The sequence below is a fragment of the Achromobacter sp. SX5 genome, assembly GCF_056711425.1.
In genome coordinates this window covers 4,381,728-4,606,342 of record NZ_CM160041.1, presented here as the reverse complement: position 1 = coordinate 4,606,342, position 224,615 = coordinate 4,381,728, and the positions used below count along the sequence as shown (strand labels likewise).

Genomic DNA, 224,615 nt, shown 5'->3' with positions numbered 1-224,615 from the left:
GAAGATGGTTTTTCCATATTCTAAAGATGGGTGACGATAATTGTTGTTTTCTTTGGCCACGGCAAGAATACGTGCAGGGCGTCGCGCTGGCGGCGCCAGCCGAACCTCTCAGCCCCCCAAAGGAGCCTGTTGTGCCCATCATCGAATCCATAGACGTCTGCGCCGCCGCGGTGCCCCTGGACAAAGTCACCTCGTTTTCCAACCGCACCGTGTCGTCGCGGCACTATGGCCTGGTGAAGGTCCGCTCTTCCGACGGCGTCGAAGGCATAGGCTTCTGCTACGTGGGCAGCGCCGGCGGCGCCATTTTCGAGGCGGCGGTGCAGAGCCTGCTCGCGCCGGTGCTGCTGGGCAAGGATTCCCATGCCGTCGAGGGGCTGTGGCAGGCCATGTACCAGGAGGCGCTGCTGCAGGGGCGCCAGGGCACGGTGATGCGCGCGCTCAGCGCGCTGGACATCGCGCTGTGGGACCTCAACGCCAAGGCCGCCGGCCTGCCGCTGCACCGCTACCTGGGCGCGGTCGAGCTGGAGTCGGTGCCGGCATACGCCAGCGGCGGCTACTACCTCGACGGCAAGACGCCGCAGCACCTGGGCGAGGAAATGGCCAGCTACGTGGACAAGGGATTCCGCGCGGTCAAGATGAAGACCGGCCGCCTGTCGCCGGCCGAGGAAGAGGCGCGCCTGAAGGCCGCGCGCGAAGCCGTGGGGCCGGACGTCGAACTGATGATGGACTGCAACAACGCCTGGCAGGACGTGACCCAGGCCATGCAGTACATCCGCCGCTTCGAGCAATACGATCCCTACTTCATCGAGGAGCCGTTCGGCCCCGATGACATCGATAGCCACTCCAAGCTGGCGCGGCTGACGCGCCTGCCCATCGCCACCGCCGAAATCGGCTACGGCCGCTGGTATCACAAGGAGCTGCTGGACAAGGGCGCGGCGGGCATCCTCCAGACCGACGCCGCCGTGTGCGGCGGCATCACCGAATGGAAGCGCATCGCCGCCACCGCCGCCAGCTACGGCGTGGTGGTCTGCCCGCACTGGTTCCACGACGTGCACGCGCCGCTGGTGGCTGCCACGCCGAACGCGCGCTACGTCGAATTCTTCTGGGACGACCAGGTGCTGAACTTCCGCAAGCTGGTCGACCGCCAATTGAGCCACAAGAACGGCCGCGTGATCCTGCACCAGGAACCCGGCCTGGGCTTCGGCTTCGATGAGCGCATGGTGGAGCGCTACGGCAAGTGGACCCGCGTCGGCCGCTGAGCGCCGCGGGCGGCGTCGCGACCCGCGGCGCCGCATGACTATCAGTCGCCGGCGGCAAGACCGGCGCGCGAGGAGACAGCAATGCAACGTAGGCAATTCATGAGCGGCGCCGTGGCGCTGGGCGCGGCGCTGATGCTGCCGGCGATGGCGCGGGCGCAGGACATGCCGTCGGGGCCGGTGAAAATCGTGGTGGGGTTTCCCGCCGGCGGCGGCACCGACGTGCTGGCGCGCCTGCTGGGCCAGAAGCTGGGCGTGCTGTGGAACCTGCCCGTCATCGTCGAAAACCGCGCGGGCGCGGCCGGCGTAATCGCCGCCGAGCAGGTGGCCCGCCAGCCCAATGACGGCAATACGCTGATGATGGCGCACGTCAACAGCCACGGCATCGCGCCCGGGCTGCAGCCCAAGCTGGCCTATTCGGTCGAGCGCGATTTCTCGCCTATCGCGCTGGTGGGCAAGACGCCCACCATCCTGATCGGCGGCGCCTCGCAGCCGGCCAGGACGCTGCCCGAACTGGTCGCGCTGTGCCGCGCCCAGCCGGGCAAGATCGTGTTCGGTTCGGCCGGCAGCGGCTCGGCCCAGCACCTGGCGCTGGAGATCTTCAAGGCGCGCGCCGGCATCGACGTGCTGCACGTGCCCTACAAGGGCTCCGCGCCGCTGATGAACGACCTGATGGGCGGCCACGTGCAGTACTGCTTCGAAGGCATGACCACCGCGACGCCGCTGCTGCAGTCCGGCAAGGTGATCGGCCTGGCGCAGACGCTGCAGCGCCGCTCCAAGAGCCATCCGGACGTGCCCACCGTGGCCGAGCAGGGCTATCCCGGATTCGAGGCCAGCATCTGGTTCGGCATGGTGGGCCCGGGCAATATGCCGGGCCCCATGGTCCAGCGCATGAACCAGGACATCGACCGCGTGCTGGCCATGCCCGACGTGCAGGAAAAGCTGGCGCAGATCGGCGCGGAAGAAGGCGGCGGCAGCGCGCAGCGCTTCGCCGATTTCATGCGGCAGGAACAGCAGAAATACGCCAGGACCATCAAGGACGCCAAGCTCGTCGCCGAGGGCTGAGCGGCCGCGGGCGGGCCGCTCAGCCCCCGGCGGGGGCCGCCCAGCCGGCCGAGGCCGAGATCGAGCGCGCCTTCTCGCCGAGCAGGCGCGCGGTCTCGGACTGCAGATCGTCGTCGATGGAGCCGACCGGCCCCATCAGCGTGATGGCGGCCTTCATTTCGCCCAGCATGTCGAAAATGGGCGCCGACAGCGACGTGAAATGCGGCAGCAGCGCGTCGCGGCAGCGGCTCAGGCCGTGCTTGAGCACCTCGTCGCGGATGGCCTGCACGTCCTGCAGCGTGTACGAGTTGCCCGCCGCGCCGCCGGCGCCCTCGGGCACCGGCGAGGCCATTTCCTGCTCCAGCAGCTCGCGCGTGCTGGCTTGCGGCAGATGCGCCAGGAAGTTGCGGCCCAGCGCCGACGACAGCAGCGGCAGCACGCTGCCCACGCGCAATTCCAGCAGCGGCCGGCTGCGGCTGCCCTCGACCCGGTAGACGATGGTCGGACCCTTGTTGCCCCAGACTCCCAGGAACACCGTCTGGCCGGTGATCGCGGCCACCTCGGCCATGACCGGCCGGGCCGTGGTGAAGACGTCGAACTGCTCCAGCGCCGCCAGTCCCAGCCGCAAGGCATAAGGGCCCAGGCCGTAATGGCCGGTGTCCGCGTGCTGCTGCACCACGCCCACCTTCTGGAAACTCACCAGGTAGTAATGGACGTTGGGCACCGTCAGTTCACAGGCCTGCGCGATTTCCTTCAACGGGATCGGGCGGCCGGCCTTGCGGATCAGGTCCAGGATGCGGAACCCCACTTCGATCGACTGGATGCCTCTGCGCGCGGCGGCTGGCGCTTTTTCTGCGTTTTCATCGACCTTGCCGGCGGGCCTAGCCATGACTGCCTCCTCTGTTTCTGGCGGGAGTGTAGCAGCGGCGCCGGGGGCCTTCCGGGGCCGCGTGCCGGGTTTTCCCCAGCTTTTTCAGCCCCGGCTTTAGATTTGATAATAGTTAATGACTACAGCAGTATCAATCTAAGTGATCGGGAAAGCAGGCATGGACGCAAATATTGCAATGCAGCATCCGGGTGGCGCGCAGACGCTCAGCCGCAAAGAGGAACGCCAGGTCGTGGTGGCATCGACCCTCGGCACCTTGTTCGAGTGGTACGACTTTTTCATCTATGGAACCCTGGCCGTCTTCATGAGCCAGGTGCTGTTTCCGCAGGACAATCCGACCGTGGCGCTGCTGGCGGCGCTGGGCGCGCTGGCGGTGGGCTTCATCATCCGGCCGCTGGGCGCGGTGCTGTTTGGCTATCTCGGCGACAGGCTCGGGCGCAAGTACACCTTCCTGATCACGGTGGTGATGATGGGCGGGGCGACCGTGCTGATCGGCTGCCTGCCCACCTATGAATCGGCGGGCCACCTGTCGTGGATACTGCTGCTGACCCTGCGCGTGGTGCAGGGCCTGGCCGTGGGCGGCGAATACGGCGGCGCGGTGATCTATGTGGCCGAGCATTGCGAGCCGCGGCGCCGCGGCCTGTTGACCGGCTGGATCCAGATCACCTCGTCGGCCGGGCTGATCCTGTCGCTGGTCGTGATCCTGTGCACCCAGGCCGCGATGAGCGCCGAGGACTTCCGCCAATGGGGCTGGCGCCTGCCGTTCATCCTGTCGATCGTGATGCTGGCGATTTCCATCTATGTGCGCGCCAGGCTGCACGAGTCGCCCGTGTTCACGCGCATGAAGCAGCAGAACCGCCTGTCGAAGAATCCGGTCAAGGAGACCTTCGGCCAATGGTCCAGCCTGCGCCTGGTGCTGCTGGCGCTGGTCGGCGTCACCGCCGGCCAGGGCGCGACCTATTTCACCGGCCAGTTCTACGTCATGATCTTCCTGCAGCAGGCGGTGCAGCTGGACCAGACCAGCGTGTACACGCTGATTCTGATCGGCTTCATCATCGGCGCGCCGACCTTCGTGCTGTTCGGCTGGCTGTCCGACCGCATCGGCCGCAAGTGGATCATGATGGCCGGCCTGTTCATCGCCGCCATCGGCTACCATGCCATGTTCGACGTGCTGCTCAAGGCCGGCAATCCCGCCCTGGCGCAGGCCATGCAGACCACGCCGGTGCGCGTGCATGCCGATGTCGGCGGCGGCGCCTGCGACTTCGGATTGCAGGCGGCGATGGTGGGCAGCCATGCCGACCACAAGAAAGTCTGCGTGCAGGCCAAGAAATTCCTGGTCGCCAAGGGCATCAACTTCGAGTATGCCGAGCCGCTGCCGGGCCAGGAGATCGCCATGAGCGTGGGCGGCCAGACCGTCAACGGCTTCGACCGGGCCGGCTACGCCGCCGCGCTGGCCGCCGCCGGCTACCCCGAGCGCGCCGATCCGGCGCGAGTCGACAACACCGTCATCGTGCTGATCCTGGTGCTGATGACCGCCGTGGTCGCCATGGTCTATGGCCCGGTCGCGGCCTACCTGGTGGAGCTGTTTCCGGCCCGCATCCGCTATACGGCGCTATCCTTCCCGTACCACATCGGCGCCGGCATCTTCGGCGGCATCGTGCCCTTTACCGCGACCTACCTGGCCCAGGCCAGCGGCAATATCTTCGGCGGCCTGATGTACCCGGTCGCCGTGACGGCGGTGGTCGGCGTCATCGGCAGCCTGTTGCTGCCCAACACCCGCGCCACGGCCATCGACGACGACCCGACGCACTGAGAGAGAGGAGAGACATGTCCGTGCAACCCAGATTCAAGGCCGCCGTCATTCAGGCGGCGTCCATCCCCACCGACAGCCTCGCCTGCGCCCGCAAGGCGGCGGCGCTGATCCGCCAGGCGTCCGAGCAGGGCGCGCGGGTGCAGGTGTTCCCCGAAGCGTTCCTGGGCGGCTATCCCAAGGGCAACTCCTTCGGCGCGCCGATAGGCATGCGCAAGCCCGAAGGCCGCGACGCCTACGCCAGCTACCACCGCCAGGCCGTGCGCCTGGACGGCGAGGAAGTCGCGCTGATCGCGCAGGCCGCGGCCGATACCGACAGCTTCGTGGTCATGGGCTGCATCGAAGCCGACGGCGGCACGCTGTACTGCACCGTGCTGTACTTCAACGGCCAGCAGGGCCTGGCGGGCAAGCACCGCAAACTCATGCCCACGGCCGGCGAGCGCCTGGTGTGGGGATTCGGCGACGGCTCGACCCTGCCGGTGTTCGACACGCCCTACGGCAAGATCGGCGCGGTCATCTGCTGGGAAAACTACATGCCCATGCTGCGCATGTACATGTACGGCCAGGGCGTGGCGCTGTATTGCGCGCCCACCGCCGACGACCGCGACTCCTGGATTCCCAGCATGCGCCACATCGCGCTGGAAGGGCGCTGCTACGTGCTGACCTCGTGCCAGCACCTGCGCCGCGACGCCTATCCCGACGACTTCGAATGCGCGCTGGGCGACAAGCCGGACACGGTGCTGATGCGCGGCGGCAGCGCCATCATCGACCCGCTGGGCGAAGTGCTGGCCGGGCCGGACTACTCGGGCGAGACGATTCTGTACGCGGACATCGACCCCAACCAGATCCTGCGCGGCAAGTTCGATTTCGACGTCGCCGGCCACTACGCGCGGCCCGACGTCTTCCAGCTGCAGGTCGACACCCGCGCCAAGCGTCCGGTGTCGGCGCTGGACGACGGCCGGCAGGAGGCCTGACCCATGCATTTCGATTTCAGCGCCTTGCCGGCGCAGACGGTCTACAACGTGCTGACCTCGACCGTCACCCCGCGTCCGATCGCGTGGCTCACCACCATCTCCGGCAAGGGCGTGGTGAACGCGGCGCCCTTCAGCTTTTTCAACGTCATGGGGCACCAGCCGCCCACGGTGGCCATCGGGCTGATGCGCCATGCCAACGGCGAGTTCAAGGACTCCGGCGCCAACATCATCGAGAACTGCGAGTTCGTCGTGAACCTGGTGCCCGAGTCCCTGGTCCGGCAGATGAACCAGACCTGCGCCGACTATCCGCCCGAGGTGGACGAACTGGCGGCGGCCGGCCTGACCGCCAGGCCGGCCATCCACGTGCGTCCGCCCCTGATCGAAGGCAGCCCGGTGTCGTTGGAATGCGTCAGCCAGGCCACGGTCGTGACCGGCCCGCGCCAGATCGTGGTGATCGGCCGCGTGCTGGGGGCGCACGTCGACGACGCGTACGTGCGCGACGCCGCCCGCGGCCACGTGGATACGCCGGCCCTGGGGCTGATCGCGCGCATGCACGGGGGCGGCTGGTATGCTCGCTCCTCGGACCTGTTCCAACTGGCCCGGCCCACGGCGCCGGTCTGAGGAAACGCGGGTCTTCAACCCAGGATTTCGGCGCAAGGAGGCCCGGCCCCGATGGCATGTGTTGCAAGTAGCGTTCGTTGCGCCCTGCTGGGCGCGGCACTGATGGCGGCGGCGCTGCCGGGCCATGCGGCAGACGTGGCGGGCTCCAGGGACCACCCGCTGGTGGGGCGTTTCTCGGGCGCGCAGATCAACGCCTACAAACAGCTGGATTACGACGAAGCGCTGGCGCCCGACCAGGCCATCCCCAAGGAGTCCGAGGCCAAGGCCCTGGCGCTCGAAGGCAAGGTCACGCGCATCGGCTATCGCATCGACGGCGGCAAGTCGGCGCTCGAGGTCTACCGCAATTACCAGGACACCTTGCAGGCGGGCGGCTTCAAGACCGTCTTCGAGTGCAAGGGCGACGAGCAGTGCGGCGGGGATTTCCAGTCCTACGTCTTCAACAGCGGCAAAGTCAGCCCGCTCGGCCACGGCGACGCCGTCTTTGGCGGCAAGTACTACGCCATGCTTGCCAGGAAGCAGGCGCCGTCGGGCGACGTCTATGCGTTCCTGGACGTCATGCAGGACGAAGCCAACAAACGCACGCCGGTGTTCCTGCAGGTGGTCGAACTCAAGGCCATGCAGACGGGCCAGGTCGAATTGCCCGACGCGACGGCCATGCAGAAAGCGCTGACCGAGTCCGGCAGGGTCGCCGTCTATGGCGTGTATTTCGATACCGACAAGGCCGAGGTCAAGGCCGATTCCAAGGCCGCGCTGGACGAAATGGGCAAGCTGCTGCAGGCCAATCCCGCGCTCAAGGTCTACATCGTCGGCCATACCGACAACCAGGGCAGCCTGGCGCGCAATATGGACCTGTCGCAAAAGCGCGCGGACGCCGTGGCCAAGGCATTGGCCGAGTCCTACCGCATTCCCGCCGGCCGGCTGTCGGCCAGGGGCGTGGCATCGCTCGCGCCCGTGGCGTCCAACGACGCCGAGGAAGGCCGCGCCAGGAACCGGCGCGTGGAGCTGGTGAAGCAATAGGGAGAGGTGCCCGGGTCACCGACAGAAAAAAGGCCAATCCCGAGGGATTGGCCTTTTTGAATACTGGCGGAGAGGGTGGGATTCGAACCCACGGTACGGGGATACCGTACGCCTGATTTCGAGTCAGGTACATTCGACCACTCTGCCACCTCTCCTTTTCGCTATTGATGTTCCGATGACGGCGAAAGCCGGATCTTGCGATCCGCTTTTAGCGAAAGATCCCTGGTCGGAAGAATCTTCGTCGTCGAACTAGCGAAGCCCGCAATTCTACAGGATTTTTTTCGTTTGTGTAAAGGGGCCTGAAAAAAGCCCGCCACGGGGGTTTTAACTAACTACCGGCGCCGCCGTTCTTTGCCCAGAATCCCGGCAACGCCGGCGCGCCGCGCCGGTCTTTCCGCTCCCTTGCGCCCATGGATCTGATCCTCATCCTCCTGCTTGCGGCCGTGCTGTGCGTGCCCATCACCCAGCAGCTGGGGCTGGGCGCCATTCCGGGTTACCTGATCGCCGGCATCCTGGTGGGGCCGTCCTGCCTGAAGCTGGTGACCAACGTGGACACCATGATCGGGGTGTCGCAGTGGGGCGTGGTGATGATGCTGTTCATCATCGGGCTGGAACTGTCGCCCAGGCGGCTGTGGGCCATGCGCAACGAGGTGTTCGTCCTGGGCTCGCTGCAGATGCTGGTCTGCGGGCTGCTGCTGGGCGTGGTGTTCGGCGCGGCGCTGCGGCACCTGGCCGGGATGAGCTGGCAGGCGGCGGTGCTTTGCGGCCTGTCGCTGGCGCTGTCGTCCACGGCGGTGGCCCTGCGCCTGCTGGAGGAACGCGGCCTGACGCGGATGCCGCTGGGGCGGTCGGCGCTGGGGGTGCTGCTGTTCCAGGACATGGCGGCGATACCGATGCTGGTGGCGGCCGGCCTGATGGGATCGGACGGAAGCTCGGCGCCGTCGTTCAAGGAGGCGTTGATCGCCGTGGCCGTGGTCGCCGCGGCTCACCACTTGCGTCTGCTGGGCTGGGCCGCGCGCGCCCAGTTGAACGAGCTGTTCACCGCCGCGGCGCTGCTGATGGTGGTGGGCGCCGCCCAGCTGTTCGACTATGCCGGGCTGTCGGCCGGCCTGGGCGGGTTCCTGGCGGGGGTGCTGATGGCCGAGTCGCGCTACCGCGAGGAACTGGAAAAGGCCATCGACCCGTTCAAGGGCTTGCTGCTGGGCCTGTTTTTCGTGGCCATCGGCATGTCGGTGAACCTGAAAGTGGTGCAGCATCATTGGCTGTTCATCGTCGTCGGGGTCACCGCGCTGCTGCTGGTCAAGGGCGCGGTGCTGTACGGCTTCGCGCGCTTTTTGGGGCTGCCGCGCTACCACCGGCTGCTGTTCGCCGTGGCGCTGGCGCAGGGCGGCGAATTCAGCTTCGCCATCTTCAACGAAGCCTGGGACAACCATCTGGTGGACCTGGAACAGCGCGACGTGCTTTCCGTGGTGGTCGCCATCTCCATGGGCGTGGTGCCGGTGCTGATCAAGCTGCTCGAGCGCATCCCGGAAAACCGCGGCGGCATGGCCGAGCTGCCGGCCGTCCAGCCGCCCGCCGACGAGGCCGGCACGCCGCGCGATCCGCCTTCCGCGGCTTGACCCTGACGGTCTTGCGGGCATGGCATGATGGCCGACATGCGGGGCAGCTACACTTGACGCCTGCTTCGCTTTCCGCCCCATGCGAGATCACAGGAGAACGTCCATGTTCAAAGGAAAAGTCGCCCTCGTCACCGGTTCCACCAGCGGTATCGGCCTGGGCATCGCCACGGCCTTCGCCGCGCAAGGCGCCGATATCGTCCTGAATGGTTTCGGCGACGCGGCCGAGATCGAAAAAGTCCGCGCCGGCCTGGCCGAAAAACATGGCGTGAAGGTGATCTACGACGGCGCCGACCTGTCCAGGGGCGAGGCCGTGCGCGGCCTGATCGAGAACGCCGTGCGCCAGCTGGGCCGCATCGACATCCTGGTCAACAACGCCGGCATCCAGCACACCGCGCCGATCGAGGAATTCCCGGTCGAGAAATGGGACGCCATCCTGGCGCTGAACCTGTCGGCCGTGTTCCACGGCACCGCCGCCGCGCTGCCGCACATGAAGAAGCAGGGCTTCGGCCGCATCATCAACATTGCTTCGGCGCACGGCCTGGTGGCCTCGGCCTACAAGTCGGCCTACGTGGCCGCCAAGCATGGCGTGGTGGGCTTCACCAAGGTCACGGCGCTGGAGACGGCCGGCCAGGGCATTACCGCCAACGCCATCTGCCCGGGCTGGGTCCGCACCCCGCTGGTGGAAAAGCAGATCACCGCGCTGGCCGAAAAGAACGGCATCGACCAGGAAGCCGCCGCGCGCGAACTGCTGGGCGAAAAGCAGCCGTCGCTGCAATTCGTGACGCCGGAACAACTGGGCGGCACCGCCGTGTTCCTGGCCTCCGACGCCGCGGCCCAAATCACTGGAACGTCCGTCTCGGTCGATGGCGGCTGGACGGCGCGCTGAACAAAGGAAACCCGCAATGCTGTTTTTGCTTTCCCCCGCCAAGAAGCTGGACTACGACTCGCCGCTGCACATCGAGACGCATACCCAGCCGCTGTTCGTGGACCAGGCCGCCGGCCTGATCAAGGTGCTGAAGACCAAGTCGGCCGAGGACATCGCCGAGCTCATGAGCCTGAGCCCGGCGCTGTCGGAGCTGAACGTGCAGCGCTACGCCCACTGGAAGCGCAGCTTCACCCAGGCCAATTCGCGCCAGGCGGTGCTGGCCTTCAACGGCGACGTGTACGAAGGGCTGGAAGCCTCGACCCTCTCGGCCAAGCAGCTGGACTGGGCGCAGGAGCACGTCGCCATCCTGAGCGGCCTGTATGGCGTGCTGCGTCCGCTGGACCTGATGCAGCCGTACCGGCTGGAAATGGGCACGCGCCTGCAGACGCCCAAGGGCAAGAACCTGTACGAATACTGGGGCAGCGCCATCGCCGATTACCTCAACGAACGCCAGGCCGGCCAGAAGGCGCCGGTGGTGGTCAACCTGGCGTCCGAGGAATACTTCAAGTCGGTCGACCTGAAGACCCTGAAGGCGCGCGTGGTGCAGTGCGTGTTCCAGGACTGGAAAAACGGCGCCTGGAAGGTCATCAGCTTCCATGCCAAGCGCGCGCGCGGCCTGATGGCGCGCTACGCCATCCTGCACAAGGTCTCCAAGCCGGAAGGCCTGCAGGGTTTCGACCTGGAAGGCTATGCGTATGACGCCTCCGCGTCGTCGGCGGACAAGCTGCTGTTCCGGCGCAAGGCGTAATACGGGGGGCGGCGCTCAGGCCGCCACCGCCATCTGCGGCGCGTGGGCGGGATCTTCCAGCGCCTGCAGTTCCTGGCGGATCATGTGGGCGGCCTTCAGTATCTGCTTGATGGGATAGACCAGCGCGGCCTGTTCGCCTTCGGTGTCGAACTGGGTGGGCAGGTCGGCGGGCGGCTGGGCGCGGCTCTGGTCCAGCAGCCCGGCCACGCCGTTCAAGGCCCGCTGCACGGCCTCGGGCGTGGCGGGCAGGGCGGCCAGGATGGGAATGGCCGCCGTGATCTGCGAGGCCAGCACGTGGTTCTGGATCAGCAGGTTGTTCAGCTCCGGCACGTTCACCTGGTGCGACTTGGGCTCGCTCATCATCCGGTAGAAGGCTTCGGCGAAATTGCTGAACGCGATGTGCACGTTCTTGCGTCCCAGCCGCCACGCCAGGTCGGCGTCGGTCACGGCGGGCGTGTCGCCGGCGGCCGCGCCCACGGGGGCGCCGTGGGCCTGCATCGCCTCGACGTAGCGCAGGCCCGCCAGCAGGTATTCGCGGTTGGCGCGTGTGGCCGCCGTGGCCAGCGGGCGCAGGTAGCGCGCTTCCCACCAGGGCAGGATATAGCTGCAGACCAGCGCCAGCGCGCAGCCCAGCAGCGTGTCCAGCGCGCGTTCGCCGATCACCGCCATGGACACCGTGCCCGGCGAGACGAAGTGGAACACCAGCACCACGAACAGCGTATTGAAGATGGCGCTGGCCATGTAGTTGAGCTGCACCAGGCTGTTGCCCATGATGCATGCGCCCAGCAGCACGGCGAACAGGATTTCGGGCTGGTCGGTCAGGTGGAACAGCAGCAGGGCGCCCAGGCAGCCTATCAGCGTGCCCATCAGCCGCCAGCCGTTGCGCTGGCGCGTGAGCGCGAAGCCCGGCTTCATGATGATGACGATGGTCAGCATGATCCAGTAGCTGTGCGAGGAGAACGCCGGCGACAGCCAGCGGCTGGCCAGCGTCATGGCGATCGCGGCCGCCGCCGTGACCCGCAGCGCGTAGCGGAAGTGCGGCGAGTCCAGCCGCAGGTTGCTGGTCAGCAGCCCCAGGCGGAATTCCTGGCGCGAAATGAAGCGCGTGAGCGACTTGTTGATGCGCAGCACGTCGGTGGGCTTGGCGTCCGGCGAGGCGGCGGTGTGGTCGGCGAGCCGGTCGACGATGCGCGCCGAATTGCGCAGGCGGCGCAGCACCTGGATGATGAGCGCCAGCATCTCGGGCTCGCGCTCGCCCAGGCCCTGCTGCTTGAGCTGTTCGATCTCGTACTCGATGGCGCGCAGCTCGGCCTTGGCGCTGCTGCGGTACTGCACCTTGCGTCCGCGCGACACGTCCAGCGCGATGCGGTTGAGCTCCAGCGACATCTTCACCAGCGCGTCGCGCATGAACATCAGGCAGTCGTTGCCGGCCAGCGCGCGGCGCAGCGCCGCGTAGTCGGTGTGCGTGGCCACCAGCGTGTCCAGGAGCAGCAGCATGTCGACGAACATGTTCCAGATCATCACGCGCTGGCGGTCGCCCAGGCCCTTGCCGCGGGGCAGGGCGCGCAGCACCATGTCGCGCGCGGCCTGGTGCTTGTCGGTCATGACGGACTGGCGCTGGATCAGGTCGCGGTAGGCCTCGTCCAGGTCCGACGTGGTGTCGTAGAAGGCGGCGCGGGCGGCGACGTAGTCGGCGGTGGCGAACAGCGCCACCGACATGGCCTGCTGCTCTTCGCGCAGCCAGAACAGGCGCGAAAAGCCCAGGCTGAACACCAGGTAGAACAGCGCGCCGCCCAGCGTGGCCGTGGCGTGCGCCAGCACCTCGTGCGGCTGCAGCGGCGTATGCATGGTCAGCGTCATCAGCAGCAGGCCGGCGAAGCCGATCAGCCCGCCGCGCTTGCCGAACACGCTGAACATGGAATAGACGAAGCACTGCGCGATGACCGCCAGCCAGATCAGCACCGGATAGCTGGACGCCAGCCCCGTGATGACCACGGTCAGGGTGCCCAGCGCTGCGCCGCCCAGCATTTCGTTGGTGCGGTGGCGCTGCGGGCCGCCGGGCTGGTCGATGATGGCCAGGCACTGCGCGCCGAAGGTCGCCACCAGGCCCGTCGTGTAATTGCCGAACAGGCCGCCCACCACCAGCACGGGCAACAGCATCCCCACCCCCTGGCGCACCCCGCCGAAGAAGTAGTGGCTGTAGAGGAAGCGGCGGATGCTGGCGATGCGCAAATCCATGGGCGGGCTCGATTCTGGGCGACGGGATAAGTATAGAGAGACTGTGGATTTTTTCGGGGTCGGATGGTTACCGAAACTTCCACGCAACGCCGATTTGCCACCTTTGACGCAACGCGGTAAATTCCCCCACTTGCGCCGGCCCGCTATCCGAAGCCGGCGCGTTGAGGCGGATGGCCAGGGTCACCTCCCAGCCCTCCCGCAGCAGTTACACCTGCCGTTGGCCGCGCCACAAGCGTGTGTTGCCAAGGCTTCCATTTCGACCTCCAGCGTCCCCCAGGGGCGTTTGCACTGCGTTCTGTCGAGCGTGTGCCGGGTCGGCAGGGTGTCCGGGTGGCGTGGCTCCGTGAGCCGCTAAGCGCCGGATCATGTTGCCGCAGCCGGTATGGGTTCAGTTGCCGTCGTATCCGGGCGGGCAGCAGACAGGGTTTGCAGGGCCGGTTTTGAAAGGAATGACAACATGGAACTGAATGGCGCCGATATCGTCGTGCGCTGCCTGGCCGAAGAAGGCGTGGAACACGTTTTCGGCTACCCCGGCGGCGCGGTGCTCTACATCTACGACGCGATTTTCAAGCAAGACAAATTCCAGCATATTCTGGTGCGCCACGAGCAGGCTGCCGTGCACGCCGCCGATGCCTATTCGCGTTCGTCGCAAAAGGTCGGCGTCTGCATCGTGACCAGCGGCCCCGGCGTGACCAATGCCGTCACCGGCATCGCCACCGCCTACATGGACTCCATCCCGATGGTCATCATCAGCGGGCAGGTGCCCACTGCGGCCATCGGCGAAGACGCCTTCCAGGAATGCGACACCGTCGGCATCACGCGCCCCTGCGTCAAGCACAACTTCCTGGTGCGCGACGTCAAGGACCTGGCCGAGACCATGCGCCGCGCGTTCTACATCGCGCGCACCGGCCGTCCCGGCCCGGTGCTGGTGGACATCCCCAAGGACATCACCGTCGCGCAGTGCAAGTACGCGCCGCCCAAGGGCGAAATCTCGATGCGCTCCTACGCGCCCGTCAACAAGGGCCACCAGGGGCAGATCAAGAAAGCCGTGCAGATGCTGCTGTCGGCCGAGCGCCCGATGATCTACACGGGCGGCGGCGTGATCCTGTCGGACGCCGCTCCCGAACTGAACAAGCTCGTCACGCAGCTGGGCGCGCCGTGCACCAGCACCCTGATGGGGCTGGGCGGCTATCCCGCCAGCAGCGGCCAGTTCGTGGGCATGCCCGGCATGCACGGCACCTACGAAGCCAATATGGCGATGCAGCACTGCGACGTGCTGCTGGCCATCGGCGCGCGCTTCGACGACCGCGTGATCGGCAATCCCAAGCACTTCGCGCAGAACGCCCGCAAGATCATCCACATCGACATCGACCCCTCGTCGATCTCCAAGCGCGTGCGCGTGGACGTGCCGATCGTGGGCAACGTGAAGGACGTGCTGGCCGATCTCAGCACCCAGTACGACATTGCCGCGGCCGAACACAAGCCCGCCTCCATCGCCAAGTGGTGGGAGCAGGTCGAGGCCTGGCGCGGCAAGGAATGCCTGAAGTACGCCAACTCGGACGAGGTCATCAAGCCGCAGTTCGTGGTGGAAAAGCTCTGGGAAGTGACCGGCGGCGACGCCTTCGTCACCTCCGACGTGGGCCAGCACCAGATGTGGGCGGCCCAGTACTACAAGTTCGACAAGCCGCGCCGCTGGATCAATTCCGGCGGCCTGGGCACCATGGGCGTGGGCCTGCCCTACGCCATGGGCGTGCAGATGGCCAATCCGGGCAGCGACGTGGCCGTGATCACCGGCGAGGCGTCCATCCAGATGAACATCCAGGAGCTGTCGACCTGCCACCAGTACCGCCTGACGCCGAAGATCGTCTGCCTGAACAACCGCTTCCTGGGCATGGTCCGGCAGTGGCAGCAGATCGACTACGGTTCGCGCTATTCCGAGTCCTACATGGATTCGCTGCCCGATTTCGTCAAGGTGGCCGAGGCCTATGGCCACGTGGGCCTGCGCATCGAGCGCCCGGCCGACGTCGAGCCGGCGCTGCGCGAAGCGTTCAAGAAGCACAAGGACCGCCTGGTCTTCCTGGACTTCATCACCGACCGCACCGAAAACGTGTGGCCGATGGTCAAGGCCGGCCGCGGGCTGACCGAAATGCTGCTCGGCTCTGAAGACCTGTAAGGAGGCCACCCATGAAGCATGTGATTTCCGTCCTCCTCGAAAACGAACCCGGCGCGCTGTCGCGCGTGGTGGGCCTGTTTTCCGCGCGGGGCTACAACATCGAGACCCTGACCGTGGCGCCCACCGAGGACGCCACCCTGTCGCGCATGACCATCGTGACCACCGGGTCCGACGAGATCATCGAGCAGATCACCAAGCACCTGAACCGCCTGGTGGACGTGGTCAAGGTCGTCGACCTGACCGAGGGCGCGCACATCGAACGCGAGCTGATGCTGGTGAAAGTGCGGGCCGTCGGCAAGGAGCGCGAGGAAATGAAGCGCATGGCGGACATCTTCCGCGGCCGCATCATCGACGTGACCGACAAGTCCTACACCATCGAACTGACGGGGGTGCAGGAAAAAGTACAGGCCTTCCTGGAGGCCCTGGACCGCAGTGCCATCCTGGAAACCGTGCGCACCGGCGTGTCCGGCATCGGACGCGGCGAACGGATTCTGAAGCTTTGACCGCCGCACCCTACATCTGAACTGAAAAAATCCAAAATACTGGAATCTGGAGCACAACCATGAAAGTTTTCTACGACAAAGACTGCGATCTCTCCCTCATCAAAGGCAAGACCGTCGCCATCATCGGCTACGGTTCGCAAGGCCATGCGCACGCGCAGAACCTGCATGACTCGGGCGTGAAGGTCGTGGTCGGCCTGCGCAAGGGCGGCGCCTCGTGGAACAAGGCCGCCAACGCCGGCCTGGAAGTCAAGGAAGTCGCCGAAGCCGTCAAGTCGGCCGACATCGTCATGATGCTGCTGCCCGACGAGAACATCGCCGCCGTCTACAACAAGGAAGTGCACGCCAACATCAAGGCCGGCGCCGCGCTGGCCTTCGCCCACGGCTTCAACGTGCACTATGGCCAGGTCGTGCCGCGCGAAGACATCGACGTCATCATGATCGCGCCGAAGGCGCCGGGCCACACCGTGCGCAACACCTACAAGCAGGGCGGCGGCGTGCCGCACCTGGTGGCCGTGTACCAGGACAAGTCGGGCGCCGCGCGCGACGTGGCCCTGTCGTACGCCAGCGCCAACGGCGGCGGCCGCGCCGGCATCATCGAAACCAACTTCCGCGAAGAAACCGAAACCGACCTGTTCGGCGAACAGGCCGTGCTGTGCGGCGGCACCGTCGAACTGATCAAGGCCGGTTTCGACACGCTGGTGGAAGCCGGCTACGCGCCCGAAATGGCCTACTTCGAGTGCCTGCACGAGCTGAAGCTGATCGTCGACCTGATCTACGAAGGCGGCATCGCCAACATGAACTACTCGATCTCGAACAACGCCGAATTCGGCGAATACGAGACCGGCCCGAAGATCGTCACCGACGAGACCCGCAAGGCCATGCGCCAGTGCCTGACGGACATCCAGACCGGCGAATACGCCAAGAAGTTCATCCTGGAAAACGCCGCCGGCGCCCCGACGCTGACCTCGCGCCGCCGCATCAACGCGGAATCGCAGATCGAAGTGGTGGGCGGCAAGCTGCGCGCCATGATGCCCTGGATCGCCGCCAACAAGCTGGTGGACAAGTCCAAGAACTGATCCCTTTGCGGCGCGGGGCCCGTTCCCCGCGCAATCAGGGTCAAAACGGCATGCCCGCAGGGGCATGCCTTTTTTTTCGGGTATTCGACTGGCTAATGCCGGGCACGCCGCTTGCGGCGGCCCGCAAGCGGGGCCAGATGGGTTAACCTTTGAAAGTCCGTTGTAAGTTATTGAGACCATGCCCAATTTTTCCATGCGCGATTCCGAGAATCGCCACCGAAGCATCTACCTGCTGCCCAACGCGTTCACCACCGCGGCGTTGTTCGCGGGGTTCTACGCCGTCGTGCAGGCCATGAACGATCGCTTCGAAGTCGCCGCCATCGCCATTTTCGTCGCCATGGTGCTGGACGGCATGGACGGCCGCGTGGCGCGGCTGACCAACACGCAGTCGGCCTTCGGCGAGCAATACGACTCGCTGTCCGACATGACCTCGTTCGGCGTGGCCCCGGCGCTGGTGATGTACGAATGGATCCTGAACGACCTGGGCCGCTGGGGCTGGCTGGCCGCCTTCGTCTACGTGTCGGGCGCGGCGCTGCGCCTGGCGCGCTTCAACACCAATATCGCCGTGGTCGACAAACGCTATTTCCAGGGCCTGCCCAGCCCGGCCGCGGCCGCGCTGGTGGCCGGCTTCGTCTGGCTGGCGGTGGACAACAAGCTGCCCATCCACGACAGCCTGATGGCCTGGGTGGCGTTCACGCTGACCATGTACGCCGGCATCACCATGGTGTCGAACGCGCCGTTCTTCAGCGGCAAGAGCTTCGCGCTGGGCCGCAGCGTGCCGTTCTGGGGCATCCTGCTGGTGGTGGCGGTCTTCGTGTTCGTCTCCAGCGATCCCCCGGTCGTGCTGTTCGGCCTGTTCGTGCTCTACGGCCTGTCGGGCTGGATCACCTGGGCCTGGCGCTGGAACCGGGCGCGGCGCCTGACGCAGGAACGCCGCAACCATACTTCCTGACCGCCGCCCGCCCGTAAACACAAAACCCGCCGACGAACCGGCGGGTTTTGTTTTGGGCCGGGCCCGGCGCTACCACCACATGAAGCGGTCTTCGTCGTACATGGGGTCGGGGCCGGGGTGGAAATGCGTGACCTTATTGCCGTCGCGGCCCATGTATACGTACATGAGCGAGTTCCACACGCCGTTCTCCTTGTAGCGGTACGACCACACCACCTCGCGTTTTTCGCCCAGGCCGGTTTCCTCGATGCGGGCCGGCGGGCCGAATTCGCAGCGCACCCGGTCGGGGCTCCAGTCGCCCTGTTCCAGCACCTTGAAGTGCGCGTCCGTCAGCAGCGGCAGCACGCGGTCCACGCGGCCGTCGGCGCCCACGTTGGTGCCCCAGGCGTACTGGCCCATGGGCTGCTGCGTCCAGATGACGCGGCGCCCGCCGTTGGCCTGCGGGCATTCGAAATTCGGGTTGCCGAACTGGGTCAGGACCTCGCCGTAAGGGGTGCCCGGCTGTATCTGGGCCATGTTGGCGCAGGCCGACAGGCCGGCCAGCGCGGCGGCGGCCAGCGCGCCGCGGGCGATCTTGTAGTATTTGGACATATTCATCTCCTGCGAAGCTCGGTTCGCGGCCGTCCAGCCGGGCCCGAAAGGGAGAGGCGGGCGGTGCATTGGGGTAATTCTAGCGAATCGGCTATAATCATCGAGCTTTATCAAGTGTATTGATTTGAGCAAGGTATTTAAGCAAGTACTTTGTGCCGGCCACAGCAACCGGAAAGTGCATCGAAAGTCGGGCGTCGAAGCTCGCCTGAGCACGTTTCAGGGCGCTGTTTGAGTCATCATTGGCAGCAGTGAGAAAGCGAATACAGCCAGGCTCGCACAAATTTTTTCCAAACCACGTCAGGGCGCCTCGGCCCTGTCGCATGTCCGAAGAGGTCATTAATGTCTGTTGCTGACATCAAGAAATCCGATATCGTTGCGCAATTCCAACGCGCTCAAGGCGATACCGGCTCCCCCGAAGTCCAGGTGGCTCTGCTCACCGCCCGTATCAACGAGCTGACCGGTCACTTCAAAGAACACATGAAGGATCACCACTCGCGCCGCGGTCTGCTGCGCATGGTCAGCCGTCGCCGCAAGCTGCTCGACTACCTCAAGGGCCGCAATCCCGATTCGTACCGCGCACTGATCGAAAAACTCGGTCTGCGCAAGTGATCGACGGGGCTGGCTCCCCATGACGCAACCGTGGTCGGTGCGACGCATGTCGCGGCGGCCACGGTTTTTCATTTGTAAGGAATAATCGTCATGTTCAATAAAGTGACAAAATCGTTCCAGTACGGCCAGCACACGGTCGTCCTGGAAACCGGCGAGATCGCCCGCCAGGCTTCCGGCGCCGTGATGGTGTCGATCGAGGACACCGTCGTCCTGGCCACTGTCGTGGCTTCCAAGAAGGCCAAGCCGGGCCAGACGTTCTTCCCGCTGACCGTCGACTACATCGAAAAGACCTACGCCGCCGGCCGCATTCCCGGCGGCTTCTTCAAGCGCGAAGGCAAGCCGTCCGAGAAGGAAACGCTGACCTCGCGCCTGATCGACCGTCCCCTGCGTCCGCTGTTCCCCGAAGACTTCTACAACGAAGTCCAGGTGGTCATCCACACGCTGTCGGTCAACCCCGAAATCGATCCGGACATCGCCGCCATGATCGGCGCCTCGGCCGCGCTGGCCATTTCGGGCATCCCGTTCAACGGCCCGATCGGCGCCGCCCGCGTGGGCTACATTGATGGCCAGTACGCCATCAACCCGACCGCCTCGCAGCTGAAGTCGTCGCAGCTGGACCTGGTCGTCGCCGGCACCGAGAACGCCGTGCTGATGGTGGAATCGGAAGCCCGCGAGCTGTCCGAAGAAATCATGCTGGGCGGCGTGGTCTACGGCCACGAGCAGATGCAGGCCGTCATCAACGCCATCCACGAACTGGTCAAGGAAGCCGGCAAGCCCGATTGGGACTGGCAGCCGCCGGCCAAGGACGAGGCCCTGATCGCCGCCGTCACCGCCGCCGCCCAGGAAGGCCTGAGCGCCGCCTACCAGATCCGCGAAAAGCAGGCCCGCACCACGCAGCTGCGCGAAGTCTACGCCAGCGTGTCGGAGAAGCTGAACGCCGCCGCCGCCGAGAAGGCCGAGCCGGCCCCGGACGCCGTGACCGTCGACAACATCCTGTTCTCGCTGGAATCGGCCATCGTCCGCGGCCAGATCCTCAACGGCGAGCCGCGCATCGACGGCCGCGACACCCGCACCGTGCGTCCGATCAGCGTGCGCCTGGGCGTGCTGCCCCGCGCGCACGGCAGCGCGCTGTTCACCCGCGGCGAAACCCAGGCGCTGGTCGTCGCCACGCTGGGCACCAAGCAGGATGAGCAGATCATCGACGCGCTCATGGGCGAGTACCGCGACCGCTTCATGCTGCACTACAACATGCCTCCGTTCGCCACCGGCGAAACGGGCCGCATCGGCGTGCCCAAGCGCCGCGAAATCGGCCACGGCCGCCTGGCCAAGCGCGCGCTGATCCCGCTGCTGCCGGCGCCCGAGGACTTCCAGTACACCATCCGCATCGTGTCGGAAATCACCGAGTCCAACGGCTCCTCGTCGATGGCTTCGGTCTGCGGCGGCTCGCTGGCCATGATGGACGCCGGCGTGCCGGTCAAGGATCACGTGGCCGGCGTGGCCATGGGCCTGATCCTGGACGGCGGCAAGTTCGCCGTGCTGACCGACATCCTGGGCGACGAAGATCACCTGGGCGACATGGACTTCAAGGTCGCGGGCACCGAGAACGGCGTCACCGCGCTCCAGATGGACATCAAGATCCAGGGCATCACCAAGGAAATCATGCAGGTGGCGCTGGCCCAGGCCCGCGAAGGCCGCCTGCACATCCTGGGCAAGATGAAGGAAGCCCTGGACGGTTCGCGCGGCGAGCTGTCGGCTTTCGCCCCGCGCATGCTGACCATCAAGATCAACCCCGAGAAGATCCGCGACGTGATCGGCAAGGGCGGCGCCACCATCCGCGCGCTGACCGAAGAAACCGGCACGCAGATCGACATCTCCGACGACGGCACGATCGTGATCGCCAGCGTCGACGAAGCGCAGGCCAAGGAAGCCCAGCGCCGCATCGTCGAGCTGACCGCCGACGTCGAAGTGGGCCAGATCTACGAAGGCTCGGTGCTGCGCCTGCTGGACTTCGGCGCCATCGTGCAGGTGCTGCCGGGCCGCGACGGCCTGCTGCACATCTCGGAGATCGCCAACTACCGCATCGCCAACATCAACGATGTGCTGAAGGTCGGCCAGCAGGTCCGCGTCAAGGTCATCGAGGCCGACGACAAGGGCCGCCTGCGCCTGTCGATCAAGGCCATCGGCGGCATCGAGCAGCAGCAGGCCGCTGCCGCTCCGGAAGCCGCCCCGCAATCGGAACCGCAAGCCGAATAAGCCTGCGCGACCGGTAGCCAGGAACGGCGCCCCTCGGGGCGCCGTTTTTCATTCTGTAGCCGGCCGCGGCCGACGACGCGCCGATTTCCTGTAAAGTCTTGCGCGAAGAGCCGGACCGGGCCGATGCCGCCGGCGGCCGGTAGAGCGCATGGGGGAAACGGATGGGCAAGGCATGACCGTATGGCTGAGATCCGCTGGCGCGGCGGGGCTGATCGCGGCGCTGCTGGCCGGCTGTATGAACCCCGCGCCCGGCCAGCGCGGGCCCAAGAGCGAGGACATGTCCGCCGACCAGTTCGGCCAGACCGACTTCAACCGCACCGTCACGCTGGAGGTGCGCGACAACCTCGCCAGCCTCTACGTGCTGCTGGACAAGCTGTATCGCCGCAACCCGCGCGAATGGCGCAAGACCGGGGCCCCGGACCAGGCCAAGGCGGTGGCGCTGGTCAAGCACGCGATCGAAGTCCGCATCCCGCCCCGCGACCTGCAGGGCCTGCGCGACATCCAGATCCTGGCGGTGTCGCTGGACCCCAACTACACCGGCGACCGCGTCGGCGCATTCATCTACGGCCTGGCCGACACCATCATCGCGGCCCATAATGGGAAAACCCGCTTGTACGCCATGGACGCGCTGGACGGGCAGCGGGTCTACAATGCCGCACGGAACGTCGAAGCGGCCGCCTGGCTGCTGGCGTCGCGCCGCGACAACCAGGGCGAACCGCTGCTGCTGGCCAACGAAATGTCCCAGAACGCCACGAACCTCAGCTTTGAGCGCGAATTCGGCGCCATCATCGGCCGGTTGGACCTGATCGCCAACCTGCTGGGCGAGAACGCGCGGCGCATCGGGATCAACTATGCGCAGGGGCTCTTGCTCTTCAATTTCCTTCCGGTGCGCTAAGGATTTCCCATCGTGATCGATATCGCTTCCATTCAGACCGCCCGCGAGAACCTGCGCGGCCAGGTGCTGAAGACCCCGTTTACCCTTTCCCGCACGCTGTCCGATATTTTCGGCGCCGAGATCTGGCTGAAGTTCGAGAACCTGCAGTTCACGGCTTCCTTCAAGGAGCGCGGCGCGCTGAACCGCATGCTGACCCTGTCGGACGCCGAGCGCGCCGCCGGCGTGATCGCCGTGTCCGCCGGCAACCACGCCCAGGGCGTGGCCTACCACGCGCAGCGCATGGGCGTGCCGGCGGTGATCGTGATGCCGCGCTTCACGCCCACCGTGAAAATCGCCAACACGCGCCGCTTCGGCGCCGAGGTGGTGCTGGCGGGAGACACCTTCGACGACGCCAAGGCGCGCGGCTACGAGCTGGCCCGGGAGCGCGGGCTGACCATGATCCATCCGTACGACGACGAGGCCGTCATCTCGGGGCAGGGCACCGTGGCGCTGGAAATGCTGGAAGACCAGCCGCAGCTCGACATGCTGGTCATCGCCATCGGCGGCGGCGGCCTGATATCCGGGGTCGCCACCGCGGCCAAGGCGCTCAAGCCCGGCATCGAGATCGTCGGCGTGCAGACCGAACGCTTCCCGTCCATGTACGCCGCGGTCACCGGCGTCTCCATGCCGCAGGGGCAGTACACCATCGCCGAAGGCATCGCCGTCAAATCGCCCGGCGCGCTGACCCAGCCCATCGTCAGCAAACTGGTCGACCGCATCGAACTGGTGTCCGAAAGCGATATCGAACACGCCATCGTGGTGCTGCTGGAGATCGAAAAATCCGTGGTCGAAGGCGCCGGCGCGGCCGGCCTGGCCGCGCTGCTGCACGCGCAGGAAGCGGGCAGCGACCGCTACAAGGGCAAGCGCATCGGCCTGGTGCTGACCGGCGGCAACATCGACCCGCTGATGCTGGGCGAACTGATCGAGCGCGGCATGGTGCGCGCCGGACGCCTGGCGCGCATCCGCGTGGACCTGCGCGACCTGCCGGGCGCGCTGGCCCACGCCACCAAGCTCATCGCGGACGCCCAGGCCAACATCACCGAGGTCCACCACCAGCGCGCCTTCACCTCGCTGCCGGTGCGCAACGTCGAAGTCGACTTCGTGCTGCAGACCCGCGGCCCGGACCACATCCAGGAAGTGATCGACGTCCTGAACGCGGCGGGATTCGCCGCCAGCAACCACGACCACTGAGCGCGGCCGCGTGGCGGCTCAGCCCGCCTCGCGCGCCAGCAGATTCCTCAGGCCGTACAGCCGCTCGCGATGCAGGGTGGCCGCCAGCGGCTCGGGTTCGCGCCCCAGCGCGACGTAGTCGGCCGGCACCTGCGCCACCGCTTCGCGGATACGGTCGGCGCCGGTCTGCCACCATTGCACCAGCATGCGGTCCGGGTTATAGACGTCCAGCCCCTGGCGCCGCAGTTCGGAACGGTTGAAATCCTTCAGGTTCCAGGTCAGCACCTGCACCACCGGCGGCTGCTGCAGGCCGCAGCGGGCGCGCCGCGCCAGCCCGGCCGCGATCACGTGGAAATCCTTGGGATCGCTGTAGCGCAGCGACGCCTCGTAGACCGCTGTGTCCAGCTCCCGGGCGGCCGGGAAACGCGCATTCATCTCGTCCCACATCTCGCTCATGACCTCGGGCGGGATCTCCCAGATACGCGAGGCGTTGCGGCGCCATTCCTCGCCGATGCGGTCGGTCCAGACCGGCACGAACACCCCCGCCTCGGCCAGCCGCAGCAGCAGGCGGCGCAGAATGCCGGACATGAGAACGCAGGCGTCCAGGACGATGAAGGGCGGAGAGACGGCAGGGACGGTCAAGATGCGGCCGGACAGGGTGGAAAGGCGAGGCGCAAGAATAATGGACTCTTCGGCAGCGCTGCGCGACTGGCGCAGGCGATGCGCGGGGAATGGGTGGTGCCCGAGACCGGAATCGAACCGGTACGGCCGCGAGGCCGAGGGATTTTCTTACCACTTCGGCTTTCGCCGCCAGCGCGGGCGCTGTTCGTGGTCTGGAGCACGCCTTCACCTTAGCCTTGCGGCCTTAGGTGCCCGCCGTCTGCTCTCTACACCTTCCCCGGCGATACGGCCTGGGCTTGGCTCGGCGTTGGCTCGGAACGGGTCCAGGGCATTCGCCGAGTTTGACGGGCTACACCTTTGGAGTTTCCTCCAAAGGGCTCAAATTGATTCAAGTCCCTTGTGTCTACCAATTTCACCACTCGGGCGTTGCCGGCCCGGTGAGGGCCGGCAGCGGGCGTGACTATACCATCCCGCGCATGGGGATATTGGCGGCGGCGTCCATCACTCGGTGAAACGCACGGACGTGCGCGGCCGTTCGTCCACGGTCAGGGAAAACACGTCGGGACGCGCATAATGCCCCACCACGTCGAAATCGTAGCGGGCCCGCACCAGCTCTTCGGTATCGACCTCCGCGGTCAGCAGCCCCGTCCCGCCGTGCATCGGCCCGGCCAGCACCTGGCCCAGCGGGCCGACGATGACCGAGCCGCCGTTGATCAGCGGCCTGGTGGCTTCCCAGCCCGGCACGTCCTGGCCGAGTTCGGCGGGCGAGGGCTGCACCTGGCAGGCGCTGACCACGAAGCAGCGGCCTTCGTGGGCGATGTGGCGCATCGAGCATTGCCAGATGTCGCGTTCGTCCACCGTGGGCGCGCACCAGATTTCGACGCCCTTGGCGTACATGGCGGTGCGCAGCAGCGGCATGTGGTTTTCCCAGCAGATGGCGCCGCCGATGCGGCCGGCGGCCGTGTCGACCACGGGCAGGGTGGAGCCGTCGCCCTGGCCCCAGATCAGCCGCTCGGTGCCCGTTGGCATGAGCTTGCGGTGCTTGGCGGCCAGGCCCGCGCCGGGCTCGAAGAAGAGCGCGGTGCAGTACAGCGTGCTGCCGCCGCGTTCGATCACGCCCACGACCAGGCTGGCGCCGGTGCGCTGCGACAGGGCGGCCAGCGCGTCGGTTTCCGGGCCGGGCACGTCGATGGCGTTCTCGTAATAGCGGGCATAGGCCTCGCGGCCTTCCGGCAGGCGGTAGCCCAGGCGGGTGCCGAAGATTTCGCCCTTGGGGTAGCCGCCCAGCAGCGCTTCGGGCATGACGACCAGCGCGGCGCCGCTGGCGGCGATGTCGGTTTCGAAGGCCAGGATGTGTTCCAGCGTGCGGGCCTTGCCTTCGGGGGAAGCGCCGATCTGCAGCGCGGCGACGGTTTTCGCGGTCATGGGGGTCTCGCGGGTGGATGGAGGGTCGGCACAGTGTCCGGCCCGCCCTAAAATCAATCAATCCCGCCCGGAGATAAATGATATGAACAGAATTGATATCGAATCGACGGACCTCAACCTGCTGAAGGTCTTCGAGGCGATCTACGACGAGGGCGGGGCCGGCCGCGCGGCCTTGCGCCTGGGCGTGACGCAGTCGGCAGTCAGCGCCGCGCTGGGACGCCTGCGCACGCTGTATGCGGACCCGCTGTTCGTGCGCACCGGCCGGGGCCTGGCGCCCAGCCTGCGGGCGCGCGAGCTGCGGCCGGTCATCGGCGAGGCGCTGGACAAGTGCCGCCAGAGCCTGGCGCTGGCGCGCCCGGAGGCGGCGGATTTCGCCGGGCGGTCGGTGACGCTGGGCCTGTCCGACGACTTCGAGATCGCGCTGGGGCGGCAGGCGATCGGCGCGCTGGCCGCCAGCGCGCCGGGCCTGCGCCTCATCTTCCGGCAGACCCACAGCCGGCTGGCCGCCGACATGCTGATGGCGCGCGAGGCCGATCTGGTCATTGCTTCGGGCGGCCTGGCTTCTCATGCCCTGCAGCGGGTGACGGTCGGGCAGGGCGGCTACGCCTGTCTGCTGGACCCGGCGAGCCTGACGCCGGGACAGGCGGCGCTGACCGTGGACGAGTTCATCCGCCGCCGGCACGTGCTGGTGTCCTCGGGCGGCTTCATCGGCGTGGTGGACGAGGTGCTGCACGGCCTGGGGCTGGCGCGGCGGGTGCTGGCGTCGACCACGCATTTCGCCGCGTTGGCCTTTCTGTTGCGCGGCAGCGATTCCATTTCGACCCTGCCCGCGCATGCCGCGCGCGGACTGGCCGCGGCCACGGGGCTGCGCATGCTGCCCTGTCCGCTGGCCATGCCGGGCTACGCCATCGAAATGGGATGGCGGACTGACGCATTGCGCGACGCGGCGGTGGCGGCGGTGAGGCGCAGCGTGCTGGGCCTGCTGGAGGCGTTCGACTGGATGCCTTCGGGCACGGCTATCGGGGAAACCCCCGTGACCGCTGCGGCGGACAACGCGGGACACTTGCGCCCATGAAACCCGCCGCACCCCTCATCCCGCCGCCGCGCGACATCGACCTGGTGTCGCTGCGCCTGTTCCTGTCCGCCCTGCAGGAAGGCAGCCTGGCGCGCGCCGCCGCCCGCGAGAACATCGTGCCTTCGGCGGTCAGCAAGCGCATGTCGGAAATGGAAGAGGCGTTCGGCGTGCTGTTGCTGGAACGCGGCGTCAAGGGCGTGCAGCCCACGCCGGCCGGCGATGCGCTGGCCGCGCACGTGCGGCGCCTGCTGCAGGACATGGAGCGCATGCACCGCGAAATGGCGGGATTCGCGACCGGCGTGCGCGGGCGCGTCAGGCTGGCGGTCAGCGTGGCGGCGCTGTCCGGCGAGCTGCCGGAGCAGATCCAGTCGTTTCGCCGCGCGCATCCGCAGATCGACATCCTGCTGCAGGAGGACACCACGCAGGCCGCGTTTCGCGCCGTGCTGGAAGGGCAGGCCGACGTGGCGGCGGGCTCGGACTTCGGCCACGAGGGCCTGCAGGTCTATTCCTGCGGCCATTGCGAGCTGGCGGCGGTGGTGCCGGGGCAGCATCTGCTGGCCGAACGCGAAACGCTGGACTATGCGCAGCTGCTGCCCTATGAGCAGATCGAGCTGAACCGCGACAACGGCATCAGCAGCGTATTCGAGCAGGCCGCCCGCGAGGCCGGCGTGACGCGGCGCATCAGCGCCCGCGTCAGCGCGCACGAGACCATCTGCACGCTGGTTGCCCGCGGCATGGGCGTGGCGGTGGTGCCGCTGTACCTGAAGGCGCGCCACGCGCACCTGGACATCCGTTTCATCCGCCTGACCGGTCCCTGGTCCAGCACGCCCTTGTGCATCGCCGTGCGCGACCCGGACGCGCTGGCGCCGGCGGCGCGCACGCTGCTGGCGCACCTGGGCGTGCTGCCCGCCGCCGGCGCATGACGCCTCACTGGGGCTAACCCGGACGTTCCGAAACGAGAATGCCCCGGTGCTGAAAGACCGCTACCCGCGACGCGCCCGCGGCGGCGATCATGGATGCATTGCGGCGGCGGCCGGCCCGGTTTCCGGAGCGGGCCGCGCCGGTTCATCCAACGCGGGCCAGAGGAAACATCGATGAGCGCAGCACCGGCTTCACCCTTCATGGACAACGACGAATTACCCTTGCGCGGCATCAAGGTGCTGGAGCTGTCCCACATGATCATGGGGCCGGCGGCCGGCCTGGCGCTGGCCGACCTGGGCGCCGAAGTCATCAAGGTCGAGCCCATCGAAGGCGACCGCACGCGCCGCCTCAAGGGTTCGGGCAGCGGCTATTTCCCGGTGTTCAACCGCAACAAGCAAAGCCTGGCCATCGACCTGAAGGCGCCGCAGGGGCAGGCGGTGGTGCGCGAGCTGGCGCTGCAGGCCGACATGCTGGTGGAGAACTTCCGCGACGGCAGCCTGGCCCAGTACGGGCTGGACTACGAATCGCTGTCGGCCGCGAACCCGAGGCTGATCTACGTATCGCTCAAGGGCTTTCTGTCCGGCCCCTACAAGCACCGCACCGCGCTCGACGAAGTGGTGCAGATGATGGGCGGGCTGGCCTATATCAACGGGGGCGCCGATACGCCGCAGCGCGTGGCGGCGTCGGTCAACGACATCCTGGGCGGAACGTTCGGCGTGGTGGGCGCGCTGGCGGCCCTGCACGACCGCCATCTGACGGGGCGCGGCCGGCACGTGCGCTCGGGCCTGTTCGAGAACAACCTGCTGCTGGTGGCGCAGTTCATCGCCCAGTACCAGTTGACCGGATCGGCGCCCAGGCCCATGGGCGCCGAGCGGCGGCCGCCCTGGGGGGTATACGACATCTTCGATACGGCCGACGGCCGGGTGTTCGTGGCGGTGGTCGGCGATGCGCAATGGCGCAACTTCGCGCAGACCTTCCTGCCGCCGGAATGGGCCGCCGATCCGCGGCTGGCCACCGCCGTCGATCGCGAAGCCGCGCGGCCGTGGCTGGTGCCGGGCGTGGCCGAGATCCTGAAGACCTGGAAGACGGATGCGCTGTGCGCCGCGCTGGAGGCGGCCAACCTGTCCTACGGTCCGATCCGCCAGCCGCACGACCTGCTGCAGGACGCGCACCTCAACGCCGGCGGCGCGCTGCTGAAGACGCGGCTGCCGGACGGCGGCGAGATCGACGCGGCGGCCCTGCCGATCGAATTCGACGGCCGCAAGGCCGGCAAGCGCTGCGACCCGCCCCACCGGGGCGGCGACACGCAAGCCATCCTGCGGGGCCTGGGCTGGGATGCCGAGCGTATCGACGCCTTGCGCTCGGCCGGCGTCATCGCCTGAGGGGACGCAGGCGCCCGAACCCCGTCGAGGCGGCGACAGACCGCCAAGACTTCCATCGAAGAGGAGACACCCGAGATGATCCGCAAACTTCTGGCGGTGGCCGCCCTGGCCGCCGCGTGCACGGCGCACGCGCAGGACTACCCCAACAAGCCCATCCGCATCATTATTCCGTCCACGCCCGGCGGCGGCACCGACTATATCGGCCGCCTGATGAGCACCAAGCTGCATGAACTCAACGGCTGGGCCGTCATCCCGGAAAACAAGCCGGGCGCGGGCACGGCGCTGGGCCTGGCCGAGGCGGCGCGCTCGCCCGCCCAGGGCTACGACCTGGTGATAGGCCAGTCCGACAACGTCACGCTGATACCGCTGCTGATGAAGGTGTCGTACGACCCGGTCAAGGACCTGGCCCCGGTGGCGCTGGTGGCCACCACGCCCATGGTGCTGCTGGTGGCCGACGGCTCGCCGTACAAGACCCTGCCCGAAGTGATCGAGGCCGCCAAGAAAGAGCCCAACAAGATCTCGTACGGCACCTCCGGCACGGGCGGCGGCGTGCACATCGCCATGGAGATGCTGCAGCACGAGGCCGGCTTCAAGATGCAGCACGTGCCATACAAGGGTTCGGCGCCCGCGCTGGCGGACCTGATGGGCGGCCACCTGCAGTTCGCGGGCTCCTCGATCTCGTCGGCCGCGACGCTGATCAAGTCCGGCAAGGTGCGCGCGCTGGCCGTGACCTCGCCCAAGCGCAATCCCGCGCTGCCGGACGTGCCCACCGTCGCCGAGCTGGGCTACAAGGACTTCAGCGTGGTCACCTACTACGGCGTGCTGGCTCCGGCCAAGACGCCCAAGGCCGTGGTGTCCCGCCTGAACAGCGATTTCAACAAGCTGCTGGCGCGCAAGGACGTGCAGGAGGCGCTGGCCTCGCAGGGGCTGGAGACCGATCCGGTTTCCACCGAGCAGTTCGCCGCGCTGATCCAGTCGGACATCGGCAAGGCGCGCGAGACCATCAAGAGCGCGGGCATCGTGGTGCAGCAATAAGCCCGCTTCAGACCACAGGACGCCGCATATGAACCAGGAAGTCAGGCTTTGCGAAGTGGGCCCGCGCGACGGGCTGCAGATGGCCAGGGGCATGATGTCCGCCGCCGACAAGCTGCGCTGGATAAGGCAGTTGGCCGAGGCCGGGCTGCGCGAGATCGAGGTGGGCAGTTTCGTGTCGCCGCGGCTGGTGCCGCAGATGGCCGACACCGGCGCCATCCTGCCCGAAGCGCTCAAGGTGGAGGGGCTGACGGTCTGTGCGCTGGCCTGCAACCTCAAGGGCGCCATCGCCGCCTACGAGGCCGGCGCGCACGTGCTGTCGTTTCCCGTCTCGGTCAGCGACACGCACAGCCGCGCCAACGTGGGCAAGAGCACGGACGCGCAGCTGGAGGCGCTGGCGGCCATCGTCGACTGGGTCCGCGCCCAGGGCCGGCCCATGCGCATCGACGCGGCCGTGGCCACCGCCTTCGGCTGCTCGCTGGAGGGCGCGGTGCCGCTGCCGCGGGTGGCCCGGGTGGCGGCGGCCGCGGCCCGCGCCGGCGCCGACGAGATCGCCTTGGCCGACACGGTGGGCTACGCTCATCCCGCCCAGGTCCGCGACGCGGTGCGCGCCGCCCAGGACGCCGTGGGCGCGCGCCTGACCAAGCTGCACCTGCACGACACGATGGGGCTGGGGCTGGCCAATGCGCTGGCCGGCCTGAATGAAGGCATCCGCAGCTTCGACGCCTGCCTGGGCGGGCTGGGCGGCTGCCCGTTCGCGCCCGGCGCGTCAGGCAACATCGTCACCGAGGACCTGGTGTTCATGCTGGAAAGCATGGGCTATGGCACCGGCATCGACCTGCCGCGGCTATTGGCCGCGCGTCCCCTGCTGGCCGAGGCGCTGCCGCAGGAAAGCCTGCGCAGCGGCGTGGCCGCCGCCGGGATTCCCAAGACCTTCCGGGCGGCGGCCTGACAGGCCTCAGCGATACACCAGCACCGGCAGCGTGGAGTGCGCCAGCACCTTCTGCGTTTCGCTGCCCAGCAGCATGGCGGCCATGGCGCCGTGGCCGCGCGAGGACATGGCGATCAGGTCGCAGCCCTGGGTCATCGCCAGGTCGATGATGGCCTGGTAGGGGCTGTTGCTCTCGCGCATTTCGGTCGTGCAGGCCACGCCGGCGGCCTGCGCCTTGGCCGCGGCCTGCGACAGGTACGACTGGGCCAGGTCGCGCGCGTGGCGCTCGTACTCCGTGCGCACGCCCTGCAGCTGCACGGCTTCCATGGAAATGGTATGGAAGGGGCTGTAGACCGTCAGCACCGTGACTTGCGCGCCCAGCGCGCGGGCCATGCCCAGTCCTTGCTCCAGTCCGGAGAAGGACAGCGCGGAGCCGTCGATGGGGATGAGTATGTGCTTGTACATGACAACCTCCCTGGAGTGGGGGAGGGCGCGCCGGTCCGGGAGCCCTCCGCAGGAGCGTGAACAGCGACAGCTATCGTCATACTACGCCTTGCGGCGCATTCCGGCGAACCGGGCCGGCGCCGCGGATGCCGCGCGGGGACGAAAAAAAGCCCTTGCGCACGCAAGGGCTTGATTTCCTGTGTTGGCGGAAGCGGTGAGATTCGAACTCACGAACGGTTGCCCGTTGCCGGTTTTCAAGACCGGTGCAATCGACCACTCTGCCACGCTTCCGGGGGGCTTTGCCGCGCATTGTGCGGCACAGTATTGTGCGGCAAATCTTGCGGCGATTCGACCATCTGGCAAACAATCGGGCCGAGGCGGACGCGATCCGCAGCAAAGGGCGCAATAATAATCCATTTGATGCAAAGGAAGGAGGCACGCGATGCACGCCGTAGAAATCTCCCGCCCGGGCGGCCCCGAGGTCCTGGTCCCCGTGGAGCGTCCCACGCCGCAAGCCGGCGCGGGTGAAGTCCTGATCAAGGTCAGCGCGGCCGGGGTCAACCGCCCGGACGTGTTCCAGCGCAAGGGCAACTACGCGCCGCCTCCCGGCGCCTCTGACCTGCCCGGCCTGGAAGTGGCCGGCGAGATCGTCGGCGGCGACGTCGCCGGCAGCGGCCTGGCCGTGGGCGACCGCGTCTGCGCGCTGGTGGCCGGCGGCGGCTACGCGGAATACTGCGTCGCGCCCGCGGCGCAATGCCTGCCCATCCCCAAGGGCCTGTCCGATATCGAGGCCGCGGGCCTGCCGGAAACTTATTTCACGGTCTGGAGCAACGTGTTCGACCGCGGCCGGCTGTCCGAGGGCGAGAGCCTGCTGGTGCATGGCGGCGCCAGCGGCATCGGCACCACGGCGATCCAGCTTGCCCGCGCACTGGGCCACAAGGTCTACGCCACGGTCGGCAGCGACGAGCGCGCCCGCGCCGTGGAAGCCCTGGGCGCCACGCTGGGGATCAACTACAAGACCCAGGACTTCGTCAAGGAAGTGCTGGAGGCCAATGGCGGGCGCGGCGTGGACGTGATCCTGGACATGGTGGCCGGCGACTACATCGCCCGCGACATGCAGTGCCTGGCCGACGATGGGCGCATCGTCATCATCGCCCAGCTGGGTGGGGCCCGCGCCGAGGTGGACACGGCCCAGGTCATGCGCCGCCGCCTGACCATCACCGGTTCGACCCTGCGTCCGCGGCCGGTCGCCTTCAAGGGCGCCATCGCCCGCGCGCTGCGCGAACGCGCCTGGCCGCTGCTGGAAAAAGGGGACATTAAGCCCATCGTGCACGCGACCTTCCCGCTGGCCGAGGCCGCCCGGGCCCACGCCATGATGGAAAGCGGCGAAAACATCGGCAAAATCATTCTGACGATGTAAGAATCGCGGGGCCTCTCGGCGTAGCGCCCCGCAACAGGATACAATCACGGGTTTCGCCTGGAATTATTTCCAGGCAGGCCCGTGGGCGCTTTTCGCCGCCCGCATCCTCTCTAGACACTACGCCATGACTTCAGTCGAAAACCGCGCCCGCCTCGTGCTGGGCAACTGGAAGATGCACGGTAACCTGGCCGAGAACGCTGCGTTGCTGACCGAGCTGCGCGCCGCGGATGCTGCGAGCCACTGCGAAATCGGCGTCTGCGTGCCGTTTCCGTACCTGGCGCAAGCCGCATCGGCCCTGACCGGAAGCAGTGTGTCCTGGGGGGCGCAGGACGTCAGCGCGCACGAAAAGGGCGCCTATACCGGCGAGGTGTCCGGCCCCATGCTGAAGGAATTCGGCTGCCGCTGGGCGCTGGCCGGCCATTCCGAGCGCCGCGTGCTGCACGGTGAAACCGACGAAACGGTGGCCGCCAAGGCCCAGGCCGCCCTGGCCGCCGGCCTGACGCCGGTGGTCTGCGTCGGCGAATCGCTGGCCGACCGCGACGCCGGCAATACCCTGGCCGTGATCGAGCGCCAGCTCAAGCCGGTGCTGGCCCTGGGCGCCGACGCCGTGTCGCGCATGGTGCTGGCCTATGAACCGGTCTGGGCCATCGGCACGGGCCGCAGCGCCAGCCCCGAGCAGGCCCAGGAAGTCCACGGCGCCATCCGCGCCTCGCTGCGCGCGCTGGGCGCGGAGCAGGTGCAAGTGTTGTACGGCGGTAGCGTCAAAGCTGCCAACGCCGCCAGTCTGTTCGCCATGACTGATATCGACGGGGCCCTGGTCGGCGGCGCGTCGCTCGTGGCCGAAGAATTTTTGCGTATCGCCGCCATCTAAGTTTCCGCTCCGGAGTCTGTAATGCCCATCACGTTCAAACTTCTGCTGGCCGTCCAAGTGATCTCGGCGCTGGCTATCATCGTCCTGGTCCTGCTGCAGCAGGGCAAAGGCGCCGACATGGGGTCCGCCTTCGGCAGCGGCTCGGCCGGCAGCCTGTTCGGCGCCACCGGCGCCGCGAACTTCCTGTCGCGCGCGACCAAGTGGGCCGCCGTCGTGTTCTTCGCGTCCACCGCCGGCCTGGCCTACTTCAGCCACCAGGGCTCGGCCGCTCCCGGCGTCGATTCGGGCGTGATGCAAAGCTACCCGGCCGACCGTTCGGTGCCCCAGGTGCCGGGTTCGTCGGCGCCGGCCTCGTCCGTGCCGGGCGCCGCATCGGTGCCCGCCGCCCCGGCCAAGCCCGACGCCTCGGTGCCGTCGGTGCCGGCGGCTCCGGCCACCCCCGCGCCCGCCGCGCCGGCTCCGGCCGCCGGCGACAAGCCGGCCGAAACGCCGGCGAAGTAAGCCACAGCAGTCCACGGGGCCGGCGCAAGCCGGCCTTTTTCTTGGGCGTCTGCCGGAGCCGCTGTCATGCGAGGCGGCAACGGGTAGGGTATCGTTGCCCACGCACTCGTTTTCCGCTCATCGATCCGCCATGGCCACATCCAAACGCTCCTCCCGCCTGCCGTCCGCTCCCGCCGAACCGCAACGGGGTTCGCCGCAGGCCATGCTGGCGCGCATCCAGAGCCTGCTGCCGTCCATGGGCGCGGCTTCGCAGCGTATCGGCGAGTTCGTCATCCGCCATCCGGCGGATGTGGTCCACATGTCGGTCAGCGAGGTAGCCGAGCGCACCCAGTCCAGCGAAGGCAGCGTGGTGGGTTTCTGCAAGCTGCTGGGCGCCACCGGCTTTCAGCAGCTGAAGATCGCGCTGGCGCAGCAGATCGTGCAGCCGGTGCAGTACATCCACGAAGACCTGGCCGCGCGCGACACTCCGGAGCAGGTCGTCAGCAAGATTTTCCATAGCAATATCCAGACCTTGCAGGAAACCGAATCGGTGCTGGACGTGGCCGCGCTGTCTACGGCGGTGGAGCTGATCCGCGGCGCGCGGCGAGTGGAGATCTACGGCATCGGCAGTTCTGCGGTGATCGCGCATGATGCCCACTACCGCATGCTGCGCATCGGCCTGCGCGCGACGGCGGTGACCGATTCGCACGTGCAGGCCATCAGCGCTTCGCTGACGGGGCCGGATGTGGCGGTGCTGACCATCTCCCACTCGGGCAGTACGCACGAAACCGTGCTGGCGACGCGGCTGGCCAAAGAGGCGGGCGCACGCACCGTGTGCATCACCAACTTCGGCAAATCGCCGATCCAGGAATATGCGGACGTGGTGCTGCACACCATGTCGCGCGAAACGCGCTTTCGCACCGAAGCGATGACCAGCCGCCTGGCGCAGCTGGCCATCATCGATACGCTGATCGCCTGCCTGGCCCTGTCCGACTACGACAAGGCCGTCGCCACCTTGCGCAGTACCTTCGACGTGCTCTCGAACAAGCGCTACTGATTCGCGACCCCGGCCGGCAGCGCATGCCGGCGCGGGCAGGCTGATCCGAGCAGCCGCGCCATGTCCGGCGCATCTGCGTGCGGCGCGTCGCCCACCAGCAGATAGCCCATTCCCAGCCGGGTCGCTCCAAGCGCGTCGGTGCGCACGTTGTCGCCGATGACCGTGACGTCCTGCGCCGCCAGTCCGAGCCGGCGTAATCCCTCTTCGAACAGCATGGCCGCGGGCTTGCCGAGTATTTGCGGCCGTACGCCGGGCGCGCAGGCCAGCACTGCCTGCAGCAGCGCGCCGGTCTCGGGCACCAGCGACCCTTGCGGACCCGGATGGGTGAGGTCGCCGTTGCTGGCCATCAGGGCGGCGCCGCGCGCCAGTTCGCGCGCCAGAACCTGCAGCATGGCGTAGCTGAAGCTGCGGTCGCGCGCCAGCAGCACGATGTCGGCGTCCCGTGAAACCAGCGCCAGGCCGAGGCCGGCGGCGCAGGCGCGCAGGGTTTCGGAGCCGCACAGCATCAGCCTGGCGCGCGGATGGCTGCGGGCGATGTGGCGCACCGCCTGTTCGCCGGCCAGAACCAGCGCATCGGCCTGCACCGGCAGGCCCTGAGCCCGCAGCCGCGGCGCCAGGCCGGCGGCCGTATCGGTGGAATTGTTCGACACGACGACGTGGCGACCGGCCCAGCGGGTCAGCAGTTCCGCGGCGCCAGGTATCACTTCGTGCCCCCGGATCAGCGTGCCGTCCAGGTCCAGGATCAGGCCGCGGGAGCGCTGCGTCCAGGGCGGCTCGTCAGGCGGAAGATCGGAAAGCGGCGGCATGGAGGCATGGGCAACACGGGTCATGGATGGGCTGGGTGGCGCAGACGGTTATGCGGGGGCGCGGGGCCGGTTTACGGATCGAATTCTATCTGAATAAAATTCAAAAATAGTCTTTTGTGTATTGAGTGTTTTTCATTTTTCTGTCATGTGCGATGCCTAATCTGCGTTCCGGAATCAGGGCCGGCCTTCAACGCGCCCCGATGGCAACCTCACCAAGACAAGGAACCACACATGAAATCGCTGCGCTTGCAGGCTCCCGCACTGGCGCTCATCTCCCTGCTGGCGGCCACGCCGCTGGCCCAGGCCCAGTCCCTGGCCGACGGCTCCGCGCAGCGTCCGCTGCGCGTGCTGCTGATTCCCGCCGACGGCGGAACGGAGTCGGGCACCAAGGCCGACTACGCGCCCATCTTCAATGCCATCACGCGCAGCACGGGCCTGCATTTCCAGCTGACGGTCGGCCAGTCCTACGGAGCGGTGGTCGAGGGGATGTGCAACCAGTTGGCCGAGGTCGCGTTTCTCGGCCCCGTCTCGTATGTACAGGCGCATGAGCGTCAGTGCGCGCAATTGCTGGCGGTGGGCGTGCAGAAGGGCGAGTCGGCTTATTACGCCGCCATGTTCGCCAAGGCCGATTCTCCGATAAATTCGCTGGCCGATCTGAAGGGCAAGCGGGCCGCGTTCGGCGACGTGAACTCGGCCTCCAGCTTCACCTTCCAGGTGGCTTCGATGGTCAAGGACGGCATGAATCCGGCCAAGGATCTGGCCGCACTGCAACTGACCGGCAGCCACGCCAGCAGCCTGGCGGCGCTGGTGCAGGGGCAGGTCGACGCGGCCGCGCTGTCGTTCGATTCGTTCGACAAGGCGGTGCGCCAGGGCGCGGTGGATCCCAAGTCCGTCAAGGTGTTCTTCAAGAGCGAGCCGATTCCGTATCCGCCGCTGGCGATGAACACCAGGCTGCCCGAGACGCTGAAGGCCACGCTCAAGCAGGCTTTCTCCAAGGTGCATCAGGCGCCTGGCGTGACGCCGGACATGGTGCGCGGCTATGGCGGCGCCAAGCTCGACCGCTACGACACGGAATTCTCCGAAGCGCAGTTCGCCGGCCCGGCCTCGAAGCTGTCGCTGCTGACCGACGAGCTCAAGGGCGAAATCCTCGACAAGGCGGCGCAACGGTGAGCGCCCACGCCAAGAAAACGGACATGCTGCGCTACGAATCCGTGGGCATGCGCTACGCCGACGGCACCGCCGCCCTGAATTCGGTTTCGCTGCAGGTGCCGCGCGGCCAGTTTTGCGTGATCCTGGGCGCCTCGGGCGCCGGCAAATCGACGCTGCTGCGCATGGCCAACGGGCTGACCACGCCTACACAGGGCCAGGTGTGGGTGGACGGCGAGCAGGTCCGGCCCTCGACGCTGGCGGCGCTGCGTCCGCGCATCGGCATGGTGCACCAGCATTTCAACTTGGTGCCGCGCGCCACCGTCGCCACCAACGTGCTGTCCGGCGCGTTGCCGATGCTGCCGGCCTGGCGCGCCTATCTGCTGCGCTTTCCGGCCGATTTGCGCGAGCGCGCCTGCCGGCTGGTGCGCGAAGTGGGCCTGCAGCCCGAGCATTTGCGCCGCCGCGTAAGCGAGCTGTCGGGCGGCCAGCAGCAGCGCGTGGGCATCGCCCGCGCCTTCATGCTGGAGCCCGCGCTGCTGCTGGCCGACGAGCCGGTGGCCAGCCTCGATCCGCGCATCAGCCGCGACATTCTCGGGCTGCTGCGCGACCAGGCCCGCGAGCGCGGCGCCACGGTGTTGTGCAGCCTGCACCAGGTCGACCTCGCCCGCGAGTTCGCCGACCGCATCGTCGCCCTGCGCCAGGGGGCGATGGTGTTCGACGGGCCGCCCGGCGCGTTCGACGAGGCCACGGCGCGGGCGCTCTATCAGGCGGGCGGGCCCGCTGCGCATCTGGAGGCGCAGGCCGGCGGCATGCCGGCGGGACGGCGCCTGGCGCCGCTGGCGCGCCCGGCGATTCTTTCCGCGGGAGGTGCGCGATGAACACGCAGACCGACAACGCCGCCTGGCGGCTGGACCCGCCGTATGGCGCGCGTGCGCTGCTGGTCGTCATCGCCGCGCTGATGCTGTTCCTGTACACCGGCAAACGCGTCGAGATGGACCGGATGGCCGTGCTCACGGCCGACGGCGCGCTGGCCGCGGTGGGGCTGAAGCAGCAGTCCCAGGTCACCTCCGGCCTGGGCGCGCTGGCCGACAGCCTGTTCCCGCTGCAGATCTCCTACCGCACCGAAACCTCGCGCATCGAAGGCTTCGACCCGGACAGGCTGCCGTGGCTGGCGCGGATCGAAACGCAGCAGGTGACCGAGAGCAGGCTCAATCCGCACACGCTGAAGATGGAAGACGAGGTGTCCACGCGCACCTATCTGGTCGAGCCGGTGGGCTATCTGTGGCGCGTGGCGGTCAAGATGGTCGAGACCTTCGAGATCGCCATCTGGGCCACGCTGCTGGCGATGCTGGGCAGTGCGCCGCTGGCATACTGCAGCGCGCGCAACTACGCGCCCAACCGGTTGCTGTACGTAGCCGCGCGGGCGTCGGTAAGCCTGTTTCGGGCCATGCCGGAACTGATCTGTGCGCTGTTCCTGGTGCTGGCCTACGGCTTCGGACCCATCGCCGGCGTGTTGGCGCTGGCCATCCATTCGATGGGGTTCCTGGGCAAGTTCTACGCCGAGGACATCGAGACGGCCGACACCAGGCCGCAGGAGGCGCTGGCCGCGATCGGCGCCAGCAAGCTGCGGGTGCTTGCCTACGCGGTGCTGCCCCAGGTGCTGCCCAAGTTCACCGGCTACACGCTCTACATCCTGGACCGCAACGTGCGCATGGCCACCGTGGTGGGCCTGGTGGGCGCTGGCGGCATCGGGCAGGAGCTCAAGGGCCGCTATGACATGTACCAGTACGCGCACGTCGGGACGATTCTCGTCGTGATTTTCATCACCGTGTTTTTGCTCGACCAGGTGGCCGCCCGGCTGCGGCGCCGCCTGATCTGAATTCCCTGACCTGGAGTAGACATGACCCCGTACTTTTTTGCACCGGGCCGCGCCCTGGTTGCGGCCATCGCCCTGAGCCTGACGCTTGCCGCATGCGGCGGCGACGATTCGGATGACGGAACACCCACACCGCCCCCGACCGAAGAACCCGGACAGCCCGGACAACCCGAACAGCCGCCGACCGCGCCGCAATTGCGCTGCGCGCCGTGAACGACCGTCCCGTCCAATCCAACGCCCGAGTCTCCCCATGACCAAGACCTCCGCTCCCCACTCCGCCGTTCCCGCGTCGCCGGGACGCCGCCAGTTCTTCCGCGCATCGGCCAAGACCGCCGGCGCGCTATCGGCGATGGCCTTGCTGCCCGCCTCCATTCAGCGCGCGCTGGCGATTCCCGCCGCCGTCGAAAGCGGCACCATCAAGGACATCAAGCACGTGGTGATCCTGATGCAGGAGAACCGCTCGTTCGACCATTACTTCGGCACGCTGCGCGGCGTGCGCGGCTTCGGCGACCGCTTCCCGATTCCGCTGCCCACCGGAAAGTCGGTGTTCTACCAGCCCAACCCGACCGGCGGCCAGGATATCCAGCCCTTCCGCCGTGACTCGCGCATCAGCAACGCGCTGATCGGGTCCGGCACCCCCCACAACTTCCCCGACCAGCAGGCGGCATGGAACCAGGGCAAGATGGACCGCTGGATCCAGTTCAAGAACCAGGCGACGATGGGGTTCTTCATGCGCGAGGATATCCCGTTCCAGTTCGCGCTGGCCGACGCTTTCACGATCTGCGATGGCTACCACTGTTCCATTCTGACCGGCACCGATCCGAACCGGATCGTGTTCTGGTCTGGCGCCAACGCCAATCCGGAACTGCAGAAGCTGGGCGTCAATTGCACAGACACCGATTCCGAACCGGTCAATTCGCGCTGCTGGCCGAGCCCGTCGAACTGGGTCGCCGGCCGGGCGCAGCAGCCGGACGGTTCGGGCCAGATCGATCCCGCGACGGGCGCCTACAACTACAAATACAAGAACAGCGCCTTCAAGTGGGATACCTTGCCGGATCTGCTGGAACGGGCCGGCGTCAGCTGGCACATCTACCAGAACATGAACAACAACTGGACGGGCGCCATGCACGGCTGCCTGGCTTTCGAAAGCTTCCGCAAGGCCCAGCCGGGTTCGCCGATCTATGAACACGGCCTGACGGGCGGCCCCGAGAAGAGCGACGGCGCCGTCAACTTCCTGGCCCAGCTCAAGCAGGACGTGGCCAACGGCACCTTGCCGGAGGTTTCGTGGGTGCTGCCCACGCAGGCCCTGGCCGAGCACCCCGGCAGCAGCGAAGGCGTGGCCGGCGCGGCCGACTTCGTCTCGGACGTGCTGGACGCGCTGACGTCCAACCCCGAGGTCTGGAGCAAGACCGCGCTGTTCGTGACCTTCGACGAGAACGACGGCTTCTTCGACCACCTGGCGATGCCGGCGGTACCGTCGTACGACGCGAACGGCGTGTTGATGGGCAAGTCCACCGTGCCGCTGGACGGCGAGTACTTCGACGCCTCGGTGGGCAATTACCTGAAGTCCGAGGACACTATCACCGGCAAGATCCGCCCCTGGGGCTTGAGTTCGCGCGTGCCGATGTACGTGGTCTCGCCGTGGAGCAAGGGCGGCTGGGTCAACTCGCAGGTGTTCGACCACACCTCGGTGGGGCGGTTCCTGGAGCAGCGTTTCGGCATTTCGGTGGACGCCATCAGCCCCTGGCACCGGGCGGTGTGCGGCGACCTGACCACCTGCTTCGATTTCGTCAGCCCGAACGATCCGACCGTGCCCAGGCTGCCCGACACCAGCAACTATCCCGCGATCAACGCGGCCCAACGGCTCTTGCCCACCAGCCCGGTAACGCAGGCGCCCGCCACGCCGCAGCCACTGTATCAGGAGACCGGCACGCGCCTGTCGCGAGCGCTGCCGTACGAACTGCACACTAGCGCCCGTATCGGCAGCGACGGCGCCGTCGAACTGCTGTTCGCCAACAGCGGGGGGACCGGCGCGGTATTCCATGTCTACGACAAGCGCAACCTGGACCTGATTCCGCGGCGCTACACCGTCGAGGCCGGCAAGACGCTGTCCGACGTCTGGACCGGCGGGGATTACGAGCTGTGGGTCTACAGCAGCAATGGCTACGTGCGCACGTTCGCCGGCAACACCCAGCGCGGCGCGGCCGTGGAAGTCCAGGTCTGCTACGAGCCCGCAGGCAGCAAGCTGTACGTGAAGCTGTCCAACCGCGGCGCGGCCGCCGTGCAGGTCGCGTTGCAGGCCAACGCCTACCGCGCCGACGGCCCCTGGAGCCTGGCGGTCGAACCGGGCGCGGTGGCCGAACACCACTGGTCCATCGCAGAGAGCGGCAACTGGTACGACTTCACCGTCGCCGCCGAAGGCTTCGAGCGGCGCTTCGCGGGGCGCATGGAGAACGGCCGCCACGGCGTCAGCGACCCGGCCATGGCCCTGCATCTGTGATGCAGGAAGAATGAGCGGGCGGGCGTGCATCGCGGGGTGCGCGCCCGCCTGCTACGGACAATAAACAACCAATTCTCATGAAACACACATACGCAGTACTGGCCGCCAACGGGCTGTCGGTGGCTTTTCTGGTGGGCGCGCTGGCCGCGGGGCAGGCCGTGCAGGCGCAGTCCGCGCCGCCGGTGCAATGGGACGGCAGCAACCTGGGCTATGGCGTGGGCGCCGGCCTGGGCGTGACCGGCAAGGGCAATAGCGCGATCGGCAAGAACGCCGGCGCAAACGTGTCCGGCAGCAACAACGTGGCTCTGGGCAACGGCGCCGGCAAGAGCGTGTCCACCAACTGGAACCTCGCCATCGGCGAGGGCGCGGGTTCCAATGTGAGCGGCAAGAACGCCAACCAGGCCATCGGCTACTACGCCGGCACCAACGTACAGGGCGGCTGGAACCAGTCGTTCGGCCGCAGCGCAGGCCAGAACGTCGTGGGCGACTATAACGACGCCTACGGATTCTGGGCCGGCACCGACACCGTCGGCAACAACAACGCCGCCTACGGCACCAACGCCGGACGTAACGTCACCGGCAACGGCAACTCGGCCTTCGGCCAGGAAGCCGGCCGCGGCGTCATGGGCGACGGCAACCTGGCGCTGGGCCAGAATGCGGGCCTGGAGGTCACGGGCGACGCCAATCTGGCGCAGGGCAAGAGCGCCGGGCAGCACGTGACCGGCTCCAACAACATGGCCACCGGCGCCTATGCGGGCTATGGCGTCAAGGGCGACGGCAACGCGGCCAGCGGCCTGGCCGCCGGCCGCGACGTCGTCGGCGACAACAACGTGGCGCAAGGCACGGCGGCGGGATCCGGCGTGCGCGGCAGCGACAACGTGTCGATAGGCTCGAACGCGAACCGCGGCATGTCGGCCGACCGCAGCGTCGCCGTGGGCGCGGCCTCGGCCGCGGCCACCGGCAGCGTGGCGGTGGGGGCGGGGGCGGTGGCTGCGGCGGGCAACAGCGTGGCGCTGGGCGCCGGCTCATCGGCGGCGCGCGGCGCGCAGGAAAACTACGAGGCCTACGGCCTATCGCAATCGCAGAACTCCGCCGGCGAGGTCAATGTGGGCGGGCGCCAGATCACCGGCGTGGCGGCCGGCAGCGAGGACACGGACGCCGCCAATGTCGGACAGCTGCGCGCCGTCAGCAGCGCAAGCGAAGCGCGGGTGGGGGCGGTCGAACGCTCGCTGCAGAACCTGCGCAGCGACCTCGATTCCCAGGAAAGCACGCTCAGCGCCGGCGTGGCCGCCGCGATGGCGACGGCATCCCTGCCGCAAGCCTATCTGCCGGGGCGCAACATGCTGTCGATGGCCGGCGGCACCTGGAACGGCGAGTCCGGCTACGCCATGGGCCTGTCGCGCGTCTCCAGCGGCGGACGCTGGGTGTACAAGGTCTCGGCCAACGGCAGCTCGCGCGGCGACTTCGGCGGCGCGGCTGGCGTCGGATACCAGTGGTGAGGCCGGGCCTGCGATAATGCGCGTGGGCGGCGGCCGGCGTGGACGCGCGCGGGCCGCCGGCACAGGTATTTTCGGATCGGCCTCCATGGAAAAGCGTTTGATGCCATCGATGATGGCGCTGCAGTGTTTCGAGGCGGTGGCGCGGCACATGAGCTTCACGCGCGCCGCCGAGGAACTGCACATGACCCAGAGCGCGATCAGCAAACAGATCGCGCAACTCGAGGCGCTGCTGCGCAACCCGCTGTTCCTGCGGGTGCGGCGGCGCCTGCAGTTGACGCCGGCGGGCGCGCTGTACCAGTCCGAGGTCCGGGCCATCCTGAACCAGGTGGACATGTCCTCGCGCTACATCCTGACCTACGGCAGCGAGACGCAGGTCCTCACCATCGGCACCCAGCCGACCTTCGGCGCGCGCTGGCTGATCCCGCGCCTCAAGCGCTTCATGGCCGCGCATCCGGACATCCAGGTCAAGGTCCGCAGCGAGACCCGGCCGTTCGACCTGATGCAGGCCAAGATCGACATTTCGTTCTTCTTCGGCCACGGCACCTTGCCCGGCGCCCAGTGCCGCGAATTGTTCGAGGCCGAAGTGGTGCCGGTCTGCGCGCCCGGCTTCCTGCCGGGCGACCGGGTCGACAGCCTGGAAGCGCTGAGCGCGCAGGAACTGATCCAGTGCGCCTCGCGGCCCGAGGCCTGGCACGACTACTTCTCGCACCAGCAGTTCCAGTCCGACCGCAGCTACCACGGGCCGCGCTTCGACACTTTCTACATGTGCGTGCGCGCCGCCGAAAGCGGCTGCGGCATCGCGCTGACCCCGCGCCTGCTGGCCGAGGAAGAGCTGCAGGCCGGCAAGCTGGTGATCCCGTGGGGCTACGTGCAGCCCAGCGACGGCGCGTATTTCGTCGCCTATTCCGAGCATTCGGCCGAGGTGCCGAAGATCAAGCAGTTCGTCGCCTGGGTCGAGCAGGAAGCCGCGCGCCGTCCATGAAAAAATGGACTGATTAAGCCGAATTTTTTCATTTGATTGCGGCGGCGCGGCATGATTTCATGCGGGCCTTGTCTACCTATGCGCCACGCCCGCCATGAATCAGAATTTCGTCAGCCCCGACCAGATCCGCGCCTGGTTCTCCCGCGCCATGTCCGACATGTACAAGTCGGAAGTGCCCCTGTATGACACGCTGCTGGACCTGGTCGCCCAGGTCAACGCCAAGACCCTGGCCGAGCAGCCCGAACTGGCCGCACAGCTGGCGCGCACGGGCGAGATCGAGCGCCTGGACATCGAGCGCCATGGCGCCATCCGCGTCGGCACGGCCGAAGAGCTGTCCAATATGCGCCGCGTGTTCGCCGTGATGGGCATGCAGCCCGTGGGCTATTACGACCTGTCGCCGGCCGGCGTGCCGGTGCACTCCACCGCGTTTCGCGCCACCCACGAGCAGGCGCTGCAGGCCAGCCCGTTCCGCGTCTTCACCTCGCTGCTGCGCCTGGAACTGATCGACGACGCCGCGCTGCGCGAGAAGGCCGCACGCATCCTGGCGGCGCGCCGCATCTTCACCCCCCGGGCGCTGGAACTGGCCGTGCGCTTCGAAGCCGAGGGCGGCCTGGACGAGGCCTGCGCCCGGGAATTCGTGGCCGAAGCCCTGCACACTTTCCGCTGGCACGGCGAAGCCACCGTCAGCCTGCAGGACTACCAGGAGCTGCATGGCCAGCACCGCCTGATCGCCGACGTGGTGGCCTTCAAGGGCCCGCACATCAACCACCTGACGCCGCGCACGCTGGACATCGACGAAGCCCAGGCCGAGATGCCGCGCCGCGGCGTGGCCGCCAAGGCCGTGATCGAAGGCCCGCCGCCGCGCAAGTGCCCGATCCTGCTGCGCCAGACCAGCTTCAAGGCGCTGGAGGAAGCCGTCAGCTTCATCGGCGCCGACGGCCGCGCCGCGCCCGGCAGCCATACGGCCCGCTTCGGCGAGATCGAACAGCGCGGCGTCGCGCTCACGCGCAAGGGCCGCGCGCTGTACGACCACCTGCTGGACCTGGCGCGCAGCCGCAATCCGGGCGCGACCAACGAAAGCAATGCCGCCGCCTACATGCAGAACCTGCAGGACTGCTTCGCCGCGTTTCCGGACGACTACTCGGAACTGCATGCCCAGGGCCTGGCTTATTTCCGCTACTACCTGACCGGCAAGACCGGCGCGCCGGCCAGCGCCGACGCGCAAGCGCTGATCGAGCAGGGCTACATCCGTTACGAGCCGCTGGTGTACGAAGACTTCCTGCCGGTCAGCGCCGCCGGCATCTTCCAGTCGAACCTGGGCGACAAGGGCCAGGCCGAATACGCGCAGAACGCCAGCCAGGCCGCTTTCGAGCAGGCGCTGGGCGCGCCGGTGCTGGATGAGCTGGCGCTCTACCAGGACACGCAGGACCGCTCGCTGGCGGCCTGTCTGCAGGCGCTGGGCGTGCAGGCCGGCGAGCCGGCGGTAGCATGAGCCGGCTGGACCGCTGCCTGTCGGTGCGCGACTTCGAGCGCGAGGCGCGGCGCATCATGCCGCGCTGCGTCGAAGGCTACGTCTGCGGCGGCACCGAGGACGGCGCTTCGCTGGCCGAGTCGGTGCGCGCCCTGGGCGACGTCGGGTTCCGGCCGCGGGGGCTGCGCGTAGTGGACCAGCGCAACAGCAAGGTCGAACTCTACGGCCAGACCTACGCCATGCCGGTGGGTTTCGCGCCCACCGGATTCTCCGCCATCGTCATGCACGAGTGCGACCTGGCGCTGGCGCAGGCCGCGCAGCACGCCGAGATTCCGTTCATCATCAGCGGCGCTTCCAGCGTGCCGCTGGAACGCCTGCAGCAGGCCACGGGCAAGCGCTGCTGGTACCAGGCCTATCTGCCGGGCAACACCGAACGCATCGGCAGGCTGTTGGGCCGCCTGCGCCAGGCCGAGATCCCGGTGCTGGTGGTCACCATCGACACCTGCGTAGGCGCGAACCGCGAGAACCTGCAGCGCCTGGCCTTCACCGTGCCTTTCAAGATGAGCGCCAGCGTGGTGCTCGACGGCCTGCGGCATCCGCGCTGGAGCCTGAACGTCTTCATGCGCACGCTGCTGGGCAGCGGCGTGCCGCGCTTCTCGAATCTTTACGAGGAGATCGGCCCGCCCATCACGCAGGACCCACCCAACGGCTTTCGCGGCGAACGCGACAAGCTGTCGTGGGAGCACATCCGCTGGATTCGCGAGAACTGGCCGGGCAAGCTGGTGCTCAAGGGCGTGATGCATCCCGACGACGCGCGCCAGGCCTGCGCGGCCGGCGCCGACGGCGTCATCGTCTCCAACCACGGCGGCCGCCAGCTGGACGGCTGCATTTCGCCGCTGCAGGCGCTGCCCGAGATCGTGGCGGCGGTGCCGCCCGGATTTCCGGTCATGGTCGACGGCGGATTCCGCCGCGGCTCGGACGTGCTCAAGGCGGTGGCCCTGGGCGCGCGCATGGTGTTCACCGGCAGGCCGCAGCTTTTCGGGGCGGCGGTCGGCGGCCAGGCCGGCATCCGCAAGGTGGCCGCGATTTTCCGCAGCGAAATCTCGACCGACCTGGCGCTGCTGGGCTGCAGCAGCCTGGCCGACGTCACGCCGGATCTGATCGCGCCGATACGGCCGGCCAGCCCGGCATAGGCCGCCGCCAGCCCCCACAACGATAAAAACGGCCGCGCCCGCCCGGGGCGCGCCGATCCGCTTTCGACAGGAGGAAACATGAAGAAGATCCATACCAGACTGGCCGCCGCCGCGGCGGCGCTCGCCTGCTTCGCGTCGGCGCCGGCCCACGCCCAGGCCGATGCCTATCCGTCCAAGCCGGTGCGGCTGGTCGTGGGCTATGCCCCCGGCGGCACCACCGACATCAGCGCCCGCATGATCGCCGACGTGCTGGGCAAGGAGTTCGGCCAGACTTTCGTGGTCGAGAACAAGCCTGGCGCCAACAGCAACATCGGCGCCGAGTCGGTGGTGCGCGCGCCCGCCGACGGCTACACCTTGTTCGTGGGGTCCATCTCGACCGCCATCAACCAGTCCCTGTACTCCAAGATGTCGTTCGACGCGCTCAAGGACCTGGACGCCGTCGCGCTGCTGAACGTGGTGCCCAACATCCTGGCCGTCAACGCCGCCGTGCCCGTCAAGACCGTGCAGGAATACATCGATTACGCCAAAAAGCATCCCGGCAAGCTGACCTGCGCCTCGCCCGGCAACGGCTCGTCCGCGCACCTGGGCTGCGAGCTCTTCAAGATGAAGACCGGCATCGACATCCTGCACGTGCCGTATCGCGGCAGCGGCCCGGCCGTGGCCGACCTGCTGGGCGGACAGGTCGATTCCATCTTCGACAACCTGCCGCCGCTGCTGCCGCACGTGCGCGCCGGCAAGCTCACCGGCCTGGCCGTCACCACCGGCAGCCGCGTGCCGTTCGCGCCCGAAATCCCCACCATCGCCGAATCCGGCGTGGCCGGCTTCGACGTGGCGGCCTGGTTCGGCGTATTCGCGCCCGCCGGCACCCCGGCGGACATCGTGCAGAAGGTCAATACCGCCATCAACAAGGCCCTGGCATCCGACCCCGCGCTGGCGGCCAGCTACCAGAACAACGGCTTTCTGATGCCCCCGCCGCCCAACACGCCGCAGGCGTTCAAGGCCTTCATGGAAAGCGAAACGCGTAAATGGGACGAAGTCGTCAAGGCGACGAACCTGCAGATCAACTAGAATTGCTGCAACTCGGCGGGAGCGGGCCGGACGACAAAGAACCGGCCGTTTCCCCAGAATCGCAATTTGCGTGGTAGAATGCTCGACTTTCCAGGAAGTTATGATTTTCTGGAAACCCCAGCCGACGTGGTGAAATTGGTAGACACGCTATCTTGAGGGGGTAGTGGCGAAAGCTGTGCGAGTTCGAGTCTCGCCGTCGGCACCAGAATTCTGTTTCCGGATCAACCCAGGAAAATCGTAAAAAAACCCGTAAGGATCTATGCCTTACGGTTTTTTTTTGGATTCCACTAGGCGAGTTCAGGGAGGCGAGTACACAGATCGAGCGTTATAGCTGCTTGAACTTCGTGGCAGTACGCCATGGCACCTCGAGCGTGGCCCGTTCCACGGCATTGGTCTGTTCGACGATTCTTGGCCACCACAGAATGAATTGAGCAAGCTTGTCCCAATAGCGACGACTTGACCAGGACGGTTGAAGCACGAATACGGACAGGCCATATTGCCGAATGACTTGTCGTTCTGCGCCATTTCTCTTCCGGAATGCATCGCCTGAGACTACGGTCCAACCGCCTTCCTGCCCGAGAGTGGTCAGCCATTCCGTATCGACAGCGTTGGGCGGAAAGCGATCCCGAAGATGGCACACCTGCTCGACTTTGCCGGCGGCAAACATGTTTACGCTGGCGCGTGCAACGGCAGCCGCCCAATGGGGAGGCAGGTTATGGTCGAACAGAAAATTCAATGGACCCGCTGTCGCAGGCTCTCTTCGAACCTGACGGCAGCTTTCACATACCGTACCTGTACTTCATAGGCGGAAGCGGTCTGTTTGATTGCCGCTTCGTGTCCGCCCTCGGCCAAGTACGAGGCGTAAATGACGTCGGTTGGCGTGCCCGAGTCTTCGAGGATGGGGCTGCCGAACTGCCGGCACGGATCAAGCACGACCCGATCCCGTTTGAGGGCGGGATACCATTTCAAGGCTTGATCCTGGTGGTACTCAATACCCGCGTACAACGATGGATTGATGATTTCTCGGAAAACGTGTTGCCGGTTTCTCAGATCGACCAGCGCACCATCTTTTTCTGCTTGACGTAAGGCTTCGCCAAATATCGTTCGGCCGTCCGTTTTGAAGCGAAGGGTAGTGAAGGGATACTTCACTCCATACAATTGCTGAGCGCTCTCCAGGCAGCGGCGCACGACAATCAACGGCACGCCATACCTTACGAAAGCGCCTACGAAGCGGACTTCCAGCAGGTCATGAAAGCCGATGACTTTTTCGTCGAAGTCCTGATCGGCCAGTTCTGGCGTCCAAAGAGGGGGTGACCAGCTTTTTACACGCGAATTGTCCGGGCCTTTCGTATAGCGATAACCGAAAAGCCAGCGATTCAATTGGGGAGAAGGAACACCGATCAAACGTGCCGCTTCGCCAAGTGTGTACATGCCGGTACCTGTGTACATAGCTCGGAAACCTCGGGCAGGGCAACAGCAGCGAAGTTTAGCATTCGGTGTCCTGCGCTAAATCAGGGGCGCATTGCGATAACTACGTGCCCACGGGGGTGAAGCACGCGACACGATGAAGTCGCCTCCCAGCTCCGCCAGGTCGCGGCACCCCAGCAACCCCAGGTTGCGGTCGATTTCGGTTCCCAAAATGTCGATGATGCGCGCCACGCCGGCCTGTCCGGCCACGGACGCGCCGTAGAGGAAGGGGCGGCCCAGGAACACCATGCGCGCGCCCAGCGCGATGGCCTTGAGGATGTCGGCGCCACGGCGAAAGCCGCCGTCGACCATCACCGGAAAATTCGGGCCCACCGCGGCGGCGACCTCGGGCAAGGCGTCCAGGGCGCCCTGCGCGCCGTCGAGCTGGCGTCCGCCGTGGTTGGAGACGATGACGCCGTCCAGGCCCATTTGTTCCGCCAGCTGCGCGTCGCCGGGATGGGCGACGCCCTTGAGGACGATGCGGCCCGGCCAGATGTCGCGCATCCAGGCCAGGTGCGACCAGTCCAGCCGGTCGCGGCCGCCGCGCAGGCCGCCCTTGGGTTCTTCGGTGATGCGGTAGCCGCGCGTATCGGCGACCACGTTGCAGAAGCGCGGCACCTGCCGGTCCGAAAGCAGGGTACGGAGAAACACGTTGGCGGACCAGCGGGGATGACGAAGCCCATCCCAGAGCAGGCCTCTGCTGAACTTGAACGGGACGGTGAAACCGTTGCGCTGGTTGTTCTCGCGGTTCGCGCCCACGGGCGTGTCGATGGTGACGACCAGCACGTCGATCTCGTTGGCGCGCAGGCGCTGCAGCAGCGGTTCGATGACTTCCTTGTCGCCGGGGATGTAGCCCTGATACCAGAAATCGGCATCGGCCTGGCGCACGGTTTCCATGGCCAGCGTGGAAAGGCCGCTGAGCACGAACGGAATTTTCGCCTCTGACGCGGCCTTGGCCAGGTCCCATTCGCACCGATGGCGGCACATGGCGGTCATGCCCATGGGCGCGATCCCGAAAGGATGCCGGTACTGCCTTCCCCAGAGTTCGACGGCCTGCGTGCGCTGCGCGACGCCGACCAGGCCGCGCGGACGGAACTGAACCGAACGGAACGCTTCCCGGTTGGCTTCCAGCGTCAGGCAGTCTTCGGTGCCGCCGTTGACGTAGCCGAACACCGCGTGCGGCAGGACCGCCTTGGCTGCGCGTTCGTAGTCGCCTACCGACAAGAGTTTCTTTGCGTTCATTGCGCTTGGATTTGTCTCGGTTATATATCAGTCAATAGTAGAAATTAAAGAATCATCTATTGAAAGTTTTATTTCGATATTATGATTCTGCAAATTGGCGTAGAACGCAAGCGCCTTGCAGACCGGACCATGCCGAAACCGCTCAAGAATCGCGCAATTTCCACGGCCGCCGAACCGGCCGCGACCTCCGACAACGCCCCGGGAAGCGGGCCGCCGGCCGGCACCCTGCTGCGCGGACTGGCCTTGCTGGATGCCCTGATCGCCGCCAGCCATCCGATGACGCTGGCGGAACTGGCCGCCGCGGTCGAACTGGACCTGAGCACCGCCTTGCGCCTGCTGCGGACGCTGGAGGAAGCCGGGCGCGTGATCCGCATCGGCGACGGCAAGCGCTATCTGGCCTCGCCGTCCGCCATGCGTCCGCTGGCCTTGAAGCATCCGCTCGAAGAACTGCGCCGCCAGGCCGATCCGCTGGTGCGCGGCCTGGCGAACAAAGTGGGGCAGTCCGTCGTGCTGGTGGCCTATGTCGGAGGCGAACGCATCGTGGTCGACGCGATGCCGGCGGGCACGTCGCTTAATCCGTATTACACGACCTGGCTGCATGGCCCGCTGCATGCCTCGGGCCCGGGCAAGGCCCTGCTGCTCGCATCCGATCCGGCCAGGCGCGAGGCCCTGCTCGGCGAGCCGCCGTACGCGGCGCACACCGGCAAGACCCTGACCACCCGGGCGGCGCTGGAGGCGGATCTGGCCCGGGCCGCCGAGAACGGCTACGTGCTGGTGCGCGACGAGCTTTACGATGGCCTGAGCGCCATCGCGGCCAATTTCCATTCCTGGGACGGGGCCGCGCTGGGCTGCCTGGTGATCACGGTGTATTCCGAGGGCTTCGACGACGAGGCCATCGCCTTCGCCGCCCGGGAGCTGCTGGCATGCACCCGCCTGATGCCGCTACAGGTGCCGGCGCTGCAGCAGATCGCGCAATTGTCGGGCCGTTGAGGCTCGTCCGGACCGCCGCAGGAGGATGCATCGCATGGCGACACCCGAAGAAATCATGAAACACCACGAACCGGACCCGGACGAAGACCCCTGGGTCCGAGGCCGGCCGGCGCCGGCGCCGGTGGAAGTCGTGCCCTACGATCCCCGATGGCCGGCCCGCTACGACGCGCTGGCCGCGGCGATACGCGAGGCGCTGGGGCCGGCGGCGCTGGACGTGGAGCATATGGGGTCCACGGCGGTGCCGGGGCTGGCGGCCAAGCCGGTGATCGACATCGACCTGACCGTGGCCGATCCGGCGCGGGAGGAAGACTACGTGGGGCCGCTGGAGGCGATCGGCTATGTGCTGGCGCTGCGCGAGCCGTCCTGGCATCAGCACCGCGCGCTGCGGCTGGAGGCGCCGGCGGCGAACCTGCATGTGTTCGGGCCGGATTGTCCGGAGAATATCCGGCACCGGATGTTCCGCGACTGGCTGCGCGCCAATCCGGCGGACCGCGACCTGTATGCGTGGGCCAAGCAGTCCGCGGCCGTGGGCGCGATGCAGGTGATGGCGTACAACAAGCGCAAGGAGGCGACGCTGCGCGAGATCTACGAGCGCATGTTCCGCGCGGCCGGCTTTCTATAAGGCGCTCAGGCGCCCGGCAGCATGTAGCGCGCGGATACGGCGAGGATGCGTTGGGCGGATTCGCGCAGCTGGCGGGCTTCGCGGTAGGCCTGCAGGGACACGACGGCGTCATAGCGGCGCGCGCTGCGGGGGCCGGCGAGCAGCGCCGGACGGCGGCTCAGGATCGGGGATATCAGGCGTTGCATATTGGAACCTTCGTGGAACCTTGGTACGGGCGTCTGGCCCGGGGTATGGCAGGCATCGTAGGCCGGCCGGCAAGGCGCGGCAACGAATTACCTTTCATATGGATATCCAGGGATATCCAGAGATATCCGGGCCTTTCCCCGGGGATGCCGGGGAGTTGCGCGCATTGCGGAGCCAGTATCGCCGGCTTATATGACAGTCTGATGCCGGCGGCGGACGCTAGCCCAATATGCGCGAGGAGGAGACGGCGGCGACCCAGACCCAGCGCTCGCCGCGCAGTTCGAAGTCGTAGGTCATGGCGTCCGAAGGCCTGTGCAGGAACGGCGCGAACCAGACGCGCACGCGGCCGGGCGACGGGGTCTGCCATAGCGAGACGCCGCTGATGGGACTGTTCGGCGTCAGGCCCAGCATGGAGATATAGGCCTCGTCGCGCGGGCTGTGGCTTTCGATCTCGATGGGCCATTCGCCCAGTTCCTTGCTGCCGGAGTAGAACGTCATGCCGGTGCCGAACGAGTCGGCCGCGTCCTCGCCGTAGCGGGCGATGGAGAGTTTGCCCATGCCGTCGTCGGAGCGGGCGCACAGGATGCGCTGGAACAGGTCGAGCAGGGCGGCCTCGTGCGCCACGCCGAGCTGGCCGCGCAGCTGCGCGGCGACGGGCGCCTGGCCGTCGATGCAGTGGCGCGTTTCCAGCAGCAGTCCGCGGTCGCTGCGGACGATGGCGCTGCCGCTTTTGGCGCCGGAAAGCATGGCGCCGATGTCGCGCAGCACGGGTTGTGCGAGGGCGGGGTTGCCGGCCGCCAGGGCCGCGCAAAGAGTCAGTGTGGGGGTGATGCGCATTGCTGCTTGTCGTGATCGTCGTTGCGGTATCGGCGCCAGGTGCGCGAGTCAGGCGGGTTTCAGCCGCGAGGGCACTTCGTCGGTGTCGCTGCAGACCGCCAGCACTTCGGCCGGCTTTTTGCTCAGCGACAGGTAGACGTGGCCGATGCTGCTGTCGAAATAGGCGGTTTCGTGCTTGGCAAGCACGACGCTGTCGCCGTTCTCGAACTGGATGCGGACCTTGCCCGACAGCACCACGGCGAATTCCTGGCCGGGATGCCGGATGTAGTCCTCGAACTCGACCACTTTGCGCGAATCGATGAGGGCGACCATGGGCGTCATTTTCTTGCCCGGGTATTCGCCCATCAGCAGGCGGTAGTGGTAGTTCTCCGTGACGTAGTCGCAGGCGTCGCCGAGCTTGTTCTTGACGTAGGTCGGCGCGACGGCGGCCTGGGAGGCGTCGCCCAGCATGAACAGCCGGGTCATGTCGACGTCCAGCGCGCGGGCCAGCGCGCCGAATTTCTCGTAGCTCAGGGCGATCTGCCCCAGCTCGGCCTTGGAAAGCGTGGACACCGCGATGCCGCTGGCGCGGGAGACTTCCTGCAAGGTCAGTTTTCTTGCCTTGCGCTCGGCCCGCAGGCGAGCGCCCATTTCTTCCTTGCCCACGATTTCGGGCGGAACGGTCTTGCCGGGTAGGGCCATGTAGCGGTCTGGCATCAAGGGTTGAGGGCTGGGGCTGGGGCCCGCAAGCCCCGCCGCGTTTGCCGGATTGTAAAGGTTGCGCCCGGTTCAGGCGGCCCGGTTCAGCACGCGCCCGGCGTGCAGGCCGGTAAAGGCCTGGTCCTGCCAGACCGGCGCGCCGTTGACGTAGACCGAATGGATGCCGGCGGCGCTCTCGGTGGGCCGCTCGAAGGTGGCGGAGTCGGCCACGGTGGCCGGGTCGAAGACCGTCAGGTCGGCGTAGTAGCCGGGCCGCACCTGACCGCGTTCGGCCAGGCCGAAGCGGGCGGCGGTCAGGCCGGTCATCTTCCAGACGGCTGTCTCCAGCGGGAACAGGCCCAGGTCGCGCGAGTAGTGCCCCAGCACGCGCGGGAAGGTGCCCCACAGCCGCGGGTGCGGGCGCTCGTCGTGGGGCAGGCCGTCCGAGCCGATCATGGTGGGGCCGAAGGCCAGGATGCGCTGGACGTCGGGCTCGTCCATCATGAAGTAGATGGCGCCGGCCGGCTGCAGTTCGGGCACCACGTCGTACTTGGACTTGCCGCGTTCGGCGGCGATCTCGTCCAGGTCGCGCCCGCTCAGTTCGGGGCAGGGCTTGCACCAGGTGATGAGGGTGCGGCCGGCGAGCAGCACGCGGTCCTGCTTGAGCATGGTGGAGCCGGCCACGTAGGGATAGGCGTCCAGCGAGACGTCCTGGCCGGCCATGGCGGCCTCGATCAGGGCCAGGGTTTCGCGGGAGCGGCCGAAGTTGGGCTTGCCCATGACCTTGTGGTGCGAGATCACGACGGGCACGCCCAGTTCGCGGCCGATGCGGAAGGTTTCTTCCAGCGCCGCGACGATGTGCTCGCCTTCGTCGCGCATGTGGGTGGCGTAGACGCCGCCGCGCGCGGCCAGCGGCCGGCAGACTTCGATGATCTCCTCGGTGCTGGCGCAGGCGGCGGGCGGGTAGAACGCGCCGGTGGAGATGCCGATGGCGCCGCTGGCCAGGGCTTCGTCGGCCAGCGCCCGCATGGCCTCGATCTCGGCGGGCGTGGCCTCGCGCTGCAGCTCGGGCATGACGGCGGCGCGCAGCGTGGAGTGGCCCACCATGCAGGCGGCGTTGACGGCGGCGGGCGCGGCGCGCAGCGCGTCGAGGTAGTCGCGGAAGCGTTCGTAGCGATAGGAGCCGCCTTCGTCCAGCAGGTCCAGCGGCGCGGGCGGATTGGCGTGCGCCAGCGGCGCCAGGCTGATGCCGCAATTGCCGGTGACCACGGTGGTGACGCCCTGCGAAATCTTGGGCGTCATGTCGCGGCGCTTGAGCAGGTAGTTGTCGTCGTGCGTATGGGAGTCGATGAAACCGGGCGCCACCACCTTGCCGGCGACGTCGATGCGGCGTGCGGCGGTATGGCCGGCCAGGTCGCCGACGGCGGCGATGCGGTCGCCGCGCATGCCCACGTCGGCGCGGCGGCCGGGGGTGTTGGCGCCGTCGATGACGGTGCCGCCGGCAAGAATGTAATCGAACGGGGTGGCGTCGGGCTGGGACATGCGTATCTCCGTCTAGGCAAAGTGGCAGGCGACCTGCTGCCCGGGGGCGACGTGGCGCGGCAGCGGGGTTTCTTCGGCGCAGCGCGGCCGGGCCATGGGGCAGCGGCTGCGGAACGCGCAGCCCGAGGGCGGCGACAGGGGGCTGGGGATTTCGCCCCTGAGCACCTCGACCGGCGTGCGCTCGCCGCGGCGGGCGGACGGCACCGCGGCCAGCAGGGCGCGGGTATAGGGATGGGCCGGGCGCCCGAAGATGGCGTCGCGCGGGCCGCTTTCGACGATGCGGCCCAGGTACATCACGGCCACCTGGTGGCTGATGTGGCGCACCACGCTCAGGTCGTGCGAAATGAACACGTAGGTCAGGCCGAGGTCGCGCTGCAGGTCCATCAGCAGGTTGATGACCTGGGCCTGGACCGAGACGTCCAGCGCCGACACCGGCTCGTCGCACACGATCAGCCCGGGGTCCAGCGCCAGCGCGCGCGCGATCACGATGCGCTGGCGCTGCCCGCCGGAGAATTCGTGCGGGTAGCGGTCGGCGGCGTCGGGGCGCAGGCTGACGCGGGCCAGCAGCTGGGCCACGCGCTCGCGGATCGCGGCGCGGCCGTGGCCGAAGTTGCGCAGCGGCTCGCCGATGATGTCGCGCACCCGCATGCGCGGATTCATGGACGAAAACGGGTCCTGGAAGATGAACTGCACCCGCTGGCGCATGGCGCGCAGCTGGCGGCCGTTCATCGCCGCCAGGTCCTGGCCTTCGAGCAGGATGCGGCCGGCGGTGGGTTCGGCCAGCCGGATCAGGCATTTGCCGGTGGTGGATTTGCCGCAGCCGGATTCGCCGACCAGGCTCAGCGTCTGGCCGCGCGGCACCGACAGCGACACGCCGTCGACGGCGCGCAGCACCTTGCCGCCGTCCACCGGAAAGTGCTTCTTGAGGTCGATGACTTCCAGCATGGGCGCGGCGGATGCGGACATGGCGGACGCGGCGGGCGGGGGGGGGATATCGTGCAGGTTCATGGCGGCTCTCACGCGGTCAGGGCGCCGGTCGCGGGCGCGGCGGCCAGTCCTTCGGCGCGCGCCCAGCACCAGACGCGGTGGCGGCTGCCGGCGTCCACGGCGGGCGGGGCGGCGTCGCGGCAGCGCGGCTGCGCCTCGGGGCAGCGCGCGGCGAAGGCGCAGCCGCGCGAGGCCGGCGTCATCACGGGCACGATGCCCGGCAGCTCGGCCAGCCGGGCGTCGTGGCCCTGGCCGTCGACGAAATCGGGCAGCGATCGGATCAGCGCCCGGGTATAGGGATGCTGCGGCCGGTCCAGCACGTCGTCCACGCCGCCTTCCTCGACCTTGCGGCCGGCGTACATGACGATGACGCGCTGGCACATCTGCGCCACGACGCCCAGGTCGTGCGTGATCAGCACGATGGCGGTCCCCAGGCGCGCCTGGATGTCGCGCAGCAGGTGCAGGATCTGCGCCTGGATGGTGACGTCCAGCGCGGTGGTGGGTTCGTCGGCGATCAGCACCTTGGGCTGGCAGGCCAGCGCCATCGCGATCATGGCGCGCTGGCGCATGCCGCCGGACAACTGATAGGGGTACTCGCGCACGCGGCGCGCGGGGTCGGCGATCTGCACCAGGTCCAGCAGTTGTTCGGCCTGGGCCAGGGCGTCGCGGCGCGACAGGCCCTGGTGCAGCATCAGCGATTCGCTGATCTGGCGGCCGACGGTGAACACCGGGTTCAGGGACGTCATCGGCTCCTGGAAGATCATCGAGATCCGGTTGCCGCGGATCGCGCGCATGGCTTTCTCGGGCAGGGCCAGCAGGTCCTGGCCGTCGAACTCGATGCGTCCGCCGGCATTGCGGCCGGGGGCGCGCAGCAGACGCATGATGGACAGCGAGGTCACGCTCTTGCCGCAGCCGGATTCGCCCACCAGGCCCAGGGTTTCGCCGGGCATCAGGTCGAACGACAGGCCGTCGACGGCGACCACCGTGGTCTCGTCGCCGTCGAAACAGGTGGTAAGGTCGCGCACGCTCAGGACGGGTCGGGTTTGCATGGACGCTCCTACAGCTTTTTGGCCAGGCGCGGATCGAGCATGTCGCGCAGTCCGTCGCCCACCAGGTTGACGGCCAGCACGGCCACGCCCAGGAACAGGCCGGGATACAGGATGATGTGGAAGGCCACGGCCACGAAGTTGCGACCCTCGGCCATGATGTTGCCCCAGCTCGGTATCTGCGGCGGGATGCCCACGCCCAGGAAGCTCAGCACGGCCTCCGTCAGGATGGCCGAGGCCGCGATGAAGGTGGCCTGCACCATCAGCGGCGCGAACAGATTGGGCAGGACGTGGCGCAGCAGGATGGCCGGCACGCGCGTGCCGCAGGACACCGCGGCCTCGATGTAGGGCTGCTCGCGTATCGTCAGCACCAGCGCGCGCACCAGGCGCACGACGCGCGGCACTTCCGGGATCACGATGGCGACGATCACGGTGCCCAGGCCGCCCTTGAGCGTGGCCATCAGCGCGATCGCCAGCAGCACGCCGGGAATGGCCATCAGGCCGTCCATGATGCGCATGATGACGGCGTCCAGGCGGCGGAAATAGCCTGCCGCCATGCCCAGCGCGACGCCGCCCGCGGTGGCGACCGCCGCCACCACCAGGCCGACCACCAGGGACACGCGCGCGCCCCAGAGCGTGCGCGAGTAGACGTCGCGGCCCAGGGCGTCGGTGCCGAAGTAGTGCTCGGACGAGGGCGGCTTCATGCGCGCCATCGGATTGATGTCCTGCGGATCGACCGTGGCCAGCCACGGCGCGGCCAGCGCGATCGCGGCCAGGAGCAGCAGGATGGCGCCGCCGGCATACAGCATCGGGTGGCGGCGCAGCGATTTCAGCGCGCGGCGCAGGCGCGTACGCCTGGCGGGCAGCGGCAGGGTTGCGGTAGTCATGCGTCTCCCCGTCAGTAGCGGATGCGCGGATCGAAGAGCCGGTAGCTCAGGTCGACCAGCAGGTTGATCAGCACGTAGATGCCCGAGGCCACCAGCAGCACGCCCTGGATGACCGGATAGTCGTGGCGCAGCACCGCGTCTATGGTCAGGCGGCCCAGGCCGGGAATGGCGAACACGGTCTCCGTGACCACCACGCCGCCGATCAGCAGCGCCACGCCCACGCCGATGGTGGTGACGATGGGGTTGGCGGCGTTCTTCAAGGCATGCCATACGATGGGGCCGGCCGACAGGCCCTTGGCCCGGGCGGTGCGGATGTAGTCCTCGGACAGCGCCTCCAGCATGGTGGCGCGCGTCATGCGCGTGAGCAGCGCCATATACACCAGGCCCAGCGACAGGCAGGGCAGCACCAGGTGGCGCAGATAGGGCGCCAGGCCGGCCGACAGCGGTTTGTAGCCCTGCACCGGCAGCCAGCCCAGCTTGATGGAGAAACCGTAGACCAGGCTGTAGCCGATCAGGAACACCGGCACCGAGAACGCGCAGACCGCGCCCACCATGACCAGCCGGTCCAGCCAGCGTCCGGCGTTCCAGGCCGCCAGCACGCCCAGCGGTATCGCCGCGACCACGGCGAACAGCATGGTGAAGGCGGCGATGGACAGGGTGGGGCCTATGCGCTGGCCGATCAGTTCCGAGACCGGCATCTGCGTAGCGATGGAGGTGCCCAGGTCGCCGCTGGCGATGTGCGCGACCCAGATGCCGAACTGCTGCAGCAGCGGCTTGTCCAGGCCCAGGTTCTGGCGGATCTTCTCCACGTCGTCGGCGGTGGCGTTGTCGCCGGCGATGACGGCCGCCGGGTCGCCCGGCGACAGGTGGATCAGCAGGAACACCACGACCGCGACCACGGCCATGACGGGAATGACGGCCGCGACGCGGCGCAGTATGAATTTCACGCTGTTTTCCCCCCGGCTTGCGGCCGGGCGCAAGCCGCGCCCGGCGTCTGCCTTACGGTTTTTCGATGTTCCACATCACCGGGATGCCGGTCTTGAGCAGCTCGGTGTGCTGCAGCCCGCGAAACGCGGAGACCGGCTTGAATTCGCCCCACATGACGTACGGCACCGTCTGGTAGGCGCGCGCCTGCAGCTGCGCGGCGATCTGCTTGCGCTTGGCCGCGTCGGTTTCGCGGATCCATTGCGTGCGCAGCGCGTCCAGCTCCTTGTCGCAGGGCCAGCCCGGCAGGCTGTTGCCGCAGGCCGCGGACAGCCAGGGGTTGGTTACCGGCGTGCTGGCGTCGTAATAGCCGCCCCAGGTCAGGAAGATGTTCCAGCCGCCTTGCGCGGGCGGGTCTTTCTTCAGGCGGCGCGCGGCCAGCGAGGCCCAGTCCATGGATTGCAGGTCCACGTTGATGCCGGCCTTCTTCATGTTCTGCGCCAGGACCATGACGGCCGGCGCGCTGATGTGGTCGGTCGGATACAGCACCACGACCTTTTCGCCCTTGTAGCCGGCCTCCTGCAGCAGCTGTTTGGCGCGTTCCGGGTCGCGCTTGGCGTAGGGCGCGGCGCCGGCGTCGGTGGCCAGGGGCGAGCCGCAGACATAGAGCGTGGCGCAATAGTCGACCCGGTACTTCTCGGGGTAGCCCATGGCCGACAGCATTTCCTTCTGGCTGACCAGATAGTAGAGGGCCTGGCGCGCCTGCGGCTTGTCGAAGGGCGGATGCAGCGAGTTGAGCACGACCATGCCCTGCGAGGACACCGAGGTGTTCAGCGTGATGTCCGGATTGCTTTCCAGCACCGGCAGGAAGTCCGGCGTGGTCTGCTCGATCATGTCGACCTCGCCGTTCATCAGCGCCGCCGTCGCGGTGTTGCCGTCGGGGATGTAGACCCATTCGACCCGGTCCACCTTGACCTGCTTGCCGCCGGCCAGGCCGTCGGCCGGCTCGGCGCGCGGCACGTAGGCGGGGTTCTTGACGTACACCACCTTGTTGCCCGGCACCCATTCGTCGCGCTTGAACAGGAACGGGCCGGAGCCGACCATTTCGGTGACCTGGGTGTTGGGGTCCGTCATCGCCAGGCGCTTGGGCATGATGAAGGGCGGCATGCCGGAAGGCTTGGACAGGGCGTCCAGCACCAGGCCGAAGGGCTGTTTCAAGGTCAGCGTGAAGCTGTTGTCGCCGGTGGCGGCAAGCTCGGCGCCGGCGGCCATCATGGCCTGGCCCAGCGTGTCCTTCTTGGCCCAGCGCTGGATCGAGGCCACGCAGTCCTCGGCCTTGACCGGCGTGCCGTCGTTGAACTTCAGGCCCGGGCGCAGCGTGAAGCGCCAGGACTTGCCGTCGTCCGACACGGTCCAGGTGTCCACCATCTGCGGCTGCACCTGGCCCTTGCCGTCCTGCGAGAACAGAGTGTCGAACACCATGTAGCCGTGGTTGCGCGTGATGTAGGCGGTATTGAACAGCGGGTCCAGCGTCTTGAGGTCCGCGTGCGGCACCAGGCGCAGGGTCTTGGTCTGCGCGGCCGCGCCGGTGGCGGCGCCGATGGCCAGCAGGGCGGCTGCGCCCAGCAAACTGATACGTCGGATCATTGTTTTCCCCTTGGTCTTGCGGCGCCCGTGGCGGGCGGCGGTGGATGGCGCTTCACGCCGTGAACGGCCATTTCGGCAGCTTGCGCTTGACGAACGGCAACGCGTTGTAGTCCTGCGTGATGGCGCCCGGCGTCTCCACGTAGATGACGTGGCGGCCCACCTTCGAGTACGAGGCGTAGAAGTGCTGCGACGATTTCACGATGATGAGTTTCATGGCCGCCAGGTCCACGCCGAACTGCGTGAACAGGTCGGTGCCCATGGCCTGGGTGCGATTGGTGGTCAGGGCCAGCGTCACGCCCTGGCTGCGCACGATGGCGGTGTCGCCCAGCAGGGCCGGCGTGCCGGCCAGGCCGGTCATGACGGCGTCGCGCTGCAGCGCCAGGATTTCGCAGTCCAGGTCCAGCGGCCGGCCCGAGACCGGCGCGACCTTGCCGCCGATGCGCAGCTTGATCTGCGCGCCCACGCCGGCCTCGAAGCAGAGCTGCACGGCCACCGGGTCCCAGAACGGACCCGTGGCCACGTCGCGGATGCCGCGCGCCAGCACGCGTTCCAGGATGAAGGTGGCGTCGCTGGGCGCGCCGCCGCCGGCGTTGTCGGCGGAGTCCGCCAGCACCACCGGAAAATCGTCCAGCGCCAGCGCCTGGTCCAGCGCGTCGTCGGCGCCCGGGTAGGGCGGCGCGAGCTGGTCGCGAAAACCGATGATCTCTGCGCCCAGCGCGCGCGCCAGCGCGTCGGCGCCGGCCTGGTCGCCGTCGGTGTAGACCAGCACCTTGGAGCCCATGTCGGGCGTGTCGCCCCACGGAAAGCCATGCGCGATGGACACCGACAGCACGCCGTCCTTGCCTTCCATGGCCAGCAGGCGGTCCACGAAGCCGCGCATCGGCTCGCGGCTGGTGTGCATGATGGAGATCATCTCGCAGTCGTACACGGCGCGCGTGGGGCGGATGCGGCCTTCGGCGCGCGCCACGCACAGGTCCACCAGGTCGTAGGCGCGCTCCAGGATGTCGGTGTGGGGATATTCCTTGAAACAGACCAGGAAGTCGGCGCTGTCCGTCATGGTCGCGGTCAGGTGGCAATGCGGGTCGAGCTCGGCGCCGATCACGGTATCGGGTCCCACGATCTCGCGCGCGCGGCGCAGCAGGTCGCCCTCGCAGTCGTCGTAGCCGTCGGCCACCATGGCGCCATGCAGGCCGAACAGCGCGATGTCGACCTTGCCGGCGCGGCGCAGGTCGTCCAGCAGTTCGTCGCGCAGGGTTTCGTAGGCATGGCGGGTGGTGATGCCGGCCGGCGTGGCGCCGGCCGTCATGCCTTCGATCAGGGTCCAGTCCTTGCCCTGCGCGCGCTGGCGCGCGGCCCACAGCGGGCCGGAGAACATCTGCATGCGGTCGGGATGCTGGCCGGCGGGGTAGTAGCCGCGCGCGCGATAGGCGGACAGCCCGGTGGGAATGGGAGAGAAGGTGTTGGTCTCGGTCGCGAGGGACCCGGAAAATATTCTCATGCTGCCGCTCCGCGTAAAGAGAGAGTTGGGGGTCGATGAACAATCAGCGCAGGCGCGCGGGACGCACGGCGGCGGCGTCCACCCCGTGCATGTGCAGATCGGCCGGCAGCGGCTGGCGCATGAGCAGCGCGGCGGCCAGCTCCGAGGTCGCCGCCGCGGTCTGGATGCCATAGCCGCCTTGCGCCGCCAGCCAGAAAAACGCCGGCGCCTCCGGGTCCCAGCCCACCACGAAGTCGCCGTCGCGCACGAAGGAGCGCAGCCCGGCCCAGGTGTGCCGGGGGCGGCGGATGGTGAGCGAGGTCGCGGACTCGATCCGGTAGATGCCGGTGGCCACGTCCAGTTCTTCGGGCACCACGTCGTGCGCCTCGACCGGATCGGCGTTGGCGGGCGAGCCCAGCAGCTGGCCGGCGTCGGGCTTGAAGTAATAGCTTTCGTCGACGCCGACCACCGCGGGCCAGCGCGAAAAATCCACGTCCTGCGGGCCGGAGAAGGTGAAGGCGGTGCGGCGGCACGGCTGCAGCCCGACCTGGCGCGCGCCGCACAGGGCGGCGGCCTGGTCGGCCCAGGCGCCGGCGGCGTTGACCACGGCGCGCGCGCGCACTTGGCGGCCGTCGGCCAGCGTCAGCGTCCAGGCGTCGTCGGCGTGGACCGCGGCCACCACTTCGGCGCGGTTGAGCAGCGCCGCGCCCTGGCGCGTCATGGCGCGCAGGAATCCCTGGTGCAGGGCGTGCACGTCGATGTCGCGGGCGTCCGGCTCCTCGATGGCGCCGCAAAGCTGTTCGGCGCGCAGGCAGGGCACGCGGGCGAGCGCCTGCCCGGCGTCGATCAGCCTCACGTTGGGCGACTGGCTGCGGAAGTCTTCATACACCTGGTGCAGCAGGCCTTCCTGTTCGGGCGTCGCCACGTACAGCACGCCGCGCGGATGCAGCAGCGGCGTGTCGCTGAAGCCCGGCGGCGGGTTTTCGTAGAAGGCGCGGCTGGCCCGCGTGAGCGCCTTGATCTGCGCGGTGCCGTAGGTTTCCATGAACATGGCCGCCGAGCGGCCGGTGGAGTGATAGCCCGGCTGGGGCTCGCGTTCCAACACGGCGACCGAGGCCGTGGCGCTGAGACGGTAGGCGACCGAGGCGCCGGCGATGCCGGCGCCGATCACGGCGTAATCGTATAGGGGCTCTGCTGTCATTTTGTCGGAACCGAGAATTCTCTTATTTGATAATTCTCGAATACGATAGTTTTTTGACGGCAGACGGGTAATAGGGGTAAGCCCTGATGGGCTCGGCAGGCTTCAGGCTGGCGGGTAATGCATAAACGCATCCGCGATGCCGGAAGATTTGGCGCATGAGTGGAACGGTTTGTTCCGGCCGGAAACGCGGCGGCATCGGCGCTTTACGCCATTGCGGGCCGTAGAATTCCTCATGCACGTTTCTCTATCTACCAGTCGGAAGGTCATATCGTCATGAGCAATGCTTACCTCGAAGCGCTGAAGAAGCGCCGCACCCAATATTCGCTGGGCCGCAATCTGTCGATGCCCAAGGATGAACTGGCAACGCTGATCCAGGAAGCGATCAAGCACAGCCCGTCCTCGTTCAACTCGCAGAGCTCGCGCGCGGTGATCCTGTTCGGCGCGGAAAGCGAAAAACTGTGGGACATCGCCATCGAGGAAGTGCGCAAGGTCGCCCCGGCCGAAGGGTTCGACAAGACCGAGGCCAAGCTCAAGAGCTTCGCCGCCGGCGTGGGCACCGTGCTGTTCTTCGAGGACCAGGACGTGGTGCGCAGCCTGCAGGAGAAGTTCGCGCTGTACGCCGATAACTTCCCCGTCTGGTCCGAACAGGCCGGCGGCATGGCGCAGCTGTCGGTCTGGACCGCCCTGGCCAACGCCGGCGTGGGCGCCAGCCTGCAGCACTACAACCCGCTGATCGACGCCGCCGTGGCGAGCCAGTGGGATATCCCGGCCTACTGGAAGCTGCGCGCGCAGATGCCGTTCGGCTCCAATGAGAACGGCTTCGGCGAGAAGCCGTTCATGGGCGACGCCGAACGCTTCCGCGTGATCGGCTGATCGCGCCGGGCGCCCGCCGGTCAGCGCTTGAGCACGACCGGCGGCGTCGGCGATTCGTCGACCACCAGCTGGAAGATGTCCGGCCGCGCATAGTGGCCCACCACGTCGAAATCGAACTTGCCGCGCGCAATGTCGTCCAGGTCCAGGTCGGCGGTGAGGATGCACTCTCCCTCATAGTCCGGTCCGGCCAGGACCTCGCCCAGCGGGCTGACGATGGCGCTGCCGCCGCGCATCAGCACGGTGTCGGGCGCGTTGCCCTGGATCGCGTCGTAGTCCTCCGGGAAGTCGGCGCGGGTCAGGTACTGGCAGGCGGTCAGCACGAAGCAGCGGCCTTCCAGCGCGATGTGGCGGGCGGTGGCCAGCCACGAATCCTTGTCGTCGGCCGTGGGCATGCAGTAGAGCTGGATGCCCTTGCCGTACATCGCCATGCGCAGCAGCGGCATGTAGTTTTCCCAGCAGATCACCGAGCCCAGCTTGCCGAAGGGCGTGTCGAACACGGGCAGGGTGGAGCCGTCGCCGTAGCCCCAGACCAGCCGCTCCATCGCCGTGGGCATGAGCTTGCGGTGCTTGCCCAGCAGTTCGCCCTCGGGCGAGAAGAACAGCACCGTGCAGTACAGCGTGCCGCCGTCGCGCTCGATCACGCCGATGACCACGTACGAGCCGGCTTCGCGCGCGGCCTCGGCGATCTGTTCGGTCTCGGGGCCGGGCACGTCGATGGCGCTGTCGTAGTAGCGCAGGAACTCATCGCGTCCGCGCGGCAGGCGTCCGCCCACGCGCGCGCCGAAGTCGGCGCCCTTGGGATAGGCCGACAGCAGGGCCTCGGGGAACACCTGCAGGCGCGCGCCCTGCGCGGCAGCCTCCAGGATGAGCTTGACCACCTTCCTGGTGGTGGCGGCGCTGTCGAAGGGAACCGATGCGGTCTGGATCACCGCGGCTCGCAAATGCATAGGGACTCCTTAGTGGGTCTGTCTGGCGGCGTTTGCCGCGGAAATGGCGCCCCGTTCGATCGACAGGGTGCGATCGGCCATGGCGTCGAGCAACTTGGGGTTGGATTCGGTGATGATGATGGCCAGCTCGGGCTGCTGGCGGCGCAGCGTGCGCAGGCTGTCCGCATAGCGCAGCGCCAGCGCCGGGGCCAGGCCCTGGAACGGTTCGTCCAGCAGCACCAGCCTGTGGCCGGCCATCAGCGCGCGGCCCAGCGCCACCATCTTCTGCTGGCCGCCCGACAGCAGGCCGCCGGCGCGCGCGCTCAGCGCGGGCAGCTCGGGGGCCACGGCGTAGATCAGGTCGAGCCGCTGGCGCACCGCGCGCGCGGGCAGGCCGCAGGCCCAGGCCGGCACCATGATGTTCTCCAGCACCGAGAATTTGCCGATCAGGCGGCGTTCCTCGGGCGCGTAGCCGATGCCCAGGCCGGCGCGCCGGTGCGCGTCCATGGCGCGCAGGTCCTGTCCGTCGAAGCGCAGCGTGCCGCCGTCGGCGCGCAGCACGCCCATGATGGCGCGCAGCAGCGAGGTCTTGCCCGCGCCGTTGCGTCCGATCAGGGCCAGCGTTTCGCCGGCGGACAGATCCAGGCCGACTTCGCGAAGGACGGCGGCGCCTTCGATGCGGGCGGTGAGTCGGTCGATATGCAGCATCACATCGCTCCCACCACGTCGCGCAGCACGTCCTCGCGCTGGAGGATGTCGGCCGGCGTGCCGACCGCCGCCACCTGGCCGGCGTTCCAGAACACCACGCGGTCCATGTAGCGTTCGACCAGTTCCATGTCGTGCTCGACCAGCAGGGCGGTGATGCCCTGGTCGCGCAGCACGGGTATGAGCATGTCCATGATGGCGAATTTCTCCTGTGAACTGACGCCGCTGGTCGGCTCGTCCATCAGCAGCAGACGCGGCTTGAGCGCCAGCGCCACGGCGATGTCGATGAGCTTGCGCACGCCTTCGGGCAGCGAGCCGATCTCGCGCTTGCTGTGACCTTGCAGGTGGAACAGGCGCAGCAGCGCCGCGGCTTCGTCGCGCGCCTCGGGGGTGGACAGCGGCGACAGCCGCCAGAAGCCGCGGCGCGCGGCGATGGCGAGCAGCAGGTTCTGTTCGACCGTCTGTTCGGTGAAGAGCTGCGGCAGCTGGAAGGCGCGCGCGATGCCCAGCCGGGCGATCCGGCGCGGCGGCAGCCGCGTCAGTTCCACGCCGTCGAACTGCACGCTGCCGGCCGAGGCCCGCACATAGCCCGTGCACAGGTTCAGGAAGGTGGTCTTGCCCGAGCCGTTGGGGCCGATGATGGAGGCCAGTTCGCCCGCGTGCAGCGTCAGGTCCACGCCGTTGGCGGCCTTGACCCCGCCGAATTCGATGTGCAGGCCGCGGGCCTGCAGGATGGGCGCGCTCATGCCGAGGCCTCCTTGGCGGCGCGGGCCGCGCCCGCTTTCCTGACCAGGCCGCACAGGCCTTGCGGCGCGAACAGCACGATGAGTATGAGCACCGCGCCCATGATGAGCTGCCAGGCGTTGGCGGCCGCGGCGCTGGCGTAGCTGCGCAGCAGTTCGAAGCCCACCGCGCCGGCCAGCGCGCCGGCCACGTGCCCCACGCCGCCCAGCACCGCGATGAACACGAATTCGGCGGACTTGGTCCAGTAGCCCAGTTCGGGCGTGACGTGGCCGGTGCCCAGCGCCGCCAGCGCGCCGCCCAGGCCGGCCAGCGCCGCCGAGGCGACGTAGGCGCGGTAGAGCACGGCGCGGCCCGACACCCCCAGGTATTCCAGGCGGGTCTCGTTGGTTTTCAGCGCCGACAGCGCCTGGCCCTGGGGCGAGGCCAGATAGCGCGAGGTGGCGAGCAGCGCCAGCGCCAGCAGCGCCACCGCGAGCGCATACGTGGCCGGGCCGTAGTCGTCGGCCGGCAGCGCCAGGCCGGCGTAGCGGTGCTGCGCGACGGTCAGGCCGTCGCTGCCGCCGGTCAGGTCATAGAGCTTGAGCAGCAGCGTGAAGCCCACCATCGAGAAAGCCAGGTTCAGCATGGCGAAGAAGATGTCGCGGTAGCGCACCAGGATGGCGCCCAGCGCCGCGCCCAGCAGCGCGCTGCACGCCACGGCGAAAGGCAGCGTGAGCAGCAGTTCCGGACCCAGCCAGCGCGATCCGAACGCCACCGCATAGGCGCCGGTGGCGAAGTACAGCGCGTGGCCGTAGGAGATCTGGCCGGCGCGCAGCAGCACCAGGATGCCCAGCGCCACCACCGCCTCGGCGACCGCCATGAACAGGATGGCGCGCAGTCCGGGCGCCATCGCGGGCGCGGCCAGCAGGATGGCCGCGGCCAGTAGCACGGGCGCCTTGTCGCGTAGAGAAAATTGCATGATTCAAACCCTCTTCACCTGCGCGCGGCCGAACAGCCCGTAGGGCCGGACCAGCAGGATTAGCGTCATCACCACGTAGGGGACGACCGATGCGATTTCGCTGTACAGGTGCACGCACAGCGCCTGGCCCAGCCCGATGATGAGCGCGGTCACCGCCGCGCCCTGGAAATGGCCCAGCCCGGCCGCGGCCACGATGGCGAAGGACAGCACGATGGTGTCGGCGCCGATGCCCGGCACCAGCGAAGTGGTGGGCGAGGCCAGCGCGCCGCCCAGCGCCGCCAGCATGGCGCCCAGCGTGAAGGTCAGCAGGTAAACGCGCCTGGCGTTCACGCCCAGCGTGCAGGCGACCTCGTAGTCCTCGATCACGGCGGTGATGAGCTTGCCCTGGCGCGTGTACGAAAAGAACCAGGTCAGGCCCGCCATCACCGCCACCGCCGCGGCCGGCAGCAGCACGAGCTGGTAGACGGTGTAGTAGATGCCGCCGATCTCCAGCATGCCCAGGCGCGCCAGCGGCGCGTCGGCGAAGATGGGCTCCACGCCGAACAGCAGCTTCTGCGCGTCCTCCAGCATCATGAAGATGCCGAAGGTGATGAGGATCTGCAGCGAGGGTTCCTTGCCGTAGACGCGCCGCAGCAGCACGCGCTCGATTACCGGGCCCAGGGCCAGTCCGACCACCAGCGCGGCCGCGAGCAGCGCGGGATAGGTCCAGGCGCCGCCGTCGGGGCCGGCCAGCCACAGGCCGAGCGCCGCGGCCGTATAGGCGCCCAGCGCGTAGAAGCTGCCATGGGCGATGTTGAGGATGCGCATGATGCCGAAGATCAGGCTCAGCCCCACCGCGACCATGAACGAGACCGACGCCTGCGCCAGCCCGTCCAGGAGCGCCAACAATAGGGTTTGCTGCATGGTCGCCGCCGTTATTCAGCCGGGATGGAGATCTGTTCGAGCAGCGACGGCTTGAGCGTGCGCAGCCAGTCGTCGGTCTTTTCGCCCACCGGCGGCGAGACCAGCTCGGGCGGAATCAGCGCCAGCCGCGACAGCGTCAGGAACGGCTGGCCCTCGGCCGGCTTGCTGACGCCGTAGAGCTGGCCTTCCATGGCCTGGTGGTCCGCGCGGATGGCCAGCTTGCCGGTGTGGTCGTCCAGCTGCAGGCCGTCCCAGCCTTGCAGCAGCGCGGTCTTGAGCGTGGCGGGCTGGCCGTCCCAGCGCTGTTCCAGCGCCTGGCGCACGGCCGACAGGGCCTGGGCCATGTGGTAGGCGGGGAAGCTGGGATAGGCGCGCGTCTTGGCGCGGAAGTCTTCCACGAACTTGCGGTGCTGCGCGTTGTCGCGCATGGCCGGGTTGAACGCCCAGCTGTCGCCGCGCATGCCCACGATCGCGTTGGCCGGGAAGGTCTTGCCCAATTGCTCCAGCGAGCTCTGCCCGTTGGGCGCCACCAGGCGGCTGGTGCGGAACAGCGCGCGCGAGGACGACTGCTTGACGAAGGTGTTCATGTCGCCGCCCCACAGCGTGGTGAAGACGACGTCGGGGCGCAGCGCCGACAGGCGCGAGATTTCGGTCGAATAGTCGGCCGTGCCCAGCTTGGGGAACAGCTCGGCCACGAACTTCACGTCCGGCCGCAGCGCCTGCACCGCCTCCTTGAACGCGGCCCAGTTGTCGCGGCCGAAGGCGTAATCCTGGTTGATGCCGGCGATGGTCTTGACCTGCGGCATGTCCTTGAGCAGGTAGAGCGCGGCGGCCACGTTGTTCGAGGGCGTGTAGTCGGCGGTGCGGTACACGTGGTCGTAGCGCTGTTCCTCGAACAGCCGCGCGGTGCCGCAGTCCCACAGCAGGGTCGGCATCTTGAGCTGCTCGGCCACCGGCGCCACCGCCAGGCAGGTCGAGCTGGACAGCCCGATCACCATGGCGTCGACCTGGTTCGATTCGACCAGGCGCTTGTACTCGATAACCGTGTTGTCCACGCCCTGGTTCTCGTCGAAGAACGTCAGCTTCACCTGCGCGCCCTTGATGCCGCCCTGGCGGTTGATGTCGGCGGCCACCAGTTCGGCGGCGTCGCGGGCCGGCACCCCGAACACCGCGCCGGCGCCGGACAGGAAGGTCGAGATGCCGATCCGGACGCTGCGGTCGGATTGGGCCTGGGCTGCGCTGGCGCACAGCAAAAGGGCGCTGACCGTGGCCAGTGCGGTTTTACGGGATAGGCGCATGAGTGACTCCCCTGGGTGTACGCGTCCGGACAAAGATGACGGAAATTTCCGACATCGATTTCTTTTGCTTCCCGTTTTACGGGAATCATGACGCCGAATCGTAAGTTTGTCGGGTTTATGCGTCAATGTCGCATGTGCCGGTTTTATCTTGGGAAGTTTATTTAATGCATTGATTTTTAATGATAAGTTAGTAAAACTAGGTGTTTTCCCTGTTTATGTTCCGGTGATTTGAGCGCCAAAAGCGATATAGTGTCGGAAAATTCCGACTTGAAAGTTCTAAGTCGGATTGTTCCGACAGATTGAATGGCAGAGCGCTTCGTTACACTGCGGCAGGTGGCTCTGGCCATTCACCAACAACGAGCGAACCGGCGCAATGGATGTAGAAGATCAACTCGCCCGCCTGGGCATCAGCGGCAATCTGTTCAAGGTCTATCGCGCCGCGATAGAGCTGGGGGAGGCGCCCGTGTCGGAGGTCGCCACGCGCGCGGGGCTGCCGCGCACCACGGTCTACGACGCCGTCACGCGCCTGCAGGAGCACGGGCTGATCGCGCTGGACGATCGCGGCAGCCGGCGCTTCGTCACCGCGCTCGATCCCAGCGTGCTGCTGGAGCAGGCGCAGGCGCGCCGGCAGATGCTGGAAAACATGATGCCGCAGCTGCGCTCGCTCTATAACCAGGCCAAGGGCAAGCCCAACATCCGCTTCTACGAAGGCGCCGAGGGCGTGCGCACGGTGCTGCGCGATTCGCTGTCGGCCGAGTCCAAGCAGCTGCGCGCGATCTTTTCCATGTCCGAGCTGGAGGACGCGCCCGGCCTGGACGAGATCGACGTCTATCGCGCCGAGCGGATCGCCCTGGGCATCCACATGAAGGTCGTGCGCTCGCGCAGCCGCGACACCGCCGACATCTGGCCGTCCAGCGTGGACGAGCTGCGCGAACTGCGCTTCGCGCCGGAACACATGACGCTATCCATGACCGCGCTGATCTACGACCACCGCGTCGCGCTGGTGTCGTCGCGGCGCGAGAACTACGGGCTCATCATCGAAAGCGAGGAATTCGCCGCCTTGCAGCGCACGCTGTTCGACGCGATCTGGTCGCTGAGCCACCCGCCCGAAGCCGAGGGCTGAGGCGGGCGGACCCGGTCAGTCCGTCTTCCAGCCCCACTTGCGGAAGATGGCCTTGCCTTCGGGCGCTTCGAGGAAATCGACGAAGGCCTGGGCCTGGGGATTGGCCTTGCCCTTGCGGGTCACGACCGCGCCGGCGTCGCGATAGATGCGGTACGGCTCTTCCACCTCGACCATGCTGGCCAGATCGGGATTCGACACCTGCCAGATGTTCCAGATCAGCCAGGCGTCGATGCTCTGGTCCTCGGTCCATTGCTTGCGGGCCTGGGCGCTGTTGCCCGCTTCCGGCAGGATCAGGTTGGCGCGCAGCGCCCGCACGCTTTCGATGTCGCCCAGCCGGCCGGCCACGTCCTCCCACAGCCCGGTCTGCCCGGCGCCCGAGACCGCCATGACCTTGACGCCCGGCTTGAGCAGGTCCTTGAAGCCGCCGATGCCCTTGGGGTTGCCGGGACGCACCAGGATGGCGGCGGGACGCAGGTACAGCGGGCGGGCCTCGCGCAGGTCGAACACGCCGGGCAGCGCCGTGGCGAAGCCGCTCATCATGTTTTCCGCGCCGCTGTAGATCACGTCGGCGTCCTGTTTGGCCTGTTCGGCCCAGGCCGGCGTGGGGCCGGCGGTGACCGTCACGCGCAGGCCGTGCTGCTTGCCGAAGGCGGCGGCCGCTTCCTTCATGGCCGGGGCGGGGCCGCCCGGTCCGTACACATTGAGGTCCTGCGCCGCCCAGGCGGCGGGGCCCGCCAGGCAGGCCAGGGCGGCCACGCCGCAGGCGAACTTTCTGATCGACTTCATGGTTGTTTCCGCTGTATTCCGATGCGCGCCGGGGCCGGCGCGCCAGGTTGGTCTGAGGGCATGCCGTGGCGTGCGGGGCATGCTTTCGATGGACGCATGCGGGAAAGCGGATATTCCGCAAGACGGTCCGCCGGCGCGTCCGGCGGACAGCAAAATCCGGAAGATAGGGGTGGTCAGCGCGCCGTTAGCGGCTTTTTGGCAAGAAATGCAGGATTTTGCGGGTATCGTGTCTATGTGTAAACGCGGCGGGCCGGCCGCGCGGGGGAAGCCGGAACGGCTTGCAAGATTTTGAAACGGCCTACCCATCCTTCGGTCCGATTCGTCCATACCCCGGACGTAGAATGCCGCTTTTCACCCGTGCCATCCGGCTCAAAGGACCGAACCATGAAAAAAACCATTCTCCTTGCGTCCGTATGCGCCGCGCTGCTCCAAGCTTGCGCCCCGGCATCGTCCCCTCGCGAAGAATCCTCCATGCCTACCAACGCCGCCACCTCCGCCTCCAGCCAAGTGACCCTGCCCGCCTACTACTGGCGCCTGGCTTCCGCCGTCGACGCCTCGGGCAAGCCGATAGCCGCGCTGCAGGAAGGCATCGGCCGTCCGCTGCGCCTGGAGTTCAGCGACGACAAGATGAGCGTGCGCGGCGGCTGCAACACCCAGTTCGGCGGCTACGCCTACAAGAACGGCGTGCTGCGCATCGACAACCTGGCCTCCACCATGAAGGCCTGCGAACCGGCCCTGATGAAGCTGGACGCCGAACTCGGCCTGCGCCTGAAGGGCGAGCTGCGCGCCACGCTGGGCGGCGACAGCGCCGAGCCCGCCCTGGAGCTGGTGGCCAAGGACGGCAGCGTGCTGAAGTTCGTCGGCGAGCCCACGCCGGAAACGCGCTACGGCAGCGCCGGCGAAATCATGTTCCTGGAAGTCGCGCCGAAGAAAACGGCGTGCAGCCATCCGCTGATTCCCGGCTACCAGTGCCTGATGGTGCGCGAGCGCCGCTACGACGAGGCCGGCGTCGCGCAGCCCACGACCGACGAATGGCGCCCGCTGTACCAGTCGATCGAGGGTTATGAGCACCAGGACGGCATGCGCACCGTGCTGCGCGTCAAGCGCTACGACTGGAAGAACCCGCCGGCCGACGCGCCGTCCCAGGTGTACGTGCTGGACATGGTGGTGGAGCAGGGCGCCGCCCGCAAGAAGTAAGAAGCACAGTAAGAAGCACGTGAAAGCGCGGGGCGAGGCGGCTACGCCTCGGCCCGGCAGAACGTGATCTGGAAGCTGCCCGGCAGCTCGAACGCCACGTGGTGCCGCACCTGCGGCTCGATCACCACCTGCTGGCCGCTGGTCAGCACCACCTCGGTATGCGGCGGGTCGTCCAGCGTATAGCGCAGCACGCCCGCATGCACCAGCAGCAATCCCCATGTGCCTTCCTTGACCGTATGCGCGGTGCGCAGCGCGGCGGGCAGATTGTCGGGGGTGAATATCGGACTTTGTGAGTAGGGCCGCACGCCTTCCGGCAGCACGTCGGGCAGGCTGGGCAGGCTGTGCCGCGTCTGCCACACGCTCCAGAGCTTGGCGGCGATGCCTTCGGCCATGATGTCGGCCTGTTCCTGCAGCAGCGGATGCCCGAGGCTGGCGGTGACGCCGTGGAACAGCCCCAGCCAGCGCTGGAACAAGGGCCAGGACAAGTCCGGTATGCGCACGTGCGCCTGCACCGGCGCGCCCTTGAAGCGGCCCGTGCCCAGCAGCACCGACGACCAGAAATCGCACAGCATCTCCAGGTGGTGATCCCAGTCGGCCACGCGGGAGTTGAATATCGGCCCCAGTATTTCGTCCTGGCGCACCAAGGCATAGAAGCGGTGCACCATCTGCTGGATGTCGGATTCGGCGATGAAGTTCGGAGCGGATGCGGGGGCGGTCAGGGGCATGGCGGAACCAGGCAGGGTAGTGGGCGCGCAGCCATTGTCCGGCGCGGCCGGCCGGCCGCCGATGACAATCGTCATTGGGCCGCGCGGCCGGGCTGGACGCCATGCCGCCGGTTCGGCATTGATAATCGTCATTCTGGGTGCTTCGGCGTGAATGAGAAGATTTTTATGTAAATCATTCTCGTGTGATATCCAGGAATTCAATGACAGACTCTTTCGCGCGCCGCCACGCTTGCGCCAACCTTTCCGGCGCCCTGCTTTTGCCAGCCCGGACGGCCCCGGTGCGGATCTCGCCGGCCTGGTGCGCGGCCGGCGTGCTGCTGCTGGTGCTGGCCTGGCATCTGGCGGCGCGCCAGCTCGGCCCGCAAGTGCTGGCCACGCCCTGGCAGGCCTTGCGCGCCATCGGCCCATTGCTGCACAGCCCGCAGTTCTACGCCAATGCCGGCGTCTGCCTGATGCGCATCGGCGCGGGCGTGCTGGCCGGCGCAACCGTCGGCTTCGCGCTGGGCATGCTGGCCGGGCACAGCGGCCGGCTGCGGGGGCTGATCGAGCCGCTGCGCTGGCTGTTGACCGCCTTGCCGCCGGTGGTGGCGGTGGTGCTGGCCGCGCTGTGGTTCGGCCGCGGCTCGCCCATGGTGATCGTCATCACCGCGCTGATCATGGCGCCGGGCATGTACTCCCATACCGTCCAGGGCGTGCAGGCGGTGGATTGCAAGCTGGTCGAAATGACGCGCGTCTACCGCTATGGAATGTGGCGCAGCCTGCGCCACCTGTACCTGCCGGCGCTCCGGCCCGTGCTGTTGGCCGCGCTGATCGGCGCAGCCAGCACCGGCGCGCGGCTGGTGGTCATGGCCGAAGCGCTGGGCGCCGAGAGCGGGGTGGGCCACGCGCTGGCCAATGCCCGCGGCGCCTTCGCCAGCGCCGAGCTGATCGCCTGGGCGCTGTTGATCCTGGGGCTGGCGGCGGCGCTGGAATTCGCCTGCCTGCGGCCGCTGCGGCGCCGGCTGGAACCTTTGCTGGAGCAGTCCCGCCATGCTTGAAATGCAATCCGTTTCGCTGCGCTACGGCGCCCGCCACGTGCTGCACGACGTGGACCTGCGCCTGCGGCCGGGCGAGCGGCTGGGCCTGATCGGCCCGCGCGGCGCGGGCAAGACCAGCCTGCTGCGCCTTGCCGCCGGCCTGGCGCGTCCCAGCGGCGGCGTGCTGCGCAATGGCTTCCGGCATCCGCTGCTGATGTTCAAGGAGCCGCGGCTGCTGCTCTGGCGCCACGCGCTGGAGAACGTGGCGCTGCCGTTGCGGGCGTCGGGATTGCCGGAGCCGGAGGCCCGCAGCGTGTCGGCGTACTGGCTGCGCCGCGTCGGCCTGGACGCGGCGATGGAGTCGCCGGCCGCCGAACTGCCCCGCGCCCTGGCGCAGCGCGCGGCCCTGGCGCGCGCGCTGGCCTTGGCTCCCGACCTGCTGATGCTGGACCGGCCCTTCAACGCAATGGAGCCGGCCGCGCGCCGCCAGCTCGCCGACTGCTGCCGGCAGGCCGTGGTCCGCAGCGGGGCGGCGCTGCTGTGCGTCAGCGACGACCCCGACGAACTGCTGGGGCTGGTCGATCGTTGCGCGCTGCTCCACCGGGGGCGGCTCAGGCCGGTCTCGCTGGTCTCGCCGTTTGGCGGCAGCATGCAGGCCGACGCGCAGCGCCTGCGCGAACTGCTGGCGGTGGCCGGGGCCGAACCCTGACTGGCTCGGGCCGCTTTGATTTAGCTCATCCATCGGTGGGGCGGCGGGGTGAGACAATCGTTTGCAGGAGCTCCCAGCCATGAATACCTATCCCTTGCTGCTCGTCCTGCATCTGCTGGCCGCTTTCGTGTTCGTCGGCACGGTGACCTTCGAGGTGCTGTTCCTGGAACCCGTGCACAAGCGCCTGCCCGCCGAGGTGCGCAAGGCATTGGGCAGCCAGCTCGGCCCGCGCGTGCGCTCGGTGGTTCCGTGGGCGGTGCTGGTGCTTTACCTGGCCGGCCTGGGCCTGGCCTGGCAGTACCGGGGCGCGCTCGCCAGCCCCGGCTCGTCGCCCTTCGGCATCCTGTTCAGCCTGAAGATCCTGCTGGCCTTGAGCGTGCTGGCGCATGTGGTGACGGCGCTGACGATGGCCCGGCGCAAGCGGCTCACGCCCGAGCGGCAGCGGCGCATACACCGCAGCGTGTTCTGCCACATGGTGGCCATCGTGATCCTGGCCAAACTGATGTTCTACGTGAACGGGTAGCGCCGGGTCAGCGCGACAGCCGCAGGCACTCCATGAAGTAGGCAGCATGTTCCGACGCCAGCGCCGCGTCGCGCCACACCATGCCGGTGATGCCGCGGCTGCGCATCGCCAGCGGCAGCACCTGGATCATGTTCTGTTTGGCGAAATGGCGCGCCAGCCGTTCCGAGATCGGCATCACCAGGTCCGAATCCGCCAATAGCGAGAGGTTGACGAGAACCGACGAGGACTCGACCTGCTGCCAGGGCGCGGGCTGCCCGGCCAGGGCCAGTTCATAGTCCATCCGCATGCGCATCGGGGTGGAGGGGCCGGGCACGATCCAGGGATGCGCCTGCACGTCGCGCCAGGTGACCGAGCGCTTGCCGGCCAGCGGGTGGCTGCCGCCCACGGCCAGGCAGATGGGCTCGTCGTAAAGCTCTTCGTAGTGCAGATTGCGCGGCAGCGAGTGCTGCTCGAGGCGTCCCACCAGCACGTCGTAGGAGCCTTCCTGCATCAGCGGAAGCAGGTGGTCCAGCGTGTTTTCCGCCAGGCGCAGCAGCACCTTGGGATAGCGTTCGCGGAAGCGCCGGATGCCGGGCGGCAGCAGCACCGGCGCGATATTGGGCGTGACGCCCACGGCCAGCGTGCCGGTGGCGCCGTGGGCCAGTTGCGCCATGGTGTCCTGGGCGCGGCCCAGCTTACCCAGGATTTCACGCGCGTGGGTGCGCAGTTCCAGTCCGTACAGCGTGGGTTCGATGCCGCGCGCATGCCGCTCGAACAGCGGCAGGCCGATGTCTTCTTCCAGGCTGCGCAGCCATTTCGACAGCGCCGGCTGGGTGATGTTGAGTTCGGACGCAACCTGGCTCAGGTTACGGCTCTCGCACAGGCGCACCAGGATGGCCAGGTGGCGCAGGCGGATGCGGTGGGTCCAGTCCATGCGTGTCCGTCGTCTTTTCAGACATGAGTCTGTGGTTATGGCTCAGTAATATTAATTCATTATCAATTCATGTCTGCCCTGCACATAATGGCCGCACAACAGAGCCATGCCGGCATCGACCCGGCGGCGAGGAGACACGATGCAGCCGAATTTCCTGCTATTCATCACGGATCAGCAGCGCGCCGATCATCTGGGCAGCTATGGCAACGCCATAGTGCGCACGCCGGAACTGGACGCGCTGGCGGCGCAGGGGTGGTCCGCCGACCGCTTCTACGTGGCCTCGCCGATCTGCATGCCCAACCGCGCCACGCTGATGACAGGCCGCATGCCTTCAGTGCACGGCGTGCGCCACAACGGCATCCCGCTATCGCAGCGCGCCACCACCTTCGTCGAACGCCTGCGCGGCGCGGGCTACGCCACCGCGCTGGTCGGCAAGGCGCATTTGCAGAACATGACGGGCAACGGCCCCGCCTGGCCGCCGGCCGGCGGCGACGGCACGCAGGGCGAAGCCTGGACCGCGGAACCTGGCGACTACGACCAGGAGTGGGGGCCGCTGTGGCGCACCGATCCGGCCCACGACCTGGATACGCCGTTCTACGGTTTCGGCCGCGTGGCGCTGGCGGTGGACCACGGCGACCAGGTCTGGGGCCATTACGAGCGCTGGCTGGCGCAAGAGCATCCCGAGGCGCGGCGCCTGTGGGGGGCCGAGCACGCCTTGCCCGCGCCGGAGTTCGAGCTGACCCGGCATCACCAGGCCTGGCGCACCCGCGTGCCGGAGGAGTGCTCCACCAACGCCTATATCGGCGACCAGACCATCGCCTTGCTGCGCGAGCATGCCGCGGGCGGCAAGCCGTTTTTCATCCAGTGTTCGTTTCCCGATCCGCACCATCCGTTCACGCCTCACGGCAAGTACTGGGACATGTACCGTCCCGAAGACGTGGAGCTGCCGGCGTCCTTCCATGCCTGCGCCGCGCCCGGCCACCGTCCGCCGCCGCACGTGGCGTGGCTGCATGAGCAGCGCGACCGCAACCAGGCGGTCAAGCACACGCCGGCGATCTTCGCCTGCACCGAGCGCGAGGCGCGCGAGGCCATTGCGCTGAACTACGGCTCCATCAGCCATATCGACGCCACCATCGGCCGGGTCATGCAGGCCTTGCGCCAGACCGGGCTGGACCGGAACACCGTGGTCATCTTCACCAGCGACCACGGCGATTACCTGGGCGATCACCAGTTGCTGCTCAAGGGGCCGGTCCATTACCAGAGCCTGATCCGCACGCCTTTCATCTGGCGCGACCCGCAGGCCGCGCCGGCCGCGCCGCGCAGCCAGGCGCTGTGCTCGACCGCCGACATCGCGGCCACGGTGCTGGCCCGCGCCGGCCTGCCCGCCTACAACGGCATGCAGGGCCAGTCGCTGCTGCCGCTGATGTCCGGCGCGGCGACGGCGGTGCGCGACGCTGCGCTGATCGAAGAAGAGGGCCAGCGCACCATGTTCGGCTTTGCGGGCCGCACCCGCATGCGCACGCTGCAGACGCCGCGCCACCGCCTCAGCGTGTACGCGGACGCGGACTGGGGCGAACTCTACGACCTGCAGGAAGATCCTCACGAACTGCGCAACCTGTGGAGCGATCCGGCCGCCGCCGCGCTGCGCGGCGAGCTGCTGATGACGCTTGCGCGCAGCATGATCCGCCACGCCGAAACCAGCCCGCACCCCACCGCCATCGCCTGACATCCAGGCAGGAGACAACCATGATCAAGCCCATGCTGCTGTTCTGTACCGCGATGTTGCTGGGAGGCGCCGCGGCCGCCGCGCCGTCGGACTACCCCACGCGCCCCATACGCCTGGTCGTCAATTTTCCGCCCGCCGGACCGCTGGACCTGGAGGCCCGGGCCATCGCGCAGCATGCCGGACAACTGCTGGGGCAGACCGTGGTGGTCGAGAACCGCTCGGGCGCGTCCGGCAACATCGGCGCCCAGTCCGTGGCCCAGGCCGCTGCCGACGGCTACACACTGCTGATGACCCTGGACACGCTGATGACGGTCAATCGCTTTATCTTCAAGGACCTGGAGCGCGACGTCACCGCCCGGCTGGAACCGGTGAGCCTGGCCGGCAGCTTCGGCATGGCCCTGGCGGTGCGGCCCGAACTGGGCGTCGCTTCCCTGGACGAGTTCCTCAGCTATGCCAGGTCGCATCCCATCAGCTACGCCTCCGCCGGCTACGGCAGCCCGGGCAACCTGGCCTTCGAAAAGCTGCGCCTGGCCGTCGGCATACCGGCCGCGCACGTGCCTTACCGCGGCAACGCCCCGGCCGTCAACGCGCTGCTGGGCGACCAGATACAGGCCGCCTTTCTCGCCACGCCCGGCATTCTGCCGCACGTCAAGGCGGGCAAGCTGCAGGCCCTGGCCGTGTCGGGCGGGCAACGCGACGCCGACCTGCCCGAGGTGCCGACGGTGGCGCAGTCCGGCGTGGCCAGCCTGAAGAACTACGACGTGGCCTTCGGTTTCCTGGTGATGGCGCCCAAGGGCACGCCCGAGCCGATCGTGCGGATCTGGGAAAAGACCCTGGCGCAGGTCTATGCCATGCCGGAATTCCAGCGCAGCATGGCGAGCCTGGGCATACGCCAGCCTTACGCCGGCCAGGCGCAGGCCCGCGAATGGGTGCGCAAGGAATCCGAGGGCTGGAAGGCCGTGATCGAGCAGGCCGGCATCAAGGCGCAATAAGTCCCGTCACGCGCCGGCCAGCGCCGGCGCCGGCGGATGGCCGGGCGCCGCCTGCGCGCGCAGGCGCGGCGCTTCGGCGGAAGGGCCGTCGTCCTGCAGGCGGAACACGCCCACGGCCTGCAGCAGATGCGCGGCCTGCGATTGCAGCGCCGTGGACGCGCTGGCGGCCTGGGCCACGCGGGCCGCGGTCTGGCGGGTCAGTTCGTCCATCTTGTCGACCGCCTGGTTGACCTCTTCGATGCCGGCGCTCTGGGCGCGGCCGGCCTCGCCGATCTCGGCGACGATGCCGGCGACGCGGTCGATGCTGGAGACGACCTCGCGGATCACGCCGGCGGCGGCGTCGGCCTGGCGGAACCCGTTGCTGGTTTTCTCCAGCGAGCCGTCGATCAGGCCGCGGATCTCGCGCGCCGCGCCGGCGCTGCGCTGGGCCAGCGCGCGGACTTCGCTGGCCACCACCGCGAAGCCGCGTCCGCTTTCGCCCGCGCGGGCCGCTTCCACCGCCGCGTTCAACGCCAGGATGTTGGTCTGGAACGCGATGCTGTCGATCAGGCCGGTGATCTCGGAGATCTTCTGCGATTCCTGCTGGATCTCGCCCATCACGGCGGCCACGCCGGCCACCGCGGCGCTGCCCTGTCCGCCGATCTGCCGCGCCTGCTCGCTGAGCTGGCCGGCCTGCTGGGCGCGCTGCGCGTTGTCATGGACGTTGGCGGCCAGCGCGTGCATGGAGGTCGCGGTGCGCGCCAGCGATTCGGCCTGGGTGCGCGCGCGTTCGTCCAGCTGCAGATTGTCCTGCATCATGTGGTGCGAGGCGGCCGACAGGGCCGACGCGGTGGAGCGCACTTCGCTCATGGTGCGATGCACGGCGTCCATGGTGGTCTTGAAGCTGCGGCCCAGGCCGCTGGCCATGCTCAGCCCGCCGAAGCGCAGGTCGAACATGCCGGGTTCGCGTCCGATGTGCGCGCTGAGCCGCGCCAGTTCTTCGGCGGCGACGGCGGCGCGCTCCATTTTCCAGGCCAGCCATCCCAGCGCCGCGGCCTGCACCACCACATAGGCCGCATGCAGCAGCACCATGCCCAGGCTGGGCTCGGTGAAACAGAGCGTGCCGTATCCCCATTGCTGCAGGTAATTGAAGGACAGGTGATGCACGGCGATCACCAGCGCCGCGCACAGGATGGTGCGCCAGTCGCGATAGGCCAGCAGCAGCGACAGCAGCACGAAAATGCCGAAGTGGACTTCCGTCTGGCCGGATGCGAGGTGGATGTGCAGCGCGGCCAGCACCATCAGGCCACAGGCCACGGCCAGGCGGGTGGAGAGGCGGCCGGGACGCCAGAGGATCAGCAGCGTGGGTATGCCCGCCGCCAGCAGCCCCGCGGTGGTGGCTTCGCCCCAGCGGTTGTAGAGCGGCGCCATGCCGAGCCCTACGATGCACAGCAGCCACAAGAGCGGCAGCATGGCTCGGTCAGTCCGGCGATACGAGTCTTCCAGCAAGCGGCTTGCGGTGCTCATGGGGCGGTTCCTCGGGCTAGGTGGCGCGCGGTGTCGCGCAATCGCGATTCTGCTCGAAAAAACGCAATTTGTGAACAATTATGGCAAATTATGCAGCGATGCAACAAAGGCCTCGGCGGCGGCCGGCGCTATAGTCGAAATCCACACTCTTCCCACGGGAGCTCCCATGCAGACGCACGAAATCCATCGCGGCCGGCTGATCGACCACATCCAGCTGGTGGTGCGCGACCTGGCCGCCAGCAGGCGCTTCTATGAGGCGGTGTTCGACGTGCTGAAGGTGCCGCTGGGCGGCGCCGGCGAGGACTATTTCTGGGCCGACGAGTTGTTCGTGTCCACGGCCGACAGCAAGGCCGCGCTGGGGCAATTGACGGGCCGCCACCATCTGGCGTTCCAGGCGCGGGACCAGGCCATGGTGGATGCCTTCTACCAGGCGGCGCTGGCGAACGGCGGCAAGGACAACGGCGCGCCGGGACCGCGCAACTATCACCCGGGCTATTACGGGGCCTTCGTGCTGGACCCGGACGGCAACAATATCGAAGCGGTATTCCACGGCGAGGCGCAGCGCAGCGCGCCGTCGGTCAAGGTGACGTTCTGACCGAAGGCGGCGCGCCGGCTGCGGACCGGGTTCACTGTGCGCGGACCGGGGGCGCGGCGGCGGGCTTCACCGTGTCCATGTATTGCCGGTAGCTGGCGCGGTATTGCGGGCTGTAGACGTCAGGCGTGCTGTCGCCGCTCCAGCTGTTTTCCAGTCCGGCCTGCTTCCAGGCGGCCAGGTCGCGCATGACGTCCTCGCGGGTGACGGTGGAATTGTCGTCGGGGGAGGCCGCGGCCGATTGCGCGCTTGCCGGACCGGACAGCAGCGCGGCGGCCGCCAGGGCGGCCGGGACGGCGACACGGAAGAATAGGGCGGTTTTCATGAGGTGCTCCTCGATGGCAAGAGTGAGCGCGGCGTTGGGACCGGTGTCCTCGGGGCTTGCGGGAAGGCAGTCTCGGCAAGGGCAGCCGCGCGACCGGTTATATGCATCCGGCTTCATGCTTTCGAGTCCATCGTAGGTCGCATACCGATGCGGCCGCATACCCAAAATGGAGTACGCGGCCGGGCGCGGCCTACAGCAGGGAGGCGAGCCGCACCAGTTCGGACTGGCGGCTGCATTCCATCTTGCTCAGCAGCGACGCCACCTGTTTGCGCACGGTCAGCACCGAGGCCTGGCGCAGCGTGGCGATCTCTTCGACGCTGTGGCCGGCGGCCAGTCCGGCCAGCACGGCGGCTTCGGCATGCGTGATGGCGAACACGGATACCAGCCGGTCGATGTCGGGCGGCGCGAAGGCGCTTTTGCGCCGCATGCGCACCAGCAGCATGTGCTCGCCGACCAGGTTGAGCGCTTCCGGCGCCACGCTGACGTCGATCCAGCACAGCTCGCCCCAGCCGGTGGACGAGGCCAGCGAATGCGTGCGTCCATCGCGCACGACGGCCGCGCGGCAGGCGTCGAGCTGCGCCTGCATCTTTCCATCGGCATGGCGCAGGCGCCCGCCGTTCACGTTCCAGCCGTGTCCGTCGTCCAGGTAGCGCGCGGCCAGCGGCGACATCCTGGCCACCAGGCCGTTGTTGGTCATGAGCAGGACCGCTTCGCCGACGTCGCCGAATGCGCTCTCGATGGAGCGCCAGCCGATGGCCAGCGCTTGCTCGCGTTGCGCCAGCAGGCCGCGCAGCATGCGGAAATAATGCGCGTAGGCGCCTTGCTGGACGCGTTCATAGGTCTTGTCGTCGATCGTCGAACGCTGGAAGCCGATGCCCGCGTGCATGGTGGCGTTCGATTCGACCACCAGCGACACGATCTGCGCCATACGGTGCTTGACCATGAAGTCCGCGTAGTATTCGGTGCGATGCAGCTGTCCGCGCTGGTGGAGGTTGGCGGTGTCCAGCCACGTGCCGGCCGGCGACAGGCGCGCATCTTTTTCGAGCACGTCGTGGCGGTAGTAGTGCTGCTGGTAGTCCGCGGTGCAGCCCTCGGGACAGCCGTGCGAATACAGGTTCACCAGGTTGTTGCGCCTGTCGAACACCAGCAGCGCGCTGCTGTCGGCGCCCACCATGTCGCGCGCGGTAGTGAGTATGTCCTGCCAAGGCGGATCGGGATCGGTAAGGTGGCTGACGGCCTCGATGGCTCGCCGGACCGCAAGCATGTGTTCGGCCATTTGACGCCTCCGACTCTGGTTCAGGCAGGCATGGCAGCCGCTGCCGCTTTTGCAAATTATCCTCGCAAATGCGCGCTTCGGATGAGAATCATCGATCTGGTGCGGCCGTACCGGAGCGTTTCAATCAAGCGCGCCGCCGGGGCCCGGGCCGCCCGTCGCCGGCGCGCCCGCGGGACCGGCGGCCGGCGCCTGGACCGCCGCACGCCACAGGTCCAGGAAGTGTTTTTTCTTCAGCGGGTCCAGGTACACCAGCAGGCCCACGCCCAGGCCCACCGGGCGCACGCCGGCGGCGGCGATGACCGAGGCGTTCACCGGCCGCATGCCGGATTGCTCCTGCACCATCTGCTGGCCGCGCGGCGACAGCAGGTAGTCCAGGAATTGCGCGCCGAGATCGGGACGCGGCGCCTGGCGCGGGATGATGGCCGAGCGCGACAGCATCAGCGTGTAGTCCTGCGGGTACACGATGGCCAGCGGCGCGCCGCGCGCGATGCGGTGGCGCGTATAGGATTCCAGCAGGTTGTAGGCCAACGTGGTCTGGCCGCGCTCGAGCTGGTCCAGCACATGTTCGGTGGACGCGTGCATGGCGACGCGGTTGCGTCCGAACGCGGCCAGCAGCGCGCCGGCCATGCTGTCCAGGCGCGTGTCCTGCGTGGCGGCCAGATAGCCGATGCCGCTGCCCTGCACGTCATAGGTCGAGATGCTGCCGGCCAGCGGCTGGTCCGGCGCCTGCAGCAGCGACAGCAGTTCGCGCCGCGTGCGCGGCGCGCGCGCGGCCGGCAGCCTGTCGGTGTTGTAGACCATCACGATGGGATCGGTGCCGATGCTGAAGACCTCGTCGCGCCAGTTCGCCCAGCGCGGCAGCGCCTGCGTCTGGGGCGACACATGGGGCAACGCGTAGCCGTCGTTGACCAGCTTGGTCTGCAGGTCCATGGCGCTGCTGATGACGATGTCCGGGCCGGTGCGCGCGCCGGGCGCCTGCCACGCGCGCGCCACGGCCTGCGCGTACAGGTCCTGCGTGGAGATCTCGGTGTATTCCAGCCGCACGGAGGGATTGAGCTGGCTGAAATCCTCCAGCACGCCGCGAAACACCTGCACGCTGTTGGAGGCATGCACCACCAGCACGTTGCGGCTGTCGGCCGGCCCCAGCGTCAGCCCGTCGCCGCTGGTTTCGGCGGCCTGGCCGGCCAGCGGCAGCAGCACGGCGGCGGCGATGGCGAGCCCGCGCCAGGCGGCGATGAGCCTACTTTTCATGGGCCGTCCCCGGCAGCGTGATCGCGGCTTCCAGTCCGCCGTCCACCCGGTTGCTCAGGACCAGCCGGCCCTGGTGGATCTCGACCACGCGCTTGACGATGGACAGCCCCAGGCCGGCGCCGGACGAGCGCGGATTGGGGCCGCGGGTGAAGCGCTCGAACGCCGCGTGGGCCAGCGCCGGCGGTATGCCGGGGCCGCGGTCCGACACGGCGACGCGCCAGCCCGCGTCCGCGCGCTCCAGCCGCACTTCGATGTGGCCTTCTTCGTTGGCGCCGTGGCGCAGCGCGTTGTCGATCAGATTCTTGAAGGCTTCGCGCAGCATCAGGCTGTCGCCCGGCACGACCGGCGGATGCGCGTCGCCGGCGTCGGGCAGGCGCAGCCGCACGTCGGGCTGCGGGTCGGCCTGCGGCACCGTGTCGTACACCGCCTGGCCGAGCAGTTCGGCCAGGTCCACCGGCTGGAACTGCCTGACGTTGCTGCGGTGGATCACGCTGGCGTCGGACAGCAGCTGGTTGACCAGGCGCGAGAGTTTCTCGGCGTTGCGCAGCACCGCCAGCAGGCTGCGGCGCTGTTCGGCCGGGTCTTCCTCGTCCAGCGCCACTTCCATCTGGGCGTGCAGCGCGGCCAGCGGCGTGCGCAGCTGGTGCGCGGCCTCGGCGATGAACAGGCGCAGCGTGTCCAGGTTTTCCGACAGGCGCGCCATGAAGCCGTCCAGCGCATGCACCAGGGTGTCGAGCTCCTGCGGCACGGGCGCATCGATGGGATGCAGTTCGGAGGCGCCGCGCGCGGCCAGTTCGCGCTCGATGCGCTGGATCGGCGAGAGCGAGCGCTGCAGGCCCCAGTAGGCCAGCGCCAGCGCCGCGGCGGCAAAGCCGATCAGGGCCAGCGTGCCCTGCCACAGTATGCCGGCGGCCAGCGCGTTGCGCGCCTCGCGCGTCTGGGCGACTTCGATGACGGCGGTTTCTGCGTCGCGCGGGCCGGCGATCTTGCGCTCCATCCAGGCCACGCGCACCGGCTCGTCCTGGTAGCGGGCCTCGAACAGGCGCGGCGTGTCGGCCGGCGCGGCCTCGGCGCGCGCGGGCGGCGAGGGCAGGTCGGCGTAGCCCGAGACCAGTTCGCCGCCGCCGGCGGTGACGCGGTAGAACACGCGGTCGCGCGGCGCCTGCTCCAGCAGCGCCAGCGACGCGTAGGGCATGTCCATGCGCCATTCGCCCTGCACCAGCTGCAGGCTGTCGGCGATCGACAGCACCGAGGCGCGCAGCAGCTGGTCGTAGGTGGTGTCGGCGGTCTGGTAGGCGTAGCCGCGCACCAGCAGGTAGAGCGCGGCCAGGGCGGCCGCGAACAGGGCCAGCAGCGTGGCCAGCATGCGGCGGCGGACGGAGATTCGGCGCTGCGGCACGGGCTACTCGGAATCGTCGGCCGCCTCGCCGACCGCCGTCAGCAGGTAGCCGGTGCCGCGCTGCGTTTCGATGCGCAGCGGCGTGCCTTCGAGCTTGCGGCGCAGGCGGGCGATGTAGACCTCGATGGCGTTGGGGGCGGCGTCGTCGTCGAAGGCGAACAGCTTGCTGGCGATTTCGGCCTTGCTGACGCTGCGGTTCATGCCGGCCAGCAGGATCTCCAGCAGGCTGTATTCGCGCTTGGGCAGTTCGATGCGCCGTCCGCCCAGCGTGACCTGGCGCGCCGCGCTGTCGATGGCCAGTTCGCCGAAGCGCAGCACGCCCGCGGCCTGGGCCGCGGGCCGGCGCAAGAGGGCGCGGCAGCGCGCCTCCAGCTCGCGGAAATCGAAGGGCTTGGCGAGGTAGTCGTCGGCGCCGGTATCCAGGGCGTGGACCCGGTCTTCGATGTCGATGCGCGCGGTCAGCGCCAGCACCGGCGTCTTGCCGCCCCGGTCGCGCAGGCGCAGCAGGATGTCGAAGCCCGACATGCGCGGCAGGCCGATGTCCAGAATGACCAGGTCGAAGGTCTCGTATTGCAGCACGCCGTCGGCGCTCAGGCCGTCGTTCTGGCTGTCGACCGCATGGCCGAGCCGGCGCAGCCGGCGCACGATGGCGTCGGCCAGGTCCTCGTCGTCTTCGATCACCAGTATGCGCATGGCGGGAATTGTCGCACGGAGATTCAGGGGGACGGACCAGCGCCCGCCACGAAAAAGACAGGTTGTCGACAGCTTTAGTTTCTAGTCTTGCGGTCCAGCTTCCCCCGCCGGAGGCTGCCTCGCATAACAACGACGAGTCGGAGATAACCCTCATGCTATTGACCCTGCTTGGCTTCGGCATGGTGATCACGTTCATGACGCTGATCATGACCAAGCGCCTGTCGCCCCTGGTGGCGCTCATTCTTGTTCCCATTCTTTTTGCCTTGCTGGGCGGCTTCGGGGCGGGCATAGACAAGATGATGCTGGACGGCATCCGCAAGATCGCGCCGACCGGCGTGATGCTGATGTTCGCCATCCTGTATTTCGGCGTCATGATCGACGCCGGCCTGTTCGACCCCATCGTGGGCCGCATCCTGCGCGCGGTGAAGGGCGATCCGCTGAAGATCGTGGTGGGCACGACCGTGCTGGCGCTGGTGATCTCGCTGGACGGCGACGGCTCGACCACCTACATGATCGTGGTGGCCTCGATGCTGCCGCTGTACCGGCGTCTGAAAATGAACGCATTGGCCATGACCTGCCTCGCCATGCTGGCCAGCGGCGTCATGAACCTGACGCCCTGGGGCGGGCCCACGGCGCGCGCGGCCAGCGCGCTGCACGTGGACGCCGGCGACATCTTCGTGCCGCTGGTGCCGGTGATGGGCGTGGCCATCGTCGCCATCCTGGTCCTGGCGTTCTGCCTGGGGCTGCGCGAACGCCGCCGCCTGGGCGTGCTGTCGCTGCCCGAGGGCGCGTCGCTGCACGCCGGCTACGACGAGGACGGTCCCAAGACGCTGCCCGAGATCGAGGTCGACCACGACCTGCGCCGTCCGCGCCTGCTGTGGGTGAACGCCGGCCTGACGCTGGCGCTGATGGTGAGCCTGATCCTGGGCGTGCTGCCGCTGCCGGTGCTGTTCATGATCGCCTTCGCGATCGCGCTGGTCATCAACTACCCCGACCTGGCCGAGCAGCGCCGCCGCGTGACGCAGCACGCCGGCAACGTGCTGTCGGTGGTGTCGCTGATCTTCGCGGCCGGCATCTTCACCGGCATCCTGTCGGGCACCGGCATGGTCGAGGCCATGTCGCGCAGCCTGCTGGCGGTGATCCCGGACGCGATGGGGCCGTACCTGGCCGGCATCACCGCGCTGGTGAGCCTGCCCTTCACCTTCTTCATGTCCAACGACGCTTTCTACTTCGGCGTGCTGCCGATCCTGAGCGAAGCGGCGCAGGGCTACGGAATTTCCGCGGTCGAGATGGCGCGCGCCTCGCTGGTCGGCCAGCCCGTGCACCTGCTCAGCCCCCTGGTTCCTTCCACCTACCTGCTGGTGGGCCTGGCCGGCGTCGACTTCGGCGACCACCAGCGCTATTCGCTGAAGTGGGCCACCATGGTCTGCCTGGTGATGCTGGCCGCCGCGCTGGCGTTCGGCCTGTTCCCGCTAGTGGGTCAAACTTCCTGAGGACTTGTCATGGCTTTGCGCATTGCTTATGTCACCAGCGGAATGGGCCACACCGGCACCGCGATCTGCCAGGCGCTGCACCTTGCGGGACACCGTGTGGTGGCGGGCTGCGGCCCGCGCTCCACGCGCAAGGACCACTGGCTGAAGGAACAGAAGTCGCTGGGCTACGACTTCATCGCCTCCGAGGGCGACGCCACCGACTGGGCCTCGACCGAGGCGGCCTTCGCCAAGGTGCGGCGCGAGGTCGGCGAGATCGACGTGCTGGTCAACAACGCCGGCGCCATGCTGGACATGCGTTTCCGCCAGATGAGCCACGCCGACTGGTCGGCGGTGCTGCGCAGCAACCTGGACACGCTGTTCAACAGCACCAAGCAGGTGGTCGACAGCATGGCCGACCGCGGCTGGGGCCGCATCATCAACATCGGTTCGGTGGCGGCCGAGAAAGGCCAGATCGGCCAGATCAACTACGCCACGGCCAAGGGCGCGGTCATCGGCTTCACGCGCTCGCTGGCGCAGGAAGTGGCCGCGCGCGGCGTGACCGTCAACCTGGTGTCGCCGGGCTTCATCGCCGACGACACGGTCAAGGCCTTCCCGCCGGCGCTGCTGGACCGCATCGTCGAAAGCGTGCCGGTCGGCCGCCTGGGCACCGCCCAGGACCTGGCCGGGCTGTGCGCGTGGCTGGCCTCGGACGAGGCCGCTTTCGTCACCGGCGCGAACTACGCGATCAACGGCGGCGTCTACATGAGCTGAAGCGCCTGCTTCAGTTCTGCAGCTTGACCGCGCCGCTGTCGAGCAGCTTCTTCCACTTGGCGTCGTCGGCCTCGATGAACTTCTGCAGGTCGGCCGGCGAGCCGCCGCCGGCGATCATGCCGGCGTTGTCGACGGCGGCCTTGAATTCCGGGGTGGCGATGGCGGCACGCAGCGCCGCGTTCACCTGTTCCAGCTGCGCCGCCGGGATGCTGTTGGCGGCGGCGACCGAGAACCATTGCGTGGCGGCGTAGCCCTTGAAGCCGGTTTCCTCCACCGTGGGCACGTCGGGCAGGCTCTTCAGGCGGTACGGCGTGGTGACCGCGTAGGCCTTGAGCGCGCCGGCCTTGATCTGCGGCATGACGGGGGCCGAGCCCAGTATCGCCAGCGGAATCTGGCCGCCGGCCACGTCCGACACCGCCTGCCCGCCGCCCTTGTAGGGCACGTGCACCATGCGCGTGCCGGCATACTGGTTCAGCAGTTCGCCGGCCAGGTTCTGCGAAGTGCCGTTGCCCGAGCTGCCGTAGCTCCACGCTTCGGGCCGGCGCCTGGCGTCGGCCAGCACGTCCTGCAGCGTGGCGCGCGCGTTTTTGGCCGGTCCGACGATGACCATGGGGCCTTCGGCCATCAGGATGACGGGCGACAGTTCATGGCCGATCCGCGGCTGCGGCGTGGGGTAGACCAGCGGCCCCGGCACGGTCAGCAGATAGCCGTCTTCCGGCTTGCTGCGCGCCACCAGCTGCAGCGCGATGGCGCCGGCCGCGCCCGGGCGGTTTTCCACGATCACGTTCAGCCCGCTTTGCCGCGCCAGTTCCTGGGCGGCGATGCGGGTCAGGACGTCGGCGGTGCCGCCGGGCACGAAGCCCACGACCCAGGTGATCTGTTTGGCGGGCCAGTCCAGCCCGGCCTGCGCCGCGCCGGCGGCGGCGAAGGCCGCGGCGCCGAACAGCAGCGCGCCGCAACGGATGACGAACTTCATGGTATTCCCCTGATGCTTTTCTTGTGTGGTGTTGGCGGTTCCGCCCGGGCCTTCAACTGGGGTCCGGCTTGCCGGGCGGCGTGTTCGGGTGGGCGAGGCACGACTGGTTGAACGCCTGCACCATTTTCAGGATGGGGCCGAGCACCCAGGTGTTGAAGATGAGGATGTCGCTCTCTTCCTTGGGGTCCTGCTTCAGGTTGAACAGATAGGGCGACTCCAGCTTGCCCTTGCCTTCGTTGACCTCCGGCTCCCAGTAGAAATGCAGTTTCCAGTCGCGCCACTTGACCGCGCGCAGGTCGTTCTTGATGTAGAACAGAAAGCCCTCGCGCGCCGAGGCCGGGCTGGCGCCGGTGAAGAAGTCGGTCTGGTCCACGCCGTCGATGGGCCGGTCCTGTGGAATCGGCGCGCCGCCGATGCGCGACAGCGTGGTGTACAGGTCGGTAACGTGCACGATCTCGTTGGAGACCCGGCCCGGCTCGACCTTGCCGGGCCAGCGGATGATGAAGGGCACGCGCAGGCTGCCTTCCATGGCCGTATGGTAGGTGCCGGTCCAGGGGCCGGCGGTGCCGCGGTACGGCTTGCGGAACTCGGGGCCGTTGTCGCTGCAGAAGATGAAGACGGTATCGTCGCGCAGGCCCAGCTCGTCCACCGCCTGCGAAATCTGGCCCACGCGGAGGTCCATTTCCACCATGGAGTCGGCGAAGTCGCCGGCCCCGGTGCGTCCGGCGAAATCCGGGTGCGGCAGGGTGGGGAAATGCAGGTGCACCAGCGGCAGGTACAGGAAGAAGGGGCGCGCGGCCTGCGCGTGCCTGCGCATGAAGCCGATGGAGCGCTCGACCAGTTCGGCGTCGATGCCGCGGCGCGTGTCCAGGTCGTAGACCTTCACGTTCTCCGAGGGCGAGCCGGCCTGCCCCTGCATGATGTGCGGGATGTCGGCGACCGCGGGATCGAAACCGATCGAGGACGTGAACTGGCTCTCGTCGGTGGTGCGCGGAATGCCGTACCACTCGTCGAAGCCGCGGTCGCTGGGGTAGCGGCCGGGGATGTCGCCCAGGTGCCATTTGCCGTAGTGCGCGGTGGCGTAGCCCTGCGCCGACAGCTGCTGCGCCAGCGTGATTTCGTCGCGCGCCAGCCCCTGCGGCAGCCCGGGAGGCACCGATTGCAGGCAGCCGGTGCGGATCGGATGGCGGCCGCTCATCAGCGCGGAGCGAGTCGGCACGCAGTCGCTTTCCACGTTGAAGTTCTGCAGCAGCAGGCCTTCGGCGGCGAGATGGTCTATGTGCGGCGTGGGCGCGCCGCGCAGGGCGCCGCCGCCATAGCAGCCCAGTTCTCCCCATCCCAGGTTGTCGGCCACGATCAGTACGATGTTGGGCTTGTTTGCCACGCGCTGCACCCTCTGTTTTTTGTCGGTTACGACGGAAATTCTAGGTCGGGGCGCTTGGCGTAATATTCCTGAAGGTACGAATTCCCATAAATAATATTCATGAACCTGTCGCTGCGTGACATCGAATACTTCCTGGCGGCCGTGGAACACGGCAACCTGGGCCGCGCCGCGGCGGCCTGCGACATCAGCCAGCCGGCGCTGTCCAAGTCGCTGCAGCGCCTGGAGGCCGACACCGGCCTGGCGCTGCTGGACCGCGGCGGGCGCGGCCTGCGCCTGACCTCGGCGGGCCTGGTGTTCCTGGAGCACGCGCGCAAGCTGTGGGCCGAGTATCGCGATGCGGTCAGGCACGCGATGGAGTTGCGGGTGGGCGCGGCCGGACTGCTGCGCGTGGGCGCGACCGGCGCCACGGTGGACAGCTTCGTGATGCCGGCGCTGCGCCTGCTGCTGCCGCGCCGTCCGGCCCTGCGCATCGAGCTGACCCAGGGCCTGTCCGACGACCTGAACGAACAGGTGGCCAGCGGCCGGCTGGACCTGGCGGTGACGCCGGTCTATGCGCCCGCGCCGGCGGCGCTGCTGCAGGAGCCCATCATCGAGGATCAGTTGTGCGTGGCGGCCAGCCGCAAGCATCCCCTGGCCGCGCGCCGCAAATTGTCGCTGCGCGATCTGCAGGGACAGCGCTGGATACTGCCGGCTTCCAGCTCCATCGCGCGCAAGGCGCTGGACGCGCGCTATGCCGAAGCCGGCCTGGGCCTGCCGACGGCCGCGCTCGAGGTGGAGCATTTCTCCAAAGGCACGCTCGCGCTCCTGGCCGGCTCGGACCTGCTGGCGGTCGCGCCGCAAAGCGCGCTGGACGCCGAGCGCAGCATCGCGGTGCTGCCGGTCGCGCTGGGCCGGCCCCTGCAGCGCCACATTGCGCTGATTTCGCGCCACGACACCACCTGGTCGCCGTTGATGACGGAGTTTCGCGAGGCGATTCTGGATAGCACGGGGATGGGCGGGTAGATGGCGGCAGGGGCCGCCTCAGACCCTCACCCCTTCAACCCGATACGCCGCGCCAGCTTGTGCAGGTTGCTCGGGTCCACCTCCAGCGCGCGCGCGGCGTTGGCCCAGTTGCCCTGGTGCGCCTGCAGCGCGCGGCGGATCGCCTGGCGCTGGCAGGCGTCGACGGCGGCGCGCAGCGGCTGCGTCACGCCGGCGGCGTGCGCGTCGGAATCCGCGTCGTCTTCCGGCGGCGACGACGGCATGTCGCCGTCGGCCAGGTCCAGCAGCTTGGCGCCCAGGGTCACGATTTCATTGCGGCTGGCGCCGTGGCTGACGGCCTTGATGGCGGCGCGGCTGATGACGTGCTCCAGCTCGCGCACGTTGCCCGGCCAGCGGTAGCGGCGCATGACTTCCTCAGCCTCGGCCGACAGCCTCAGGCTGCGCAGGCCCAGGCGCGCACGGTTCAGCTCCAGGTAGCGGCCGGCCAGCAGCAGCACGTCGTTGCCGCGGTCGCGCAGCGGCGGGATCGGGATCGGGTAGACCGACAGTCGGTGATAGAGGTCGGCGCGGAAATCGCCCGCCTGCACCAGGTCGCGCAGGCTGCGGTTGGTGGCGGCCACGATGCGCACGTCCACCCGGCGCGGGCGGTCGTCGCCCAGGCGCTGGATTTCGCCGTTCTGCAGGGTGCGCAGCAGCTTGGCCTGCACCAGCAGCGGCAGTTCGCCCACTTCGTCCAGGAACAATGTGCCGCCGTTGGCGGCCTCGAAGCGGCCGGGGCGGTCGGTGACCGCGCCGGAGAAGGCGCCCTTGGCGTGACCGAACAGTTCGCTCTCGGCCAGCGATTCGGGCAGCGCGGCGCAGTTCACGTGGACCAGCGGCTTGTCGCGGCGGCGCGAGAGGCGGTGCACGCGGTGCGCGAACAGCTCCTTGCCCACGCCGGTCTCGCCCAGCAGCAGGATGGGCAGCTCGGAATCGGCCACCACTTCGATCTCGTGCAGCAGCCGGCCGATGGATTCGCTCTGCCCCAGGATCTCGTTGCCGTCGAGCGCGGCGCTGTCGGCCGGTTCGGCGCCGCGCGCCACGCGCAGCGCGCGGATCTCGGCTTCCAGCCGGGTGGTGCGCAGCGCCGCTTCCAGCAGCACGATGTAGTCGCGCAGGTCGGCCTGGGCCTCGGCGTCGAAGGTGCCCACCTCCAGCGCGTCCAGCGTCAGCACGCCCCAGGGCCGGCCCTCGGTGTGCAGGCTGGTGCCCATGCAGTCGTGCACCGGCAGCGGTTCGCCAGCCATGCCGTTGATCAGGCCGTCGTAGGGATCGGGCAGGGTGCTGTCGTGGTGGAAACAGGTGACCCCGCGCCGCGCCAGGATGGCGGCCAGCCGCGGGTGCTGCTGCACCGCGAAGCGGCGCCCCAGCGCGTCCTGGGTCAGCCCGTCGACCGCGACCGGGCGCAGGTGGTCTTCTTCCAGTTGCAGCAGCGCCACCGCGCCGCAGCGGAAATGCGTGCGCAGGCTGGAGACCAGCCGCTGCAGGCGGATGGCGGGAGGCAGGTCTACGACCAGGTCGGCGAGCAGGAGGTTTTGCATGGGGTGAATTCTACCGCCGAGGGTGATTATTACCCAGAACCGATAGGGTGATATTCACCCATTAAATTGCAGGCGATTGATAAATAACAAGTTTTTCCTGGCACGGATTTCGCTCTATTCCAGTTACCCGTTACGCACACTGGAGAATACGATGAGCTTGGTTGAGCAATCCCTGGGGCAGTTGGCCCGCAGCATTCCTGGCGCCACCCAGGTCTTTCACGAATATGAGCTGGACTTCTGCTGCGGCGGCAAGAAAAGCCTGGCCGAGGCCGCGGCCCAGCGTTCGCTGGACGTGGCGCAGATCGAAGCGCGCCTGGCCGAACTGGCCAGGAACCCGTCCACCGAAACGGACTGGGGCCTGGCCACGCCGGCCGACCTGATCGACCACATCGTGCAGCGCTATCACGAGGTTCATCGCCGCCAGCTGCCCGAACTGATGCGGCTGGCGCTGAAGGTCGAGCAGGTGCACGCCGACAGCCCCGACTGCCCCGCCGGCCTGGCCGACCACCTGCGCGTCATGCAGCAGGAACTCGAAAGCCATATGCAGAAAGAGGAACAGGTGCTGTTCCCGATGCTGGCCCGCGGCCACGGCGCCATGGCCACCATGCCGATCCGCGTCATGCGCATGGAGCACGACGACCACGGCGTGGCGCTGGAACGCCTGCTGGCCCTGACCAACAACGCGACCTTGCCGCGCGCCGCGTGCAACACCTGGCGCGCGCTGTACCTCGGCATCCGCGCCTTCAAGGAAGACCTGATGGCGCACATCCACCTCGAAAACAACATCCTGTTCGAGAACGGTTCCGGCGACGGCGGCGCGTGCTGTGGCGGGCAGGCGTCAGGCTGACGACGCGGCAGGTGAGCCCGCATCGAAACGCGCTAGCGCTCCTCGGGCGCAACGCCTTCCAGGCTGCGGCGCAGGGCCTCATGCGCCGCAAGATCCACCGGCCGGTGCCGGCGTTCCTGGCTGGCCGGATACCGGCCCAGGTAGTTGCCGCCCTTGCGGTCGCTGGCCGGCCGCACCGGCCGGGGGGCGAAGCCGCCGCCGCAATTGGGACAGACGTTGCCCAGCAGGCCTTCGGCGCAATCGGCGCAGAACGTGCATTCGAAGCTGCATATCCGGGCCTGGGTGGAGGCCGGCGGCAGCGCGGCGTCGCAGTGTTCGCAGGTGGGGCGCAGGGCGAGCATGGCAATCTCCCGGGACGGAAAACCTACAGAGTAGGCGGCGGCGGGCCGTCCGGCCATGCCGATCTGGACACAAAAGGAATGAAAACGGCCATACGCGCGGCGGTGCGCCGCCTGTACACTCGGAAAACCTTACGAGGACAGGGGTCTGCCGATGGCCGGAAGCAGTTTCTTCGCGTTGTTCGACGATATCGCCACCATCCTGGATGACGTCTCCGTCATGACCAAGGTGGCGGCCAAGAAAACCGCCGGCGTGCTGGGCGACGACCTGGCGTTGAACGCGCAGCAGGTCACCGGGGTGCCGGTGGACCGCGAACTGTCGGTGGTCTGGGCGGTCGCCAAGGGCTCGTTCGTCAACAAGCTGATCCTGGTTCCGGCGGCGCTGCTCATCAGCGCCTTCGCGCCCTGGGCGATCACGCCGCTGCTGATGCTGGGCGGCGCGTTCCTGTGCTACGAGGGCGTGGAGAAGCTGGCCCACAAATACCTGCCGCACGGCGATTCGCCCGAAGGCAACCATGCGGCCCGGGCCGAGGCCCTGCAGGACCAGGCGGTCGACATGGTGGCGTTCGAGCGCGACAAGATCAAGGGCGCGGTGCGCACCGACTTCATCCTGTCGGCGGAAATCATCGTCATCAGCCTGGGCGCGGTGGCCGACGCCGACTTCACGCGCCAGGTGCTGGTGCTGTCCATCATCGCCATCGCCATGACGGTGGGTGTCTACGGCCTGGTCGCCGGCATCGTCAAGCTCGACGACCTGGGCCTGTACCTCAGCCGCAAGTCCTCGCAGGCCCTGGCCTGGCTGGGCCGGCGCATCGTCGGGGCCGCGCCCTATCTGATGAAGACGCTGTCGGTGGTGGGCACGGCGGCCATGTTCATGGTCGGCGGCGCCATCCTGACCCATGGCATCGCGCCGGTGTCGGCCGCGATCGAACACGCCGCTTCCGCGGTGGGCGGCGGCGTGGCCGCGGCGCTGGTCTCGACCCTGCTCAACGCCTTGTTCGGCATGGCGGCCGGGGCCGTGGTGCTGGGCGCGGTCAGCCTGGTGAAGCGGCTGCTGGGGAAGCGCTGACCGGCGCGGGGCTCGCGGGCGAGCCCATGGCCTGGAACAGCGCCGCCGTTTCGGTCAGGCGCGCCTCGGCGTAATCGAGTTCGCGCAGCCGGGCGGCGACGTAATGCTGCTCGGCCGCGTATTCGGTGTAGGGCGGCAGCGCGCCCAGCCGCACGCGGCTGGCTGTGTTGCGGTAGGACTGTCCGGCCGCCTGCCGCGAGGCTTCGGCCGAAGCCAGCGCCTGGCCGCCGCCCTCCAGCCGCGACAGCGTGTCGGCCACGTCCCGGAACGCCATCAGCACCGTCTGCCGGTATTGCAGCAGCGAGGCCTGGTAGCGCTCCTTGGCCGCATCGCGTTCGGCCAGCAGCGCGCCGCCGTGGAACAGCGGCTGCGTGAGCGAGGCGCCCACGGCCCAGATCGCGCCGGCGCCCGACATGGCCGCGGGCCAGTTGAAGCCGGCCTGGCCCATGGAGGCCGACAGCGACAGGCTGGGAAAGAGCTGCGCGGTGGCCGCGCCCACGTCGGCCGCGGCGGCCTGCACCACGGCGTCGGCCAGCAGAATGTCCGGGCGCGAGGCCAGCAGTTCGGACGGCACCACCACCGGCACCTGCTGCGGCACGGCCAGGCTGTCGAAATCCAGGTCGGGCGGCGCCTGGTCGGGGTTGCGGCCCAGCAGCACGGCCAGCGCATGGCGCGTGGCGTGCCAGCGCGCCCGCAGCATCGGCAGCGCGGCTTCCAGCGCGGCGGCGTCCTGGTCGGCGTCGAGCGCGTCGTTCTGCGAGGCCGCGCCCAGCTCGTAGCGGCGTTGCGTATCGCGCGCCACCTGCCGCGCCAGCAGCGCCTGCTTTTCGTTCAAGGCCACGCGCTGCGCCAGCGCCGAGGCGGAGATGGCGCCGGTGACGATATTGCCGGCCAGCGCGCGCCGCGCGGATTCGAGCTGGAACGCCTGCTGCGCGACCTGCGCCGTCAGCGACAGGTTGGCGAAGCGCGCCGCGCCGAACAGGTCCAGGTCGTAGCGGGCCTGCACCTGGCCGGTGAAGACGTTGTAGCGGGCCGTGGGCTCCGGCAGGTTGGGCATGGTGAGCGCGCGCCGGCGCGTGGCGTCGGCGCCGGCGTCCACGGCCGGCAGCAGCGACGAATTGACCTGGCCGCGCAGCTGTTCGCGCGCGCCGGCCAGGTTGCGCTCGGCCGCGGCCAGGTCGGGACTATTGGCCAGGCCTTCCTGCACCAGCGCGTCCAGCGCCGCGGAGCCGTAGCGCTTCCACCATTCGGGCACCGGCCGCGCGCCGTGTTCGAAGCGCTGCGCCACGCCCTGGGCCGTGGCGCCGGCGGCCGGCGTGGGGGCCACGCCGTATTGCGCGGGCTGCGTCACGGCCGGCGGCTTGCCGTCGGGCGCGAAGGCGCAGCCGCCCAGGGCCAGCAGCAACGCCAGGACGGCGGGACGGATCGGGGTTCGTGGCATCGTCATGCTCCGCGCTCCACGGTATCGCCGGCGTTGGCGCCGGGCGGCACGCCCGCGGGTTCGTCGCGCTCGTCGCGGCGCACGCGGAACCAGGCCGCATACAGCGCCGGCAGGAAGAACAGCGTCAGCACCGTGGCGCTGGTGATGCCGCCCATGAGGGCGGTGGCCATCGGGCCGAAGAAGTTGCTGCGCAACAGCGGGATCAGCGCCAGCACGGCGGCCGCGGCCGTCAGCGTGATGGGCCGGAAGCGCCGCACCGTGGCGCCGACGATGGCGTCCACGCGCTTGTGGCCGGCGGCGATGTCCTGTTCGATCTGGTCCACCAGGATGACCGAGTTGCGCATGATGATGCCGAACATGGCGATCACGCCCAGCATGGCCACGAAGCCGAACGGCTTGCCGAACAGCAGCAGCGCGGCGACCACGCCGATCAGCCCGAGCGGGGCGGTCAGCACCACCATGAGCACCCGCGCGAAACTCTGCAGCTGCACCATCAGCAGCGTCAGCACGGCCACCGCCATCAGCGGCATCTGCGCGTTGATGGACGACTGGCCCTTGCCGCTTTCCTCCACCGGCCCGCCGACTTCGATGCGGTAGCCCACCGGCAGGCCGGCGCGCAACTTGTCGAGCCGGGCGTCGATGGCGCGGGTGACGTCGATGCCCTGGGCGTCGCCCAGCACGTCGGCCTGCACCGTGATGGTGGGCTGGCGGTCGCGTTCCCAGATGACGCCGTATTCCAGGTCGTAGCGCACCTGGCCCAGGCTGCCCAGCGGCACCGGGCCGTTGGGCGTGGGCATGGCCAGCGTGGCCAGGCGCGCGGGGTCGACCCGTTCGTCGCGCGGCGCGCGCAGGCTGACGGTGATCAGCTTGTCGCGTTCGCGGTATTGCGTCACCGCGTAGCCCGACAGCGTCATGGCGAGGAAGTCGGAAATGTCGCTGGAGCTCACGCCCAGTTCGCGCGCCTTCTGCTGGTCGATCTCGAAGCGCACCGAGCGCTCGGAGGGTTCGTCCCAATCGAACTGCACATTGGTCGAGCGCGCGTCGGCGCGGACTTCGGCGGCCACCTGCTCGGCCACCGCGCGCACGTCGGCGATCTGGTCGCCGCTGACGCGGAACTGCACCTGGAAACCCACCGGCGGCCCGTTCTCCAGCCGCGACAGGCGGCTGCGGATGGCCGGGAATTTTTCGCGCAGCATGGGCTGCAGCCATTGCGCCAGCTTTTCGCGGTCTTCCACCGAATGGGTGGTGATGACCAGCTGGGCGAAGTTGGGCGTAGCCAGCTGCTGGTCCAGCGGCAGGTAGAAGCGCGGCGCGCCGGCGCCGACGTAGCTGACCGAATGCTCGATCTCGGGACGGCCCTGCAACGCCTGTTCCAGCCGTTCCACCTGGCGCAGCGTGGCGTCGAACGAGGCGCCTTCCTGCAGGCGCAGGTCCACCAGCAGTTCGCTGCGGTCGGAGCTGGGGAAGAACTGCTGCGGCACCAGCCCGAAGCCGGCCATCGCCAGCGCGAAGGCCGCGACCGTGCCGCCCAGCACCAGGTAGCGGCGCTCCACGCACCAGGCGACCCAGCGCCGCAGCCGCCGGTAAAAGCCGGTGTCGTAGATGTCGTGTTCGTGGTCCTCGGGCAGGTGGGCTTCGCGCTTGCGCTCGGGCAGCAGGCGATAGCCCAGCAGCGGAATCAGCACCACGGCGGCGAACCACGAGACGATCAGCGCGATGGCCGAGACCTGGAAGATGGAGCGGGTGTATTCGCCGGTGCTGGACTTGGCCAGCGCGATCGGCAGAAAGCCCGCCACCGTCACCAGCGTGCCGGTCAGCATGGGAAAGGCGGTGCTGGTGTAGGCGAACGCGGCCGCGCGCGCGCGGCTCCAGCCCTGTTCCAGTTTCACCGCCATCATCTCGACGGCGATGATGGCGTCGTCCACCAGCAGGCCCAGGGCCAGCACCAGCGTGCCCAGCGACACCTTGTGCAGGCCGATGCCGAACATCTCCATGAAGAGCGCCGTGACGGCCAGCACCACCGGAATCGAGATCACCACCACCATGCCGGTGCGCAGCCCCAGCGAGACCAGGCTCACGATCAGCACGATGGCGACCGCTTCGGCCACCGAGCGCAGGAATTCGTCGACCGAATGCGACACCGCCCGCGGCATGCTGGAGACTTCCTTCAGGGTCAGGCCCGCCGGCAGCTGCGCCTGCAGCTCGCCGAACCTGGCGCTCAGCGCGCGGCCCAGGTGGACCACGTCCTGGCCGGGCTGCATGGTGATGCCGATGCCCAGCGCCAGGCGTCCGCCCAGGCGCATCTGCTCCACGGGCGGGTCGTCGTAGCCGCGGCGGATGGTGGCGATGTCGCCCAGCCGCAGCGACTTGCCGTCGATGCGGATCAGCGTGTCGGCCAGGGCCTGCGGGCTGTCGTACTGGCCGGTGGGGCGCACGAAGACGCGGTCGTCGGCGGTGGTCAGGGTGCCGGCGGCGGTGACGGCGTTCTGGCTGTTGATGGCCTGCGCGATCTGCTGCGGCGACACGCCCAGCCGGCTCAGCCGGGTATTGGAGATCTCGATGTAGATGTGTTCGGGCTGCTCGCCGAAGTAATCCACCTTGGCCACGCCGGGCACGCGCAGCAGCACCGTGCGCAGCTTGTCGGCGTAGTCGCGCAGCTGCGCGGGCGTGAAGCCGTCGCCCTGCAGGGTGTAGATGTTGGTGTAGACGTCGCCGAATTCGTCGTTGAAGAAGGGGCCCTGTACGCCGGGCGGCAGCGTGGCCGAAATATCCCCGACCTTCTTGCGGATCTGATACCACTGGTCAGCCACGGTGCCGGCCGGCGCCGAGTCCTTCATGGTGTAGAAGATCAGCGACTCGCCGGGCCGCGAATAGCTGCGCAGGAAGTCGGTGTTGGCGGCTTCCTGCAGTTTTCTGGCGATGCGGTCGGTGACCTGTTCCTGCACCTGGCGGGCGGTGGCGCCGGGCCACATCGTCTTGATCACCATGACCCGGAACGTGAAGGGCGGGTCTTCCGATTGCGCCAGCCGGGAGTAGGACAGCACGCCGAACAGCGTCACCAGCGTGATGATGAATATCACCAGCGGCTGGTGGCGCAGCGCCCAGGCCGAGAGGTTGAAGCGGCCTTCCTCGTGGCCCGGCGCGCTCATGAGGCGTGGTCCTCGGGATGCAGCGGCGCCACCGGGCGTACTTTTTCGCCGGCGGACACGGTATGCACGCCCTGCCACACCACGCGTTCGCCGGCCTGCAGGCCGCCGGCCAGGGTCACGGTGCGCGCGTCGAAGCGCAGCACCTCGACGCGGCGCAGCTCCAGCGTGTCTTCGCCCTGCCTGACGACCCACACCGCGGGCGCGGGGCCGTCATGGAACAGCGCGGTGGCCGGCAGCGTATACGTGGGCGGCCCGTCGCCGGCCGGGTTGTCGAAACGGATATTGGCCGTCATGCCCAGGCGCACTTCCGGGGCGGGCGCCTGCAGCGTGAGCTTGGCGCGATAGGTGCGGCTGCGCGGATCGGCGGCCGGCGATATTTCGCGCAGCACGGCGGCAAAGCTGCGGCCGGGCAGGGGGCCGAGCGTGACGCTGGCCTGCTGACCGATCTCCAGGCCCGCCAGCACGCTTTCCGGCACGTCGCAGATGGCGTCGATGTCGCCGGACCAGGCCAGGCTGTACACCGGTTGGCCGGCGGCCACGTTCTGGCCGGTGTCGGCCTGCTCGGCGGTGATGACGCCGGCATGGTCGGCCCGCAGCGTCGTGTATTCGAGCTGGTCGGCCGCCAGCCCCGCCTGCTGCGCGGCCTGGTCGCGCTGCGCCAGCGCCGCGGCGTAGGCGTTGCGGGTCTGTTCCAGTTGGGTCGTGGCGATCAGGTTTTCGCGCGCCTGGGCGCGGTCGCGGTCGAGCTGCCGGCGCGCATAGTCCAGCTGGTGCTGGGCGGCGGTCAATTGGGCGCGGGCGCTGGCCGCGTTCTTGCTGGCGTCGGCGGGATCGAGCCGGGCCACGACCTGGCCGGGTTCGACCGCGTCGCCCAGCCTGACCGCGCGTTCGACGATCTTGCCGCCCACGCGAAACGACAGCGGCGTGCTGTAGCGCGCCTGGACTTCGCCGGGCAGGGTCCAGGCCGGCAGGCGTTCGTCGGCCTGGGCCGGCATGGCGACGACCGGGCGCGGCGCCGGCGCGGGCGCCGGCTCGCGTCCGCAGCCGGCAAGCGCAAGCGCCAGCAGCGCGGCGGCGGGCAGCCGCAGCAAATGGGTACTCGGGGAAGAGGACGCCGCGCCGGGGGCGGCACGGCGCAGTCCTGGGCCAGGGCAATTCACGGAACACCTCGCGGCGCGGAGAAACAGGCGGCCGCTACCGGCCGATACGGCCTGGATTCTAATACATCAATGTATCTGGATTCAATGTTGAATCCGAAACTGCGTCCGATGCTAAACTTGCCGCCATGTCAAAAGTCCGTCTTACGCGAGAGCAAAGCCGTGACCAGACGCGGCAGCGTCTGCTCGACGCTGCGCAATCGATTTTTCTTGCCAAGGGGTTCGTGGCCGCCAGCGTCGAGGACATCGCCGAGCAGGCGGGGTACACGCGCGGGGCGTTCTATTCCAATTTCTCCAGCAAGTCCGAGCTCTTCCTGCAGCTGCTCAAGCGCGACCACGAAAGCGTGATGGCCGACATGCGCGCCATCTTCGAGGACGGCGAGTCGCGTGCGCAGATGGAGGCGCGGGTGCTGGAGTATTACTCCACGCACTACCGCGAGAACGATTGCTTCCTGCTGTGGATGGAAGCCAAGCTGCAGGCCGCCCGCGACCCGGAGTTCCGCGTCGGTTTCGCGACCTGTATGCGCGAGCTGCGCGAGGCCACCACCGAATACATCCGCCAGTTTTCGGCCCGCGTCGGCACGCCTTTGCCGCTGCCGGCCGAACAGCTGGCGCTGGGCCTGCTGGCCCTGTCGGACGGCATGCAGTTCAGCTATGCCTTCGATCCGCAGGCTGTCACCCCGGAGATGACCGAGGCCGTGCTGGCCGGATTCTTCCGCCGCGTGGTGTTCGGCGAATCCGGCCCGCCGCAGGCGGAACAGCCCTAGGGCAGCAGCTCGGAAATCTCGATCAGGTTTAGGTCGGGGTCGCGCAGGTACACCGAGCGGATCTTGCCGGTGGCCCCGGTGCGCGGCACCGGGCCTTCGATGATGGCGGCGCCGGCCTGGCGCAGCCGTTCGATGACTTCATCCAGCGGGCGATCGGCGATGAAGCACAGGTCCAGCGCGCCCGGCACCGGCAGATGGGCCTTGGGTTCGAACTCGCGGCCGCGCACGTGCAGGTTGATCTTCTGGTTGCCGAAACGCAACGCCTGCCGGCCTTCCCCGAAAGTTTCCAGGCGCATGCCCAGGATACGGGTGTAGAAATCCACTGTGGCTTCCGGGTCGGTGCAGGTCAGGACCAGGTGGTCCAGATGGTCGATCATGAGGGCTCTCCGGCTGGCCGCCTGCATTGGGATCGAGTTTGGCAGACGGCGCTTGGCCGTGATAGTAATACTTGCGGCGCGCAGCCGGACTGAGGGGGGCGCGCGCCGGATTTTCCCACCCTCGCCGCAAGGATCTGCTGCATGACTTCAGAAACCCGGCCATCCACCATAAACCGACCCGTGTTCTTTCCCGCGGCCCTGTTCACGCTGCTGCTTGTGGGCTTCGCGATACTCGCGCCCAAGGCCGCGCAAAGCCTGTTCGGGTCCGTGCAAAGCTGGATACTGGGCAACGCAAGCTGGTTCTACATACTGGTGGTGGCCATCATTCTGCTGGCCGTGGTGTTCCTGGCGGTCAGCCGCTACGGCGACATCAAGCTGGGCCCCGACCACAGCGAGCCCGACTACCGCAACTTCACCTGGTTCGCCATGCTGTTCTCGGCGGGCATGGGCATCGGCCTGATGTTCTTCGGCGTGGCCGAGCCGGTCATGCATTTCATGTCGCCGCCGGTGGGCGAGGGCGGCACGGTCGCGGCCGCGCGCGAAGCCATGAACATCACCTTCTTCCACTGGGGCCTGCACGCCTGGGCCGTGTACGCGGTGGTGGCGCTGATCCTGGCGTTCTTCAGCTATCGCCACGGGCTGCCGCTGACCCTGCGCTCGGCGCTCTATCCGCTGATCGGCAACCGCATCCACGGGCCGATCGGCCATGCCGTCGACATCTTCGCCATCATCGGCACGGTGCTGGGCGTGGCGACCTCGCTGGGCCTGGGCGTGGCGCAGATCAACAGCGGCCTGAACCAGCTGTTCGGCATCTCGGTGGGCGTGCCCACCCAGATCGTCCTCATCATCATCACCTGTGGCCTGGCGACCCTGTCGGTGGCCAGCGGCCTGGACAAGGGCATCCGCATCCTGTCCGAAACCAACCTGGCGCTGGCGGCGGTGCTGCTGCTGTTCGTGCTGGTCGCCGGTCCCACCGTGTTCCTGCTGCAGACCTTCGTGCAGAACACCGGCGCCTACCTGTCCGACATCGTCAACAAGACCTTCAACCTGTACGCCTACGAACCCACCGACTGGATCGGCGGCTGGACCCTGTTCTACTGGGGCTGGTGGATCGCCTGGTCGCCCTTCGTGGGCCTGTTCATCGCGCGCATCTCGCGCGGACGCACCATCCGCGAATTCGTGACCGGCGTGCTGCTGGTGCCGGCCGGCTTCACCCTGTTCTGGATGACGGTGTTCGGCGATACCGCCATCCACATGATCCTGGTCGACAAGGTGCAGGGCTTCGCCGAGGTCGTGCAGGCCGATTCGTCGCTGGCGCTGTTCGCGTTCCTCGACCAGCTGCCCTGGAGCAGCGTGCTGTCGGTCATCGCCATCGCGATGGTGGCCGTGTTCTTCGTGACGTCGGCCGACTCCGGCGCGCTGGTGGTGGACCTGCTGGCTTCCGGCGGTTCGGACCGCACGCCCGTGTGGCAGCGGATTTTCTGGTCGCTGCTGATGGGCGCGGTGGCCATCGCGCTGCTGCTGGCCGACGGGTTGACCGCGCTGCAGACGGCCACCATCGCCAGCGCGCTGCCGTTCTCCATCATCCTGCTGCTGTCCCTGTGGGGGCTGTTCAAGGCGCTCAAGCTGGACGCCACCAAGCGCGGCATCCGCTACCAGTCGCTGACCCTGTCGCGTCCGGCCCGCGGCGGCCAGTCCTGGGAGCGGCGCCTGCGCAACATGGTCATGATGCCGCGCCGCGCCCACGTACTGCGCTTCATCGCCGACGTGGTGCGCCCGGCGCTGGAAGACGTGGCCGACGAACTGCGCCGCCAGGGCTACGCCGTGGCCGTGCGCGACGACGAGAACGAAGGCGCCGTCACGCTGGAGGTCTCGCATGGCGATTACCTGGACTTCTGGTACGCGGTGCGCCCCGAGGCCTTCGTGCGGCCCAGCCTGACGCCGGAAGAGGCGGCCGACGAAGACGAACGCAAGTACTTCCGCGCCGAAGTCCACCTGCGCGAAGGCGGGCAGGACTACGACATCATGGGCTGGAGCCGGGATGCCGTGATCGGCGACATCCTCGACCAGTACGAACGGCACCGCCATTATCTGCACATGGTCCGCTAGCGCGCGCCGCCGCACCATCCATCGCCGCCGGATTTTTCCGGCGGTTTTTTTTCGCCGGGCCATCCCCGTTCATCGGCAATAGGCCGACGCTATGTAGGGTTTTGCGTTTTCTTCTTTGACGAAATCTACGATTTCAAGGATTATTCAAAGCCGTGTCTTTGATAAATAACGAGACGGGCATGAGATCGAATTCTGGAACGTGGAAGGCGGGTGCCGTGGTGCTGGCGGTGGCGCTGGCCGGCGCGGGACTGTACTGGAAGTATGGCGGCGCGAAGCAGAGCGGCGGCTGGAGCATGGCGCCGGTCAAGGTGGCGGTGGCGGCGGCGCAGCAGGCGGATTTCCCGGTGACGCTGGGCGGCATCGGGTCGCTGGAGGCCACGCGCCAGGTGCAGGTGGCCGCCGAGGTCGACGGCCGCCTGGCCCGCATCCTGTTCTCGCCGGGCGAGCGGGTGCGGGCCGGCCAGCTGCTGGCGCAGCTCAACGACGCGCCCGAGCAGGGCGAACTGGCGCGGCTGCAGGCCCAGGCGCGCAATGCGCGGGCGCAGCTGGAACGCACCCGCCGCCTGCTGCCGCAGCAGGCGGCCACGCGCGAGCAGCTGGACCAGGCCCAGGCCGACTACGACCAGACGGCCGCCGATATCAGGCGGGTGCAGGCGCTGATCGAGCAAAAGCACATCAAGGCGCCGTTCGACGGCGTGCTCGGCGTGCGCCGGGTGCACCTGGGGCAGTTCCTGCGGGCGGGCGATCCGCTGGTGTCGCTGACCGACGCGTCCGTCATGTACGCCAACATCACGCTGCCCGAACAGGCGCTGGGAGCGTTGCAGGTGGGCCAGCCGGTGACGCTGACGGTCGACGCCCATGCCGGGCGCGAGTTCACCGGCAAGGTCACCACTGTCGAGCCGCAGGTGGACCCGGGTTCGCGCACCGTGCGCATCCAGGCGACGCTGCCCAACCCCGACGGCGCGCTGGCGGCCGGGATGTTCGCGCATGGCGAGGTCGGCCTGCCCGCCCGTCCCGGCGTGATTACCGTGCCGGAAACCGCCATCAGCTACAGCGCCTACGGCGATTCGGTCTATGTGCTGACCCCGCCCGAGGCCGGGCAGGAGTCGGCCCCGCCGACCGTCAGGCAGGCCTATGTCAAGACCGCCGAGCGCGTGCGCGGCCGGGTGGTCGTGACCGAGGGCCTGCGGCCCGGCGACCGGGTGGTGACCTCGGGCCAATTGCGGCTGCACAACGGCGCCGCGGTGGCCGTCAGCCCCGACGACACGGTGGCGCTGGACGGCGCGCCGCGGGCCGTGGCGCAGGCTCGGTGACGGCGCGGAGACCGACATGAAATTCACCGATCTCTTCGTGCGCCGGCCGGTGCTGGCCCTGGTGGTCAGCACCCTGATCCTGCTGCTGGGCATCAAGGCCCTGAGCGGGCTGCCGGTGCGGCAGTATCCGCTGACCGAAAGCACCACCATCACCATCACGACGCAGTATCCGGGCGCCTCGCCCGACCTGATGCAGGGCTTCGTGACCCAGCCCATCGCGCAGTCGGTGGCCACCGTCGAGGGCATCGACTACCTGTCCTCGTCCTCGACCCAGGGGCGCAGCGTCATCACGGTGCGCATGAAGCTCAACGCCGATTCGAACAAGGCCATGACCGAAGTGATGGCCAAGGTCAACGAGGTCAAGTACCGGCTGCCGCAGGACGCCTACGACCCGGTGCTGGTGAAATCCTCGGGCGAGGCGACCGCCGTGGCCTATGTGGGCTTCTCCAGTTCGACCCTGTCGCTGGCCGCGCTGACCGACTATCTGTCGCGCGTGGTGCAGCCGCAGCTTTCCTCGATCGACGGCGTGGCCAGCGTGGAGCTGTACGGCGGCCAGAAGCTGGCCATGCGCGTGTGGCTGGACCCGTTCCGCATGGCCGCGCGCGGCATCTCCGCCGGCGAGCTGGCCGACGCGCTGCGCCAGAACAACGTGCAGGCCGCGCCGGGTCAGGCCAAGGGCCTGTACGTGGTGTCCAACATCCAGGTCAACACCGACCTGGTCAACGTGGCCGAGTTTCGCGACATGGTCGTCAAGCACGATGGCGACGCCATCGTGCGGCTGGGCGACGTGGCCACGGTCGAGCTGGGGGCGGCGTCCTCGGATTCCAGCGGCCTGATGGACGGCGAGCCGGCCGTGTACTTCGGGCTGAACGCCACGCCGGTGGGCAATCCGCTGGTCATCGTCAAGCGCCTGAACGAACTGCTGCCCGACATCAAGCAGAACCTGCCGCCGGGAACCAGCGTGCAGGTGCCGTTCGAGCTGGCGCGCTTCATCAGCGCCTCGATCGACGGCGTGGTGCGCACGCTGCTGGAGGCCGTGGTCATCGTGGTGGCCGTGATCTTCCTGTGCCTGGGCTCCTTGCGGGCGGTGCTGATCCCGGTGGTGACGATCCCGCTTTCCATGCTGGGCGGAGCGGCCATCATGGCCCTGTTCGGCTTCAGCGTGAACCTGCTGACCCTGCTGGCGATGGTGCTGGCCATCGGCCTGGTGGTGGACGACGCCATCGTGGTGGTGGAAAACGTGCACCGCCACATCGAGGAGGGCAAGTCGCCGGTGCGCGCCGCGCTGATCGGCGCGCGCGAGGTGGCCGGGCCGGTGATCGCCATGACGATCACGCTGGCCGCGGTGTACGCGCCCATCGGCCTGATGGGCGGGCTGACCGGCTCGCTCTTCAAGGAGTTCGCCTTCACGCTGGCCGGGGCGGTGGTGGTCTCCGGCGTCATCGCGCTGACGCTGTCGCCGGTGATGAGTTCGTTCCTGCTGGACAGCCGCGTCTCGGAAAACTGGATGGCGCGCCGCGCCGAGCATTTCTTCGGCTGGCTGGGCGCGGCCTACGGCCGGCTGCTGGACGTGTCGCTGCATCACCGCTGGGTCACCGGGCTGGTCGCGGTGGCGGTGCTGATCAGCCTGCCGTTCCTGTACAACGCGGCCCAGCGTGAGCTGGCGCCGGTGGAAGACCAGTCCACCGTGCTCACCGCGATCAAGTCGCCGCAGCACGCCAACATCGACTACGTGGAGAAGTTCGGCAAGAAGTGGGACGACGTGATGAAGACCCTGCCCGAACAGAACGGGCGCTGGCTCATCAACGGTTCCGACGGTGTGTCCAACAGCATCGGCGGCGTGGATTTCGTGCCGTGGGAGCAGCGCAGGCGCTCGGCCGACGAGATCCAGGCCGACATGCAATCCATGGCCAACCAGGTCGAAGGCAGCAATATCTTCGCTTTCCAGCTGCCATCGCTGCCGGGCTCGACCGGCGGGCTGCCGGTGCAGATGGTGCTGATGAGCGCGGCCGACTACCCGGTGGTCTACGAGGCCATGGAAGCGCTCAAGCAGGCGGCGCGGGAAAGCGGCCTTTTCATGGTGGTAGACAGCGACCTGGACTACAACAACCCCGTCGTGCGCCTGAAGGTGGACCGGGCCAAGGCCAACAGCCTGGGCGTCACCATGAAAGCCATCGGCGATACCCTGGCCGTGCTGGTGGGCGAGAACTACGTCAACCGCTTCGGCATGGACGGGCGATCGTATGACGTGATTCCGCAGAGCCTGCGAGCCCAGCGTATTTCGCCCGAATCGCTGGCCCGCTACTACGTCAAGAGCGCCAGCGGCGCGCAGGTGCCCCTGTCGAACCTCGTGAGCGTGTCCATGGGCGTCGAGCCCAACAAGCTGACCCAGTTCAACCAGCTCAACGCCGCCACCTTCCAGGCCATCCCCATGCCGGGCGTGACCATGGGCGACGCGGTGCAGTTCCTGACCCGCCAGGCGCAGGCGCTGCCGGCCGGCTTCAGCTACGACTGGCAGTCCGACGCGCGCCAGTTCAGCCAGGAAGGCGCGGCGCTGATGATCACCTTCATCTTCGCCATCATCGTGATCTACCTGGTGCTGGCGGCGCAATACGAAAGCCTGCGCGACCCCTTCATCATCCTGGTGAGCGTGCCCATGTCCATCTGCGGCGCGCTGATTCCGCTGGCGCTGGGCATGGCCACGGTGAACATCTATACCCAGATCGGGCTGGTGACGCTGATCGGCCTGATCAGCAAGCACGGCATCCTGATGGTGGAGTTCGCCAACGAGATACAGGTCAGCCACGGGCTGGACCGGCGCGCCGCCATGGAGCAGGCCGCGCGCATCCGCCTGCGCCCGATCCTGATGACGACCGCCGCCATGGTGATGGGGCTGATCCCGCTGCTGTTCGCCACCGGCGCGGGCGCGCACAGCCGCTACAGCCTGGGCCTGGTCATCGTGGTGGGCCTGCTGGTGGGCACGCTCTTCACGCTGTTCGTGCTGCCCACCGTCTACACCGTGTTCGCCCGCGACCACCGGGCGGCGAGCGATACGCCGCGCGCCCGGGAACTGGCGCTGGCGCAGGCCGAGGACGCGGCGGCCTGAACGAAGGAATCATCATGAAACACTCGACCCCGGATTTTCCCTTCCGCACACGGCTGCGCCGCGGCGCCGTGGCGCTGCTGGCGGCGCTGGCCGCCGCGGGCTGCGCCGTGGGGCCCGACTACCGGGCGCCCAGGCCCGATCCCGTCACCCTGGCCAGCCCCGAGCAGGCCCTGTTCTCCACCGATCGGGTGCAGCGCGACTGGTGGAAGCAGTTGCAGGACCCGCAGCTGGACCGGCTGATCGCGCTGGCGCTGGAGCGTAACCTGGACATCCGCCAGGCGCAGGCGCGGCTGGCCGAATCGCGCGCGGTGCTGGACGAGCGCGAACTGGACCGGCTGCCCGCCGTGACTCTGGGCGGGGGCTACGAACGCAGTCTGTCGCAGGCCAACCCCGGGCCTGCCGGACGGCGCAATCTGGCCGAAAGCTACCGGGCCGGCTTCGACGCCACCTGGGAGCTGGACCTTTTCGGACGCCTGCGCCGGGCGGCCGAGGGCGCGGCGGCGCGCAGCGAGCAGCAGGCCGCCGACCTGACCCAGACCCGCATCGTCGTGGCCGCCGAGGTGGCGCGCAATTACTTCGAGCTGCGCGGCGCGGAACAGCGGCTGGCGGTGGCGCGCGCCAATCTGGCGAGCCAGCGCGACAGCCTGCGCGTGATCCAGGCGATGGTGACGGCCGGGCGCGGCGACGAGGGCGACCTGGCTAGCGCGCGGGCCGAACTGGAAACCGTGCAGGCCAGCGTGCCGGTGCAGATCGCGGCGCGCCGGCTGGCGTTGTACCGGATCGCGGTGCTGGCGGCGCTGCGCCCGGTGGAGCTGGGCGAGCTGGAGGCGGGCAAGCCCCTGGCTCCGCTCAACGTGCGCCTGCCGATCGGCGACGTGAGCGCCTTGCTGTCGCGCCGTCCCGACGTGCTGGCGGCCGAGCGCGGCATGGCGGCCGCCAACGCGGACGTGGGCGTGGCCACCGCGGAGCTGTATCCGCGCATCGACCTGGGCGGCTTCCTCGGATTCGTCGCCCTGCGCGGGGCGGACTTCGGCTCGTCGTCCAGCCGCGCGTTCAGCGTGGCCGCCGGCGCCGACTGGCCCGCGTTCCACCTGCCCACGGCGCTGGCGCGCAAGCGCGGCGCGGTGGCGCGGGCCGACGGCGCCACCGCCGGCTACGAGCAGACCGTGCTGCGCGCGGTCGAGGAACTGGAATCGGCGCTGACCGAATACGGCCAGACCCAGCAGCGCCTGGGCAGCCTGGTGCAGGCGGCCGCGCACAGCGGCCGGGCGGCGGAGCTGGCGCAACTGCGCTACCGCGAAGGCAGCGCGCCGTATTTGACGGTGCTGGACGCGCAGCGTACGCTTTTGCGCGCCCAGGACGCCGTGGCCGTGGCCGAGACCGAGTCCTATACCCGGCTGATCGCGCTGTACAAGGCGCTAGGCGGCGGATGGGAGGCGCCGGACGCCGGCTGACCGGCGGCCGCGGTTCGTGGCACCATAGCCGAACATCCCAGGCAAACATCCGGAGAATCCACATTCATGTCCGACAGCCCGTCCCGCCCCGTCGTCTGGGAGCACCAACCCGCGGACCGCGTGCTCATGACCTTGAAGACGCGCGGCCCGCAATCCGTGACCGTCATCGCCAAGGCCCTGGACGTGACGGCCGAGGCGGTGCGCCAGCAGATGGCGCGCCTGCACGCGGAAGGACTGGTGGATTGCGAAAGCCATAGCGCCGGCCGCGGACGGCCCACGCAGATCTGGTTCCTGACCGATGCCGGGCACGGCCGCTTTCCGGACACGCACGCCGAAATGACGGTGCAGATGATCGGCGCCATCCGCCAGGTGTTCGGCGAAGAGGGCGTCGAAAAGCTGATCGCGGCGCGCGAAGCGGCCATGCTCAACGGCTATCGCCAGGCCATGCAGGGCGCGCGCAGCCTGAAGGAGCGGCTGGAGCGGCTGGTGGAAGTCCGCTGCGCCGAAGGCTATATGGCCGAGCTGCGCAAGGACGGTCCGGACTTCCTCTTCATCGAGAACCATTGCCCGATCTGTTCCGCGGCGAAAACCTGCATGGGCTTTTGCCGCAGCGAACTGGAACTCTTCCACAAGGTGCTCGGAGACGAGTTCCGGGTCAGGCGCGAGGAGCACATCCTCTCGGGCGCGCGCCGCTGCGCCTACCGCATCGACAAGGCCGGATAAGCCCTCATGAGCCGGGCGGCTCCCAGCCGCCCAGCGCCTTGTAGAGCGCTACCGCATTGACCAGCCGGCGCTGCTGCAGCCGGATGAATTCCTGCTCGGACTCGAACAGGCTGCGCTGCGCCTCCAGCATTTCCAGATAACTGGCCACGCCGCGCTCGTAGCGCCTTTCGGTCAGGCGCTGGCGGTCGCGGTCGGCGTCGCGGACCTTGCGCTGCGCGTCGATCTGGGCGCGCAGCGTGTCGCGCGCGGAAAGCGCGTCGGCCACTTCGCGAAAGGCCTGCTGGATGCTGCCTTCGTACTGCGCCACCGCGATGTCCTTGCGCGCCTCGGCCAGCGACAGGTTGGCGCTGTTGCGTCCGGCGTTGAAGATGGGCAGCGTCAGCCTGGGCGCGAAGGTCCAGGCGCCCGTGCCCGCGCCGAACAGGTCCGAGAAGCTGCCGGCCGTGGTGCCGATGTCGGTCGTCAGCTGCACGGACGGAAAGAACGCCGCGCGCGCCGCGCCGATGTCCGCATTGGCGGCCCGCAGCATGTCCTCGGCCTGGCGCAGGTCCGGGCGCCGGGCCAACAGGGCCGAGGGCAGGCCGGCGGCCAGCGGCGTCAGGCTCTGGCTTTCCAGCGTGACGGCGTCGGTGTCCGGCGGCAGGGTGAAGTCGCCCGCCAGCAGGCCCAGGGTGTGCACGGCCTGGCGGTATTCCCGGCTCAGCTCGGCATGCGTGGCGCGCGAGGATTCCACCAGCATCTGCGCGGTGCGCAGGCCCACCGCGGTTTCCAGCCCGGCGTCGTAGCGGCGCTGGGTGAGCCTGAGCGTCGCCTCGCGCAGCGCCAGCGTGCTGTCGGTCAGGCGCAGCTGCTCGGCCAGCGAACGCTGGTTGAAGTAAGCCGTGGCCGTTTCCGACACCAGCGACAGCGTGGCGGCGCGGTGCGCTTCCTCGCTGGCCAGGTAGCGCGACAGCGCGGCGTCGCTCAGGCTTTTCACGCGGCCGAAGAAATCCAGCTCGAACGCGGCGATGCCGACGGCGGCGCGATAGCGGTCCGCCACCGGCATGCGCGGCTGGCCGGGTTCGACGGCGCGTCCGCGGCTGAACTCGGCCGCGCCGTCGATGGCGGGCAGGCGGTCGGCCTGCTGCACGCCGTACAGCGCGCGGGCTTCCTGGATGCGCAGCGCCGCCACCCGCAGGTTGCGGTTGTTGCGCAAGGCGGCGTCGATCCAGGCCTGCAGCGCCGGGTCGTTGAAATAGGCGCGCCAGTCCTGCGGCATGGCGGCTTGTCCGTCGGCGGCGGGCGCGCCGTAGGCCTCGGGGACCGGCGCGGCCGGACGTTCATACACAGGGGCCAGCGAGCAGCCGGCCAGGGCCAGCGCAAGCAGGGGTGTTGCCATAGCCTTCATGGCGAGGTCTCCAGCGGTTCGCGGCCTTGCGGACGCGCGGGGCGCGCGCGCATGCCGAGCGCGCGGCCCACGATGAGAAAGAAAAGCGGCACCAGGAAGATGGCCAGCACCGTGGCGGTGACGATGCCGCCCAGCACGCCCGTGCCGATGGCGGCCTGGGCGCCCGACGCCGCGCCGGTGGCCAGCGCCAGCGGCAGCACGCCCACGCCGAAGGCCAGCGAGGTCATCACGATGGGCCGCAGGCGCAGCCGCGCCGCCTCCAGGGTGGCGGACACGATGCCCTGGCCGTCGCGCACCAGGTCCTTGGCCACTTCGACGATCAGGATCGCGTTCTTGGCCGACAGCCCGATCGTGGCGATGAGGCCGACCTTGAAGTAGATGTCGTTGGGCATGCCGCGCAGCGTCACGCCCAGCAGCGCGCCGATCACGCCCAGCGGCACCACCAGGATCACCGCCAGCGGGATGGACCAGCTTTCGTACAGCGCGGCCAGCGCCAGGAACACGACCAGCACCGACAGCGCGAACAGCATGGGCGCCTGGTTGCCGGACAGCCTTTCTTCATACGACTGTCCCGACCAGTCGAAGCCGATGCCGCGCGGCAGCTCGGCCGCCAGCGCCTCCATGGCGCGCATGGCCTCGCCGCTGCTGTGCCCGGGCGCGGCCGCGCCGTTGATGGTGAAGGAAGGAAAGCCGTTGTAGCGCTCCAGCTGCGGCGGTCCCATCGTCCATTTCAGCGTGGCGAAGGCCGACAGGGGCACCATCTGGCCCTGCACGTTGCGCACGTGCAGGCGCGACACGTCGTCCATGTCGACGCGGCTCCTGCCGTCGGCCTGCACGGTCACGCGCCGCACCTGGCCGTTGAGCATGAAGTCGCCGATGTAGTCCGACCCGTACATCACCGCCAGCGCGGTGTTGATCTCGTCCATCGGCACGCCCATGGCCTGGGCCTTGTCGCGGTCGATGCGCAGCTCCAGCTGCGGCGCCTCTTCCTGGCCGGCGAAGACGACCTCCGCGAGCGCGGGATGCTCGGACGCGGCCGCCAGCAACTGCCGGCGGGCCCGGGTCAGCGCCTCGTAGCCCAGGCCGCCGCGGTCCTGCAGACGGAAGTCGAATCCCGACGTGGAGCCCAGGTCCGGCAGCGGCGGGGCGTTCAGCGCGTGCACCATGACGTTCTTGCGGTCGGCGAAGGCGTCGTTGATGCGGTCCACCACGGCGTTCACGTGCAGGTCGGCGGCGCCGCGCTCCTTCCAGTCCTTCAGCGTGACGAAGAACATGGCCGAGTTGGGCCCGCTGCCGTAGTTGCTGAAACCGTTGACCGAATACACGTACTCGACGGGTTCGTTCTCCATCATGTAGCGCTCGACCTCTTTCACCATCGCCATGGTTTCGGCCTGCGGCGACCCCTGCGGCAGGATGACCATGGCCATGAAGCTGCCCTGGTCCTCGTCCGGCAGGAAGGAGGAGGGCAGCCGCGCGAACAGCAGCGCCGCCGCGGCGATCACCGCCAGGTAGGCCAGGCCGAAGCGCACGGGGCGCGCCAGCACGCCGGACACCCGCGCCGTGTAGCGCGCGGTCAGGCGCGCGAAGGCCCGGTTGAACCAGCCGAAGAAGCCGCGCTTGTCGTGATGGCCGGCGGCGATGGGCTTGAGCAGGCTGGCGCACAGCGCCGGCGTCAGCGACAGGGCCAGGAACGCCGAGAAGGCGATCGAGACGGCCAGCGTCACGGCGAACTGGCGGTAGATATTGCCCACCGCGCCGTCGAAGAACGCCATGGGCACGAACACCGACACCAGCACCACCGTGATGCCCACGATGGCGCCGCTGATCTGGCCCATGGCCTTCACCGTGGCCGCGCGCGGCGGCAGTCCCTCTTCGGCCATGATGCGCTCGACGTTTTCCACCACCACGATGGCGTCGTCCACCAGGATGCCGATGGCCAGCACCATGCCGAACATCGTCAGCACGTTGATGGAATAGCCCAGCCCCAGCATCACGCCCAGGGTGCCCAGCAGCGCCACCGGCACGACCAGCGTCGGGATCAGCGTGGCGCGCAGGTTCTGCATGAACAGGTACATCACGCAGAACACCAGCGCCACGGCTTCCAGCAGGGTCATCAGCACCTTGCTGATGGAGATCTCGACGAAGGTGGAGGTCTCATAAGGAATGTCCCAGGTCACGCCCGGCGGGAAGTACTGGGCCAGCTCCTCCATGGTCGCGCGGATGCGCCGGGTGGTGTCCACGGCGTTCGAGCCCGGGGCCAGCTTGATGCCCAGGCCGGTGCCCGTCATGCCATTCACGCGCGACAGGTACATATAGTCGGTGCCGCCCAGCTCCACCCGGGCCACGTCCTTCAGGCGCAGGGTGGCGCCGTCCGGCTGCGCGCGCAGCGGAATGTTGCCGAACTGCTCGGGCGTGCGCAGGGATTCGCCGGCGACGATGCTGGCGTTCAGCGGCGCGTCCTTGGGCACGGCCTGGTTGCCCAGCTCGCCGATGGTGACGCGCGCGTTGTGGCTGCGCAGGGCCGAGACGATGTCGCCCGGCGTCAGGGACATGGCCGTCAGCTTGGCCGGGTCCGGCCAGATGCGCATGGCGGCCTCCGCGCCGAAGGCCTGCACCTTGCCCACGCCTTCCACGCGGCGCAGCGCCTGCAGCACGTTGGAGGCGGCCAGCTCGCCAAGCTGCATGTCGTCCAGGCTGCCGTCCGACTTCAGCGACACCACCAGCTGGATGTTGTCGGCCGCCTTCTCCACGCGCACGCCGTCGCGGCGCACGGATTCGGGCAGGCGCGGCTCCACCGCCTTCAGGCGGTTCTGCACTTCCACGGCCGCCAGGTCCGGATTGGTGCCCTGCTTGAAGGTCAGGTTGATGCTGGCCCAGCCCGTCGAGTCGCTGCTGGACGAGGTGTACATCAGCCCCGGGGCGCCGTTCATCTCGCGTTCGATGATGGCGGTGACGGCCTCTTCGACCACCTTGGCCGAGGCGCCGGGATAGCTTGCGCCGACGTTGACCACCGGCGGTGCGATGTCGGGATATTGCGCCACCGGCAGCGCGCGGATCGACAGGATGCCGACCAGCACGATGAGCAGCGAGATCACCCAGGCGAAGACGGGGCGATCGATGAAAAAACGCGCCATTGCGGTTTATCCTTGGTGGCCGGATGCGGGCGCGGCTGCCCGTTCCACCGGCTTGATTTTCTGTCCCGCCGCCAGTTGCGCGGCGTTCTCGACGACGATGCGCTCGCCGCCCGCCAGTCCCTGCGTGACGACCCAGTTCGGGCCTTGCAGCCGCTGCGCGGTGACGGCGATTTTCTGCAGTTCCCCGTCCGGCCCGGCGGCCAGCACGTGCGCGCCGTCGGCGTTGCGCAGCAGGGCGTTGCGCGGCACCAGGTAGGTGTCGCGGTTGATCGCCTGTTCCAGCCGCACCCGCACGTACATGCCGGGCAGCAGTTCGCGGTTCGGGTTTTCGAACACGGCCCGCATCGTGACGTTGTCCGTGCCCGGGTCCACCGCCAGGTCGGCGAAGGACAGCGCGCCGCCGCGGCCGTACTCGGTGCCGTCGGGCAGCAGCAGCCGCACCCGCACCTGTTCCGGCGCCACGCCCTCCAGCGCGCCCGCGCGGATCTGCTTCTGCAGCTGCATCACCTCGGCGGCCGGCTGCGCGAAGTTCACGTAGATGGGGTCGATCTGCTGCACCACCGTCAGCGGCGTGGCCTGGCCTTCGCCCACCAGCGCGCCCTCGGTCACCAGCGCGCGCCGCGCGCGGCCGTCGATGGGCGAGGTGACGCGCGCATAGTCCAGCTTGAGCCTGGCGCTTTGCAGGTTGGCGCGGGCCAGGGCGACTTCGGCGCGGGCCTGGCGTTCCTGCGCCACGCTTTCGGCGTGGTCGCGTTCGCTGATGGCGCGGTCCGACACCAGGTCGGCGTAGCGCCGCAGCTTGTCGGCGGCGGCGGACAGGTTGGCCTGGGCGCGCGCCAGGTTCGCCGCTTCGGAGTCGTAGGCGGCCTGCAGCGGCGCGGGATCGATCTGGAACAGCGCGGCGCCGCGCGCCACGTCCTGGCCTTCCTCGTACAGGCGGGCGGTCACGATGCCGGCCACGCGCGCGCGCACTTCCGCTTCGCGGTAGGGCTCCAGGCGGCCCGGCAGTTCGGTGGCGACGCTGGTGGGCGTGGCCCGGGCGACGATGACGCCGATCTCGGCCGGGGCGTCGGCGGCTTGCGGGGTTTCGGGCTTCGAGCACCCGGTAATAAGAATTAATACGGAAGATAGGGCGAGCGTGCGTAGGGAGACTTTTTGCTTCATTTTTGAAATTGTCTTGATGGGCCCGCGGCGGGGCTTACGTGGGGAAAGGCGCCAACTTTCCCGGGTGGGGAAGCGAGTCTATCATTTAATCCGTCACGCTTGATTAATTATTTTGTTCGGAAGTATGCTCTTCGCTTCACACATGTTCACAGTGTCCAAAAAGGCGGCTTCGAGGCCGCCTTTTTTTTGCACCCCGTTTTTTGAGAAGGAGGTCCCCGCATGGCCCGCAAGACGAAAGAAGAGTCCCAACGCACCCGCGACCGCATCCTGGATGCGGCCGAGCACGTGTTCCTGTCCAAAGGGGTGGCCGCCACCACCATGAGCGACATTGCCGACCACGCGGGCGTGTCCCGGGGCGCCGTCTACGGCCACTACAAGAACAAGATCGACGTCTGTATCGCCATGTGCGACCGCGCGCTCGGCGAGGCGGCGCCGCTCACCCAGGTGTCGACCGAGGGCGAGGCCCTGGAATCGCTTTACGCCTCCATGCGGCAGTACATCCAGATCTACGCGCAGGAAGGATCGGTGCAGCGCGTGCTGGAAATCCTGTACCTGAAATGCGAGCGCAGCGACGAGAACGCGCCGCTGCTGCGCCGCCGCGACCTGTGGGAGCGCCATGCGCTGCGCACCTCGGAGAAACTGCTGCGCGCCGCCGTCAGGCGCGAGGACCTGCCGCGCGCGTTGGATGTGCGCCTGTCCAATCTGTACCTGCACGCCCTGGTCGACGGGGTGTTCGACAGCATCTGTTGGTCCGATCGCCTCAAGGGCGATATGTGGCCGCGCGTCGAGCGCATGCTCCGCGCCGCCATCGACACCCTCCGGTTCTCCGCGCACCTGCTGACGCCCAAAACCGCGTGATTCCACGGGTCGCCCGGGCGCTGCGCGCCTCTACAATCCGGGCATGACCCTCAAGCAACTCGAAGCCTTCTACTGGGCCGCCACCTGCGCAAGTTTCGCCGTGGCGGCCGAGCGCCTGCATCTGTCGGTGTCGTCGCTGTCCAAGCGCATCGCCGAACTCGAACAGGCGCTGGGCCAGCCGCTGTTCGACCGCAGCGGCCACAAGGCGGTGCTGACCGACGCCGGCCAGCGCCTGTTGCCGCAGGCCGGCGAACTGCTGGCCGCGGCCGAGCGGGTGCGCGCCTCGCTGGCGCAAAGCCCGGGCCTGCGCGGACGCTGCCGCTTCGGCGTGGGCGAACTGAGCGCGCTGACCTGGCTGCCGCGCCTGATCCGGGGCGTGCGCAGCGCCTACCCGGAGCTGGTGCTCGAACCCTATGTGGACATCGGCCAGGTGCTGGAGCAGCGCGTGGCCGACGGCGAACTGGATTTCGCCGTGATCGCCGGCCGTTCGTCGCGGCCCGGCATCGCCTCCGCGCCCATCGGCCAGGCCGAGTTCTGCTGGACCGCGGCGCCGGCCGCGCTCGACGGCGCCACGCGCATGTCGCCCGAACTGCTGGCGCGCCTGCCGCTGGTCACGCTGCCGGCCGGGGCCGGCACCACGCGCATCATCGACGACTGGCTCGCCGGCCGCGACGCCGGCGGCGAACGCCTGTGCTGCAACAACTGGGGGGCGGTGGTCGGCCTGCTGATCGAAGGCACCGGCGTGGGGCTGCTGCCCAGCCATTGGGCCCGCAAGCTGCAGGACGAAGGCAGCCTGCGCGTGCTGGACTGCGAGCCGGCGCTGGCGGCCTTGCCCTACGCGTTTCAATACCGGCGCGACGACGCGCGTCCGCTGGTGGCCAGCCTGCGCGAGCAGGTCCAGGCCTGCGTGGACTTCGCCGCGCCCTGCCGGATTCCCTGAAGCGTCCGCATGGCGGCCGCCGCCGGCGCCCCGGGCGTGAGGGGCGTCCGCCGCTCTATACAATCCCCGCGCGCCTGGCGCAGAATCGAACCCTATATAGACGGAGACAAGCATGCGTAAACTTTGCCTCGCCATGGCCATGGCCGGAATGCTGGCCAGCGGATGGGCCCAGGCCCAGTCCACCCTGCGTATCGGCCTGCAGGACGACCCGGACGTGCTCGATCCGGTGCGCGCCCGCACCTTCGTCGGCCGCATCGTGTTCGCCTCGCTGTGCGACAAGCTGGTGGACATCACGCCGGACCTGAAGATCGTGCCGCAGCTCGCGCAGTCCTGGACGGTGGCCGACGACGGCAAGACCCTGACCTTCAAGCTGCGCACGGACGCCGTGTTCCATGACGGCACGCCGATAGACGCCGCCGCGGTCAAGGCCAACCTGGACCGCGCCCGCACCCAGCCCGACAGCAACCGCAAGAGCGAGCTGGCCACGGTCGCCAGCGTCGAGGCGCCGGACGCCGGGACCGTGGTGCTCAAGCTGTCCGAGCCCGACGCGTCGCTGTTGTCGCAGCTGTCGGACCGCGCCGGCATGATGATGTCGCCGGCCAGCTTCGACAAGGACCCGGGCGGCAAGCCGGTGTGTTCCGGTCCGTACCAGTTCAAGGAGCGCGTGCAGAACGACCGCATCGTGCTGGAGAAATTTCCCAAGCACTGGGACGCGGCCAACTATCACTTCGACCGCCTGGTCTACACGCCGATTCCCGACACCACGGTGCGCCTGAACAACCTGCGCGCCGGCGACCTGGACATCATCGAGCGCGTCGCGCCCAGCGACGCCAAGGCGGTGAAGGACGACAAGAACCTGCGGCTCGCGCCGGTCACCGGCCTGGGCTTCCAGGCGATCTCGGTCAACCTGGGCAACGGCGCGCGCGCCGACAACCCGCTGGCCAAGGACAAGCGCGTGCGCCAGGCGCTGGACCTCGCGATCGACCGCGACGTGCTCAACCAGGTGGTCGGCGAAGGCATGTTCCAGCCCGCCTACCAGCCGTTCCCGCCCGCCAGCTTCGCCTACGACAAGGCGTCCGAGCACACGGGCCGCGACCCGCAGAAGGCCCAGGCGCTGCTCAAGCAGGCCGGCTACGACCGCGTCAAGTTCGAGATCACCTACGGCAACAACACCACCATGCAGCAGGTGTTCGAACTGGTGCAGGCCATGGGCGCCGAAGCGGGTTTCGATATCACGCTGCGCCCGGTGGAATTCGCGTCGCTGCAGTCTTCGCTGGCGCGCGGCGACTTCGAAGTGGGCCAGAGCGGCTGGTCCGGCCGGGTCGATCCCAGCGGCAACATCCATCAGTACGTGAGCTGCAAGGGCAACCTGAACGACGGCAAGTTCTGCGATCCCGCCGTGGACAAGCTGCTCAACGACGCCCGCGCCGAGTCCGACGAGGCCAAGCGCCGCGCCCTGTACGACCAGGTGCTGGCCGCCATGCAGGACCAGCGTCCCATCGTCTACCTCTTCTACCTGCCGTGGACCTTCGGCGTGCAGAAGAAGCTCGATGGCTTCGTGCCGTATCCCGATGGCCTGATCCGCCTGAAGGGCGTGAGCCTCGCCAAAAAGTAAATCAGCCCAGGTGCCCCCATGTTCACCACGCGTCCGGAAATCCTCGGCACCTTCGGTGTCGTGACATCCACTCACTGGCTGGCCAGCGCGGCCGGCATGTCGCTGCTGGAACGCGGCGGCAATGCGTTCGACGCTTGCGTCGCCTCGGCCTTCGTGCTGCAGGTGGTCGAGCCCCACCTGGTGGGGCCGGCCGGCGAAGTGCCCGCCGTGTTCTATTCGGCCCGCACCGGCCGCGTCGAGGTGCTGTGCGGGCAGGGCGCCACGCCGGCGGCGGCCACGCTGGAGCGCTACCGCGCCGAAGGCCTGGCGCTGATTCCCGGCAACGGCCTGCTGGCCACGGTCATTCCGGGCGCGTTCGACGCCTGGATGCAGCTGCTGCGGGACCACGGCACCATGTGCGTGCGCGACGTGCTGGAACCGGCCATTTATTACGCCGAGCACGGCCACGCGCTGATGCCGCGCATCTCCAACACCATCGCCGGGCTCAAGGACTTTTTCGAGACCCACTGGCCGACCACGGCCCAGGTCTACGTGCCGGGCGGCCAGGTACCGCAGGCCCGCAAGCTGTTCCGCAACCCGGCGCTGGCCCGCACCTGGACCCGGGTGCTGCAGCAGGCCGAAAGCGCGGGCGGAGACCGCGACCGGCAGATCGAGGCGGCGCGCGACGCGTTCTACCGCGGCTTCGTGGCCGAGGCGATCGACCGCTACGCGCGCGGCAACGAGGTCATGGACGAGAGCGGCGTGCCGCATCGCGGCGTCATCACGGCCGACGACCTGGCGGGCTGGTCGGCCGGCTACGACACGCCGGTCACCTACGATTACCACGGCTATACCGTGGCCAAGGCCGGCGCCTGGAGCCAGGGGCCGGTGTTCCTGCAGACCTTGGCGCTGCTCAAGCACATGGATCTGGGGGCCGCCGGGCCGAACAGCGCCGAGTTCGTGCACCGGCTGACCGAGGCCATGAAGCTGGCCTTCGCCGACCGCGAGGCGTATTACGGCGATCCGGCATTCGTCGACGTGCCGCTGGCGCATCTGCTGTCGGACGCCTACAACGACGAACGCCGCGCGCTGATCGGCGCCGCGGCCTCGCACGAACTGCTGCCCGGCATCGTGCCCGGCTACGAGGCGCAGGTGGCGCGCGTCATGGAGACGCTCGCGCGCCTGTCGCCGGTCACGGCGCCCGGCAGCGCCACCAACGAGCCCACGCTGGCCGACATGCGCGCCTCGGCCAGGCGTGGCGACACCACGCACGTGGACGTGATCGACCGCTGGGGCAACATGATCTCGGCCACGCCGTCGGGCGGCTGGTTCCAGTCCTCGCCGGTCATTCCCGAACTGGGCTTCGGCCTGAACACGCGCGCCCAGATGTTCTGGCTGGAAGCGGGGCTGCCGGGCACGCTGGCCCCGGGCAAGCGGCCGCGCACCACGCTCACGCCCTCGCTGGCGCTGCGCGAAGGCAAGCCTTACCTGGCCTTCGGCACGCCCGGCGGCGACCAGCAGGAGCAATGGCAGCTGCTGTTCTTCCTGCGCCACGTCCACCACGGGCTGAACCTGCAGGAAGCGATCGACCTGCCCATGTCGCACACCATGCATTTCCCCACTTCCTTCTATCCGCGCGACCGCAAGCCGGGGCACCTGGCGCTGGAGGCCGGTTTCGGCGCCGAGGTGATCGAGGCGCTGCGCCAGCGCGGCCACCGGATCGAAGAGGTGCCGCAATGGTCGGTGGGGCGCCTGACGGCCGCCTCGCGCGACGCCGACGGCCTGCTGCACGCGGCCGCCACGCCGCGCCTCATGCAGGCCTACGCGATCGGCCGCTGATCGGCCAGGGGCTTTGTTGCGGCGCGTCGCCGCCATGGGGTATGTTTTACCCATGACGCCATCCCAGCAGAGCCCCGCGGCGGGGGCCCGGTCCCTGACGGGACAAGAGCCGCTCTTCATCGTCCTCAACACCGGATCGGGGCGCGGCGACGCGCAAGCGCTGCAGGACACCATCCGCGGCATGCTCGATGCGGCCGGACGGCGCTACGAACTGATGCCCGTGCAGGACCCGTCCCGTTTGGCCGAACAGGCCCGCGAGGCGCTGCGGCGCGCCCGGCAGGAGCAGGGCGTGGTGATCGCCGCCGGCGGCGACGGCACGCTCAGCGCCGTGGCCGGCGCCGTGCTGGGCCAGGGCGTGCCCTTCGGCATCCTGCCCCAGGGCACCTTCAATTACTTCGGCCGCAGCTACGGCATTTCCCAGGATACGGAAACGGCGCTGCGCGGGTTCCTGCAAGGCCGGATCCAGCCGGTGCAGGTCGGCCTGCTCAACGGCCGGCTGTTCCTGGTCAACGCCAGCCTGGGCCTGTATCCGCAACTGCTCGAAGACCGCGAAGCCTACAAGCAGAAGTACGGCCGCAGCCGGCTGGTGGCCCTGTGGTCCGGCATGGTCACGCTGCTGCGCGCGCCGCGCCAGCTGAGCCTGACGCTGGACTACGAGGGCAAGGCGCGCAGCCTGCGCTCTCCCACCCTGGTGGTCGGCAACAATCCGCTGCAGCTCGAACACATCGGGATTCCGGCCGAGGAACTCGAACGCGGACGCCTGATCGCCATGGCGGCGCGGCCGGTCGGCACCCTGGCGCTGTACGGCCTGCTGCTGCGCGGCCTGGCCAGCCGGCTGGGCGACGCCGAGCACGTCGTCAACTTCGCCTTCGACCGGCTGTCGGTGGGCGTGCGCGGACGGCGGCGGGTCAAGGTGGCGATGGACGGCGAGATCTCCTGGATGGACACGCCGCTGGAATTCAAGGTGGCCCCCGAGCGGCTGCCGCTGGTGGTGCCCACGGACCCGCAATACCTGGACCGTTCATGACGCGCATCCTGCATCTTTCCGATACGCACTTCGGCACTGAACGCAAGCCGGTCGTCGAGGCCGTGCTGGACCTGGCCCGCAGCCTTGCGCCCGACCTGGTGGTGCTGAGCGGCGACATCACGCAGCGCGCGCGGCGCGGCCAGTTCGCCGCCGCCCGCAAGTTCATCGAGCGCCTGTCGCTGCCGGTGCTGGCCGTGCCGGGCAACCATGACATCCCGCTTTTCAACGTGTTGGCGCGCGCGCTCAACCCCTACGGCAACTACAAGCGCGCCCTGGGCGCGGTGCTCGAACCGGTCTACGAAAGCGACGGCCTGCTGGCCATCGGCCTGAACACGACGCGCCCGCGCCGCCACAAGGACGGCGAAATCTCCGGCGGCCAGATCGCCCGCGTGGCCCAGCGCCTGCGCCAGGCCCGGCCGGGCCAGCTGCGGGTGGTGGTGGCGCACCACCCGGTGCGCGCCAAGGTCGAGTCCGACCTGTCCAACCTGCTGATCGGGCGCGAGCGCGCACTGCAGGCCTGGGGCGAGGCCGGGGTGGACCTGGTGCTGGGCGGCCACATCCATCTGCCTTATGTGCTGCCGCTGCGCCCCGAGGCGGGGGGCGGGGGCTGGATCGTGCAGGCCGGCACCGCCTGCTCGCACCGCGTGCGCGGCAGCATTCCCAATTCCGTGAACGTGATCGAGCGCGACGCCGACGGCGGCTGCCGGGTCGAGCGTTGGGACTACGCCGCCGGGACCCATGCTTTCGCACCGGTCGACAAGACGCTGGTCGCGCTGTAGCGTGGCCGGCGGCGGAAATCTCCTCGTGGACGCTTGCAAATGACCAACGTCTATGCGGCGTGGGTCGCGTCCCATGCCTTGCTATTGTTCATCGCGCTGCCGCTTCTGAGCGGCGCGGCGGCGATGCTGGCCGCGCGCGGCTGGCAGCAGCTGCCGTGCCGCGGCCGCGCGCCGTGTTTCGCGGCGGCCGCCGGCGCTTCGTTCGCCCTGTTCCTGGTCTTCGCCTACGCCGTCGGGCAGCAGGGCGCCGTGGTGGCGTTCGACGAGGCGCTGGCCGGCGCCCTGAGCCTGTCCATGTCGATGTGGCTGCTCTGGCTGCTGTCCTGGTTCACCTACCTGGGCGACCGGAATTTCCTGACAGTGGTGAGCGTGCTGATGACGCTGGGCCTGCTGTGGAACCGGCAGTGGCGGCTGGCCCTGTTCTGCGCGGTCGCCACCGCCGCGGGCGGCGCGCTCAACTGGATGCTCAAGCACAGCTTCGAGCGCGTGCGCCCCGAGCACGGCTACGGCTACATCAACGTGTCGGGCTGGAGTTTCCCCAGCGGCCACGCCTCGGCGGCGATGGCGGTCTACGGCACGGCCTGCTACCTGGTGTGGCGGCTGGCGCCGCCGGCCTGGCGGCTGCCGGCGGTCGCGATCATGGCGGCGCTGGTCATGGCGGTGGGGCTCAGCCGCATCCTGCTGCAGGTCCATTTCGCCAGCGACGTATTCGCCGGCTTCGCGGTCAGCTTCGGCTGGCTGGCGCTGTGCGTGGCGGCGGCGCAGCGCTGGCGCTGAACGCCAGCGCCAGCAGCAGGCGGGCCTCGGCGCTGCCGGGGGCCGCGGCGCCGGGCAGCGGCGCGCAGATATAGCGCCCGCCGGCCTCCACGATCGCCTGGTCCAGCCGGCGCGCGCGTTCGGCCGAGGGCGGCTCCAGGTCCACGATCAGCTTGCCGGCCACCGGCGCGGTGACGTGGCCGTCGCTGAAACGTTCCAGGGTGCGGTCGATCTCGCGCTCGCGCGGCAGGGCCAGCACGATGGTGTCGGACTCGGCCAGGGCCTCGCGCGCGGAGGTGGCCAGCGTGGCGCTGCCGCGGAAATCCTCGCAGCGGTCGGGCTCGATGTCGTAGAGGGTCAGCGCGATGTCCGGTTCGGCCGCCAGCAGGCGGCGCGCGGCCCGCGTGCCGGTCCTGCCCATGCCGACGATGCTGACGCGCAGGCTGGCGGGCGGGTTCATGGCCTGGGCACCGACCAGGTGCTGACGATATGGGCCAGGGGCTCGTCCGAGTCTTCGCCCGTCAGTATCACTTCGCCGGCCGACAGCCGCCCGACCTTGAGCAGGCGGGCGTCGGCGTAGATCGCGCCGGCGGGACTCTTGCGCAGGAAATTGATGGTCAGGCTGGCGGTGACGGCGTGCGCCTGCCCGGTGGCGCCCACCACCGCCGCATACATGGTCAGGTCGGCCAGGCCCATCAGCATGGGACCGGCCACGATGCCGCCCAGCCGCTGGTGGGCGTCGCGCGCCGGCAGCACGGCGCGCGCGGTGCCGTAGCCGATGCTGATCACGTCGATGCCGAGCAGCATGGAGAACGGATGCTGGTCGGCCAGCAGGATGTGGAAGTCGGCCAGGCTGATGAGCGGGGCCTCGGCGCGGGTGTCCAGGTCGGTTGCGGTCATCGTTGCTCCAGGGCGTTGCAATAGCTGTCCAGCAGCGCGTCGGCGCGCTGGCCCAGGGATTTCAGGCGGTGGGTGTGCTGCAGCAGGAGCAGGCCCATCAGGTAAGTGAAGAGATTCATCTGTTCGACCTCGACCACGGCGGCGTCCCAGGACTTGGTGCGGGCCAGGGCCAATCCCAGCAGGTCCACGCATTGCCGCAGCCGGGCGTTGAGGCGTTCGTCCATCTCGCGGCCCAGTCCGCGCGGGCCCAGGCCCTGGAACAGGTACATGCCCAGGGAGAAATCGGTGCGGCGCTCGGCGTAGTAGCCATAGAAGGCGTGGATCGCCCGGCGCGCGGCCGTGCGCGCCTCGCCCGTGGCCGCGGCTTCGCTCAGGTGGGCGTGCAGGCGCTGCAGCGAGGCTTCCAGCAGCGCACCGTAAATGGTTTCCTTGCCCGCGAACCAGGGGTAGATGGCGCCGGTGGTGCAGCCGGCCTCGTTGGCGATGGCGCGGATCGTGGTCTTCTCCAGCCCGTCGCGTTCGAACACGCGCTGGGCGGCGTCGAGGATGAGCTGGCGGCGCAGCGCGTTCAGGCTTTCGCTACGGCCGCTGCGGGGGGAAGTGGAGGGCATGGCGCGGGAACCGGTTGTCGATGCGTTCGATCATAGCGGCGATTTTTATTGATAACAATGTTATTGAAAGCCGGGGGACGGAAACGGATCGGCATATGGATTGCAGCCGCCAAACCGATCGCGGCTGAAAGGTTCGTGCCGGCCGGCCGCGCCGGATCGCGGCTGCGCGGCAACGTAGCTCGCGCCAAAAACAGGGCTCCGAAATGCCTCAAAAAATTAGGGGCAGGGCTGAAAGTCGCATGAATAGGGGCTTGGTCAGTTTCATCAGGGTTAGCCCTAGGCCGATCGGCCAGGCCTTGCCGTGATGTTGCAATATCCCAACAAGCCTGTCGCAAACCTGCACTTTTCTGATGCCGGCCGTAGCCAGCCCCCCTGATTTTTGATGCAATAGCGTCAACTTCCCTTCGCGGAGTTAGGGGGGCGGCAGGCTGGTTTGCTGGATTGCTGCTCTTGTCACTCAAATCAACGGAGATTTCTTAAATGAAAAAGACTCTGCTCGCTGCCGCCCTGCTCGCCGGTTTTGCCGGTGTCGCCCAGGCAGAAACGTCTGTCACCCTGTACGGCATCATCGACACGGGTATCGGTTACAACAAGGTCAAGGGCAACGGCTTCGACGGCAGCCGCGTCGGCATGATCAACGGCGTGCAGAACGGTTCGCGCTGGGGTCTGCGTGGTTCGGAAGATCTGGGTGACGGCCTGCGCGCTGTTTTCCAACTGGAATCGGGCTTCAACTCGGGTAACGGCAACTCGGCTCAGAACGGTCGCCTGTTCGGTCGTCAAGCCACGATCGGTCTGGCCTCCGACAGCTGGGGTCAACTGGACTTCGGCCGTCAGACCAACATCTCGTCGAAGTACTTCGGCTCGATCGACCCGTTCGGCGCTGGTTTCGGCCAAGCTAACATCGGTGTCGCCCTGAGCGCTGCCAACACCGTCCGCTACGACAACATGGTCCTGTACCAAACCCCGTCGTTCAGCGGCTTCCAGTTCGGCGTCGGCTACTCGTTCAACGCTGACGACAACAACGCTCGCCAAAGCGGCTGGCGCACCGCCGACAACACCCGCGCGATCACCACCGGTCTGCGCTATGTCAACGGTCCGCTGAACATCGCTTTCTCGTACGACCAGCTGAACGCCTCGAACAACCTGACGCAGCCGGAAGTTGACGCCACCCCGCGTATGTACGCCCTGGGCGCTTCGTACGACTTCGAAGTTGTGAAGCTGTCGCTGGCCTATGCCCGCACGACCGACGGCTGGTTCGGCGGCCAAGGCGTGTCCGGCCCCGCTGGCAACATCAACTTCGGCAACAACATCTTCGCTGACGGCTTCAAGGCCAACTCGTACATGGTCGGCCTGTCGGCCCCCATCGGCGGCGCTTCGAAGCTGTTCGGTTCGTGGCAGATGGTTGATCCGTCGAACGATCGCCTGAACACGGCTCCGGGTGCTGACGAGACGATGAACGTCTTCTCGCTGGGCTACACCTACGACCTGTCCAAGCGCACCAACCTGTACGCCTACGGTTCGTACGCCAAGAACTACGCCTTCATCGACGACGTCAAGTCGACCGCCGTCGGCGTCGGTATCCGTCACCGCTTCTAATCCAACGCAGGGCGCAAGCCCTGCCTGGATTTGAAAAAGTGCGCGAACGGGCTTCGGCCCGTTCGTACGAAAACCACTCTCCGGAGTGGTTTTTTTTCGTTCCGGCGTTGTTTTTCGCCGCCTGGTCGACGGCGCGCAAAGCGCTTGTAGTAAGCTTGTCCGGTCGCTGCGCAAGCCGCGATTGTTCCGGTGAAGAAATGCAGTCTTTCACCCGCTGTTCAGGCTACAGAGTTCAGCCAGAAGTAACCCCGCGAATGCTACAATCCTAAGGTTTGCGCATTTGACGGACGCCTGAATGAACCTGCAACAGTATTTCCCCGTCCTGCTGTTTATCGTAGTGGCCACCCTCATCGGGTTCGCGCTGCTGACGGCCGGCTCCCTCCTTGGTCCGCGGCGTCCGTACGCCGAAAAGCTTTCGCCGTACGAGTGCGGCTTCGAAGCTTTTGAAGACGCCCGCATGAAGTTTGACGTGCGCTACTACCTGGTGGCGATCCTGTTCATTCTTTTCGACCTCGAAATCGCGTTCCTGTTCCCGTGGGCCATCGCCCAGGGCACGGTCGGGCTCGTCGGATTCTGGACGGTCATGGTCTTCCTGGCCGTGCTCACCGTCGGCTTCATCTATGAATGGAAAAAGGGCGCGCTGGACTGGGAATAAGCCCCGGGCTTCCTGTACAGCACGCTATCAGAGACGAATATGGCTATAGACGGCATTCTCAAGCAAGGGTTCATCACAACCAGCGCCGACAAGTTCCTTAACTGGGCGAAGACCGGCTCCATGTGGCCCATGACCTTCGGTCTGGCCTGCTGCGCGGTTGAGATGATGCACGCGGGCGCGGCCCGCTACGACCTGGACCAGTTCGGCATCATTTTCCGGCCCAGCCCGCGCCAGTCCGATCTCATGATCGTGGCCGGCACGCTGTGCAACAAGATGGCGCCGGCGCTGCGCAAGGTCTATGACCAGATGCCCGAGCCGCGCTGGGTGGTCTCGATGGGCTCCTGTGCCAACGGCGGCGGCTACTACCACTATTCGTATTCGGTGGTCCGTGGCTGCGATCGCATCGTACCGGTAGACGTCTACGTGCCGGGCTGTCCGCCTACGGCCGAGGCGCTGGTCTACGGCTTGCTGCAAATGCAGAACAAGATCCGCCTGACCAACACGATTGCGCGCTGAGCCTTCGCCCGCCGGGCGGCAACCCGCCGCCGGCCTCGCGAAACCAGCGTATCGGTTCACCTAAGCGTACAAGATGATGACCAGGCTCGAAACCCTGAAAAACAATTTGCAGACCACCCTCGGCGCCGATATCGCGCTGACCGAGGCGCTGGGCGAGCTGACGCTCGAAGTGCCCGCGCAGCAGTGGTTCTCGGTCTGCAACAAGCTGCGCACCGAAGCCGGCCTGCGCTTTGAAACCTGTATCGACCTCTGCGGCGTCGACTACCTGACCTGGGGCAACGGCACCCGCCAGATGCCCGAGGAAGCCAACGCCAAGGTCCAGCGCGCGCGCTTCGCCGTCGTCGTGCACCTGCTGTCCATCGAGCACAACTGGCGCCTGCGGGTGCGCACCTGGGCCGAGGACGACGAGTTCCCGGTGGTCGCCTCGCTGATCGAGTGCTGGCCGGGCGTGGGCTGGTTCGAGCGCGAAGCCTTCGACCTGTACGGCATCGTCTTCGAAGGCCACCCGGACCTGCGCCGCATCCTTACCGACTACGGCTTCATCGGCCACCCGTTCCGCAAGGACTTCCCGTTGTCCGGCACCGTCGAAATGCGCTACGACCCCGAACAACGCCGCGTCATCTACCAGCCGGTCACGATCGATCCGCGCGAGATCACCCCGCGCGTGGTCCGCGAAGATTCCTACGGCTTGGGGCGTTAAATCATGGCAGAAATCAAGAACTACACGCTCAACTTCGGTCCCCAGCACCCGGCCGCGCACGGCGTGCTGCGCCTGGTGCTCGAGCTCGACGGCGAAGTGATCCAGCGCGCCGACCCGCACATCGGCCTGCTGCACCGCGCCACCGAAAAACTGGCTGAACACAAGACCTACATCCAGGCGCTGCCCTACATGGACCGCCTGGACTACGTGTCCATGATGTGCAACGAGCACGCCTACGTCATGGCCATCGAGAAGCTGCTGGGCATCGAAGCGCCGCTGCGCGCCCAGTACATCCGCGTGATGTTCGACGAAATCACGCGCCTGCTGAACCACCTGATGTCGCTGGGCTCGCACGCCCTGGACGTGGGCGCCATGGCGGTGTTCCTGTACGCCTTCCGCGAGCGCGAAGACCTGATGGACTGCTACGAAGCGGTCTCGGGCGCGCGCATGCACGCGGCCTACTACCGTCCGGGCGGCGTCTACCGCGACCTGCCGGATTCCATGCCGCAGTACGGCGCCACCAGCAAGTACCGCGGCGACAAGGAACTGCGCGCCATGAACGACGCGCGTTCGGGTTCGCTGCTGGACTTCATCGAAGACTTCACCAACCGCTTCCCCGGTTGCGTGGACGAGTACGAAACGCTGCTGACCGACAACCGCATCTGGAAGCAGCGCCTGGTCGGCATCGGCGTGGTCGATCCCGAGCGCGCCAAGGCGCTGGGCTTCACCGGCCCGATGCTGCGCGGTTCGGGCGTGGCCTGGGACCTGCGCAAGATGCAGCCCTACGAGGTCTACGACCTGGTCGATTTCGACATCCCGGTGGGTGTCAACGGCGATTGCTACGACCGCTACCTGGTCCGCGTCGCCGAAATGCGTGAAAGCAACCGCATCATCCGCCAGTGCGTGGAATGGCTGCGCAACAATCCGGGCCCGGTCATGATCGAGAACCACAAGATCGCCCCGCCCAAGCGCACCGCCATGAAGACCAACATGGAAGAGCTGATCCACCACTTCAAGCTCTTCACTGAAGGCTTCCACGTTCCTCCCGGTGAAGCGTATGCCTCGGTGGAACACCCCAAGGGCGAATTCGGCATCTACGCGGTGTCCGACGGCGCCAACAAGCCCTACCGTCTGAAAATTCGGGCGCCGGGCTTTGCCCACCTCCAATCGCTGGATGAAATGTCTCGCGGTCACATGATCGCCGACGCCGTCACCATCATTGGCACGCAGGACATCGTTTTCGGCGAGATCGATCGCTGATCCGCCCAGACAGTCACGAGCACGCCCGCATAACCCGGATTCAAACTATGCTGCTTTCCGAACAGGCCTACCAGAAAATCGACCGAGAACTCGCCAAGTTCCCGGCCGACCAGCGGCAGTCCGCCATCATGGCCTCGCTTGCCATCGCGCAAGAAGAGAAGGGCTGGTTGGCTACCGAAATCATCGAAGATGTGGCCAACTACATCGGCGTCCCGCCCATCGCGGTCCAGGAAGTCGCCACTTTCTACAACATGTTCGACGTCAAGCCCGTCGGCAAGAACAAGATCGCCGTCTGCACGAACCTGCCCTGTGCCTTGCGCGACGGCGAACGCGCCGGCGACTACCTCAAGCGCAAGCTGGGCGTCGACTACCGAGAAACCACCGCCGACGGCCAGTTCACGCTCGTGGAAGGCGAGTGCATGGGCGCTTGCGGCGATTCGCCGGTGCTGATCGTGAACAACAAGCATATGTGCGTGCGCATGACCGAAGAGAAGCTGGACGCGCTGGTCGCGGCCCTCAAGGCGCAAGGAGAGTCGGCATGAACGCGCCCGACCTGTACAAGCAGTTTGCGCAGGGGCTGGACCCCAACCCGCTGAACGACCTGACCAACTCGATGTGCCTGCACGGCCGGCACATCCAGCCGCAGATCCTGGCCGACGTCGACGGCGCCAACTGGCGCCTGGCCGACTACGTCAAGCGCGGCGGCTACGAAGCCCTCAAGAAGATCCTGACCACCGGCATGAAGCCGGAAGACGTGATCGCCGAAGTCAAGGCCTCGGGCCTGCGCGGCCGTGGCGGCGCGGGCTTCCCGACCGGCCTGAAGTGGAGCTTCATGCCGCGCGCCTTCCCCGGCCAGAAGTACCTGGTGTGCAACTCCGACGAAGGCGAGCCGGGCACGTTCAAGGATCGCGACATCCTGCGATTCAACCCGCACATCGTGATCGAAGGCATGGCCATCGCCGCCTACGCCATGGGCATCAGCGCGGGCTACAACTACATCCACGGCGAAATCTTCGAAGTCTACGAGCGCTTCGAGGAAGCGCTGGAAGAGGCGCGCGCCGCCGGCTTCCTGGGCGACAAGATCCTGGGTTCGGATTTCAGCTTCCAGCTGCATGCGTTCCACGGTTACGGCGCCTACATCTGCGGCGAGGAAACCGCGCTGCTGGAATCGCTGGAAGGCAAGAAGGGCCAGCCGCGCTTCAAGCCGCCGTTCCCGGCCAGCTTCGGCCTGTACGGCAAGCCCACCACGATCAACAACACCGAGACGTTCGCGGCGGTACCGTGGATCATCCGCAACGGCGGCCAGGCCTACCTGGAAGTCGGCAAGCCGAACAACGGCGGCACCAAGCTGTTCTCGATCACCGGCGACGTCGAGCGTCCCGGCAACTACGAGATCCCGCTGGGCACCCCGTTCTCGACCCTGCTGGAACTGGCCGGCGGCATGCGCGGCGGCAAGAAGCTCAAGGCCGTGATTCCCGGCGGCTCCAGCGCCCCGGTGCTGCCCGCCGACATCATGATGGAATGCACGATGGACTATGACTCCATCGCCAAGGCGGGCTCGATGCTGGGCTCGGGCGCGGTGATCGTCATGGACGAGACGCGCTGCATGGTGAAGTCGCTCATGCGCCTGTCGTATTTCTATTTCGAGGAAAGCTGCGGCCAGTGCACGCCGTGCCGCGAAGGCACCGGCTGGCTCTACCGCATGGTGCATCGCATCGAAAACGGCCAGGGCCGTCCGGAGGACCTGGACCTGCTCGACAGCGTGGCCGGCAACATCATGGGCCGCACCATCTGCGCCCTGGGCGACGCCGCGGCCATGCCCGTGCGTGGCTTCCTCAAGCATTTTCGCGACGAATTCGCGCACCACATCGAGCACAAGTCTTGTGTGGTCCCGCAATATCTGTAGGTCTCAGGAACAGCAATGGTTGAACTAACCGTCGACGGCAACAAGGTCGAAGTGCCCGAAGGCAGCATGGTCATGCATGCCGCTCAGAAGATCGGGCTTTACGTGCCGCATTTCTGCTACCACAAGAAACTGTCCATCGCGGCCAACTGCCGCATGTGCCTGGTTGAAGTGGAAAAGGCGCCCAAGGCGCTGCCCGCCTGCGCCACGCCCGTAACCAACGGCATGGTCGTCCACACCTGCTCTGAAAAGGCGCGCGCCGCCCAGAAGTCGGTGATGGAATTCCTGCTCATCAATCACCCGCTCGACTGCCCGATCTGCGATCAGGGCGGCGAATGCCAGCTGCAGGACCTGGCCGTGGGCTACGGCGCCTCCTCCTCGCGCTACAACGAGGAAAAGCGCGTGGTCTTCCACAAGGACCTGGGCCCGCTGGTTTCCGCCGAGGAAATGAGCCGCTGCATCCACTGCACCCGCTGCGTGCGCTTCGGCCAGGAAATCGCCGGCATCATGGAGCTGGGCATGCTCAACCGCGGCGAGCACTCCGAGATCACGACCTTCGTCGGCCGTTCGATCGAATCCGAGCTCTCCGGCAACATGATCGACATCTGTCCGGTGGGCGCGCTGACCTCCAAGCCGTTCCGCTACAGCGCCCGCACCTGGGAGCTGGCGCGCCGCCGTTCGGTCAGCCCGCACGACAGCCTGGGCGCCAACCTGGTGATCCAGGTCAAGGGCGACCGCGTCATGCGCGTGGTGCCGTTCGAAGACGAAGCCATCAACGAATGCTGGATCTCCGACCGCGACCGCTTCTCGTATGAAGGCCTGAACAGCGAAGACCGCCTGTCGGCCCCGATGATCAAGGGCACCGACGGCAAGTGGCAGGAAGCCTCCTGGTCCGACGCGCTGGCCGCCGTGGCCCAGGGCCTGTCGCGGGTGCGCGACAGCTTCGGCGCCGGTCAGATCGGCGCGCTGGCCTCGGAATACGCCACCACCGAAGAATACGCGCTGCTGGGCCGCCTGGTCCGCGCGCTGGGTTCGGAAAACATCGACTTCCGCCTGCGCCAGACCGACGCGGCCTTCGACGCCGCCCTGACGGGCGCGCCGTGGCTGGGCATGCCGATCGCCGAACTCGACAACCTGGACCGCGTCCTGGTCGTGGGCTCGTTCCTGCGCAAGGACCACCCGCTGATGGCGCAGCGCCTGCGCCAGGCCGCCAAGCGCGGCACGCAGATCCTGATGCTCGACAGCGCCGCCGACGATCCGCTGATGCCGGTCGCCGCCCGCGTCACCGTGGCCCCGTCCGAACTGGCGCGCGCGCTGGCCGAAGTGGCCGTCGCGCTGGCCCAGGCCAAGGAACAGGCCGTGCCGGCCGAGTTCGCCTCGGTCGTCCCGGGCGACAATGCGAAGGCCATCGCCGCCAGCCTGGCGTCCGGTTCCAACACCGCGGTCCTGATGGGCAACCTGGCCGTGGCCAGCCCGCAGGCCTCGACCCTGGCGGCCAACGGCCGCGCCGTGGCAGACCTGGCCGGCGGCAAGTTCGGCTTCCTGACCTCCGGCGGCAACACCGTCGGCGGCTACCTGGCCGGCGCGATTCCGGGCAAGGGCGGCAAGAACGCCGCCGCCATGCTGGCCGAGCCGCTCAAGGCCTACGTGGTGCTGCACGCCGAGCCGCTGCTCGACGCCGACAACGGCCAGCAGGCGCTGGCCGCGCTGCGCGGTGCGCAGTTCGCCGTGGCCCTGACGCCTTACCGTTCGGCCGCCGCCGAATGGGCCGACGTCATGCTGCCGGTCTCGCCCTTCACCGAAACCTCCGGCACCTTCGTCAACGCGCAAGGCCTGGCCCAGAGCTTCAAGGGCACGGTCGCGCCGTTCGGCCAGACCCGTCCGGGCTGGAAGGTCCTGCGGGTGCTGGGCAACGTGCTGCACCTGGCCGGCTTCGACGACGAGACCTCCGAGTCCGTGCGCGACGCCGTGCTGGCCGGCGGCGTCGAAGGCCGCCTGTCCAACGACATCAAGGCGCCGCTGGGCCTGGGCCAGGCGGCAGCCGGCCTGGAGCGCGTCGCCGACGTGCCGATCTACCGCAGCGACGCCATGGTGCGCCGTTCCGAGCCGCTGCAGGCGGCTCCGGCCTCGAAGAAGCCGGCCGCCGCCATGAACGGCCGCACGCTCACCAGCCTGGGCCTGACGGCCGGGGCCAAGGTGCGCGTGTCGGGCGGGCAGGGCGCCGTCGAACTCGAAACCGTGCAGGACGATGCCGTGGCCGACCGCGCCGTGCGCATTTCGGCTGCCTTTGAAAACACCGCGGCCCTGGGTGGCGCATTCGGTCAAATCAGCGTGGAGCGTGCCTGATGGAATGGCTTAATGTTCTTGAGAGCCAGGGTACGGCATTGCTGGGCCCGACGGTCTGGATGGTCCTCTGGACCCTCATCAAGATTGTGATCATCGCTGTGCCCATCATCCTGTGCGTGGCCTACCTCACGTACTGGGAACGCAAGATGATCGGCGCCATGCACGTGCGCATGGGTCCGAACCGCGTCGGCATCAAGGGGCTGCTGCAGCCGTTCGCCGACGTGTTCAAGCTGCTGACCAAGGAAGTGGTGGTTCCGTCGCAGGCCAACAAGGTGCTGTTCGTCGTGGCCCCGGTGGTCACGCTGATGCCGGCCCTGGCCGCCTGGGCGGTGGTGCCGTTCGGTCCCGACGTGGTGCTGGCCAACGTCAACGCCGGCCTGCTGTACATCATGGCCATCACGTCCATCGGCGTGTACGGCGTGATCGTCGCCGGCTGGGCGTCGAACTCCAAGTACGCGTTCCTGGGCGCGCTGCGCGCCTCGGCGCAGATGCTGTCGTACGAACTGGCCATCGGCTTCGTGCTGGTGACGGTGCTGCTGGTCTCGGGCAGCCTCAACATGTCGGAAATCGTGCACGTGCAGAACCGCGGCTGGTTCGCCGACAAGGGCCTGACGTTCCTGTCCTGGAACTGGCTGCCGCTGTTGCCGCTGTTCGTGGTCTACGTGATTTCGGCCGTGGCCGAAACCAACCGCCACCCGTTCGACGTGGTCGAAGGCGAATCCGAAATCGTGGCCGGCCACATGGTCGAATACTCGGGCATGGCGTTCGCGCTGTTCTTCCTGGGCGAATACGCCAACATGATCCTGCTGTCCTGCATGGCCTCGATCATGTTCCTGGGCGGCTGGGCCTCCCCGATCGACATCGCGCCACTGACCTGGATTCCGGGTTGGATCTGGCTGGGTATCAAGACGTTCGTCGTGGTCTCGTTGTTCGTGTGGTTCCGCGCGACTTTCCCGCGCTACCGCTACGACCAGATCATGCGTTTGGGTTGGAAAATCTTCATCCCGCTGACCGGCGTGTGGCTGGTCTTGGTGGCGATCTGGATGCAGACGCCCTGGAACATTTGGCGCTAAGCCGCCAGGCAGAGGCAGGATATGGAAGCGATCAAGGATTTCTTCGGCAGCCTGATGCTGACCGAATTGCTCAAGGGCATGCGCCTGACGGGCAAGTATTTCTTCAAGCGCAAGGTGACCTTGCGCTACCCCCAGGAAAAGACGCCCGCGTCGGCGCGTTTCCGTGGCCTGCACGCGCTGCGCCGCTACCCCAACGGGGAAGAGCGCTGCATCGCGTGCAAGCTGTGCGAAGCCGTGTGCCCGGCCCTGGCGATCACCATCGAGTCGGACCAGCGCGACGACGGCACCCGCCGCACCACGCGCTACGACATCGACCTCACCAAGTGCATTTTCTGCGGCTTCTGTGAGGAAAGCTGCCCGGTGGACTCCATCGTGGAAACGCATATCCACGAATACCACGGCGAAAAGCGCGGCGACCTGTATTTCACCAAAGACATGCTGCTCGCCGTGGGCGACCGCTACGAAGCCGAAATCGCCCAACGCCGGGCCGAAGACGCTCCCTATCGTTGAAGCCCAGGGTCTGATCCATGACTTTTACCACTGTCCTGTTTTACATACTGGCCGCCGTGCTGGTGATCGCGGCCTTCCGCGTGATCACCGCGCGCAGCCCGGTCACCGCCGTCCTGCACCTGATCCTGGCGTTCGCCAACGCGGCCATGCTGTGGATGCTGCTCGGCGCCGAGTTCCTCGCGCTGCTGCTGGTGCTGGTGTACGTGGGCGCCGTGATGGTGCTCTTCCTCTTCGTCGTGATGATGCTGGACATCCGCATGGATGCGCTGCGCCAGGGCATGAAGACCTACCTGCCCCTGGGGCTGGTGATCGGCCTGGTGCTGGTGCTCGAGATGTCCTTCGTGCTGGGCTCGACCTGGTACGGCGCGGGCCCGCAGGCCCCGGTCGCCGGCGACTACAACAACGCCCGCGCGCTGGGCGAGGCCATGTACACCCAGTACATCTACGCCGTTGAAGTCGGCGCCGCGCTGCTGCTGGTCGGCATGGTCGCCGCCATCGCGCTGACCCTGCGCCGCCGCCGCGACGTCAAGTACAACGACCCCGTCGCCGCCGTGCGCGTGCGCGCCAAGGACCGTTTCCGCCTGGTGAGCATGCAGCCCCAGAGCGAGCGCGCCCAGTCGCAGATCGGTGCCTCGTCCGCCGCCGCGCCCCAAGGAGAACAAAAATGACGCTGACGCTGGCCCATTACCTGATCCTGGGGGCGGTGCTGTTCGCCATCGGGATCTTCGGCATCTTCCTGAACCGCCGCAACCTGATCATCCTGCTGATGTCCATCGAGCTCGTGCTGCTGGCCGTCAACATGAACTTCGTGGCGTTCTCCAGCTGGTTCGGCGACACCGCCGGCCAGGTGTTCGTGTTCTTCATCCTGACCGTGGCCGCCGCCGAAGCGGCGATCGGCCTGGCCATCCTGGTGCTGCTGTTCCGCAACCTGAACACGATCAACGTTGACGAACTCGATCGCCTGAAGGGCTGACGGGGTATTGGAAGAAAATGTCTAGCTCACCCAATCTCTACTTGCTCATCGCGCTGGCCCCGCTGGCCGGAGCGATTCTCGCGGGCCTCTTCGGCACCGGCTTCCTGGGCCGTCCCATCGGCCGCCGCGCTTCGCACGTGATCACCATCCTGGGCGTGCTCGTCTCCACCATCGGTTCGGTGGTGGTGCTGAACGACGTGCTCAACGGCCTGCGCTTCGACGGCGCGGTCTACACCTGGAGCCTGATCGGCCAGACCAAGCTGGAAATCGGCTTCCTGATCGATCCGCTGTCGGCCATGATGATGGTCGTGGTCACCTCCGTGTCGCTGATGGTGCACATCTACACCATCGGCTACATGGCCGACGATCCCGGCTACCAGCGCTTCTTCTCGTACATCTCGCTGTTCACGTTCTCCATGCTGATGCTGGTGATGTCGAACAACATGGTGCAGCTGTTCTTCGGCTGGGAAGCGGTGGGCCTGGTGTCCTACCTGCTGATCGGCTTCTGGTACACGCGCCCGACGGCGATCTTCGCCAACATGAAGGCGTTCCTGATCAACCGCGTCGGCGACTTCGGCTTCGTGCTGGGCATCGGCCTGCTGTTCGCCTACGCCGGCACCATGCAGTACGCCGAAGTGTTCGCCCAGGCCGACAAGCTGGCCGCCCTGACGCTGCCCGGTTCCGACTGGATGCTGCTGACCGTGGCCTGCATCTGCCTGTTCATCGGCGCCATGGGTAAATCGGCCCAGGTTCCGCTGCACGCCTGGCTGCCCGACTCGATGGAAGGCCCGACCCCGATCTCCGCGCTGATCCACGCCGCCACCATGGTGACGGCCGGCATCTTCATGGTCGCGCGCTTCTCGCCGCTGTTCGAGCTGTCCGACACCGCGCTGTCCTTCATCATCGTGATCGGCGCCATCGGCGCGCTGTTCCTGGGCATCCTGGGCATCATCCAGAACGACATCAAGCGCGTGGTGGCCTACTCCACGCTGTCGCAGCTGGGCTACATGACCGTCGCGCTGGGCGCCTCGGCCTACTCGGTGGCGATCTTCCACCTGATGACCCACGCCTTCTTCAAGGCGCTGCTGTTCCTGGGCGCGGGCTCGGTCATCATCGGCATGCACCACGACCAGGACATCCGCAACATGGGCGGTCTGCGCAAGTACATGCCCATCACCTGGATCACCTTCCTGCTGGGCACGCTGGCCCTGGTCGGCACCCCGTTCTTCTCGGGCTTCTACTCGAAGGAACACATCATCGAGGCGGCCGGCGCCGCCAACGTGTGGGGCGCGAACTTCGCCTACTACGCCACGCTGATCGGCGTGTTCGTGACCTCGCTGTACTCGTTCCGCGTGTACTTCCTGGTCTTCCACGGCAAGGAACGCTTCGACACTTCCGACCACGGCCACGGCCATGGCCACGATGCGCACGGCCACGACGACCACGGCCACCACGGCGGCAAGCCGCATGAGTCGCCCTGGGTGGTCACGCTGCCGCTGGTGCTGCTGGCGATCCCGTCGGTGCTGATCGGTGCCTGGGTGGTCGACCCGATGCTGTTCGGCAAGTTCTTCGACGGCGTCATCAAGGTCCTGCCGCAGCATCCCGCCATGCACGAGCTGCATGAAGAGTGGCACGGCTGGGTGGCCTTCGGCCTGCACGCCTTCCAGACGGTTCCGTTCTGGCTGGTCGTGGCCGGCGCGGTCATCGCCTGGTACTGCTACCTGATCAATCCCAAGGTTCCGGCCAAGATCCAGTCCAGCCTGTCGGGCATCAACAAGCTGCTCGAAAACAAGTACTACGTCGACTGGATCAATGAACAGATCATCGCCCGCGGCGCGCGCTGCCTGGGCCGTGGCCTGTGGCAGACCGGCGACCGCGGCATCATCGACGGCCTGCTGATCAACGGCAGCGCCCGTGTGGTGGGCTGGGTGGCAGCGATCAGCCGCCACCTGCAGTCCGGCTTCATCTATCACTACGCGTTCGCGATGATCATCGGCATCATGGCGCTGGTGACTTTCTTTGTGCTGATTCCCCAATGATGGCAAGCGAGATGGCATCCAACACTTTTCCCTGGCTCACGCTTGCGATCTTTGTTCCGATCGTATTCGGCCTGCTGGTGCTGGCGGTTGGCCGTGACGACCGCCCCGGCCTGACGCGCGGCCTGTCGCTGATCGGCTCGATCGCGGGTTTCCTGGTCACGATTCCGCTCTACACCGGGTTCGACTCCTCCACGGCCGCCATGCAGTTCGTGGAGAAGACCTCCTGGATCGAGGCCTTCAACGTCAACTACCACCTGGGCATCGACGGCATCTCGATGTGGTTCGTGCTCCTGACCGCCTTCATCACCATCATCGTGGTGCTGGCCGGTTGGGAAGTCATCACCAGCCGCGTCGCCCAGTACATGGCCGCCTTCCTGATCCTGTCGGGTCTGATGGTGGGCGTGTTCGCGGCGGTCGACGGCATGCTGTTCTACGTGTTCTTCGAAGCCACGCTGATCCCGATGTACATCATCATCGGCGTCTGGGGCGGCCCGAACCGCGTGTACGCGGCGTTCAAGTTCTTCCTGTACACGCTGATGGGCTCGCTGCTGACCCTGATCGCGTTCATCTACCTGTGGAACGCCTCGGGCGGCTCGTTCGACATCCTGACCTGGCAGCAGACCAAGCTGGGCTACACCCCGCAGATCCTGATCTTCGTGGCGCTGCTGGCGGCCTTCGCCGTCAAGGTGCCGATGTGGCCGGTCCACACCTGGCTGCCGGACGCCCACGTCGAGGCGCCCACGGGCGGCTCCATCGTGCTGGCCGCGATCATGCTGAAGCTGGGCGCCTACGGTTTCCTGCGCTTCTCGCTGCCGATCGCCCCTGACGCCTCGCACAGCCTGGCCGGCCTGATGATCACGCTGTCGCTGATCGCCGTGATCTACATCGGCCTGGTCGCCATCGTGCAGGACGACATGAAGAAGCTGGTGGCCTATTCGTCGGTCGCCCACATGGGCTTCGTGACGCTGGGCTTCTTCATCTTCAACACGGCCGGCGTCGAAGGCGCCATCGTGCAGATGATCTCCCACGGTTTCGTGTCGGGCGCCATGTTCATGTGCATCGGCGTGCTCTACGACCGCATGCACTCGCGCCAGATCGCCGACTACGGCGGCGTGGTCAACGTGATGCCGCGCTTCGCCACGTTCTTCATCCTGTTCTCGATGGCCAACAGCGGCCTGCCCGCCACCAGCGGTTTCGTCGGCGAATTCATGGTCATCATGGGCGCGGTCGAGCACAACTTCTGGATCGGCCTGCTGGCGGCGACCGCCCTGATCCTGGGCGCCTCGTATTCGCTGTGGATGGTCAAGCGCGTGGTCCTGGGCGACGTCGCCAACGACCATGTGCGCGAGCTGACCGATATCAACCGCCGCGAGTTCGTGATTCTTGGCGTGATGGCGATCGCCGTGTTGTACATGGGGATCTATCCCAAGCCCTTCACCGACGTGATGCACGTTTCGGTGGAGGCCCTGCTGCAACACGTTGCCGTCTCGAAACTGTAAGACAAGACAATGATGCAATCCCAAATCGATTTCGCCCTGGCGACACCGGAAATCCTCTTGCTGGTTTTCGGCCTGGCTATCCTGCTCATCGACGCGGTCAGCAATCACCCCGAGCGCAAGCCGACGTTTCTGCTGACCATGCTGGCCTTGGGAGTGCTGACCGTCGTGTCGGCGCTGCAATGGAGCAACGGCGTGACCGGGTCGACCTTCAACGGCCTGTACGTCACCGACGAGCTGTCGCACCTGCTGAAGATCGCGTCCTACATCGCGGTCGCCGTGACCCTGGTGTATGGCCGCCTGTACGCGCAGGTGCGCGACATGATGCGCGGCGGCGAGCTCTACGTGCTGACGCTGTTCGCGCTGCTGGGCCAGATGGTCATGATCTCCTCCGGGAACCTGATCTCCATCTACCTGGGCCTGGAGCTGATGTCGCTGGCGCTGTACGCGCTGATCGCCCTGCGCCGCGACAACGTCACGGCCACCGAAGCCGCCATGAAGTACTTCGTGCTGGGCGCGCTGGCCTCGGGCTTCCTGCTCTACGGCATGTCCATGGTCTACGGCGCCACCGGCCACCTGGACCTGGCCGAAGTGGCCAAGGTCATCGCCGCCGGCAAGGCCGAGAACCTGGCGCTGGTGTTCGGCATCGTGTTCCTGGTTTCGGGCCTGGCGTTCAAGCTCGGCGCCGTGCCGTTCCACATGTGGGTGCCTGACGTCTACCAGGGTTCGCCGACCGCCGTCACGCTGATCCTGGGCGCCGCGCCCAAGCTGGCCGCCTTCGCCATCACGCTGCGCCTGCTGGTCGATGGCCTGCACGGCCTGGCCGCCGACTGGCAACCCATGCTGATGATCCTGGCGGTGCTGTCGCTGGCCATCGGCAACCTGACCGCCATCGCGCAGACCAACTTCAAGCGCATGCTGGCCTATTCGACCATCTCGCACATGGGCTTCGTGCTGCTGGGCCTGATGTCGGGTTCGGTCGCCGGCAAGCCGGACCTGGCTTCGGCCGCCTACGGCGCCTCGCTCTTCTACATGCTGACCTACGTGCTGACCACGCTGGCCAGCTTCGGCATCATCCTGCTGCTGTCGCGCCAGGGTTTCGAGTGCGAGCAGATCGACGACCTGAAGGGCCTGAACCGCCGCAGCCCGTGGCACGCCGCCATCGTGCTGCTGCTGATGTTCTCGCTGGCCGGCATTCCGCCGCTGGTGGGCTTCTACGCCAAGCTGGCCGTGCTGCAGGCGCTGATCAGCGCCGGCCACGTCACGCTGGCCGTGATCGCGGTGCTGTTCTCGCTGATCGGCGCGTTCTACTACCTGCGCGTGGTCAAGGTGGTGTACTTCGACGAGCCGGCGGCCGACGCCGCGCCCATCGCCGCCACCTGCGGCCAGCGCGGCGTGCTGTCGGTCAACGGCGCGCTGATCCTGGTGCTGGGCGTGCTGCCGGGCGGCCTGATGGCGCTGTGCGTGCAGGCCATCCGCAGCTCGCTGAACATGTAAGAGGGCGGCCGGGCATGAACCAGACCCTGGCGGTATGGCTGTTGATCGCGCTGGCCCTGGTCAGCGCCAACCTGCCGTTCCTGACCGAGCGGGTGTTCGCCGTCATGCCCTGGAAGCGGGGCGGGGCGGCGGCGGTCAAGCCGCTCTGGGTCCGCCTGATCGAGGTGCTAGTGTTCTACCTCGTCGTCGGCGCGCTGGGCTTCGCGTTCGAATCCGCGCTGGGCAACCGGTTCTCGCAGACCTGGGAGTTCTACGCCATCACGCTCAGCCTGTACCTGGTGCTGGGTTATCCGGGTTTCGTCTACCGGTATCTGTTCAAGCGGCATCCGCGCCTGCGCACCTGAAGCCCGGATCCGCTTTGTGAAAAACGCCCCTTTGGGGCGTTTTTTTATGCGGACATGGATAGGTGCCAACCACCGGCCGCGGCGCGTCCTGAGCCGATCCTGGAGGCTCTGGAAGGCCTTGGAACGGCAAAAGGTGTTGTATTTTCATCTTTCATGACCGTTTGGTGGAAATGTTCAGGTTCCATTCAGCCAGTGGGTTCAGAATCGCAAACGTTTAAAAAACAAGAATCGTTGCTATTCACACTGGAGAAGCTGGTTTGAAGCCCCAAGACTCGTATTCGCTGAATACGCTCGCCACCTCGCTGGCCGCCGCCATCGCCGTTCCCGCGCTGTTCGTCAGCCCCCACGCCGCCGCCCAGTCCGCCGACGGCGTGACGCAGCTTGCGCCGGTGCGCGTGGAAGGAGAGGGCTCGTCGTACCAGACCACGACCGTGTCGTCGCCGAAGATGACCGCGCCGCTGCTGGACACCCCGCGCACCGTGCAGGTCGTGCCCAAGCAGGTGATCCAGGACCAGTCGGCTTCGACCCTCCAGGACGTGCTGCGCAACTCGCCGGGCATCACCTTCGGCGCCGGCGAAGGCGGCCGTCCGGGCGGCGACCTGCCCATCATCCGCGGCCAGAACTCGGCAGGCAGCATCTTCCTGGACGGCATCCGCGACTCCAGCACGCAGGTGCGCGACACCTTCAACCTGGAAGAAGTGGAAATCATCAAGGGCCCGGACTCGGTGTACTCCGGCCGCGGCGGCGCCGGCGGCAGCATCAACATGGTCAGCAAGACCCCGCGGGCCACCGACTTCACCGAAGGCACGATCCAGCTCGGCACGGACAACAACTACCGCGCCACCATCGACAGCAACTGGAGCCTGGACGAAAAAGCCGCCTTCCGCCTGAACGTGATGGGCAACAAGGGCGACGTGCCGGGACGCGACGACGCGGTGGACTTCGAGCGCTGGGGCGTGGCCCCGTCGCTGACGCTGGGCGTGGGCACGCCGACCCGCATCACGCTGAGCTACTACCACTATCAAGACGACAGCATGCCGGATTACTCCATCCCGTATGACCCGAAGACGGGCCAGCCGGTGACGGAGACCATGGGCGTGAGCCGCAAGAGCTTCTACGGCCTGACCGGCCGCGACTTCATGAAGACGCGCGACGACGTCGCCACGGCCGACTTCCAGCACGATTTCTCCGACAAGCTGCAACTGCGCAGCGTGCTGCGCTACGGCCGTGGCACCACCGACTTCGCCGCCACCAACCCGGACGACAGCAAGGGCAACGTGCCCAACGGCCTGGTGTACCGCGCGCTCAAGTCGGGCTATTACGTCACCAAGACCTTCGCCAGCCAGACCGACCTGACCGGCGAATTCGAGACCGGCAGCCTCAAGCACAGCTTCGACCTCGGCTTCGAATACAGCAACATCAAGCAGGACAAAGACGGCTACACCCAGTCGGGCGTGCCGACCAGCGCGACCTGCACCGGCCTGTCGGTGGTGTGCGCCTCGCTGTGGGACCCGGACCCGCACACCGATTACACGGGCCGCCTGACCCGCAACAACAATCCGGCCCGCTACAATACCGACACCATCGCGCTCTACGGCTTCGACACCATCAAGTTCAACGAGCAGTGGCAGGCCAGCCTGGGGCTGCGCTGGGACAACTACCGCACCAGCGGCAGCAACATCGCCCGCGGCCGCAACGACCCGGCCGGCACGCCCGCGTTCTACAGCACCAGCCGCGAGGACAACCTCTTCAACTACCAGATCGGCCTGGCCTACAAGCCCATGCCCAACGGCACGATCTACGCCACCTACGGCACGTCCTCGACGCCGTCGGCCATCGCCGCCGGCGCCATCAGCGACGCCGCGTCGGCCGTGAGCGAGTCGCTGGAGCCCGAAAAGAGCCGCACGGTGGAACTGGGCACCAAGTGGGACGTGTTCGACGACCGCCTGACGCTGTCGGCGGCCGCCTTCCAGGACATCCGCAAGAACACCAGCGTGGCCGTGTCGGCCACCGAGACCGAGCAGATCGGCGAGGCCAAGGTGCGCGGCATCGAACTGGGCTTTTCCGGCAGCATCACGCCGCGCTGGAACGTGTTCGGCGGCTACACCTTCATGGACAGCGAAATGACCAAGGGCGCCTTCAACAGCGGCGCCGTGGGCCAGGACCTGCCCAACACCCCGCGCAACGCCTTCAGCCTGTGGACCACCTACAAGGTGCTGCCCAAGCTGACGGTGGGCGGCGGCGCCTACTACGTGGACAAGGTGTACGGCAACTCGGATTCGAGCAAGAACCCCGACGGCACGCCCAAGGCGCGCTGGGTACCCTCGTACTGGCGCTTCGACGCGATGGCGTCGTATGAATTCAACCCGAACGTGTCGGCCCAGCTGAACGTGATGAACATCTTCGACGAGACGTATTACACCAAGGCCTATGCCGCGCACTATGCGGCGCTGGGCGGCGGGCGTGCGGCGTTGCTGTCGCTGCGTGTGCGGTATTGACGGGAGAAGGGGAGGCGCCTGCCGCGAAAGGCGGCGGCTGGCGCCGCCCGATGGGTTTCGCGCGCTCGAGCGGATCGGTTCGGTCGACGTTCATCGCGAACCGGTATCGTAGGATGGGTGTAGCGCGGCAACCGGCGGACAAGAACGCCGGTGCGCAACGCGCGCAACCCATCAGCCGGCTTTATTTCATTACCCCTCGAACCAGCTCAACACCCCGTCCAGCCCCGACACGTTGAGCGCATAACGCGTCTGCTGGCGCACCAGCGGCTTGGCGTGGTAGGCCACCGGAAAACCGGCCGCGGCCAGCATCTTCAGGTCGTTGGCGCCGTCGCCCATGGCGATGATCTGTTCCTGGGCGGCGCCATGGCGGCGCGCGAATTCGCGCAGGTGCATGGCCTTGGCGTCGGCGTCGAGGATGTCGCCCAGCACCTTGCCGGTCAGCACGCCGTTGTCGATCTCCAGCGTGTTGGCGTGCGCGCTGTCGAGCTTGAGGCGTTCGCGCAGGCGGTCGGTGAAGAAGGTGAAGCCGCCCGAGACCAGCAGCACCTTGATGCCGGCGGCCTGGGCCGTGGAGATGAGGCGTTCGGCGCCCGGGTTCAGGCGCAGCTTTTCCGCGTAGACCTGGTCCAGCGCCTCGGCCGGCACGCCCTCGAGCAGGGCGACGCGGCGCCGCAGGCTTTCGGCGAAGTCCTTGATCTCGCCGCGCATCGCGGCCTCGGTGATTTCCGAGACCTTGTCTTTCACGCCGACCACGCCCGCGATCTCGTCGATGCATTCGATGTTGATCAGCGTGGAGTCCATGTCCATGGCCAGCACCTTGCAGTCCGACAGCTTCAGGCCGGCGGGCAGGAAGGCGGTGTCGATGCCGCGGCCCTCGGCCCACGCCACGACCTCGGCGCGGGTGGACTCGTCGTGCTGCACGTCGAGCAGGCGGGCGGCGGTGGCGCTGATGCGCGCGATGCCCTGCGCCTGGGCCAGGGCCGCGAGCTGTTCCGCGTGTTCGGCGCTCAGGGCGGGGGATTGGACGACTAGGTGGTGGGTGGTCATGGGGTTCGGGTGATGGCTACGGTTACTTCAGGGCGCGCAGCACGGCGCGCACGGCGTCGACGCGGGCCGGCACCTGCGCGGCCTTGATCTCGACCCGTAATTTATCCTGTCCCGCCAGTTTGATGTGGCGCTGGCGCTGGACCAGCTCGATGATCCTGGCCGGGTCCACCGAGGTCTTGGCGCCGAACTGCAGCAGCGCCTGGGTTTCGCTGGCGTCGATCTTGACCACGCCCAGCGGCTGCGCCGCCAGGCGCAGGCGATGCGTGGCCAGCAGGGTCTGCGCGGCTTCGGGCAGCTTGCCGAAGCGGTCGATCAGCTCTTCCTGGATGTGGATCAGGTCGTCCTCGCCCGCGGCGTGCGCCAGGCGCTTGTAGATGCCCAGGCGGGCGTGCACGTCGGCGCAATAGTCCGATGGCAGCAGCGCCGGCGCGTGCAGGTTGACCTCGCAGGCCAGGTTGAAGGGCGCTTCCAGGTCGGGTTCTTCGCCGGCGCGCAGCGCGCGCACGGCCTCGTTGAGCATCTCGTTGTACATGGAGAAGCCCACTTCCTGGATATTGCCCGACTGCGAGTCGCCCAGCACCTCGCCGGTGCCGCGGATTTCGAGGTCGTGCATGGCCAGGTAGAAGCCCGAGCCCAGTTCCTCCATCGCCTGGATCGCTTCCAGCCGCTTCTTGGCGTTGCTGGTGATGGCGTCTTCGCCGGGCGTCAGCAGATAGGCGTAGGCCTGGTGGTGCGAGCGCCCGACCCGTCCGCGCAGCTGGTGCAGCTGGGCCAGGCCGAAGCGGTCGGCCCGGTGGATCACGATGGTGTTGGCGCTGGGCACGTCGATGCCGGTCTCGATGATGGTGGTGCACAGCAGCACGTTGTAGCGCTGCTGGTAGAAGCCCTTCATCACCTGTTCCAGCTCGCGCTCGGGCATCTGGCCGTGGGCCACGGCGATGCGGGCCTCGGGCACCAGTTCTTCGAGGCGGGCGCGGCGGTTGTGGATGGTCTCGACCTCGTTGTGCAGGAAATAGCACTGGCCGCCGCGCTTGAGCTCGCGCAGCAGCGCCTCGCGCAGCGTGCTGCCGTCCTCGCGGCGCACGAAGGTCTTGATGGCCAGGCGCTTCTGCGGCGCGGTGGCGATGACCGAGAAGTCGCGTATGCCTTCCAGCGACATGCCCAGGGTGCGCGGAATCGGCGTGGCCGTCAGGGTCAGCACGTCGACCTCGGCGCGCAGCGCCTTCAGCGCCTCTTTCTGGCGCACGCCGAAACGGTGCTCCTCGTCGATGATGACCAGGCCCAGGCGCTTGAACTTCACGTCCTTGGACAGGATCTTGTGGGTGCCGATGACGATGTCCACGCGCCCGTCGTTGATGCCCTCGATGGCGGCCGACACTTCCTTGGCCGAGCGGAAGCGCGACAGCTCGACCACCCGCACCGGCCAGTCGGCGAAACGGTCGGAGAAGGTCTGCGCGTGCTGCTCGGCCAGCAGCGTGGTGGGACAGAGCAGGGCGACCTGCTTGCCGTTGGCCACGGCCAGGAAGGCGGCGCGCAGCGCCACCTCGGTCTTGCCGAAGCCCACGTCGCCGCACACCAGCCGGTCCATGGGGCGTCCGGAGGTCATGTCGGCGATGACGGCCTCGATGGCGGCGGCCTGGTCGGCGGTCTCCTCGAAGCCGAAGCCTTCGGCGAAGGCCTGGTAGTCGTTGAGCGGCAGGTTGAAGGCGTAGCCTTCGCGCGCGGCGCGCTGGGCGTAGAGCGCCAGCAGCTCGGCGGCGGTGTCGCGCACCTGCTTGGCGGCCTTGCGGCGCGCCTTGTCCCATTGGCCCGAGCCCAGCTGGTGCAGCGGCGCGGCCTCGGGGTCGGCGCCGCTGTAGCGCGCGATCACGTGCAGCTGCGAGACCGGCACGTACAGCGTGCTGCCGCTGGCGTATTCGAGGTGGAGGAACTCCATCCCGCCTTCGCCCATGTCCATGTTGACCAGGCCGTGGTAGCGGCCGATGCCGTGCTGCGCGTGGACCACCGGGTCGCCCTCGCGCAGTTCGGACAGGTCGCGCACCATCGCCTCGACGTTGCTGGCGCGCTCCTGGTCGCGCTTGCCGCGCCGGCCCGTGGCCGCCAGGCCCGGGTAGAGGTCGTTCTCGGTCAGGAAGGCCAGGTTGGCCTGGGGCAGCTGGAAGCCGGTGGACAGCGGCGCGGCGACGATGCCGAAATGCGCGTCCGAGGCCAGGAAGGCCTCGATGGCGTCGGGCTGCGCGTCCGGAGTGAGGCCGAATTCGTTCAGCATCTGCACCAGCGTCTCGCGCCGGCCGGCGGAGTCCGCGCACAGCAGCACGCGCGTCTGGCTGCCCGCCACCAGCGCGCGCAGCTTGGCGATGGGGTCGTCCGAGCGCCGCGCCACGCTGACGTCGGGCGCGGCGCGGAAATCCGGATGCGGCTGGCCGGAGCTGAGCGCCAGCCGGCGGAAGGCCTTCAGGCCGGCGTAAAGCGCCTCGTTGTCCAGGAACAGCGCCGAAGGCGGCAGCACCGGGCGTTCGCGGTCGCTTTTCAGAAAGCCGTAGCGGCTGGCGGTGTCCTGGTTGAAGCGCTGGATGGCGTCGTCGATGTCGCCGACGGTGACCGTGACGGTGCCTTCGGTCAGGTAGTCGAACAGCGTGGCCGTGTCCTCGAAGAACAGCGGCAGGTAGTACTCGACGCCGGCGAACGGAATGCCGTTGCCGATGTCCTTGTACGGCAGCGCGCGCGAGGGATCGCCCTCGAACACTTCGCGAAAGCGCGCGCGAAAACGCGTGCGCGCCTCGTCGTCCATCGGGAATTCGCGTCCCGGCAGCAGCTGCACCTCGCGCACCGGGTACAGGCTGCGCTGCGTGTCCACGTCGAAGCTGCGGATGGTCTCGATTTCGTCGTCGAACAGGTCCAGGCGGTAGGGTACCGCCGATCCCATGGGGAACAGGTCGATCAGGCCGCCGCGCAGGCAGAATTCGCCGGGCGCCGTCACCTGCGTGACGTGGTTGTAGTTGGCCAGCGTCAGCTGCGCGCGCAGCGCGGCTTCGTTGAGTTTGTCCTTCTGCCTGAAGGAAAAGGTGTAGGCCGCCAGGAACGCGGGCGGCGCCAGCCGGTACAGCGCGGTGGTGATCGGCACCGTCAGCACGTCCACCGATTTGGTCATCAGCGCGTGCAGCGTGTGCAGGCGTTCCGAGATCAGGTCCTGGTGCGGCGAGAACGCGTCGTAGGGCAGGGTTTCCCAGTCGGGCAGCTGGCGCACGCGCAGTTCGGGCGCGAACAGCTGGATCTCTTCGGCCAGGCGCTGGGCCTCGACCGGCTCGGCGGTCAGGATGACCAGCGGCGCCGCGGCCTGGCGCGCCAGGTCGGCCAGCAGCCAGGCGTCGCCGGAACCGGGCGGGCGCGGTTGCGCGTAGCGCGCGCCGGGCTTGAGCGCGGACAGGGTGGGAGCCGTGGCGGGGACGGGGGCGGCGAGAGTGGGGGAGGGCATCAGGCTGGCAGCAGGCATCAAGCGGAAGATTATAAAATCACCGCACCATGTCTGCCTCCATCATCGCAATCGTGCCTGCCGCCGGCGTCGGCGCCCGCGCCAGCCGGCCCGGACACGAAGCCGTGCCCAAGCAATATCGCCCCTTGTCCGGCCAGCCCATGCTGCGCCACGCGGTGTCCGCGCTGCTGGCCGACGACCGCATTTCCCAGGTGCGCGTGGCCGTGACGCCGGGCGACGGCTGGGTGGACGCGGCGCTGGCCGGGCTGCCCCGCACCGTGTGGCGGGCCTGCGGCGGCGCGACGCGCGCCGACACCGTGGCCGGCGCGCTGGCCGACAGCGGCGTCGCCGACGACACCTGGGTGCTGGTGCATGACGCCGCGCGCCCCGGGCTGCCGGCGGCCGCGCTGGCCCGGCTCATCGACGCCTGCCTGGCCGATCCGGTGGGCGGGCTGCTGGCGCTGCCGGTGGCGGACACGGTCAAGTCCGGCGACGCGCGCGTGGAGCGCACGCTGGACCGCAACGGCCTGTGGCTGGCGCAGACCCCGCAGATGTTCCGCGCCGGCGTGCTGCGCGATGCGCTGACGGCGGCCTCGGTAAGCGGCGCCGCCGTCACCGACGAGGCCTCCGCGATCGAGGCGGCCGGCTATGCGCCGCTGCTCGTGCCGGGCGCCTTGCGCAACTTCAAGGTGACCTGGCCGGATGATTTCGAACTGATGGAAAAATGGCTATGAGCATTCCCTTTCGCGTCGGGCAGGGCTTTGACGTGCACGCCCTGGTCGAGGGCCGTCCGCTGATCATCGGCGGCGTCACGATTCCTCACACGCACGGCCTGCTGGGCCATTCCGATGCCGACGTGCTGCTGCACGCCATCACCGACGCGCTGCTGGGCGCGGCCGGCCTGGGCGACATCGGCCGCCACTTTCCCGACACCGACCCGGCCTTCAAGGGCGCCGACAGCCGCGTGCTGCTGCGCGAGGCGATGGCGCGGGTGCGCAAGGCTGGCTGGACGCCGGTCAACATCGACGCCACGCTGCACGCGCAGGCGCCCAAGATCGGCCCGCATGCGCCGGCCATGGTGAAGAACATCGCCGCCGACACCGGGCTGGCGGAAACCGAAGTCAACATCAAGGCCAAGACCAACGAAGGCCTGGGCTATCTGGGCAGGAAGGAAGGGATCGCGGCGACGGTCGTCGCGCTGCTGGCGCGAGCCTGACCCCGGGGGGGGCAGGCTGCGCAGGGAGTACCGGGCGGCCGGGGAGCCGCCCGCGGGCCTTAGGCCTTGCCTTGGGCCGCCAGCGCCAGGGCGGCGGCGTTGACGACTGCGGCGATGCGGCCGACGTCGCGCATCTGTTCGACCGACAGGCCGTCGTTCTTCAGGTTCTCGTAGTGCGAAGCCACGCAGAAATGGCACTTGCCGATGATGGAGGCGGCCAGCGCGAACAGCTCGAAGCGCTTTTTCTCGACGCCGCCGTGGGTGGCGTAGGCGTTCATGCGCAGCTGCGCGGGCAGGCTCTTCAACTGGGCGTCGCCGGTCATCTCCACGTAGGGATACCAGGTGTTGTTCATGCCCATCAGGGACGAAGCGGTCAGCGCGGCGTTGGCGTCGGTTTCCGACAGGCCGCTCTTGAAGGCTTCGACCAGCGCCGGGCTGCGCGCGGCGAAGGCGGCCGACAGGGCGGCGCCGACGGCGTCTTCGGGCGCCAGGGTCGAACGGGCGATCACGGCGTCCAGATTCAGGCGGATGTCCTTGGCCCAATCCGGCAGTTGATCCTTAATGGTGGCGAGAAATTCCATAGTTTTTACCTATCATCTAGCGCAGTTAAAGCCCAGCGCGGGACCTGCTGGGCAGATCCCGGGCCGGGCTGGAAATTACAGCGTGGCGCCGCCAACCGAGCGGTTGCACGGGCACAGCTCGTCGGTTTGCAGGCCGTCGAGCAGACGCAGGACTTCTTCGGGGTTACGGCCGACGTTCAGGTTGTTCACCGAAACGTGCTGGATCGTGTTGTCCGGGTCGACGATGAACGTAGCGCGCAGGGCAACGCCAGCGCCCTTTTCACGCACGCCCAGCTGGTCGATCAGGGCGCCGGTGGTGTCGCCGAATTGGTAGTGACCCAGCTTGTTCAGGTCCGGGTGCTCACGGCGCCATGCCAGCTTGACGAATTCGTTGTCGGTGGAGCCGCCCAGCAGAACGGCGTCGCGGTCTTCGAAATCCTTGGCCAGCTTGTTGAAGCCGACGATTTCGGTCGGGCAAACAAACGTGAAGTCTTTCGGGTAGAAGTAGATCACCTTCCACTTGCCGGGGAACGAGCTTTCGGTGATGTCTTCGAATGCCGACACGCCGTTTTCTTCGTGTTGGTTGAAGCCGGGCTTGACGCCGGTGACCTTGAAGGGCTCGAGTTTGTCGCCAACAGTTTTCATGTTTACTCCCAGTTTGTCGGTGAAATTAAGGCACTGCCTCAAACCCCAAATTCTACGCTATGGATTGTCGTTGTCTAATTGATAATTCCTAAACTTGGCTTTGGGCAACTCTATCCGGGCGGTCAGGCCGCCGCCCTCGCGGGCGAGCATGCGCAACGAGCCGCCCACATGCTTGAGCAGGCGCTCGACGATGGCCAGGCCCAGGCCGGCGCCGCTGACGCCGGTGCGCGCCGCCTCGCCGCGCGAGAATGGCCGCAGCAGGCGGTCGACGTCCTCGGGGGCGATGCCGGGGCCGCGGTCGGACACCTCGATCGCGATCATGGCGCCGTCGGCCTGCAGCGTCATGGTCAGATGGGCCATGCCGTCGGGCGAGCGGCCATAGCGGCGGGCGTTCTCGATCAGGTTGCTGACGATGCGCTTGAGGTCCAGCGCCGTGATGCGGGCCCGCAGGCCCGGCTCCAGCGAGGCGTCCAGTTCGCCGCCCAGCGACGCGGTATGGCTGCGTTCGCGCTCGTAGAGTTCGGCCAGCACGGCGGAAATGTCGGTGGCCAGCTGCGGCAGCGTGCCGGCCGGGCGCGCGTACTCCATCAGCTGTCCGATACTGTGGTCGATCTGGCCCAGGTCTTCGTCGATGGCCTGGCGGGCGTCCTCGGACACGCCGCTCAGCTCGATCTCCAGCCGCATGCGCGCCAGCGGCGTGCGCAGGTCGTGCGAAATCCCCGCCAGCATCAGCTCCCGGTCGGCTTCCGCCTGTCTGAGATCCTTGGCCATGCGGTTGAAGGAAGCGTTCAGGTCGCGGATTTCCAGCGGCCCCTGCTCGGGCAGGGCGGCCGGCGTCTCGCCGCGCGAAAGCACCTGGGCGGCGCGCGCCAGCCGCGACAGCGGCCGGTTGACGAAGCCCACGCTCACCGCGGCTCCCACCAGAGACAGCAGCAGCGCCGTGGCGCCCCAGCCCAGCCATTCGATCCCGCCCGTCAGGCCGATCTGCTCGCGCTCGAACACCAGCCAGTACAGGTCTTTCTCTATCTGGAAGCTGACCCAGAAGCCGGGCACCTGGTTCACGCCCCAGGCGATCTGCGTCTCGGGGCCGAAGCGCGTGCGGATGTGCTGGGCCACGCGCTGCCAGTAGTCGTCGTCGGGCAGGGCTTCGGCGAAGTCCGTGACCTCGCGCGGATAGACCTGGATGCCTTCGTTGGTGGCCAGGTCCAGCAGCAGCTTGCTGCGCTCGTCGTTATGGGAATAGATCAGCGCGGTGCGCGTGATATTGACGGCCGTGATCACCCGCTGCGCCATTTGATTGGCGCGCGGTCCCAGCTCCATGCTGAAGAAGACTTGTAGCCACGCGCCCAGGCTGACGAGCATCAGCGCGGCGAGCAACAGGAACGTGCGGCCGAACAAGCCGAGCCGCAAACGTGAAGTCAGGTTCCTGAAGGTTCTGCGCAAGCGGGGCACGAGGCTGCGCTCCTGCCCGGGGCGGGCGAGCCGGTCAGCTGCCACCGTCCGGCACGAACACGTATCCCAGGCCCCAGACGGTCTGGATGAATACGGGCTTGGACGGATTCGGTTCGATCAGCTTGCGCAGGCGCGAGATCTGGACGTCGAGGCTGCGGTCGAAGGCCTCGTATTCGCGGCCACGGGCCAGCTCCATGAGCTTGTCGCGCGACAGCGGGATCTTCGGGTGGCGCGCAAACACCTTGAGCACCGAGAATTCGCCCGTGGTGATGGGGACTTGTTCGCCGTTGCGCGTGAGCGTGCGGGTCGACAGGTTCAGCACATAGGGGCCGAACGCGATGGATTCGTTCTCCTGGCTGGGGGCGCCGGGGTGTTCCTCGGTGCCGCGGCGGCGCAGGATCGCATTGATCCGCGCGAGCAGTTCCCGGGGGTTGAACGGCTTGGACAGGTAATCGTCCGCGCCCATCTCCAGGCCGACGATGCGGTCGATCTCTTCCGCCTTGGCCGTCAGCATGATGATGGGGGTATTGTCATGGCCACCGCGCAGCCGGCGGCAGATGGACAGGCCATCCTCACCGGGCAGCATCAGGTCCAGCACGAGCAGGTCGAAATGCTCGCGTTGCCAGAGCTTGCCCATCTCTTTCGCGTCTTCGGCAACGAAAACGTTGAATCCCTGCTCGGACAAATACCGGCGCAGCAGATCGCGCAAGCGCGGATCATCGTCGACGACGAGGATTTTTCGGGTGGGGGTGGTGTTTTGCGTATTCATGGCCGGAAATGTAACAGTGGCAAGAACCAGCGGCTAGTGGGCGTTCACAAGATATTACACATTGCGATCCATGGTTGAAATCCCCCTAATAACCGGGGGCGGAGCCGCCGTATTTCGTACAATCTGCATCTATGGAACTAAACCTGCTGGCCCTGGAAACCTCTTCGTCCCGCTGCGGCGTGGCCCTCTTGCGCGCGGCCGACGGCCGGGTGGAGGTCAGCGTCAGGGAGCACGAGGGCTCCCAGGAGCACGCGGAACGGCTTTTGCCCATGGCCAGCGAGCTGCTCGCGGCCAGCGGGCTGGCCCCGGACGCCCTGCATGCGGTGGCCTTCGGCCAGGGGCCGGGCGGCTTCACGGGGCTGCGCGTGGCCTGCGGCGTGGCCCAGGGCATGGGACTGGGGCTGGGCATTCCGGTGTTACCCATTGTCTCTCATATGGCGGTCGCCGCCCAGGTGGACGCGACCCCCGCCGACGCCATCGTGGTGGCGCTGGACGCCCGCATGAATGAAGTCTATCTGGCCGTGTACCGGCGGCTGGAGGGGACCGACGGCGAAGCCGGCTGGGATACCCTGCAGGCGCCGCTGCTGATCGCGGCGGCCGAGGTCGCGCCCTGGACCGAACATCATCTGCCCGGCTGGTCGGCGCGCGCGGGCCGTCCGCTGAACGCGGTGCTGGCCGGCGACGCCTGGGACGCCTACGCGGCCGACATGGCGGCGCCCGCGGACTGGCGCCGCGCCGCAGGCGCGCAGCGGCCCGAGGCGGCCAGCGTGGCGCGCCTGGCGCGCCAGGGCTGGCTGCGCGGCGAGGCCGTGGCCCCGGAACTGGCCGCGCCGCTCTACGTGCGCGACAAGGTGGCTTTCACCACCGCCGAACGCCTGCGCGGCGAGGGCGGCAATCCCAAGGCCCGGCCCGCGCTGGCGCCCTGGGTGCCGCAGCCCATGACCGACGCCGACCTGGACGAGGTGGTGGCGCTGGAGGCGCACGTGCAGGCCTTTCCCTGGACCCGCGGCAATTTCGCCGACGCGCTGGCGGCCGGCTACGGCGCCTGGGTGCTGCGCCGCGAAGGCCGGCTGGCGGGGTTCTGCATCGTCATGCACGCGCCCGACGTGGCGCATCTGCTGGTGATCGCGGTGGACAAGGCGCTGCACCGCCAGGGCCTGGGCGGCCTGCTGCTGGACTGGTGCGAGCAGCAGGCGCGCGAACACGGACTCGAAGGCGTGCTGCTGGAAGTGCGCCCCTCCAACGCATCGGCCGTTTCTTTCTACAAGCGCCACGGCTACCTGCAGATCGGCGTGCGCCGCGGCTACTATCCGGCCGAGAAGGGTGGACGCGAAGACGCCCTGGTCATGCAGAAGCGCGTTGCGGCGGCGGGAGCGGCCGCATGATGCCGCCCGCAGCGCCCCGGCCGCCCAGCGTCAACCCGCTGCAGCGCTTCTGGCTGCGCGAGATCGGCATGGAACGTTTGTGGCTGCGCCCGGCGCCGGCCGCCGAGCGGCCCGCGCCCCAGCCTCAAGTCCCTGTTTCCAAACCGGTTTTGCCGGCCGAAGCGCCCGCCGCGCCCGCAAGCGCGCCGGCGCCGGCCCGCCCGGCCGCGGCCGAACCCGCGGCGCCGCCCGCGACCGGGCGTCCGGGCATTCCGGCTTCCATCCTGAACCGCAGCGGCCCGCCGCCGCGCCCGGCGCCCAAGGTGGCCGAGGAAGCGCCGCCGCCCGCGCCGATTCCGGTGGCCGAGGCCGTCCGCAACGCCAGCCTGGACGAAATGCGCGAACAGGTCGTGGCCTGCGAGGCCTGCGGCCTGTGCAAGGGGCGCCGCAACGCGGTGTTCGGCCACGGCGGCCAGCCCACGCGCTGGCTGGTGGTGGGCGAGGCGCCGGGCGAGCAGGAAGACCGGCAGGGGCAGCCCTTCGTGGGCCGCTCGGGCCAGTTGCTCGACGCCATGCTGTCGGCCGTGTCCATGAGCCGCGAGCGCGACGTCTTCATCACGAACGTGATCAAGTGCCGCCCGCCCGGCAACCGCAATCCCAAGCCCGAGGAAATCGCCGCCTGCAGCCCGTACCTGATGCGGCAGATCGCGCTGCTCAAGCCGCAGCGCATCCTGGTGCTGGGCCGTTTCGCGGCCCAGACGCTGCTGGGCACGGACGCCACCATCGGCAGCCTGCGCGGCCGCATCCATCAACTGAAGACCGAGGACGGCCAGCAGATCCCAGTCGTGGTCAGCTACCACCCGGCCTATCTGCTGCGCAGCCCCGCCGAGAAGGCGCGCGCCTGGCAGGACCTGAAGCTGGCGGCCCGCATGGACTGAGGCCGCCGGCCGCGCAGACGAAAAAAAACCGGGCGCCAGCCCGGTTTTTCTTTGCAGCGTCCGTATTCAGTGCGAGGAATCCAGCGCGCGGCCGTGGCCTTCCTGGCCGATCTGCTCATGCAGTTCGGGGTTGGCCTGCAGATTGCGCTTGCTCCAGCGCATGAACACCACCATCAGCACGGTGACCACGGTGCCGAAGATCACGATGATCAGGTTGATCGGCAGTTGCAGCCACAGCAGCAGGGTGTACATCGCCACCATGAGCAGGATGTTGAGCTGTTCGTTGAAATTCTGCACGGCGATCGAATGGCCGGCCGACAGCAGCACGTGGCCGCGGTGCTGCAGCAGGGCGTTCATGGGCACCACGAAGAAGCCCGCCAGCCCGCCGGTGATCAGCAGCAGCAGGTAGACGCTCCAGGGCGAATACACCAGCGGCATCAGCAGCACCACCAGGCCCATGGCGGCGCCGACGGGCAGCACGGCCAGCGCGCGGCGCAGCGGGATGCGGCCGGCCAGGATGGAGCCGACCACCGTGCCCAGGGCGGCCACGCCCATCAGCATCGAGGCCTTGTCCAGCTGGTATCCGAGGTGGCTGCGGCCCCATTCGATGACGATGAGCTGCAGCGTGGCGCCGGCGCCCCAGAACAGGGTCGTGACCGCCAGCGAGATCTGGCCCAGCTTGTCCTTCCACAGCACACAGACATAGCCCCAGAAGGTGCGGACCAGGCGGACCGGGTTCTTCTGCTGCGGGGGGTAGCGCACGTGGGTGTGCGGAATCATCAGGTTGCACAGCGCCGCCAGCAGATACACGAAGGCGATGACCAGGATCGCGGCCTCGGCCGGGGTGTGGACCAGGCTGCCGATGAACGAGTGGCTGAGCAGGGCGGCCGAGACGGAAGACGAAATCAGCAGGCCGCCCAGCACGGTGCCCAGGATGATGGAGAAGACCGTCAGGCCCTCGATCCAGCTATTGCCCTTGACCAGCATGGCCGGGGGCAGCATTTCGGTCACGATGCCGTACTTGGCCGGGGAATAGGCCGCCGCGCCGATGCCCACGATGCCGTAGGCGACACAGACGAGATAGGTCTGGTAGTGGGGCGGAATGCCGATATTGGCGTAGGAGAACATCAGCAGGCAGCCGCCCACCTTCAGCGCATTGGTGGAGAACATCACGCGGCCCTTGGGGAAGGAATCCGCCAGCGCGCCGACGAAGGCGGCCAGCACCACATACGCCAGCGCGAACGACCATTTCATCATGGGGGCAAGCCAGTCGGGCCCGTGCAGCTCCTGTATCAAGGCGATGGCTGCGATGAACAGCGCATTGTCCGCCAATGATGAGAAGGCCTGCGCGGCCATGACCAGATAGAAACCACGTTTCAAGAATGTCCCCGTGCTTGGGCCGGAGTCCGGCCGGTCCGCGTGAAAATTTTGTGTGTCGTGCCAAAAAGTGTCAGGGAGTATAGCCGGACGCCAGGCGGCGGCCATTGCGCGTTTGCCCGCGTGTTGACCGTTGCTAACGTTCTGGCCGGGGGCGCCTGCGGTATCATACGGACCATATGAGAGCCGGCCCTGAATGGGCCGGTTTGCAATCTGCGCGGCAGGTCCAGGTCCCCAGGTCCATTAACGCCTTTGGTTCAACCCCTCCGTCGTCACCCATCGTACTGTGCGTCTTACTCAGCTCAAACTCGCCGGCTTCAAGTCTTTCGTCGATCCCACCGTGATTCCCGTGCCCAGCCAGCTGGTGGGCGTGGTGGGTCCCAATGGCTGCGGCAAGTCGAACATCATCGACGCCGTGCGCTGGGTGCTGGGCGAGGCCAAGGCCTCGGAGCTGCGCGGCGAGTCCATGCAGGACGTCATCTTCAACGGCTCGGGCAACCGCAAGCCGGCCGCCCGGGCCTCGGTGGAAATGGTGTTCGACAACAGCGAAGGGCGCGCCGCCGGGCAATGGAGCAGCTACGCCGAAATCGCCGTGCGCCGCGTCCTGACCCGCGACGGCACCAGCAGCTACTTCGTCAATAACCAGCAGGTCCGCCGCCGCGACATCCACGACATCTTCCTGGGCACGGGCCTGGGCGCCCGCGGCTACGCCATCATCGGCCAGGGCATGATCAACCGCCTGATCGAGGCGCGCCCCGAAGAACTGCGGGTGTTCCTCGAAGAGGCGGCCGGCGTGTCGCGCTACAAGGAACGCCGCCGCGAGACCGAGAACCGCCTGTCCGACACCCGCGAGAACCTGACCCGGGTCGAGGACATCCTGCGCGAACTCAACAGCCAGCTCGAAAAGCTGGAGGCGCAGGCCGAAGTGGCCACGCGCTACCGCGAGCTGCAGGCCGACGGCGAAAAGAAGCAGCACGCGCTATGGCTCCTGAAGGAAACCGGGGCGCGCGAGGAGCGCGCCCGGAAGGCCCAGGAAATGGCGCAGGCCCAGAACGAACTGGAAGCCGCCATCGCCGGCCTGCGGGCGGGCGAGGCGGCGCTGGAGTCGCGGCGCCAGGCCCATTACGCGGCCAGCGACGCGGTCCATACGGCCCAGGGCGCGCTGTACGAGGCCAATGCCCAGGTCAGCCGCCTGGAGGCCGAGATCCGCCACGTGGTGGATTCGCGCAACCGCCTGCAGGCGCGCCGCGAGCAGCTGCAGCAGCAGATCGGCGAATGGACCGCCCAGCGCGAGCACTGCACCGAGCAGATCGCCCAGGCCGAGGACGACCTGGCGACCGGCGCGGCCCGCACCGAAGAGGCGCGCGCCAAGGCCGAGGACGCCCAGGCCGCGCTGCCGGCCATCGAACAGCGCGTGCGCGAAGCCGCCTCCGGACGCGACGAGATGCGCGCCGCGCTGGCCCGGGTCGAGCAGAACCTGGCCCTGGTCGCCCAGACCCAGCGCGACGCCGACCGCCAGATGCAGTCCCTGGAGCAGCGCCGCGAACGCCTGCAGCAGGAACTGCGCGAACTGCACAGCCCCGACCCCGTGCGCCTCGAACAGCTGGCCGGCGACCGCCTGGCCGGCGAGGACCAGCTCGAGGAAGCCCAGCAGGAACTGGCCGCCCTGGAAGGCCGGGTGCCGGAAGCCGACGCCGAGCGCAGCCGCGCCCAGGCCGCCGCCCAGACCGAGGCGCAGAACCTGGCGCGCCTGGAGGCCCGCCTGTCGGCGCTGGTCAAGCTGCAGGAAGACGTGCAGAAGCAGGGGGCGCTGGAGCCCTGGCTGGCCAAGCACGAACTGGCCGGCCTGGCGCGCCTGTGGCAGAAGCTGCACGTCGAGCCGGGCTGGGAAACCGCCCTGGAGGCCGCCCTGCGCGAACGCATGGCCTCCATGGAAGTGCGCAGCCTGGACTGGGCCCGCGCCTTCGCCGAGGACGCGCCGCCGGCGCGCCTGGCGTTCTATCAATTGCCCGTGGCCGCGCCCACGCCGCCGGCCCCGGCCGGGCTGACCCCGCTGGCCAGCCTGCTGCGCATCACCGATCCCGACCTGCGCACGCTGCTCAACGAGTGGCTGGGCGGCGTCTACACGGCCCCCGACCTGACCCAGGCCCTGGCCATGCGCGCCAGCCTGCCGGCCGGCAGCGCCTGCGTGGTCAAGGCCGGCCACCTGGTCGACGCGCACAGCGTGCGCTTCTACGCGCCGGACTCCGAGCAGGCCGGCCTGCTGGCCCGCCAGCAGGAAATCGAAAACCTGCAGCGCGAGATCAAGGCCGAGCAGCTCATCGCCGACCAGGCGCGCGCCGCGGTGGCCCGCGCCGAGGCCGGCTGGCAGCAGGTGTCGCAGGCCATCGCGCCGGCGCGCCAGCGGGTCGCCGAGGTCACCCGCCGGGTCCACGACATCCAGCTCGAACATTCGCGCCTGCAGCAGCAGGCCGAACAGTCGGGCGAGCGCGCCTCGCGCCTGCGCCAGGACCTGGAGGAAATCAAGGTCCAGGAAGAAGACCTGCGCGCCACCCGCGAAGAGGCCGAAGCGCGCTTCGAGACGCTGGACGAGGAACTGGCCGAGCACCAATCCCGCTTCGCCGACGCCGAAATGGACGGCGAGACCCTGGCCGCCCAGGCCGAGGCCGCCCGCAACGCCCTGCGCGAGCTGGAACGCGCCGCCCAGGAAGCCGAATTCGCCGAACGCAGCATCCAGGTCCGCATCACCGAGCTGCAGCGCAACCAGCAGCTGGCCGCCGACCAGAGCCAGCGCGCCAGCGTCGAACTGGAACAATTGCAGGACGACCTGGCCGAACTGGACGCCTCGGCGTCCCAGGCCGGCCTGCAGGACGCCCTGGAAGTGCGCGCCGAGCGCGAGGAAGCGCTGTCGCGCGCGCGCCAGGAGCTCGAAAACCTCGCGGCCCTGCTGCGCGGCGCCGACGAAGAGCGCATGCAGCAGGAGCAGACCCTGGAACCGCGGCGCGCCCGCATCATGGAATTGCAGCTGCAGGAACAGGCCGCCCGCCTGGCCGAAGAACAGTTCACCGAGCAGCTCAACGCGCGCGAAGTCGACCGCGAGGCCCTGGCCCAGGAACTGGCCAACCAGCCCGACGAATGGCGCCGCGCCAGCTGGCTGCAGTCGGAAGTCGGCCGCATCTCGCGCCAGATCGAGTCGCTGGGCTCGGTCAACCTGGCCGCGCTGGACGAACTCAACACCTCGCGCGAGCGCAAGGGCTTCCTGGATTCGCAGCACCAGGACCTGATGACCGCCATCGAGACCCTCGAGGACGCCATCCGCAAGATCGACCGCGAGACCCGCGAGCTGCTGCAGGAAACCTTCAACGTCGTCAACGGCCACTTCGGCGAGCTCTTCCCCAAGCTGTTCGGCGGCGGCGAGGCCAGGCTGACCATGACGGGCGAGGAAATCCTCGACGCCGGCGTGCAGGTCATGGCCCAGCCTCCGGGCAAGCGCAACAGCACCATCCACCTGCTGTCCGGCGGTGAAAAGGCCCTGACCGCGACCGCCCTGGTGTTCGCGCTGTTCAAGCTCAACCCCGCGCCGTTCTGCCTGCTGGACGAGGTGGACGCGCCGCTGGACGACGCCAACACGGAGCGCTACGCGAACCTGGTCGCCAACATGAGCGAGCAGACCCAGTTCCTGTTCATCTCGCACAACAAGATTGCGATGCAGATGGCCAAGCAACTGATCGGTGTAACCATGCAAGAGCAGGGGGTTTCGCGTATCGTTGCGGTAGATATAGATTCGGCCGTCCAGATGATGGCCTCCGAAGCGGCATAAACCAATACTAAGAAGGGCGCCGGGCGTTTCGGCGCGGGATTGATACATGAGTGATTTGCAGATCGGGCTGATTGCCCTGGGCGTCCTGCTGATACTGCTGGTGCTGGGATTCAACTGGTGGCAGGACCGGCGCGTGCGGCGCAGGATGCAGACCCATTTCCCGGCCTCCGAGCAGGACCCCCTGCTGGGGGCAGGAGCCGCCGCGGGCGGCGCGGCCGCGGCGCGGCGTGAACCCGGCATGGGCGGCGAGCCCACGCGCGCCCAGCCCGGCCAGCCGGCCCCGGTCGATCCGGGCACGGACGCCGACGACACGGTCGAGCCGGACCCCGCCTGCGAGGTCGTGATCGAAATCAACTTCGCCGAACCGGTGCGCGGCGCCGAGCTGCTGCCCTACATGCAGAGCCTGCGCCACGTGGGCCGCAAGCCCATGCGCGTGTTCGCCGAGACCGACCAGCGCCGCCACCGCGCGCACATCCACGCCGACGAATCCTATGCCTCGATGCAGCTGGCCGTGCTGCTGGCCAACCGCAGCGGTCCGCTGACGGCCATCGAGTGGTCGCAGGCCTGGGCCCGCGCCCAGGACATGGCCGAGCGCTTCGACGCCACCATCGAAGGCCCCGACCAGCAGGCCGTGCTGGAGCAGGGCGCCCGCCTGGACGATACCTGCGCCGCGCTGGACACCCAGGTCGGTCTGACCCTGCTGCTGGGCACGGCCCAGCCGGCCGCCGAAGTGCTGGCCGTGGCGCGCGAGATCGGCTTCGTGCCGGACGGCAACCGCCTGGCCTGGCCGGCCGAGAACGGCGTGGCCCGCTTCACGCTGGCCCGCGCCGACGGCGCCGCCTTCGACGCGGGCATGGGCGGCATCGAACGCCTGTACCTGCTGCTCGACGTGCCCTGCAGCCCGGCCGACAGCCGCGCCTTCGGCCGCATGGTCGACGTGGGCCGCGACCTGGCCGCGCGCCTGCGCGCCGAACTGGTCGACGACCAGGGCAAGCCGCTGGCCGAGGGTTCCGAGACGGTCATCGACGAACGGCTGCAGGTGCTGTTCGGCCAGCTGGAACAGGCGGGCCTGCCCGCCGGCAGCGAACGCGCCCAACGGGTCTTTGCGTGACCCCCCCGAAGCGCTGCGCGCTTCCCCCCCAGGGGGGCGCCGCAGCGGACCGGCAGAGCCGGCTCCGCGCGGCCCCGCGCTCACGTTGACGCGTCAGGTGTTTTGGGCGGTTCGCGGCGTTATGGATAACTGAAATGAAAAGCTCTTCCGGTGAAAGCGCGGCGCAGGCCGCCGCGCGCCTGCGCGCAGAAATCGAACAGCACAACGTCCGCTACTACGTCTACGACGAGCCCTCCATCTCGGATGCCGAGTACGACGGGCTGATGCGCGAACTGCAGGCCCTGGAGGCCGAGCATCCCGAACTGGTCACGCCCGAGTCGCCCACCCAGCGGGTCGGGGCCGCGCCGGTGTCGGCCTTCGGCGCCGTGCGCCACGCGGTGCCCATGCTGTCGCTGGGCAATGCCTTCGACGAGGAAGACGTGCTGGCCTTCGACCGCCGCGTGACCGACACGCTGCGTGGCGCCGGCCTGCTCGGCCCGGCGCAGCAGGCCGATTATTTCTGTGAACTCAAGCTCGACGGGCTGGCCATCAGCCTGCGCTACGAGGACGGCCGCCTGGTGCAGGCCGCCACCCGCGGCGACGGCCAGACCGGCGAGGACGTCACCTCCAACATCCGCACCATCAAGGCAATCCCGCTGCAGCTCAAGGGCCCCGCCCCGAAAGTGCTGGAAGTGCGCGGCGAGGTGCTGATGAACCGCGCCGACTTCGTCAAACTCAACGAAGCCCAGGCCAGGCGCGACGAGAAAGTATTCGTCAACCCGCGCAACGCGGCCGCCGGCAGCCTGCGCCAGCTCGATCCGCGCATCACCGCCAAGCGCCCGCTGCGCTTTTTCGCTTACGGCTGGGGCGAGGTGCATGGCCTGCCGGGCTCGCAGGGCGGCCTGTTCGCCGAGGCCTCGGCCGGCGCCGCCGAAACCTCGCAGCTGCCCGAGAAGTCCCACGGCGCCATGCTGGACTGGCTGGTCTCGCTGGGGTTGCCGGTCAACGTGAAGCACAACCACCGCGCCACCGGCGCCGAGGGCCTGATGGCCTTCTACGCCAAGGTCGGCGCGCTGCGCGCCGAGCTGCCCTACGACATCGACGGCGTGGTCTACAAGGTCGATTCGCTGCCGGCGCAGAAAGTGCTGGGCTTCGTGGCGCGCGCGCCGCGCTTCGCGCTGGCGCACAAGTTCGCCGCCGAAGAAGCCACCACCACGCTGCTGGACATCGAGGTCCAGGTCGGCCGCACCGGCGCCATCACGCCGGTCGCCCGCCTCAAGCCCGTGTTCGTCGGCGGCGTGACCGTCACCAACGCCACGCTGCACAACGAAGACGAAATCCGCCGCAAGGACGTGCGCATCGGCGACACGGTCATCGTGCGCCGCGCGGGCGACGTGATACCCGAGGTGCTGGGACCGGTGCTCGACAAGCGCCCGGACGACGCCCGCGAATTCGCCATGCCCACGGCCTGCCCGGTCTGCGGCTCGGCCATCGAACGCCTGGAAGGCGAGACCATCGCGCGCTGCACCGGCGGCCTGTTCTGCGGCGCCCAGCGCAAGCAGACCCTGTGGCACGCCGCCAGCCGCAAGGCGCTGGACATCGAGGGCCTGGGCGAGAAACTGGTGGACCAGCTGGTCGACAGCGGCCGGGTCAAGACCCTGGCCGACCTGTACAGCCTGCGTCCGCTCGAACTGGTGGGGCTGGACCGCATGGGCCAGAAGTCCGCCGACAACCTGGTCGCCGCCATCGAAAAGGCGCGCACCCCGAGCCTGTCGCGCCTGCTGTTCGCGCTGGGCATCCGCCACGTGGGCGAAACCACGGCGCGCGACGTGGCGCGCCATTTCGGCAGCATCGACGCCATCATGGACGCCGATGAGGAAGCCCTGTCCGCCGTGCCCGACGTGGGCCCGGTGGTGGCGGCCTCGATCCGCCATTTCTTCGCCGAGCAGCACAACCGCGACGTGATCGGGCAATTGAAGGCCCAGGGCGTGAACCCCGTGGCCGAGGCCGCGCCGCAAGGCACCACGCTGGCCGGCAAGACTTTCGTGCTGACCGGCACCCTGCCCAACTGGACGCGCGAAGAGGCCTCCATGCATATCCAGGCCGCCGGCGGCAAGGTCAGCGGCTCCGTGTCCAAGAAGACCGCCTACGTGGTGGCCGGCGAGGACGCCGGCAGCAAGCTCGCCAAGGCCCAGGAACTGGGCGTGGCGGTGCTGGATGAGGACGGGCTGAAGGCGTTGCTGGGCGTCTGAGCGCCTATCCTGCGTTCGTTGCGCCGATCGTAGGATGGGTGTGGCGCGGCAAGATCCGGACAAGAACGCCACCGCTCAACGCGCGAAACCCATCAGGCGGCGCCAGCCGCCGCTTTTCTGGGCACGAAAAAAAGCCGGCTTTCGCCGGCTGATGGGTTACGCGCGTTGAGCGGTCGAGTTCTTGCGCAGAATCTCTCGCGCTCCACCCATCCTTGTATGGTTCTATAGCCCTCACCGAAATGTGTTCGGTGGGAGCTGGGGATAGGGACACACCCATCCATCAGCCGTTCGTGCGGACTGACGTCGGTAGATATCCCACCCCGCCCAAACACGTCGATTAAGAATCTAGCGGCCAGGACCGCCGATTGATCGCAAGGTAACGCATCGGGCGAGGCTTCCCCAGCAGGCTTAACGCTAGCGCAAGGGGTCTACAGATGCAAATCGCATGCTCTTTCTTCGGTGCGGATGTCGGCAAGGCCGAAATCGTGGTGGCCGACTATCGCCACACCAAGCCCGTCACCAAAACCCTCAAGAACACCCTCAGCGGCCTGACGCCTTGGCTGCAAAGCTTGCCCGAGGGCAGCGTACTGGCCATGGAATCGACCGGTGGTTACGAACGCCTGCTGGCTGATCTGGCCTACGAGCGGGGGCTGCGGGTCTACGTGGTCAATCCCAAGGTTTTGTTCCATTACGCCAAATCCCTGGGCCAACGCGGCAAGACAGACCAGCTTGATGCCGTCATGATCGCCCGATTTATCGCCTCAGAACACCATCGCCTGCACCCGTATCAGCCGACTCCGCACCACATCCTGCGTCTGCGCCAGATGCTGCACTTACGCAAAATGACCGTGAACACCCGGACCCAACTGCGGCTGTCCAGCGAGCGTCACCAGCAGGCGTGCGCCCAGGCCCAGGTGCAGAAGGTACTCGATGCCCTGACCGAGCTGGCTGACTCTCTCGAAGACCAGATGATTGTCCAGATCGAAGCGGAGCCGGAACTGGAGCAAGACTTTAAGTTGCTTACCAGCATCACCGGTGTAGGTAAGCTGACCGGTACGGCCCTGGCGACCACCTTCGCTCGCATACCGTTCGCCAGCTCCGATGCCGTGGTGGCCTATGCGGGTCTGGACCCCAGGCCCAAAGAGTCTGGCACCTATAAAGGCCTGCGTGTGCTTAGCAAGCAAGGCGATGCCATCCTGCGTAGCCTGGCCTACAACGCCGCCAGCGCAGCCTCCAGATCGGAGGTCTTCAAACCCTTGTATCAGGCATTGCGCGCCAAAGGCTGGGCTACCACCCAGGCCTTGAACATCATCGCCAGAAAGCTCTTGCGCATCGCCTTCGGCGTATGGAAATCACGCAAACCCTTCGATCCGACGCGCTTCAACGTCAATCAGGCTTGCGCGAAACCATAGAATCTACTGGATCTTGGCCTTTTCGCGCAGTTCCTTCTGGTAGTCGGCCAGGGTTTGCTGGCGCAGCATTTCTTCCAGTTGGGTGCGCACCTGGTCCAGCGGCGGGAATTCCACCGGGCGGGTGTCGTCGACCATGATGATGTGCCAGCCGAACTGGGTCTGCACCGGCTTGTCGACCAGTTCGCCCTTCTTCAGCTGGGTCACGGCCTGCGCGAACGGCTGGACGTAGTTGGTCGGGGGCGCCCAACCCAGGTCGCCGCCCTTTTCGGCGCTGCCGGGGTCCTTGGAGTTCTTCTTGGCCAGGTCGTTGAACTTGCTCTTGTTGCTCTTGATCTGGGCCAGCAAGTCATTGGCCGTCTTCTCGTCTTCGACGAGGATGTGACGGACCTTGTATTCCATCTTGCCGGCCTGTTCCTTCTTGATCTTCTCGTATTCGGCGTTGACCTTGGCTTCCGAGACCGGATGCTTGGCCAGGTAGTCGGCCATCAGGGCGCGGACCAGGATGCCCTGGCGGGCCAGTTCGATCTCGGTCTGGACGTCGGCCTGCTTGGCGATGCCGCTGGATTCGGCGGCCTGCACGAAGATCTGGCGGTTGATCATTTCCTGCTTGACCTGTTCGCGCAGTTGCGGCGAATCGGTCGCGCCCTGGCTGACCAGCAGCTTGACGAATTGATCCAGGCTCTTTTGCGAAATGGCCTTGCCATTGACGGTGGCCACGTTCTGGGCAATAGCCGGCACGGCGATGACGCAGGCCGCAGCCAGCATGACGATGCGTTTCATGAATATCCTTTGCTTTCTATTTGGGAGCCTGGGCATCTAGCGCAAGCGCATGAATCGGATAAGGGATCAAATCTTGCAAATGATGATACACCAGCCGATGCCGCGCGACCGGCGAGAGCCCCGCGAAGCAAGGCGCTACGATGATCACGCGATAGTGGCCGGCGCCGTTTTTACTGCCTTCGTGTCCGGCGTGCAAATGGGAGTCGTCGATAATTTCCAGGCTGGCGGGTTCCAGGACGGCGAGCCGTTCCCGGATCAGGGCGATGCGGTCGGTGGTGTCTGACATGGCTGAGGAAGAATGGACGCCGGCGCGCGGGGCGCCGGACGGAGCAGGGCGGTTCAGGGCTTGCCGGCCGGGGAGTCGGGGCCGGAGGGCGTCTGTTCGTCGGACTGGATGTGCTTGCCCAGCCAGATCGACTGCCCGATCACGAAGACCACCATCAGGCCCATCAGGCCGAAGGCCTTGAAGCTGACCCACTGCGACTCCGTGAACTGGCCGGAAAACGCCACGTAGAGATTGAGCGCGCCGGCGATCAGGAAGAAGGCGGCCCACACCAGGTTCAGCCGCTCCCAGGCCGCGTCGGGCAGCTGGATCTGCTTTTCCATCAGGCGGCGGATCAGGTTGCGGCCGAAGAACAGGCGCGCAAACAGCAGCGCGCCGCCGAACAGCCAGTACAGCACCGTGGGCTTCCATTTGATGAAGACGTCGCTGTGCAGCCAGATCGTGGCGCCGCCGAACACCAGGATGACCGTGAGGTTGATCCAGTGCATGGCCTCGGTGGCGCGGCCGGTGGCCTTGAGCCAGACGATCTGGACGACCGCGGCGGCCATGGCCACGCCGGTGGCGATGAAGATGTCCGTGTACCGGTAGGCGATGAAGAAAAGGAACAGCGGAAACAGGTCGAACAGGAACTTCTTCATTCAGTCGTCTACGGGTTCGAACGTCATTGACAGGGAATTGATGCAATAGCGCAGGCCGGTGGGCTCGGGGCCGTCGGGAAAGACGTGGCCCAGGTGCGAGTCGCAGACGTTGCACAGCACTTCGGTGCGCACCATGCCGTGGCTGGTGTCGCGCTCTTCGCGCACGTTTGCCGGATCCAGCGGCTGGAAGTAGCTGGGCCAGCCACAGCCGGCGTCGAATTTGGTGTCGGACGCGAACAGCGGCGTGCCACAGCCCACGCAGCGGTAGATGCCGTGCGTGAACGTATTCCAGTAACGCCCCGTGAACGCGCGTTCGGTACCCTTTTCACGGGTGACGACGTATTCTTCCGGGGAAAGCTGGGCGCGCCATTCGGCGTCGGATTTGCGTACTTTGTCCATATGAGCTCTTGGAGTCCCGATGCCCGAAATGGTTCGGGCATAATCCCGCCCCATGTTAATCGAGTTTGACCAGGCGGTTGTTTCCACGCCCCGGGCCGAAGTGCTGCGCGGGGTGAGCGCGACGCTGGCCGAACGCCGCATCGGCATCGTCGGCCCCAACGGCGCAGGCAAGAGCACGCTGGCGCGACTGGTCAACGGGCTGGTGCTGCCCTCGGCGGGCAGCGTGCGGGTGGGCGGGCTGGACACCCGCCACGACCTGAAGGCGGTGCGCCGGCAGGTCGGGTTCGTGTTCCAGAATCCCGAGAATCAGATCGTATTCCCCATCGTGCGCGAGGACCTGGCCTTCGGTCTGAAGCAGCTGGCGCCGGACCGGCGCCAGCGCGAGGCCCGCATCGAGGCCCAGCTCGACAGCCTGGGCGTGGGGCACCTGGCCGACCGGACCAGCCACACCCTGTCCGGCGGCGAGCGCCAGCTGGTGGCGCTGGCGGCGGTGCTGGTCATGGAGCCGGCCCTGATTGTGTTCGACGAGCCCACCACCCAGCTGGACCTGCGCAACCGCAACCGGGTGCGCGACGCCATCGGCGCGCTGCCGCACGACGCCATCGTGGTCAGCCACGATCTGGAGCTGCTGGAGGATTTCGACCGGGTGCTGGTCGTGCGCGACGGCAATATCGCGGCCGACGACGCGCCGGCCGCCGCGCTGCGCTGGTATCGGGAGCACTGCGCATGATGGAGCCGCTGTACGTGCCCGGCGCCACCGCGCTGCACCGGCTGCCGGCCGGTTTCAAGCTGGCGGCGCTGGTGCTTGCGGGGGCGGGGCTGTTCCTGCTGCGCGATCCGCGCTGGCTGGCGCTGGCCTGCCTGGCGGCGGCCGTGCTGGTCTGGTCCACCGGCGTGGCGGCGGCCGCGGTCTGGCGGCAGGTGCGGGGGCTGGTCTGGGTGCTCGCGGCGGTGGGCGGCTTCACCGCGTGGTTCCAGGGCGGGGAGGCGGCGCTGGCGGTGCTGCTGCGCGTGGGCGCGCTGGTGGGCCTGGCGCTGGCCGTCACGCTGGCGACGCGCACGTCGGACCTGATCGCCGTCTGCGAAAAAGCACTGATGCCGCTGCAGCGCGTCGGACTGGTCGACGCCGGCAAGGTCGCGCTGGCGCTGGCGCTGGCCTTGCGCTTCGTGCCCGAGATCTGGCGCAATTTCCAGGAAATCCGCGAAGCCCAGGCCGCGCGCGGCCTGGGCGCCAACCCCGTCGCGCTGATCGTGCCGCTGATCGTGCTGACCCTGAAACGGGCCCAGGAAGTCGCCGAGGCCATCGACGCGCGCAGCGCCTGACCTTATCCACCAGCAAGGAACCACCATGAAATCCAGCAACACCGTGCTGATCGCGTTGTTCGCGGCGCTGATCGTCGTCCTCAGCCTGATCCCGCCCATCCCGCTGCCGGCCATTCCGGTGCCGATCACCTTGCAGACGCTGGGCGCGATGCTGGCCGGCGCGATGCTGGGGCCGTTGCGCGGCGCGCTGGCGTGCCTGCTGTATCTGGCGCTGGCGGCCATCGGCCTGCCGGTGCTGCCGGGCGGGCGCGGCGGGCTGGGCGCGTTCTTCGGGCCGACCGGCGGCTTCCTGGTGGGCCTGGTGGCCGGCGCCTGCGTGACCGGCTGGCTGGCCCGGCGCCTGGCCGCGCGAGCCCGCGGCGCCGCGCAGGCGGCGGCCTACGTGCTGGCCTGCGTGGTCGGCGGCATTCTGGTGGTGTATGCGTTCGGCGTGCCGTGGCTGGCGGTGGTGGCCAAGATGGAACTGGCCAAGGCGGCGCTGGCCGTGGCGGTGTTCCTGCCGGGCGACGTGGCCAAGGCGCTGGTGGCCGGCTGGGTGGCCTGGCGGGTGGAGCGGGTCTGGCCGATGCTGGAGCGCTGAAGCCCGGGCATGGTCCAAGGGAATCCCCCAACTGACGCGCCGCGGGCTTTTCTAGTACAAGTTCGCCATTAACGAATGCGTTTGCTGAAAGCGCTTCTTGTAGCACATCAGGGATTTACCGGATTTGCGCGTAGTCATCTGATACTGTTTTAACCCTATAATATTTTTTTCTGTATAACTTTAACTAGGCTCGCACCAGCCTCGACCGAGGCGCTCGCAAGCCACCACAGGAGACAAAAATATGCGCAAGCACTTCGGCTTGTCCGCGGCGGCTGCCGCTCTCGCCCTGACGCTGCCGCTGCTGGCGAGCGCGCAGGTCAAGGTAGGCGTGACGGTCGCCAGCACCGGCCCGGCCGCGTCGCTGGGCATCCCCGAGCGCAACACCGTGGCGCTCTTGCCCAAGGAAGTGGCCGGCCAGAAGATCGAGTGGATCGTCCTCGACGACGCCACCGACACGACGCAAGCCGTCAAGAACTCGCGCAAGCTGGCTTCGGACGACAAGGTCGACGTGCTGATCGGCACCTCGGTCACGCCGGGCTCGCTGGCCATGGTCGACGTGGCCGCCGAAGCCAAGGTCCCGATGATCAGCGTGGCCGCCAGCGCCAAGATCGTCGAGCCCGTGGACGAGAAGCGCCGCTGGGTCTTCAAGACCCCGCAGAACGACGCGCTGATGGCCGGCGCCCTGGCCGACGCGATGGCCAAGTCCAAGGTCAAGACCCTGGGCTTCATCGGCTTTGCCGACGCCTACGGCGACGGCTGGCTGGACGTGATGCAGAAGGCCGCCAAGGCCAAGGGCATCGAGATCGTCGCCATCGAGAAATACGGCCGCACCGACACCAGCGTCACCGGCCAGGTGCTCAAGCTGGTCAGCGCCAAGCCCGACGCCATCCTGATCGCCGGCGCCGGCACGCCCTCGGCGCTGCCGCAAAAGGAACTGAAGGCCCGCAACTACGGCGGCACCATCTACCAGACCCACGGCGCGGCCAACAACGACGTGCTGCGCGTCTGCGGCAAGGACTGCGACGGCATGCTGCTGCCGGCCGGCCCGCTGCTGGTGGCGGCGCAGCTGCCGGACAGCAACCCGGTCAAGAAGTCGGCCCTGGCCTACGTCGAAGCCTACGAGAAGGCCAACGGCGCCGGTTCCACCAACACCTTCGGCGGCCACATGTGGGACGCCGGCCAGCTGGTGGTGGCGGCCCTGCCGACGGCCCTGAAGTCGGGCGCCAAGCCGGGCACGCCGGAGTTCCGCGCCGCCATGCGCGACGCGCTGGAAGGCGTGAAGGACCTGGCCGCCTCGCAGGGCGTGTTCAACATGTCGCCGACCGACCACGCCGGCTTTGACGAGCGTTCGCGCGTCATCGTCAAGGTGCAGGGCGGCAAGTGGGTGTACCAGCCCGATCTGTAAATCCCTGGATCGCCCGATCCACGGGGGCCGCCCGCGGCCCCCGCGCAATGCCACACACCGGCCTTTCCGGCCGGTGTGTCGTATCGGCGTCCCGGATGCCGCGGAACGCCCAGAACCCAAAGGTAGTTGTTAGATGGATTCCTCAATTGCGCTGATCCTGCTGCAAGACGGAGTGGTCAACGGCGCCATCTATGCCCTGCTGGGCATGGCCCTGGTGCTGGTCTTCGCCGTCACGCGCGTCATTTTCATACCCCAGGGCGAGTTCGTGGCGTTCGGCGCCCTGACCCTGGCCATGCTGGTCGACGGCAAGGTGCCCGGCACCGCGTACCTGCTGCCCCTGCTGGGCGCTGTCTGTCTGGTGCTCGAACTGCTGCGCGCGCTGCGCACCCGCAGCGCCGCCGGCCTGCCCAGGACCGTGGCGACCTGCGTGGTCCTGCCGCTGGCGCTGCTTTGGCTGACGCTGACCTACACCGCCGCTGGCAACTCGCTGTGGCTGAACATGCTGCTGACGCTGCTGCTGGTGATCCCGATGGGCCCGATGGTCTACCGCATCGTCTACCAGCCGCTGGCCGAAGCCACCGTGCTGGTGCTGCTGATCGTTTCCGTGGCCGTGCACTTCGCGCTGACCGGCCTGGCGCTGGTGTTCTTCGGCGCCGAAGGCTGGCGCACCCCGGCCTTCGTCAGCGGGCAGGTCGACCTGGGCTTCGCCACGTGGTCCGCGCAAAGCCTGTTCGTGGTCGCGACCTGCGCGATCCTGATCGTGGGACTGTGGCTGTTCTTCGGCAAGACGCTCTACGGCCGCGCGCTGCGCGCCACGGCGGTCAACCGCCGCGGCGCCCGCCTGGTCGGCATCAGCACCACCATGTCCGGCAGCCTGACCTTCACGCTGGCCGTGGCCATCGGCGCGATGTCCGGCATGCTGATCGCGCCCATCACCACCGTCTATTACGACACGGGCTTCCTGATCGGCCTGAAGGGCTTCGTGGGCGCCATCATCGGCGGCCTCGCCAGCTATCCGGTGGCGGCCGCGGGCTCGCTGCTGGTGGGCGTGCTGGAATCCTTCTCTTCCTTCTGGGCCAGCGCCTACAAGGAAGTGATCGTCTTCACCCTGATTATCCCGGTTCTGGTCTGGCGTTCGTTCAGCACCCATCACGCGGACGAAGAGGAATAAGCGTCATGAACCGTATCCTGCTTGCCGTTTTCATCGTCGTCCTGGCGGGCCTGCCGCTGGTGTCGGCCACGCCCGAATTCTGGGTCACGCAACTGAACTACATCGGGCTGGCCAGCCTGGTGGTGCTGGGGCTGGTGCTGCTGACCGGCGTCGGCGGCCTGACCTCGTTCGGCCAGGCGGCGTTCGTGGGCCTGGGCGCCTACACCACCGCCTACCTGACCACGCAGTACGAGCTGTCGCCGTGGCTGGCGCTGCCGGCCGGGCTGATCCTGACCGCCGTGGTCGCCTATCTGCTGGGCGCCATCACGCTGCGCCTGTCGGGCCACTACCTGCCGCTGGGCACCATCGCCTGGGGCCTGTCGCTGTATTTCCTGTTCGGCAACATCGACTGGCTGGGCAAGCATGACGGCATCGCCGGCATCGAGCCCATCAGCATTTTCGGCATCTCGCTGGCCAGCGGCCGCCATATCTATTACCTGATCTGGATATTCGTGCTGCTGGCGCTGTGGGCCACCCGCAACCTGCTGAACTCGCGCCCCGGCCGCGCCATCCGCGCGCTCAAGAGCGGGGCCGGCATGGCCGAGTCCATGGGCGTCAACACCGCCGCCTACAAGATCGTGATCTTCGTCTGGGCCGCGTTGCTGGCCTGCGTGTCGGGCTGGCTCTACGCCCACATGCAGCGCGCGGTCAGTCCCAGCCCCTTCGGCATCAACTACGGCATCGAATACCTGTTCATGGCCGTGGTCGGCGGCGCGGGCTACGTCTGGGGCGCGCTGCTGGGCTCCAGCGTCATCCTGGTGCTGAAGGACCAGCTGCAGAACCTCCTGCCCAAGCTGCTGGACACCAACGCCAACTTCGAGATGATCGTCTTCGGCGTGCTGCTGATCCTGATGCTGCAATACGCGCGCAACGGCCTGTGGCCGATCCTGGCCGGCTGGTGGGACAGCCTCACCGGCGCCGACGGTTCGCGCCGCAACCTGGCGCCGCCGGCGCAGGCGCCGGCCCTGCCGACGCGGGTGCGCCCGCAGGCCGGGCAGGTGGTGCTGGAAGTCGACGCCATCCGCAAGGAGTTCGGCGGCCTGGTCGCGGTCAACGATATTTCGTTCAAGGTCAGCTCCGGCGAGATCATGGGCCTGATCGGCCCGAACGGCGCCGGCAAGAGCACCACGTTCAACCTGATCAGCGGCGTGCTGCCGGTCACGCGCGGCAAGGTCACGTTCATGGGCCAGCGCATCGACAACCGCTCGGCGCGCGAGATCGCCAAGCTGGGCGTGGGCCGGACCTTCCAGCACGTGCAGCTGCTGCCGGGCATGACGGTGCTGGAAAACGTGGCGCTGGGCGCGCACCTGCGCTCCGACGTGGGCGTGCTGGCCGGCGCGCTGCATTCGGACCGCGCGCGCGAAGCCCAGCTGCTGCACGAGGCCGCCGAACAGCTCAAGCGCGTCGGCCTGGGCGAATACCTGTACGAGCAGGCGGGCAACCTAGCGCTGGGCCAGCAACGCATCCTCGAAATCGCGCGCGCCCTGGCCGCCGATCCGGTGCTGCTGCTGCTGGACGAACCGGCCGCCGGCCTGCGCTACAAGGAAAAGCAAGACCTGGCCCGCGTGCTGGAGCAGCTGCGCGCCGAGGGAATGAGCATTCTGCTCGTCGAACACGATATGGATTTTGTGATGCGCCTGACCAACCACCTCGTGGTGATGGATTTCGGCACCAAGCTGGCCGAAGGCGTGCCGGCCGACGTGCAAAAGAACCCTGCGGTGCTGGAAGCCTACCTGGGCGGGATCGACGACGACCTGCCCGAGTCGGACCAGGCCAAGCCCGTGTCGGCAGGAGGCGTGTGATGAGCGCGACGCAATCCCCCGTCCTCGAAGTCAGCCAGCTGTCGGCCCGCTACGGCAAGGTCGGCGCGCTGGTGGGCGCCTCGCTCACGGTGCCGGCCGGCAGCATCGTCACGGTGATCGGCGCCAACGGCGCCGGCAAGTCCACCATGCTCAACGCCATCATGGGCTCGCTGCCCCACACCGGCCATGCGGCCGGCGCGGTGCAGTACGCCGGCGCCGACGTGTCGGGCTGGCAGGTCGAGCGCCGCGTGGCCGCCGGCATGTCGCTGGTGCCCGAGCGCCGCGAGCTGTTCGGCACCATGTCGGTGGAAGACAACCTGCTGCTGGGCGGTTTTCGCCGCTACCGCAGCCGCGAAAGCGGCTGGCGCGATACCTTGAACGAGGTCTTCGACCTGTTCCCGCGGCTGCGCGAGCGGCGCACGCAGCAGGCCGGCACGCTGTCCGGCGGCGAACGCCAGATGCTGGCGGTGGGCCGCGCGCTGATGGCCAAGCCCAATCTGCTGATGCTCGACGAGCCCAGCCTGGGCCTGGCCCCGCGCATCGTGCGCGAGATCTTCCACATCATCGCGCGCCTGCGCGAAACCGGCGTGGCCATCCTGCTGGTCGAGCAGAACGCGCGCGCGGCGCTGCAGGTGGCCGACTACGGCTACGTGCTGGAAACCGGCGAAGTCATCCTGCACGGTCCGGCGCGCGAGCTGGCCGGAGACCCCAAGGTCATCGAGAGCTACCTGGGCCTGGGCAAGGGCGGCGAGGAAGGCTGACGCTTTCCGTCCTCGTCTTGCCGCTCACGAAAGCGCCGGGCCCAGCCCGGCGTTTATCTTCTATTCCGGCAATTTGCGCGGCAACCACACCCAGGCCGCCAGTCCGACCAGCAGCATCAGCAGGCCCCCCACGCCGACTGCCAGATGCAGCCCCGAGAGAAAGGCTTCCCTGGCCTGCATCGCGGCAGCTTCTGTGATCCTGGGATGGCCCAAGGTCTCGTTCAATGTTCCCGCCACGCCCGGGCCGGACAGCCGGAACACCAGCGCCGCCAATGAACCCAGCAAGGTGATGCCCAAGGCATTGCCGATCTCGTTGCTGGTTTCCGCGATGGAGCCTGCCGCCCCGGCGCGCTCGCTCGGCACCGCCGACACGGCGATTTCGGCGACGAGGCTGAACGACAGGCCATAGCCCACACCCGCAATCACCGTCGAAGCCACGAACGCGATGACTCCGGCCTCGGTCGTGGTGAACAGCAGCAGGAACACGCCCAGGCCAATCAGGAAATGCGTGCCCACCAAGGCGGCCCTGCGCCCGATGCGCTCGACGATGCGGCTGGTTCCCACGCAGGTGGCCGTAAGCACCACCGCGCCCGGCAAGGCCATCAGCGCCGCCGTGAAGACCTCATGGCCCAGCACCGACTGCAGATAGATGCCAGACAGATAGCCTGCCGCCGACCAGACCACCAGCGACAACAGCCCGGTCAGGATGGCGATCGAGAAAATCCTGTCCTTGAACAAGCTCAGGTCCAGCAGCGGAAAAGCGATCTTCGTCTGTCGGCCCAGGAAGGCCGCCAGGGCAAGCAGCCCCGCGATTCCTGCGACGGACTGCACCGGTGTAAAGCCCGCGGCCGCCGCGCTCTTGATCGAGTAGGTGAACAGCAGGATTCCTGCGAAGGACAGCAACAGGCTCGGCACGTCAATGCGGCCGGAGGTGGTGGTGCGCACTTCGCGCAGCAGCGCTGGCGCGACCAGCAGGAAGGCCAGCACCACCGGCACGTTGATCAGGAACACCACGCCCCAGTCGAAGCGTTGCAGCAGCAGCCCGCCGATGATCGGCCCGATGGCAAATCCCGCCGCGAATGTGGCCGCAAAGATTCCGATGGCCTGCGCCCGCTGCCGTGGGTCGGGGAACAAGGCGCTGACGATGGCCAGCCCCGACGGCAGCAGCGTGGCGCCGCCCAGTCCCATCAGCGCGCGAAAGCCGATCATGCTGGCGGGCGTCGTGGAGTGCGCCGCGCCCAGAGATCCCAGCCCGAAGATCACGGCCCCCGTCATCATCAGCTTCAACCGTCCATAGCGGTCGCCGATGTTGCCGAAGGCGATGAGCAGAGAGCCGACAACAAAGCCGTAAATGTCCAGAATCCACAGCGCCTGGTCCGCCGTCGGCAAGATGGCGGCCGTCATGCGCGGCATGGCGAGGTACAGGACGGAGCCGTCCATCGCCACCAGCAACACCAGGGCGAGAACGGTCAGAAGCCCCAGCCATGCCTTGCGGCTGGCGGGCTGTGGAAGTGAAAGCGTATTGGAGGTCATGGTCATGGTCCGGTTGTGGACGCCACCCGGTTGCCTGCCGGGCCGCGATCCAATATACTGAAAGTAACTTACGGATGGTAAGTTACCTTTGGTATATAGCGATGTCAAGCCCCCTGAAAAAACCTGTCCCCTCCAAGGACTCCCCGCGTCGCCGCCTGTCCAGGGACGAGCGGCTGCGTCAGCTTCTCGATGTTTCATGGCAGTTGATCCGGGCCGAAGGCACGGATGCCTTGACCCTGGGACGGCTGGCCGACGTTGCGGGTGTCACCAAGCCCGTCGTCTATGACCACTTCGGCACCCGCAATGGACTGCTGGCAGCGCTCTACCAGGATTTCGATGTGCGTCAGACGGCCGTGATCGACGCGGCCATCGCCGCCAGCAAGCCCACGTTGAAGGACAAGGCCAGCGTCATCGCCGGCAGCTACGTCGATTGCGTGCTGACCCAGGGCCGTGAAATTCCGGAGGTGCTGGCCGCCCTCAGCGGCTCGCCGGAATTGGCGGCCGTCAAGCGCCAGTACCAGCAGGCGTTCATCGAGAAGTGCCAGAAAATCCTTGAACCCTTTGCCGGGCCGCGGAGCGTGTCGCCGGCAAGCCTGTGGGCGATGTTGGGCGCGGCGGAGGCGCTGTCTCAGGCGGCGGTGGCCGGAGACCTCAGTGAAGCGCAGGCGCGGGACGAGTTGACGGAAACCATTCTGGCGATGGTCAAGCGCAGCAGGCTCGTCGATAGCCAGTGATCGCGGCGGCGTTGCAGGAAAAACCTGACGACGGACACTTCATGCCGCCGGCGTCCAGCGCAATACCGGCTCGCCGCCCATCGCGGGATCGGAGGTGGAGGGCGCGCCGGTTTCGATGCGCCCGGCCAGCCGTCGGACGTAGGCCGGATCGCTTTCGTCGCGCACCGTCACGTCGTACCAGCCCGCGCTGCGCGCCATGTCCCAGGACAGGCTGATGGCCTCGCCCGCGGCCAGCGCCGTGGCGGCCTGCGCCGGATAACCGTAGGCGTTGGCCTCCACGCGGAACGAGCGGGTTTGCGGGCCGGGGTTGCTCACGGTCAGGCGTAGCGGCGCGCCCGGCCCTGCGTGATCGGCCGTGACCTCCAGCGGCGGCTGGGCCGCCGTGTCCAGGCGTCCGCAGCAATGCCGGTGGAATCCGTTGGGGCCGAGCACCCACAGGTCGTAGCGGGCGCCGTCGACCCAGGCCGGCCATGCGTCCTGCAGGGACTTGCCGGCCTCGACGGTATAGCGGCGCGGACCGCGTTGCAGGTCGAGGCGGTCGTACACATGGAACACGGCGCCGGCCCGGCCGGTATTCTCGAAGCGCAGCGCGATGCGTCCGTCCCGCGCCTGCGCGTGGACCTGCAGCGCATAGGGCAGGGGGCGCGACGGGCGCGTGCCGGCCGGCTGCCGGGCCACGTCGGGGCGCAGCGGAGCCGCCGGGACGACGGTCTGCGGCAGCGCGCGGGCCAGCCCGGCGCGCTCGGCCGTGGGCGGCAGGCCGCGCAGCAGGTCGGCGTCGTCGGGCGCGGCGAAGTCGAAGATCGAAGTCAGGTCGCCGCAGACCGCGCGCCGCCACGGCGAAATATTGGGCTCGGCCACGCCGAACCGCTGCTCGACGAAGCGCAGCACGGACGTGTGGTCGAACACCTGCGAATTGACCCAGCCGCCCTTGGTCCAGGGCGACAGCACGTACATGGGCACGCGCGGCCCCAGCCCGTACACCCCATGCAGATGCGCCGCCGTGTCGTCCTTTTCGAGGCCGGTGACGATCTCGTGGTATTCGCCCTTCGTATCGACCGTGGACGCGCCGGCCAGCGCGCCGGCGGCATCGCGCGAGGGCGGCGCGGGCGGCGGCGCGTGGTCGAAGAAGCCGTCGTTCTCGTCGAACATCAGCAGCAGGACGGTCTTGCTCCAGACCTCCGGGTTGGCCGTCAGCGCGTCCAGCACGCGGGCGGTGTAGTCCGCGCCCTGCGCCGGGCTGGACGGGCTGGGATGCTCCGAGCCGGCCTTGGTCGCGCAGATCCACGACACCTGCGGCAGCCTGCCGTCCAGCACGTCCTGGCGCAGCAGGTCCAGGCCGCGGGTGGTCAGCGCCTTCTCTTTCAGCGCGGGCTGAGAGCCGGGCGCGCCGTGGTAGGCGTCGCGGTAGGCCTTGAAGCCGGCCATGGGGTTGAGCGAATAGTTGTCCGCCATGTCCTGGTAGATGCGCCAGCTGACGCCGGCGGCCTCCAGCCGTTCGGGATAGGTGGTCCAGGTGTAGCCGCCGGCCGGATCGCCGCCCGACAGCTTGTTGTAGAGATTGCCCAGCGCCGGGCCGTTGCCGCGTCCCAGGCCGTCGTTGGTGCCGGTCCACAGGAACAGCCGGTTGGTGTTGGTGCCGCCGGTGAACGAGCAGTGATAGGCGTCGCACACGGTGAAGGCGCGCGCCATGGCGTACTGGAAGGGCATGTCGTCCTCCGTGAAGTACGCCATCGAATGGTTTTTCTTGGCCGCCGGCCAGTTGCCCATGCGGCCGGCGTCCCAGGCGTCCTGGGCGTTGGACCAGGTATGCGGCGTGCTGGCCACGCGCATGGTCTCGAAGGCCTCGCGGGTATCCAGGTGAAACGGCAGCACGGTGCGCGGCGCGCCTTCCTCGGGCCTGTCGTTGTATTGCGCCCAGACGGTGCGGTGGCGCGCGTCGGGGCTGTCGGGCGCCGGTGCGGGGAAGCGGTCGCCGAACCCGCGCACGCCGGCCAGGGCGCCGAAGTAATGGTCGAACGAGCGGTTCTCCTGCATGAAGATCACGATGTGCTCCACGTCGCGGATCGTGCCCGTGCGGCGCGCGGCCGGAATCGCGAGCGCGCGGCGGATGGAGGCGGGCAGCAGGGCCAGGGCGCTGCCGGCGCCGGCCAGCGAGGCGCCGCTGCGGAGAAAATCACGTCGGGTCTGCATGAGGACTCCTGAGAACGACGCTGCCCGCACGGGGCGGGCAGCTTTGGGGGAGAGGGCGACCTATCTGGCGCGCGTGCTTTCCGCGTAGTCCATGTACAGCTTGTGCGCGCGGCGGGCCATGGGGCCGTATTCCAGCTTGCGGTCTTCGACGCGGTTGACGTGCACCACCTTGCCGTAGTTGCCGGACGAGAACACTTCGTCGGCTTGCTCGATGTCGGCGCGGGTCAGGCTGCGTTCCTGGACCTCGACGCCGTCGGCCTGGAGCAGGGCCAGCACGCGGCGGCGCGTGATGCCGTTCAGGAAGGTGCCGTTGTCGACCGGCGTGGACACCACGCCGTCCTTGGCGATCCACAGGTTGCTGGTGGCGAACTCGGCGATGTTGCCCGCGCCGTCGAGCATGATGGCGTTGTCGAAGCCTTTTTCGGCGGCCTCGCGGATGGCGCGCTGGCCGTTCGGGTAGAGGCAGGAGGCCTTGGCGTCGGTGGGCGCCATATTGGGCCAGGAGCGCGCGTAGCTGGAGAAGCAGGCCGAAAAGCCCTGATCGCCGGGCATGGGCACCTTGAACACGTGCAGCACGAACTGCGTCTTGTCGGCGTCGGGCAGCAGGAAACCGTCGGCGCAATAGAACATCGGCTTGATGTAGAGCTCCGAACCTTCGGGGAACCTGGCCACGGCCTGCAGGCACAGCGACTGGATCTCTTCCCAGCCGAGCTGGGGCTTCATCAGCATTTTCTCGGCCGAGCGCACCACGCGCTGGCAGTGCAGGTCCAGGTCGGGCGTCAGGCCGCGAAAGGCGCGCGCGCCGTCGAAGACCATGCTGGCCATCCAGAAGGCGTGATCGGCGGGGCCGAGCAGTTTGGGGTTTTCAGTGGTCCAGCGACCGTCGTGCCAGTACAGGGCGTCCATGGTTGTCTTCCTTCGTTCGTATGGGGTGGCGTGTGGGCCGCGTCGAAGGCGGCCCCGCCGAAACGTCAGGATACATGAGCCCGGGCCGTGCGCCTCATTCCCGCGCCAGCGCCGCCTCCACGCGGGCGGCCGCGTCGGCCGGCATCCACTGCCGCCAGACGGCGCCGTACTGCTTGAGGAAGTAGCGGGCGGCGTCTTCGGGTTCCTTGCCTTCGTTTTCGAGCCAGCCCAGGGTGGCGTCGATGGCGTCGTCCGGCACGGCCAGCTTGGCGAAGAAGGCGGCCAGCTGCGGCGCCTGCCGCGCGAACTCGGCGTTCAGGCCGGTGACCACCGGGTTGGGCTTGAATTCCGTGGCCACGGGTTGTTCGCACTTGGGGTCGGTCATGCAGGTATAGGCCGCCTGGTCGAAGGGCGGCAGCTCCAGCTTGACCAGGTCCAGCGCGCCGACCAGCGAGGTCGGGGTCCAGTAGTAGAAGACGATGTCGCGCTTGCGCTTGTAGGCCGAGACGATGGCGGCTTTCTGCGCGGCGCCCGAGCCGGGCGCGAACAGCGAGTAATCCTTTTCCAGGCCGAGGGCGCGCAGCAGGTTGCCGTTGAGCGTGCCGCAGGCCCAGCCCGCCGGGCAGCCGTAGATGCGGCCGCGGCCCGGGTCCTCGGGATCGGCGAAGACCTGCTTGAAGCGCGCCAGATCGGAAGCCGACTTCAGGTCGGGATGACGCTCCACGGTGTAGCGCGGCACGTACCAGCCTTCGCCGGCGTCGTACACGTGGCCCACGCCGAGCACGCGCCCGCTGGCCAGCGCCTTTTTCCATGCGCCTTCGATCTGCCCCGGCCAGACTTCGGGTGTGACGTCCACGTCGCCGCGCTGCAGCGCGGCCAGCATGGGCAGGGTCTCGCCGATTTCCACCTGGGTCTTGCAGCCGTAGCCGTGTTCCAGCACATAGCGTTCGATGCCGGCCAGCACCAGGTTGGATTCCCAGTTCAGGCCGCTGAAGCGCACGGGACGGTCGACTTCACAGACGGGCGCGGCGGGCGCGGGCTGGGCCGCGCTGGCGGCCGGGGGAACGGCCGCGGCCAACGCCACGGCGAAAAGGGCGGAGGCGACGTGCAAGTTGCGCATGGTCAGGCACCTGTCGAGTGGTTTGTGCCATTGTAAGGCGCACCACCGGCGGGGCCGCCGCGGCCCGAACGACGAAGGGGCCGCTGTCGCGGCCCCTTGCGGCAATCACCGGTCTGGCGTGTCAGGCGCGGGCGGCGCGCCGGCGCTGCATGAAGGCGCCGATCTCGCCCACGATGCCGCGGCGGAACGCCAGCACGCAGATCACGAAGATCAGGCCGATCACGATGGTGACCGATTCGCCCAGGCGCAGGAACCAGTCCATGCCGGTGGCGCGCGCCAGCATCTGGCCGAAGTCGCCCACCTTGTTCTCGAGCAGCACCACGATGAAGGCGCCCAGCACGGGGCCGGTCAGGGTGCCCAGGCCGCCGATCAGCGTCATCAGGATCACTAGGCCCGACATCTGCCAGGTGGCGTCGGACAGCGTGGCGGACACGAACACCAGGGTCTTGGTGGCGCCGGCCAGTCCGGCGATGGCGGCCGACAGCACGAAGGCCAGCAGCTTGAAGCGGTCGACGTCGTAGCCGAGCGAGACCGCGCGCGGCTCGTTCTCGCGCAGGGCCTGCAGCACCTGGCCGAACGGCGAGTGCACGGTGCGCCAGATGATGAAGAAGCCCAGCGCGAACACGCCCATCACCACGTAGTACAGGTTCAGGTCTTCGGACAGGTCCACCAGCCCCAGCAGGGTGCCGCGCGGCACGCCCTGCAGGCCGTCTTCGCCGCCGGTGAAGTGCGCCTGCAGGAAGAAGAAGAACACCATCTGCGCCAGCGCCAGCGTGATCATGGCGAAGTAGATGCCGCTGCGGCGGATCGCCAGCGCGCCCATGGCCAGGCCCAGCAGCGCCGCGACGGCCACGCCGAACAGCAGGCCGATCTCGGTGGGAAAGCCCCAGACCTTCAGCGCGTGTCCGGCGGCGTAGGCCGCGCTGCCCAGGAAGGCGGCGTGGCCGAAGGACAGCAGGCCGGTGAAGCCCAGCAGCAGGTTGAACGCGCAGGCGAAGAGGGCGTAGCACATGACCTTCATGGCGAAGATCGGATACACCCCGACGAAGGGAAGAATGGCCACCACGATGGCCACTGCCGCATAGCCCAGGAATTGACGATTCATTTCTCTTTTCCGAACAGCCCGGCCGGGCGGATCAACAGAACAATGGCCATGATGATGAAGACGACCGTGCTGGAGGCTTCGGGCCAGAACACCTTGGTCAGGCCTTCTATGACGCCCAGGCCCAGCCCGGTGACGATGGCGCCCAGGATGGACCCCATGCCTCCGATCACGACGACCGCGAACACGACGATGATGAGGTTGGAGCCCATCAGCGGGGAAATCTGCAGGACCGGCGCGGCCAGCACGCCGGCGAAGCCCGCCAGCGCCACGCCGAAGCCGTAGGTCAGCGTGATCATGCGCGGCACGTTCACGCCGAAGGACTCGACCAGCTTGGGATTCTCGGTGCCGGCGCGCAGCAGCGCGCCCAGGCGGGTGCGTTCGATCACGAACCAGGTGGCCAGGCACACCACGACCGAGGCCGCCACGACCCAGCCGCGGTAGTTCGGCAGGATCATGAAGCCCAGGTTGGTCGCGCCGCGCAGCGCGTCGGGCGTGGGATAGGGCTGGCCCGACACGCCGTAGAAGCTGCGGAACAAGCCCTCGATGAGCAGCGTCAGCCCGAAGGTCAGCAGCAGCCCGTAGAGGTGGTCGAGCTTGTACAGGTGCTTGAGCAGCAGCTTCTCGATGATGATCCCGAACGCGCCCACGATCAGCGGCGCCAGGACCAGCATGATCCAGTAGTTCAGTCCGAAGTAGGACAGGCCCATCCAGGCGACGAACGCGCCCAGCATGTAGAGCGCGCCGTGCGCGAAGTTGATGACGTTCAGCAGCCCGAAAATGACCGCCAGCCCGAGCGAAAGCATGGCGTAGAAGGAGCCGTTGACCAGGCCTAGCAACAACTGGCCGAACAAGGCCTGTATGGGGATGCCGAAAATGTCAGTCATCTTGTAAAAATCCTGCGCTTACGGATAGAGGCGGGCGATTCGGGAAACTGCCCGGCGGGTGGCCGGGCAGCATCGGGACACGGGAGCCGGTTTACTTCTTGACCAGCTTGCAGGTGGACTCGGACAGCTTGGTGTAGACCTCGTCGCCCGGCAGCGTCGCCACGACCTTGTAGTAGTCCCACGGACCCTTGGATTCGGCCGGGGTCTTGACCTGCATCAGGTACATGTCGTGGATCATGCGGCCGTCTTCGCGCACATAGCCGCCCTGCGCGAAGAAGTCGTTGACCTTGTTCGACTTCATCCACTTCATGACGGTGTCGCCGTCGTCGGTGCCGGTGGCCTTGACCGCGTTCAGATAGAAGCTGAGCGCGGAGTAGTCGCCGGCCTGCAGCATGGAAGGCTTGCGGCCGACCTTGGCCTCGAACTTCTTGGACCAGGCGCGCGAGGCGTCGGATTGATCCCAGTACCAGCCATCGGTCAGGTACATGCCCTGCGTGGCCTGCAGGCCCAGCGCGTGCACGTCGTTGATGAAGACCAGCAGGCCGGCCATCTTCATGGTCTTGGTCACGCCGAATTCGTTGGCCGCCTTGATCGAGTTGATGGTGTCGCCGCCGGCATTGGCCAGGCCCAGGATCTGCGCCTTGGAGGCCTGCGCCTGCAGCAGGAAGGACGAGAAGTCCGACGCGCCCAGCGGCGCGCGCACCTGGCCCTTGACCTCGCCGCCGGCGGCCTTGACCACGGCGATCGTGTCGCGTTCGAGCGCATGGCCGAAGGCGTAGTCGGCGGTCAGGAAGAACCAGCTCTTGCCGCCGTCCTTCACCACGGCCGAACCGGTGCCGCGCGCCAGCGCCACGGTGTCGTAGGCATAGTGCACGGTGTAGGGCGAGCACTGGGCGTTGGTCAGGTCCGAGGCGCCCGCGCCGATGGCCATGAAGGGCTTTTTCTTTTCGGCGGCCACGCCGGCCATGGCCAGGCTGGTCGACGAGTTGGTGCCGGCGATGATGACGTCCACCTTCTGCTCGTCGAACCATTCGCGCACGCGCGCCGAGGCCACGTCGGCCTTGTTCTGGTGGTCGGCCGACACGACTTCGATCTTCTTGCCGTTGATGGCGCCGCCGGCGTCTTCGATCGCCATGCGCACGGCCTCCAGGCCGGCCTTGCCGTCGATGTCCGAATACACGCCGGACATGTCAGTGATGAAGCCGACGCGGATGACATCGTCGGAGATACCCTGCGCGTGGACGGTAGCCCCGGCAAATCCCAGGCCAGCCATGGCCAGTGCAGCAGTGATGGTGTGCAGCTTCATGGGATGACTCCTCTTTTTTTCCTACGGTGTAGTGTTGCCGGGGGTCCGGCGGATGACAGGTGTGCTTACACGCCCAGCAGTTCGTTGAGCGTGTCCTGTTTTTCTGAAAGTTCGTTGGCTTCGAAGTGTTCGACGATCTGGCCGTGCTCCATGACGTAGAAGCGGTCGGCCAGCGGCGCTGCGAAGCGGAAGTTCTGTTCCACCATGACGATGGTGTAGCCGCGCTGCTTGAGCGCCGTGATCATGCGCGCCAGCGCCTGCACGATGACGGGCGCGAGGCCTTCGGAGATCTCGTCGAGCAGCAGCAGGTTGGCGCCGGTGCGCAGGATGCGCGCGACCGCCAGCATCTGCTGTTCGCCCCCCGACAGCCGGGTGCCGGGCGAGTTGCGGCGTTCCTGGAGGTTGGGGAACATGTCGTAGATTTCGGCCAGCGACATGCCGCCGCCCAGCGAACCGACCACCGGAGGCAGCAGCAGGTTCTCTTCGCACGACAGGCTGGCGAAGATGCCGCGTTCCTCGGGGCAGTAGCCGACGCCGAGATGAGCGATCTTGTAGGTCGGCAGGTCGATGGCCTCGGTGCCGTGGATGCGCACCGAGCCCTTGCGCGAGCCGGTCAGGCCCAGGATGGCGCGCAGCGTGGTGGTGCGGCCGGCGCCGTTGCGTCCCAGCAGCGTGACCACTTCGCCCTGTCCGACGCGCATATCCACGCCGTGCAGGATATGCGATTCCCCGTACCAGGCCTGCAGGCCCGAAATTTCCAGTGCCGGGGTGCTCATGCGTGTGCTCCTTGAAGTTCGCCCTCGGTGGTGCCCATGTAGGCCTGCATCACTGCCGGATGGCGGGAGACTTCGGCGTAGGATCCTTCCGCCAGTACGGAGCCGCGCGCCAGCACGGTGATGGTGTCGGCGATGGAGGACACGACGTTCATGTTGTGCTCCACCATGAGTATGGTGCGGCCGGCGCTGACCCGCTTGATCAGCTGGGTGACGCGGTCCACGTCCTCGTGGCCCATGCCCTGCGTCGGCTCGTCCAGCAGCATCAGCTCGGGTTCCATCGCCAGCGTGGTGGCGATCTCGAGCGCGCGCTTGCGGCCGTACGGCAGGTTCACGGTGGTCTCGTCGGCGAAGGCGGCGAGGTCGACCTGTTCGAGCAGCGCGCGCGCCGGCTCGTTCAGCGAGGCCAGCTGCTTGTCGCTTTTCCAGAAATGAAAAGACAGACCGGTCTTGCGCTGCAATCCGATACGCACGTTTTCCAGCACGGTGAGGTGGGGAAACACCGCCGAGATCTGGAACGAACGGATGATGCCGCGGCGCGCGATCTGCGCGGGGCGTTCGCCGGTGATGTCGATACCGTTGAACTTGATGGTTCCCGACGTGGGAGCCAGGAACTTGGTGAGCAGGTTGAAGCATGTGGTCTTGCCCGCGCCGTTAGGCCCGATCAAGGCATGAATCTCGCCGCGCTTGATACGCAAATCGACCCCATTGACCGCGACGAAACCGCGGAATTCCTTCGTGAGGCCTTTTGTCTCCAGGATCGTGTCGTCCATGTTCGCTGCACCAGCGTTGTATTTATTGGTCTGCACCCGCCGTTATCGCGGCGGGTCCCCGCAGGGTCGGAAGACTGCCGATGTAGCGCAGTTTTCCGGTGAGTTGCCGGCGAGTATGCGCACCTATTTATCAAAATTCCATGAGGGTTTGTCATAGGTTTTGCAGTGCGGAAAGGGCAATTGTCGGCAGGCCGACAATGCATGCGCAGCAGAGGGAGATGACAGTGCTGCAAGGGAAATGCATTGCAGCAAATACGCATTGACGAACGTCAACGCGTCACATTCTTCTGAACGAGGGAAAACCCGGTTTCGCGGCGGCGCGCGCCGCTCAGGCCGGGGTCTTCTGCTTGAATTCGCAGAGGTCGGAAATGCCGCACTGGGGGCATTTGGGCTTGCGCGCCACGCACACGTAGCGGCCCAGCAGAATCAGCCAATGGTGCGCGTCCTGCATGTATTCGCGCGGCACGAATTTTTCGAGCTTGCGCTCGACTTCCAGCACGTTCTTGCCGGGCGCGATGCCGGTGCGGTTGGAGACGCGGAAGATGTGCGTGTCCACGGCCATCGTGGGCTGGCCGAACGCGGTGTTGAGCACCACGTTGGCGGTCTTGCGGCCCACGCCGGGCAAGGCTTCGAGCGCCTCGCGCGTCTGCGGCACTTCGCCGCCGTGCTGCTCCAGCAGGATTCTGCAGGTGGCGATGGCGTTCTTGGCCTTGGTGCGGTAGAGCCCGATGGTCTTGATGTAGTCCGCCAGGCCTTCCTCGCCCAGCGCCAGCAGGCCTTCGGGCGTGCCGTGCTCGGGGAAGAACTTGCGCGTCGCGATGTTGACCGACTTGTCGGTGGCCTGCGCCGACAGCAGCACGGCGATCAGCAGCTGGAACGGCGTCTCGTATTCCAGCTCGGTGGTCGGGTGGGGATTGGCGGCCTGCAGGCGCGCGAAGATTTCCTGGCGTTTGACGGCGTTCATGGCGTGGCGTTGCGGCGGGCGCGGGCGCGTGCCAGCGCGGATTCGATGGCGGAACGCTTGCGCTCCTCGTTGCCGGCGTCGGCGGGGGCGGAGGCGGGCGTTTCAGGGACCTCGGGCGCCATCAGGCGCGCGTTGTCGGCGGCCAGGCGCGCCATGCGCGCCAGATGGCGGCGATGGCGTTCGCGCCCGAGCGCGGCGTCCTCTGCGGTCCACGGGCGGCCGGCCGGCGTCATTTCGATGCAGTCTACAGGACAGGGCGCCACGCACAGGTCGCAGCCGGTGCACCAATCGGCAAGCACGGTGTGCATCTGCTTGTTGGCGCCCACGATGGCGTCGACCGGACAGGCCTGGATGCACAGCGTACAGCCTATGCAGTGGGCTTCGTCGATGCGGGCCACCAGCAGGGGGCCGGGCTCGCCGCGCGTCGCGTCCAGCGGCAGCACGGGCACGCCGAGCAGGCCGGCCAGCGCGGCGATGCCTTCATCGCCGCCCGGCGGGCAGCGGTTGATCGGGGCGGCGCCGTCGGCGATGGCCTCGGCATACGGCCGACAGCCGTCGTAGCCGCATTTGGTGCATTGCGTCTGAGGCAGCAAGGCATCGATGCGGTCTGCAAGGGAACAACAGGACATGAGGAAGAAAGGACGCGGGATGAATCCGACCGAGGTCGGATTCATCCTGCAATCACGATTGCCGGATGAATTCGGCGATTTTAGGACAGATCATTTCGCGCCAGCGGCGGCCCGAGAAAATCCCGTAGTGGCCGCAGTTCGGCGCGGTGTAATGCATCTTGCGCTCGGCCGGGATGTTCTTGCACAGCTTGATGGCGGCGCGCGTCTGGCCCTGGCCGGAAATATCGTCCAGCTCGCCCTCGATGGTGAAGAGCGCGACCTTCTTGATGTCGGCGGGGCGCACCGGCTTGCCGTCGACCTCCCAGGTGCCATTGGGCAGCTGGAATTCCTGGAACACCATGCGGATCGTGTCCAAGTAGAACTCGGCCGGCATGTCCAGCACGGCGTTGTATTCGTCGTAGAAGCGGCGGTGCGCCTCGGCGTCGCTGTCGTCGCCGCGCAGCAGGTCCAGGTAGAAGTCGTAGTGCGACTTCATGTGGCGGTCCGGGTTCATGGCCATGAAGCCCGCGTGCTGCAGGAAGCCGGGGTAGACCTTGCGGCCGGCGCCCGGATAGCGCGGCGGCACCGGATGGATGACCTGGTTCTCGAACCACGAGTAAGGCTTGGTGGTGGCCAGGCGGTTGACCTGCGTGGGCGACTGGCGCGGGTCGATGGGACCGCCCATCATCACCATGCTGCGCGGCTGGCAGGGGTCGTTGGCCGAGGCCATCAGCGAAACGGCGGCCAGCACCGGCACCGTGGGCTGGCACACGGACATGACGTGCACGTCCGGGCCCAGGTGGCGGATGAAGTCCTGCACGTAGCGCACATAGTCGTTCAGGTGGAACGGGCCTGCCGACAGCGGCACCATGCGGGCGTCGATCCAGTCGGTGACGTAGATGTCATGGGCCGGCAGCAGGGCGCGCACGGTGTCGCGCAGCAGCGTGGCGTGGTGGCCCGAGAGCGGGGCCACCAGCAGGATGGTGGGATCGTCCGGGCGCGCGTGGCGGACGTCGCGGTGGAAGTGCACCAGGCGGCAGAACGGCTTGTCCATCGCCACGGATTCGGTGACGCGGACGGTCTTGCCGTCGATCTCGGTGGTGGGCAGGTTCCAGGCCGGCTTCTGGTATTCCTTGCCGATCCGGGTCATCAGCTCGTACCCGGCCGCCATCTGGCGGGAAATCGGGGTGTAGGCGAGAGGGCTGTATGGGCTGGAAAACAGTTGAGAGCCGGCGTCCGTAAATGCAGCAAACGGAGTCAGGAAGGCGCGCTGCATTTCGTGCAATTGATACAGCATTTGAAAAGGTCCTTCTGGGTCGTGCGTGTGCCCCGATTATTGCCCCGGGGATTAACGATATTTCCAGATAGCCTGAAGAAACACCGACAAAAAAAGCAAATATGTTGCTAAAAAACGACCCAATAGCGGTTATGCACCAGTGTAGGGCCGTGCGGGGACGCGGTGGCTGGGCCGTTTGGCGGAGTTATGCACTACGCCCGGGCTTACCAGTAGTTTTCCACCGCCAGGTTGCCGGGGATGCCGCGGCGGCCCGGCTTGAAGCCGCGCTCGCCCAGCAGCTTGCGGGCGTCGGCCAGCATGTCCGGATTGCCGCAGAGCATGATCTTGGCGTTCTCGGGGTCCAGCGGCTGGCCGGCCAGCTGCTCCAGGCGGCCGTCGGCGATCAGCGTGGTGAGGCGCTCCCGGGGCATGCCGGGCAGCGCCTCGCGCGTGGCGATGGGCAGGTAGACGAGCTTGTGCGGGTCCGCCGCGAACATCTCGGCCAGCGCGGGCTGCTTGCGCCAGGACTCGATTTCTTCGCGATAGGCCAGCTCGGCCGCGGTGCGCACGCCGTGGATCAGGATGATGCGGCGATAGGCGCGCCAGGCGGCCGGGTCGCGCAGGATGGACAGATAGGCCGACAGGCCGGTGCCCGAGGCCACCAGCCACAGGTCGCCGCCCGGGGCGAAGCGCTCCAGGGTCAGGAAGCCGTAGGGCGCTTTTTCGACGTACAGCGAATCGCCGGGCTGCAGCCGCGCCATGCGCGGGCTGAACAGCCCTTCGGGCACCACGATGGAATAGAACTCCAGCCAGGGCTCATGCGGCGCCGAGACCATGGAATAGGCGCGCCACAGCGTGGGCGCGCTGTCGGGCGCGTCGGCCTCGGGCAGGCCGACGCGGGCGAACTGGCCGGGCTGGAACGTAAACGCGTCGTCGCGCGTCACGCGTACGGAGAAGAGTTTTTCCGGCACCCAGGTGTGGACGTGGGTGACTGTCTGGCGCGTGTATTTGGAGTCGTCGGTCATCGGGGCATCGCGCGATGCCGGCCGTCAGGCGGCCGGCGCTCGCGGATTCATCTTTCCAGGTATTGCAGCTTGTCCTCTTTGCCGTTCCAGTCGTCGGCGTCGGGCAAGGGCTTCTTGGCACGGCTGATGCTGGCGAACTCGGGAGAGAGCTCGGCATTCAGGGCGATGAAGTTCAGTTGGTCCTGCGGCACGTCTTCTTCGGCGTAGATCGCATTGGCCGGGCACTCGGGGATGCAGACGGCGCAATCGATGCATTCGTCGGGATCGATCACCAGGAAGTTCGGACCCTCGCGAAAACAGTCCACCGGGCAGACGTCTACGCAGTCGGTGTACTTGCACTTGATACAGTTTTCGGTGACAACGTGGGTCATTAAGGAACTCCGGGATTCGGCGGCTTTGTGTCTTGTTGCGTCGATTTTACCCAATGCCGTGCCGATGTGCCGGTAATACCCGTATTGACATCGTGGCCCATGGGCCCTTGCCCCGCGCGCTCTATGCTATGGTGTCGCGAAACGAAACGCGCAATCATGATAATCACCTCGCTGCTCGACACCGACCTGTATAAATTCAGCATGATGCAGGTGGTTCTGCACCACTTTCCGGCTGCCCAGGTCGAGTACCGTTACAAATGCCGCACGCCAGGGGTCGACCTGCGTCCCTATCTGGACGAAATCCGCGAGGAAGTGCACCAGCTGTGCCAGCTCCGGTTCACCGAAGACGAACTTAAATATCTCGGCGGCTTGCGCTTTATCAAAAGCGACTTCGTTGATTTCCTCGGCCTGTTCCACATGCCCGAGCGCTGCATCTTCATCGGCGAGGGCGAGGCGCCCGGCGAAATCAGCATCGAGGTCAAGGGCCCGTGGCTGCACACCATCCTGTTCGAGATCCCGGTGCTGGCCATCGTCAACGAGGTCTATTTCCGCAACACGCGCAAGAATCCCAACTGGGAAGAGGGCCGCAAGCGCCTGCAGTCCAAGATGCACCTGGTGCTGGACGATCCCGCGCTGGCGGACTTCCGCGTGGCCGAATACGGCACGCGCCGCCGCTTCTCCAAGGTCTGGCACGAGGAAATCGTGTCCACCATGAAGGCGCAGATGGGGCAGCATTTCGCCGGCACCAGCAACGTGCTGCTGGCCAAGCAGCACGAGGTCCTGCCGCTGGGCACCATGGGCCATGAATACCTGCAGGCCTGCCAGGCGCTGGGCCCGCGGCTGCGCGATTCGCAGGTGTTCGCGCTGGAGGTCTGGGCCAAGGAATACCGCGGCGACCTGGGCATCGCGCTGTCCGACGTCTACGGCATGGATGCCTTCCTGCGCGATTTCGACATGTATTTCTGCAAGCTGTTCGACGGCGCGCGCCACGACTCGGGCGACCCCTTCGTCTGGGGCGAGCGCCTGCTCGAACACTACCGCAAGAACCGCGTGGACCCGCGCGCCAAGACGCTGGTGTTCTCGGATTCGCTGACCTTCCCGCGCGCCATCGAGCTGGCCCGCCAGTTCTCGGGCCGCTGCAAGGTGTCCTTCGGAATCGGCACCAACCTGACCAACGACCTGGGCCACGAGCCCCTGCAGATCGTCATGAAGATGGTCCGCTGCAACGGCCAGCCCGTGGCCAAGGTGTCCGACGCGCCGGAAAAGACCATGTGCGACGATCCGGCCTACCTGGCTTATCTGCGGCAGGTGTTCCAGTTGCCTCCCGCCTAGTTTTTTGACCCAACCACTTCCTAGGGGAATATTCATGAGCAGCATCAAGCGCTTCAACGTCGACAAGCGCCTGTCGGACATGGCCGTGTACAACGGCGTCGCGTACCTGGCCGGCCAGGTGCCCGACGATGCGACGCTGGACATCACCGGCCAGACCGCCCAGGTGCTGGCCACCATCGACCGCCTGCTGGCCGAGGCCGGCACCGACAAGACCAAGATCCTGATGGCCCAGATCTACGTGGCCAACATGAAGGAATTCGACGGCATGAACAAGGCCTGGGACGCCTGGGTCGCCGCGGGCAATTCGCCCCCCCGCGCCACGGTCGAAGCCCGCCTGGCCAACCCCGACTACAAGGTCGAGATCGTCGTCACGGCGGCGCTGTAGGCGCCGTAGGATGGGTGCAGCGCGCGGATGCCCGAGCCAAGCGCTCCGCCATCAAGCGCGCGAAACCCATCAGGCGGCGCAAGCCGCCGTTTTTCTAGGCACGAAAAAATGCCGGCTTGCGCCGGCTGATGGGTTACGCGCGTTCGGCGGTTGAGTTTTTGCGCACGCATCCGCGCGCTACACCCATCCTACGTCCAACACCCCCAACACCCCCAACCCCCCCACTCATAACAACAGCGTCCCCGCCAGCAATCCCCCCAGTTCCTCGCATTTCGCCAGATCCGCCGGCGCCACCGTCTTGGGCGCGAGGATCTGCTGCGCCGTCTGCGCGCCCATGTTGACGATGAGCGGCGGCGCCACGGGGTTGAGCCGCCAGCCGGTGCAGATGCGTTCGGCCTGGCGGGCGGCGCCCGAGCCGTCGCTGCCGGCGCTGATCGCGCAGGCATAGGGCAGCCCCTGTATCCGGTCCAGCACCGCGTAGTAGTTGCGGTCGAAGAACTCCTTCATTTCGCCGCTCAGGCCCGCCAGGTTCTCGGGGGCGCAGAACAGATAGCCGTCGCTGGCCAGCAGCTCGTCGGCCTGCACGTCGGCCGCCCGCCGCAGCGCGACGCGCAGATCGTTGTGCTGCGCCATTTCGGCGGCGGCCGACCGCGCGCCGCGGGCGGCGGCCTCGGCCATCTGGCGGGCCGCGCCGGTGCGCGAATGCCACACGATCAGCAGCTGTTTCATGCGTAGCGTTCCAGTGGGTCCTGCCTATAGTAGGCCTTCAGCAGCGCATACCATTGCGGCAGCGCTTGCTGCATGGGGTAGGGGTCGACGAAGAAATGCTCGGAGCTGACGGCGAAGAATTCGGCCTCGTCGGTGGCGGCATACGGGTCCATCGGCAAACGGGCGTACCAGGCGTCGGCTTCCTCGCTTTCGGGATCGACGTGCGGCGGGATGGCGGCTTCCACCGCGTCCAGGGCGGCGATGAAGCGGTCCAGGCTGTCGTCCAGCACGCGGCGCCAGGCGCGCGGCTGCAGTTCGGGGTGGGCCGCCAGCGACGGCATGCCGTCGGCGAAACCCGAGCGCAGGTCCAGCTTGTGGGCGAATTCGTGGATGACCACGTTGAAGCCGCCGTCCGAGAGCTGCGTGTCTTCCCAGGACAGGACCAGCGGCCCGCCTTCCCAGGCCTCGCCGGCCGCGTCCTCGATGTATTCGTGCACCACGCCGTCCTCGTCCTGGCGCGAGCGGGGAATGCGAAAGCCCGCCGGATACACGATGATCTCGTCCCAGCCTTCGTACAGTTCCGGCGCCAGGTTCAGGATGGGCAGGCTGGCCTGGGCCGCGATCGACAGGCGCATGAAGTCGGACACCTCCAGCCCCTGCGCGCCGTTGATGTTCTTGCTGGCCAGCAGCCACGCCGAGCGCGCCAGCAGCTGGGCCGATTCGTCGGCGTTCAATACCGCCAGGAACGGGTGGGCGTCCAGCACCTCGCGCCATAGATCCGGCGCGATGCGGGCCTGCATTTCGGCGACCGCGGAGGGGCGGGCGCCGCGTCCCTTCAGCCAGCGCAACATGAGTTCGGGTTCCTTCCATATGCCGCGCGCGGCGGCGTTTTCCAGTGTCTGCAAACCCTAGTGTAGAGTGTCGGAATATCAACCTCTATCACCCATGTCCGTCATGTCCGCCCCGCCCGTATCCGACGCGCCTACGCCTTTCGACGCCGCCTGGCGCAAGGAGGCGGGAGCCGGCCTGGACGCCGACGGCCTGGCCCTGCTCGACCGGGCCGTGGCCTGGGCCGAACCGCGCTTCGAAGGCCAGCACGCGCTGACCGGCGAGCCCCTGGCCGGCCACGGCGCCGGCGTGGTGCGGGTGCTGGCGGCGCTGCAGACCGACGCCGCGACCCGCGCGGCGGCCTTGCTGGCCGCCTTGCCCACGGACCTGATGGCGCCCGCGCCGTCCCTGCGCAACGATCCGATCGCGGCCGCCTTCGGCGCCGAGGTCGCGCGGCTGGTGCAGGGCGCCTGGGCCTTGCTGCGGCTGGGCGTGGTGGCCCGCCAGGCCAGCGACGCGGCGGCCGAGAGCGGCTCGCAGAAAGAGATGCAGCGCAAGATGCTGCTGGCCATGGCGGCCGACCTGCGCATCGTGCTGATGCGGCTGGCCTCCAGGCTGCGTTCGCTGCGCTGGCACGCGGAAAGCAAAACGCCGTGTTCGACCGCGTTCGCGCGTGAAACCCTGGACCTGTACGCGCCGCTGGCCAACCGCCTGGGCATCTGGCAGATCAAGTGGGAAATGGAAGACCTGGCGTTCCGCTTCCTGGAGCCGGAGAAGTACAAGCAGATCGCCCGCCTGCTCGAAGAAAAGCGGGTCGAGCGCGAGGCCTTCATCGCCGGCGCCATCGAGCGCCTGCAGGCGGCGCTGGCCAAGAGCGGCGTGCAGGCCGAGGTCAGCGGGCGGCCCAAGCACATCTACAGCATCTGGAACAAGATGCGCATCAAGCGCCTGGACTTTTCCCAGATGTACGACCTGCGCGCGCTGCGCATCATCGTCGACGACGTGCGCGCCTGTTATACGGCGCTGGGCATGGTGCACGAGATGTGGACGCCGATCTCCGAGGAGTTCGACGACTACATTTCGCGGCCCAAGCCCAACGGCTACCGCTCGCTGCACACGGTGGTGGCCGATGACGACGGCCGTCCGTTCGAGGTGCAGATCCGCACCCGCGAGATGCACCAGTTCGCCGAATACGGCATGGCCGCGCACTGGCGCTACAAAGAAGCCGGCGCCAAGGGCGGCCAGGTGGCGGCCTCCAGCGAATACGACCGCCAGCTGGCGTGGATGCGCCAACTGCTGGCCTGGAACGCCGACGTCGAGGGCGGCGAGCCGGCCGCGCCGGCGGCCAAGCCCGCCTCGGGCAAGGGCCGCCACGCGGCGGCGGCGCCCGCGCATACCGACGAGCGCATCTACGTGTTGACGCCGCAGGCCCGCGTGATCGAACTGCCCGCCGGGGCCACGCCGGTGGATTTCGCCTATCACCTGCACACCGACCTGGGCCATCGCTGCCGCGGCGCGCGGGTGGACGGGCAGATGGTGCCGCTGCAGACGCGGCTGTCCACCGGCCAGACCGTGGAAATCATTTCCGCCAAGTCCGGCGGCCCGTCGCGCGACTGGCTCAATCCCCAGCTGGGGTTCCTGGCCAGCCCGCGCGCCCGCGCCAAGGTGCGGATGTGGTTCAACGCCATCGAGTTGCAGCAGCGCATCACCCAGGGCCAGGCGCTGGTCGAAAAGGAACTGCAGCGGCTGGGCAAGACCGCCGTCAACCTCGAACAGCTGGCGCAGAACCTGGGCTTCGCCCGCGCCGACGACCTGTACGTGGCGGCGGCCAAGGAAGAGTTCAGCCTGCGCCAGATCGACACGCTGTTCCAGCAGCCTGCGCCCGCGGCCGAGCCGCAGCCCGCGGCATTGCGCCACGCCAGCGCGGGCAGCGCCGAGAAAAGCGGCAAGAGCGGGGTGCTGGTGGTGGGCGTGGGATCGCTGCTGACCCAGCTTGCGCGCTGCTGCCGCCCGGCGCCGCCGGACGCCATCGCCGGCTTCGTCACGCGCGGGCGCGGCGTGTCCATCCACCGCTGCGACTGCCACAGCTACCAGGCCCTGGCCGCGCGCGAGCCCGAGCGCGTCATCGAAGTGGCGTGGGGCGAGACCTCCGACACCTTCTATCCGGTGGACATCAGCGTGCGCGCGCACGACCGTTCCGGCCTGCTGCGCGACCTGTCCGAAGTCTTCGCCCGCCTGCGCCTGAACGTGGTGGGCGTGAACACGCAGAGCCGGCAGTCGCTGGCCCATATGGTGTTCACGGTGGAGGTGCGCGGCGGGGAATCGCTGTCGCGCGCGCTGGACGCGCTGGCCGAAGTGCCCGGGGTGTCCTCGGCCGTGCGCCGCTAGGGCTCTAGCCCGACTGCCGCAGCAGCAGATTGGGCCGGACCACGTGGTTCTGCTGCGGGGCGGCGGGATTCCTGATGCGCTCCAGCAATAGGGCAGCGGCCTCTTCACCGAGCTTACAGGGATGCACGTCCACGGTCGTGAGCGGTGGATTGGACAGCGCGGAGGCCAGGACGTTGTCGAAACCGATCAGCGAAAAGTCCGGTCCCGCGCGCAGGCCGCGCTCGCCCAGGGCGGCCAGGGCGCCGAAGGCGACGATGTCGTTGTAGCAGAGGGCGGCCTTGATGCCGGGCTGTTCCGACAGCAGCCGCGTCATCGCCTCGTAGCCGCCGGGATGCGTCGGGTTGGCCATGATCAGCAGCGCGGGGTCCGGTAGCACGCCGTGCGCGGCCAGCGCCCGCCGGTAGCCGGCCAGGCGCTGTTCGAGCACCACGCCGGCCTGCCCGCCCAGGAATGCGATGCGGCGGTGGCCGCCGCGCAGCAGGTGATCGGCGGCGTCGAATACGCCCTGTTCGTTGTCCGCGCCCGCGAAATCGTAGCCGCCGGGGCCGAGCGTGCGCACCATGACCACCACGGGCACTCCCCATTGCTGCACTTCTTCGGGCAGCGAGCTGGGCGTGCCGTAGGCCGGGCATAGCACCAGGCCGGCCGCGCCCTGTTCCCGCATGGCCTGCAGCACCTGCCGCTGGCGCTCGGGGTCTTCGTTCGTGTGCGCCATGAGCACCACGTAGCCGGCGTCGACCAGGCGCCGTTCTATACCGCTCAGGATCTCGGCGAAGAAGGGATTCATCAGGTCGTTGATGACCACGGCGATGGTGTTGGAGCGGCCCGCGCGCAGCTGGCTGGCGCGGCGGTTGACCACGTAGCCCAGGCGGCTGGCCGCCGCCCGCACGCGTTCGGCGGTCTCGAAGGGAATGAGCGGGCTGTTCTTGAGCACCAGGGAGACGGTGGACTTGGATACCTTGGCCTCGGCGGCGACGTCCATGATCGTGACGGAGCGGGAGCGGGGTGTCGTGTTCATACGGTAGGTATTTACCCTGGATTCGGACAAGCCGGTATTGTCTTTTCATTGGATCGTTCCAATAATACATTGGAACGATCCAATAAGGGGTTCGACGTGGCCAGCCAACCATACGGATGGGGACTCATCGGCGCCAGCACCATCGCCGCCGAACACATGATCGGCGCGATACGCGCGCAGCCCGGCCACGACGTGGTCTGCGTCGCCAGCCGCAGCCCGGCAAGGGCGCGCGACTACGCCGCCGCCCACGGCATCGCGCGGGCCTGCGATAGCGTGGCCGGCCTGCTCGCCGATCCCGCCGTGCAGGCCGTCTACGTCAGCACCACCAACGAACGCCATCGCGATGACGTGCTGGCCGCCGCCGCGGCGGGCAAGCACGTGCTGTGCGAAAAACCCCTGGCGCTCACGCTGGCCGAGGCCCGCGAAATGGCCGCGGCCTGCGAGGCCGCCGGCGTGGTCATGGCCACCAACCACCACTTGCGCAACGCCGCCACCCATCGCCGCATCCGCCAGGCGCTGCGCGAAGGCGCCATCGGCAGGCCGCTGTTCGCCCGCGTGTTTCATGCGGTGCATCTGCCGGCCGCCTTGCGCGGCTGGCGCATCGACAACCCCGCAGCCGGCGGCGGCGTCACGCTGGACATCGCGGTGCACGATACCGACACGCTGCGCTTCATCCTGGACGCCGAACCCCTGGAGGCCGTGGCCATGGCCCAGGCTCCGGTCATGGCCCGCCAGGGCCTGGCGGACGGCGTCATGGCGGTCCTGCGTTTCGACAACGGCGTGCTGGCGCAGCTGCACGACGCCTACACCACCCCCCACGCCGAAACCGGCATCGAAATCCACGGCGAGCGGGGCTCCCTCATCGGCCGCAACGTGATGACCCAGCATCCCGCCGGAGAAGTGATCCTGCGCGACGGCGCCGGCGAACGGCGGCTCGACGTCGCCCACGAGGACCTCTACGCCAGGGGCGTCGCGCGGTTCTGCGCCGCGTTGCGCGGCGCAGGCCCGGCCGCGGCCACGGCGGCCGACGGCATCCGTTCGCTGGCCGCCGCGCTGGCCATCGCCGAGGCCTGCCGCAGCGGCCAGCGCGTGCGCATCGTCCAAGCCCAAGCGGGGGAAGCGCCATGACCAAGCTCATCACCGCGGAGCAGGCCGCCGGGCTGCTGCGGTCGGGCGACATCGTGAGCGTCAGCGCCTCCAGCGCCCTGGGCTGCCCGGACCGCGTGCTGGAGGCCATCGGCGCGCGCTACGACCGCGAGGGCGCGCCGGCCGGCCTGACCGCGCTGCATCCCATCGCGGCCGGCGACATGTACGGCGTGCCGGGCATGGACCACCTCGCCAGGCCCGGCCTGCTGGCGCGGGTGCTGGCGGGGTCCTATCCCAGCGGCCCGTCGTCGCTGCCCATGCCGCGGATCTGGCGCATGGTGGTCGACAATCAGATCGAGGCCTACAACATACCCAGCGGTATCCTCTACGACATGCACCGCGAGGCCGCGGCCCGGCGTCCGGGCGTGCTCACCCAGGTCGGGCTGGGCACCTTCGCCGACCCCGACCTGCAGGGCTGCGCCATGAACCCGGCCGCGGCCGCCAATCCGGTGGTGCGCAAGGAAACGTTCGACGGCCGGCAGTGGCTGTATTTCCCCGCCATCGCGCCGCGCGTGGCGATCCTGCGCGCCACCACCGCCGACGAACGCGGCAACCTCGCCTACGAGCACGAGGGCGCGCTGCTGGGCGGCCTGGAGCAGGCGCTGGCCGCGCGCAACAACGGCGGCATCGTGATCGCGCAGGTCAAGCGTGTCGTGGCCGAGGGCAGCCTGCGGCCGCACGACGTAAGAGTCCCCTGCAACCTGGTCGATTACATCGTGGTCGACCCCCACCAGCGGCAGACCACGCAAACGCCCCACGACCCGGCCATCAGCGGCGAACTGCGCCAGCCGCTGTCGACCTTCGCGCCGCAGCCCTGGGGCGCGGACAAGGTCATCGCCCGCCGCGCCGCCCAGGAACTGGCCCGCGGCGACGCCGTCAACCTGGGCTTCGGAATCTCGGCCAACGTGCCCCGCATCCTGCTCGAAGAAGGCCTGCACGGCCAGGTGACCTGGGTGATAGAGCAGGGCGCCGTGGGCGGCATGCCGCTGCTCGGGTATGCGTTCGGCTGCGCGTCCAACGCCGACGCCATCGTGCCCTCGCCGAACCAGTTCACCTACTTCCAGGGCGGCGGCTTCGACATCGCGCTGCTGTCCTTTCTGCAAGTCGATGGCGATGGCAGCGTGAACGTATCGAAACTGGCCGCCAAGCCCTACCTGACCGCGGGCTGCGGCGGCTTCGTCGACATCACCGCGCACGCCCGGCGGCTCGTCTTTTCGGGCTTCTTCACCGCCGGCGCGAAGCTGACGGCAGGCCAGGGCAGGCTGACCATCCTGGCCGAAGGACGGGTCCGCAAGTTCATCGGCCGCGCCGAACAGATCACCTTCAGCGGCCTGGTGGGCCGCGACCGCGGCCAGCGCGTCACCTACGTCACCGAGCGCTGCGTGATCGACCTGCAGGCCGATGGCCTGGTCGTGCGCGAAATCGCGCCGGGTATCGACCTTCGACGCGACGTGCTCGATCAGTCCGGCGTGCCCCTGCGCGTGGCCGCAGACCTGCGCCTGATGGACGCCGCGCTGTTCACCGACGCGCCGCTGGGGCTGCGGCTGAAAATCCGGGAGGCGCATCGTGGCTGAATCGCTGGTGCTGCTTGCGCGCGAAGGGGCGGTGGCGACCGTCACGCTGAACCGCCCGGCCAAGCTCAATGCGCTGACGCAGGCGATGCTGGACGACCTGGAGCGGATCGCGCGCCAGCTCGACGCCGACGCCGGCGTGCGGGCCGTGATCCTCACCGGCGGGCAGGCGCGGGCCTTCTGCGTGGGGGCGGACATCAATGCGTGGGCGGCGTTGCAGCCGTTGGACATGTGGCGGCAATGGGTGCGGCGCGGCCACCAGGTCTTCGACCAATGGGCCGGGCTGCGCCCGCCGGTCATCGCCGCCATCAACGGCCATGCGTTCGGCGGCGGGCTGGAACTGGCCATCACCGGCGACATCCGGCTGGCGGCGGCCGATGCGACCTTCGCCCTGCCGGAAGCATCGATCTCCACCTGCCCGGGCTGGTCGGGTACGCAGCGGCTGGTCGGACTGGTCGGCGCCAGCCACGCCAAGTACCTCGCGCTCGGCGGCATCCATCTGAGCGCGGCCGAAGCCCAGGCCCGCGGCCTGGTGCACGAGGCCGTGGACGGCGCGGTCCTGCTCGAACGCGCGCGGGAGCTGGCCGCCGGCATGTGCGCCAAGGCGCCGATCGCGCTGCAACTGACCAAGCAGTTGCTCAACGCCGCGGCGGGCGAGGACGCCGCGGCGACGCTGGAGGCGCTGGCCGGCGCGGTCGCCGCCGGCACCCACGACGCCGAGGAGGGCATCCGCAGCTTTATCGAAAAGCGCGATGCCGTCTACCAGGGCCGCTGACGACGCCATACACCGGAACCGCCATGAACCGAACCGCCGCTCCCACCCCTTTCGACGCCGTTTCCGAACAGTTGCCCTGGCACGGACAGCTCCTGATCGGCGGCGCGTGGCACGATGCGCAAGACGCCGCCACGTTCGAACGGCTTTCTCCGGCCCACGGCAAACGGGTCGGCGTATACGCCCAGGCCGGCGCCGCCGATGTCGACCGCGCCGTCGCCGCCGCGCGCGCGGCCTTCGATGAGGGGCCCTGGCCGCGCATGCAGGGCGCGCAGCGCGCATACGTCCTGCGCGCCGTAGCCGACGGCATCGCAAGGCGCAAGCAGGCGCTTGCGCTGCAAGAGACGCTGGAGACCGGCAAGCCGCTGGCGCAGTCGCGGGCCGAGGTCGATGGCGCGGCGGATCTCTGGCACTACGCGGCGTCCCTGGCCCGGGGGCTGCACGGCGACAGCTGCAATACGCTGGGCGAACAGACGCTGGGCGTGGTGCTGCGCGATCCCATCGGCGTGGTCGGCATCATCACGCCATGGAATTTCCCGTTTCTGATCGTCAGCCAGAAGCTGCCGTTCGCGCTGGCGGCCGGCTGCACGGCCGTCGTGAAGCCGGCCGAAGACACGCCGGGCACGACCGTGATGCTGGGCGAAATCCTGCAAGAGGCGGGCATGCCGCCGGGGGCGGTGAACATCCTGAGCGGCTTCGGCCCGGTGGCCGGCGAGGGCCTGGCGGTGCACGCCGGCGTGGACATGCTGTCGTTCACCGGCTCGACCGCCGTCGGCAAGCGCGTGGTGGCGGTATCGGCGCAGACGCTGAAGCGGGTCTCCCTGGAGCTGGGCGGCAAGAACCCGCAGATCGTATTCCCGGATTGCGACTGGGACGCCGCCGTCGACGCCGCGGTCCACGGCATCTGCTTCAACGCAGGCCAGTGCTGCAACAGCGGCAGCCGCATCCTGGTGCACGAGTCCATCGCGCAGCGCTTCCTCGACGACATCGTCGAGAAATGCCGCCGCGTCAAGGTCGGCGACCCGCTGGCCGAAGGCGTGCAGGTCGGCGCCATCACCACCGAAAAGCAGTACGACGCCATACTCGACCACATCGCCGCGGCGCGCCGGGACGGCGCCGACATCGTGCTGGGAGGCGCCGCGCTGGCGTCGGCGGGCAGGTTCATCGAGCCCACCGTGGTCGCCGGCGTGACGCGCGACATGGCCATCGCCAGGGTCGAGGTGTTCGGGCCGGTGCTCGCGGTGCTGACGTTCCGTGACCTCGACCACGCCATAGCACTCGCCAACGACACGCTTTACGGCCTGTCGGCCGCCGTCTGGAGCCGGGACGTCGACACCTGCATTGGCGCCGCGCGCCGCATCAGGGCGGGCACGGTCTGGGTCAACACCTTTCTGGAGGGCAACGCCGAGCTGCCCTTCGGCGGCTACCGCGAAAGCGGCATCGGCCGCGAACTCGGCCGGTTCGCGGCCGAGGACTACACGCAAACCAAGACGCTGCACCTGCGCCTGGGCGCGCGCACCCATTGGTACGTGCCGCGCCAAATCCCATGAGAAGAACGGAGGCTTCCATGAACCTATCCCTGATGACATTCGCGATCGCCGCCGCCGCGGCCGTGCCCCTGACCGCAGGCGCGCAGAGCGTGGAAGTGCTGCACTGGTGGACCGCCGGCGGCGAGGCGGCCGCGCTCAACGTGCTCAAGCTCAAGCTCGAAAAACAGGGCATCAAATGGAACGACATGCCCGTGGCCGGCGGCGGCGGCGAGGCTGCGATGACGGCCGTGCGCGCCCGTCTGACGGCGGGCAACCCGCCCACCGCGGTGCAGCTGCTCGGCTTCGACATCCAGGACTGGGCCCGGCAGGGCGCGCTGGCCGACCTGGACGAACTGGCCGGCAAGCAGAACTGGGACCAGGTGGTGCCGCAGGCGGTGCGCAGGTTCTCGAAGTACGAGGGCAAATGGGTATCGGCGCCCATCAACATCCATTCCACCAACTGGGTATGGGCCAACCGGGCGGTGCTGGAGAAGGCCGGCGTCGCCGCCGCGCCCAAGACCTTCGAGGACTTCATCGCCGCCGCCGAGAAAGTCCGCGCCGCGGGCTTCGTCGCCATCGCGCACGGCGGCCAGCCGTGGCAGGACGCGACGATCTTCGACGGCGTGGCGCTGGCCACGGGCGGCGCGGACTATTACCGCAAGGCCTTCATCGAGCTGGACGCGAAAACCCTGGAATCGCCGACCACGCTCAAGGTGTTCCAGCGCATGGGCCAGATACGGCGCCTGGTGGACAAGGATTTCTCGGGCCGGGACTGGAACGTGGCCTCCGGCATGGTGATCAGCGGCAAGGCCGGCTTCCAGATCATGGGAGACTGGGCCAAGGGCGAGTTCGTCAACGCCGGCAAGGTGGCGGGCCGGGACTACCTCTGCTATCGCGTTCCGGGTTCGCAGGGCTCGGTGACCTTTCTCAGCGACCAGTTCGCGATGTTCAAGCTGCCCGACGCCAAGATGCGCGAGGTTCAGCTGACGCTGGCTTCCAACGTCATGGCGCCGGACTTCCAGGCCGAGGCCAACGTGGCCAAGGGCGCCGCGCCGGCCCGCACCGACGTGCCGGACGCCGGCTTCGACGACTGCGGCAAGAAGGCCATCAAGGACATCATCGAGGCCAACGCCAGCAACACGATGGTGGGCTCCATCGCGCACGGCCATGCCGTGCCCGCGTCCATGAAAAACGCCTTCTACGACGTGATCACGCGCCACTTCAACGGCGAGCTGGACGACGCCAAGGCGGTGGCAGAACTGGCGGCGGCCGCCCAGGACTAGCCCCGCCTGCGCCGCTCCCATGAAAGCCGGATACCTGCCCAAGCTGCTGTTCAGCCCCAGCGTGCTGCTCGTGCTGGTGTGCGTGTACGGCTACATCATGTTCACGGTCTATCTGTCGTTCACGGGTTCGACGCTGATGCCGTCCCTGACGTTCACGGGGGCCGGCAGCTATGTCCGCCTGGCCGGCCTGGCCAATTGGCGGGTGTCGCTGGCCAACTTCGGCATCTTCGCCAGCCTGTACATCGTGATCGCGCTGGCGCTGGGCCTGGCGCTGGCCATCCTGATCGACCAGGGCATCCGGGCGGAAAGCGTGTTCCGGTCGATCTTCCTGTACCCGATGGCCTTGTCCTTCATCGTCACCGGCACGGCCTGGAAATGGCTGCTCGATCCGGGCGTGGGCCTGGAGCGCTCGGTGCAGCTGCTGGGCTGGGAATCGTTCCGGTTCGGCTGGATCAAGGACAGCGACCTGGCCATCTACTGCGTGGTGCTCGCGGCGGTGTGGCAGACCAGCGGCTTCGTGATGGCGATGTTCCTGGCCGGCCTGCGGGGCGTGGACACGGAACAGGTCAACGCGGCGCGGGTCGACGGCGCCGGCACGGGGCAGATCTACCTGCGCGTCATCCTGCCCCAGCTGGGCCCGATCTTCGTGTCCGCGTTCGTGATCCTGGCGCACATGGCCATCAAGTCCTACGACCTGATCGTGGCCATGACCAACGGCGGGCCGGGGCGTTCGACCTGGCTGCCGTCGGTGTTCATGTACCAGTACACGTTCACGCGCAACGAGATGGCCGTGGGCGCGGCCAGCGCGGTGCTGATGCTGCTGCTGACCGCCGTGGTGGTGGTGCCGTACCTGCGGCGGGAAATGCGCGGGGCGCGGCATGGATAAGGCCATCGCCCGGGTTTCGCCGCCGGCGCGCGGCGAAACCGGCCGCCTCGGGCTGCAGTGGTCCAGGGCCGCGCCCAGGGTGGTTCTCTACCTGCTGCTGGCGGCCGGGGCGCTGCTGTTTCTGGCCCCCGTCTACGTGATGCTGGTGAATTCGTTCAAGCCGCTCGCGGAAATCCGCGGCGCCAGCCTGCTGGCGCTGCCGTCGGACTGGACCATCGACCCCTGGATCGCCGCCTGGGCCACGGCCAAGATCGGCGTGCAGGCCACCGGCCTGAGGCCGTATTTCGCCAATTCCTTTCTGCTGGTCATCCCCGCGGTGGCGCTGTCCACGCTGATCGGCGCGCTCAACGGCTACATCCTGACGCAGTTCCGCTTCCGGGGCGCGAACCTGATGTACGCGGCGCTGCTGTTCTCGGTGTTCATCCCGTTTCAGATCGTGTTGATTCCAATGGCCAAGACGCTGGGGTGGCTGGGTTTGGCCGGTACGGTCAAAGGACTGATTTTCGTCCATACCGTCTATGGCCTCGGCTTCACGACGCTATTCTTCCGCAACTATTACGCGGCCTTTCCGGTCGAGCTGATCAAGTCCGCGCGGATGGACGGCGCCGGTTTTTTCGGCGTGCTGCGCCACGTCCTGCTGCCCAACAGCGCGCCCATCGTCATCGTCACCGTGATCTGGCAATTCACCAGCATCTGGAACGAGTTCCTGTTCGGCGCGTCGTTCAGCGACTTCAGCTCGTTTCCGCTGACGGTGGGGCTGAACAACCTCGTCAACAGCAGCACCGGCGTCAAGGAATACAACGTGCATTTCGCCGGCGCGTTCATCGCCGCCTTGCCGACGCTGGTGGTCTACGTGGTGTCGGGCAAGTACTTCGTCCGCGGCCTGATGGCCGGCTCGGTCAAGGGCTGAGGCCGGCGCGTCCACTCGGAGAATTCGCATGGCCTCCCTAGACATCGTCAACGTGCACAAGCGCTACGGCTCGGTCGATATCCTGCAGGACATCTCCATCGACATCCAGGACGGCGAATTCCTGGTGCTGGTCGGCCCGTCCGGCTGCGGCAAGAGCACGCTGATGAACATCATCGCGGGCCTGGAGCCGCCGACGCAGGGCGTCTTGCGGCTGGACGGCCAGGACATCACGCAGGCCACGCCGGCCGAGCGCAACATCTCGATGGTGTTCCAGTCCTATGCCCTGTATCCCCACATGACGGTGGCGCAGAACATCGAGTTTCCGCTGCGCATGCGCAAGGTGGAGAAATCGGTCCGCGCCGAGCGGGTGCGGGCGGTGTCCAGGCTGCTGCAGATCGAACATCTGCTGGCGCGCAAGCCCAGGCAGCTGTCGGGCGGGCAGCGCCAGCGGGTCGCCATCGGCCGGGCGCTGGCGCGCGAACCGCGGCTGTATCTGCTGGACGAGCCGCTGTCGAACCTGGACGCGCAACTGCGCGCGGACATGCGCACCGAGATCAAGCGCCTGCACCAGCGCCTGCAGGCGACCATCGTCTACGTCACCCACGACCAGATCGAGGCCATGACGCTGGCCACGCGCATCGCGGTCATGAACGGCGGCGTATTGCAGCAGCTGGGCACGCCCGACGACGTCTACTACCGTCCCGCGAACACCTTCGTGGCGCGCTTCGTGGGCGCGCCGCGGATGAACCTGATCCGCGCCAGGGTGGCGCTGCACGCGGGGCAGGCGCGCCTGGAGTTCGCCGATGGCGCCCGGCCGTTCAGCCTGCCGGCGCCGGCCTGCGCCGCCCTGCGCGCCTATGAAGGGGCCGAGGTCATCGCCGGCATACGTCCCGAAGCGGTCAGGCTGGCCGATCCCCAGGATGCGGCGGAAGACGGCGCGATAGACGCCGGCGTCGACGTGGTCGAACCGACCGGCGCCGACACCCTGGTCTCGCTGGACCTGGGGGGAGGCGGGTTCACCGCCAGGCTGGCGCCGGACGTGCGGCTGGCGTCGGGGCTGCGCGCCCGCTTCCGGATCGACACGTCCCGGCTCATCTGTTTCGATGGGCGCACCGAGACGAGGATAGGGTGATGGCCGCGCACGAATACGTCGATGTGCTGATCATCGGGTCCGGCGTGGGCGGCGGCGCGGTGGCGTATCAGCTCGCCGGCAGCGGCGCCCGCGTGCTCATCGTCGAGCGCGGGCCGGAACTGCCGCGCGAGCCTCAGAACGCGGACCCGGAGGCCGTCTTCGTGGACCTGCGCTACCGCAGCCCCGAAATCTGGACCAGCGGGCAGCGACGCTTCCGGCCGGGCCAATACTATTTCGTCGGCGGCCATACCAAGTTCTATGGCGCGGCCATGTTCCGGTTCCGCGAACGCGATTTCGAGGCGCGCGAACTCGAGGACGGCGTCACGCCGGCCTGGCCGATCCGCTATGCGGACCTGGAGCCGTGGTACGAGCGGGCCGAGGCCCTGTTCGGCGTGCGCGGCCTGGCGGGCGTCGATCCCACCGAGCCGCCGCGCCGCGCGCCCTACACGCATCCGCCCATTCCGCACGAGCCGGTGATCGCCGCGATCGAGGCGCGGCTGCGGCAGCAGGGGCTGCGGCCCTTTCCCATGCCGGCCGCGGTCGACTATGGCGGGCTGTGCCGGCGTTGCGGAACCTGCGATGCGTTTCCATGCCGGTTCGACGCCAAGGGCGATGCCGAGCGCTGCCTGCTGCGCCCGGCGCTGCGCCAGCCCAATGTGGCGCTGCGGCCGCAGACGTTGGTGGAGCGGCTGCTGACGGACGCGAGCGGCCGGCGCATCGAGGCGGCCGAAGTGCTGGAGCACGGCCAGCGCAAGCGCATCGCCGCCGGCCTGTTCGTGCTCAGCGCCGGCGCGGTCAATTCGGCGGCGCTGCTGCTGCGCTCGGCCAACGCCCGGCGGCCGCTGGGGCTGGCCAATGCCAGCGACGTGGTGGGCCGGCATTTCATGAATCACAACTGCACGGCCCTGATGGCGCTGCATCCCACGCGCAGGAACCCGACCCGGTTCCCCAAGACGCTGGCGCTCAACGACTATTACCAGGGCGGCCCGGGGCGCGCGGAGCCGCTGGGCAACCTGCAGTTCCTGGGCAATATTTCCGAACCCATCCTGCGCGGCGCGATGCCCGCATGGACGCCGATGGCGCTGCGCCGGTGGCTGGCCGCGCACAGCGTCGACTGGTACGTCATGTCCGAAGACCTGCCGCATCCGGACAGCACGGTGCGCCTGAACGGGGCGGGCGGGATCGAACTGCGCTGGCGCCGCACCAACATGGGCACGCACCGCCGATGGCGCCGCATCGCCGCCGGCATCATCCGGCGCTGCGGCTATCCGGTAGTGCTGTCCAAGCCGTTCGGCATGGACACGCCATCGCACCAGTGCGGCACGGTGCGGTTCGGCAGCGATCCGCGCACGTCCGCGCTGGACCCCTATTGCAAGGCCTGGGACCACGACAACCTGTACGTGGTCGACGCGAGCTTCTTTCCGTCCGCGGCCGCGCTCAATCCGGCCCTGACCATCGCCGCCCAGGCGTTGCGCGTGGGCCATCACCTGAGGGCCGTCCTGCAATGAGCGCCGCCCGCCCCATCGCCCTGGTCACCGGCGCCAGCCGCGGCATAGGCGCGGCCGTCGCCGCCGAACTGGCCGCGCAGGGCTTCGACCTGGCCCTCATGGCGCTGGACGCCGCGGACCAGACCGCGCGCGCGGTCCAGGCCGCGGGCGGCCGCGCCCTGGCGCTGCGCGCCGATCTGGCGGACATCGTCGCGCACGACGCCATGCTGGACCGGATCGAGGCCTGGGGCGGGACGCCGGCCTGCCTGGTCAACAACGCCGGCATGGGCTCGCCCAGCCGCGGCGATCTGCTGGACCTGCGTCCGCAGGCGTACGACGCGGTGCTCGACACCAATCTGCGCGGCACCTTCTTCCTGACGCAGGCGGTGGCGCGCCGCATGCTCGCCGGCAGGGCCGCGGGGCCGCGCAGCATCGTGACCGTGTCGTCGGTCAGCGCCGAACTCGCTTCCGTCGAGCGCGGCGAGTATTGCCTGTCCAAGGCGGGTCTGGGCATGTTGACCAAGCTGTTCGCGCTGCGCCTGGCCGCGCAGGGCATCGGCGTATTCGAGATCCGGCCCGGCGTGATCCGCACCGCCATGACCGCGGGCGTGGCCGACCGGTACGACCGGCTGATCGGCGAGGGCCTGGTGCCGATGGCGCGCTGGGGCGAGCCCCGCGACGTGGCGCATGCCGTCGCGGCGCTGGCCGGCGGGCGCCTGGCTTTCGCGACCGGTTCGGTGATCGCCGTGGACGGCGCGCTGTCGATTCCGAGGCTGTGAGCATGGAAACCTATGACTACATCATCGTCGGCGGCGGGTCCGCGGGATGCGTGCTGGCCAACCGCCTGAGCGTGGACCCCGGCATCAAGGTGCTGCTGATCGAGGCCGGCGGCCCCGACGGGCATCCGCTGTTCCATGTGCCGGCCGGCTTCGCCAAGATGACCCGCGGCATCGGCTCCTGGGGATGGCATACGGTGCCGCAGAAACACCTGGGCCAGCGCGTGCTGCGCTATACCCAGGCCAGGGTCCTCGGCGGCGGCTCGTCCATCAACGCCCAGCTCTATACGCGCGGCGCGCCGGCCGATTACGACGAATGGGTCAGCCGGGACGGCGCGGCCGGCTGGTCGTTCGCCGAGGTGCTGCCGTACTTCAGGCGATCCGAGAACAACCAGCGCTTCGCCAACGCGTTCCATGCCTATGGCGGGCCGCTGGGCGTGTCCAATCCGGCCAGCCCCCTGCCCATTTGCGAGGCCTTCTTCCAGGCGGGGCAGGAACTGGGCATACCTTTCAACCCGGACTTCAACGGCGCGACCCAGGAAGGGCTGGGCTACTACCAGCTGACCCAGCTCGCGGCCAGGCGCTCGTCGGCCGCCACCGGGTTCCTGGACCGGGAGGTCCGGGCCCGGGCGAACCTGGCCATCAGCCTGCGCACCCGCGCGCTGCGCGTCGTGATCGAAGGCGGGCGCGCCTGCGGCGTCGAGATCGCCGAATACGGCGCGCCCGTCACGCGCGTGGCGCGCGCGCAGCGCGAGGTCATCGTGGCCAGCGGCGCGATAGGCTCGCCCAAGCTGCTGATGCACTCGGGCATCGGCCCGGCCGACCATCTGCGCGCCGTCGGCATCGAAGTGCTGCACGACCTGCCGGGCGTGGGCGGCAATCTGCAGGACCACCTCGACCTCTTCACCATCGCCGAATGCACCGGCGACCACACCTACGACAAATGCAAGGCCTGGTCGCACGCGGCCTGGGCCGGCCTGCAGTACCTGCTGTGGAGAACGGGGCCGGCCGCCTCCAGCCTGTTCGAGACGGGCGGCTTCTGGTATGCGGACGCCGATGCGCGCGAGCGTTCCCCGGACATCCAGTTCCACCTGGGCCTGGGGTCGGGCCTGGAGGCGGGCATGGCCCCGCTGCGCGCCGCCGGCGTGACCCTGAACTCCGCCTACCTGCGGCCGCACTCGCGCGGCAGCGTGCGGCTGGCGGACAAGGACCCGGCCGCGGCGCCCTTGATCGACCCGGACTACTGGTCGGACCCACACGACCGCGACATGGCGCTCAAGGGCCTGCGCCTGGCCCGGGAAATCCTCGCGCAGCCGGCCCTGAGGCGCTACGTCAGGGCCGAGGTCCTGCCGGGGGCGGCGCTGAGGCGCGATGCGGATCTGGTCGAGTACGCCTGCGCCCATGCCAAGACCGACCATCATCCCGTGGGCACCTGCCGCATGGGACCGGCCGATCGCGCCGACAGCGTGGTGACGCCGGACCTGCGCCTGATCGGCCTGGACGGCCTGCGGGTGGCGGACGCGTCGGTCATGCCCAGCCTGCCGTCGTGCAACACCAACGCGCCGACCATCATGATCGCGGAGAAGGCGGCCGACCACATCCTTGGCCGCATCGCCGGCTGAACCCGACCAGGAGCCACGCATGGACATACGACTTCCCCAGCCGGACGGCAGCCTCCGGCGCTATCGCCTCAAGGCCCGGCCCATCCGGCCCGCGCTGCCTTTGCCGGCCTTCAACCGCACGGTCTACGCGGCCGCCCACGTGGTGATCGATCCGCTGGGCACGCCCGACCCGTGGGACGCGGCGCCCGCGCTGGACTGGGAGGCCACGCTGGCGTTTCGCGAGCACCTCTACCGGCTGGGCTTCAAGGTGGCCGAAGCCATGGACACCGCCCAGCGCGGCATGGGCCTGGACTGGCCGGGCGCCCGGACCCTGATCCAGCGCAGCCTGCGGCATGCGCGCACGGCGGGCGGCGACCTGGCCTGCGGGGCGGGAACCGACCAGCTGGACGCGGCGCGCGTGGCCACGCTGGCCGAGGTGGAGGCGGCCTACCGCGAGCAACTGGAGGTGATCGAGGCCGAAGGCGGGCGCGTGATCCTCATGGCCAGCCGGGCCCTGGCGCGCTGCGCTGGCGGGCCGGACGATTATCTGGCGCTGTACGGCAGGCTGTTGCGCGACGTTTCCCGGCCGGTCATCCTGCACTGGCTGGGCGAGATGTTCGATCCGGCGCTGCAGGGCTACTGGGGGTCGGGCGACCGGGAACGGGCCCTGGACACCGTGGCCGCCCTGATCCGCGACAACGCGGCCAAGGTGGACGGCATCAAGCTGTCGCTGCTGGACGCCCACTGGGAGCGCGAACTGCGCGCCAGGCTGCCCGCCGGCGTGAAGATGTACACCGGGGACGATTTCAATTACGCGGAATTGATCGCCGGAGACGACACGGGCCATTCGCATGGCCTGCTGGGCATCTTCGATCCCATCGCGGCGGTCGCGGCGGCGGCGCTGGCCGAGCTGGCGGCCGGCGACATGGCCGGTTTCCGCCGCCTGCTGGACCCGACCGTGGCCTTGTCGCGCGAGATCTTCCGGGCGCCGACGCGGCACTACAAGGCGGGCATCGTGTTCCTGGCCTGGCTCAACGGCCAGCAGACGCACTTCTCGCTGGCGGCGGGGCTGCAGTCGGCGCGCGGCGCGGCCCATTACGCACGCGTGTTCGAACTGGCGGACCAGTGCGGCGTGCTGGCCGATCCCGAGCTTGCCGCGTCACGCCTGAAAAGCTACCTGGCCCTGTCTTGCGGCATCGAGGCCTAGGTTCAGTGGTCGAGCGCGTCGTGGGCGCGTTCGCGCATGTAGAACGCGGCGACCAGGCCCAGGGCCACGCCGAACATGACGTAGTAGGCCGGCGCCATCGGCGAGCCGGTGGTCTTGATCAGCCAGGTCACGATGAACTGGGCGAAGCCGCCGAAGATCATCACGGCCACGTTATAGGCCAGCGACAGGCCCACCGAACGCACGCGCGCCGGGAACAGCTCGGCCATGACCGTGCTGAACACGCCGAAGAAGGCCGACACGAACAGGCAGACCACCACCTGCACGGTCAGCAGGCGCGCGATCGAGGGCGCGTCCGACAGCCAGTGGTACAGCGGGTACAGCACCAGCAGGTAGCCGATCAGCGAGCCGATCACGATGGGACGGCGGCCGACGCGGTCGGACCAGGCGCCCATGAACGGCGTGAGCAGCACCATCAGCGCCGCGCCCGCCATCTGCACCAGGAAGGTCTGGTTCAGCGGCAGTTTCAGGATCTGGGTGGAGTAGGTCACCAGGTAGGTGAAGGTGATGTAGATGGAAACCGTGGCGGTCACCACCAGGCCCACGCCGATCAGGGTTTCGCGGGTATGCGTCTTCAGCATCTGGCCCAGGGTCAGGCGCTGCACGTCGCCGCGCGCGGCGGCCTGGCGCTCTTCTTCCTTGATCTGCTTGAAGGCGTCGGTTTCGTCGACGTTGCGGCGGATATAGATGGCGATCGGCACGATGACCAGGCCGAAGGCGAAGGGCAGGCGCCAGGCCCAGTCGGCGATCTGCTCGGGCGTGAAGAACTCGGTGATGAGCGTGCCGCAGGCCGCGCCGATCAGCAGCGCCAGCATCTGGCCGGCCATCTGCCACGAGCCGTAGAAGCCGCGGCGGCCGTTGGGCGCCATTTCGATCAGCAGCGCCGTCGACGTGCCGAACTCGCCGCCCGCCGAGAAGCCCTGCAGCAGGCGCGCGATCAGGATGAAGATCGGCGCCAGGATGCCGGCGGCATGGTAGGTGGGGGCGACGGTGATCAGCGCGATGGACACGGCCATCAGCGAGGTGACCAGCACCATGGCCGCCTTGCGGCCCTTCTTGTCGCCGTACAGGCCCAGGATGATGCCGCCCACCGGACGCATGAAGAAACCGACGCCGAAAATGGCCGTGGTCATCAGGATGGCGTTGAGCTCGCTGCCGGGCACGCTCGGGTCGGTGGGGAAAAAGAGCTTCGAGATGATCGGCGTCATGAAGGCGAACACCAGGAAGTCATACCATTCCAGGGCGTTGCCGATTACCGCCGCCACGATGTTGCGCGTGGGAACTGCCTTGTGCTGCACGATGTCTCCTCAGGGGGATGTTTGCTGATTCCGGGCGACATTCTAGTGCCCTGTCCGGCCGGCGCCTCCGGACGGGGGCCGAGACGCGCGCGCCGGCTGGCTTTACACTTCTCTTTTTCCCCCACGAGAGTAGTGACATGAACGCGCGCACCTGGCTGGAAACGCTGGTCGGTTTCGACACCACCAGCCGCAATTCCAATCTTGCCCTGATCGAAACCGTCCGCGATTGGCTCAAGGGCCAGGGCGTCGACGCGTGGCTGGCGCACAATCCGGAGCGCACCAAGGCCAACCTGTTCGCCACCCTGCCGGCGCAGGACGGCGGCCAGCAGGGCGGCATCGTGCTGTCGGGCCACACCGACGTGGTGCCGGTCGACGGCCAGGACTGGAGCACCGATCCGTTCAAGCTGGTGGAAAAGGACGGCCTGCTGTATGGCCGCGGCGCCTGCGACATGAAGGGCTTCATCGCCGGCTCGCTGGCGCTGGTGCCGGAATTCCTGGCCATGCCGCGCAAGAAGCCGATCCACCTGGCCTTTTCCTATGACGAGGAAGTCGGCTGCGCGGGCGCGCCCTACATGCTGGCCGACCTGCACGACCGCGGCATCCGGCCGGAAGGCTGCGTGGTGGGCGAGCCCACCGGCATGCAGGTGGTGGTGGCGCACAAGGGCATCAACCTGTTTCGCTGCAAGGTGCACGGCAAGGCGGCGCACTCGTCGCTGACCCCGCGCGGCTGTAACGCCATCGAATACGCCGCCCGCCTGATCTGCCGCATCCGCGACTTGGCCGACAGCTTCAAGGCCCAGGGTCCGTACGACCAGTTCTACGACGTGCCGTTCTCCACCATGACCACCAACCAGATCCAGGGCGGCATCGCGGTCAACACCATTCCCGAATCCTGCGAGTTCAGCTATGAATTCCGCAACCTGCCGGGCATGCAGCCGGACGCCATCCAGGCCGAGGTCGAGAAATACGTGCGCGAGGAACTGCTGCCGCGCATGAAGGCCGAGTTCGAGGGCGCCAGCATCGAGATCGAGACCGGCGCGGCCGCCCCGGCGCTGGAAGCCTCGGAAGAGGCCGCCATCACCCAGCTGGTGCGCGCCCTGACCGAAGACCGCGCCACGCGCAAGGTGGCCTACGGCACCGAGGCCGGCCTGTTCCAGGGCATTGGCATCCCGACGGTGGTCTGCGGCCCCGGCCACATCGAACAGGCCCACAAGCCCGACGAATACGTGGCGCTGGACCAGCTCGCGTCCTGCGAAACCTTCCTGCGCCGCCTCGGGCAGTCGCTCTGACGCCGCCGCGGCGGTTTCCAGGCCCGGGCGCGGCCGCGCCCGGGCGGCTGCCGCGTCAGGTAAAATGCCGGGTTGCAAACTGGATTTGCGGCCGGTAATGGCCTGCCGCGATGCCGGGGGAGATGCTAGTTGAAACCTTACGACTTTCCGGATGCCCAGGGCCATTTCGGCCCCTACGGCGGCGTTTTCGTGGCGGAAACGCTGATGCACGCGCTCGACGAGCTGCGCGCGGCCTACGACCGTTATCGTGTCGACCCCGCCTTCCTGGAAGAGTTCAATTATGAACTCAAGCATTTCGTCGGCCGGCCCAGCCCGGTCTACCATGCCCGCCGCTGGTCCGAACAGCTGGGCGGCGCCCAGATCTGGTTCAAGCGCGAAGACCTGAACCACACCGGCGCCCACAAGGTGAACAACTGCATCGGCCAGGCCCTGCTGGCCAAGCGCATGGGCAAGCCGCGCGTCATCGCCGAGACCGGCGCCGGCCAGCACGGCGTGGCCACGGCCACGGTGGCGGCCCGCTACGGCATGGAATGCGTGGTCTACATGGGCAGCGAAGACGTGCGCCGCCAGGCCTCCAACGTCTACCGCATGAAGCTGCTGGGCGCCACGGTGGTGCCGGTCACGTCGGGCTCGCGCACCCTCAAGGACGCGCTCAACGAAGCCATGCGCGACTGGGTCACCAACATCGAGAACACGTTCTACATCATCGGCACGGTGGCCGGGCCCGATCCGTACCCCCGCATGGTGCGCGATTTCCAGACCGTGATCGGCAACGAATGCCTGACCCAGATGCCCGAAGCCATCGGCCGCCAGCCCGACTACGTCGTGGCGGCGGTGGGCGGCGGCTCCAACGCCATGGGCATCTTCCATCCCTACATCCCGTACGAAAACGTGCGCCTGATCGGCGTCGAGGCGGCGGGCGAGGGCATGGACACCGGGCGTCACGCCGCCTCGCTGGCGGCCGGCCACGTGGGCGTGCTGCACGGCAACCGCACCTACGTCATGCAGGACGCAGACGGCCAGGTGCAGGAAACCCATTCCGTCTCGGCCGGCCTGGACTATCCCGGCGTCGGCCCCGAGCATGCCTGGCTGAAGGACTCCGGCCGCGCCGAATACGTGGGCATCACCGACGACGAGGCCCTCAAGGCTTTCCACGACTGCTGCCGGATCGAAGGCATCATGCCGGCGCTGGAGTCCTCGCACGCCATCGCCCAGGCGGTGAAAATGGCGCCCACGCTGGGCCGTGACGCCGTCATCCTGGTCAATTTGTCGGGCCGTGGCGACAAAGACATGCATACCGTCGCCGAGAAGGCCGGTATCGAGCTGTAAGGGTTCCGACCATGGCAACTCGCAACGACCGCATCGCCGCCGCCTTCGCGCGCACCGCCGAATCCGGCCGCGCCGCGGCGCTGATCCCGTACATCGCCGCGGGCGATCCCTCGCCGGCGGCCACGGTGCCCCTGATGCACGCGCTGGTCGAGGCCGGCGCCGACGTCATCGAGCTGGGCGTGCCGTTCTCGGACCCCATGGCCGACGGCCCCGTCATCCAGCGCGCTGCCGACCGCGCCATCGCGCAGGGCGTGGGCCTGGCCCGCGTGCTGGAAATGGTGGCCGAGTTCCGCCAGCGCGACGCCGACACCCCGGTGGTGCTGATGGGCTACGCCAACCCGATCGAACGCATGGGCCAGGACCGCTTCGCGCAGGACGCCGCCCGCGCCGGCGTGGACGGCGTGCTGGTGGTGGACTATCCGCCCGAGGAAGTGGTGGAGTTCGCCGCCACGCTGGGGCAGCAGGGCATCGCGCCGATCTTCCTGCTGGCGCCCACCTCCACCGAGGAACGCATCAAGGCCGTGGCCCAGGTGGCCCGCGGGTACGTCTATTACGTGTCGCTCAAGGGCGTTACCGGCGCCGGCTCGCTCAACACCGATGACGTGGCCGAGCGCGTGGCCCTGATCCGCCGCCACGTGCGCGACATCCCGGTCGGCGTGGGCTTCGGCATCCGCGACGCCGAGAGCGCCCAGCGCGTGGCGCGCGCCGCCGACGCGGTGGTCATCGGCAGCAAACTGATAGAAACCATGGAGCAGGCGGCGGCGGATGCCCCGGCTGCGCAAAAGAACGATGCCGCCGTCGCCGCCGCCAGCGGCTGGCTGCGCACGATCCGGCAGGCGCTGGATCAAGTGAAACGAGCAAACGCGTCGGCCTGACAGCGCGGGCGCGACCTCATACGGGATGAAAAATCAATGAGCTGGATCGAAAAACTCCTGCCTCCTCGCATCAATAAAACCAGCGACAGCGGCGCCCGCCGCGTTCCCGAAGGCCTATGGGTGAAATGCCCGTCGTGCGAGTCGGTGCTGTACAGCGAAGACCTGGCGGCCAACCTGCACGTCTGCCCCAAGTGCGACCATCACATGCGCATCGGGGCCCGCGCCCGCATCGATTCGCTGCTCGACGTGGAAGGCCGGGTCGAGATCGGCCAGACCACGCGTTCGGTCGACTCGCTGAAGTTCAAGGACACGCGCAAGTATCCCGAGCGCCTCCAGGAAGCGGTCAAGCAGACCGGCGAAAGCGACGCGCTGGTGGTCATGAGCGGCTCGATTCGCGGCGTGCCGGCGACGCTGGCCTGCTTCGAATTCGAATTCATGGGCGGCTCGATGGGCTCGGTGGTGGGCGAGCGCTTCGCGCGCGGCGCCCAGGCCGCCCTGGACAACAAGACCTCCTTCATCTGCGTGGCCGCCTCGGGCGGCGCGCGCATGCAGGAAAGCCTGCTGTCGCTGATGCAGATGGCCAAGACCAACGCCATGCTGACCCGCCTGTCGGCGGCCGGGCTGCCCTTCATCAGCGTGCTGACCGACCCCACCATGGGCGGCGTGTCGGCCAGCTTCGCCTTCATGGGCGACGTGGTCATCGCCGAACCCAAGGCGCTGATCGGCTTTGCCGGCCCGCGCGTGATCGAGCAGACCGTGCGCGAAAAACTGCCGGAAGGCTTCCAGCGCGCCGAATTCCTGCTGCAGAAGGGCGCCATCGACATGGTCGTGGACCGCCGCCAGCTGCGCGAGGAAATCGCGCGCCTGCTGGCGCTGCTGACCAACCAGCCGGCCGACGTGGTCACCGCCTGAAGCGCGCGAGCGCTCAAGCCAGATGCCGCCGGCGCCCCAGGGCGCCGGCGGCTTTTTGCATTCAGGACGGGCACGCCGCTTGCTGAGCGGCTAGCCGTTTTTGCGGAACAGTGTTTTCCATTCGCGATGTTGCCGCCGAGCGACAAAAATTACACGGTTTGGTCTGGTTTTTGCTATGTTGCAACCTAGAGTTGAAATAGACGGAGTTATTCCAATGCAGTCCACCAAGAACAAGATGCTTGCAGGCCTGGCCGGACTGGCCCTGGCGGCCACCGCGACCTTCGCGAATGCTCAATCGTCCGAAGGCACCCAGGGCGGAGTGAGCATGCATTACGGCATTGGAGACCATTACCAGCGCCTGACCCTCAACTACGAAACGCCTTCGGTCTGGACCCACCAGTTCGGCGGCAACTGGGGCCGCCTGGACCTGACGCCGGAATTCGGCGCCTCGTACTGGTGGGCCGACGGCTCGCGCTCGCCGGGCCACGTGTGGCAGTTCAACGCCATCCCGATGTTCCGCTGGTGGACCGGCGAACGCTTCTACATCGAAGCCGGCATCGGCGCCACGCTGTTTTCCAGCACCCGCTTCGCCGACGAGAACATCAGCACGGCCTTCCAGTTCGGCGACCACGTCGGCCTGGGCTTCCTGCTGACGCCGAACAACCGCATCGGCCTGCGCTATTCGCACTTCTCGAACGCCAGCATCAAGCGCCCGAACCCGGGCCTGGACGTGGTGCAGCTGACCTACACCTACCAGTTCTGAGCGGTAAGCGCTTCTCGAAAAATCCACCCGGCCGGGTGGATTTTTTTTGCCTGCGCGCGGCGCTGAAACCATAAAAATATTGTGCTTTGAAGGCGCATCCAGATGCTTGTACCGATGGGGTGCGATGGCCACAATGGCCTGGCATCGTCCGCCTCGACGCGGGCGGCCAACGGAGACAAAACCATGAAAAAACCCTGTACGACCGCGCGCCGGATGGCGCGCGGGCTCGGCGTCGTCGGCCTGGCCGCGGCGCTGCTGGGCGCCTCGGGCGCCGCGCTGGCCGAGGCGTTTCCCAGCAAGCCCTTGCGGATGGTGGTGGGCTTCGCACCCGGCGGCGGCGCCGACATCGTGGCGCGCCTGATCGGCGCCAAAATGGCCGAGAACCTCGGGCAGCAGGTGGTGGTGGAGAACCGCGCCGGCGCCACCGGCACCATCGCCGCCGACAACGTGGCGCGTTCGCCGGCCGACGGCTATTCGCTGTTCCTGGGTTCGCAGTCCACCATGGTGGTCGCGCCCTCGCTGTTTCCGACGCTGCCGTTCAAGCCCGAGAAAGACTTCGCGCCGGTGTCGCAGGTGGTGACCATGCCCCTGATCCTGGTGGTCAATCCGGCCCTGGTCGACGTCGGCACGGCGCAGGAACTGGCCGACTACATCCGCAAGCGCGGCGACGCGGCGGTCAGCTACGCCTCGTCCGGCCAGGGCGGCCCGCAGCACATCGCCGGCGAGCTGTACGCGCACATGGTGGGCGCCAAGGTGACCCACGTGCCGTACAAGGGAGAATCGGCGGCCATCGCCGACGTGCTGGGCGGGCACGTGCCGTACATGTTCGCCAACCTGCCCGTGGCGCTGCCCCATATCGCCTCGGGCAAGCTGCGCCCGCTGGCCATCACCAGCCTGAAACGCGATCCCAAGGCCCCCGGCATCCCGACGCTGGCCGAGTCCGGCTTCAAGGACTTCGAGGTCTCGACCTGGTACGGCGTGTTCGCGCCGGCCGCCACGCCGCGGCCCGTGGTCGACAGGCTGTCGCAATCGATCCGCGCCGCGCTGGACCAGGGCGACACGCAGGCCCGGCTGAGCGAACAGGGCTTCACCGTGGTGGGCAGCGACGCCGAGGCCTTCAGCCGCTTCGTGGGCGCGGAACTGCCGCGCTGGTCCGTGGTGATCCGCGACATCGGCATCAAGCCGGAATAGCCGCCTGCAACCTTCCTCCATCCGAGACGACGACATGATAGAAATGAATGAAAAGCGCGCCGCGGGGCCGGTGATACGGCTGCACTCCGGCGACAACATCGTGGTGGCGCGCGTGCCCATCGCCATAGGCATGGCCGTGCCCTCCGAGGGCATCGTCAGCCGCAGCCAGATTCCGGCCGGGCACAAGATCGCGGCGCGCGACCTGCGCGCCGGCGAGCCCATCCTCAAGTACAACGTCTGCATCGGCTTCGCCGCGGCCGACATCCCGGCCGGCACCTACGTGCATGCCCACAACATGGCGTTCCGGGAGTTCGACCGCGACTACGCGCACGCGCGCGACTACGTGCCCACGCCGGTGCTGCCGGAGTCCGAACAGGCGACCTTCCAGGGCATCGTGCGCGCCAACGGCCAGGTGGCCACGCGCAACTTCATCGGCGTGATGGCGACGGTCAACTGCTCGGCCACGGTGGTGCATCGCATCGCCGAGGCCTTCACGCCCGAGCTGATGGCGGCCTATCCGAACGTGGACGGCGTGGTGGCGCTGAGCCACGGCATGGGCTGCGGCATGGAGATGTCGGGCGAGCCCATGGACCTGCTCAGGCGCACGATGGGCGGCTATGCCTGCCACGCCAACTTCGCGGCCGTGCTGATCGTGGGCCTGGGCTGCGAGCGCAACCAGCTCGACGCGCTGCTCAAGGACCAGGGGCTGGAGGCGGGCGCGCGCCTGAAGACCTTCATCATGCAGGAGACCGGCGGCACCCGCAAAACCATCGAGGCCGGCGTGGCCGCGCTGCGGGCCCTGCTGCCCGAGGCCAACGCGGTCGAGCGCCGGCCGGTGCCGGCGCGCCACCTGAAGGTGGGCCTGCAGTGCGGCGGATCGGACGGGTTTTCGTCGATCACCGCCAACCCGGCGCTGGGCGCGGCCATGGACATCCTGGTGCGCCACGGCGGCACCGCCATCCTGTCCGAAACGCCGGAGATCTATGGCGTGGAGCACACGCTGACCTCGCGCGCGCGCAGCCGCGAAGTCGGCGAGAAACTGGTGCAGCGCATCCGCTGGTGGAAGGAGGAATACTCGCCGGGGCGCGACGTGCAGATCAACGGCAAGGTCAGCCCCGGCAACCAGATGGGCGGGCTGGCCAACATCTTCGAGAAATCGCTGGGCTCCTCGATGAAGGGCGGCACCACCGGCCTGATGGAGGTGTACCGCTACGCCGAGCCGGTGCGCGAGCCGGGCATGGTGTTCATGGACACGCCGGGATTCGATCCGGTCTCGGCCACCGGCCAGATCGCGGGCGGGGCCAACATGATCTGCTTCACCACCGGCCGCGGTTCGATGTTCGGCGCCAAGCCCGTGCCGTCGATCAAGCTGGCCACCAACACGCCGATGTATGAACGGCTGACCGAAGACATGGACGTCAATTGCGGCGAAATCCTGGACGGCGCGGCCAGCATGCAGGAGATGGGCCAGCGCATCTTCGAGGAGATCCTGCGGGTGGCCTCGGGCGCGCGCAGCAAGAGCGAGCTGCTGGGGCTGGGCGACCACGAGTTCGTGCCCTGGAACATCGGCGTGGTCAGCTGAACGGGCGGGCGATCCGGCGGGAATCGCCCGCGGCCGGCGTTCAGGCGTCGGCCAGCGCGGCGGCGCCCGGCATGTCGAAGCCGTTTTCGTCCAGGGCGGCGCGCAGCGCCGCGGCCTGGCCGGCGTTCAGCTCCACCAGGGGCGGGCGCACCGTGGCCCAGGCGCCGTCGCCGGATTTCCAGGCGATGGCGGCCTTCATGGCGGGAATCATGGGGAATTGCTGGAACACGTTGCGGGTGGCGTTCAGCCCGGCCTGGCGCGCGTCGGCGTCGGCCTCCTGCCAGCGCTGCTGCAGCGCCACGATGGGGCCGGGATTGACGTTGCCGGTGGCCGTGATGCAGCCCACGCCGCCGGCGCGCAGGGTCTGCAGCAGAAAGGCCTCGCTGCCCGCATAGACCTGGAAGCCGCGCAGCGCGAAGCGCTCGATCATGGCCGCGGTGTTGTTCCAGTCGCCGCCGCTGTCCTTCACGCCGGCGACGATGCCGGGATAACGCGCCAGCAGGCGGTCGATCAGGTCCAGGCTCAGCGGCACCTGGCTCACGGGCGGGATGTGGTACAGGTACATGCGCAGCCTGTCGTCGCCCACGCCCTCGATCAGCTCGGCGTAATAGCGGAACAGGCCCTCGTCGCTCACGCCCTTGTAGTAGAAGGGCGGCAGCACCAGCACGCCCATGCTGCCGCTGCGCACCGCGTGCCGGGTCAGCTCGACCGCGTCGGGCAGGGCGCAGGCGCCGGTGCCGGGCATCAGGGCCTGCGGCTCCACGCCGGCATCCAGCAGCGCGTCCAGCAGCTCGTGTTTTTCCGCCAGCGACAGCGAGTTCGCCTCCGAATTGGTGCCGAAAATCGCCAGCCCGACCGATTGCTCGCGCAACCAGCGGCAGTGCTTCACATAGCGGCCCAGGGCCGGCCGGTAGCGTTCGTCGAACGGCGTCAGGACCGGAGAGAAAACGCCGGGAATGCGGGCTTGGGTCGTCATGGTCTGTACTCGTAGTCGGGGTTCGGGAAGGGCGCGCCGCGGCGGCGCGCCAGCAACACCTGATTCTGGCACCGATCCGGCCCATGAACATCTGCTGTTTAATTGCTTCAATCCATAAAATTGTTATGGTTTGCCGTAACGCAAACCGGCGGCCGGAAAAAGGGGGAGACCGTGGATACGCGATATGTGCAGAGCTTTGTGACGGTGGTCGAAAGCGGCTCGCTGGCCGAGGCGGCGCGGCGCCTGGACCTGACCCCGGCCGCCATCGCCGCGCGCGTGCGCACGCTGGAGGAGGAGCTGGGCGCGACGCTGATCAAGCGCGTGGGCCGCAGCGTCAAGGCGACCGAGGCGGGCCTGAAGGCGCTGGAGCGGGCCCGCGCCGTGCTGCGCGAGGTGCGCGACCTGCGCGCCAGCGCCGGCGACGACGCGCCGCTGGGCGAATTGCGCCTGGGCGTGTCGGCCTCGGCCCTGACCGGCACCATGCCCATCGTGCTGGCGCGCCTGTACCGGCGCATGCCGAAACTGGCCGTGTTCATGGAGCCGGGCACCTCCAAGCACCTGTACCACCGGGTGGTCAACGGCGACCTGGACGCCGCCTTCATCGTCAAGCCGCAGTTCAACCTGTCCAAGGGCTACGCGTGGCGGCTGGTCACCGAGGAGCCGCTGGTGGTGCTGGCGCCGCCGGACACCGCCAGCGACGACGCCCACGAACTGATGCGGACCCAGCCCTTCATCCGCTACGACCGCAATGTCTGGGGCGGCCGGCTGGCCGACCAGTATCTGCGCCAGCACGGCATCGCCCCGCGCGAGCGCCTGGAGGTCGACGGCCTGATGGGCATCGCCTGCATGGTCTCGGAAGGGCTGGGCGTGTCGCTGGTGCCCGACTGGGCGCCGGACTGGCTCGACAGCCGGCGCGTCAAGCGCGTGCCGCTGCCCGGACGCGCGCCGCTGCGCCGCATGGGCATTCTGTGGGCGCGTCACATGCCGCACTCGGCCCTGGCCGAAGCCTTCGTGGAAGAGGCCGCGCTGGCCCTGAACCTGCCTGACAGCGCGCCAGGGGAAGACTGAGCGGCACGCCAAATGAAAACGCCCCGGAAACTTGAATCTCCGGGGCGTTTGGCTGGGAGCCGGACGGCTTAGTGGCGCGTCTCGACCTGGACCAGCGGTTCGTTGGACACGGGCGCGACCGGCTTGCGCTCGCGGCCCAGGCGGACCGGCTTGTGCGCGGCCGCGATGCGCAGCTGCGTCTGGGCGTGGCGGTCCGGGTCGGTCTCGATCCATTGCAGGCCGGCGGCGTTGACCACTTCATGCAGAGCCTGGGCCTTGGCCGACGGCGCCGAGGCCGGCACCACGATGGGCT

At 68.0% G+C, this 224,615-nt stretch carries 202 protein-coding genes and 3 tRNA genes (1 of these 205 only partly in view); 122 read left to right on the top strand and 83 right to left on the bottom strand.

Going from position 1 to position 224,615, the window contains the following annotated elements; genetic code table 11:
- Positions 1-131 precede the first annotated feature (131 nt).
- Both AC1M14_RS21515 and AC1M14_RS21510 read left to right on the top strand, forming a co-directional pair.
- On the top strand, positions 132-1,259 hold the full coding sequence (locus tag AC1M14_RS21515) for a mandelate racemase/muconate lactonizing enzyme family protein (RefSeq protein WP_479730431.1): 1,128 nt from the start codon (positions 132-134) through the stop codon (positions 1,257-1,259).
- 81 nt (positions 1,260-1,340) lie between these two features.
- Positions 1,341-2,321, top strand: coding sequence for a Bug family tripartite tricarboxylate transporter substrate binding protein (locus AC1M14_RS21510; protein WP_479730430.1), 981 nt, complete (start codon positions 1,341-1,343; stop codon positions 2,319-2,321).
- A 19-nt stretch (positions 2,322-2,340) separates the two neighbouring features.
- On the opposite strand, the gene AC1M14_RS21505 is transcribed toward AC1M14_RS21510, so the two are convergent.
- Positions 2,341-3,189, bottom strand: coding sequence for an IclR family transcriptional regulator (locus tag AC1M14_RS21505; protein WP_479730429.1), 849 nt, complete (start codon positions 3,187-3,189; stop codon positions 2,341-2,343).
- 157 nt (positions 3,190-3,346) lie between these two features.
- Here AC1M14_RS21505 and AC1M14_RS21500 point away from each other — a divergent pair, with 157 nt between their 5' ends.
- The 4 genes from AC1M14_RS21500 to AC1M14_RS21485 are packed head-to-tail and all read left to right on the top strand — an operon-like array spanning position 3,347 to position 7,608.
- Complete coding sequence (locus tag AC1M14_RS21500) at positions 3,347-4,999, top strand: MFS transporter (RefSeq protein WP_479730428.1); 1,653 nt, start codon at positions 3,347-3,349, stop codon at positions 4,997-4,999.
- A gap of 14 nt (positions 5,000-5,013) precedes the next feature.
- Positions 5,014-5,970, top strand: a complete 957-nt coding sequence (locus AC1M14_RS21495; RefSeq protein WP_479730427.1) for a carbon-nitrogen hydrolase family protein — start codon at positions 5,014-5,016, stop codon at positions 5,968-5,970.
- Between the two features lie 3 nt (positions 5,971-5,973).
- Positions 5,974-6,591 carry a flavin reductase family protein gene (locus tag AC1M14_RS21490; RefSeq protein ID WP_102774251.1) on the top strand — a complete coding sequence of 206 codons (618 nt, stop codon included), beginning with the start codon at positions 5,974-5,976 and terminating at the stop codon, positions 6,589-6,591.
- A gap of 51 nt (positions 6,592-6,642) precedes the next feature.
- Entirely contained in the window at positions 6,643-7,608 is a 966-nt protein-coding gene (locus AC1M14_RS21485) for an OmpA family protein (RefSeq protein WP_479730426.1), read from the top strand.
- Between the two features lie 64 nt (positions 7,609-7,672).
- On the opposite strand, the gene AC1M14_RS21480 is transcribed toward AC1M14_RS21485, so the two are convergent.
- Positions 7,673-7,763: transfer RNA gene (locus AC1M14_RS21480), tRNA-Ser, on the bottom strand.
- Positions 7,764-8,018: 255 nt separating this feature from the next.
- Between AC1M14_RS21480 and AC1M14_RS21475 the strand changes: the two genes are divergently transcribed.
- The 3 genes from AC1M14_RS21475 to yaaA all read left to right on the top strand — a co-directional run bounded on the left by AC1M14_RS21475 (position 8,019) and on the right by yaaA (position 10,900).
- A complete protein-coding gene (locus AC1M14_RS21475; protein WP_479730425.1) occupies positions 8,019-9,227 on the top strand; it encodes a cation:proton antiporter domain-containing protein in 1,209 nt (402 codons plus the stop codon).
- 103 nt (positions 9,228-9,330) lie between these two features.
- Positions 9,331-10,113, top strand: a complete 783-nt coding sequence (locus AC1M14_RS21470) for a 3-hydroxybutyrate dehydrogenase (protein ID WP_479730424.1) — start codon at positions 9,331-9,333, stop codon at positions 10,111-10,113.
- Between the two features lie 16 nt (positions 10,114-10,129).
- The gene (gene yaaA, locus AC1M14_RS21465; protein ID WP_479730423.1) at positions 10,130-10,900 is read left to right on the top strand and encodes a peroxide stress protein YaaA; all 771 of its coding nucleotides are present in this window, start codon (positions 10,130-10,132) and stop codon (positions 10,898-10,900) included.
- A 15-nt stretch (positions 10,901-10,915) separates the two neighbouring features.
- On the opposite strand, the gene AC1M14_RS21460 is transcribed toward yaaA, so the two are convergent.
- Positions 10,916-13,138, bottom strand: coding sequence for an FUSC family protein (locus AC1M14_RS21460; protein ID WP_479730422.1), 2,223 nt, complete (start codon positions 13,136-13,138; stop codon positions 10,916-10,918).
- 457 nt (positions 13,139-13,595) lie between these two features.
- Here AC1M14_RS21460 and AC1M14_RS21455 point away from each other — a divergent pair, with 457 nt between their 5' ends.
- The 4 genes from AC1M14_RS21455 (at position 13,596) to pssA (ending at position 17,842) form a co-directional block, all read left to right on the top strand.
- Entirely contained in the window at positions 13,596-15,311 is a 1,716-nt protein-coding gene (locus AC1M14_RS21455) for an acetolactate synthase 3 catalytic subunit (protein WP_102774256.1), read from the top strand.
- Positions 15,312-15,322: 11 nt separating this feature from the next.
- Positions 15,323-15,814, top strand: a complete 492-nt coding sequence (gene ilvN, locus AC1M14_RS21450; RefSeq protein WP_102774257.1) for an acetolactate synthase small subunit — start codon at positions 15,323-15,325, stop codon at positions 15,812-15,814.
- Positions 15,815-15,873: 59 nt separating this feature from the next.
- Positions 15,874-16,890 carry a ketol-acid reductoisomerase gene (gene ilvC, locus AC1M14_RS21445; RefSeq protein ID WP_102774258.1) on the top strand — a complete coding sequence of 339 codons (1,017 nt, stop codon included), beginning with the start codon at positions 15,874-15,876 and terminating at the stop codon, positions 16,888-16,890.
- A 178-nt stretch (positions 16,891-17,068) separates the two neighbouring features.
- The gene (pssA, locus tag AC1M14_RS21440; RefSeq protein WP_102774259.1) at positions 17,069-17,842 is read left to right on the top strand and encodes a CDP-diacylglycerol--serine O-phosphatidyltransferase; all 774 of its coding nucleotides are present in this window, start codon (positions 17,069-17,071) and stop codon (positions 17,840-17,842) included.
- Positions 17,843-17,911: 69 nt separating this feature from the next.
- Here pssA and AC1M14_RS21435 read toward each other — a convergent pair whose 3' ends face one another.
- Positions 17,912-18,430 (bottom strand): hypothetical protein, encoded by a 519-nt coding sequence (locus AC1M14_RS21435; RefSeq protein WP_102774260.1) that lies wholly within the window; start codon positions 18,428-18,430, stop codon positions 17,912-17,914.
- 339 nt (positions 18,431-18,769) lie between these two features.
- Here AC1M14_RS21435 and rpsO point away from each other — a divergent pair, with 339 nt between their 5' ends.
- The 4 genes from rpsO to AC1M14_RS21415 all read left to right on the top strand — a co-directional run bounded on the left by rpsO (position 18,770) and on the right by AC1M14_RS21415 (position 23,417).
- Complete coding sequence (gene rpsO, locus AC1M14_RS21430; RefSeq protein ID WP_006223612.1) at positions 18,770-19,039, top strand: 30S ribosomal protein S15; 270 nt, start codon at positions 18,770-18,772, stop codon at positions 19,037-19,039.
- A gap of 90 nt (positions 19,040-19,129) precedes the next feature.
- A complete protein-coding gene (gene pnp / locus AC1M14_RS21425) occupies positions 19,130-21,292 on the top strand; it encodes a polyribonucleotide nucleotidyltransferase (RefSeq protein ID WP_479730421.1) in 2,163 nt (720 codons plus the stop codon).
- Between the two features lie 172 nt (positions 21,293-21,464).
- Entirely contained in the window at positions 21,465-22,187 is a 723-nt protein-coding gene (locus AC1M14_RS21420; RefSeq protein ID WP_479730420.1) for a hypothetical protein, read from the top strand.
- A 12-nt stretch (positions 22,188-22,199) separates the two neighbouring features.
- Positions 22,200-23,417 carry a threonine ammonia-lyase gene (locus AC1M14_RS21415; RefSeq protein WP_102774263.1) on the top strand — a complete coding sequence of 406 codons (1,218 nt, stop codon included), beginning with the start codon at positions 22,200-22,202 and terminating at the stop codon, positions 23,415-23,417.
- A gap of 18 nt (positions 23,418-23,435) precedes the next feature.
- Here AC1M14_RS21415 and AC1M14_RS21410 read toward each other — a convergent pair whose 3' ends face one another.
- Both AC1M14_RS21410 and AC1M14_RS21405 read right to left on the bottom strand, forming a co-directional pair.
- Entirely contained in the window at positions 23,436-23,984 is a 549-nt protein-coding gene (locus AC1M14_RS21410; RefSeq protein WP_246842508.1) for a PIN domain-containing protein, read from the bottom strand.
- A gap of 534 nt (positions 23,985-24,518) precedes the next feature.
- A complete protein-coding gene (locus AC1M14_RS21405; protein WP_209165089.1) occupies positions 24,519-25,442 on the bottom strand; it encodes a carbon-nitrogen hydrolase family protein in 924 nt (307 codons plus the stop codon).
- A gap of 82 nt (positions 25,443-25,524) precedes the next feature.
- Between AC1M14_RS21405 and AC1M14_RS21400 the strand changes: the two genes are divergently transcribed.
- From AC1M14_RS21400 to AC1M14_RS21380, 5 genes are all read left to right on the top strand, one after another.
- Positions 25,525-26,517, top strand: a complete 993-nt coding sequence (locus AC1M14_RS21400) for a LysR substrate-binding domain-containing protein (RefSeq protein ID WP_479730419.1) — start codon at positions 25,525-25,527, stop codon at positions 26,515-26,517.
- Complete coding sequence (locus tag AC1M14_RS21395; RefSeq protein WP_479730418.1) at positions 26,514-27,440, top strand: LysR family transcriptional regulator; 927 nt, start codon at positions 26,514-26,516, stop codon at positions 27,438-27,440. Before AC1M14_RS21400 ends, AC1M14_RS21395 begins: the two co-directional genes overlap by 4 nt.
- 171 nt (positions 27,441-27,611) lie before the next feature.
- A complete protein-coding gene (locus AC1M14_RS21390; protein WP_479730417.1) occupies positions 27,612-28,820 on the top strand; it encodes a CaiB/BaiF CoA transferase family protein in 1,209 nt (402 codons plus the stop codon).
- A 75-nt stretch (positions 28,821-28,895) separates the two neighbouring features.
- On the top strand, positions 28,896-29,855 hold the full coding sequence (locus AC1M14_RS21385; protein ID WP_111826501.1) for a Bug family tripartite tricarboxylate transporter substrate binding protein: 960 nt from the start codon (positions 28,896-28,898) through the stop codon (positions 29,853-29,855).
- A 28-nt stretch (positions 29,856-29,883) separates the two neighbouring features.
- Positions 29,884-30,804 carry a hydroxymethylglutaryl-CoA lyase gene (locus AC1M14_RS21380; protein ID WP_102774271.1) on the top strand — a complete coding sequence of 307 codons (921 nt, stop codon included), beginning with the start codon at positions 29,884-29,886 and terminating at the stop codon, positions 30,802-30,804.
- 6 nt (positions 30,805-30,810) lie between these two features.
- Here AC1M14_RS21380 and AC1M14_RS21375 read toward each other — a convergent pair whose 3' ends face one another.
- Entirely contained in the window at positions 30,811-31,248 is a 438-nt protein-coding gene (locus AC1M14_RS21375; protein ID WP_102774272.1) for a universal stress protein, read from the bottom strand.
- A 182-nt stretch (positions 31,249-31,430) separates the two neighbouring features.
- A tRNA-Ser gene (locus AC1M14_RS21370) sits at positions 31,431-31,518 on the bottom strand.
- A 151-nt stretch (positions 31,519-31,669) separates the two neighbouring features.
- Between AC1M14_RS21370 and AC1M14_RS21365 the strand changes: the two genes are divergently transcribed.
- From AC1M14_RS21365 to AC1M14_RS21350, 4 genes are all read left to right on the top strand, one after another.
- A complete protein-coding gene (locus AC1M14_RS21365) occupies positions 31,670-32,647 on the top strand; it encodes an NAD(P)H-quinone oxidoreductase (RefSeq protein ID WP_102774273.1) in 978 nt (325 codons plus the stop codon).
- 124 nt (positions 32,648-32,771) lie between these two features.
- Complete coding sequence (tpiA, locus tag AC1M14_RS21360; protein ID WP_479730416.1) at positions 32,772-33,518, top strand: triose-phosphate isomerase; 747 nt, start codon at positions 32,772-32,774, stop codon at positions 33,516-33,518.
- Between the two features lie 21 nt (positions 33,519-33,539).
- The gene (secG, locus tag AC1M14_RS21355; RefSeq protein ID WP_102774275.1) at positions 33,540-34,019 is read left to right on the top strand and encodes a preprotein translocase subunit SecG; all 480 of its coding nucleotides are present in this window, start codon (positions 33,540-33,542) and stop codon (positions 34,017-34,019) included.
- A 202-nt stretch (positions 34,020-34,221) separates the two neighbouring features.
- Positions 34,222-35,055, top strand: coding sequence for a MurR/RpiR family transcriptional regulator (locus AC1M14_RS21350; RefSeq protein WP_209165133.1), 834 nt, complete (start codon positions 34,222-34,224; stop codon positions 35,053-35,055).
- On the opposite strand, the gene AC1M14_RS21345 is transcribed toward AC1M14_RS21350, so the two are convergent.
- Positions 35,049-35,885, bottom strand: a complete 837-nt coding sequence (locus AC1M14_RS21345; RefSeq protein ID WP_479730415.1) for an HAD-IIA family hydrolase — start codon at positions 35,883-35,885, stop codon at positions 35,049-35,051. The two genes, AC1M14_RS21350 and AC1M14_RS21345, sit on opposite strands and share 7 nt — an antisense overlap.
- Positions 35,886-36,092: 207 nt before the next feature.
- Here AC1M14_RS21345 and AC1M14_RS21340 point away from each other — a divergent pair, with 207 nt between their 5' ends.
- From AC1M14_RS21340 to AC1M14_RS21290, 11 genes are all read left to right on the top strand, one after another.
- Positions 36,093-37,031 carry a phosphate/phosphite/phosphonate ABC transporter substrate-binding protein gene (locus AC1M14_RS21340; protein ID WP_479730414.1) on the top strand — a complete coding sequence of 313 codons (939 nt, stop codon included), beginning with the start codon at positions 36,093-36,095 and terminating at the stop codon, positions 37,029-37,031.
- Entirely contained in the window at positions 37,028-37,888 is an 861-nt protein-coding gene (locus AC1M14_RS21335) for a phosphonate ABC transporter ATP-binding protein (RefSeq protein ID WP_479730413.1), read from the top strand. The genes AC1M14_RS21340 and AC1M14_RS21335 overlap by 4 nt, the downstream gene beginning before the upstream one ends.
- The gene (gene phnE / locus AC1M14_RS21330) at positions 37,885-38,889 is read left to right on the top strand and encodes a phosphonate ABC transporter, permease protein PhnE (RefSeq protein WP_209165081.1); all 1,005 of its coding nucleotides are present in this window, start codon (positions 37,885-37,887) and stop codon (positions 38,887-38,889) included. Before AC1M14_RS21335 ends, phnE begins: the two co-directional genes overlap by 4 nt.
- Before the next feature lie 21 nt (positions 38,890-38,910).
- The gene (locus AC1M14_RS21325) at positions 38,911-39,099 is read left to right on the top strand and encodes a hypothetical protein (protein WP_209165080.1); all 189 of its coding nucleotides are present in this window, start codon (positions 38,911-38,913) and stop codon (positions 39,097-39,099) included.
- Positions 39,100-39,136: 37 nt separating this feature from the next.
- Positions 39,137-41,386 (top strand): phosphocholine-specific phospholipase C, encoded by a 2,250-nt coding sequence (locus AC1M14_RS21320; protein WP_479730412.1) that lies wholly within the window; start codon positions 39,137-39,139, stop codon positions 41,384-41,386.
- A 77-nt stretch (positions 41,387-41,463) separates the two neighbouring features.
- Positions 41,464-42,885, top strand: coding sequence for a YadA family autotransporter adhesin (locus AC1M14_RS21315; RefSeq protein ID WP_479730411.1), 1,422 nt, complete (start codon positions 41,464-41,466; stop codon positions 42,883-42,885).
- Between the two features lie 85 nt (positions 42,886-42,970).
- Complete coding sequence (locus tag AC1M14_RS21310; protein WP_102774276.1) at positions 42,971-43,867, top strand: LysR substrate-binding domain-containing protein; 897 nt, start codon at positions 42,971-42,973, stop codon at positions 43,865-43,867.
- Between the two features lie 94 nt (positions 43,868-43,961).
- A complete protein-coding gene (gene hglS, locus AC1M14_RS21305; RefSeq protein ID WP_479730410.1) occupies positions 43,962-45,359 on the top strand; it encodes a 2-oxoadipate dioxygenase/decarboxylase HglS in 1,398 nt (465 codons plus the stop codon).
- Positions 45,356-46,531 carry an alpha-hydroxy acid oxidase gene (locus AC1M14_RS21300; protein ID WP_102774278.1) on the top strand — a complete coding sequence of 392 codons (1,176 nt, stop codon included), beginning with the start codon at positions 45,356-45,358 and terminating at the stop codon, positions 46,529-46,531. Before hglS ends, AC1M14_RS21300 begins: the two co-directional genes overlap by 4 nt.
- A gap of 78 nt (positions 46,532-46,609) precedes the next feature.
- The gene (locus AC1M14_RS21295) at positions 46,610-47,599 is read left to right on the top strand and encodes a Bug family tripartite tricarboxylate transporter substrate binding protein (protein WP_102774279.1); all 990 of its coding nucleotides are present in this window, start codon (positions 46,610-46,612) and stop codon (positions 47,597-47,599) included.
- 120 nt (positions 47,600-47,719) lie between these two features.
- Positions 47,720-47,804 (top strand) — tRNA-Leu (locus tag AC1M14_RS21290).
- A 120-nt stretch (positions 47,805-47,924) separates the two neighbouring features.
- Here the strand turns inward: AC1M14_RS21290 and AC1M14_RS21285 are convergent.
- Genes AC1M14_RS21285 through AC1M14_RS21275 form a run of 3 tightly spaced genes read right to left on the bottom strand, consistent with a single transcriptional unit; the run spans position 47,925 to position 50,308 of the window.
- A complete protein-coding gene (locus AC1M14_RS21285) occupies positions 47,925-48,335 on the bottom strand; it encodes a PIN-like domain-containing protein (protein ID WP_479730409.1) in 411 nt (136 codons plus the stop codon).
- Entirely contained in the window at positions 48,332-49,048 is a 717-nt protein-coding gene (locus AC1M14_RS21280; protein WP_479730408.1) for a DUF433 domain-containing protein, read from the bottom strand. The genes AC1M14_RS21285 and AC1M14_RS21280 overlap by 4 nt, the downstream gene beginning before the upstream one ends.
- 57 nt (positions 49,049-49,105) lie before the next feature.
- The gene (locus tag AC1M14_RS21275; protein WP_479730407.1) at positions 49,106-50,308 is read right to left on the bottom strand and encodes an alpha-hydroxy acid oxidase; all 1,203 of its coding nucleotides are present in this window, start codon (positions 50,306-50,308) and stop codon (positions 49,106-49,108) included.
- 129 nt (positions 50,309-50,437) lie between these two features.
- Here AC1M14_RS21275 and AC1M14_RS21270 point away from each other — a divergent pair, with 129 nt between their 5' ends.
- Complete coding sequence (locus AC1M14_RS21270; RefSeq protein WP_479730406.1) at positions 50,438-51,298, top strand: IclR family transcriptional regulator; 861 nt, start codon at positions 50,438-50,440, stop codon at positions 51,296-51,298.
- Positions 51,299-51,332: 34 nt separating this feature from the next.
- Positions 51,333-51,920 carry a GrpB family protein gene (locus AC1M14_RS21265; protein ID WP_479730405.1) on the top strand — a complete coding sequence of 196 codons (588 nt, stop codon included), beginning with the start codon at positions 51,333-51,335 and terminating at the stop codon, positions 51,918-51,920.
- A 5-nt stretch (positions 51,921-51,925) separates the two neighbouring features.
- On the opposite strand, the gene AC1M14_RS21260 is transcribed toward AC1M14_RS21265, so the two are convergent.
- From AC1M14_RS21260 to AC1M14_RS21210, 11 genes are all read right to left on the bottom strand, one after another.
- On the bottom strand, positions 51,926-52,105 hold the full coding sequence (locus AC1M14_RS21260; RefSeq protein ID WP_102774291.1) for a hypothetical protein: 180 nt from the start codon (positions 52,103-52,105) through the stop codon (positions 51,926-51,928).
- Positions 52,106-52,322: 217 nt separating this feature from the next.
- Positions 52,323-52,940, bottom strand: a complete 618-nt coding sequence (locus AC1M14_RS21255; RefSeq protein ID WP_146196922.1) for a hypothetical protein — start codon at positions 52,938-52,940, stop codon at positions 52,323-52,325.
- 48 nt (positions 52,941-52,988) lie between these two features.
- On the bottom strand, positions 52,989-53,636 hold the full coding sequence (locus AC1M14_RS21250; protein ID WP_246842510.1) for a helix-turn-helix domain-containing protein: 648 nt from the start codon (positions 53,634-53,636) through the stop codon (positions 52,989-52,991).
- Positions 53,637-53,708: 72 nt separating this feature from the next.
- The gene (locus AC1M14_RS21245) at positions 53,709-55,160 is read right to left on the bottom strand and encodes an N-acyl-D-amino-acid deacylase family protein (protein ID WP_479730404.1); all 1,452 of its coding nucleotides are present in this window, start codon (positions 55,158-55,160) and stop codon (positions 53,709-53,711) included.
- A 12-nt stretch (positions 55,161-55,172) separates the two neighbouring features.
- Positions 55,173-56,168: an ABC transporter ATP-binding protein gene (locus tag AC1M14_RS21240; protein WP_479730403.1), complete on the bottom strand. Its 996-nt coding sequence runs from the start codon at positions 56,166-56,168 to the stop codon at positions 55,173-55,175.
- A gap of 8 nt (positions 56,169-56,176) precedes the next feature.
- Positions 56,177-57,196: an ABC transporter ATP-binding protein gene (locus tag AC1M14_RS21235; protein WP_102774295.1), complete on the bottom strand. Its 1,020-nt coding sequence runs from the start codon at positions 57,194-57,196 to the stop codon at positions 56,177-56,179.
- An 8-nt stretch (positions 57,197-57,204) separates the two neighbouring features.
- Positions 57,205-58,080, bottom strand: a complete 876-nt coding sequence (locus tag AC1M14_RS21230; RefSeq protein WP_102774296.1) for an ABC transporter permease — start codon at positions 58,078-58,080, stop codon at positions 57,205-57,207.
- 11 nt (positions 58,081-58,091) lie between these two features.
- A complete protein-coding gene (locus AC1M14_RS21225) occupies positions 58,092-59,027 on the bottom strand; it encodes an ABC transporter permease (RefSeq protein ID WP_479730402.1) in 936 nt (311 codons plus the stop codon).
- Between the two features lie 52 nt (positions 59,028-59,079).
- Complete coding sequence (locus tag AC1M14_RS21220; RefSeq protein WP_479730401.1) at positions 59,080-60,651, bottom strand: ABC transporter substrate-binding protein; 1,572 nt, start codon at positions 60,649-60,651, stop codon at positions 59,080-59,082.
- Positions 60,652-60,703: 52 nt separating this feature from the next.
- Positions 60,704-62,149, bottom strand: coding sequence for a M81 family metallopeptidase (locus AC1M14_RS21215; protein ID WP_102774299.1), 1,446 nt, complete (start codon positions 62,147-62,149; stop codon positions 60,704-60,706).
- Between the two features lie 43 nt (positions 62,150-62,192).
- On the bottom strand, positions 62,193-63,329 hold the full coding sequence (locus tag AC1M14_RS21210; RefSeq protein ID WP_479730400.1) for an NAD(P)/FAD-dependent oxidoreductase: 1,137 nt from the start codon (positions 63,327-63,329) through the stop codon (positions 62,193-62,195).
- 273 nt (positions 63,330-63,602) lie between these two features.
- Here AC1M14_RS21210 and AC1M14_RS21205 point away from each other — a divergent pair, with 273 nt between their 5' ends.
- Positions 63,603-64,202 carry a nitroreductase family protein gene (locus tag AC1M14_RS21205; protein WP_479730399.1) on the top strand — a complete coding sequence of 200 codons (600 nt, stop codon included), beginning with the start codon at positions 63,603-63,605 and terminating at the stop codon, positions 64,200-64,202.
- Positions 64,203-64,222: 20 nt separating this feature from the next.
- On the opposite strand, the gene AC1M14_RS21200 is transcribed toward AC1M14_RS21205, so the two are convergent.
- Genes AC1M14_RS21200 through AC1M14_RS21175 form a run of 6 tightly spaced genes read right to left on the bottom strand, consistent with a single transcriptional unit; the run spans position 64,223 to position 69,736 of the window.
- Positions 64,223-65,149 (bottom strand): carbon-nitrogen hydrolase family protein, encoded by a 927-nt coding sequence (locus AC1M14_RS21200; RefSeq protein ID WP_209165058.1) that lies wholly within the window; start codon positions 65,147-65,149, stop codon positions 64,223-64,225.
- A gap of 9 nt (positions 65,150-65,158) precedes the next feature.
- On the bottom strand, positions 65,159-65,836 hold the full coding sequence (locus tag AC1M14_RS21195; RefSeq protein ID WP_479730398.1) for an ABC transporter ATP-binding protein: 678 nt from the start codon (positions 65,834-65,836) through the stop codon (positions 65,159-65,161).
- A complete protein-coding gene (locus AC1M14_RS21190) occupies positions 65,836-66,579 on the bottom strand; it encodes an ABC transporter ATP-binding protein (protein WP_111826520.1) in 744 nt (247 codons plus the stop codon). The genes AC1M14_RS21195 and AC1M14_RS21190 overlap by 1 nt, the downstream gene beginning before the upstream one ends.
- Entirely contained in the window at positions 66,576-67,535 is a 960-nt protein-coding gene (locus AC1M14_RS21185) for a branched-chain amino acid ABC transporter permease (RefSeq protein WP_479730397.1), read from the bottom strand. The genes AC1M14_RS21190 and AC1M14_RS21185 overlap by 4 nt, the downstream gene beginning before the upstream one ends.
- 3 nt (positions 67,536-67,538) lie before the next feature.
- A complete protein-coding gene (locus AC1M14_RS21180) occupies positions 67,539-68,438 on the bottom strand; it encodes a branched-chain amino acid ABC transporter permease (RefSeq protein WP_102774305.1) in 900 nt (299 codons plus the stop codon).
- An 11-nt stretch (positions 68,439-68,449) separates the two neighbouring features.
- The gene (locus AC1M14_RS21175) at positions 68,450-69,736 is read right to left on the bottom strand and encodes an ABC transporter substrate-binding protein (protein ID WP_479730396.1); all 1,287 of its coding nucleotides are present in this window, start codon (positions 69,734-69,736) and stop codon (positions 68,450-68,452) included.
- A gap of 373 nt (positions 69,737-70,109) precedes the next feature.
- On the opposite strand from AC1M14_RS21175, the gene AC1M14_RS21170 reads away from it, so the two are divergent.
- Complete coding sequence (locus AC1M14_RS21170; protein ID WP_209165055.1) at positions 70,110-70,859, top strand: helix-turn-helix domain-containing protein; 750 nt, start codon at positions 70,110-70,112, stop codon at positions 70,857-70,859.
- Between the two features lie 15 nt (positions 70,860-70,874).
- On the opposite strand, the gene AC1M14_RS21165 is transcribed toward AC1M14_RS21170, so the two are convergent.
- Positions 70,875-71,645: an extracellular solute-binding protein gene (locus AC1M14_RS21165; protein WP_102774308.1), complete on the bottom strand. Its 771-nt coding sequence runs from the start codon at positions 71,643-71,645 to the stop codon at positions 70,875-70,877.
- A 471-nt stretch (positions 71,646-72,116) separates the two neighbouring features.
- On the opposite strand from AC1M14_RS21165, the gene AC1M14_RS21160 reads away from it, so the two are divergent.
- Entirely contained in the window at positions 72,117-72,842 is a 726-nt protein-coding gene (locus AC1M14_RS21160; protein ID WP_479730395.1) for a DUF4377 domain-containing protein, read from the top strand.
- Between the two features lie 41 nt (positions 72,843-72,883).
- On the opposite strand, the gene AC1M14_RS21155 is transcribed toward AC1M14_RS21160, so the two are convergent.
- Entirely contained in the window at positions 72,884-73,642 is a 759-nt protein-coding gene (locus tag AC1M14_RS21155) for a TehB-like domain-containing protein (protein WP_479730394.1), read from the bottom strand.
- A gap of 125 nt (positions 73,643-73,767) precedes the next feature.
- Between AC1M14_RS21155 and AC1M14_RS21150 the strand changes: the two genes are divergently transcribed.
- From AC1M14_RS21150 to AC1M14_RS21140, 3 genes are all read left to right on the top strand, one after another.
- Positions 73,768-74,604: an ABC transporter permease gene (locus AC1M14_RS21150; protein WP_479730393.1), complete on the top strand. Its 837-nt coding sequence runs from the start codon at positions 73,768-73,770 to the stop codon at positions 74,602-74,604.
- The gene (locus AC1M14_RS21145; protein ID WP_102774311.1) at positions 74,597-75,292 is read left to right on the top strand and encodes an ATP-binding cassette domain-containing protein; all 696 of its coding nucleotides are present in this window, start codon (positions 74,597-74,599) and stop codon (positions 75,290-75,292) included. Before AC1M14_RS21150 ends, AC1M14_RS21145 begins: the two co-directional genes overlap by 8 nt.
- 79 nt (positions 75,293-75,371) lie before the next feature.
- A complete protein-coding gene (locus AC1M14_RS21140; protein ID WP_102774312.1) occupies positions 75,372-75,815 on the top strand; it encodes a CopD family copper resistance protein in 444 nt (147 codons plus the stop codon).
- A 7-nt stretch (positions 75,816-75,822) separates the two neighbouring features.
- Here the strand turns inward: AC1M14_RS21140 and AC1M14_RS21135 are convergent, their stop codons facing one another.
- The gene (locus AC1M14_RS21135) at positions 75,823-76,728 is read right to left on the bottom strand and encodes a LysR family transcriptional regulator (protein ID WP_102774313.1); all 906 of its coding nucleotides are present in this window, start codon (positions 76,726-76,728) and stop codon (positions 75,823-75,825) included.
- A gap of 139 nt (positions 76,729-76,867) precedes the next feature.
- On the opposite strand from AC1M14_RS21135, the gene AC1M14_RS21130 reads away from it, so the two are divergent.
- Positions 76,868-78,454 carry a sulfatase family protein gene (locus AC1M14_RS21130; RefSeq protein ID WP_479730392.1) on the top strand — a complete coding sequence of 529 codons (1,587 nt, stop codon included), beginning with the start codon at positions 76,868-76,870 and terminating at the stop codon, positions 78,452-78,454.
- Between the two features lie 20 nt (positions 78,455-78,474).
- Positions 78,475-79,446 carry a Bug family tripartite tricarboxylate transporter substrate binding protein gene (locus tag AC1M14_RS21125; protein WP_479730391.1) on the top strand — a complete coding sequence of 324 codons (972 nt, stop codon included), beginning with the start codon at positions 78,475-78,477 and terminating at the stop codon, positions 79,444-79,446.
- 6 nt (positions 79,447-79,452) lie between these two features.
- On the opposite strand, the gene AC1M14_RS21120 is transcribed toward AC1M14_RS21125, so the two are convergent.
- Entirely contained in the window at positions 79,453-80,952 is a 1,500-nt protein-coding gene (locus tag AC1M14_RS21120) for a methyl-accepting chemotaxis protein (RefSeq protein WP_479730390.1), read from the bottom strand.
- A gap of 166 nt (positions 80,953-81,118) precedes the next feature.
- On the opposite strand from AC1M14_RS21120, the gene AC1M14_RS21115 reads away from it, so the two are divergent.
- A complete protein-coding gene (locus AC1M14_RS21115; RefSeq protein WP_102774316.1) occupies positions 81,119-81,547 on the top strand; it encodes a VOC family protein in 429 nt (142 codons plus the stop codon).
- Between the two features lie 31 nt (positions 81,548-81,578).
- On the opposite strand, the gene AC1M14_RS21110 is transcribed toward AC1M14_RS21115, so the two are convergent.
- The 5 genes from AC1M14_RS21110 to AC1M14_RS21090 all read right to left on the bottom strand — a co-directional run bounded on the left by AC1M14_RS21110 (position 81,579) and on the right by AC1M14_RS21090 (position 86,488).
- On the bottom strand, positions 81,579-81,869 hold the full coding sequence (locus AC1M14_RS21110) for a DUF4148 domain-containing protein (protein WP_102774317.1): 291 nt from the start codon (positions 81,867-81,869) through the stop codon (positions 81,579-81,581).
- 190 nt (positions 81,870-82,059) lie between these two features.
- Positions 82,060-83,145 carry a LuxR family transcriptional regulator gene (locus AC1M14_RS21105; RefSeq protein WP_479730389.1) on the bottom strand — a complete coding sequence of 362 codons (1,086 nt, stop codon included), beginning with the start codon at positions 83,143-83,145 and terminating at the stop codon, positions 82,060-82,062.
- A 120-nt stretch (positions 83,146-83,265) separates the two neighbouring features.
- The gene (locus AC1M14_RS21100; protein ID WP_479730388.1) at positions 83,266-84,396 is read right to left on the bottom strand and encodes an ABC transporter substrate-binding protein; all 1,131 of its coding nucleotides are present in this window, start codon (positions 84,394-84,396) and stop codon (positions 83,266-83,268) included.
- The gene (locus AC1M14_RS21095) at positions 84,386-85,795 is read right to left on the bottom strand and encodes a sensor histidine kinase N-terminal domain-containing protein (RefSeq protein WP_479730387.1); all 1,410 of its coding nucleotides are present in this window, start codon (positions 85,793-85,795) and stop codon (positions 84,386-84,388) included. Before AC1M14_RS21095 ends, AC1M14_RS21100 begins: the two co-directional genes overlap by 11 nt.
- A gap of 3 nt (positions 85,796-85,798) precedes the next feature.
- A complete protein-coding gene (locus tag AC1M14_RS21090; protein WP_479730386.1) occupies positions 85,799-86,488 on the bottom strand; it encodes a response regulator transcription factor in 690 nt (229 codons plus the stop codon).
- Between the two features lie 152 nt (positions 86,489-86,640).
- Here AC1M14_RS21090 and AC1M14_RS21085 point away from each other — a divergent pair, with 152 nt between their 5' ends.
- Entirely contained in the window at positions 86,641-87,981 is a 1,341-nt protein-coding gene (locus AC1M14_RS21085; protein WP_102774322.1) for a CitMHS family transporter, read from the top strand.
- A gap of 9 nt (positions 87,982-87,990) precedes the next feature.
- On the top strand, positions 87,991-88,731 hold the full coding sequence (locus AC1M14_RS21080) for an SDR family oxidoreductase (protein ID WP_102774323.1): 741 nt from the start codon (positions 87,991-87,993) through the stop codon (positions 88,729-88,731).
- Positions 88,732-88,741: 10 nt separating this feature from the next.
- On the opposite strand, the gene AC1M14_RS21075 is transcribed toward AC1M14_RS21080, so the two are convergent.
- Together AC1M14_RS21075 and AC1M14_RS21070 are read right to left on the bottom strand one after the other, a co-directional pair.
- Positions 88,742-89,707 carry a tripartite tricarboxylate transporter substrate binding protein gene (locus AC1M14_RS21075; RefSeq protein WP_102774324.1) on the bottom strand — a complete coding sequence of 322 codons (966 nt, stop codon included), beginning with the start codon at positions 89,705-89,707 and terminating at the stop codon, positions 88,742-88,744.
- A gap of 52 nt (positions 89,708-89,759) precedes the next feature.
- Positions 89,760-91,091: an arylsulfatase gene (locus tag AC1M14_RS21070; protein ID WP_479730385.1), complete on the bottom strand. Its 1,332-nt coding sequence runs from the start codon at positions 91,089-91,091 to the stop codon at positions 89,760-89,762.
- A gap of 99 nt (positions 91,092-91,190) precedes the next feature.
- Here AC1M14_RS21070 and AC1M14_RS21065 point away from each other — a divergent pair, with 99 nt between their 5' ends.
- Positions 91,191-92,093, top strand: coding sequence for a LysR family transcriptional regulator (locus AC1M14_RS21065; RefSeq protein WP_111826537.1), 903 nt, complete (start codon positions 91,191-91,193; stop codon positions 92,091-92,093).
- 26 nt (positions 92,094-92,119) lie between these two features.
- Here AC1M14_RS21065 and norR read toward each other — a convergent pair whose 3' ends face one another.
- Positions 92,120-93,652, bottom strand: a complete 1,533-nt coding sequence (norR, locus tag AC1M14_RS21060; RefSeq protein WP_479730384.1) for a nitric oxide reductase transcriptional regulator NorR — start codon at positions 93,650-93,652, stop codon at positions 92,120-92,122.
- A gap of 151 nt (positions 93,653-93,803) precedes the next feature.
- Between norR and ytfE the strand changes: the two genes are divergently transcribed.
- The gene (gene ytfE, locus AC1M14_RS21055; protein ID WP_209165044.1) at positions 93,804-94,499 is read left to right on the top strand and encodes an iron-sulfur cluster repair protein YtfE; all 696 of its coding nucleotides are present in this window, start codon (positions 93,804-93,806) and stop codon (positions 94,497-94,499) included.
- 32 nt (positions 94,500-94,531) lie between these two features.
- Here the strand turns inward: ytfE and AC1M14_RS21050 are convergent, their stop codons facing one another.
- On the bottom strand, positions 94,532-94,840 hold the full coding sequence (locus AC1M14_RS21050; RefSeq protein ID WP_209165043.1) for a DUF1272 domain-containing protein: 309 nt from the start codon (positions 94,838-94,840) through the stop codon (positions 94,532-94,534).
- Positions 94,841-94,991: 151 nt separating this feature from the next.
- Between AC1M14_RS21050 and AC1M14_RS21045 the strand changes: the two genes are divergently transcribed.
- Positions 94,992-95,906 (top strand): DUF808 domain-containing protein, encoded by a 915-nt coding sequence (locus AC1M14_RS21045; protein WP_102774329.1) that lies wholly within the window; start codon positions 94,992-94,994, stop codon positions 95,904-95,906.
- On the opposite strand, the gene AC1M14_RS21040 is transcribed toward AC1M14_RS21045, so the two are convergent.
- Genes AC1M14_RS21040 through AC1M14_RS21030 form a run of 3 tightly spaced genes read right to left on the bottom strand, consistent with a single transcriptional unit; the run spans position 95,872 to position 101,584 of the window.
- The gene (locus tag AC1M14_RS21040; RefSeq protein ID WP_479730383.1) at positions 95,872-97,353 is read right to left on the bottom strand and encodes an efflux transporter outer membrane subunit; all 1,482 of its coding nucleotides are present in this window, start codon (positions 97,351-97,353) and stop codon (positions 95,872-95,874) included. The genes AC1M14_RS21045 and AC1M14_RS21040 overlap by 35 nt on opposite strands.
- Positions 97,350-100,496 carry an efflux RND transporter permease subunit gene (locus tag AC1M14_RS21035; protein ID WP_209165042.1) on the bottom strand — a complete coding sequence of 1,049 codons (3,147 nt, stop codon included), beginning with the start codon at positions 100,494-100,496 and terminating at the stop codon, positions 97,350-97,352. Before AC1M14_RS21035 ends, AC1M14_RS21040 begins: the two co-directional genes overlap by 4 nt.
- A complete protein-coding gene (locus AC1M14_RS21030; protein ID WP_479731830.1) occupies positions 100,493-101,584 on the bottom strand; it encodes an efflux RND transporter periplasmic adaptor subunit in 1,092 nt (363 codons plus the stop codon). Before AC1M14_RS21030 ends, AC1M14_RS21035 begins: the two co-directional genes overlap by 4 nt.
- 197 nt (positions 101,585-101,781) lie before the next feature.
- Here AC1M14_RS21030 and AC1M14_RS21025 point away from each other — a divergent pair, with 197 nt between their 5' ends.
- Positions 101,782-102,420 carry a TetR/AcrR family transcriptional regulator gene (locus tag AC1M14_RS21025; protein WP_102774333.1) on the top strand — a complete coding sequence of 213 codons (639 nt, stop codon included), beginning with the start codon at positions 101,782-101,784 and terminating at the stop codon, positions 102,418-102,420.
- Here the strand turns inward: AC1M14_RS21025 and AC1M14_RS21020 are convergent.
- Positions 102,417-102,797, bottom strand: coding sequence for a VOC family protein (locus AC1M14_RS21020; RefSeq protein WP_102774334.1), 381 nt, complete (start codon positions 102,795-102,797; stop codon positions 102,417-102,419). The two genes, AC1M14_RS21025 and AC1M14_RS21020, sit on opposite strands and share 4 nt — an antisense overlap.
- A gap of 141 nt (positions 102,798-102,938) precedes the next feature.
- Here AC1M14_RS21020 and AC1M14_RS21015 point away from each other — a divergent pair, with 141 nt between their 5' ends.
- The 5 genes from AC1M14_RS21015 (at position 102,939) to AC1M14_RS20995 (ending at position 111,502) form a co-directional block, all read left to right on the top strand.
- Positions 102,939-104,906: a BCCT family transporter gene (locus AC1M14_RS21015; RefSeq protein WP_102774335.1), complete on the top strand. Its 1,968-nt coding sequence runs from the start codon at positions 102,939-102,941 to the stop codon at positions 104,904-104,906.
- Between the two features lie 179 nt (positions 104,907-105,085).
- On the top strand, positions 105,086-106,219 hold the full coding sequence (locus AC1M14_RS21010) for an efflux RND transporter periplasmic adaptor subunit (RefSeq protein ID WP_209165040.1): 1,134 nt from the start codon (positions 105,086-105,088) through the stop codon (positions 106,217-106,219).
- A gap of 16 nt (positions 106,220-106,235) precedes the next feature.
- Positions 106,236-109,325 (top strand): MexW/MexI family multidrug efflux RND transporter permease subunit, encoded by a 3,090-nt coding sequence (locus AC1M14_RS21005; protein ID WP_479730382.1) that lies wholly within the window; start codon positions 106,236-106,238, stop codon positions 109,323-109,325.
- 14 nt (positions 109,326-109,339) lie between these two features.
- On the top strand, positions 109,340-110,779 hold the full coding sequence (locus AC1M14_RS21000) for an efflux transporter outer membrane subunit (RefSeq protein ID WP_479730381.1): 1,440 nt from the start codon (positions 109,340-109,342) through the stop codon (positions 110,777-110,779).
- A 66-nt stretch (positions 110,780-110,845) separates the two neighbouring features.
- Positions 110,846-111,502, top strand: a complete 657-nt coding sequence (locus AC1M14_RS20995; RefSeq protein ID WP_479730380.1) for a helix-turn-helix transcriptional regulator — start codon at positions 110,846-110,848, stop codon at positions 111,500-111,502.
- 4 nt (positions 111,503-111,506) lie between these two features.
- Here the strand turns inward: AC1M14_RS20995 and oprZ are convergent, their stop codons facing one another.
- The 3 genes from oprZ to AC1M14_RS20980 are packed head-to-tail and all read right to left on the bottom strand — an operon-like array spanning position 111,507 to position 117,187.
- The gene (gene oprZ, locus AC1M14_RS20990) at positions 111,507-112,889 is read right to left on the bottom strand and encodes a multidrug efflux RND transporter outer membrane subunit OprZ (RefSeq protein ID WP_479730379.1); all 1,383 of its coding nucleotides are present in this window, start codon (positions 112,887-112,889) and stop codon (positions 111,507-111,509) included.
- Positions 112,886-116,023, bottom strand: coding sequence for a multidrug efflux RND transporter permease subunit (locus AC1M14_RS20985; protein WP_479730378.1), 3,138 nt, complete (start codon positions 116,021-116,023; stop codon positions 112,886-112,888). Before AC1M14_RS20985 ends, oprZ begins: the two co-directional genes overlap by 4 nt.
- Positions 116,024-116,029: 6 nt before the next feature.
- On the bottom strand, positions 116,030-117,187 hold the full coding sequence (locus AC1M14_RS20980; RefSeq protein WP_102774341.1) for a MexX/AxyX family multidrug efflux RND transporter periplasmic adaptor subunit: 1,158 nt from the start codon (positions 117,185-117,187) through the stop codon (positions 116,030-116,032).
- A 219-nt stretch (positions 117,188-117,406) separates the two neighbouring features.
- On the opposite strand from AC1M14_RS20980, the gene axyZ reads away from it, so the two are divergent.
- The 7 genes from axyZ (at position 117,407) to AC1M14_RS20945 (ending at position 125,001) form a co-directional block, all read left to right on the top strand.
- Entirely contained in the window at positions 117,407-118,045 is a 639-nt protein-coding gene (axyZ, locus tag AC1M14_RS20975; protein ID WP_111826545.1) for a multidrug efflux transcriptional repressor AxyZ, read from the top strand.
- Positions 118,046-118,088: 43 nt separating this feature from the next.
- Positions 118,089-118,985: a LysR family transcriptional regulator gene (locus tag AC1M14_RS20970; RefSeq protein WP_209165034.1), complete on the top strand. Its 897-nt coding sequence runs from the start codon at positions 118,089-118,091 to the stop codon at positions 118,983-118,985.
- Positions 118,986-119,097: 112 nt separating this feature from the next.
- Positions 119,098-120,600 (top strand): ABC transporter substrate-binding protein, encoded by a 1,503-nt coding sequence (locus tag AC1M14_RS20965; protein ID WP_479730377.1) that lies wholly within the window; start codon positions 119,098-119,100, stop codon positions 120,598-120,600.
- An 18-nt stretch (positions 120,601-120,618) separates the two neighbouring features.
- The gene (locus tag AC1M14_RS20960; RefSeq protein WP_479730376.1) at positions 120,619-122,418 is read left to right on the top strand and encodes a gamma-glutamyltransferase family protein; all 1,800 of its coding nucleotides are present in this window, start codon (positions 120,619-120,621) and stop codon (positions 122,416-122,418) included.
- Positions 122,419-122,470: 52 nt separating this feature from the next.
- The gene (locus tag AC1M14_RS20955; RefSeq protein ID WP_479730375.1) at positions 122,471-123,445 is read left to right on the top strand and encodes a diacylglycerol/lipid kinase family protein; all 975 of its coding nucleotides are present in this window, start codon (positions 122,471-122,473) and stop codon (positions 123,443-123,445) included.
- Complete coding sequence (locus AC1M14_RS20950; RefSeq protein WP_111826550.1) at positions 123,442-124,224, top strand: metallophosphoesterase family protein; 783 nt, start codon at positions 123,442-123,444, stop codon at positions 124,222-124,224. Before AC1M14_RS20955 ends, AC1M14_RS20950 begins: the two co-directional genes overlap by 4 nt.
- A gap of 39 nt (positions 124,225-124,263) precedes the next feature.
- A complete protein-coding gene (locus AC1M14_RS20945; protein ID WP_111826551.1) occupies positions 124,264-125,001 on the top strand; it encodes a phosphatase PAP2 family protein in 738 nt (245 codons plus the stop codon).
- Here AC1M14_RS20945 and AC1M14_RS20940 read toward each other — a convergent pair.
- From AC1M14_RS20940 to AC1M14_RS20930, 3 genes are read right to left on the bottom strand one after another with little or no spacing between them, the layout of a single operon-like run.
- Positions 124,949-125,440, bottom strand: coding sequence for an NAD(P)-binding domain-containing protein (locus tag AC1M14_RS20940; RefSeq protein ID WP_111826552.1), 492 nt, complete (start codon positions 125,438-125,440; stop codon positions 124,949-124,951). The two genes, AC1M14_RS20945 and AC1M14_RS20940, sit on opposite strands and share 53 nt — an antisense overlap.
- A complete protein-coding gene (locus AC1M14_RS20935) occupies positions 125,437-125,880 on the bottom strand; it encodes a PaaI family thioesterase (RefSeq protein ID WP_479730374.1) in 444 nt (147 codons plus the stop codon). The genes AC1M14_RS20940 and AC1M14_RS20935 overlap by 4 nt, the downstream gene beginning before the upstream one ends.
- Positions 125,877-126,491 carry a TetR/AcrR family transcriptional regulator gene (locus tag AC1M14_RS20930; RefSeq protein ID WP_111826554.1) on the bottom strand — a complete coding sequence of 205 codons (615 nt, stop codon included), beginning with the start codon at positions 126,489-126,491 and terminating at the stop codon, positions 125,877-125,879. Before AC1M14_RS20930 ends, AC1M14_RS20935 begins: the two co-directional genes overlap by 4 nt.
- Before the next feature lie 480 nt (positions 126,492-126,971).
- On the opposite strand from AC1M14_RS20930, the gene AC1M14_RS20925 reads away from it, so the two are divergent.
- From AC1M14_RS20925 to AC1M14_RS20845, 17 genes are all read left to right on the top strand, one after another.
- Positions 126,972-128,087, top strand: coding sequence for a porin (locus AC1M14_RS20925; protein WP_102774343.1), 1,116 nt, complete (start codon positions 126,972-126,974; stop codon positions 128,085-128,087).
- Between the two features lie 295 nt (positions 128,088-128,382).
- Positions 128,383-128,742 carry an NADH-quinone oxidoreductase subunit A gene (locus tag AC1M14_RS20920; RefSeq protein ID WP_006217959.1) on the top strand — a complete coding sequence of 120 codons (360 nt, stop codon included), beginning with the start codon at positions 128,383-128,385 and terminating at the stop codon, positions 128,740-128,742.
- 39 nt (positions 128,743-128,781) lie between these two features.
- The gene (locus tag AC1M14_RS20915) at positions 128,782-129,258 is read left to right on the top strand and encodes a NuoB/complex I 20 kDa subunit family protein (protein ID WP_006217960.1); all 477 of its coding nucleotides are present in this window, start codon (positions 128,782-128,784) and stop codon (positions 129,256-129,258) included.
- Positions 129,259-129,331: 73 nt separating this feature from the next.
- Complete coding sequence (locus AC1M14_RS20910) at positions 129,332-129,958, top strand: NADH-quinone oxidoreductase subunit C (protein WP_102774344.1); 627 nt, start codon at positions 129,332-129,334, stop codon at positions 129,956-129,958.
- A gap of 3 nt (positions 129,959-129,961) precedes the next feature.
- Positions 129,962-131,218 carry an NADH-quinone oxidoreductase subunit D gene (locus AC1M14_RS20905; RefSeq protein ID WP_102774345.1) on the top strand — a complete coding sequence of 419 codons (1,257 nt, stop codon included), beginning with the start codon at positions 129,962-129,964 and terminating at the stop codon, positions 131,216-131,218.
- Positions 131,219-131,265: 47 nt separating this feature from the next.
- Positions 131,266-131,760 carry an NADH-quinone oxidoreductase subunit NuoE gene (gene nuoE / locus AC1M14_RS20900; RefSeq protein ID WP_043543414.1) on the top strand — a complete coding sequence of 165 codons (495 nt, stop codon included), beginning with the start codon at positions 131,266-131,268 and terminating at the stop codon, positions 131,758-131,760.
- A complete protein-coding gene (gene nuoF, locus AC1M14_RS20895) occupies positions 131,757-133,124 on the top strand; it encodes an NADH-quinone oxidoreductase subunit NuoF (RefSeq protein ID WP_102774346.1) in 1,368 nt (455 codons plus the stop codon). The genes nuoE and nuoF overlap by 4 nt, the downstream gene beginning before the upstream one ends.
- Before the next feature lie 15 nt (positions 133,125-133,139).
- A complete protein-coding gene (nuoG, locus tag AC1M14_RS20890) occupies positions 133,140-135,467 on the top strand; it encodes an NADH-quinone oxidoreductase subunit NuoG (RefSeq protein WP_102774347.1) in 2,328 nt (775 codons plus the stop codon).
- Positions 135,467-136,540 carry an NADH-quinone oxidoreductase subunit NuoH gene (gene nuoH, locus AC1M14_RS20885; protein WP_102774348.1) on the top strand — a complete coding sequence of 358 codons (1,074 nt, stop codon included), beginning with the start codon at positions 135,467-135,469 and terminating at the stop codon, positions 136,538-136,540. Before nuoG ends, nuoH begins: the two co-directional genes overlap by 1 nt.
- A 21-nt stretch (positions 136,541-136,561) precedes the next feature.
- A complete protein-coding gene (gene nuoI / locus AC1M14_RS20880; protein WP_043543405.1) occupies positions 136,562-137,050 on the top strand; it encodes an NADH-quinone oxidoreductase subunit NuoI in 489 nt (162 codons plus the stop codon).
- Positions 137,051-137,067: 17 nt separating this feature from the next.
- Positions 137,068-137,718, top strand: a complete 651-nt coding sequence (locus AC1M14_RS20875) for an NADH-quinone oxidoreductase subunit J (protein WP_102774349.1) — start codon at positions 137,068-137,070, stop codon at positions 137,716-137,718.
- Positions 137,715-138,023: an NADH-quinone oxidoreductase subunit NuoK gene (gene nuoK, locus AC1M14_RS20870; protein WP_050448548.1), complete on the top strand. Its 309-nt coding sequence runs from the start codon at positions 137,715-137,717 to the stop codon at positions 138,021-138,023. The genes AC1M14_RS20875 and nuoK overlap by 4 nt, the downstream gene beginning before the upstream one ends.
- 17 nt (positions 138,024-138,040) lie before the next feature.
- Entirely contained in the window at positions 138,041-140,062 is a 2,022-nt protein-coding gene (nuoL, locus tag AC1M14_RS20865) for an NADH-quinone oxidoreductase subunit L (protein WP_111826555.1), read from the top strand.
- Complete coding sequence (locus AC1M14_RS20860; RefSeq protein ID WP_102774351.1) at positions 140,059-141,561, top strand: NADH-quinone oxidoreductase subunit M; 1,503 nt, start codon at positions 140,059-140,061, stop codon at positions 141,559-141,561. The genes nuoL and AC1M14_RS20860 overlap by 4 nt, the downstream gene beginning before the upstream one ends.
- Before the next feature lie 9 nt (positions 141,562-141,570).
- Positions 141,571-143,055 carry an NADH-quinone oxidoreductase subunit NuoN gene (gene nuoN, locus AC1M14_RS20855; protein WP_102774352.1) on the top strand — a complete coding sequence of 495 codons (1,485 nt, stop codon included), beginning with the start codon at positions 141,571-141,573 and terminating at the stop codon, positions 143,053-143,055.
- Between the two features lie 14 nt (positions 143,056-143,069).
- Entirely contained in the window at positions 143,070-143,399 is a 330-nt protein-coding gene (locus AC1M14_RS20850) for a DUF2818 family protein (protein ID WP_102774353.1), read from the top strand.
- A 257-nt stretch (positions 143,400-143,656) separates the two neighbouring features.
- Positions 143,657-145,897: a TonB-dependent receptor gene (locus AC1M14_RS20845; protein ID WP_479730373.1), complete on the top strand. Its 2,241-nt coding sequence runs from the start codon at positions 143,657-143,659 to the stop codon at positions 145,895-145,897.
- 189 nt (positions 145,898-146,086) lie between these two features.
- On the opposite strand, the gene serB is transcribed toward AC1M14_RS20845, so the two are convergent.
- Both serB and mfd read right to left on the bottom strand, forming a co-directional pair.
- Positions 146,087-146,944, bottom strand: coding sequence for a phosphoserine phosphatase SerB (serB, locus tag AC1M14_RS20840; protein WP_111826558.1), 858 nt, complete (start codon positions 146,942-146,944; stop codon positions 146,087-146,089).
- 22 nt (positions 146,945-146,966) lie between these two features.
- A complete protein-coding gene (gene mfd, locus AC1M14_RS20835; protein ID WP_168202244.1) occupies positions 146,967-150,437 on the bottom strand; it encodes a transcription-repair coupling factor in 3,471 nt (1,156 codons plus the stop codon).
- Between the two features lie 29 nt (positions 150,438-150,466).
- Here mfd and ispD point away from each other — a divergent pair, with 29 nt between their 5' ends.
- Both ispD and ispF read left to right on the top strand, forming a co-directional pair.
- Positions 150,467-151,150: a 2-C-methyl-D-erythritol 4-phosphate cytidylyltransferase gene (ispD, locus tag AC1M14_RS20830; protein WP_102774356.1), complete on the top strand. Its 684-nt coding sequence runs from the start codon at positions 150,467-150,469 to the stop codon at positions 151,148-151,150.
- Complete coding sequence (gene ispF, locus AC1M14_RS20825) at positions 151,147-151,632, top strand: 2-C-methyl-D-erythritol 2,4-cyclodiphosphate synthase (protein WP_102774357.1); 486 nt, start codon at positions 151,147-151,149, stop codon at positions 151,630-151,632. Before ispD ends, ispF begins: the two co-directional genes overlap by 4 nt.
- 59 nt (positions 151,633-151,691) lie before the next feature.
- Here ispF and AC1M14_RS20820 read toward each other — a convergent pair whose 3' ends face one another.
- The 4 genes from AC1M14_RS20820 to risA all read right to left on the bottom strand — a co-directional run bounded on the left by AC1M14_RS20820 (position 151,692) and on the right by risA (position 155,058).
- A complete protein-coding gene (locus AC1M14_RS20820) occupies positions 151,692-152,213 on the bottom strand; it encodes a carboxymuconolactone decarboxylase family protein (RefSeq protein WP_102774358.1) in 522 nt (173 codons plus the stop codon).
- Between the two features lie 75 nt (positions 152,214-152,288).
- Positions 152,289-152,837, bottom strand: coding sequence for a peroxiredoxin (locus AC1M14_RS20815; protein ID WP_003813886.1), 549 nt, complete (start codon positions 152,835-152,837; stop codon positions 152,289-152,291).
- Positions 152,838-152,894: 57 nt separating this feature from the next.
- The gene (risS, locus tag AC1M14_RS20810; protein ID WP_168202245.1) at positions 152,895-154,289 is read right to left on the bottom strand and encodes a sensor histidine kinase RisS; all 1,395 of its coding nucleotides are present in this window, start codon (positions 154,287-154,289) and stop codon (positions 152,895-152,897) included.
- A 34-nt stretch (positions 154,290-154,323) separates the two neighbouring features.
- On the bottom strand, positions 154,324-155,058 hold the full coding sequence (gene risA, locus AC1M14_RS20805; RefSeq protein WP_003813882.1) for a response regulator transcription factor RisA: 735 nt from the start codon (positions 155,056-155,058) through the stop codon (positions 154,324-154,326).
- Between the two features lie 131 nt (positions 155,059-155,189).
- Between risA and tsaB the strand changes: the two genes are divergently transcribed.
- On the top strand, positions 155,190-156,443 hold the full coding sequence (gene tsaB, locus AC1M14_RS20800; RefSeq protein WP_479730372.1) for a tRNA (adenosine(37)-N6)-threonylcarbamoyltransferase complex dimerization subunit type 1 TsaB: 1,254 nt from the start codon (positions 155,190-155,192) through the stop codon (positions 156,441-156,443).
- The gene (locus AC1M14_RS20795) at positions 156,440-157,360 is read left to right on the top strand and encodes a uracil-DNA glycosylase (RefSeq protein ID WP_479730371.1); all 921 of its coding nucleotides are present in this window, start codon (positions 156,440-156,442) and stop codon (positions 157,358-157,360) included. The genes tsaB and AC1M14_RS20795 overlap by 4 nt, the downstream gene beginning before the upstream one ends.
- Before the next feature lie 66 nt (positions 157,361-157,426).
- Here AC1M14_RS20795 and lplT read toward each other — a convergent pair whose 3' ends face one another.
- Positions 157,427-158,740: a lysophospholipid transporter LplT gene (gene lplT / locus AC1M14_RS20790; protein ID WP_102774362.1), complete on the bottom strand. Its 1,314-nt coding sequence runs from the start codon at positions 158,738-158,740 to the stop codon at positions 157,427-157,429.
- A 283-nt stretch (positions 158,741-159,023) separates the two neighbouring features.
- Here lplT and smc point away from each other — a divergent pair, with 283 nt between their 5' ends.
- The 4 genes from smc to AC1M14_RS20770 all read left to right on the top strand — a co-directional run bounded on the left by smc (position 159,024) and on the right by AC1M14_RS20770 (position 167,311).
- On the top strand, positions 159,024-162,557 hold the full coding sequence (gene smc, locus AC1M14_RS20785) for a chromosome segregation protein SMC (RefSeq protein WP_479730370.1): 3,534 nt from the start codon (positions 159,024-159,026) through the stop codon (positions 162,555-162,557).
- Positions 162,558-162,603: 46 nt separating this feature from the next.
- Positions 162,604-163,668, top strand: a complete 1,065-nt coding sequence (locus tag AC1M14_RS20780; RefSeq protein ID WP_479730369.1) for a cell division protein ZipA C-terminal FtsZ-binding domain-containing protein — start codon at positions 162,604-162,606, stop codon at positions 163,666-163,668.
- Positions 163,669-163,802: 134 nt separating this feature from the next.
- A complete protein-coding gene (gene ligA / locus AC1M14_RS20775; RefSeq protein ID WP_479730368.1) occupies positions 163,803-165,899 on the top strand; it encodes an NAD-dependent DNA ligase LigA in 2,097 nt (698 codons plus the stop codon).
- Between the two features lie 434 nt (positions 165,900-166,333).
- Entirely contained in the window at positions 166,334-167,311 is a 978-nt protein-coding gene (locus tag AC1M14_RS20770) for an IS110 family RNA-guided transposase (RefSeq protein ID WP_479730367.1), read from the top strand.
- Positions 167,312-167,314: 3 nt separating this feature from the next.
- On the opposite strand, the gene AC1M14_RS20765 is transcribed toward AC1M14_RS20770, so the two are convergent.
- From AC1M14_RS20765 to msrB, 4 genes are read right to left on the bottom strand one after another with little or no spacing between them, the layout of a single operon-like run.
- On the bottom strand, positions 167,315-168,091 hold the full coding sequence (locus AC1M14_RS20765; RefSeq protein WP_102774371.1) for a peptidylprolyl isomerase: 777 nt from the start codon (positions 168,089-168,091) through the stop codon (positions 167,315-167,317).
- Positions 168,092-168,107: 16 nt separating this feature from the next.
- Positions 168,108-168,377 carry a BolA family protein gene (locus tag AC1M14_RS20760; protein ID WP_102774372.1) on the bottom strand — a complete coding sequence of 90 codons (270 nt, stop codon included), beginning with the start codon at positions 168,375-168,377 and terminating at the stop codon, positions 168,108-168,110.
- A 53-nt stretch (positions 168,378-168,430) separates the two neighbouring features.
- Positions 168,431-169,012, bottom strand: coding sequence for a septation protein A (locus AC1M14_RS20755; protein WP_102774373.1), 582 nt, complete (start codon positions 169,010-169,012; stop codon positions 168,431-168,433).
- On the bottom strand, positions 169,013-169,411 hold the full coding sequence (msrB, locus tag AC1M14_RS20750) for a peptide-methionine (R)-S-oxide reductase MsrB (RefSeq protein ID WP_102774374.1): 399 nt from the start codon (positions 169,409-169,411) through the stop codon (positions 169,013-169,015).
- A 52-nt stretch (positions 169,412-169,463) separates the two neighbouring features.
- Here msrB and AC1M14_RS20745 point away from each other — a divergent pair, with 52 nt between their 5' ends.
- The 7 genes from AC1M14_RS20745 (at position 169,464) to AC1M14_RS20715 (ending at position 176,492) form a co-directional block, all read left to right on the top strand.
- Positions 169,464-170,141 carry an energy-coupling factor ABC transporter ATP-binding protein gene (locus AC1M14_RS20745; protein ID WP_102774375.1) on the top strand — a complete coding sequence of 226 codons (678 nt, stop codon included), beginning with the start codon at positions 169,464-169,466 and terminating at the stop codon, positions 170,139-170,141.
- A complete protein-coding gene (locus tag AC1M14_RS20740) occupies positions 170,138-170,734 on the top strand; it encodes an energy-coupling factor transporter transmembrane component T family protein (protein WP_102774376.1) in 597 nt (198 codons plus the stop codon). Before AC1M14_RS20745 ends, AC1M14_RS20740 begins: the two co-directional genes overlap by 4 nt.
- Positions 170,735-170,759: 25 nt before the next feature.
- The gene (locus tag AC1M14_RS20735; RefSeq protein ID WP_479730366.1) at positions 170,760-171,314 is read left to right on the top strand and encodes a biotin transporter BioY; all 555 of its coding nucleotides are present in this window, start codon (positions 170,760-170,762) and stop codon (positions 171,312-171,314) included.
- 241 nt (positions 171,315-171,555) lie between these two features.
- Positions 171,556-172,719 carry an ABC transporter substrate-binding protein gene (locus tag AC1M14_RS20730; RefSeq protein WP_102774378.1) on the top strand — a complete coding sequence of 388 codons (1,164 nt, stop codon included), beginning with the start codon at positions 171,556-171,558 and terminating at the stop codon, positions 172,717-172,719.
- Between the two features lie 133 nt (positions 172,720-172,852).
- Positions 172,853-173,890, top strand: coding sequence for a branched-chain amino acid ABC transporter permease (locus AC1M14_RS20725; RefSeq protein ID WP_102774379.1), 1,038 nt, complete (start codon positions 172,853-172,855; stop codon positions 173,888-173,890).
- Between the two features lie 5 nt (positions 173,891-173,895).
- A complete protein-coding gene (locus tag AC1M14_RS20720) occupies positions 173,896-175,731 on the top strand; it encodes a branched-chain amino acid ABC transporter ATP-binding protein/permease (protein ID WP_111826569.1) in 1,836 nt (611 codons plus the stop codon).
- Entirely contained in the window at positions 175,731-176,492 is a 762-nt protein-coding gene (locus AC1M14_RS20715) for an ABC transporter ATP-binding protein (RefSeq protein WP_102774381.1), read from the top strand. Before AC1M14_RS20720 ends, AC1M14_RS20715 begins: the two co-directional genes overlap by 1 nt.
- 60 nt (positions 176,493-176,552) lie before the next feature.
- Here the strand turns inward: AC1M14_RS20715 and AC1M14_RS20710 are convergent, their stop codons facing one another.
- Entirely contained in the window at positions 176,553-178,025 is a 1,473-nt protein-coding gene (locus tag AC1M14_RS20710; protein ID WP_479730365.1) for an MFS transporter, read from the bottom strand.
- Positions 178,026-178,126: 101 nt separating this feature from the next.
- On the opposite strand from AC1M14_RS20710, the gene AC1M14_RS20705 reads away from it, so the two are divergent.
- Complete coding sequence (locus AC1M14_RS20705) at positions 178,127-178,759, top strand: TetR/AcrR family transcriptional regulator (protein ID WP_479730364.1); 633 nt, start codon at positions 178,127-178,129, stop codon at positions 178,757-178,759.
- A 39-nt stretch (positions 178,760-178,798) separates the two neighbouring features.
- Here the strand turns inward: AC1M14_RS20705 and AC1M14_RS20700 are convergent, their stop codons facing one another.
- The 13 genes from AC1M14_RS20700 to fdxA all read right to left on the bottom strand — a co-directional run bounded on the left by AC1M14_RS20700 (position 178,799) and on the right by fdxA (position 192,063).
- Entirely contained in the window at positions 178,799-180,952 is a 2,154-nt protein-coding gene (locus AC1M14_RS20700; protein WP_479730363.1) for a phosphocholine-specific phospholipase C, read from the bottom strand.
- Positions 180,953-181,012: 60 nt separating this feature from the next.
- On the bottom strand, positions 181,013-181,858 hold the full coding sequence (locus AC1M14_RS20695) for a branched-chain amino acid aminotransferase (RefSeq protein WP_479730362.1): 846 nt from the start codon (positions 181,856-181,858) through the stop codon (positions 181,013-181,015).
- A 94-nt stretch (positions 181,859-181,952) separates the two neighbouring features.
- Positions 181,953-182,978, bottom strand: coding sequence for an ABC transporter substrate-binding protein (locus tag AC1M14_RS20690; RefSeq protein WP_479730361.1), 1,026 nt, complete (start codon positions 182,976-182,978; stop codon positions 181,953-181,955).
- Between the two features lie 121 nt (positions 182,979-183,099).
- Positions 183,100-184,083, bottom strand: coding sequence for a branched-chain amino acid ABC transporter permease (locus AC1M14_RS20685; RefSeq protein WP_102774386.1), 984 nt, complete (start codon positions 184,081-184,083; stop codon positions 183,100-183,102).
- Complete coding sequence (locus AC1M14_RS20680; protein ID WP_102774387.1) at positions 184,080-184,967, bottom strand: branched-chain amino acid ABC transporter permease; 888 nt, start codon at positions 184,965-184,967, stop codon at positions 184,080-184,082. The genes AC1M14_RS20685 and AC1M14_RS20680 overlap by 4 nt, the downstream gene beginning before the upstream one ends.
- Before the next feature lie 91 nt (positions 184,968-185,058).
- Positions 185,059-186,273: an ABC transporter substrate-binding protein gene (locus AC1M14_RS20675; RefSeq protein ID WP_209165015.1), complete on the bottom strand. Its 1,215-nt coding sequence runs from the start codon at positions 186,271-186,273 to the stop codon at positions 185,059-185,061.
- A 65-nt stretch (positions 186,274-186,338) separates the two neighbouring features.
- On the bottom strand, positions 186,339-187,049 hold the full coding sequence (locus AC1M14_RS20670; protein ID WP_479730360.1) for an ABC transporter ATP-binding protein: 711 nt from the start codon (positions 187,047-187,049) through the stop codon (positions 186,339-186,341).
- Positions 187,046-187,819, bottom strand: a complete 774-nt coding sequence (locus AC1M14_RS20665) for an ABC transporter ATP-binding protein (RefSeq protein ID WP_102774390.1) — start codon at positions 187,817-187,819, stop codon at positions 187,046-187,048. Before AC1M14_RS20665 ends, AC1M14_RS20670 begins: the two co-directional genes overlap by 4 nt.
- A 328-nt stretch (positions 187,820-188,147) precedes the next feature.
- Positions 188,148-188,783, bottom strand: a complete 636-nt coding sequence (gene nth, locus AC1M14_RS20660; RefSeq protein WP_479730359.1) for an endonuclease III — start codon at positions 188,781-188,783, stop codon at positions 188,148-188,150.
- A complete protein-coding gene (rsxB, locus tag AC1M14_RS20655; RefSeq protein WP_479731829.1) occupies positions 188,780-189,412 on the bottom strand; it encodes an electron transport complex subunit RsxB in 633 nt (210 codons plus the stop codon). Before rsxB ends, nth begins: the two co-directional genes overlap by 4 nt.
- Before the next feature lie 52 nt (positions 189,413-189,464).
- Positions 189,465-190,688: a polyhydroxyalkanoate depolymerase gene (locus AC1M14_RS20650; protein WP_102774392.1), complete on the bottom strand. Its 1,224-nt coding sequence runs from the start codon at positions 190,686-190,688 to the stop codon at positions 189,465-189,467.
- 203 nt (positions 190,689-190,891) lie between these two features.
- Positions 190,892-191,692 carry a ferredoxin--NADP reductase gene (locus tag AC1M14_RS20645; protein ID WP_479730358.1) on the bottom strand — a complete coding sequence of 267 codons (801 nt, stop codon included), beginning with the start codon at positions 191,690-191,692 and terminating at the stop codon, positions 190,892-190,894.
- Between the two features lie 47 nt (positions 191,693-191,739).
- Positions 191,740-192,063: a ferredoxin FdxA gene (gene fdxA / locus AC1M14_RS20640; protein WP_102774394.1), complete on the bottom strand. Its 324-nt coding sequence runs from the start codon at positions 192,061-192,063 to the stop codon at positions 191,740-191,742.
- Between the two features lie 156 nt (positions 192,064-192,219).
- Here fdxA and pncB point away from each other — a divergent pair, with 156 nt between their 5' ends.
- Together pncB and AC1M14_RS20630 are read left to right on the top strand one after the other, a co-directional pair.
- Positions 192,220-193,395: a nicotinate phosphoribosyltransferase gene (gene pncB / locus AC1M14_RS20635; RefSeq protein WP_102774395.1), complete on the top strand. Its 1,176-nt coding sequence runs from the start codon at positions 192,220-192,222 to the stop codon at positions 193,393-193,395.
- 34 nt (positions 193,396-193,429) lie between these two features.
- Entirely contained in the window at positions 193,430-193,780 is a 351-nt protein-coding gene (locus tag AC1M14_RS20630) for a RidA family protein (RefSeq protein WP_102774396.1), read from the top strand.
- A gap of 225 nt (positions 193,781-194,005) precedes the next feature.
- On the opposite strand, the gene AC1M14_RS20625 is transcribed toward AC1M14_RS20630, so the two are convergent.
- Positions 194,006-194,509, bottom strand: coding sequence for an NAD(P)H-dependent oxidoreductase (locus tag AC1M14_RS20625; protein WP_479730357.1), 504 nt, complete (start codon positions 194,507-194,509; stop codon positions 194,006-194,008).
- Positions 194,506-195,339, bottom strand: a complete 834-nt coding sequence (locus AC1M14_RS20620; RefSeq protein WP_111826696.1) for a M90 family metallopeptidase — start codon at positions 195,337-195,339, stop codon at positions 194,506-194,508. The genes AC1M14_RS20625 and AC1M14_RS20620 overlap by 4 nt, the downstream gene beginning before the upstream one ends.
- 103 nt (positions 195,340-195,442) lie before the next feature.
- Between AC1M14_RS20620 and AC1M14_RS20615 the strand changes: the two genes are divergently transcribed.
- Positions 195,443-197,704 (top strand): RelA/SpoT family protein, encoded by a 2,262-nt coding sequence (locus tag AC1M14_RS20615; protein ID WP_102774555.1) that lies wholly within the window; start codon positions 195,443-195,445, stop codon positions 197,702-197,704.
- Positions 197,705-197,708: 4 nt separating this feature from the next.
- Here AC1M14_RS20615 and AC1M14_RS20610 read toward each other — a convergent pair whose 3' ends face one another.
- Positions 197,709-198,722 (bottom strand): LacI family DNA-binding transcriptional regulator, encoded by a 1,014-nt coding sequence (locus AC1M14_RS20610; RefSeq protein ID WP_479730356.1) that lies wholly within the window; start codon positions 198,720-198,722, stop codon positions 197,709-197,711.
- 156 nt (positions 198,723-198,878) lie between these two features.
- Between AC1M14_RS20610 and AC1M14_RS20605 the strand changes: the two genes are divergently transcribed.
- From AC1M14_RS20605 to AC1M14_RS20550, 12 genes are read left to right on the top strand one after another with little or no spacing between them, the layout of a single operon-like run.
- Entirely contained in the window at positions 198,879-199,850 is a 972-nt protein-coding gene (locus AC1M14_RS20605) for a Gfo/Idh/MocA family protein (RefSeq protein ID WP_479731828.1), read from the top strand.
- Positions 199,847-201,442: an acyl CoA:acetate/3-ketoacid CoA transferase gene (locus tag AC1M14_RS20600; protein WP_479730355.1), complete on the top strand. Its 1,596-nt coding sequence runs from the start codon at positions 199,847-199,849 to the stop codon at positions 201,440-201,442. The genes AC1M14_RS20605 and AC1M14_RS20600 overlap by 4 nt, the downstream gene beginning before the upstream one ends.
- Entirely contained in the window at positions 201,435-202,214 is a 780-nt protein-coding gene (locus tag AC1M14_RS20595) for an enoyl-CoA hydratase/isomerase family protein (RefSeq protein WP_479730354.1), read from the top strand. Before AC1M14_RS20600 ends, AC1M14_RS20595 begins: the two co-directional genes overlap by 8 nt.
- A 23-nt stretch (positions 202,215-202,237) precedes the next feature.
- Positions 202,238-203,761, top strand: a complete 1,524-nt coding sequence (locus tag AC1M14_RS20590; protein ID WP_479730353.1) for an aldehyde dehydrogenase family protein — start codon at positions 202,238-202,240, stop codon at positions 203,759-203,761.
- A 17-nt stretch (positions 203,762-203,778) separates the two neighbouring features.
- Positions 203,779-205,023, top strand: coding sequence for an ABC transporter substrate-binding protein (locus tag AC1M14_RS20585; protein WP_209165006.1), 1,245 nt, complete (start codon positions 203,779-203,781; stop codon positions 205,021-205,023).
- A 19-nt stretch (positions 205,024-205,042) separates the two neighbouring features.
- On the top strand, positions 205,043-205,909 hold the full coding sequence (locus tag AC1M14_RS20580; protein ID WP_479730352.1) for a carbohydrate ABC transporter permease: 867 nt from the start codon (positions 205,043-205,045) through the stop codon (positions 205,907-205,909).
- A gap of 52 nt (positions 205,910-205,961) precedes the next feature.
- Positions 205,962-206,819 (top strand): carbohydrate ABC transporter permease, encoded by an 858-nt coding sequence (locus AC1M14_RS20575; RefSeq protein ID WP_479731827.1) that lies wholly within the window; start codon positions 205,962-205,964, stop codon positions 206,817-206,819.
- A gap of 28 nt (positions 206,820-206,847) precedes the next feature.
- Positions 206,848-207,951 (top strand): ABC transporter ATP-binding protein, encoded by a 1,104-nt coding sequence (locus AC1M14_RS20570; protein ID WP_479730351.1) that lies wholly within the window; start codon positions 206,848-206,850, stop codon positions 207,949-207,951.
- Positions 207,951-209,459, top strand: a complete 1,509-nt coding sequence (locus AC1M14_RS20565) for a GMC oxidoreductase (protein ID WP_479730350.1) — start codon at positions 207,951-207,953, stop codon at positions 209,457-209,459. Before AC1M14_RS20570 ends, AC1M14_RS20565 begins: the two co-directional genes overlap by 1 nt.
- The gene (locus tag AC1M14_RS20560; RefSeq protein ID WP_479730349.1) at positions 209,456-210,217 is read left to right on the top strand and encodes a 3-ketoacyl-ACP reductase; all 762 of its coding nucleotides are present in this window, start codon (positions 209,456-209,458) and stop codon (positions 210,215-210,217) included. The genes AC1M14_RS20565 and AC1M14_RS20560 overlap by 4 nt, the downstream gene beginning before the upstream one ends.
- A 2-nt stretch (positions 210,218-210,219) precedes the next feature.
- Positions 210,220-211,836 carry a GMC family oxidoreductase gene (locus AC1M14_RS20555; protein WP_479730348.1) on the top strand — a complete coding sequence of 539 codons (1,617 nt, stop codon included), beginning with the start codon at positions 210,220-210,222 and terminating at the stop codon, positions 211,834-211,836.
- Positions 211,837-211,855: 19 nt separating this feature from the next.
- The gene (locus AC1M14_RS20550) at positions 211,856-213,022 is read left to right on the top strand and encodes a dihydrodipicolinate synthase family protein (RefSeq protein ID WP_479730347.1); all 1,167 of its coding nucleotides are present in this window, start codon (positions 211,856-211,858) and stop codon (positions 213,020-213,022) included.
- A 2-nt stretch (positions 213,023-213,024) separates the two neighbouring features.
- On the opposite strand, the gene AC1M14_RS20545 is transcribed toward AC1M14_RS20550, so the two are convergent.
- Positions 213,025-214,338 (bottom strand): MFS transporter, encoded by a 1,314-nt coding sequence (locus AC1M14_RS20545; protein ID WP_102774398.1) that lies wholly within the window; start codon positions 214,336-214,338, stop codon positions 213,025-213,027.
- Positions 214,339-214,475: 137 nt separating this feature from the next.
- Between AC1M14_RS20545 and argE the strand changes: the two genes are divergently transcribed.
- The 7 genes from argE to AC1M14_RS20510 all read left to right on the top strand — a co-directional run bounded on the left by argE (position 214,476) and on the right by AC1M14_RS20510 (position 222,279).
- Entirely contained in the window at positions 214,476-215,627 is a 1,152-nt protein-coding gene (argE, locus tag AC1M14_RS20540) for an acetylornithine deacetylase (RefSeq protein WP_102774399.1), read from the top strand.
- A gap of 129 nt (positions 215,628-215,756) precedes the next feature.
- The gene (gene trpB / locus AC1M14_RS20535) at positions 215,757-216,956 is read left to right on the top strand and encodes a tryptophan synthase subunit beta (RefSeq protein WP_102774400.1); all 1,200 of its coding nucleotides are present in this window, start codon (positions 215,757-215,759) and stop codon (positions 216,954-216,956) included.
- A gap of 11 nt (positions 216,957-216,967) precedes the next feature.
- Positions 216,968-217,831, top strand: coding sequence for a tryptophan synthase subunit alpha (gene trpA, locus AC1M14_RS20530; protein ID WP_111826578.1), 864 nt, complete (start codon positions 216,968-216,970; stop codon positions 217,829-217,831).
- A gap of 36 nt (positions 217,832-217,867) precedes the next feature.
- Positions 217,868-218,743 (top strand): acetyl-CoA carboxylase, carboxyltransferase subunit beta, encoded by an 876-nt coding sequence (gene accD / locus AC1M14_RS20525; RefSeq protein ID WP_102774402.1) that lies wholly within the window; start codon positions 217,868-217,870, stop codon positions 218,741-218,743.
- Positions 218,744-218,957: 214 nt separating this feature from the next.
- Positions 218,958-219,506 (top strand): acyloxyacyl hydrolase, encoded by a 549-nt coding sequence (locus AC1M14_RS20520; protein ID WP_102774403.1) that lies wholly within the window; start codon positions 218,958-218,960, stop codon positions 219,504-219,506.
- Between the two features lie 183 nt (positions 219,507-219,689).
- Positions 219,690-220,697, top strand: coding sequence for a Bug family tripartite tricarboxylate transporter substrate binding protein (locus tag AC1M14_RS20515; RefSeq protein ID WP_479730346.1), 1,008 nt, complete (start codon positions 219,690-219,692; stop codon positions 220,695-220,697).
- 34 nt (positions 220,698-220,731) lie between these two features.
- On the top strand, positions 220,732-222,279 hold the full coding sequence (locus AC1M14_RS20510; protein WP_209164995.1) for an altronate dehydratase family protein: 1,548 nt from the start codon (positions 220,732-220,734) through the stop codon (positions 222,277-222,279).
- 40 nt (positions 222,280-222,319) lie between these two features.
- On the opposite strand, the gene AC1M14_RS20505 is transcribed toward AC1M14_RS20510, so the two are convergent.
- Positions 222,320-223,255 carry a dihydrodipicolinate synthase family protein gene (locus AC1M14_RS20505; RefSeq protein ID WP_479730345.1) on the bottom strand — a complete coding sequence of 312 codons (936 nt, stop codon included), beginning with the start codon at positions 223,253-223,255 and terminating at the stop codon, positions 222,320-222,322.
- 171 nt (positions 223,256-223,426) lie between these two features.
- On the opposite strand from AC1M14_RS20505, the gene AC1M14_RS20500 reads away from it, so the two are divergent.
- Positions 223,427-224,323: a LysR family transcriptional regulator gene (locus tag AC1M14_RS20500; protein WP_102774407.1), complete on the top strand. Its 897-nt coding sequence runs from the start codon at positions 223,427-223,429 to the stop codon at positions 224,321-224,323.
- A gap of 68 nt (positions 224,324-224,391) precedes the next feature.
- On the opposite strand, the gene AC1M14_RS20495 is transcribed toward AC1M14_RS20500, so the two are convergent.
- Positions 224,392-224,615, bottom strand: partial view of an Rne/Rng family ribonuclease gene (locus AC1M14_RS20495; RefSeq protein WP_479730344.1) — the final stretch only. Its footprint extends 2,815 nt past the window's final position; only the last 224 of its 3,039 coding nucleotides appear in the window; its start codon lies beyond the right edge, outside the window; its stop codon occupies positions 224,392-224,394.

Excerpts from the sequence above, each read along its gene's own strand:
- AC1M14_RS21510 (WP_479730430.1), top strand. The coding sequence starts at position 1,341 with ATGCAACGTAGGCAATTCATGAGCGGCGCCGTGGCGCTGGGCGCGGCG.
- AC1M14_RS21505 (WP_479730429.1), bottom strand. The coding sequence starts at position 3,189 with ATGGCTAGGCCCGCCGGCAAGGTCGATGAAAACGCAGAAAAAGCGCCA.
- AC1M14_RS21500 (WP_479730428.1), top strand. The coding sequence starts at position 3,347 with ATGGACGCAAATATTGCAATGCAGCATCCGGGTGGCGCGCAGACGCTC.
- AC1M14_RS21495 (WP_479730427.1), top strand. The coding sequence starts at position 5,014 with ATGTCCGTGCAACCCAGATTCAAGGCCGCCGTCATTCAGGCGGCGTCC.
- AC1M14_RS21490 (WP_102774251.1), top strand. The coding sequence starts at position 5,974 with ATGCATTTCGATTTCAGCGCCTTGCCGGCGCAGACGGTCTACAACGTG.
- AC1M14_RS21485 (WP_479730426.1), top strand. The coding sequence starts at position 6,643 with ATGGCATGTGTTGCAAGTAGCGTTCGTTGCGCCCTGCTGGGCGCGGCA.
- AC1M14_RS21475 (WP_479730425.1), top strand. The coding sequence starts at position 8,019 with ATGGATCTGATCCTCATCCTCCTGCTTGCGGCCGTGCTGTGCGTGCCC.
- AC1M14_RS21470 (WP_479730424.1), top strand. The coding sequence starts at position 9,331 with ATGTTCAAAGGAAAAGTCGCCCTCGTCACCGGTTCCACCAGCGGTATC.
- yaaA (WP_479730423.1), top strand. The coding sequence starts at position 10,130 with ATGCTGTTTTTGCTTTCCCCCGCCAAGAAGCTGGACTACGACTCGCCG.
- AC1M14_RS21460 (WP_479730422.1), bottom strand. The coding sequence starts at position 13,138 with ATGGATTTGCGCATCGCCAGCATCCGCCGCTTCCTCTACAGCCACTAC.
- AC1M14_RS21455 (WP_102774256.1), top strand. The coding sequence starts at position 13,596 with ATGGAACTGAATGGCGCCGATATCGTCGTGCGCTGCCTGGCCGAAGAA.
- ilvN (WP_102774257.1), top strand. The coding sequence starts at position 15,323 with ATGAAGCATGTGATTTCCGTCCTCCTCGAAAACGAACCCGGCGCGCTG.
- ilvC (WP_102774258.1), top strand. The coding sequence starts at position 15,874 with ATGAAAGTTTTCTACGACAAAGACTGCGATCTCTCCCTCATCAAAGGC.
- pssA (WP_102774259.1), top strand. The coding sequence starts at position 17,069 with ATGCCCAATTTTTCCATGCGCGATTCCGAGAATCGCCACCGAAGCATC.
- AC1M14_RS21435 (WP_102774260.1), bottom strand. The coding sequence starts at position 18,430 with ATGTCCAAATACTACAAGATCGCCCGCGGCGCGCTGGCCGCCGCCGCG.
- rpsO (WP_006223612.1), top strand. The coding sequence starts at position 18,770 with ATGTCTGTTGCTGACATCAAGAAATCCGATATCGTTGCGCAATTCCAA.
- pnp (WP_479730421.1), top strand. The coding sequence starts at position 19,130 with ATGTTCAATAAAGTGACAAAATCGTTCCAGTACGGCCAGCACACGGTC.
- AC1M14_RS21420 (WP_479730420.1), top strand. The coding sequence starts at position 21,465 with ATGACCGTATGGCTGAGATCCGCTGGCGCGGCGGGGCTGATCGCGGCG.
- AC1M14_RS21410 (WP_246842508.1), bottom strand. The coding sequence starts at position 23,984 with ATGTCCGGCATTCTGCGCCGCCTGCTGCTGCGGCTGGCCGAGGCGGGG.
- AC1M14_RS21405 (WP_209165089.1), bottom strand. The coding sequence starts at position 25,442 with ATGACCGCGAAAACCGTCGCCGCGCTGCAGATCGGCGCTTCCCCCGAA.
- AC1M14_RS21400 (WP_479730419.1), top strand. The coding sequence starts at position 25,525 with ATGAACAGAATTGATATCGAATCGACGGACCTCAACCTGCTGAAGGTC.
- AC1M14_RS21395 (WP_479730418.1), top strand. The coding sequence starts at position 26,514 with ATGAAACCCGCCGCACCCCTCATCCCGCCGCCGCGCGACATCGACCTG.
- AC1M14_RS21390 (WP_479730417.1), top strand. The coding sequence starts at position 27,612 with ATGAGCGCAGCACCGGCTTCACCCTTCATGGACAACGACGAATTACCC.
- AC1M14_RS21385 (WP_111826501.1), top strand. The coding sequence starts at position 28,896 with ATGATCCGCAAACTTCTGGCGGTGGCCGCCCTGGCCGCCGCGTGCACG.
- AC1M14_RS21380 (WP_102774271.1), top strand. The coding sequence starts at position 29,884 with ATGAACCAGGAAGTCAGGCTTTGCGAAGTGGGCCCGCGCGACGGGCTG.
- AC1M14_RS21375 (WP_102774272.1), bottom strand. The coding sequence starts at position 31,248 with ATGTACAAGCACATACTCATCCCCATCGACGGCTCCGCGCTGTCCTTC.
- AC1M14_RS21365 (WP_102774273.1), top strand. The coding sequence starts at position 31,670 with ATGCACGCCGTAGAAATCTCCCGCCCGGGCGGCCCCGAGGTCCTGGTC.
- tpiA (WP_479730416.1), top strand. The coding sequence starts at position 32,772 with ATGACTTCAGTCGAAAACCGCGCCCGCCTCGTGCTGGGCAACTGGAAG.
- secG (WP_102774275.1), top strand. The coding sequence starts at position 33,540 with ATGCCCATCACGTTCAAACTTCTGCTGGCCGTCCAAGTGATCTCGGCG.
- AC1M14_RS21350 (WP_209165133.1), top strand. The coding sequence starts at position 34,222 with ATGCTGGCGCGCATCCAGAGCCTGCTGCCGTCCATGGGCGCGGCTTCG.
- AC1M14_RS21345 (WP_479730415.1), bottom strand. The coding sequence starts at position 35,885 with ATGACCCGTGTTGCCCATGCCTCCATGCCGCCGCTTTCCGATCTTCCG.
- AC1M14_RS21340 (WP_479730414.1), top strand. The coding sequence starts at position 36,093 with ATGAAATCGCTGCGCTTGCAGGCTCCCGCACTGGCGCTCATCTCCCTG.
- phnE (WP_209165081.1), top strand. The coding sequence starts at position 37,885 with ATGAACACGCAGACCGACAACGCCGCCTGGCGGCTGGACCCGCCGTAT.
- AC1M14_RS21325 (WP_209165080.1), top strand. The coding sequence starts at position 38,911 with ATGACCCCGTACTTTTTTGCACCGGGCCGCGCCCTGGTTGCGGCCATC.
- AC1M14_RS21320 (WP_479730412.1), top strand. The coding sequence starts at position 39,137 with ATGACCAAGACCTCCGCTCCCCACTCCGCCGTTCCCGCGTCGCCGGGA.
- AC1M14_RS21315 (WP_479730411.1), top strand. The coding sequence starts at position 41,464 with ATGAAACACACATACGCAGTACTGGCCGCCAACGGGCTGTCGGTGGCT.
- AC1M14_RS21310 (WP_102774276.1), top strand. The coding sequence starts at position 42,971 with ATGGAAAAGCGTTTGATGCCATCGATGATGGCGCTGCAGTGTTTCGAG.
- hglS (WP_479730410.1), top strand. The coding sequence starts at position 43,962 with ATGAATCAGAATTTCGTCAGCCCCGACCAGATCCGCGCCTGGTTCTCC.
- AC1M14_RS21300 (WP_102774278.1), top strand. The coding sequence starts at position 45,356 with ATGAGCCGGCTGGACCGCTGCCTGTCGGTGCGCGACTTCGAGCGCGAG.
- AC1M14_RS21295 (WP_102774279.1), top strand. The coding sequence starts at position 46,610 with ATGAAGAAGATCCATACCAGACTGGCCGCCGCCGCGGCGGCGCTCGCC.
- AC1M14_RS21280 (WP_479730408.1), bottom strand. The coding sequence starts at position 49,048 with ATGTACACAGGTACCGGCATGTACACACTTGGCGAAGCGGCACGTTTG.
- AC1M14_RS21275 (WP_479730407.1), bottom strand. The coding sequence starts at position 50,308 with ATGAACGCAAAGAAACTCTTGTCGGTAGGCGACTACGAACGCGCAGCC.
- AC1M14_RS21270 (WP_479730406.1), top strand. The coding sequence starts at position 50,438 with ATGCCGAAACCGCTCAAGAATCGCGCAATTTCCACGGCCGCCGAACCG.
- AC1M14_RS21265 (WP_479730405.1), top strand. The coding sequence starts at position 51,333 with ATGGCGACACCCGAAGAAATCATGAAACACCACGAACCGGACCCGGAC.
- AC1M14_RS21260 (WP_102774291.1), bottom strand. The coding sequence starts at position 52,105 with ATGCAACGCCTGATATCCCCGATCCTGAGCCGCCGTCCGGCGCTGCTC.
- AC1M14_RS21255 (WP_146196922.1), bottom strand. The coding sequence starts at position 52,940 with ATGCGCATCACCCCCACACTGACTCTTTGCGCGGCCCTGGCGGCCGGC.
- AC1M14_RS21250 (WP_246842510.1), bottom strand. The coding sequence starts at position 53,636 with ATGCCAGACCGCTACATGGCCCTACCCGGCAAGACCGTTCCGCCCGAA.
- AC1M14_RS21245 (WP_479730404.1), bottom strand. The coding sequence starts at position 55,160 with ATGTCCCAGCCCGACGCCACCCCGTTCGATTACATTCTTGCCGGCGGC.
- AC1M14_RS21240 (WP_479730403.1), bottom strand. The coding sequence starts at position 56,168 with ATGAACCTGCACGATATCCCCCCCCCGCCCGCCGCGTCCGCCATGTCC.
- AC1M14_RS21235 (WP_102774295.1), bottom strand. The coding sequence starts at position 57,196 with ATGCAAACCCGACCCGTCCTGAGCGTGCGCGACCTTACCACCTGTTTC.
- AC1M14_RS21230 (WP_102774296.1), bottom strand. The coding sequence starts at position 58,080 with ATGACTACCGCAACCCTGCCGCTGCCCGCCAGGCGTACGCGCCTGCGC.
- AC1M14_RS21220 (WP_479730401.1), bottom strand. The coding sequence starts at position 60,651 with ATGATCCGACGTATCAGTTTGCTGGGCGCAGCCGCCCTGCTGGCCATC.
- AC1M14_RS21215 (WP_102774299.1), bottom strand. The coding sequence starts at position 62,149 with ATGAGAATATTTTCCGGGTCCCTCGCGACCGAGACCAACACCTTCTCT.
- AC1M14_RS21210 (WP_479730400.1), bottom strand. The coding sequence starts at position 63,329 with ATGACAGCAGAGCCCCTATACGATTACGCCGTGATCGGCGCCGGCATC.
- AC1M14_RS21205 (WP_479730399.1), top strand. The coding sequence starts at position 63,603 with ATGAGCAATGCTTACCTCGAAGCGCTGAAGAAGCGCCGCACCCAATAT.
- AC1M14_RS21200 (WP_209165058.1), bottom strand. The coding sequence starts at position 65,149 with ATGCATTTGCGAGCCGCGGTGATCCAGACCGCATCGGTTCCCTTCGAC.
- AC1M14_RS21195 (WP_479730398.1), bottom strand. The coding sequence starts at position 65,836 with ATGCTGCATATCGACCGACTCACCGCCCGCATCGAAGGCGCCGCCGTC.
- AC1M14_RS21190 (WP_111826520.1), bottom strand. The coding sequence starts at position 66,579 with ATGAGCGCGCCCATCCTGCAGGCCCGCGGCCTGCACATCGAATTCGGC.
- AC1M14_RS21185 (WP_479730397.1), bottom strand. The coding sequence starts at position 67,535 with ATGCAATTTTCTCTACGCGACAAGGCGCCCGTGCTACTGGCCGCGGCC.
- AC1M14_RS21180 (WP_102774305.1), bottom strand. The coding sequence starts at position 68,438 with ATGCAGCAAACCCTATTGTTGGCGCTCCTGGACGGGCTGGCGCAGGCG.
- AC1M14_RS21175 (WP_479730396.1), bottom strand. The coding sequence starts at position 69,736 with ATGCGCCTATCCCGTAAAACCGCACTGGCCACGGTCAGCGCCCTTTTG.
- AC1M14_RS21170 (WP_209165055.1), top strand. The coding sequence starts at position 70,110 with ATGGATGTAGAAGATCAACTCGCCCGCCTGGGCATCAGCGGCAATCTG.
- AC1M14_RS21165 (WP_102774308.1), bottom strand. The coding sequence starts at position 71,645 with ATGAAGTCGATCAGAAAGTTCGCCTGCGGCGTGGCCGCCCTGGCCTGC.
- AC1M14_RS21160 (WP_479730395.1), top strand. The coding sequence starts at position 72,117 with ATGCCTACCAACGCCGCCACCTCCGCCTCCAGCCAAGTGACCCTGCCC.
- AC1M14_RS21155 (WP_479730394.1), bottom strand. The coding sequence starts at position 73,642 with ATGACGATTGTCATCGGCGGCCGGCCGGCCGCGCCGGACAATGGCTGC.
- AC1M14_RS21150 (WP_479730393.1), top strand. The coding sequence starts at position 73,768 with ATGACAGACTCTTTCGCGCGCCGCCACGCTTGCGCCAACCTTTCCGGC.
- AC1M14_RS21145 (WP_102774311.1), top strand. The coding sequence starts at position 74,597 with ATGCTTGAAATGCAATCCGTTTCGCTGCGCTACGGCGCCCGCCACGTG.
- AC1M14_RS21140 (WP_102774312.1), top strand. The coding sequence starts at position 75,372 with ATGAATACCTATCCCTTGCTGCTCGTCCTGCATCTGCTGGCCGCTTTC.
- AC1M14_RS21135 (WP_102774313.1), bottom strand. The coding sequence starts at position 76,728 with ATGGACTGGACCCACCGCATCCGCCTGCGCCACCTGGCCATCCTGGTG.
- AC1M14_RS21130 (WP_479730392.1), top strand. The coding sequence starts at position 76,868 with ATGCAGCCGAATTTCCTGCTATTCATCACGGATCAGCAGCGCGCCGAT.
- AC1M14_RS21125 (WP_479730391.1), top strand. The coding sequence starts at position 78,475 with ATGATCAAGCCCATGCTGCTGTTCTGTACCGCGATGTTGCTGGGAGGC.
- AC1M14_RS21120 (WP_479730390.1), bottom strand. The coding sequence starts at position 80,952 with ATGAGCACCGCAAGCCGCTTGCTGGAAGACTCGTATCGCCGGACTGAC.
- AC1M14_RS21115 (WP_102774316.1), top strand. The coding sequence starts at position 81,119 with ATGCAGACGCACGAAATCCATCGCGGCCGGCTGATCGACCACATCCAG.
- AC1M14_RS21110 (WP_102774317.1), bottom strand. The coding sequence starts at position 81,869 with ATGAAAACCGCCCTATTCTTCCGTGTCGCCGTCCCGGCCGCCCTGGCG.
- AC1M14_RS21105 (WP_479730389.1), bottom strand. The coding sequence starts at position 83,145 with ATGGCCGAACACATGCTTGCGGTCCGGCGAGCCATCGAGGCCGTCAGC.
- AC1M14_RS21100 (WP_479730388.1), bottom strand. The coding sequence starts at position 84,396 with ATGAAAAGTAGGCTCATCGCCGCCTGGCGCGGGCTCGCCATCGCCGCC.
- AC1M14_RS21090 (WP_479730386.1), bottom strand. The coding sequence starts at position 86,488 with ATGCGCATACTGGTGATCGAAGACGACGAGGACCTGGCCGACGCCATC.
- AC1M14_RS21085 (WP_102774322.1), top strand. The coding sequence starts at position 86,641 with ATGCTATTGACCCTGCTTGGCTTCGGCATGGTGATCACGTTCATGACG.
- AC1M14_RS21080 (WP_102774323.1), top strand. The coding sequence starts at position 87,991 with ATGGCTTTGCGCATTGCTTATGTCACCAGCGGAATGGGCCACACCGGC.
- AC1M14_RS21075 (WP_102774324.1), bottom strand. The coding sequence starts at position 89,707 with ATGAAGTTCGTCATCCGTTGCGGCGCGCTGCTGTTCGGCGCCGCGGCC.
- AC1M14_RS21065 (WP_111826537.1), top strand. The coding sequence starts at position 91,191 with ATGAACCTGTCGCTGCGTGACATCGAATACTTCCTGGCGGCCGTGGAA.
- norR (WP_479730384.1), bottom strand. The coding sequence starts at position 93,652 with ATGCAAAACCTCCTGCTCGCCGACCTGGTCGTAGACCTGCCTCCCGCC.
- ytfE (WP_209165044.1), top strand. The coding sequence starts at position 93,804 with ATGAGCTTGGTTGAGCAATCCCTGGGGCAGTTGGCCCGCAGCATTCCT.
- AC1M14_RS21050 (WP_209165043.1), bottom strand. The coding sequence starts at position 94,840 with ATGCTCGCCCTGCGCCCCACCTGCGAACACTGCGACGCCGCGCTGCCG.
- AC1M14_RS21045 (WP_102774329.1), top strand. The coding sequence starts at position 94,992 with ATGGCCGGAAGCAGTTTCTTCGCGTTGTTCGACGATATCGCCACCATC.
- AC1M14_RS21040 (WP_479730383.1), bottom strand. The coding sequence starts at position 97,353 with ATGACGATGCCACGAACCCCGATCCGTCCCGCCGTCCTGGCGTTGCTG.
- AC1M14_RS21035 (WP_209165042.1), bottom strand. The coding sequence starts at position 100,496 with ATGAGCGCGCCGGGCCACGAGGAAGGCCGCTTCAACCTCTCGGCCTGG.
- AC1M14_RS21025 (WP_102774333.1), top strand. The coding sequence starts at position 101,782 with ATGTCAAAAGTCCGTCTTACGCGAGAGCAAAGCCGTGACCAGACGCGG.
- AC1M14_RS21020 (WP_102774334.1), bottom strand. The coding sequence starts at position 102,797 with ATGATCGACCATCTGGACCACCTGGTCCTGACCTGCACCGACCCGGAA.
- AC1M14_RS21015 (WP_102774335.1), top strand. The coding sequence starts at position 102,939 with ATGACTTCAGAAACCCGGCCATCCACCATAAACCGACCCGTGTTCTTT.
- AC1M14_RS21010 (WP_209165040.1), top strand. The coding sequence starts at position 105,086 with ATGAGATCGAATTCTGGAACGTGGAAGGCGGGTGCCGTGGTGCTGGCG.
- AC1M14_RS21005 (WP_479730382.1), top strand. The coding sequence starts at position 106,236 with ATGAAATTCACCGATCTCTTCGTGCGCCGGCCGGTGCTGGCCCTGGTG.
- AC1M14_RS21000 (WP_479730381.1), top strand. The coding sequence starts at position 109,340 with ATGAAACACTCGACCCCGGATTTTCCCTTCCGCACACGGCTGCGCCGC.
- AC1M14_RS20995 (WP_479730380.1), top strand. The coding sequence starts at position 110,846 with ATGTCCGACAGCCCGTCCCGCCCCGTCGTCTGGGAGCACCAACCCGCG.
- oprZ (WP_479730379.1), bottom strand. The coding sequence starts at position 112,889 with ATGAAGGCTATGGCAACACCCCTGCTTGCGCTGGCCCTGGCCGGCTGC.
- AC1M14_RS20985 (WP_479730378.1), bottom strand. The coding sequence starts at position 116,023 with ATGGCGCGTTTTTTCATCGATCGCCCCGTCTTCGCCTGGGTGATCTCG.
- AC1M14_RS20980 (WP_102774341.1), bottom strand. The coding sequence starts at position 117,187 with ATGAAGCAAAAAGTCTCCCTACGCACGCTCGCCCTATCTTCCGTATTA.
- axyZ (WP_111826545.1), top strand. The coding sequence starts at position 117,407 with ATGGCCCGCAAGACGAAAGAAGAGTCCCAACGCACCCGCGACCGCATC.
- AC1M14_RS20970 (WP_209165034.1), top strand. The coding sequence starts at position 118,089 with ATGACCCTCAAGCAACTCGAAGCCTTCTACTGGGCCGCCACCTGCGCA.
- AC1M14_RS20965 (WP_479730377.1), top strand. The coding sequence starts at position 119,098 with ATGCGTAAACTTTGCCTCGCCATGGCCATGGCCGGAATGCTGGCCAGC.
- AC1M14_RS20960 (WP_479730376.1), top strand. The coding sequence starts at position 120,619 with ATGTTCACCACGCGTCCGGAAATCCTCGGCACCTTCGGTGTCGTGACA.
- AC1M14_RS20955 (WP_479730375.1), top strand. The coding sequence starts at position 122,471 with ATGACGCCATCCCAGCAGAGCCCCGCGGCGGGGGCCCGGTCCCTGACG.
- AC1M14_RS20950 (WP_111826550.1), top strand. The coding sequence starts at position 123,442 with ATGACGCGCATCCTGCATCTTTCCGATACGCACTTCGGCACTGAACGC.
- AC1M14_RS20945 (WP_111826551.1), top strand. The coding sequence starts at position 124,264 with ATGACCAACGTCTATGCGGCGTGGGTCGCGTCCCATGCCTTGCTATTG.
- AC1M14_RS20940 (WP_111826552.1), bottom strand. The coding sequence starts at position 125,440 with ATGAACCCGCCCGCCAGCCTGCGCGTCAGCATCGTCGGCATGGGCAGG.
- AC1M14_RS20935 (WP_479730374.1), bottom strand. The coding sequence starts at position 125,880 with ATGACCGCAACCGACCTGGACACCCGCGCCGAGGCCCCGCTCATCAGC.
- AC1M14_RS20930 (WP_111826554.1), bottom strand. The coding sequence starts at position 126,491 with ATGCCCTCCACTTCCCCCCGCAGCGGCCGTAGCGAAAGCCTGAACGCG.
- AC1M14_RS20925 (WP_102774343.1), top strand. The coding sequence starts at position 126,972 with ATGAAAAAGACTCTGCTCGCTGCCGCCCTGCTCGCCGGTTTTGCCGGT.
- AC1M14_RS20920 (WP_006217959.1), top strand. The coding sequence starts at position 128,383 with ATGAACCTGCAACAGTATTTCCCCGTCCTGCTGTTTATCGTAGTGGCC.
- AC1M14_RS20915 (WP_006217960.1), top strand. The coding sequence starts at position 128,782 with ATGGCTATAGACGGCATTCTCAAGCAAGGGTTCATCACAACCAGCGCC.
- AC1M14_RS20910 (WP_102774344.1), top strand. The coding sequence starts at position 129,332 with ATGATGACCAGGCTCGAAACCCTGAAAAACAATTTGCAGACCACCCTC.
- AC1M14_RS20905 (WP_102774345.1), top strand. The coding sequence starts at position 129,962 with ATGGCAGAAATCAAGAACTACACGCTCAACTTCGGTCCCCAGCACCCG.
- nuoE (WP_043543414.1), top strand. The coding sequence starts at position 131,266 with ATGCTGCTTTCCGAACAGGCCTACCAGAAAATCGACCGAGAACTCGCC.
- nuoF (WP_102774346.1), top strand. The coding sequence starts at position 131,757 with ATGAACGCGCCCGACCTGTACAAGCAGTTTGCGCAGGGGCTGGACCCC.
- nuoG (WP_102774347.1), top strand. The coding sequence starts at position 133,140 with ATGGTTGAACTAACCGTCGACGGCAACAAGGTCGAAGTGCCCGAAGGC.
- nuoH (WP_102774348.1), top strand. The coding sequence starts at position 135,467 with ATGGAATGGCTTAATGTTCTTGAGAGCCAGGGTACGGCATTGCTGGGC.
- nuoI (WP_043543405.1), top strand. The coding sequence starts at position 136,562 with ATGGAAGCGATCAAGGATTTCTTCGGCAGCCTGATGCTGACCGAATTG.
- AC1M14_RS20875 (WP_102774349.1), top strand. The coding sequence starts at position 137,068 with ATGACTTTTACCACTGTCCTGTTTTACATACTGGCCGCCGTGCTGGTG.
- nuoK (WP_050448548.1), top strand. The coding sequence starts at position 137,715 with ATGACGCTGACGCTGGCCCATTACCTGATCCTGGGGGCGGTGCTGTTC.
- nuoL (WP_111826555.1), top strand. The coding sequence starts at position 138,041 with ATGTCTAGCTCACCCAATCTCTACTTGCTCATCGCGCTGGCCCCGCTG.
- AC1M14_RS20860 (WP_102774351.1), top strand. The coding sequence starts at position 140,059 with ATGATGGCAAGCGAGATGGCATCCAACACTTTTCCCTGGCTCACGCTT.
- nuoN (WP_102774352.1), top strand. The coding sequence starts at position 141,571 with ATGATGCAATCCCAAATCGATTTCGCCCTGGCGACACCGGAAATCCTC.
- AC1M14_RS20850 (WP_102774353.1), top strand. The coding sequence starts at position 143,070 with ATGAACCAGACCCTGGCGGTATGGCTGTTGATCGCGCTGGCCCTGGTC.
- serB (WP_111826558.1), bottom strand. The coding sequence starts at position 146,944 with ATGACCACCCACCACCTAGTCGTCCAATCCCCCGCCCTGAGCGCCGAA.
- mfd (WP_168202244.1), bottom strand. The coding sequence starts at position 150,437 with ATGCCTGCTGCCAGCCTGATGCCCTCCCCCACTCTCGCCGCCCCCGTC.
- ispD (WP_102774356.1), top strand. The coding sequence starts at position 150,467 with ATGTCTGCCTCCATCATCGCAATCGTGCCTGCCGCCGGCGTCGGCGCC.
- ispF (WP_102774357.1), top strand. The coding sequence starts at position 151,147 with ATGAGCATTCCCTTTCGCGTCGGGCAGGGCTTTGACGTGCACGCCCTG.
- AC1M14_RS20820 (WP_102774358.1), bottom strand. The coding sequence starts at position 152,213 with ATGGAATTTCTCGCCACCATTAAGGATCAACTGCCGGATTGGGCCAAG.
- AC1M14_RS20815 (WP_003813886.1), bottom strand. The coding sequence starts at position 152,837 with ATGAAAACTGTTGGCGACAAACTCGAGCCCTTCAAGGTCACCGGCGTC.
- risA (WP_003813882.1), bottom strand. The coding sequence starts at position 155,058 with ATGAATACGCAAAACACCACCCCCACCCGAAAAATCCTCGTCGTCGAC.
- tsaB (WP_479730372.1), top strand. The coding sequence starts at position 155,190 with ATGGAACTAAACCTGCTGGCCCTGGAAACCTCTTCGTCCCGCTGCGGC.
- AC1M14_RS20795 (WP_479730371.1), top strand. The coding sequence starts at position 156,440 with ATGATGCCGCCCGCAGCGCCCCGGCCGCCCAGCGTCAACCCGCTGCAG.
- AC1M14_RS20780 (WP_479730369.1), top strand. The coding sequence starts at position 162,604 with ATGAGTGATTTGCAGATCGGGCTGATTGCCCTGGGCGTCCTGCTGATA.
- ligA (WP_479730368.1), top strand. The coding sequence starts at position 163,803 with ATGAAAAGCTCTTCCGGTGAAAGCGCGGCGCAGGCCGCCGCGCGCCTG.
- AC1M14_RS20770 (WP_479730367.1), top strand. The coding sequence starts at position 166,334 with ATGCAAATCGCATGCTCTTTCTTCGGTGCGGATGTCGGCAAGGCCGAA.
- AC1M14_RS20765 (WP_102774371.1), bottom strand. The coding sequence starts at position 168,091 with ATGAAACGCATCGTCATGCTGGCTGCGGCCTGCGTCATCGCCGTGCCG.
- AC1M14_RS20760 (WP_102774372.1), bottom strand. The coding sequence starts at position 168,377 with ATGTCAGACACCACCGACCGCATCGCCCTGATCCGGGAACGGCTCGCC.
- AC1M14_RS20755 (WP_102774373.1), bottom strand. The coding sequence starts at position 169,012 with ATGAAGAAGTTCCTGTTCGACCTGTTTCCGCTGTTCCTTTTCTTCATC.
- msrB (WP_102774374.1), bottom strand. The coding sequence starts at position 169,411 with ATGGACAAAGTACGCAAATCCGACGCCGAATGGCGCGCCCAGCTTTCC.
- AC1M14_RS20745 (WP_102774375.1), top strand. The coding sequence starts at position 169,464 with ATGTTAATCGAGTTTGACCAGGCGGTTGTTTCCACGCCCCGGGCCGAA.
- AC1M14_RS20740 (WP_102774376.1), top strand. The coding sequence starts at position 170,138 with ATGATGGAGCCGCTGTACGTGCCCGGCGCCACCGCGCTGCACCGGCTG.
- AC1M14_RS20735 (WP_479730366.1), top strand. The coding sequence starts at position 170,760 with ATGAAATCCAGCAACACCGTGCTGATCGCGTTGTTCGCGGCGCTGATC.
- AC1M14_RS20730 (WP_102774378.1), top strand. The coding sequence starts at position 171,556 with ATGCGCAAGCACTTCGGCTTGTCCGCGGCGGCTGCCGCTCTCGCCCTG.
- AC1M14_RS20725 (WP_102774379.1), top strand. The coding sequence starts at position 172,853 with ATGGATTCCTCAATTGCGCTGATCCTGCTGCAAGACGGAGTGGTCAAC.
- AC1M14_RS20720 (WP_111826569.1), top strand. The coding sequence starts at position 173,896 with ATGAACCGTATCCTGCTTGCCGTTTTCATCGTCGTCCTGGCGGGCCTG.
- AC1M14_RS20715 (WP_102774381.1), top strand. The coding sequence starts at position 175,731 with ATGAGCGCGACGCAATCCCCCGTCCTCGAAGTCAGCCAGCTGTCGGCC.
- AC1M14_RS20710 (WP_479730365.1), bottom strand. The coding sequence starts at position 178,025 with ATGACCTCCAATACGCTTTCACTTCCACAGCCCGCCAGCCGCAAGGCA.
- AC1M14_RS20705 (WP_479730364.1), top strand. The coding sequence starts at position 178,127 with ATGTCAAGCCCCCTGAAAAAACCTGTCCCCTCCAAGGACTCCCCGCGT.
- AC1M14_RS20700 (WP_479730363.1), bottom strand. The coding sequence starts at position 180,952 with ATGCAGACCCGACGTGATTTTCTCCGCAGCGGCGCCTCGCTGGCCGGC.
- AC1M14_RS20695 (WP_479730362.1), bottom strand. The coding sequence starts at position 181,858 with ATGGACGCCCTGTACTGGCACGACGGTCGCTGGACCACTGAAAACCCC.
- AC1M14_RS20690 (WP_479730361.1), bottom strand. The coding sequence starts at position 182,978 with ATGCGCAACTTGCACGTCGCCTCCGCCCTTTTCGCCGTGGCGTTGGCC.
- AC1M14_RS20685 (WP_102774386.1), bottom strand. The coding sequence starts at position 184,083 with ATGAATCGTCAATTCCTGGGCTATGCGGCAGTGGCCATCGTGGTGGCC.
- AC1M14_RS20680 (WP_102774387.1), bottom strand. The coding sequence starts at position 184,967 with ATGACTGACATTTTCGGCATCCCCATACAGGCCTTGTTCGGCCAGTTG.
- AC1M14_RS20675 (WP_209165015.1), bottom strand. The coding sequence starts at position 186,273 with ATGAAGCTGCACACCATCACTGCTGCACTGGCCATGGCTGGCCTGGGA.
- AC1M14_RS20670 (WP_479730360.1), bottom strand. The coding sequence starts at position 187,049 with ATGAGCACCCCGGCACTGGAAATTTCGGGCCTGCAGGCCTGGTACGGG.
- AC1M14_RS20665 (WP_102774390.1), bottom strand. The coding sequence starts at position 187,819 with ATGGACGACACGATCCTGGAGACAAAAGGCCTCACGAAGGAATTCCGC.
- nth (WP_479730359.1), bottom strand. The coding sequence starts at position 188,783 with ATGAACGCCGTCAAACGCCAGGAAATCTTCGCGCGCCTGCAGGCCGCC.
- rsxB (WP_479731829.1), bottom strand. The coding sequence starts at position 189,412 with ATGTCCTGTTGTTCCCTTGCAGACCGCATCGATGCCTTGCTGCCTCAG.
- AC1M14_RS20650 (WP_102774392.1), bottom strand. The coding sequence starts at position 190,688 with ATGCTGTATCAATTGCACGAAATGCAGCGCGCCTTCCTGACTCCGTTT.
- AC1M14_RS20645 (WP_479730358.1), bottom strand. The coding sequence starts at position 191,692 with ATGACCGACGACTCCAAATACACGCGCCAGACAGTCACCCACGTCCAC.
- fdxA (WP_102774394.1), bottom strand. The coding sequence starts at position 192,063 with ATGACCCACGTTGTCACCGAAAACTGTATCAAGTGCAAGTACACCGAC.
- pncB (WP_102774395.1), top strand. The coding sequence starts at position 192,220 with ATGATAATCACCTCGCTGCTCGACACCGACCTGTATAAATTCAGCATG.
- AC1M14_RS20630 (WP_102774396.1), top strand. The coding sequence starts at position 193,430 with ATGAGCAGCATCAAGCGCTTCAACGTCGACAAGCGCCTGTCGGACATG.
- AC1M14_RS20625 (WP_479730357.1), bottom strand. The coding sequence starts at position 194,509 with ATGAAACAGCTGCTGATCGTGTGGCATTCGCGCACCGGCGCGGCCCGC.
- AC1M14_RS20620 (WP_111826696.1), bottom strand. The coding sequence starts at position 195,339 with ATGTTGCGCTGGCTGAAGGGACGCGGCGCCCGCCCCTCCGCGGTCGCC.
- AC1M14_RS20615 (WP_102774555.1), top strand. The coding sequence starts at position 195,443 with ATGTCCGCCCCGCCCGTATCCGACGCGCCTACGCCTTTCGACGCCGCC.
- AC1M14_RS20610 (WP_479730356.1), bottom strand. The coding sequence starts at position 198,722 with ATGAACACGACACCCCGCTCCCGCTCCGTCACGATCATGGACGTCGCC.
- AC1M14_RS20605 (WP_479731828.1), top strand. The coding sequence starts at position 198,879 with ATGATCGGCGCGATACGCGCGCAGCCCGGCCACGACGTGGTCTGCGTC.
- AC1M14_RS20600 (WP_479730355.1), top strand. The coding sequence starts at position 199,847 with ATGACCAAGCTCATCACCGCGGAGCAGGCCGCCGGGCTGCTGCGGTCG.
- AC1M14_RS20590 (WP_479730353.1), top strand. The coding sequence starts at position 202,238 with ATGAACCGAACCGCCGCTCCCACCCCTTTCGACGCCGTTTCCGAACAG.
- AC1M14_RS20585 (WP_209165006.1), top strand. The coding sequence starts at position 203,779 with ATGAACCTATCCCTGATGACATTCGCGATCGCCGCCGCCGCGGCCGTG.
- AC1M14_RS20580 (WP_479730352.1), top strand. The coding sequence starts at position 205,043 with ATGAAAGCCGGATACCTGCCCAAGCTGCTGTTCAGCCCCAGCGTGCTG.
- AC1M14_RS20570 (WP_479730351.1), top strand. The coding sequence starts at position 206,848 with ATGGCCTCCCTAGACATCGTCAACGTGCACAAGCGCTACGGCTCGGTC.
- AC1M14_RS20565 (WP_479730350.1), top strand. The coding sequence starts at position 207,951 with ATGGCCGCGCACGAATACGTCGATGTGCTGATCATCGGGTCCGGCGTG.
- AC1M14_RS20560 (WP_479730349.1), top strand. The coding sequence starts at position 209,456 with ATGAGCGCCGCCCGCCCCATCGCCCTGGTCACCGGCGCCAGCCGCGGC.
- AC1M14_RS20555 (WP_479730348.1), top strand. The coding sequence starts at position 210,220 with ATGGAAACCTATGACTACATCATCGTCGGCGGCGGGTCCGCGGGATGC.
- AC1M14_RS20550 (WP_479730347.1), top strand. The coding sequence starts at position 211,856 with ATGGACATACGACTTCCCCAGCCGGACGGCAGCCTCCGGCGCTATCGC.
- argE (WP_102774399.1), top strand. The coding sequence starts at position 214,476 with ATGAACGCGCGCACCTGGCTGGAAACGCTGGTCGGTTTCGACACCACC.
- trpA (WP_111826578.1), top strand. The coding sequence starts at position 216,968 with ATGGCAACTCGCAACGACCGCATCGCCGCCGCCTTCGCGCGCACCGCC.
- accD (WP_102774402.1), top strand. The coding sequence starts at position 217,868 with ATGAGCTGGATCGAAAAACTCCTGCCTCCTCGCATCAATAAAACCAGC.
- AC1M14_RS20520 (WP_102774403.1), top strand. The coding sequence starts at position 218,958 with ATGCAGTCCACCAAGAACAAGATGCTTGCAGGCCTGGCCGGACTGGCC.
- AC1M14_RS20515 (WP_479730346.1), top strand. The coding sequence starts at position 219,690 with ATGAAAAAACCCTGTACGACCGCGCGCCGGATGGCGCGCGGGCTCGGC.
- AC1M14_RS20510 (WP_209164995.1), top strand. The coding sequence starts at position 220,732 with ATGATAGAAATGAATGAAAAGCGCGCCGCGGGGCCGGTGATACGGCTG.
- AC1M14_RS20505 (WP_479730345.1), bottom strand. The coding sequence starts at position 223,255 with ATGACGACCCAAGCCCGCATTCCCGGCGTTTTCTCTCCGGTCCTGACG.